Source organism: Accumulibacter sp. (genome assembly GCF_029255285.1).
Lineage (GTDB): Bacteria > Pseudomonadota > Gammaproteobacteria > Burkholderiales > Rhodocyclaceae > Accumulibacter.
This window is the reverse complement of record NZ_JAPUVI010000089.1, coordinates 1-187138: the sequence shown is the minus strand read 5'-3', so window position 1 is coordinate 187138 and position 187138 is coordinate 1. Positions and strand designations below refer to the sequence as shown.

Genomic DNA, 187138 nt, shown 5'->3' with positions numbered 1-187138 from the left:
TGACGGCTTCGGCGCTGCGCTGCTGGTCGAGCTGGCTTTCTGCGCTGCGCTGGGCGATGAAGGCTTCGAGCCGGTCGATGAGCTGGCGGTTGTCGGCCAGTTGCTTTTCCGATTCGCTGGCCAGTTGGGTCGATTCGGCGGTGGTCTCCTTGACGAAGCGGTTGAGCTCGGTGACCACTTCGTCGATCGTCTGCAGGCGCGAGGTGACGTCGTAGGCGGCTTTTTCGGTCTGCTCGACGACGCTGTGCAACTGGCCGGCGAGCACCTGGTTGTAGCGCGGGACGTCGTTCAGTTCGGGCAGGGCGACGCGCTGGCAGACTTTGTTCGACGGGCAGCGGTAGCGTTCGTCCTGCAAGCGCTCGGCGAAGCCCAGAAGGCCGTCGTGGTAGAGGAGTTGCGAGGCGGCGCGGCGCACGCCGAGGAAGCTCAAGAAACCGGCCAGGGCGAGCAGGGTGCCGGCGAGCGGACGGCCGAGCGCTTCGCCGAGGGACTCGCCGGCCAGCGCGTGCGCGGCGAAGACGACGAGCAGCAGGGCGGCGCCGGCCAGCAGGCCGGTGAGCCAGGCGCGCTGACGGTAGTGGCGGAACGCGGGGGGGGACGATGGGGTCATGGGGAGGCCTCCGAGCGGGAGAAAGGCGCGATCTTACGCCGACAAGACATAAGCCTCTGGTTTAATAAGCTGCCATGGCTATGGTCGTGTTGGCGACCGCTTGGCCAACGCTTCTCAGTGGAGGACCAGCTTGATGGTGTTGAGCAGGTCGTCGGCGCTCGCCGGTTTGACGATCCAGCCCGAGGCGCCGGCGGCTTTGGCTTCCAGCTTGCGGCTCTGTTGCGATTCGGTGGTCAGGAACAGGATCGGGACGAAACGGTAGGCGCCCAGCGTGCGGACTTTCTTGATCAGCTCGATGCCGTTCATGCCCGGCATGTTGAGATCGGTGATCAGCAAATCGATCTTCAACCCGCCGTTGAGCTTCTTCAGCGCTTCTTCGCCGTTCGACGCCTTCTCGACCGCGAATCCGGCCTTGCCGAGAATGCCCGACACACTGAGCAGAATGGTCGCCGAATCGTCGACCAGGAAAATGGTTTTGGACATCTTTGGTTCTCCTTCGGTTGATGATAGGGAAGTAGCGTGGGTAGCCCGCTCACTGCAGCGGCGGCAGGCCCACTGCCAAGGCAGCCGCGGCGCCATGCCGTACGGCGCGTCGGGTTTCAGGCCACTGCGGCCAGCAGTATATCGCTGCACCTCACATGGCCGGACAGCCGGTCGACCGCCACCGCCGTGGTTGCCGCTATGGCGGACGACCGAAGCGCCGGCCGAGAGGTGGCACTTGGCGGCAAGCAAATCCCCTGATCGCATGGCGGTCACCTTAGCGCGCTACCGACAAACCGGTGCATCCAGAATACTTGGTAATCCAGGAGGGGAAAACTACGGATCTCGCGCCATTTCCGGAGTACCGGGCAAATCCGGCAAGCGATCTGCGGGCCACGCTGCAGGGTCGTCGACCAGCAAGCGCCGCCGCCATCTCACAAGCCGGCTTCCGGCCAGGGCCGCGTGCCGGTCGCGCGCAGGCCCGCTCCATCGCTCCAGACAGCCGGAGGACGCCAGCCGGCAATCCACGCGGGAATCTCCTCGGCCGGCATCGGCCGCGCAACGCCATAGCCTTGCGCCAGGCGGCAACCCAGGCGCAGCAACTGGCAGCCATGCGCGTCGGTCTCCACACCCTCGGCGATCACCTCGCGCCGGAAGGCCACCGACAGACCGATGACGCCTTCGACGATGGCTTGCGCGTCGGCATCGACCAGCAGGTTGCACACGAAGGACTGGTCGATCTTCAGCGACTGCACCGGCAGGTGCTTGAGATAGGTCAGCGACGAGTAGCCGGTACCGAAGTCGTCGAGCGAGAAGCGTACGCCCAGGCGCCGGCAGTCTTCGATCCGCCGGGAGACTTCGGCGATGTCGTCGAGAGCGGCCGTTTCCAGGATCTCGAGCTCGAAACCGTCCGCCGGGACGGCCGGATATTCGGCCAGCACGGATTGCAATCGGGCGACAAAATCCGGCTGCTGCAGGTGCCGCCCGCAGACATTGACGCTCACCGGCAAATGCAGGCCGTGTTCGGCCCAGGCGCTGATCTGGCGCAAGGACTCCGCCATCACCCAGCGATCGACGGTGATCGCCAGCTCGCTGTTTTCGATCGCCGGCATGAAGCGGGCCGGCGAGAGCAAGCCGCGTTCGGGGTCCGCCCAGCGGATCAAGGCTTCGGCGCCGATCACCGCGCCACTGCGCATGTCGACCTTGGGCTGGTAATGCAGTCGGAATTCCCCGGCCGCGAGACCGGCTTCGGCGCGGTCGAGCAAATCCCGATGGCCCCGGGCGCGCCGGTCGTAGTCGGCGTCAAACCAGTGATAGCGGTGCCCGCCGGCCTGTTTGGCGGCGTACATCGCCTGGTCGCCATGGCGCAAGAGAACCTCCGGATCGGACTCGTCGTCCGGATAGATCGTCACGCCCAGGCTGGCCGTCAGCGGCAGCGGCCGACCGGCGATCATAAAGGGGTTCTCCAGGGCGGCGAACACGCGACCCAGGGCCAGTTCGCATTCCTCGACATCATCGAGGTCGCCGAGCAGCACGACGAATTCGTCGCCGCCCAGGCGCGCCACGGTGTCGCCGGCGCGCACGCAGTGTTTGAGGCGCCGGGCCACCTCGACCAGTACCTGATCGCCTCGCTCGTGTCCCCAGGTGTCGTTGAGCGGCTTGAAGCCATCGAGGTCCAGGTAGACGACCGCCAGTTTCCGCTGGTCGCGCCGGCTCTGCGCCATGGCCTGTTGCAGGCGGTCGGTGAGCAGGACACGGTTGGGCAAGTGGGTGAGATCGTCATGGTAGATCAGGTGTGCGAGCCGCTCCTCGGCCCGTTTGCGCTCGCTGATGTCGAGCGCCGAGAAAGTGACTCCCTTGCTCAGATCGTCGATGTCGAGTGGCGCCGAGCTGAGGACGATCCAGATGATTTCGCCGTCCTTGCGCTGCCAGCGCACCTCGACCGTACCGACGCCGCGTTCGGCAATCTGGCGGTATTTTTCCTTGCCGACGCGATCGTAGTCGTGGTCGTCGAGGTAGAGCAGACGGGCGTCGCGCCCGCACAAATCGGCCGGCGAATAGCCGGTCATCTGGCACAAGGTCGGGTTGACTTCGAGAATGATGCGTCGGCTGACCAGCCCCATGCCGACCGGTGCAGCGCGAAAAATACTCTCCAGCTTCGCTTCGTTGGACCGCAGAGTCTCCTCGCGCTGCCGGCGTTCGCTCAACTCGGCGCGCAGTCGCCGGCGGCCCCAGCCGAGGCCCAGTAAACCCAGCCCCCAGACGGCGCCGTAACCGCCTGCCGTAGCCGTCAGTTGCCCATTGAGCGCTTGCCGATAAGGCTCCCAGGGCACGGCGACGCTGATGCCGCCCCGGATGTCGCCCTCGCGGTAGCCCTGCTTGGCGTGGCATTTCAGGCAGGACTTGTCGGCGATCAGGGGCCGCATGAAGCGCAGATGGGTTTGCCCGTCCAACGTCTCCAGCGAAACGGCTTCGCTCTGACCGCGTTCGAAGGACTCGAGCGCCTGTCTCTCCCAATCGTCGGGCGCGTTGGCCGGCCGGATAGGCCGCAGGCTGGTGATATGGCCGCGCACGCCGCGGGCAACGGCTTCCATCTCGTGCAACTGCCGCGTCATATAGGCCGGATTGATCAGCGTCAGCGTCCGCCCGGACGGGGTCAGCACCTCCCGCTCGGGCACGTCGAGGTGGGGATTGGGCGGCGTCTGCTCGGTCATCGGCGCATAGACGCCGCCGTGCCGACTCGCCCAGCGTCGGAAGAGCACGTCCTTGTTGTAGCTTTCCTCGGCCAAGTTCCTCGCCATCGCCCACGCCGTGGCCCGGCTCTGGTGTACCTGCCAGCCGGCCAACGCCAGGATGAGCAGCGTCCACAGTAGCGCGATGCCCCAGCACCAGACGTCGAGATGGGTCGCCACAGCCAGCAGCGGGCGGCGAAATGGCGAGCGCGTTCGCTTGCCATGGCCCGGGGCGGTGGCCGGCGTGGGCACGGTGGAGGAACGCTCTTCATTCAAAACTAGGAAAACCTCCGGTGGCTGGGCAAACGGTGCCGGCGGACGACTGAATCGCCAGCCAGCCCAGCGACACGAGGTCTGCCGTGCTACGCCAGGAGTGTCCGCCTGCGCAGCCGGCACAACCGTCGAACAAAGCGGGTCGAAAGCCAAAGGTGGCGACAAGGTGACCTCTGATCACCGACGAAGCACCTTAGCGCACGGTGGGCAAGTCGAGGCATCCAGAATGTTCGGTATTCCAGGCGGGGAAAACTACGGATTTCGGGCGAATCAGCGGAAAGGGTCGACCAGTCCGCTGCGAATGGCGAAGCGCGTCAATCCGGCAACGTCGTGAATGTTGAGCCGTTCCATGAGTTGCGCACGGTGGGTCTCGACCGTGCGCAGGCTGACACACAGCCGCTCGGCGATGTCACGCGTCGTGCAGCCCTCGGCGACGAGCTGCAGGATTTCGCGCTGACGGGGCGTCAACAGGTCGTTGCCGACCGCCGACGGGGCGTCATCCCGGCTGGCGGCCAGCCGCAAGTAGTCGTCGAACAGGTGGCGCGAGACGACCGGGCTGAGCCAGCCCTGCCCGTTGCCGACGGCGCGCAGGGCGCGCTCCAGTTCGTCGACCGCGGCGTCCTTGACGACATAGCCGACCGCGCCGGCGCGCAGCGCCGCCAGAACGTAGCCCTCGGTGGTGTGCATCGACAGAACGACGACGCGCGCCGCGGGCGTCGCCTTGACGATCAGCGCCGTGGCGTCGAGGCCGTTCAAACCCGGCATGCTGATGTCGAGCAGCACGATGTCCGGTTCCGACTCGCGCGCCAGACGGACCGTTTCGCGCCCATCGCTCGCCTCGGCGATGACCTGGAAACCCTGGATCCCTTCGACCAGTTTGCGCAGACCAGCCCGCATCAGGGTATGGTCGTCGGCCAGCAAGACGCGCAGCGGTTTCATGACGCGGCCGGCAACAGGGGAAGCGTGACCTCGATGCGCACGCCACTGCCCGGCTGACTGGCGAGCACGAATCTCCCGCCGAGCAACGCGCTGCGCTCACGCATGCCGATCAACCCGAGGCCGGACTGGAATCCGTAGGAAATCGCCTGCGGGTCGAAACCACAACCATCGTCCGCGATCACCAACGACAGGTCTCTGCCATCGACCGCCGCGTCGATCACGATGCGCCGCGCCTTGCCGTGCCGGATGGCATTGCTGACCGCTTCCTGGACGATGCGAAACGCCGCCGTTTCGAGCTCGGGCGACAGGTTGGCCAGGCGATCATTGACTTCGATGACGCAGCCGGCGCGTTCGGCCTGACTGCGCGCATACCAGCGGAGGGTTTCGGCCAGACCGAGGTCGTCGAGGATAGGCGGACGGAGCCGGCGGGCGGTGTCCTGGATGTGCTCGCGGGCGTACTGCGCGATCTCGATGCAGTCGGCCAGGCGGCGGCGGTGACCGGCGTGCTCGACGTCACGTTCGAGCATCGCCAGATTGACCTTGAGCGCCCCCAGTTGTTGACCGAAGTCGTCGTGCAACTCACGCGCCAGGGCGCGCCGCTCCTCTTCCTGGACCGACAACAGCCGCTGCGAAAGCTGCCGCAGGCGCTCGTTGCTCTCCGCCAAGTGGAGTTCGGCCCGCTTGCGGTCGGTGATATCCTGTGCAAAGGCGAAAATGTACTCCCTGCCCTGATACCTCGCATGCTTGATCGACAGGTCGACAGGAAAGCTGGAGCCGTCCCGGCGCCGGAAAATGGATTCGAAATGGACCACCCGGCTCTGGCGGATCTCCCGCCAGAACGACCGGCTGATCGACTCGGGAAACGCCGGCGCGACATCACATGCCCGTAAGGTCCGCAGGTCGGCCAGACTGTAGCCAAGCGAGCGGCAGGCCTCGGCATTGGCGTAGAAAACCCGGTTGTCGACATCGAGCCAGAAAATCGCCAGAGCCGCTTCGTCGGTGGAAAACTGCGTGAGCTGCAACTGCTGCTCGGCACGCTTGCGGTCCGTGATGTCGATCAGGCTCAGCAAGACCCGGGGCTGGCCGTTGTTCCGTATCGCTGCGGTCGAGCAAAGCGCGGTGAAGTCGCTCTCGACGCCGTCGACGCACAGCCGCGTATGGTATTCGATGCCGACATGGGGCTGACCGGTGTCGATCGTGTCCTGGATGGCGCGACGCAGCGTGCAGCTTCGACAGTCCGGCCCGAAGCCGCAACCCCGCGCATCGTCGAGCGCGTGAACGCAGCCCAGCAGACCGCAGGCGCGGTCCGACAGGTTGATCGGGTTGTCCGGCCAACCGGTACGCGAGCGAAAGAAAGCGTTCGCTTCGACCACCTTGCGCTCCTGGTCCAACTGACAGATCATCACCGGAATGGAATCGTAGACCCTTTGCAGTTCATTCCGACTCTCGACGATGCGGCGTTCGGCCTGCTTGCGTTGACTGATGTCCTGCACCATCGCCAGGAAGCGGTCGGTTCGACCCGCTAGTGCCAGCACCTGGTCCAACTGCGCCAGATCGCCAGGGAGATCGTCCGGATGAGTGATTTCGGCCCAGGTCTTGCCCGACAGATCTTCGCGCAAAAAACCGAGAATCTCGCACGGACGGTCATTGACCTGCAGCCAGCCCTTTTCCGCCGAGGTCACGGCCATACCGATCAGGCCAAGTTCGAAATAGCCGCGGAAGCGCTGCTCGCTCTCGCGCAGCGCCTCCTCCGTCCGCTTGAGGCCTGTAATGTTCGAGTGGGCGACGACGGCGCCTCTCTCCCCCTGGCCGAGGGGCGTCACGGTCAGTGCAAACCAGCGTTGCTCGCCGGGCGAGTGGCAGGGGTATTCGCAGTGAAAAGTCGGCGCCCGTCCTTCGATGACGGCGACGATCCCGTCGTGAACCGCCATCGCGTTCTGCGCCGATCGACCGGCGCTGCGCCGGCAGACGGCGAGATAGTCGACGCCCACGCCGCAGCTTTCCGCCGGTTTGCCGAGCGTCGTCGAATTGGCGCAGGCAAAACGCCGCCAGGGCTCATTGACCGCGACGATCACCCCAGCGCGATCGAGCACGGCGATGTGCGCCTCGACGGCGTCCAGCACCGCCTTGGCGAACCCCTCGCTCTCGCGCAGCGTTTCTTCCGCCTGCTTGCGCTCGACCAGGTCCATGGTCATCGACGCCCGTTCGCGCAGCATCGTCACGTCGTCGTCGGTGTAGTCCTCCGGCTTGTCGCCGACGCCGACCACCGCCACCACCGCTTCGCCGCGCAGGATGGGAACCGTCAGTTGCCGGCTCAGCGCCGAGCGACCGGGCGAGCCGGAACGGCCAGACAGATGTGTGGCGTCGTTGTGGATGACCGGCGCGCGACGCTGAACAGTCTCGATCCATACGCCCGCCTCGCCGACCGCACAGTCCAGCGGGGGAGCGAGGACAGGGCGCATCTTCTGCAGCGGCTGGGTCGACCAGGCCTGCCGGGTGAGCTGCCCTTGATCTTCGTTCACGAAATGAAAAAAACCGAATTCGCTGGCGGTGTACTCTTCGGCGATGTCCAGCGCCGTGCGCAGCACTTCTTCGAGAGTCCCGGTCCGGGCAAGATCCGACAGGCGAAGCCGCGCCCGCACGAGGACTTCGGCGCGTTGCCGTCGATGAACATCGCGCACGAAGGCGAAAAAGCGACGGCCGGCCAGCGGCCAATACGCAACGTTGATCTCGGCGTGCCAGAGGCGGCCGCTTTTCGCGCGATGCCGGGTCTGAAACAGATCGCTACCTTGCTCGACGATCCTTTCCATGTGGGCCATCACGGCCGCTTGATCTTCCTCCGCCTCCAAATCCGCGATGTGCATGCCGCGCAGTTCGGCGCGGCTGTAACCGGACAGGCGAGCATAGGTCTCGTTCGCCTCGAGCAGGCAGCCCTCGCGGTCGACCACCCAGAAGCCGTCCGGCGAGGTTTCGATGACCGCCCGATACTGCGCTTCGCTGAACTGGAGATCGGCTGCCGCCTGCTCGCGCGCCGCGAGTTCGGCCGACAATGCCTCGTTTCGACTTTGCAGTTCCCGGATCAGCCGGCAGGCGTCGTCGAAGGTAGCTGGCGGGCCGCGCCGGCGGTGGGCATCGTTCATGGACAACTCCAGGTGCTCATCGTGGTGGCGGAGAGGAGAATCCACCGGCAGCGCCCGGAGTATAGGGACGCCGGGCGAGCGCTGTCAATTTTCGCCAGCCGCGACTTCCGGTGAGTGTCAGGAGCCCGGCACCTCGTCCCGCAGCACCTCGCGCAAACTGCGGCCGGCTTCGCCTGCCGCGACGCGAAACTCGGCGCGCAGTCGGTCCGGCGAACGATCTTCGGTCCGCCGCAGCCCGCTTTCACCCGCCGCCGCGACGACCGACAGACGGCTCGCGCCCACCGTTGCGGCGAGACCCTTGAAAGTGTGCAACAGGCGAGCCGCCGCTGTCAGGTCGCCGCCCTCGAGGAGACGATCCAGTTCGTCCGGAGCCCGCTCGAGCTGCTCCAGAAACGCCTTCAGGAGCCGACCATAGAGAAGTCTGTCGCCGCCCAGGGCGGCCAGTGCCGCGGCCACATCGACCACCGCGACCGGTGCTGTCGGCAACACGGGTTGCTGCGCTGCCGACGGCGCCGCCAGTGGCGTCATGTCGCTTTCCACGCCGCGCTCGACCGGCCGGACATGCTTCAGCAGTACGCCGACTAGATTGGCGAGATTGACCGGCTTGCCGACATGGTCGTCCATGCCGGCCGCCAGGCAGGCGGCACGGTCCGAAAGCATGGCATTGGCGGTCATGGCGATCACCGGCAGGTCGTGCCGGCCAAGTTCCTGGCGAATGGCGCGTGTCGCGGCGAAGCCGTCCATCACCGGCATCTGTACGTCCATCAGCACGGCATCGTAAGGCGCTTGCGCCGCCTTCACGGCCGCCACCCCCTGCTCGCCGTCGGCCGCGATGTCGACCTGCGCCCCTTGGCTGGCCAGCAGCTCGCGCGCAATGATCTGATTCAGCTCATTGTCCTCGACGACCAGCAGACGAAGGCCGGCCAGCCGGCGCGGCTGAGTCGCCGCCGGCGGCGGACTGGCCGGCTTCGGCTGGCGGCCGGCGCGTGCCTCGAGCATGGCATCGAACAGCATCGACGCCGTAATCGGTTTGACCAGGTAGCCGTCCAGGCCAACCCGCTCCTGCTCGCTGCGCTGCAACAACTTCTCGCGACTGTGTGCCGTCACCATGATGACCACCGGCGCCGCTTGGGGCGTCACCAACTCGCGCACCCGGAGCAAGGTCTGCCAGCCGTCCATGCCCGGCATTTCCCAGTCGACGAGCAAAGCGTCGTAGTTGGGTTGCGCCGCATCGACTCGTGCTTGCACTCTGGCGATGGCCTCGACCCCACCGCTCGCCACATCGACCTGCCAACCCCAGGATCGCGCCATGGACGCCAGGACCGAGAGGGCCACCGGGTTGTCGTCGACGACCAGTACGTGCAGCGTCTCGGATGGCCGAGCGGCTGGCGAGTCCGCCGGTTCGCCGGGTTCGGCGGCAACCGTCAGCGTCAGGGCAAAGCGGAAGGTGCTTCCCTGGCCAAGCGCGCTCTCGAGCGACAGTTCGCCGCCCATCAGCGCCACCAGTCGGCGTGAGATGGAGAGGCCCAGACCGGTCCCCCCGAAGCGGCGATTGGTCGAGTTTTCGGCCTGCGCAAAGTCCTCGAAGACGCGCGCCCGGTTTTCCGGCGCGATGCCGATTCCGGTGTCGCGCACCGCAAAGGCCAGGGTGGCTTGGCGATCATGACAGGCCAGCACCTCGACCTTGAGAACCACTTCGCCCCGTTCGGTAAATTTGATCGCATTGCCACCCAGATTGACCAGCACCTGTTGCAGACACATCGAGTCGCCGACCAGCAGGCGGGGCATCCCGGGGTCGATGTCGAACACTACTTCCACGGGTTTGGCGCCGACGCCGATCGACAGCAGCATCGACAATTCGCGCAGCAAATGATCCAGACGGAAAGGTTGCAGGTCGATGCTCATTTTGCCGGCGTCGATTTTCGACAGATCCAGAACGCTGTTGAGCAGCTTGAGCAGCAAGTCGGCGGCGCCCGCGGCATGGCTCACGTAGTTGTGCTGCGCTGGCGACAGCTCGGTGTGACGCAAGAGCTCGAGCATTCCCAGCACGGCGTTCATCGGCGTGCGCAGTTCGTGACTCATGTTGGCCAGGAACTGCGACTTGGCCAGGTTGGCGTCCTCGGCCGCGCTTCTGGCCTTCTCGAGTTCGCTGGTGCGCCTGGCGACGCGCGTTTCCAGTTCGTCGTTGAGCGCCTTCAGCTTCGACTCGGCGCGCCACAGGTAGCCGGCGAGCGCGAGCAGCAACAGCAGAAGAAGCAGACTCGACAGGCCGACCACCAGCGAGCGCACGCGCCAGCCGGCCAAGGCATCGTCGACCGCGATGCCGGCGGCGACGTAGAAGGGATAGCGCTCCAGCCGCCGCAGACTGACAATGCGCGCCACGCCGTCGAGCGGCGACTGATGCGTCAGGGTCGCCGCCTTGTGGCCCGCCGCGATCGCCTCGCGGGTGGCACTGCCGGGCGGCAAGGGGGTGGCGTGGCTGCCGGTGAGCGCCGGCCAGCGGACGACCGGGGTAAAGGTGTCGCTGCGGAAGACACCGATCGCACCCTGCGCGCCGACGTCCAGCGACTGGAACAACTTCTGGAAGAACTCGAGTTCGACCGAGGCACTGACGACGCCGCGGAAAACGCCCTGCCCGTCACGCACGGCCCGGGCGATGAACATCGCCGGCCGGCCCGTGATACGGGAAACCACCACGGCAGAGAAGAACACGCCCGGCTGGGCGCCGTCGCGCGACTGCCGGAAGTAGTCCCGATCGGCCGCATTCACCCGTGGTGTGGTTTTGCTCTCGGACGAGTAGATGAGGTCCCCGTCGGCATCGAAGACCCGCAGGCCGACGAGCTCCGGAAAATTCACTCGACGTACGTCCAGCCCGGCATCGATCGCCGCCGCATGTTGCGCTACCGCCGCTTTGCTCAGCGCGGCGACCGGCAGCGCGTGCGCGAGTTCGAGGACGTGCGCCTCGGCCCGGCGAAAAGTGGCGTCCAGACGCGTCTCGATGAGCGCCGCATTGTTGCGCGAGGTGGTTTCCGCAAGGCGGATGGCTTCCTCGTAACCCGACCAGATCAGGTAGGCAATGAGCGCGATCACCGCCAGCGCGCCAGCGCCGAAGGCGCCGAAGGCGCCGATGATCCTGCTTCGCTTGTCCATTGGCCGCCCCTCCCCAGATCCTCGGCGCCAAAGCCGAGCGGCGATTGTAAAGCTTTATCGAAGAGCCGCGCGCCGTCGGCCGCCGCCGTGTCGGCAACGGTCGCCAGCGGACGGTCGGCCGCCGCACAAAGCGCCATACGGCGCGGCATGACGAGTATACTTGGACCCCTTTTCCCGGCACCCCTTGCGTTCCCGCGCAACCCTGTTCGAGAAGCAGCCAAATCATGACTCCCCCCGATTCTTCATCGATGCCGCGCGCCGCGGCGGCGGGCGGATCGTCGCCACCGGCTCTGCCGGCCGAGTGGGCGGTGCGCCTGCAGTCTCCGAACGGACCACTGGCCGACGACGAAAAAGTTCTGGCGTGGCTCGAGATCGACCTCGACGCCAAGCTGCGCTTCGCGCCTGGGATGGTCGTCGTGAGCAGCGAGCGCCTGCTGGCGATGTCGGCTGACGACCGGCAATGGCAAAGCTGGCCTTACCGCGCGGGACTCACGCTGACGCGCCGCGATCATGCCGGGGTAGGCACGCTCGAACTGTGCGACGTCGATTCCTTGCTCGGCGCCTGGCGCTACACGCTGGGCGGCGATGTCGCCGCCGGCCGGCTGGTCGATCACTTCAGCCGGCAACTCGGCTTCCGGCTGAACGGCGAAGTCGCGCCGGCCTCGCCGCTCGCCTTGTGCCCGAACTGCGAAACGCCGTTGCTCGCCGGACAGGAAGAGTGCCCGGTATGCAGCAAGGAAATCCACGAGCCGCCGTCGACGTGGACGCTGCTGCGCCTCGGACGCTTTGCCCGCCCCTACCGCGGCCAGCTTCTCGCCGGATTCGTGCTCTCCCTGCTGACCACCGCAGCCACCCTGGTCGCGCCCTACCTGACCATGCCGTTGATGGACAACGTGCTGATTCCCTACCAGAACGGCAAGCCGATCGAGCCCGCTCTGGTCGCCCTCTACCTCTCCGGCCTGCTCGGCTCCTCGCTCGTCGCCTGGCTGCTCGGCTGGGGACGCACGTACATCCTGGCGCTGGTTTCCGAACGGATCGGCGCCGACCTGCGGACGACGACCTACGAACATCTGCTCAAGCTCTCGCAGGAGTACTTCGGGGGCAAGCGGACCGGCGACCTGATGGCGCGCATCGGTTCCGAAACCGACCGTATCAACATCTTCATCTCGCTGCACCTGCTCGATTTTGCGACCGACGTGCTGATGATCGCCATGACGACAGCCATTCTGGTGTCGATCGACCCCTGGCTGGCGGCGGTGACGCTGCTGCCACTACCGATCATCGCCTGGCTGATCCACGTCGTGCGCGAAAAGCTGCGTACCGGCTTCGAAAGGGTGGACCGCGTCTGGGCCGAAGTGACCAACGTCCTGGCCGACACCATCCCCGGCATCCGGGTCGTCAAGGCCTTTGCCCAGGAGCAGCGCGAAGCGGCACGCTTCCGGGCCGCCAACACGCACAATCTCGAGGTCAACGATCGGGTCAACAAGGTGTGGTCGCTGTTTTCGCCGACCGTCACGCTGCTCACCGAACTGGGTCTGCTGATCGTCTGGGCCTTCGGCATCTGGCAGATCGCCAAGGATCAGATCACGGTCGGCGTGCTGACGGCTTTCCTGGCCTACATCAGCCGTTTTTACCTGCGCCTCGACTCGATGAGCCGCATCGTCTCGGTGACGCAGAAGGCCGCCGCCGGTGCCAAGCGGATCTTCGACATCCTCGACCATGTCTCGAGCGTCCCCGAACCGACACATCCGGTTCACCTGCCGCGCGTCTCCGGCCGCATCGAGCTGCGCAGCGTCGGTTTCCGCTACGGAACGCGCAGCGTGACGCGCGACATCAGCCTGCTCATCGAGCCGGGCGAGATGGTCGGCCTGGTCGGCCACAGCGGTTCCGGCAAGAGCACGCTGGTGAACCTGATCTCCCGCTTCTACGACGTCACCGAGGGAGCAATCCTGATCGACGGGGTGGACATCCGCTCGCTGCCGGTCGCCGAATACCGCAAGCACATCGGCCTCGTGCTGCAGGAGCCCTTTCTCTTCTTCGGCACCATCGCGGAGAACATCGCTTACGGAAAACCCGCCGCGACGCGCGCCGAAATCATCGCCGCCGCGCGCGCCGCGCACGCCCACGAATTCATCCTCCGCCTGCCGCACGGCTACGACTCGCTGGTCGGCGAACGCGGCCAGGCGCTGTCGGGCGGCGAACGGCAGCGCATTTCGATCGCCCGGGCGCTGCTCATCGACCCGCCGATCCTGATTCTCGACGAAGCCACCTCCTCGGTCGACACGACGACCGAGAAGGAAATCCAGAAAGCGCTCGACAACCTGGTGCGCGGCCGCACGACGATCGCCATCGCGCACCGACTATCCACTCTGCGTGACGCCAACCGCCTGGTCGTTCTAGATCGCGGCAGCGTCGTCGAGGTCGGCAGCCATGACGAGTTGATGGCCCGCGAGGGTCACTACTATCGTCTCTACGAGGCCCAGGCACGCAACGTCGATACCGAAGACGAATCGCAGACCCTGAAACTCGACGCCCGCGACGAGGGAGACCGTGAATGACCGACACCCCCGACTATCGCTTGTCCCGCAACGCGTTCGGACGGCTCGAGCTGCACACCGCCGATGGCGAGCGGCACGCCGATGTCGTTCCTGTGCGTGCCTTCCCGATCACCGCCCCCGAACAGGGTATCGCCCTGGTCGACCCGCACGGGCGGGAACTAGCGTGGATCGACACGCTGACCGAGCTGCCCGACGAACTCCGGCGCCTGCTCGAGACGGAACTCGCGCAGCGCGAGTTCATGCCCGAAATCCGCCGTATCGTCAGCGTTTCGAGCTTCGCCACACCGAGCACCTGGCAGATCGAAACCGACCGCGGAACGAGCCACCTGGTCCTCAAGGGCGAAGAAGACATCCGCCGCCTTGCCGCACCGGCCTTGCTGATCGCCGACAGCCACGGCATCCACTTTCTGATCCGCGACCGTCAGGCGCTCGATCCGCAAAGCCGTCGCTTTCTCGATCGCTTTCTGTGAAGTGCGCGACTCCCGGCTTTGCTGCCGCGGGTCAGCGGAATGACGCGCACCGCGTTAGTGCAACGAAGCGCCGGGTCAGCGTTTGGCCCACCACCTGCGGCGCGTTCCGCCGCCCGCCAAATCTCCCGTGCCAGGACTGACGACATGAAGACGAAAGACATCAAGTTCCTCGAGATCCGCTACCTGCGCGGCCCGAACATCTGGACCTATCGTCCAGCCATCGAGGCGCTGGTCGATATCGGCGAACTGGAGGATTTTCCCTCCAACCTCATCCCCGGTTTCTACGACCGTCTGAACGCTCTGCTGCCCTCGCTGATCGAGCACCGCTGCAGCTACGGTGAGCGGGGCGGCTTCCTGCGGCGCGTCCGGGAAGGGACTTGGCCGGCCCACATTCTCGAGCACGTGACGCTCGAACTGCAGAACTTGGCCGGCATGCCTGGCGGTTTCGGCAAGGCCAGGGAAACCTCGAAGCGCGGTGTCTACAAGGTGGTGATCCGTGCCTGGCACGACGACGTGACCCGCGCCTGCCTGTACGCCGGGCGCGAACTGCTAATGGCGGCGATCCAGGACACGCCTTTCGACGTCTCCCAGTGCGTCGAACGCCTGGCCGAGATGGCCGAGCGCAAGCTGCTCGGTCCGAGCACGGGCTGCATCGTCGAAGCGGCGACCGCCAAGGACCGCCGCATTCCGGCAATCCGCCTGCTGGCCACCGGCAACCTCGTGCAACTCGGCTACGGCGCCCGCAGCCGGCGCATCTGGACCGCCGAAACTGACCGCACCAGCGCCATCGCCGAAGGCATCTCGCGCGACAAGGATCTGACCAAGACCTTGCTCAGCTCCTGCGGCGTACCGGTTCCCGAGGGTCGATTGGTGGAGAGCGCCGAAGATGCCTGGGAGGCCGCCGAGGAAATCGGCGTACCGGTCGTCGTCAAGCCGTCCGACGGCAACCACGCGCGCGGCGTGTTCACCAATCTGATGGCCCGCGCCGAAGTCGAGTCGGCTTATGCGGCGGCCGTCGTCGAAGGCAGTGGCGTGATCGTCGAGCGTTACGTGCGCGGCTCGGAACATCGCTTGCTAGTGGTTGGCGGCAAGCTCGTCGCCGCGGCGCGCGGCGAAGTCGCCAAGGTCGTCGGCGACGGCAAGTCGACGATCGACGAGCTGATCGAGCGCCAGATCAACTCCGACCCCCGGCGTGGCGCGGCCGAGGAGTTCCCGCTCGACATCATCGATCTCGCTGACAACCCGGTCGCCCGCCTCGAGGTGTCGCGCCAGGGCTTTGCGCCGGATTCGATACCGGCCGCCGGGCGCGAGGTCCTGATCGTACGCAGCGGCAACCACACCGACGATGTCACGGACCTTGTACACCCGGACACGGCGGCCACCGCCTCGCTCGCGGCGCGCATCGTCGGCCTCGACATCGCCGGCGTCGACCTCGTCTGTGAAGACATTGCCCGGCCGCTCGACGCGCAGCGTGGCGCCATCGTCGAGGTCAACGCGGGTCCCGGCCTGCTGATGCATCTCAAACCGGAGACCGGCGAGCCCCGCCCAGTGGGTCGCGCCATCGTCGACGAGCTGTTCCCCGGAGGCGACGACGGCCGGATTCCGATCGTCGGTATTAGCGGCAGTTCCGGCAAGACGACCGTTGCCCGTCTGGTCGCCCGCTTGCTGACCCTCGCCGGCAAGCGCACCGGCCTCGCCTGCAGCGACGGCGTGTACGTCGATCGGCGTTGCATCGCGCCGGAAAACGGCGCGAACTGGGAGTCCGCACACCGGATTCTGATGAACCGCGGAGTCGACGCCGCCGTCTTCGAGAACGGCACCGACACCATCCTCGACGAAGGTCTCGCGTACGACCGCTGCCTGGTGGGCGTCGTCACCAACGTCGATGCCGCCCGTCATTTTGGCCGGCACGACGTCGAAACCGCCGAGCAGGTGTTCACCGTCCTGCGCACGCAGGTCGACCTCGTGCTGCCCACCGGCGCGGCGGTGCTCAACGCCAGCCAGCCGATGCTCGTCGAAATGGCGCCGCTGTGCGACGGCGAGGTGATTTTCTTCGCCATCGACCCCAGCCTGCCGGCGCTCGTCGAACACCGGGCGGGGGCTGGGCGTGCGGTGTTCGTTCGCGATGGCCAGGTGGTGATCGCCCGCGGCGCCGACGAAACGACCATCGTCAGCCTGCAGACCATCCCGCTGGCCCAGACCGCTGCCGAAAGCCAGATCGAAAACGTCCTCGCGGCGGCCGCTACGGCCTGGGCGCTGGGCATCGGCGGCGAGCTGATACGCACCGGCCTGGAAACCTTTACTGTCGCCTGAACCGAACTCACTCTCTTCCGGCCCGACTCGCGGTCCGGAGCCTACCCACAAGAGGTAAGCCGCCATGGAAGTCTCGCGTATCCGCGCTCTGCGCGGTCCCAATCTCTGGAGCCGGCACACGGCGATCGAAGCCATCGTTCGCTGCGCCGAGAGCGAGCGCAACATCGATTGCCTGCCGGGTTTCGAAACGCGCCTGCGCGAGCGCTTCCCCGAGTTGGCCATGCTGCGCCCCTTCGGGCACGAGGAAGCGGTATCGATGGCACAGGTGCTGGAATTCGCAGCGCTCGGCCTGCAGGCGCAGGCCGGCTGCCCAGTCACTTTCAGCCGCAACCAGCAGACGGTCGAAGCGGGAACCTACCAGGTGGTGGTCGAGTACAGCGAGGAGGCGGTCGGCCGGCTGGCTTTCGAACTGGCCCAGGATCTCTGCCGAGCGGCCGTCGAGGACGCTCCGTTCGAGCTCGATGCGGCGCTCACGCGGCTGCGTGAGCTCGACGAAGACGTTCGTTTGGGCCCGAGCACCGGGGCCATCGTCTATGCCGCGCTGGCGCGCCGAATTCCTTTCCGCCGGCTGACCGAGGGCAGCATGGTCCAGTTCGGCTGGGGCAGCCGCCAGCGGCGCATTCAGGCGGCGGAAACGGATCGTACCAGCGCAGTCGCCGAATCGATCGCCCAGGACAAGGAACTCAGCAAGCGTCTCCTGCACGCGGCCGGTGTTCCGGTACCCAGCGGGCGGCCGGTACACAGCGCCGAGGACGCCTGGGCCGCCGCCTGCGAAATCGGCGGCCCGGTCGTCGTCAAGCCGCAGGACGGCAACCAGGGCAAGGGGGTGGCGGTCAACCTGTCGACCCGCGAGCAGATCGAAGCCGCCTACGCGATCGCTTTCGAAGTGAGCGACGAGGTGCTCGTCGAACGTTATCTGCCGGGCCACGACTATCGCCTGCTGGTGGTCGGCAAACAACTCATCGCGGCGGCGCGCCGCGATCCGCCGCTGGTCATCGGCGACGGCCTACACACCGTCCGCCAACTGGTCGATCGTGTCAACCTCGATCCACGGCGCGGCGAGGGTCACGCCACCTCGCTGACCCGCATCCGCCTCGACGAAGTCGCTTTGGCGCGCCTGACCAGCGTCGGCCTGAGTGCGGAATCCGTGCCTGCCAAAGGCCGACGCGTCATCCTGCGCAACAACGCCAACCTGTCGACCGGCGGCACGGCGACCGACGTGACCGACGACGTTCACCCCGAATTTGCCGCCCAGGCGGTGGCTGCCGCGCAGACGATCGGCCTCGACATCGCCGGCGTCGACGTCGTCTGCGACAGCGTCTTGCGACCGCTCGAAGCGCAAGGCGGCGGCATCGTCGAGATCAACGCGGCGCCGGGTCTGCGCATGCACCTGCAACCGTCGTTCGGCAAGGGACGGCCGGTCGGTGAAGCGATCGTCGCCAACATGTTTGCCGAAGGCGACGAGGCGCGTATTCCGCTCGTTGCCGTCGCCGGGACCAACGGCAAGACGACGACCGTCCGCCTGATTGCCAACATCTTGCGCCAGCAGGGCCTGCGTGTCGGAATGACGAGCACCGATGGCGTCTACATCGACGGCCGGCGTATCGATACCGGCGACTGCAGCGGCCCCAAGAGCGCGCGCAACGTCCTGCTGCACCCCGACGTCGATGCCGCGGTTCTCGAAACGGCACGCGGCGGCGTCCTGCGCGAAGGCTTGGGCTTCGACCGCTGCAACGTCGCCGTCGTCACCAACATCGGACTCGGCGACCACCTGGGGCTGTCGTATATCAATTCGGTCGAAGACCTGTCGGTCGTCAAGCGGGTCATCGTTCAGAACGTGACGCCGGTCACCGGCGTCGCGGTGCTCAACGCGGCCGATCCGATGGTCGCCCGAATGGCCGATTGCTGCCCGGGGAGCGTCACTTTCTTCGCCTGCGATCGCAACCATCCACTGATGGCCATGCATCGCGCGCAGCGCAATCGCGTCGTCTATCGTGACGGGGCGGAGATCGTGGCCGTGGGCGACGGGGTCGAACATCGGCTCCCGCTGAGCGCGATTCCGGTCACCCAGAACGGCGCCATCGGCTTTCAGGTCGAGAATGCGATGGCGGCCACCGCCGCCGCCTGGGCGCTGGGGGTCGACTGGGAAACCATCCGCCGCGGCCTGGCGAGCTTCGTCAACGACGCGCAGACGGCCCCGGGCCGCTTCAACGTCTTCGACTATCGCGGCGCGACGCTGATCGCCGACTACGGCCACAACCCGGATGCCATGCAAGCGCTGGTCAATGCCATCGACCAGATGTCGACCGCCGGTGGCCGGCGCACGGTAGTCATCAGCGGTGCCGGCGACCGACGCGATGAAGACATCCGCCAGCAAACGGAAATCCTCGGCGAGGCCTTCGATCGGGTCATCCTCTATCAAGACCAGTGCCAGCGCGGGCGTGCCGACGGCGAAGTGCTGGCCCTGCTGCGGCAAGGTCTGGCGGGTGCCGGGCGAAGTTCCGAGGTGAGCGAAATCCATGGCGAGTTCCTCGCCATTGACACCGCGCTGGCCGAACTGCAGGCCGGAGACCTCTGCCTGATCCTGATCGATCAGATCGAGGAAGCCCTCGAACACATCGCCAAGCGGCTCGCCGAGGCTTAGGAAGCGCTACCGCCAGCGGCGCGTCGGCCGAGTACGCGATGGATTCCGCGCACGGCGACCGACGGGCATGCCTCAGCCTGGCGTCCAGTAGGTCCACGAGAACGCCCCCGTGGACCCGGCGAACAGCGCTTTCGTCGCTCCGTCGCGACGCCGCAATCTGGCCTTTAAATCCTTGGTCGACAAGGCGTTCAGCGGCGTATCGGCGAGCCGGACGAGAAGCGTACGGACCTGCGTTTCGCCTTCCACCGCATCCACGGTACACGCCACGCCGCGACTCGATTCGTCCCGTGCGGCCTGCTCTTCTTCGATTTGCGCGCCGAGACGCTTCACTTCGGCATCCATTTCGTTCGCCGCTTCGCCGAGTTGGCTCAGCGTCCGCAACAGGGGCGCGACCTGCGCCGAGAGCCGGCGCCAAGCGACTTGCTGCTCTGGCTTGAGGGTCATTTCGTGGCGACGCAACTTGCCGGCCAGTGCCAGATAGCTGGCGATTTCCTTCTCGCCGCGCAACGCCTCGATCTTCCGGCGATGACCGGCCGCCTCGCTCGTCAGAGCAGCGCATTTCTGCTCCAGCGCGGCAATCCTGGTATCCAAAGCCGACAAGTCGGGCACCAGCACCAGCAACACGTTGTCCAGTTCCCGACGCGCCCGCGAACGGCGCACGCGAATCGTCTTGCCTGCCGCCGCACAGGCCTCGGCCACGTCGATGCTCAGATCGTCGGCCACTATGTCGCAGTTCGTCGCGTGCTCGACGGCCACCTGGCGGCCGATGATGACGCAGTTCTCGGCCCGGTGGAGGCTGATGCTGCCCTGCGGCGCGATCAGCGTCGAGCCCGAGGCGACCCCATCGACGAGGATGTCGCCGTGGTCGTTGCTGGCACTGCCACCGACCAGATTACTTCTCAGGTGGACGACCCCGCCGGCGGAGACGACATTTCCGAAGACATCGGCGTAGGCGATGATGCTGCGGCACTTGACGATGCGCTTCTCCTGGATCTCGCCATGCTGCTCATAGACTTCGCCAGTCAGCAGAAGGTCGCCGGTGGTGCGTGCGCTGACACCTTCGTGACTGATGATTCGATCGGCGACCGAGAACTGATTGCTACGCGTATCGATCTGTAGGAAACCGCTGACCGAGGTCACCAGATACTCGCCATCCTTGTCGCGGCTGACCTGCGTCCCGGGGCCGGCGATAGCCCCCAGATCGAGGTCTCTGGACGGCGGCGCCGGCAGGATCTTGCCACCGATGTCGCGTCCGTCCACCCCCGGCGTACGCGGGCGCTTCTTGACCAGGCGTACCCCGGCGGCCACCTGCGGGTAACGGGTCTCGAACTGACAGAGATCGACCCTGCCGCCGAGCAGCCGACGAGGTGCGTTGTTGCGGCGCAGGCCGGGCGACTGCTCGACGATCTCGGCGTCCGTCCCCGGCACGAAAGGCCGGTCGCGGGCCACCACCCGGCGCAGCGGTTTGTCGAGCTCGATGGCTTCCTGCACCGCCGCGACATCGATACCAAAGCGCAGGCCTTTTTCCCAGGCGCTGGCGATGAACTCGTCGATATCGAGCCGGGTGCGTACCTCGCGCGGACGCCGCCCGGTGTCGGCCGCCGACGAGCCGCTCTCGTCATTTTCCGAGCTGTCCGTCTGCTCGGCTGTCGCTTCGAGGTAAACCGGCTGAAACAGGTAGGTCGCCTCGCCGCCCTCGATGCGCAGCCCCTTGTACAGCGCTTGCCGCTCGGGCCGAAAACGGGTGATATCGGCCGCCACGAACACATCGTCGGTCGTTTCGCAGGTATCCGCCGCCGGCTCGTCGTAAAGCAGCGCGACGAACTTCGCGTAGTCGAGCCCGCGAAAGTAAAGGCCGGACGCCACCACGCGATCGACGAAATCGACAAAATCAGTCGGCGACTCGAGTCGCGAGGGCTTGACATACAAGCCCCGATCGCCCTGGACGATGAATCGCGAGAGCGCGATCTGCCCCTCTTGGAGGTCGGCAAGATTGCCTATGGCACTGGCGGGATGTTCTGGCATGGTCAGATCGAAACCTTCGCAGCGCGGCCGGTTTGTCGCACCGGCCTGGAGCCGGTGACGGCTGACCTTGCCCGGTCGTTCCACGACGCCGGCAGCGTCGCAACGACCGACCCGATACCCGCCCGACTCCCGCCTGGTACGACACCCACCGAGTCGTCGGCCGGCCGCCGCGACCCAGCCTATCTCGCCGCCAGCGTACCAGAAACCGGCGAGCGCAGCGTGATCTGTGCCCGAAATCGGAGAAGATCGAACGAGACGCCACCACGTGCCCCCTCGACGCGCTGCCGAAATGCCTGGATCCTCACGCTGCGTCAGCCATTCGGCGCCCACTGCGTTATCTGGCGTGTGGCCCCGTCAAGTAGCACGTCACTGGCAGGGTCGCCCGGGGCACGACTTGTTTTTTCCGCTCAGCCACGCCTCCAACGAGATCAACCATGCCCAGCCTGCGCCTGTCGACACCACTCTTGGCTTTTCTCCTCACCGCTTGCGTCAGTCTGCCGCCGGAGGGTCCCAGCGTGACGGCCTTACCGGGCACAGGAATGCGCTTCGACCAGTTCCGCGCCGACGACGCCATGTGCCGTCGCTACGCACGTCAGACGATAGGCTCGCAAACCCCCGCACAGGCCGCTACCGAGGCCGGTGTGGCGAGCGCCGCTCTGGGTACGCTGGTCGGGGCAGCGGTGGGAGCGGCGGTCAATGGTTCGAGCGGTGCCGCGGTCGGTGCCGGCGTCGGGCTGCTCGCCGGCAGCACCAGCGGTATCGCCGCAGCGAACGCGTCGAGTTACGCGCTGCAACAGCGCTACGATCAGAACTACGTGCAGTGCATGTACACGCAGGGCCACAAGGTGCCGCTGATCGGTGGCGTCTGGCGCCAGGACAACAGCGTCAGCCGTCCCCGGCCGACCACTCCGCCGCCACCGCCCCCGCGTGGCTCGCCGCCACCGCCGCCGCCCGCCCCGCCACCCCCACCAGTCGGCGCGCCACCGCCACCGCCGCCGCGCTAAGCCGCCTCTTCTGGCGTAAACTACGGGGCCGACCAGAAGGAACAAGTCGCCATGCCCCGTTCGACGCTCAAGCTCCCGCGCAAGACTCCTAGCACCACACCGACCGGCCGGTCGCCGACCCGCAAGCCACTGCGCACCGGCACCAAGGCCAGCCGACGCGGGCTGACAGCGCGCCCCGATGACCGGCGGGCAGCACCTTCACCGCTTCCCGACCGGCCACCGACGACGGTGCCAGCGGTACGGAATGTCGGGGCTCCCGCCGCCAGTCCGGCGGCCGCCAACAAGACGACCGCGGCGCAGGGGAGCCCGAAGGCCGGGGAAGGCACCGGACGAGCGGAGGCGACCTCGGGCACGGCGGCCGGCGACCAGCGACCCGCAGGTGACGCAGAGCGTCCGCGCCGCGCGGCGGCGGCCAGTACCCCCGGTTCGGCGAAGGCCGAGCAGGCCGGCCAAGCGACGCGGAAGATTCATCCGCCACGCGGAATTGCACGCAGCACAGGCGTGCGCGCCGCCCTGCCGACTCGTCAGGAGCCGCTGGACGAACACCCGCCGCGGTCGGCGCAACCGCCGGAGCGGGTCCGGCCGCCGACCACGCCGCCGGCCGACAGTCCACCGCGCGGCCTGGCGAAGGAACCACCGCGGCTGTCGAAACTGGTGAGCCAGTTGAGCGGCTGCTCACGGCGCGAAGCTGATGCCTGGATCGAAAACGGCTGGGTCAGCGTCGATGGCATCGTGGTCAACCGGCTTGGCGCACGCGCAAACCCGAAATCGAAAATCGAGATCAAGGATACGGCCAGTCAACAAAGCACGGAAAGTGTCACGATCGTCTTCAACAAAGCCCCCCACAGCGCGATCGCGGCAGACGAAAGAGCAGGCGTCGCCGCCATGGCACTGATCCGTCCCGACACCCACTGGGCCGAAGACCGCGCCAGCCGACGCTTTACGGCAACCCAGCTGCGCGGCCTGGCGATGGCCGGCCGACTCGACGCGGAAGAGCATGGGATGATGGTGTTTACTCAGGAAGGGAGCGTCGCCCGCCGGCTGACCGGTGGTGGCGCCCGAGTGGAGAAGGAGTACCATCTGCGCGTCGAAGGCGAACTTGCGCCAAACGGCCTGGAACGTCTCAGGCACGGTTTGTCGCTCGACCAGGTAAAGCTCGAAAGGGCCCACGTATCGTGGCTCGGCGAGCAGCAACTGCGCTTCGTTGTCCATGAAAACAGAAAACGTCAGATTCAACGGATGTGCGAGCTGGTTGGTCTGCGGGTGACCGACATCAAGCGTGTACGCATCGGCAGCGTCTCGCTGGGCCGCTTGCCGCCCGGCCAGTGGCGCTATCTACAGGCTGACGAGCGCTTCTGAACCGGCACCCTGGCCCGACGCTCCCTGGAAGGCGACCACCATGTCCAACAATCCGCACCCGCAGAACCTTGCCGACTGGTTGATGCTCCTGGGCGATAGGGAACTCCCGATTCTGCGCCAGACGGCTCGCCGGCTCGAGAAAGCGCGACAGCAGATCGACCGCGTGACCGGCCGCGACATCACCGACATCGTGCTGCAGGATCCTCTTCTTGCCGTCCGCGTCGTCGCCCTGATCCAGTCGTTCGGCAGCAAACACCTGCGTAGCGAGATCACGAACATCGCCAGTGCGGTCATGATGCTCGGCGTCGAGCCCTTTTTCCGCGCGTTCGAGAACCCGCTCACCATCGAAAGCGTTCTCGGCCAGCAACCGCAGGCCCTGCTCGGCATGCTGCAAGTCGTTCTCCGCACACAGCGCGCTTCGCGCTATGCCTACGAATGGGCTTTCGCCCGCCACGACATGAGTGTCGACGAGGTCGCTCTCGCCGCCCTGTTACACGACCTCGCGGAGATCCTGCTGTGGTGTTTCGCGCCCGACCTGGCAATCGAAATCCGCGCGCGACTGCACGCCGACCGCAACCTGCGCAGCGCCAGCGCACAGCAGGAGGTGCTGGGTTTCACTCTGGCCGAGCTACAGATCTCTCTCTGCCACGCCTGGCACCTGCCGGCCCTGCTGACCACTCTGATGGACGACAGGAAGGCACAGCTTCCGCGTGTGCAGAACGTCCGGCTGGCGGTCGACCTGGCGCGTCACTCGGTCGATGGCTGGGGCGACGCGGCGATCCCCGACGATCTCGAAGCCATCCAGGCGCTGCTCAAAATCAACCGCGAAACGCTGCTCGCTCGCCTGCAGTTGCCGCCGGAACTGCTGCCTCTACCGGCCCGCGGGGAACCCGGAGCGGCGACACCGCGCGGCCAGCGCTCGGGCTGACGCCGAAGCGCGCTCACGGTCGGTCGGCAATCGCGGGTCGGCAAGCAGCCGACGCCGACACGAGCCGCCGACCGCGACCGGTATAGAGCTGGCGCGGGCGGGCGATCTTGTACTCGGCGTCGGTCAGCATCTCCTCCCATTGCGCCATCCAGCCGGCGGTGCGCGCCAGCGCATGAATGCACGCGAACATCGAAACCGGAACGCCGAGTGCCTTGAGCACGAGGCCGGAGTAGAAAGCGATATTGGGATACAGTTTCTTGTCTACGAAATAGGGGTCTTCGAGCGCGATCCGTTCGAGTGTCAGCGCCAGGCGGAACAGCCTATCGTTCTCCAGATCGAGTTCCTGCACAAGCTCGCGGCATACCTCGCGCAGCAGGGGCACGCGTGGGTCGTGCTGCGTGAACACGTGGTGACCAAAGCCCGGCAAGCTGAAGCCATCGCTTTCCGGCTTCGCCCTGGCACGTGCTCGGGCGCGCGAAATGTATTCGCCGACACGTGAGGCGTCGCCGATTTCTTCGAGCAGCGCCAGGCTCGCCTCGCTGCCGCCGCTGTGCGCTGGTCCCGACAGGCAGGCGATGGCCGCCGAAACACAAGCGAACGGGTTGGCACCCGATGAACCCGCCATGCGCACGGTGGCCGTCGAAGCATCCTGGCCATTGTCGGCGTGCAGCAGAAGAAGCCGGTCCAAGGCACGCACCAGCACCGGATTCGGCTGGTATCTTTCGCACGGGGTGGCGCGCAACATGTACAGGAAATTGGCCGTGTAACCGAGGTCGCCGCGCGGATTCATGAACGGCAAACCCATCGAGTACTTGTAAGCCAACGCGACAATCGCCGGCATCTTGGCGACCAGTCGGTGAAAGCTGAGACGGCGCTGCGCGGCATCGGAGAAGTCTCCCGCGTCGTGATGAAATGCTGACAAAGCGCCGACGACACCCACCATCACGGCCATCGGCCGGGCGTCACGACGGAAGCCCTGGTAAAGCTTGACCATCTGTTCATGTACAGGCGTGTGCTGCCGAATGGCGGACTCGAACTGAGTGCGCTGCGCGCTGTTCGGCAGCTCGCCCTGGGCCAGCAGATACGCCACCTCGAGAAAATCGCACTGGGCCGCGAGTTGCTCGATCGGATAGCCGCGATGAAGAAGCTCACCTCGCTCGCCATCGACGAAGGTGATTCTCGACTTGCAACTCGCGGTGGACGCAAAACCGGAATCGTAAGCAAAGCGACCGGTTTTCGCGCCGAGGCTGCGGATGTCCAGGCAATCCCTGCCGTGCGTCGGAACGAGGATGGAAAAGTGCACCGGCTCCTCGCCGGTGACCAATAGCGTGACCTGACCTTTGCTACTCATGCCTTCCCCCTATGCCATGCCCCTTGTTGGGGCCATCGGTGCGCTAGGCGCACCCACTCCGTGCCTCGGCCTCTCTTGCCAGCGCCCAGGGAGCGTCGTCTGCTGGCCCGTCCAGGTCAGCCGGAACGCCCGTTTCACGGCCGCCGGAGGGCGGGAGCAAAGCCCTCGCGCCGCGGACGCCGAAACACGCCGAGAAAGAGAAAAGCAAGCGGCATACCATCTCGACGCCAGAAATGGCACGAGATTTGCTTAATGCCTCGCGTGTCGGCCAAGGAATCGTGACCAGGCGTCCACGGCGACACACCGTACCAGGTCTCGCCGCTGGCGGGACCTTCCTGCGCCGCTTGATGACCGGAGCCGCCGATGAAAACCCCGAGGCATCTGCCTGACCCAGCCCGCTTTGGCGAAATCGGCCATCGCAAAGGCAGACTTCTGTTCGAAAAAACGCCATGAAAACGGCGCCGGCAAGCGCCGGCGGTAGCCTGATCGCCCGCCTGAAGGAACGACTGCGCGCCGGGCAAGCCGCCATGCGCGACGATTTCGTCGCCACGCGTGACGCCGCCCGCCTGCTGCGCCTACGCTGTCGGCTGATCGACGAGATCCTGGGCGAGCTCTGGGACACGCTGGCTTTGCCGGATTCGCTGGCGCTGGTCGCGGTCGGCGGCTACGGCCGCGGCGAACTGTACCCGGCCTCCGACGTCGACCTGCTGCTTCTGCTACCGGAAGTGCCCAACGACAGGCTGACCGAGAAACTCGAGCAACTGGTCTGCCTGTTCTGGGATATCGGGCTGGAAACCGGTCACAGTGTCCGTACTCTCGAACAGTGTCTGGAAGAAGCGAAGAGCGACATCACGGTCCAGACTTCGATGATCGAAGCGCGCCTGCTGGCCGGCAACCGCCGCCTGTTCGAGGGCTTTCGCACCTTGCTCAGGGGCAGCCTCGACGGCCGTGCCTTCTTCCAGGCCAAGCAGATGGAACAGGGCGATCGACACCAGCGCTTCGCCGATACGCCGTACAGCCTCGAAGCCAATTGCAAGGACGGCCCCGGCGGATTGCGCGATCTGCAGGTCATCCTCTGGATTGCGCAGGCCGCGGGCTACGGCCACTGCTGGCACGATCTCGAGCAACGCGGTTTCATCACCACGGAAGAGGAAGGGCTGCTCGACCAGTGCGAAGCCTTCCTGCGTTTGCTGCGTGTGCATCTGCACCTGCACGCCGGGCGCCGCGAGGATCGCCTGCTCTTCGAGTACCAGACGGCGCTGGCGGAACAACTCGGCTTCACGGCCACCGACGCCAGCCGCTCCAGTGAACAACTGATGCAGCGCTATTATCGAACGGCCAAGACGGTCACCCAGATCAACAACATCGTCTTGCAGAACATCGGCGTGGCGCTGTTGCCACCGCAGGAAGCGCGCGCCGAAGCGATAAACGAAAGATTCCAGAAGAAGACTTCCGTCCTCGACGTGGTAGACGAGAATGTCTTCACCGACACGCCAGAGGCCATTCTCGAGGCCTTCCTGCTGCGTCAGCAGGATGCCGACCTGCTCGAAATGAGCGCCCGCACGCAGCGCGCCCTGTGGCGGGCACGCGTACTGATCGACGACGATTTTCGCCGCCATGCGGGCAACCGTGCGCGCTTTCTCGACATCCTCAGACAAGGCCGCGGCCTGGTGCTCGAACTCCGCCGAATGAACCAGTTCGGCATCCTTGGCCGCTACCTGCCGGCCTTCGGACGCATCGTCGGCCAGATGCAACACGACCTGTTCCACGTCTACACCGTCGATCAGCATATCCTGCAGGTAGTGCGCAACCTGCGCCGCTTCACGATGGAGGAATTCGCTCACGAGTATCCGTTCTGCACACGTCTGATCAGCGACTTCGGCAACCCATGGATCCTTTATCTGGCGGCGCTGTTTCACGACATCGCCAAGGGTCGTGGCGGCGATCACTCCGAACTCGGGGCGCGCGATGCCGAGGAATTCTGCGCGCAGCACGGGCTGCTCCCGGGGGACACGGAACTCGTCGTCTGGCTGGTCCGCCAGCACCTGTTGATGTCGCGCGTCGCCCAGAAGCAGGACATTTCCGACCCCGCCGTGGTGGCCGGTTTCGCCGCCATTGTCGGTGACGAACGCCATCTGATCGCCCTCTACCTGCTGACCGTGGCCGACATTCGCGGCACCAGCCCGAAGGTCTGGAATGCTTGGAAGGGCCAGTTGCTCGAGCAGTTATTTACCGCCACCCGGCGCTTCCTGCAATCGCGGGATGCGCCGCCGATGCCCGATGGCGTGATCGTCCAGCGCCAGCGCGAAGCGCTGCGTCTGATGCGCTATCTGGTCCTGCCCGAGGCCGCCCACGAGCGCTTGTGGCAGGAAGTCGACACCGTGTACTTCCTTCGCCAAACCGCCGAAGAGATTGCCTGGCACGCACGGACGCTGCACGACTGCCTGGACAGCGAACGACCGCTCGTCAAGGCGCGCCTCAACCCCTTCGGCGAGGGTCTCGAGGTGATGGTCTATACGCACGATCAGACGGACCTCTTTCTGCGCATGGTCGGCTTCTTCAGCCGCGCCGGCTACAACATCGTCGACGCCAGGATCCACACCACACGCCACGGCTACGCGCTCGACACCTTCATCCTGTTCGACATCAGCGACCGCGACAGCGATCGCGCGATGATCAGCTACCTCGAGCATGAACTTGCTGAGCGCTTGTCGCATCGCGCGCCGGTCGACATTCCGGCCACCGGACGCGTCTCGCGACAGGTCAGGCACTTCCCGCTGCAACCCGTGGTCAGCATCCAGCCCCTGGTCAATCTCGAAGCCGACGAAACCGGGAAACTCTTCGTCCTCACGGTCGTCGCCGCCGACCGCCCAGGGCTGTTGTTCCTCATCGCCAAGCAACTCGCCGAGCATCATGCCAATCTGCACACCGCGAAGATCGCGACGCTCGGCGAACGGGTCGAAGACACCTTCCTGATCAGCGGCGCCGAACTCGAGGAAAGTGCCGGCCGGGTGCGACTCGAGAGCGATCTCCTGCAGCGCCTGCAGATCTGACCCGAGAACCGGCAAACCCGATCCGCTGCCACTCCGGAGCACGACTCGCCAAGCGCTCGCCCCCTAGACTGGCCATACCTGGCACTTATTTTGCTTGATCAAACCGACATCTTGCCTTGGAGCCGACCGTGTCGATTCATGTTGCCCTCAATCACGTCACCCACTATCGCTACGACCGTTTGATCACCCTGTCGCCGCAGATCGTCCGCCTGCGGCCGGCGCCGCATTCGCGTACGCCCATCCTCAGCTATTCGCTGAAAATCAGCCCGGCCCGGCATTTCATCAACTGGCAGCAAGACCCGCAGGCGAACTACTTGGCGCGCCTCGTCTTTCCCGAAAAGACGCGCGAGTTCCGGGTCGAAGTCGACCTGGTGGCCGAGATGTCGGTAATCAATCCCTTCGACTTTTTTCCCGAGCCCTACGCGACTACCTTTCCTTTCGCTTACGAGTCCTGGCAACAGGAAGAACTCGAGCCCTACCTCCACCGCCTGCCGACCACACCGTTGCTGCGCCGCTTCCTGGATACCCTGCCGAGCGAACCGCGCGCCAGCGTGGACTTTCTGGTCGACATCAACCGGCGAATCCAGGCCACGATAGGCTATGTGATCCGCCTCGAGCCCGGGGTGCAAACCCCTGAGGAGACACTGGCACTGGCACGCGGCTCGTGCCGCGATTCGGCTTGGTTGCTGGTCCAGGTGTTGCGTCATCTCGGACTCGCGGCGCGCTTCGTTTCCGGCTATCTGATCCAGTTGACGCCGGATGTGAAGTCGCTCGACGGACCCTCCGGCACTGACCATGACTTCACCGACCTGCACGCCTGGTGCGAGGTCTATCTGCCGGGCGCAGGCTGGATTGGCCTCGACCCGACCTCGGGTCTCTTCGCCGGCGAAAGTCACATTCCCCTGGCCTGCTCGCCGCAACCGTCTTCGGCCTCGCCGATCACCGGCTTCACAGAGAAATGCGAATGCGATTTCTCGCACGAGATGAAGATCGAACGCGTCTGGGAAGCACCTCGGGTGACCCGGCCCTACAGCGAAGAGCAGTGGCTGGCCATCGAGGCACTCGGTCGGCGGATCGACGCCGACCTCGCAGACGGCGACGTGCGTCTGACGATGGGCGGCGAGCCGACCTTCGTCTCGATCGACGACCACGACGCTGCCGAATGGAACACCGAAGCGCTCGGTCCGACCAAACGCCTACGGGCGGCGGAGATCTTCCACCGTCTGCGCGAGAACTACGCACCCCAGGGTCTGCCGCACTTCGGCCAGGGCAAGTGGTATCCCGGCGAACAACTTCCGCGCTGGTCGCTGAACTGCTTCTGGCGGCGCGACGGCCAGCCGATATGGAACGATCCGGCGCTCTACGCCTGCGAAACGCGCGACTACGGCGCCGACGAGCGCCTTGCCGGACGCTTCTTGAAGCAACTCGCCAGGCGACTGGCCATCGACCCCGAGTACGTCTTTCCCGCCTACGAGGATGCCTACTACTACCTCTGGCGGGAACACCGCTTGCCGGTCAACGTCGACCCTTTCGACGCTCGTCTCGACGACCCGCTCGAACGCCGGCGACTGGCGCAGGTCTTTCGGCGTGGCCTCGATCAGGCAGTCGGCCATGTCCTGCCGATCGTGCGAGGTGCGCATGGCGGCTGGCAGAGCGGCCCGTGGTACCTGCGCGACGGCCGCTGCTATCTGGTGCCCGGCGATTCGCCGATCGGCTATCGGTTACCGCTCGACTCACAGCCGTGGATTGCCAAGAACGACTATCCGTACATCCATTCCCCCGACCCGACGCAAACCTTCCCGCCCTTGCCCACACCCGCCCAGATCCGTGCCCAGCATGCCGTCAGCCACAGTGAAAGCCTGCCTGCCGAGCAAGCGGCAGTGGGTGGCGAAGGTTTTGCCGAACAGGCGCTGCAACGTTGCCTGGCGGCTCGCCCGCCGGTCGATGAGAGGGGGGCCGCTCAATCACCACCGCCCAACGAGTCGGCGACGCGGGTGACGCGCACTTCGATTTCGGCCGAGGCGCGCAATGGAGTTCTGTACATTTTTTTGCCGCCGACCGAAACGCTGGACGACTACCTCGAACTCGTGAGCGCTGTCGAAGCGACGGCCGAGGAACTCGCCTCGCCGGTCATTCTCGAAGGCTACGAGCCGCCGCACGATCCACGTCTGACGAAATTCCGGGTCACGCCCGACCCCGGGGTCATCGAAGTGAACATCCAGCCATCGGCGACCTGGGACGAACTCGTCGCGCGTACGACCCACCTCTACGAGGCGGCGCATCTGTCGCGCCTGACGACCGAGAAGTTCATGCTCGACGGTCGCCATACCGGAACCGGCGGTGGCAACCATTTCGTCTTCGGCGGCCCGACGACGCTCGATTCGCCCTTCCTGCGCCGGCCCGATCTGTTGCGCAGTCTGATCAGCTACTGGCACAACCACCCGTCGCTGTCCTACCTCTTCTCAGGCCTGTTCATCGGTCCGACGAGTCAATCGCCGCGTGTCGACGAGGCGCGCCACGATTCAGTCTATGAACTCGAGATCGCTTTCCGCCAGTTCCCGGCGCCGACCGCCGGTGGAGCGGAGTGCGTCGCGCCGTGGATCATCGACCGCGTGCTGCGCAACCTCCTGATCGATTCGACCGGCAACACGCACCGCTCCGAGTTCTGTATCGACAAACTCTACTCGCCGGACGGCCCGACCGGCCGCCTCGGCCTGCTCGAGATGCGCGCCTTCGAAATGCCGCCACATGCGCGCATGTCGCTTGCCCAGCAACTCCTGCTGCGCGCCCTGATCGCCCGCTTCTGGCGCACGCCTTACGCGCCAGAACGCCTGATACGCTGGGGCAGCGAGTTGCACGACCGCTTCATGCTGCCGCACTTCGTCGGCCAGGATTTCGACGATGTGATCAGCGAGTTGCGGGCCGCCGGCTATGCGCTCGAAAGCGACTGGTTTGCCCCCCACTTCGAGTTCCGATTTCCGCGTCACGGCCGCATCTCGGCCCGGGGAATCGAGCTGGAACTTCGGCACGCGCTCGAACCCTGGCACGTCATGGGCGAAGAAAACAGCGCCGGCGGCACGGCACGCTACGTCGACTCGTCGCTCGAACGTTTGCAGGTCAAGGCGACGGGAATGGCCAGCGAACGCTATGTCGTGACATGCAACGGCAAGGCTCTGCCCTTGCGCGCGACCGGCCGGGTCGGCGAATACGTCGCCGGCGTCCGCTACCGGGCCTGGAACCCGCCGTCGGCGCTGCATCCGACAATCGGCGTACACGCGCCGCTCGTCTTCGACCTCGTCGACACCTGGATGAAGCGCTCGCTCGGTGGCTGCCAGTACCATGTCGAGCACCCCGGCGGACGCAACCCCGATCGCTACCCGGTCAACGCCAACGAAGCCGAGGGCCGCCGGCTGGCCCGCTTCACGCCGTTCGGCCACAGCCCGGGCCGAGTCGACGTACAAGCGGTCGCCACCAACGCCAGCTTCCCCTTCACCCTGGATCTGCGGCAGACGTGAGATCGATCGCCCCCGGCCGGACAGCGATCTGCGGCGGGTCTCGCCGGGCCAGCGCGCTGCCGCTCAGACGTCGCCCCATCGCCCTCCAAGCCATGCGACCAGAAAGGGGCGAAATCGCGCGAGTTCCGTAGCGCGACGGCAGCCATCGAAGGCGACAGGAAACAAGCTCGCTCGGCAGCCCCGGCGGAACCTGGCCGACGCAGGCGGTGGCCGCCGCGAAGGAGCGCCTCTGCCCACGCGGACCACAGCGGCTGCGATCAGAAACGCGCCGCCCAATGTCAATCGCGCCTCTCCCGTTCTCTCCAGTTCGGCTTGTCCTCACGGTCTCCCGACGTCAGCCGCCAATGGCCGTGCCCATGGCTGGGTGTTATAGTGCGCACCGCGACGCGCGCCTCCTGGCCGCTGCCATCTGTTGTAAATCGCTTTTCAATGACTGTTATCGTTACCTTAGTCGTCAACTAGGACGTCGGCTGACCAGAACGTCCTTCAACGATACCAATAGGAATGCGCTGATGCTCAAACTGTCGATCGGGCGACTAGTCGCCCTATCCGCGTCGATACTTTGCGCCCTGCTGCTGATCGGCAACCTGATCGTCTGGAACAGCAACGCCTCGCTGGCCGTCGCCGCCGAGGAAGCGTCGCGGGTCGAGCAGAGCATTCGGGCCTTTAAGGACACGCGCTTCCATGTCGTCCAGATCCAGCAATTTCTCACCGACGCGGCGGCCGTCGGTGAAGCCGATTTCGCCGAGGCCTCGGCACAACGTGAGAAGGCCTTGTCTCAATTGGAGCGCTTGGCCGGATTGTGGCCCGCCAGGCAGGTGGTCATCGACGAGCTGAAGTTGGCCGTCAACGGCGTCTACGACACTGGCGAGCGCATGGTGCTGGCCTATATCGGCCAGGGTCACGAGGCCGGCAACGCGATCATGAAAAGCAACGATGGTTTCGATGCGGTCGCCGAGAAGTTGACGAAACAGCTCGATGGCCTGGCTGGCGAACTCGCGACGCTCGGCGAAAGGAGTGAGGTGGCACAGCAGAAAACGCGCGCCTGGATGCTGCACTCCAGCCTTGGCGTAGGCGTCCTGGCGCTGGTCTTCGTGGTTCTGTCACACCTGTTTCTGTTGCAGATTCTTTTGAAGCTGCTGGGTGGTGAACCCGCGTATGCGGAAGAGATAGCTGCGCAGATCGCCGCCGGCGACCTGACGCTGGGCGTGCATGTCAGGCCAGACGACCAGCGGAGCCTGCTTGCCAGTATCGACGGCATGCAGAAAAGCCTGCGGGCGACGGTGGCGTCGATTCGCGACAGCTCGCATGCTGTGCTGAGTGCTGCCGAAGGTCTGAACACGAAGGCGGCGCTCGTCTTCGACCGCTCGCAGACGCAAAGCGACACGGCGACTTCGATGTCGGCGTCGGTGCAAGAGATGGCGGTGAGCACCACGCAGATGGCGGACCGCGCGCGCAAGGTCAGCGCCCACACCAGCGAGGCGGGCAAGCTGGCGGCCAAGGGCGGCCAGGAGGTGCATGCGGTGACAGAGGAAATCGGCCGGGTGGCGGCTTCCGTGAACCTGGCGAGCGGGGTGATCGGCGCCCTGGGCGAGGAATCCCGGCGCATCACGGCGATCGTCGACACGATTCGGGAGATCGCCGAGCAGACCAACCTCCTGGCACTCAATGCCGCGATCGAAGCAGCGCGGGCGGGCGAACAGGGACGCGGCTTTGCGGTGGTGGCCGACGAAGTGCGCAAGCTTGCCGAGCGCACCGCGAAGTCGACACATGAAATCTCGCAGATGATCGAGGCCATCGGCAGTCGCTCGGCTGAGGCGGTGCAGGGCATGGAGCAAAGTCTGACCGCGGTGGGCGGGAGCGTGACGCAGGCCGAAAAGGCCTATGCGGCCATGTCTCTGGTGCGCGAAAACCTCGGCCGCGTCGAGGAGGAAGTCAGCGACATCACCTCGTCCGTCGAGGAGCAGCGCGCCGCGAGCACGACGATCGCCCAGAGCGTTGGACAGGTGGCACAAATGGCCGAGCAGAACCGCCAGGCGCTGGCGGCGATTGCGGCCGACGTGCGCAGCCTGGAACAACTGTCCAGGAATCTCGACAACTTCACGAGCCGTTTCCGCGTCTGAGCCGGCGAGCTGCTGCGGCACTGGCCCGCGACTCAGGAATCCATCTTTTGACGCACCCGCCGATGACGCCGGCAGCGGTGGCAGTTGCCCACCCCGACCGACCGCCACGGCCGGCTGGCCGGCGTAGGGGAAGTTCTGAACGGGCGCTTGACCATCGATTTCAAGCGCCGGGACTCGAGCGTGCGGCCGCTGGGGATGACGAGAGCGTCGCAGTCCGAAGCCTGGCGGCGTCAAAGTCAACATTCGACGTGAAGTTGCCGCCCGGCTTCCGGCCCTGGAACTGGTCAACATCGACGTCCTGGGGCGCCGGTGCGCACCGGCTCGCAGGACTCCTTGGCGGGCAGGCCGCGTCGTGCGCCTCGTAGCCGACAGTCAGCAGCGCCTGAAACGGCCTATTGTTTGCGTATTCCTCGGTCAAATCGACAGCTAGAGAAAGCCTGGCTGGAGTAGCGGGCAGGCTTTCCCCTCCCTCAGCAAACCGTGCATGCGATTTTTCCGCACACGATGTGCCGAGGCTCTTCACACCAACGCGCGTACAGAGCGTCCGCCCGCCAACGCAGGAAGCTTTTGTACGACTCGCGGCGCGTCAAGATCAATGCTCGCGAAACCGCACAGTTTGCTCCAGGGTTCGCCACCCCGAGCATCGTTTGTTGACTTTGCTCAGGACTGGACGGCCCTCCTGCTGCCAGAAGGCTCACCAGCCCGCGTTACCGCGGCGCGGCTGCCTGAGGCTGGCGAGGACTACGGACAACTCCCCAGAACTAACCTCAACGCGCTAGACTTGCCACGGTGACTGCGAACGGCCAGCATCGATCCACGCAGGAAGGGGAAGTCCCTGGCTCGGCTGGAGAGCCGATAGTGCGAGGGCTAACGCTTTCGTGGTGAGCGGCGGCGAAGGTAGCGACGCCCCAAACGGGCGCTTCGCCGAGCGGGGCGCTGCCCTGGGCCAGATCCAGCGCCGCGACAGCGAGAACTTTGACTTTGACCCGATTCTGACACGACGGCTCCTGGGCGAAAAAACCGGGACGTGCGACTGGCGATGGCCGTACGTGTCGACCACCCCTGCCCGAGCCGCACCGATGGAGACCGACCATGCCGCTACTCCGCGAACTGACCGAACTCACCAAGCTGCGCGAGCTGATGGCCGCGCTCTACCGCGCCTTCGGGATTCCGCATTCCATCTCCGACTCCGATGGCGAATGGCTGGTGGCCGAAGGCTGGGAGGACTGCTGTACCAAATTCTTCCGCGCCAATCCGGAGTCGGCCGCCATTTGCCAGCGCAGCGATGCCCGGATCGTCGGCTTGCTGAAGCCGAACGTCCATACCTGCAGCACCTGCGATCATGGCCTCGAAGAAGTAGGTGCGCCGATCGTGGTCAACGGCCAGCATGTCGCCACTTTCTGGCTGGGGCAGTTCTTCTATTCGCCACCCGATCTGGATTTCTATCGCCGCTACGCCCAGCGCTTCGGTTTCCCTGAGGAAGAGTTCCTGAGAGCCATTAGCCATTGCAAGGTCACGACCCGCGAAAACGTCGATCTGATGATGGATTACTTCATCAAATTCTGTGGCTTCCTGGCCGAGGGGGGAATCCAGCATCGTCAGGTTCTCAAGAAGGAGGCGGAAATCCGCGCGCTGAACGCCAATCTCGAACAAACCGTCATCAACCGGACGCGGGAGCTGGAAAAAGCCAAGGACACCGCGGAAGCGGCCAACCGGGCGAAGTCGGTCTTTCTGGCCAACATGAGCCACGAACTGCGCACACCGCTGAACGCGATCTTGGGCTTTACCGATCTGATGCGTCGGGACGCTGTACTCACCGGGCGGGACCGCGAACACCTGGACATCGTCAACCGCAGCGGCGTGCATCTGCTGGGGCTGATCAACGACATTCTCGACATGGCCAAAATCGAAGCTGGACGCATCCGTCTGGAGATCGCGCCGTTCGATCTGGGCACGATGGTGGACGATCTGGTCGACATGATGGGCCAGCGCGCGCGCGAGAAAGGGCTTGAGTTACGGCTGGAGCGGCCCGCGCGAGTGGCGCGCTATATCCGGGGTGACGAAACTCGATTGCGGCAAGTGCTGGTCAACCTGCTGGGCAACGCCATCAAGTTCACTCCGGTGGGAGGTGTGACCCTGTACTTCGACGTTGCGCCGGACCTCAGCGAACCGCGACTCTTGATCGAAGTGGAGGACACCGGTCCCGGCATCGCGCCGGACGATCAAGTGCGAGTATTCGAGCCGTTCGTACAAGCCGGTCCCGACCTTGGCCAGAAAGGGACCGGGTTGGGTCTGGCGATCACGCGCCAGTTGGTCGAGCTGATGGGTGGACGAATCGGGCTGATCAGCCAACTCGGACAAGGCAGCCGCTTCTGGATCGACCTGCCGGCCGAGATCGCCACCGCTGCCGACGTGGCCGGCGCGCAGGAGGCCGGCGAAGATGTCCTGCGCCTGGCGCCGGGCGAGCCGGAGTGGCGGATCCTGATCGTCGAGGATCAGCCGGAAAACAGCCTGTTGCTCGGCCGGCTGCTGACAGACGCCGGCTTTCAGGTACGCGCGGTGAGCAACGGCGCCGAGGGAATCGAGTGCTTCCAGCAGTGGCGCCCGCACTTCATCTGGATGGACCGGCGCATGCCGGTCATGGACGGGCTGGAGGCCACCCGGCGGATCCGGGCGCTCGAGGGGGGCGAGGCCGTGAAGATCGTCGCCCTGACTGCTTCGGTGTTCACCGAGCAGCGCGGAGAAATGCTGGAAGCCGGGATGGACGATATTCTGCACAAGCCGTTTCGGCCGGCAGAGATCTTCGGTTGCCTGGAACGTCTCCTGGGAGCCCGCTTCCTGCGCCGGGCAACGGCAGCATTCGCCGCCCCGACGGCCAGCGCGCCGGATCGCGCGGCGCTGGCGGCACTGCCGGAGGAGTGGCGGCGCGAACTGGCCGACGCCTTGGTGGCGCTCGACGTCGAGCAGATCGGCCGCCTGGCCGGGCGGATCGCCGAACGCGATCCGGCGCTGGGCCGGATCCTGCGTCGCCACGCAGACGACTTCGATTTCAGCGCGTTCGAGGAAGCGCTGCGCGGGATCGGCGAAGGTTCGCCGCCAACTTGACGGAGGTTGGTGGCTGCCGGTAGCCTCGTGTTCGGCGCGGCGCGGTTTGCGAGGTCGATGGGACATGGCAAGGACGAAGCGTCGATGCGCTTCGCCGCTCCCGCGGCGCTCGTGCCCTGCCCCTGGGAGCGGCGTTTCTCAGGCCGGCGGGAAGGACTGCTCCCGCCGGCCCGACACACCGTTTTCGCGCTGCACCAAGGGAGGCCGCTACTCGGGCAGCCCGTTGATCAGGAACATCGCCTGCAGGGCATCGTTCGGTTTGCCGAGCGGCTCGAACCAGCGGCCGAGGATGGGGCCGATCTCGCCGCTGCGATAAAGCCTCGCCAGGCTGCGATCCACCGCCAGGCGAAGATCGGCATCCCGGCGCATGACCAGGCCGTAGGGCTCGTAGCTGAACTGCACCGTGGCCAGCGCGAAGCTCTGTCCCTGCCCACGGACGAGGGCCGTCGAGATCAGCACCGTGCGATCGGCGGCGTACGCCGTGGCTGTCTTGTTGGTCAGCGCCTTCAAGGCGGCATCGTGATCCGCCACCTTGAGCAGGACAAATCCGTGCTTGCCGGCGCCGATCAATTCCTCGAGCACCCTTTCGGTCGTCGTTCCGGCCACCACCGCGACACGCTGCCCCTTGATCGCTTCCACCGACGACGGCGCCTCGCCGTCGCGAAACAACAGGCCGGCGCCATCGACGAAAGTCATCAGGCTGAAGTCGAAATCGGCACGCCGCGACAGGGTCTGGGTCGTGTTGCCGCATTCGATGTCGATCGCGCCACTCTTCAACGCCTCGAAACGGTTCTGCGCCGTCACCGGCACCCAGCGCACATCGAGTTTCGGCAGGCCCAGTTGCCGGCCAAGATCCTCGGCCACGATCCGGCACAGGTCCACGCTGTAGCCGCGTGGCTGCCGGTCGTCGCCGACGAACGAGAACGGGATCGAATTTTCACGATAGCCGAGTTTCAGCGTCGCCGACTGCTTGATCGTCGCCAGGGCCGATTCAGCCGCCCCGGCCGGTGAAGCCGCAATAGCCAGGCTTGCGGCAAGCCCGGCGACGAGCAGGGTTTGTTTGATCATGTTGAATCCTCATGTAAGTGGAGCAAAAAAATCCTCGGTGCCGAAAACTCCGCGGCTGCGGCAAGTAGGCAGCCAAGCGCGACCTGCCCCATCGTGAGCCAGACGGTGGACAAGCCGGCAAGAGCGCTCGTTGCGCGCGGGCTACGGTCCAGCCATCAGCCGCCCGGGGCCGGCGACGCCGCCTGGCCCTTGACCGAGGACTCCGGAGCCGGCACGCACTTGAAGAAGACTTTCGGATAATCGGCGGTATTCAGACTGCCGTAATGCGAGCTGGTGGCCAGCGGCATCATGTCCTTGCCCTGACTTCGACAGGTGTCGATCGCCCGATGGTAGTTCACCCAGCCGGCCGTGTCCGACATCATGTAGGTGTCCGGACCCGTCGGCACGATATTCGCGGCGCAGCCCGCCAGAATGAATGCCAGCGGCCAAGCCGAGCCAACGCTTCTGTTCGCTTTCACAGATTGCCCTCCATGGCTGACAACAACAAGAATGCAAGCCGAACTGAGCCGGCCGGCGTCTATCCTGCGGGCCAGCCGGCGGGACGTCAAGCGGGGCGGAATACCCGCCACGTCTCCAAGCCTGCTGCCGCACATCGATACGCGTCGGCCATCATCTCGACCACCAGCACCCGTTGGATGGCCCGGCGGTCGCGGCTGACTGCCCGGGGAAGCGCACGACTGACCAACGCCCAATTGAGGCGAGCCCGCCGAAGCACTCTGAGGTACAATATCGCCCTTTCGCAACTCAATGATTTCACCGAGGTTTCTTAGTGCTCGCGGCCAACAATGTCACCATGCAGTTCGGGGCCAAGCCCTTGTTCGAAAACGTTACGGTCAAGTTCGGTGAGGGCTATCGCTACGGCTTGATCGGCGCCAATGGCTCCGGCAAGTCGACCTTCATGAAGATCCTCGACGGCGAACTCGAACCGACGGCCGGCAATGTCTCCAAGGACCCGCACGAACGCATGGCCTACCTGCGCCAGGACCAGTTCGCCTTTGAGCAGCATCGCGTGATCGACGTCGTGCTGATGGGGCACACGGAAATGTGGGCCTGCATGCTCGAAAAGGACGCCATCTACGCCAATCCGGACGCCACCGAGGACGATTACCTGCACGCCGCCGACCTCGAGGCACGCTTTGCCGAGTACGGCGGCTACACCGCCGAATCGCGCGCCGGTGAGCTGCTGCTCGGCGTCGGCATCCCCGCCGAGCAGCATTTCGGTCCGATGAGCGACGTCGCGCCGGGCTGGAAACTGCGCGTCCTGCTGATTCAGGCCCTATTTGCCGACCCGGACATCCTGCTGCTCGACGAACCGACCAACAACCTCGACATCGCCACCATCCGCTGGCTGGAAAACGTGATCAACGAGCGCAGCAGCACGATGGTGATCATTTCGCACGATCGCCACTTCCTTAACCAGGTGTGCACCCACATGGCCGACCTGGACTACGGCAAGATCACGGTTTATCCGGGCAATTACGACGACTTCATGGAAGCCTCGGCGCTGGCCCGCGAGCGCCAGCAAAACGCCAATGCGAAAGCGAAAGAACGGATCGCCGAACTGCAGAACTTCGTTCGCCGTTTCTCGGCCAACGCGTCCAAGGCCAAGCAGGCGACGTCGCGCATGAAACTGATCGACAAGCTGAAGCCCGAGGATGTGAAGCCTTCGTCGCGCCAGTATCCGTGGATCCGTTTCGAGTTCGACGACAAGGAAAAGCTGCACCGGCAAGCAGTCGAGATCGACAGCCTGACTTTCGCTTATCCGGGAAGCGCGCGCAAGATCTTCGACCGGCTCAACCTGACGATCAACGGTGGCGACCGACTGGCGATCATCGGCGAGAACGGCGTCGGCAAGAGCACGCTGCTCAAGCTGTTGATGGCTGAACTGGCGCCGCAGCGCGGCAGCATCAAGTGGGCGGAGAAAGCGCGCTGCGGCTACTATGCGCAGGATCACGCACAGGACTTCGACAGCGACGCCAGCCTGACCGAATGGATCGCCGGCTATGCGCGCGCCAGCGCGGCCGACGGCGACGACCTCGAAACGCTGATCCGCGGCACGCTCGGCCGCCTGCTGTTTTCGGGCAACGAGGTCCGCAAGGCGGTCAGGGTCATCTCGGGCGGCGAACAGGGACGCATGATCTTCGGCAAACTGATGCTCATGAAGCCGAACGTTCTGGTGATGGACGAGCCGACCAACCACCTGGACATGGAATCGATCGAATCGCTCAACACGGCGCTCGAGAAATTCAAGGGAACCCTGATCTTCGTCTCGCACGACCGCGAGTTCGTCTCGTCGCTGGCCACCCGAGTCCTGGAGATCCGCCTCGACGGAAAGATCGTCAACTACCCCGGCAACTACGAAGAGTATCTCGCCAGCCAGGGAATTGCCTGAGCGCTGGGCGGCAGGCACGAAACCGCCCTACTTGCTGCCCGGCCCCGGTCTCTCGCCCGTGCGCCGCGCCAAGCCGGCACGACGGCGGAATTCAGCGCCAGCGATGGGCGCACAAAGCGGCCACCAGCCCGGCGTCGGCCGGCGCGGTCAGAACGACATTGCGCAATCCGAGTTGCTGTGCCAACTCGGCGATACGCGGGTGCAGCACGAAAACCGGCGTCTGCGCCAGATGCGCGCGCGCCGCATCGTCGAGCAGGCGCAGCAGATTGCGCAAGGCCTCGCTCGACGAGACGGTCACGGCGTCGAGCTCGCCGCGGCGCAAGTCCTCCTGCAGCGCCGCCACATCGCTCGGCGCCGAACGCTGGTAACAGCTCACGCAATCGACCTCGACTGCGCGCTCGCGCAGCGTCTCGGCCAGCAATTCGCGTCCTCCGTTGCCACGAAAGATCACCGCCCGCCGGCCAGCAACGTTCTGCCGCTGCAACTCCGGCAGCGCCAGAACGGCCTCCGAGTCGAAGCGCTCATTGGGCACCAGCGCGTTCTCGATGCCGTAGGTCGCGAGCAAGGACACACTCCCCTGGCCAATGGCGACCGCCCGCAACGCGGCCGGCCACGGACGGCGAGCGAGAATCTGCGGCAGGCTGAAAGCGACAGCGTTCGGGCTGATGAACACGGCCAGCGAGTAGGAATCGAGGCGCGCGATGGCCAACCGCAGGGGCTCCGGATCGTCGGCCGGCGCGATTTCGAGCAGGGGACAGACGATCGCTTCGCCCCCCAGCCCGGCGATCATGGCGGTCAGGCTGTCCGCCTGCCCGCGCGGGCGGGTGATGGCGATTCGCCGGCCTTGCAGGAGCCCGCTCATTGGCTGATGGCAGCCGATTCGCGAAGGATGGCGTCGGCACCGCGTTCGCGCAGCGCGTCGGCAAGTCGCTGGCCAATCGACTCGTCGTCGCCGGCCGCGCCATACCACTCGCCCGCCAGCCGGCGCCGTCCGTCCGTTGTGGCGATCCAGCCGCGCAGCCACAGGCGGCCGTCCTCGAGCACGGCATGCGCCGCCAGAGGTAGCTGGCAGCTACCTCCGAGCGCGCGCGAGAAGGCGCGCTCAGCGCGCACGCAGTGCGCCGTAGCGGCATCGTCGAGCGGCGCCAGCAGGGCGATCAGATCGGCGCGTGCCGACAACACCTCGATCGCCAGAACGCCTTGTCCGGGAGCCGGCAGCGATTGCTCGGGCGTCAGCACGGCCCTGATGCGATCGGTCAGACCCAGCCGAATCAGGCCGGCAGCGGCCAGGATGATCGCATCATAGTCGCCGGCATCGAGTTTGCGGAGACGCGTATCGAGGTTGCCGCGCAAACTCTCGATCGAAAGCTGCGGATAGCCGGCGCGCAGCATGGCGGCGCGGCGCTGGCTGGAGGTGCCGACCACGGCATTGGCCGGCAATTGGTCGAGCCTGGCAAAGCGGCTGGAGACGAAAGCATCGCACGGGTTTTCACGGGCCGAGATGGCGGCCAGCGTGAAGCCGGCCGGCATCTCCATCGGCAAGTCTTTCATCGAGTGCACGGCCAAGTCGGCGCGCCCCTCCTGCATGGCGACCTCGAGTTCCTTGATGAACAGGCCCTTGCCGCCGATGGCGGCGAGCGGCCGGTCGAGGATCCGATCTCCCCGGGTAGTCATGCCGAGAATGCTGATCTCGGTCTGCGGATATAATTCTGCCAGGCGGCGACTGACGTGCTGCGCCTGCCACATGGCGAGACGGGACTCGCGCGAGGCAATGACCAGACGGGATGGGGCTCGGTTTGCAGAGTTCAAGAGGCCTCCCGGCAAGGGCGCCGGCAGACCCTGGCCGACGCGGTGACGCACTTCAACGAGGCGGCAATTCTAACACGCCTGCGTGACTCCCCCTGTCGGCGCCGGTGGCCCGACGTTGAACGGCGACGCAGCGCCGCAGCGCGATCATCCACAGCCCCCGACCAACCCGCCCCGAAGAACCGCATGTCGTCCGCAAAGCCGAACCACCAACGCCCGGAGCTTCCCGACTTCTGGGATCATCGTTTCCGTTCGGGCGTCACGCCCTGGGAAGCCGGCGAGGCGCCGTCCGCTCTTCGCGACTTCGCCGACCGCTACGCCAGCCCTGCCCCCCCGAAGCGCCAAGCCGAACCGGGAGGCGGCGCCAGCCAACCGCAGGTCCTGATCCCCGGCTGCGGCAGTGCCTGCGACGCCGCCTTCCTTGCTCAGCGCGGCTGGGAGGTCACAGCGCTCGATTTTTCCGGCGCCGCGGTCGAGCGCGCCCGTTGGACGTTGGGAGACTCCTGGCGCGGCAAACTGCTGTGCGCCGACTTCTTCACGTTTACCCCGGAAGCGCGGTTTGATTTGATCTACGAACGCGCCTTCCTGTGCGCACTGCCGCGAAAGCTCTGGCCGGACTATGCGGCCCGGATCGCCGGACTGTTGCATCCGGGTGGACTGCTCGTCGGGTTTTTCTTGTTCGGCAGCGAAGTGCCAGGTCCACCCTTTGCGATCCTCCCGGAACAACTCGACGACCTGCTGGCGGCGTCCTTCGTGCGTCGCGACGATCGCCCGGTCACCGATTCGCTGCCGGTCTTTGCCGGGCGCGAACGCTGGCAGGAATGGCAACGGCGCTGACCCTTCTACGGCTCGACTTCCTGTATCGTCGTCAGATAGGCGAGAATGTCACGCAGGTCACTCGCCGAAAGCGTGTACAACACGCCCTGATCGGCCGCCTCCTCGTCATGCGGGCGATCCGCTTTCAGGTAGGCGTCTATCTGCTTCTTCAGATAGACGGTGTATTGCCCGACGAGCATCGGAAACATGCCGCCGCGCCCCTTGCCGGTCCGGCCATGACAGGCGGCGCACTCCTTTTGATAAACCGTTTTGCCGTGGTCGATATCACCCTCGGCACGCGGCAAGATCATGACCTTTTCCATCGCCAGCAGCCGCGTCAGGGCGTCGTCGCTGTCCTTGAAAACGGGTTGCCGAGTCGGAAGCACGATCTGCGCCAGATAGTCGGACACCAGCTTCATGTCCTCGTCCGGCAGTTCGCGTTCCTTGGTGTAGGGATACATCGGCAGATTGACCCGCAACTGGCTCTGGAAGGCTTTCAACTGCTGCTCCATGTACTTCGCCGACTGGCCGGCAAGGCGCGGATATTCTCCTTTCTTGCCGCCAGCGCCGAACTCGCCATGGCAGGCCGCGCAAGGACCGTAGATCTCCTTGGCCTTTTCGGAGTCGAGCGCCTGAGCCGGCAACGCGGCGGCTACGGCAAGCAGAATGCAGAACAGTTGGCTGAAGCGTCGGGGGCGCCGCATGGCTTTCTCGTCGTCGGGAAAGTGCCGATTGTAGGAAGAATGCGCCGCCGCCGGCCTTGATGAGCGTCAATATGCCGCCGGCGCCACCGGCGCTTGTGGCAGAAACTGACGTACTCCACACCCCCGGCGGCTCACCCGGTCACCGGCGAAGACCGGACGAACAGACAACCGCCCTACTTCGTCGCCGCTTCGGCCAGCATTTTGGCCTCGCGAGCATTCCGGAAATTCGGGTTCAGCGCGAGAGCCTTGTTCGCGGCCTCGGCCGCCTTCTTGCGCTCGCCCTTGTCCGCCAAGGCGACGGCCAAATGATACCAGGCGCCTGGACTCCCGCTATCGGGCGGCAGCTTCTGCAATAGCGCCAGCCCCTCGGCTTTGCGGCCCGTCTGGAAGTAGATCCAGCCCACCGAATCGCGGACGTCCGGATTGTTGGGCACCGCCTTGTGCAAGGCATCGGCCAGGCGTGCGGCTTCCCGGTATTCCCCACGCGCCAGCAGGAGCAAAGCGAGGTTGTTCTGCCCGACGATGTTGCCGGGGTCGCGTGCCAACAGGCTGCGGTAATGCCGCTCGGCGCCGCTCTTGTCGCCCGACTCCTCGGTCGTCACGGCCAGCAGAAGCAGCGCCGCCTTACTGTTGGGAGTCACTCGGGTCAGCTTCTCGGCCAGTGCGATGGCCTTACGGTAATCGGCAAGCTTGGCGTAAGCGATCGAGCAGAGGCGAAGCAGGTTTGGATCGTCCGGCGCCAACGTAAGTCCACGCTCGAAACTGGTCACCGCCTCTTGGTACTTCTTCTGCGTCGCCTGCAGCGAACCCAGACGCTGCAAGGCATCGATATCCCGGGGATCCTTCCTCGCCTGCGCGGCCATCAGCTCTTCGCTCTCGGCAAAGCGGCCGTCCTTCTCCAGTTCGGCCGCCAGACCGAAAGTCGCTGCCCGAGCCACACTGGGCGTCGCCGACAGCGCCTTGAAAGCGTCGCTGGCCTGCTGTCGTTTGCCAGCGGCCGCATACGCCTGAGCCAGGCCAAGCGCGATGAATGGATTGTTCGCCGTGCGCCCGGCAACGGCTTCGGCGCGCTTCAGACCGGCGTCCGTCTTGCCGCTGCCGATCTCCGCCAGAGCCAATTCCATCTCCCCGCCTGGAGCGTTCGGGCGCAGGCGAAGATATTCGGTCAAGGCGCTGATCGCCAGCCGGTAGTCCTGAGTCTGCCGAGCAATGCGGCCGGTTATCAACCAGGGAACAGGATGACGCGGTGCTGCCGCGCGCGCCTTTTCGAGCAGCGCCAGCGCCTCGGCAGGTTTTCCGAGGCCGAAGCGTGCCTCGGCGACGACCGTGTAGGCGGCGTAATCCTTGACCTTGTCGAGAGGAACGGACTTGAACAGGTCGAGCGTCCGCTGATACTCTCCCCGCCGGTTGTAAATCGCCCCCAGATTCGGGCGGATGCTGACCACATCGGCATCGAGCTCCGCGACGCCCTTCTCGAACTGAATGGCGGCAGCCGCCAGGTTGCCATTGGCTGCCTCTATCAGTCCGAGCCTCTGGGCCAACTGGCCGTCGTCCGGTTTGATCGCTGCCGCCGCCCGGTAATGTTTCTCGGCTTGCTTGAGCTGCTTTTCGGCATAAGCGAGGTCGCCCAGCTTGACCATCGCCGTCCACCGCTTCGGCTCGATCGACAGCGCCTTCTCGAACGCTTGGCGCGCGTTGGCGATGTCGCCCGACAGGCCGAGCGCCACGCCGAGCACTTCCTGACTGGCCGCCGAATTGGGATAGGCGGCGACCGATTGCTGAGCGATCTGCAGGCCTTCCTTGAGCTTGCCTGCCTCGAACAGACGCAGCGCCTGCTTCAGTTGCGCCGCGTCGGGGGCGGTCGATAATTCACTGGCCGGCTGGGCCATTTTCGGCTGGAAGTCGAAGCTGGCCTGTTCGGACGGTGATGGAAGTACATAAGCGAAGGCCCCATCTGCCCGAAGCAGAAGGACCGTCAGCAACAGAAGCTTAGCCGGAGGGATTTTTCGATTGCTCATAGTCAGCCCGGGAAAAAAAAGACGGCACTATTGTGCCGTCTTTTTGCTGCCGATGGGGTATAGCGATACGATCAGGCGCTGCGACGACGTACGCGCAGGCCAGCCAGGGCGGCGATGCCGAGCAGAGCCAGGCTGCCGGGCTCCGGAACGTGGATGCGGTCGGCTTCCCGAGCCACCCGGATGCCGTCCACCGTGCCGTACGTGTTGAAGCTGAAATCGCCCGGGGTCACGCCGGTGAAGGTCAGGTCGAACTCGAAGGTACGCTCTTCGGAACGGTCGAAGGTGCCGACATAGCACGGGGTGGATACGGCGGCGACGCCAGCGGCGCCAGCTTCCGACGTATCCAGGCAGACCTTGGTGTAGTTCGTCACGGCCGACTTGATGGCGGCGTCGATAGCGGCGGCGATGCCTGCCGAATCGATGCCAGGGAAGTACGCACCGCCCGTCGCCGCGGCGATACGGCCTGCCTGGCCGGTCGAATTCAGCGCGCCGACATCGATCGCCTCGACCTTGATGTTTCTGGCGACCAGTGCAGCGGTCGCGCTCGCCTCGGTCGAACCGCCCGAAGGATCATGACCCGGCTCGTCACCGAACCACACCATCACCTTGGCCGTGCTCGCGCCCCAGTCCGGACCCGCGCCGGCGGCGGTTTCGAGAGCGAAGAGGTTGGCTTCCGGCGTGTCGCCGCCGCCACTGGCAGCCCAGGCGTCGATACCCGCCGTCACTGCCGTCGTATCCGAGGTCAGCGCCGTATTGAGGCGATAGGCGTAGACATCGCCGAAATCCTTGTACTCGCCGACCGCCCAGCGCACGCCACCATAAACGCCGGTGCTCGTCAGCAGCGAAGCCGCGCTGGCCTGCACGGCGGCGATTTGCGAACCCATCGATCCGGTGGTGTCGGCCATGAAGAAGATGTCCACGCCGGAGGTCACTTCCTTGGTGACCGTAACCGTCTTGTGAACCGACGCGGAACCGCCGACGGCGATGTTGGCCGAGAACGAAGTCGGGGAGATGCTGTCGGCGAAGGCAACTTGAGCGCCGAAGCCGGCGATGGCGACGCAAGCGCCCTGGGCCAGAGTACGAGTCAGAGACATGGAAAGCTCCTCAGTTAGTGATAGTCGTTGATGGTCGGTTTTTTCTGCGGCTCAATCGCCACGAAGATTACCAAGCAAACGTCGTGCCTGAGTTGTCTGATCTCGTAAATACAATCACTTGCCGATCTCTCCTACCATTCCTCCGGGGGGGTATGTAAAAAAATTCGACACCGCTCGACGGCTGGCGTGCCGATGGAGCCCTGGGCTGCCGCGTCGAACGGCGCCAGCGCGGCGCTATACTGAACCCTCCTGTCCACATTCCGTGGCTGACCTTCGGCCAGGTCCCGCCGCACCAGGGAGCCATCGAGTGAAGTGTGACAAGCCGCATCAGGGTCGGCGCGCGCCGACCACCGGTTACAGCCACGCCGCAAAAACCGCGCTGCAGGAGACCACGCGGCGCGTCAGCGAAATGCATCAAGCCATCGCCGGCAAGTCATTCGACCTGCTGCGCCGAATCCCCCTCGTTGCCGGGCCGGCGCAGCTCGTGCGGAGCGTGCACGACGCCATCGCGGCTGGCGTTTACGCGGCGATACATCACGCCGGCGGCAGCCTGCTCGACGCCGCGGCGATCGTCGAGCGGCACTACCCTCGCCGAACGGGCGCCGCGACGCCTCCCGGAAAGCTGGCCAGCGGACTGCGCAGCGCACTCAACGGCGCTTTCGGCGACTATCTCGTGTCCACCGACAGCCGGCTGGCGATCGACATGGCCATCCACGCCGGCGGCGTCGCGCTGCCGCTCACCGCCGATGCCTTGCGCGTCGCCTTCCCCGACGCCGGCCGACGGCTGTGCCTTTTCGTCCACGGCCTCGCTTGCGACGAACACGGCTGGGACCCCGGCGACGCAGCGGCGACATCGCCGGTTCACTTCGGACGCCGGCTGCGCGAGGAGTTCTCTTACACGCCGCTCTACCTGCGCTATAACAGCGGCCTGCCGATTGCCCGCAATGGCGCGCACCTCGCCGCCCTGCTCGAGGAGCTGATGGCCGTCTGGCCGGTGCCGGTCGGCGACCTCGTCGTCATCGGCCATAGCATGGGTGGTCTGGTCGCGCTGGCCGCCTGCGAAGCGGCGGCGCAAGCCGGGCTGGGCTGGCCGCGGGCAACCCGAATGCTGATCTGCCTGGGCTCGCCGCACCTGGGCTCGGCGCTCGAACGACTGGGCGAACTGACCAATGCGCTGCTCGATCGCTCGGCCGTGACGGCGCCGCTGGGCCGGATCGCTGCCGCGCGCAGCCAGGGAATCAAGGATCTCGGGCAGGGCCCCGGGTCGCCGACGATGTCACCGGGGCACGCCCATATCGCGTTCCGCTTTCTTGGCGCCAGCCTGACCGACAAGCTCGAACACCCGATCGGCAGGTTTCTCGGCGACGGACTGGTCAGCCTGCGCAGCGCCACCGGGCATGCCATCGACGGTGACGTGCAGAGCGCCCAACTGGGCGGCCTCGGCCACCTGGCGCTGCTCAACGACCCGCGCGTCTACCGGCAGATCAGCGAATGGGTTGGGGCGCTGCCGCGCAGCGGAAGTGCGCTCGGAACGTGAAGCGGCGGGGCCGCTTCCCAACCCCGCCGCGGTAACCACTCAGGTCGACTGAGCGGCTGACTCACCCGGCGTGATGATGCCCAGGAAGCTGTCGGCCTTGAGTGCCGCGCCACCAATCAGGCCGCCGTCGATGTCCGGTTGACCGAGCAGGCCGGCCGCGTTCTCGGGCTTCATCGAGCCACCGTACTGGATGCTGATCGACTGCGCCACACTGTCGCCGTAGAGCTTGGCCAGCAGGCCGCGGACAAAGGCGTGCGCCTGCTGGGCTTCGTCGTCGCTGGCCGTGACGCCGGTACCGATCGCCCACACCGGCTCGTAGGCGACGACGGTGCGCCGGGCGTCGTCGGCCGACAGACCGGCGTAAGCGCCATTGACCTGCGTCGTGAGCACGCTTTCCAGTTGCCCGCCCTGACGCTCGGCCAGCGTCTCGCCGATGCAGATGATCGGCCCCATGCCGAGCGACAGCACTTTCCTGACCTTCTTGTTGACGGTTTCGTCGGTCTCGCCGAAGTAGGTCCGCTGCTCGGAGTGGCCGATGATGACGAAGTCGACGCCGATCTCCTGCAGCATGTCGGCGCTCACCTTGCCGGTGAAAGCCCCCTGGTTCTCCCAGTGCACATCCTGCGCCGCCAGCTTGACGTTCGTTCCCTTGACCACTTCGGCCACCTTGGCCAGGGCGAGATAGGTCGGCGCGATGGCGACGACGACTTGCCGGATGTCCTTGACTGCCGCGACGACGTCGGCAGCAAGCTTCACGGATTCGGCAACCGTCTTGTTCATTTTCCAGTTGCCGGCGATAACGATTTTGCGCATGGTATTCCTCGGTTAGAGTTCTTGGGATGGCTTGCTGTACAGACGGGCCCCGGCCGCGCCGGGGCCCGTCGGATTACTTCTCGGAAAGCGCCGCGACGCCCGGCAGGATCTTGCCTTCGAGATACTCGAGCGAGGCGCCGCCGCCGGTCGAACTGTGCGTCACCTTCTTGTCGGCGCCGTACTTCTTGGCCGCGGTGGCCGTGTCGCCGCCGCCGATCACGGTGATCGCCCCCGACGCCGTTGCTTCGACGACGGCGTCGGCCATCGCCTTCGTGCCGGCCTCGAACTTTTCGAACTCGAAAACGCCGGCCGGGCCGTTCCAGATGATCGTCCTGGCCTTCAGAATGGCTTGGCGGAAGATCTTCGTTGACTCGGGGCCGCAGTCGAGCCCCAGCCAGCCGTCGGGGATGCCATCCACGTCGTTGGCGCTGCCCGTGTTGGCCGCGGGATCGAATTTGTCGGCGATCACGAAGTCGACCGGCAGCAGAATCTCCTTGCCTTTCTCCCTGGCCTTTTCCATCAGGCCCGGCACCAGCTTGGCGCCCTCCTCGTCGAACAGCGAGTTGCCGATCGGCATGCCGGAGAGCACTTTCTTGAAGGTGAAGGCCATACCGCCGCCGATGATGATCTGATCGGCCTTGTCGAGCAGATTGTTGATCAGTTGAATCTTGTCGGCCACCTTGGCGCCGCCGAGGATGGCCAGCAGCGGGCGCTGCGGGGATTCGAGAACGGCCGAGAACGCCGCCAGTTCCTTGTTCATCAGATAGCCCGCCGCACGCTCGGGCAACTGAACGCCGGTCATCGAAGAGTGATCGCGGTGCGCCGTGCCGAAAGCGTCGTTGATGTAGACATCGGCCAGCCGAGTCAGCGAGGCGCGGAAAGCCTTGACGTCTTCCGGGTTCGCCTTGATCTTCGTCACGCTGCCGTCGGCGTTGGTGACGCTGGCTTTGCCTTCTTCCTCGATGTGGAAACGGAGGTTTTCGAGCAGGATCACTTCGCCGGGCTTGATCTGCGCGCAGGCGGCCTCGACTTCCGGGCCGACGCAATCGGCGAGGAACTTCACCGGCCGCCCGAGCAATCCTTCGAGAGCGGTGGCCACCGGGGCGAGGCTGTATTGCGGCACGACTTTGCCGTCGGGACGCCCGAGATGCGACATCAGAATCACGGCGGCGCCCTTTTCGAGAGCCGAATTGATCGTCGGCAAGGCGGCTTCGATACGCTTGGTGTTGGTAATGGCACCGCTGACCTTGTCCTGTGGGACGTTGAAGTCGACGCGAATCAGGGCGCGCTTGCCTTCGAGGGCGAGATCTTCGATGAACAGTTTGGACATGATTTCCTCGATAGAGAGTGGGTGTTGAAAAAGGCGGGAATCAGAATGGAAAATGGCATGGTGCCTCCGTGTTGGCTGCAGAACGACTGCTCGCCCGAGCACCCTCGAGCCACTGCGTTGAGAAAATGAAACAGAGAGGACGGCGTTTCAACCACGCAGACGAAGTATCCTTGGCGCCGCAGCCGGAGTCAATCGGCTCTTGCGCGGCCGCGTCGCGGCGCGCCCGAGGGCCGGCGCCGCGGTCGCCCGGCGGACGAAAAGCCCCTGGTTTTCCGGGCCGCTCGCCAGGCGCAGGCCATCGCCGGGCACCGCACGGAGGGGCGGCGAAAGCGTCCCCTTCCTCGGCCATCCAATCGCCGGCCGGCCGAAATCTTGGCCCCGCTCCTGGCAGGCAGCCCCCTCGGGCAAAGCGCAAGCCCCGGTCGTCAGGGCGCCCGACGCGCCGCCACAGCATGCGGGAAGCGGAGCGCAACCTCCATGCCTCGAAGTTCCACGAACCGCCGCGTACGACACGGTGGGCCTCCTTACGCTCCGAGCCACGAGGATCCTGGCGCCTCTCGTCGTAGCCGTGCCGCCCGTCGGCACAACACGCACCGACGTTGCCCCGCATTTCGCAGAGTCCTCAGTCGTTGGGCGCAAGCGACCGTTGAGAACCGCCTTGGCCGCCGGCCGCTCGTCCTGCAGGTCGGACGAGGTCGAGGATAGATAGAGGCGCATGTCTTGCCCCTCCAATGCAAAGCCTCCAGCGTTCCCGGCTCCGCAAGCGCTGGATCGCGTCACGGAAACCGACCTAACCTGTGCAGGCAAGCACCATCGCGGACTCCGCCTGCGCCTCGGCGATGGTCATCGATCTCCAGCCAATTCGCCTGGGCCTTGCGCACGGCAGCGATCGGCGGATGGACAGACGAGGGCATGATGCGGCGCGCCAAAAAGCAACGCGGCGCCTACTGGAGGTAGGCGCCGCGCCGGTCGCTGCGATCGGCAAGTCAGGAAGTCATGTCTTGGGCGGCAGCGGCGTGCTCATTTCGCCCTTGCCCTCCTTGGCTTTCTCCGCCGAGCAGGCAAGCACCGTGGCGCTCGACAGCGTCAGCATCAGGGCCATCAGGCCAGCGATTAGTTTTCCCATGAGTTTCTCCTCGTGTTCAGCACAACTTGACGACGATGCTGTCGAGCGAATGCGCCGCATCGGCCACCCGGTCGGCGGCATTGGAGAGGTGCCGATAGGTTTCGCGGCGCTTGAACATGTTCAGATAGTCGTCGCCCTGGAAAAGGTCGGCGATCGCTCGCCGGTAGGCTTTCTCGACCGTACGCTCGGCCTTGCGGGCGGCGGCGGCATCGTTGCCGGCCGTGGCCGGGTCGGTCGATAGACGAGCAAAGCCTCTGGCCAGGGCGTCGGCGCCTTCCCTGAGGTGCAGAGCCATTTCCAGGCTGTGCTTGTCGGGCGCCAGGCCCAGGACATCCATCTCGACCACGGTCGACTTGCAGTAGTTCACGATGTCGTCGAGCGTCATGATCGCCCGGTGGATATCTTCGCGATCGATCGGTGTCGAGAAGGCTTCGCTCAGCACACCGAGGTTGCTGGCCTTGACGCGGTCGGCCTCGTGCTCGTCGGCGCGAACCTTCTGGCTCACTTCGACGTCGCCGGTTTCCATGAATTCGACGAGCAGGCGGGTCGTTTCGGCGGCATTCGCGCTCTGCTCGGCAAGCATGCCGAAAAAGTCGGCAACGGTCGGGAAAACACGCTCGTAGAGACGGCGGAAAATGGGTTTGCTGTCGTGGGTCTGATTATCGTCCATGATTCATCTCCTGAGGTGATCTAGCCAATGATGACTCGTGCTATTGCGTAAATGACGACTGCGGTGAGAGCCGCCGCCGGAATGGTATACAGCCAGGTTTTGCCGATGTCCTTCGCCTTCTTCCAGCGCACGGCGCGGGGACGCTCGGAGTAGCCGATACCCATGATCGAGGTGGAGACCACGTGCGTCGTCGATACCGGAGCGCCGAGATACGAGGCGCTGAGAATCAGCACCGCCGAAGTGAGCTGCGAATCGAAGGCGTGCAAGGGACGGACACGATAGATGCCGAAACCCAGCGTGCGGACGATGCGCCAGCCGCCGGACAGGATGCCCAGGGTAATGGCGATGGCGCAGGCGAGCATCACCCAGAACGGCACTTCGAATTTCGGAATGAAGCCGCCCAGCACGAGTACCAGCGTGAGCATTCCCATGCTCTTCTGGGCGTCGTTGGCGCCGTGCGAAAACGCCAGGCCGGCCGCCGTGACGAACTGCAGTTTCCGCAGGGTGTCGTTGGCGGTCGGTTTGGCACCGGCCATCAGTCGTCTACCGAGCCGGTGAATTCCATAGCCGACCCAGAAACCCAGTACGGGAGAAACGAAAAGCGACACCAGAACCTTCATGACGCCGATCAGTTTGCCCTGCGTCATCAGCGGCTCCCAGCCCCAGATGACGTACTGCGATCCCACCGCGGCCACCACGGCGCCAGCCAAACCACCCACCAGCGCATGCGATGACGACGAAGGTATGCCGAGCCACCAGGTCGCCAGGTTCCAGACGATGGCGCCAAGCAAGCCGCAGAACAGGATCAGGACGGCGAGCTGAGCATCCACGGTCGACAGATCGACGAACTTGCCGATCGTGTTGGCGACGGCGGTGCCCCCCAACAAGGGGCCCAGGAACTCGAAGATCCCGACGACGAAAACCGCTTGTACGGGGGTCATCGCGCGTGACGCGATGACCGTCGCGACGATGTTCGCGGCGTCGTGGAAGCCGTTGGTGTAATCGAAGAACAACACGATGACCACGGTGGCTACGGCCAGCCAATAGAGTGTATCCATACGCCCCCTCTTGTGAAAAGTGGGCGGATTATGCACGAAATATCAGCTTTGTCCACACTTCGTTGTGTTGAACAGCACGAATATCCTCTGTTGAGGACAAATCTTGCGTCTCCGCGACCGCCAACCGAAGCCGCTTCCGTGGGCGAGTCATCGGCAAGTGCGGCGGCGCCAAGTGCCTGCTGCTGTCGTTCTCGCCAGGAGCTTTCCCTCCTCCATCGGGCGCCTCGCGAGCCACTGACGTGGATCAACTTCCCTCAACTTCTGTTAACATCGGCCGCAATGTCAGCGGAGGATGGAACATGCGTTTGGATGGACAGGGCGAAAGCCAGAACGTTGAGGACAGAAGGGGCGGCGGGGGGGCCATCGGTCGCGGCACGGTCGGCATCGGCACGCTGGTCATCGCGCTCGCCGCGAGTTACTTCTTCGGTGTCGACCCGGCGCTGATTCTCGGGCTGGCGTCGAATACCGCTTCACCTCCGGCGCCGAGCCGAACCGCACCCCGGCCGCCGGCCAACGATGAAATGGCAACCTTCGTCGCCAAGGTTCTGGGCAGCACCGAAACTACCTGGCACGCGGTCTTCAGCGAGGCCGGACGGCGCTACCAGGAACCGAAACTCGTCTTGTTCACCGGTGCGACACCGACCGCCTGCGGCACCGGCCAGTCGGCCATGGGCCCTTTCTACTGCCCGTCCGACCAGAAGGTCTATATCGACCTGGCGTTCTATCGCGATCTCCGGGAACGCTTCCACGCGCCCGGCGAGTTCGCCCAGGCCTACGTCATCGCACACGAAGTCGGTCATCACGTGCAGAATCTGCTCGGCATCTCGGACAAGGTGCACGCGGCACAGCAGCGCAGCACCAGCAAAGCGGCCGCCAATGCGCTGTCGGTGCGACTCGAGCTGCAGGCCGATTGCTTCGCCGGCGTCTGGGGACACCGCGCCGACAGCATGCAGAAATTGCTCGAACCCGGCGAAGCCGAGCAGGCGCTCACCGCTGCCTCGGCGATCGGCGACGATCGACTGCAGCGCCAGTCGCGTGGCCAGGTAGTTCCTGAATCCTTCACGCACGGATCGTCCGAGCAACGCGTGCGCTGGTTCAAGCGCGGCATGGACAGTGGCGACATCCGCCAGTGCGACACCTTCAACGCCGCCTCACTGTAGTGGGCTGCTGCCAAGCCGTGTTCGCCCACACCCGCTTCTGGTCGAGCTTGCTGTTCGCCGCCTGGCTGCCACTTGCGCACGCCGGCTTGCCCAGAGCGGCGAGCGTTCCTGGCGGCGTCGCCTTGCTTCCGCTCGCGCCCGTTGCGCCCGGCAACGAACGACCGCGCGCCTGGTTGGGCGAACTGCCGGTTTTCGTCGCCGCCGACGGCGGCAAGTGGGTTGCCGTCACCGGGCTGGCTCTCGATACTCCGCCCGGGACGCACGAACTGCGCGTCGAGGCGGGCGGCGAGACACGCCACCTGCACTTTGCGGTGAGCACCCGGGATTATCCGGCGCAACACATCACGATGAAGGACAGCAGCAAGGTTCAGCTATCAGCCAGCGACTTGGCGCGGGTCGAGCGTGAGATCGCCGCCATCCAGCACCTGAAGCGCCATTGGCGCGAGACAGCCGATACCGACCTGGATTTCGTCCTGCCGGCCGAGGGACGCCTGACCGGACGCTTCGGTTTACGCCGTTTCTTCAACGGCGAAGCACGCTCGCCGCACGCCGGTTTCGATATCGCCGTGCCGCGCGGGAGCGCTGTCAGAGCTAACGCCGCCGGACTGGTCCTCGCCACCGACGACTATTTCTTCAATGGCCAGACGGTGTTCGTCGATCACGGCAACGGCCTGATCAGCATGTACTGTCACCTCGAGCGGATCGACGTACGGCCCGGCGAGGCGATAGCCAAGGGGCAGCGGCTCGGCAGTTCGGGGATGAGTGGCCGCGCGACGGGTCCACACCTGCACTGGAGTGTCATTCTCAACGGCGCGCTGGTCGATCCGGAGTTGTTCATCGGCCGCCCCGCCAAGAAGCGCTGACGCCGCTCGTCGCCACGGGTGGAGTGGCGTGGGCGATCAGTCGGCGGCGGTCGCCCGGTGGCGGTCGCCGATGCTGCGCAAGGAATTCGCACGATGCGGGCATTCGGACTTGCGGCATTCCGCGTAGAGATACAGCGCGTGCTCACGGATGACGAAGCCGCGCTCCCGGGCGATCCTCGCTTGGCGACGCTCGATCTCGGCATCGTAGAATTCCTCGACGCGGCCGCAATCGATGCACACCAAGTGATCGTGGTGCTGTCCGGCGCTCAGTTCGAAAACGGCCTTGCCCGACTCGAAGTAGTGACGCTCGAGCAGTCCGGCTTGTTCGAACTGGGTAAGTACGCGATAGACGGTAGCCAGACCGACGTCGAGATTGTCGGCCAACAGCAGTCGATAGACGTCCTCGGCCGTGAGATGGCGAACTTCGCTTTTTTCGAACAGCGCCAGAATCTTGAGGCGGGGTAGGGTCGCTTTCAAGCCCATGCTCTTGAGGTCGTCGGAATTGCGCATCGGCTTACCTTGATCGGCTGCGAAGGGACGGGGGGTTTTCGGTTATGATATACCTTCGTCGGCAGTTCCGCCGAATCGGTGCGGCATTCCCAAGGCACCCGCTGCGGTTCCGCGGCCGACCGGGATGGGCGGCCCGTCATCGCGCACGGCATATTGATCCCTCACTACGCGCCAAGCAGAACATGACTTTTCCGAGATTCGCGATTGCCAGTCTTGCCCTGTGCCTGTTATCGGCTTGTTCCTCGGTACCGCGCATCGTCAAGGAATACAGGATCGATGTGCAACAGGGCAACGTGTTGACCCAGGACATGGTTTCGCAGTTGCGTCCCGGGCTGTCGATGGATCAGGTGCGCTTCATCCTCGGTACGCCGGTGCTGGTGGACATGTTCCACGCCAACCGCTGGGATTACTTCTTCTGGCTAAAAAAAGGACGGACCGGTGAAGTCGAGACGCGGCGCTTTTCGGCTTTCTTCGACAGCGACGGCAAGCTGGCCCGGGTCGCTGGCGACGTCACTCCGGCGCAGCCGACGGACACCCCCGCGGTTCCGGAATCAAGGACGCGCGAGATCGACCTCGGCTCGCTACCGGCGGACGGCAGTACGACGATACCGCCTAAGGAGCAGGGTTTCTTTGACAGGATGCTGGACAGCGTGGGGCTCTGAAATGAACGGAATGCGAATTGCTATCGCTGGTGCCGGTGGTCGCATGGGGCGCATGTTGATCGAGGCGACGCTCGACGACCCGGAAGCCACCCTGGTGGCAGCGATCGATCAGCCGAACTCGGCGGTATTGGGGAAGGATGCCGGCGAACTGGTCGGTGCGCCTTGTGGTATCCCGGTGCGCAGCGACAGCGATGGCGCAATCGCCCAGGCGACTTGTCTGATTGACTTTACCCGCCCCGAAGGCACCTTGGAACACCTCGCGATCTGTCGCCGCCATGGCGTCGCCATCGTCATCGGCACGACCGGCTTCGATCCCCAGGGCAAGAAAGCAATCGCTGCCGCGGCACAGGACATCCCGATCGTTTTTGCGCCAAACATGAGCGTCGGCGTCAATGTGGTTTTCAAGCTGCTCGACCTCGCATCGCGCATCCTGAGCGAGGGCTACGACATCGAAATCGTCGAGGCGCACCATCGGCACAAGATAGACGCCCCCTCCGGAACGGCTTTGCGCATGGGCGAGGTCGTCGCGCAGGCGTCCGGTCGCGACCTTGGGCAATGTGCCGTCTATGGTCGCCAGGGGGTCACCGGCGAGCGGTCACCGACAACGATCGGCTTTTCGACCATCCGCGGTGGCGACATCGTCGGCGACCATCAAGTGATGTTCTGTGGCCTCGGCGAGCGCGTCGAGATTGGCCACAAGGCGAGCAGTCGCCTGCCCTACGCTCTTGGCAGCCTGCGCGCGGCCCGCTTTCTCGCGGGCAGGAAGAGCGGGCTGTTCGACATGCAGGACGTCCTAGGTCTCCGTTGACGCGTCGCCCCGACTGCTCACGGGACTGGAAGCGGCAACGGCCTGCGGTACCGGTCTTGGTCGCGCCGGCCGGCCCACGAGCAACGAGCCGGACTGGATGAGCGAGGCCGCACAAGGATGGATCGGCGACGGGCGCTACGGCCGGTCTTGAGGCTTCCTCGCAAACCAAGCTCTCCATGGCGGGCGAGCCGACTTGGGTCCCCCGGATTCGGCAGCATGGTGCTTAAGCGAAAGCCAGAAAACAAAAAACCCGACTTTTCGGGCCGGGCCAAGTGCTTGTTTTTTGGTGGTGATGGGTGGAATTGAACCACCGACCTATGGGTTATGAATCCATCGCTCTAACCGACTGAGCTACATCACCCGGGCGGAGGATTTTAGGTTGTTTTGTCTTCGCCGGTCAAGACCAATTCTACACGAACGGATTTGCCATCACTCTGACGCCGCGTTCTCCCGTTTTCCGGCAGCCCTGACCGAACGGAAAGCCGCAGGTGGCTACAGGAAGCGAATGCTGGGCCCGCCGCGGCGGAGTTTCCGTGAGCTGTTGCCGCATTTCGGTCGGCACTCGGGCTTCGACGGCCAGGCGGTCGAAAGCCACCGTCCCTGGCAAAACGCGCGACATCGTGAGTCGCGAGCGGGGCCGGTGGTGGCGCGTCAGTTTCGACAAAAAAACGACAGAACGGAGCGCCAACGGGGAAATAACGAATGACACTTCGGCTGCCACGCCTGGCCGCGCCACCATAATTGCATATGGAATATTTTCGAGACTGGAGAATCGGTACATAATGAACTATTCTGGTCACCCAAGAGCAATCGATGCATGAGTTATTGGCAAGAAGCAACTCATCGATCGGAAAACCTGTGCGGCTTGATGGTCGAACATCCGCGCAAACGACTCGTCTTTGAACAAGGAGAAGCCCGTGATAGTTGTTTCCGTCAACCGGCTGGCGATCATCGCCGCCATTGGGGGTCTGGCGGCTGCCTTGACAGCTTGCGACTCCGATTCATCCTACGATCAATCGTATCGCGATTACTCCCATGACAGCTACCGGAGGTCCGAACGCCAGTCGGCCTACGAGAGAGGGTATCGCGACGGCGAACGGTCAAACAATAACCGAAACCGCAGTTCGAGGGACTACGAAAGAGGATACGAGCGCGGCCAGCAGGAAGCACGGCGCGAGGCGCGGGAACACGCGCTGGATCGCAAAGACTACCGACGTCCCAATGAGTACCGCCCGCAGTTCACTCCGCCACCTGCTCAAGGAAACAATCTCGGCGCGAACGACGGATGAAAGACTCGTCGACGCGACCCGATGTCGGACTTGAGCAAGCGCTGCGGCTCCTAGCCCGGCGTCACGCGCTAGGGTGAAAGATTTGCCAGCGACTTGCCGCCTCTCCCGCTTGGCAGCAGGTGCCGAATGGCTGCGCGCTAGCGCCGCGAAAACTTTCCGGAAGTCGATCGGAGCTTGATCGCCGACGCCGCCAGTGGCCCGCGACGCGCCGTCGGCAGCAGTCGACGCCTCGGCTCACGAGCCGGGACACACGGCACGCCCCCGACATCGAACGTAATGCTCAAGTTCCCGCCGCTGGCGCCGTAATCCGCTTTGTAGAGCTTTTCGACAAAGCCGGGAGAACTCAGATGAAGATCGCCAGCGCAGGTCTGCAACTTGAATCCAGTTCGACCAGGCTGCAGCGCCACGAGCTTCGGGAATCGCTCGATGTCCGTCTCGGCAATGAGCGTGCGCGCCTCCAGGGTGGGCCGGCAGACCGCCCACGTGCTGAAGTACAGCTGTCCGACAGCGGCAGAGCGGCGCAATCGAGCGAACTTCAGGGCATAGAAGACAGCCTCGACACCGTCGACAACGACCCGATGCTCATCTTGATCAAGACCCTGATCGGCCTCATGACCGGTCGCGAGATGAGAGTCTTCGACGCTTCGGAACTTGGCCGGCAAGGTGGAGCCCCCGCCCCCGAGGGTCCGCAGGCCGTGGGCCGAGCACCGGCGAATGCCGACTTCGCCGCCTCGTACACCCGCCACGAGTCCTACACCGAGCTTGAACAGACCCAGGTACAGGCCTCGGGCGTGGTGCGCACGACCGACGGCGCGGAGATACGTTTCTCGCTTTCTGTGACGATGAGCCGCAGCTACCAAGAAGAGTCCGACTTCAGCATCAGGACGGCAAACGCCCGCGCAACAAAAGACCCGCTGGTAGTCAACTTCAATGGGTCGGCCGCCGAGTTGAGCAACCAACGCTTCAGCTTCGACCTCGATGCCGCCGGGCATCATGAGGACATCCGCTTCGTCGGGCGTGGCAGTGGTTTTCTGGTACTCGATCGCAACGGCGACGGCAAGGTCAACGACGGTCGGGAACTTTTCGGAGCGCGCAGTGGTGACGGTTTCGCCGATCTGGCGGCCCTCGACGAAGACCGCAACGGCTGGATCGACGATGGCGATGCGGCGTACAAGAGTCTGCGAGTCTGGATGCGGGACGGCGCGGGGAAGGACCAGTTGGTCGGTCTGACTCAGGCGGGAATCGGCGCACTCGGCGTCGCCAGGGTGGCAAGCGAATTCTCGCTCAAGAACAGTAGCAACGACCTGCTGGGGCAGATCCGATCCACCGGGCTCTACCTGAAAGAGGATGGCCAAGCGGGCACCCTGCAGCAGATCGACTTGGCGGTCTGAGACCGGCAAAGGTTCGACAACAGATCCAGGCCAGCGACGCAATTTCTCCTGGCCTGGTTGGGAAATAGCGCGGCACAATCGAACCCATACCCACAATCAATTGGACCACGGGCGCCTGCAGGCCTAGACTGTGTTCGTCGGGCCAGGCGGCGGCTAAACCACTCCTCCCGACCGGTGTGGGGCAGCGTAGCGCCGAATGCGCTTTTTGACTCTGCCGTAACCTCGCCAGACCAATCGTCACAGCCCAGGAGAATCGCCATGAACGCCAAGAAGAAGTACACCCCGGCAATCGATATCGGCCTCAGCGCCGACGAACGCGCGAAAATCGCGCACGGGCTGTCGGCCCTGCTGGCCGACAGCTATACGCTCTATCTCATGACGCACAACTTCCACTGGAATGTCACGGGACCGATGTTCAACACGCTCCACCTGATGTTCATGGGGCAATACACCGAACAGTGGACCGCGCTCGACGTCATTGCCGAGCGCATTCGCGCCCTTGGCCACCCGGCGCCCGGCACCTACAAAGAGTTCGTCAAGATCGCCTCGATCAAGGAAGTGGACGGCGTACCGAAGGCCACCGACATGATCCGTCACCTGGTCGCCGCGCAGGAAGCGACGGCGCGCACGGCACGCGACCTGTTTCCGGTGGTGAATGCCGCCAACGACCAGCCGACCGCCGACCTGCTGACCCAGCGTCTGGAAGTGCACGAAAAAACCGCGTGGATGTTGCGCAGCCTGCTCGAGGACTGAACCGGAGGCGAAAAGCGAAATGCCGACGCCCAGCGACGCGGCTGAGGCGTGCCGACACGGGCCCGCCGTAACGCCTCCCCGACGCTTCGGCCGCCCACTTTGGTGACGCGCCGGCGTCGTCGACCGCAATTCACCGAACTGAGCGTCGGTCCCGTCTCCCACAGGCGGGACTTCTTGGCCGAGAAGGCGCCTCCGCCCGACGCCAGCAGCACGCCAAGCAAAACCCGCCATCCCCGCCGTTTGCCTGCGCAGAGGTCAGCCCGGCGACGGTACGGAGGCTTTGCGCTGCAACTTGCCCCAACCGACGACGACGCCTTTCAGCGACGTGACCGTGCTCTTCATGGCCACGTAGTACATCAGCTGGCGATAGAAAAAGCGCTGCCAAAACAACCAAATCAGTAGCCACCAGTGCTCCTTGCGTTCGAGCGCGAAGGCGAGAATGGCGGCGAGATAGTCGACGGTGACGAACAGCGCGTAGTAATAGAGCACGCGCCACAGCCCGTCCGGCGAGAACCCTTCCGGATGCTGCCAGTGATTGATGGCGGCCGATCCCAGTGAAGCGATCAGCAGCAGGTCCATGATCGGCGAGACGAGCGGGAAGAGGATCTGAAAAACGACCACATTCGGCAGGGCGACGAAGCCAAGCGCGCCGTATCGCGGGCGGCAGAGCACGTCGCGGTGTTTCCAGGCGACCTGCATGGTGCCGTACATCCAGCGGTAGCGCTGACCGATGAAACCGCGCACGCTGTCTGGCGCTTCGGTCAGGGCAACGGCTTCGTCTTCGTAAACGACGGTGTAACCGAGCTTGCGGATGGCGAGCGTGAGGTCGGCGTCCTCGGCGAGGGTTTGGTGATCGAAACCGCCGGCGCGTTCGACGAGCTGGCGACGCCAGGCACCGACGGCGCCGGGAACGACCGTGATGCAATCGAGGACGTCGAAGGCGCGACGGTCGAGATTCTGGCTGGTGATGTATTCGAGCGCCTGCCAACGGGTGAGCAGATTGACGCGATTGCCGACCTTGGCGTTTCCGGCCACGGCACCCACCCGGGGATCGTCGAAGTGTCGCACCAGTTTTCGGATCGTGTCCTTGGCGAATACGGTGTCGGCATCGAGGGCGACGACGACATCAGCTCGTGTCTGCGCCAGGCCAAAATTGAGCGCCGCCGGCTTGCCGCTATTCTCCTTGGTGAATACGCGCACGCGCGGGTCGTTGCCGAAAGCCTCGCAGGCGACGCGATACGTCGCATCACTCGAGCCGTCGTCCACCACGACGATCTGGAAGTCGCGCGGCGGGTCGCAGGCGAGAAGCGAGGCGATGGTTTGGACGATCACCTTTTCCTCGTTGAAAGCGGGAATGACGACCGCGACGGACGGCGAGTAAGCGGCGTCGAAAACGCGATGTCGCTGTCGCCAGCGCTGATAGATGGCGAGCAGGCCGACAAACAGCAGGCGGCCGATACCGAGGACGATGCCCAGCAGAAACAGCCAGTGGAGGACCGTGCCGGCCCAGTTGATGAGGCCAAAGCCGACGCCGTCGAGCCAGCTGCGCCACTGATTCTCCGGGGGAAGCGGCGGCATGATGTCGTCGCGGCTACGGCCGAGCAGTTGCGCGACGGTGACGAACTCGTAACCACGCTGGCGCAGTTCGGCGGCGATGCGCGGGATGGCGGCCACGGTCTGCGTACGGTCGCCGCCCGAGTCGTGCAGCAGGACGATGTTGCCCTCGCCACGCTCTGCTTGATCGACGACGCGCTTGACGATTTCTTCGGTGCCGGGGAGTTTCCAGTCGTCCGGATCGATCTGCATGCCGACGACGACGTAGCCTTGCTCGGCGGCGACTTCCATCGGACGCACCTGGTCGATGGTTTCGGGTTCGGCATCTACGGCGTAGGGTGACCGGAAGAGCAGCGAGTGGCGGCCGACTTCGCTGGCCAGCAGATGCTGCGTGGCCGAGAGTTCGAGTTCGAACTGCGTCGCCGAGATGGTCGAGATGTTGGGATGCGTGAAGGTGTGGTTGCCGATTTCGTGCCCTTCATCGACCATGCGGCGCAGAAGCTCAGGGTACATCTGGCCGTTGGCGCCGATGACGAAGAAGGTCGCCGGCAGTTTGGCATCGCGCAGGGCGTCAAGGATCAATGGCGTGTAGCTCGGATCGGGGCCGTCGTCGAAGGTGAGGACGATCTTGCGTTCGGCGCCGCCGTGGCGACTGATGACATAAGGCGACGGGAAGGCCGTGAACCGCTCCGCCACGATCAGTCCGCCCTTGTCGTCGAATTCCACGAGGCGACTGCCCACCTGCGGTTGGGCGGTAATCTTTAGAACTTCGCCCTTGCCTTCGTAATCGACGCCGTAAGCGTAGCGAATTTCGGCGAGTTCAGCGGCGCGCGCCGCATCGAGCGGGCCCTCCTTGCCGAAAATCTTCCACAGCGCCGGGTCTTCGCTGCCCAGCCGCCACAAGGCGACGCCACGCGGCTGCAAGGGACGAATGGCGACCAACTGGTTGAAGGCGGTGACGGCGTCCAGCAGCCAGACGTGATGGATACGGTCGTGGTCGTCGGCATAGGCGAAGGTCGGGTTGAGCGACTGCGGATCGAGCCGCAACTTGCCTTCCGATTCCTTGGCGATGAGCACGGCCTCCTCGAAGGTTCGCTCCTCGGCCGGCTGGCCGCGTGATCCCCAGTCGTAGGCGTAATTGCCGATGGCAACGACCATCTTTTCGGCCGGAATGTCACGCTGTCTCGCCTTCAGGATTTTGGCAAACCACGCCATACCGGCGATCGGACCGGGAGTACCGTCGGCCCAGTGTTCATCGTAGGCCATCACGATCAGATAGTCGGCGTTGTGGACCAGGCGGCGATAGTCAAAGGCCGCGTCGGCGGCCGGCACATTGACCGAAACCAGCAGCTTCCTGCGATGAAACACGGCGTAGAGTTCGGCCATGAACTGCTGGAAGTCAGGCTGCGCCTTGGCGGGCACATTCTCGAAGTCGATGCTGACGCCGGCGTAGCGATGCCTTTCGACGAAAGCCAATAGCTGGCCAATCGTGCGCTGGCGCGCCGCCGGATTGGCCAGCATGCGGGCCAGCTTGGCGCCCTCCCATCGATGACCGTTCCAGTTGTTGACCAGCGGCACCAGCGCGATGTCGGGCCGCCGCGCCCGGATGTATTCGGTCACGTGCGCGGTGCGCAGAGGATCGTCTTCGCGCAGGCTGCCGTCGTCGAGGGACAGATGCAGCCACTCGCCGATCACCGAGTCCAGGCTGTCCAGGTTCTCCTTCAACGAACTCATGCTGGCGTCGTCCCAGTTGACGAAGAAGCCTATGGCCAGTGGCTGGCGACCAAAGCCCTGCCCTTTCCCGCGCGGCGGCCGCAGCAGGTGGCGCAGGCCGCGCTCGCGCTCGCGCACGAGCCTGACCTGGTCGTTGCGCACGGCGCGCTGGCGAAGCGTCAATGTACGCTCGGGAGCAAGTCGAGGAAGTTCCGGCACGGCGTGTGCGCCTTGCGGCAGGAACCCCACGTTGGGCAAACGCAGCGCCGGCAACGCGGGAGCAACGAGTACGCTGAGTACGAGTGCACCCAGCAACAGGGACAGCGTAAAGCCGATCAGCGTCATCCCCAGCCGCAAGCGCGGCCAACGCTTGTGCTCCGGATCGAAAAACACCGGCATACCCTGGTTCGCGAGTGCCGCGGATTTTGGCAAGGAGTTCAGGGAACTCGGTTCGGATTTGGGCGGTGATGGCATCCCGAGGTTTTAGCTGGCTGGCGACGAAACGGAAGGTCGCCGCGATCTGGCGCGGCCGACCATCGTACCATCGTTGAAGCGCGACATTCAGGCGACGCCGACCAGGCACTCGGCCGGGCGTTCCCGAGCTTCCTGGGCGGGGAAACTCATCCCGTGGCAACGAAACCGTCTGCTGACGGGAAGGGAGCACCGCGCTAGCCCGGGTGAGACAGTAATGCGGCAGCTATCCGATGGCCTCGTCGACCAGTAGGCTGACCGCCACTGCCTGAGTTTCGGGGAGTAAACTGACTCTTTGTTCGCTGGGTGAATAGCGATGGAACGTTGTCCCTGGTGCGAGGGCTTTGCGCTCTACCGTCAGTATCACGACTTGGAATGGGGCGTACCGCTCTACGACGATCGATCCCTGTTCGAGTTGCTGATCCTGGAAGGTGCGCAAGCGGGTTTGTCCTGGGCGACCATCCTGCGGAAACGAGAAAACTACCGCCAAGCCTTCGACGGTTTCGATCCGGCGCTCATTGCCCGCTATGACGATGGAAAAGTTGCGGCGCTGTTGGCAGACCCGGGGATCGTGCGGAATCGCGCCAAGATCGCCGCCGCCATCAATAACGCCAAAGCCTACCTCGCTGTGACAGCCGATGGGCAGTCGTTCAGCGATTTCCTATGGCGCTTCGTCGATGGCGCTCCGCTACAGAATCAATGGACTTCGATGGCCGAGGTGCCGGCCAGGACGGCACGGTCGGATGCCATGAGCAAGGCCTTGGGTCGAGTCGGCTTCAAGTTCGTCGGCTCGACGATTTGCTACGCTATGATGCAGTCGGCCGGCCTGGTCAACGACCATCTGACGACCTGCCCGCGTCACGAAGAAGTAAGACAGTCACGGCGATGACTGCCTTGGCCGGCGGTTTCGGCCACTGAGCACGGTCAAGGTTCGTGATGGAATTTCCTGCCTGAATGATCAAGCAAGGTGATGTTGCAGGAGGTGGCCCCCTCAGGGAGCTTGAACAATCGCACCCCTTGGGGGAATCTCTGGTTTCCACGCCAAGAGACCATGCCGGTGTGCCATACCCTAGTGCAGAATCCTCAGTTTTTTCGATAGTTGTTGCGCGTTGCCGTGGAACTGGCGGGCGAGGCGAGCGGGGCGGAGTGTTCGTGCGGCAGCGTTGTGCGCCGCGCCGACTATCCGCGAAAGCCGCGAGGGTACCGGAGAGACCTCCCGGGGTAAGACACGTTGCCTTCGCTGCATAGACGATGGACTTACAAAATGCACTCCAAGCACAGATCGAGGACTTCGCGGTCACGTGCCGGCTCGTCCCGAATACATCACGCCTCCTATCCGCTTGTTGTTCATCGCCCCGCCCCTTTGGATTGGGCTGCCTTCACCCCGCCTCGCGACGACGCGCCTGCCCTGCTCCTGCAGACGATGGCGGGCAAGGTTCAGGTGCGCTGGGAGACGGAGAGCGCAGCGACGCCGATGGGTCAGTTAGCGTACTGCAAATAGGACATCTCCCGCCATTCGACTATAACGAGGGCCGCATCGTGGGAATTCTACGCAGGCTCTCCTGAATCTGCCTCAAACTTGCCTGAGTAACGAAACACTTCGCCCAGGAATGGGTGGGTGAGGCGGAAATCCATTGCGAAACGAGTTTCATCGATAGCCTCCTCGACAATCGTCGTATGTCCCAACACCAGCCATTCCGGGATAGGCAGAAGCAGTGGCCCTAGCTTCGCAACGAACCGGACGCCGCGATAATGGAGTCGTTTGCCCATCACGGAAGGTTCCATCTGCAAACCGAGCACCGGATTCACGAATTCGATCACCTGTCCTTGGCCGGAGCAGATCCAAAAACTGTTGAAATGGATCACTTTTCCGCTAGGGTAGGTAATCTTCCGCCGCCAATACTGCCGCTTTCCGACGACACGTTTTTCGACGACCGTGGGGACATTGCGCCCCCGTCGATTGACCAGCGCGCCGACTGCGTACAGCACGCTCATCAGCGGCTGCATGAACCGTGGATACTCAATATCCAGATGCCCGGTGTCGATCGTCGTGCCACATCGGTAGTGAGCCCGCAAGGCCGGCGGCAAGCGCTCCCAGTCGGCGCCAAGCGCCTGTTGCATCAGACTTTTCATGTTCCAGCTCCTGGCATGTGCTTAAAGACCATCAGTGCGACGAGAAGCACCATCGAGGCAAAGGCGGGGATACCCAGCCAGAACCACCAGCGCGCCATTCGCCAGTAAACCGGCGGCAAGGGCGAAGCCTCCGCCACGGCCTGGACGGCGATCCTCTGCATGCGAATCTGTAGCCAAACCACGGGCAGCCAGCAAGCGCCAGCCAGGACAAACAAGAACAGGCTGGCGGCAATCCACGAAGTGGTGAGCGGTATGCCTAGCAGGTACACCATCCACAACCCGCTAATCGGCTGAAAAATAACCGTCGGTGTCGTAAACAGCCAGTCAGCGATAACAACATGGCGATTGGTGACGGCGATGTGGTCGACGTTTCCGCTGCGATCCGCCATCCATTTGTAGAACGCGCTGCCCAGGCCGGTGCCGAAGAGCAGCACCATGCTGAGAATGTGCAATGTCTTGACTACGGCGTAGGTCATGATGGCTTCCCGGTAGGCGCAACATTGGAGAGGAACAAGGCAGGCTCGAACGGCCACGGCAAGCGCCCGAGGAAGCGCGCCAGAGGCTCGAAGTCCGCCCAATAGCCGGTTTGCAGCATGCGCAGGACTTCGGGTTGCAGCAGCGGGTTGAAATGGCGGCCCAGACAGGCAAACGCCATGCCCAGAGGATATGGAATGCCTAGCTTTCCGGTGTCCGGCAAACCTTGCGCCTGGCGCATCTTCCGCAACCAGGCGGCAAAGGTCACGGTTTCGCGACCGACGATGTCCAGCGTCTGCTTTGTCTCCGGCGAGATCAGGCTAGCTATCACGGTCGCCACCACATCGCTGATATGGACCGGTTGCAGCGCCTGCCGTCCGTCACCAATCACCGGGATCAGCGGCAATCTAGCCAGGCGCATCAACAGTTCGGCACTCTTGCCGCCGCGACCATAGATCAGTGAGGGGCGCAAGACAAACCAGTCGAGATCGAGACTGCGCAAGCAATCGTCGGCTTTGCGCTTGCTCAGGTGATAGGCAGAGAATGCCGAGTCGTCGGTTCCCAGGGCGGAGATTTGGACGACCCGGCGAACCCCAGCTTGAAGGCAGGCGTGAAAGAGCGCCGCGGGCGCACGGCTATGGATGGGCTCAAACCGCTGCCCAGCGCTTTCGCCGATGATGCCGACGCTATTCACCACGGCATCGATGCCTTCCAGGCAAGGCAACCAGTCGGCCGGGGACAACATGCGGCAAAAATCGACGCCGTTGTTGCGGGACGCCGGCTTGACCTGATGGCCCGCGGCAGCCAGTGCACGGGCGATATTTTGACCAATGAACCCGCTCGCACCCGTCAGCAGAATGTTCACGATGCCTCCTCCTATTGCTTCGGCAAGGTGACGAACCGACCGACGCGCTGGCCGATCACGTGCAGGCCGATAAGCAATCCGCCCAGCGTCGCGATCAAGGCCAGGCGCAAGCTGTCTTTCGGATCGCCGAAGTGCGTGAACATATCCACCGTCAGAACAAGGAGCAGTGGCGCGATCATCAGTATCATCTTTGTGTACTGCAGCCAGAAGAGAGCGGCGTGTTCGCCTGGGCAAATCTGCCGGAGGAGACTTACCAATGGGCCGGAAAGAACGTAAAGAACCGCGAGGCTCACGGCGATGCTGATAAGGGATTCGGTGACCAACAGAACATAGGCATTCATGAAAGAACTCCCAATCGATAACAGGAGCCCTCAGTCTGGTGATTTGGCACCGGAAATTCTTCCGCTCCTATCGAAACGGAACGTTTTTCGGCTCCGAAAAGATCATTTCGGAGCAGTAAGCCTCGTCAAACGGCTATTTAGATAGTTCGCCTTTGCTATGGAGCTTGCGGTAGCAACCGGGCGTCATCCCCTCGACCTCGCGGAACGCCTCGTAGAAATTCGATTGCGAAGTGAAGCCAACACTGAGCCCGACGGAAAGGACCGAGGCCGAGGGTTCATCGCGGAGCATTGCCTTGGCAGCGGCGATCCGCTGTTCACGCAGGTAACGAGAAAAACCTTTGCCCAATCGAACGTTGATCAACTCGGACAACTGGTGGGTAGTCAGACCGAGGCGCTCAGCCAAACTTGGCAGGCTCAAATCGGCATCGACGTAAATTCGATCAGTCTGCATCAGGACATCCAGCGCGGACAGCATGGAATGACAATCGACTTTGGTCAGCGTCGAACTGGCATAGGCCGCTTGAACGCTCTCCCGCACCTCGACCGACAACTTTGGCCGGAGGCCGAGAGTCGTCTGCACCAGAAAAAACGCCGCCCCTATCGATATCGCATAAAGACTGTAAAACGGCTTTCCCGGCACGGCCCCCTGACCCAGCCCGAGGACAGAGACGCCTATCGCGATGACAAAAACACCGCCCAGCAACAGCATTTCACGGTGAAAGCCGCTTCGCTCCCGGCGCAGGCAATAGAGACAGTAGGTCAGCCACAGCAAGTACCCGGCGCCAACAATAAAGGCCAATGGCAAGGCCAGTCCGTCCGGCAACCAGGGAGAGATCAGGACCGGCAATGCATGTCCGACCAGCCCCGTCCTGATCGGCGACAGCGCCTGGGGACGCAGTAGCGGCTGACTGAACAGGAAGAAGGCCGGTGCCACGGCAAACAAGGTCATCCGGTAAGGAAGCGTAACAACCCATGCCTGATCGAGATAGAGCCAGGCAAAATGCGCAAGCTGCAAGGCGCTCAGCGCGAGTAGGAGGATCAGCCCCATGGCCCTCGACATCCCCTGATTCTGATAGTTCTCACCCCGAAAGTGGGTCAGAACAATGATCATCGCACTGAATATCGAGAAGCCGGAAAGCAGGATCGCGAGTGAAGTCACAGCAGATGGCAAGTAATCGCTCAGGCTTTATGAAACGGCAACTGATGCGGGAAAGACTTATCTAGCGCCATTTTCTCAGCTTTCGCCCCAGAAAGACTCATTTGAAATCCTTCCAGCACAAAGCACTGATCAAGCCCAGCGCAGGAAGACGAAAAGCTCACTTCCTTACCATTCAGCACCGCATTTCGCCCAATAGCGCTCAAAGGCGATCTTGATTAGCAATGAATCTCAGCCAAGCGAATCGTCTGCTCAGGGTGGGCGCCACAGCGAGCAGCGGCGACGAGGAGCCGCTGATGCAAAGTACTGAGGTCGAATCGACGGTTGAAGCGGTAGGTAAATGCCGCCAGGTATCGAGCGGAGTACTTTCGGAAGTACAAAGCCTGATAGCTACCGGTCAAGCTGGTCTTGAGATTGCCCAGGACGGTTTTGATCCACTGGAACTCTGGCAAGTCTTTCGGCTTTCGTCCGGCGACGACGTTTGGCTGATGGATGCCCCCGGCTTCGGTGACCGCGCTGAAGCAGGCCAGACCATCGGAAGACACGGTGCTGCCCGGGACCAGATGCGTCTTGGCCCAAGCCGCGATGGCCTTGAGGGTGAAGCCGGGCACGGCGAGAGCGTAACGCGCAAGGAATGCCCGTCGTCGATGAGCGAGAGCGCGGCGACAAAAAGGAACTTGTTCTCGGAGCCACGACCGGCCTTGCCACCGCTGTGCTCGCCTTCAAGGTAGGCGTCGTCGACTTGGACCGGTCCTACGTCGGGCATCGACAGACCAGGTTGAAACTGCAGTCGGTTCATTGCCATGAGGGGATCCTTTCGCCTAAAACTGTAAATATGTACAAAATAGCGCGTTCGGGCCCCCATGGGTGCGTGTGGCTAAGGATTGTTGCTAATCAGGTTAAATCATGTGGCACGGCTATTCGGTGCGGCAAACGCTGTGTCAAGGGATCTTGCTCAGAGATTGGACTGCGCAAGACAACACGACTGGCCGGAAAAGAGCAGGGCTAGCCTTCCATTCGCCAGCGCGGCATGGTTGCCACTCAGTACTTGTGTTCGCCCGACGGCGCGGCGACCGCCGCGAGATCGCGAACCTCGGCCCTGACCTCGACGGCCTCCGTTTTCTTGTCCTGACCCTCGACCTGCAGCGTCAACGCCACCGAATCCCCTTTCTGCAAGGGCTGTTTCAGCTTGATCAGCATCACGTGGTAGCCGCCCGGCCCGAGTTGCACCGGCTTGCCAGCCGGCAGGGGAAGGCGTGGGATGGAGCGCATCTTCATCACGCCCCCTTCCATCTTCATTTCGTGAATTTCGGTGATCGCGGCCGCCGGACTGGCCGCGCCGACCAGGGTCGCGCCGGACTGGCTGACGATTTCCATGAAGGCACCGGTCGCCTGCTGGCCGGGAACCGTGCCGCGTACCCAGGCATTCTTGACCTCGACATCGGCGGCGAAAACCGCCGTCGCCGACCCGCATAGCAGGATGGCCATGGCCAGCCAGGTGCGTAGTCCTTTCACATCCTACTCCTCGTTCGTTTAGGGAAGTTGATTATAAACGGCCATCCGGCCAGCCCTTCTGCGACAAGATGCCGCAGCGGGGGCGGCGTACGCCGAACAGTCTCAGGGCTTCTGGCTCCAGCGACCGCCGGCGTCCTCTACCCACCATCCGGAACGGAACTGCTCCTTCCAGCGCCTGACCTGCGCCGCACGCGCGGCGGGTTCGGCCGCCTGGCCACCCTGTGCTTCGGCAAGCGCATAGATCAGCGAATTGCGGTCCGGGTTTTCGTTGTCGATGAGTTTTTCGGCGATCTGGCGCTGCGCCAACGTCAGCCGGCTACCGTCGCGCAGTTTGACCATGCCGTCGTAGCCGAGACCGATGACGCCCGCTTCGTAGAAGCGGACCAGTCGCGACGCCCGCTGCGCCAGGCTGTGTTTGACGATCACCACCGGCGGCGTGCCGATATCGAGATTGATCTGATCGCTGGTCGGCGCGGCAGCAAGCGGCAGCGAAAGCAGGAGGAAGAGCAGGAAGGGGAGTTTCATCGTGTCTCAGCTTACCAAGGATCATTTGCCGGCCAGCAACAGCTTGAGGTCGGCGGCAACGCGGTCGGGGCTTTCGCCGTGGCGCACCAGAAGCCGCAGCCGACCTTGGGGATCGAAGACGTAGCTGCTGGTCGAGTGGTCTATGCTGTAGCTGTCCGCCGTGCTGCCGGCCTGCTTGGCGTAGAAGACCTTGAACTCCCTGGCCAGCGCCGCCGTCGTCGCGTCGTCGGCGTGCAGGCCAATGAAGCCGGGGTTGAAGGCGGTAACGTAGGCGGCCAGAACCTGCGGCGTATCGCGTGCCGGGTCGAGCGTGACAAAAATCACTTGCACACGCTTGGCGTCCTCGCCGAGCAGCGTCAGGACTTCGCGCATCGAAGACAGCGTCGTCGGACAAACATCGGGACACTGCGTGTAGCCGAAGAAGACGACGACCGCCTTGCCCTTGAAATCGGCCAGGCGACGTAGCTGGCCCTGCGCGTCGCTGAGGGCGAAATCCTTGCCCCACTCGGAACCAGTAATGTCGGTCGATGTGAAAGCAGGCGGCTTGGTACAGCCGGCAAGCAGCAGGCTGACGAGAAGAATCAGCGTCGTGAGCGGTTTCATGGTCTTTCGCCTAGTTGCCAACGGTCGGTGTTCGGCGGCAACGACCGCCCCGGGTGCGACGTCCCGGGGGTCAGGCATTGTCGCGTCGCCTGCACTGTACAGCCTTGATGCAGGTTAAGCATTGTCCCTCATTCCACGCCTTGCTTCCTGTGCTAATGTCTGGCCATGGTCGACCGTCCGCGCCTGCGGCGCGGCGGCGCGGCGGCCGACCGACGCTCACTGACGAGAGGAATGGCATGCGGCAGGCAGACTGGTATTTCGACTTCATCTCACCCTACGCTTACCTTGGCCTGGCCCGCCTCGGCGAACTGCCGCCCGATGTCGCCATTCGTTACCGGCCGGTGCTCTTCGCCGGCCTGCTCGATTACTGGCAGCAAAAGGGGCCGGCCGAGATCGCACCGAAGCGCCTGTGGACTTATCGTAGCTGCACATGGATGGCGAGCCAACGTGGGGTGCCGTTTCGCTTTCCGGCGACGCATCCCTTCAATTCGCTGCCCTATCTGCGGCTGGCGATTGCCGCCGGCAACAGCGAGCCGGCCGTGCGCCTGATTTTCGACGCCTTATGGACGACTGCCGCCGACCCCGCGGACGGCCGAGTGTTGGCCGATCTGGCGCAGGCGCTCGCGGTCGACCCGAAGCGACCATCGCACCCGGAAGTCAAGGAAGCGCTACGCGGTGCGACGCAACAGGCGATCGCCGCCGGCGTCTTCGGAGTACCGACGCTGGCGATCGATGGCGAGTTGTTCTGGGGCGCCGACGCGACCGACTTCGCCAAGGCCTACCTGGCCGACCCGCGAATCGTGTCGACCGCCGAAATGCGGCGCGTGGCCGACTTGCCGGTCGGCGCCGCCCGCCCGGCTGCCGACCCGCGCCGCCGTCCGTCGCAATAAACGGCGCGCGGCGATCTCAGGACGATCCCGCCCTTGCTGCGCCCTTGTCGCGGCAGCGCAGGGCCAGCGCCTCGTTGCCGACCAAGGCGCCGAGCACCAGTAGACCGCCGGCCAGCGTGCCGGTGCCGGGCTGCTCGCCGGCGCCCAACCATGCCCAGGTGACGCCGAAAACGACTTCGAGCAGGCCGAGCAGGGCGATCTCCGGCGCCGAAAGGACGCGCGACAGGCGTACCAGCAGCAGGCAGGGAATCGCCAGCTGAACGACGCCGAGCAGCGCCAGCAAGCCGACATCGTGCGCCGAGGCATGGAAAGGATAAGCCATCGGCAAGGTAAACAACGACGACAACGCGGCACCGATGAGGACCGCCGGCAACATGTCCTGGCGAGTCCCGGCAGGAGTATCGGAAGCGGTGTGGCCGACGTGCTGCAGTGTCGTGAAGTTCAGCGCGGCGGCAAACGGCACGGCCAGGGCGACGACGGTACCGGTGAACGACAGGCTGCTGCGCGCTTCCTGCCAGAACATCCAGCCGATTCCCAGCCCGCCGACCGCGATCGCCAGCCAGCTTCTCGCCGGCAAGCGGTGTTGCAGGAAGAGGCGGGCGAACAGCGCGGTGATCAGGGGGCCGATGGCCATCGTGACCAGCACGTTGGCGACCGAGGTCAGCGTGATGGCGAGCATGAAAGCGGTGAACATGACCGACCAGCAAATACCCGAAAGCCAGACGGTCCAGGGAGCGTGCGACAGGCTGCGCCAGAGTTCCGGTCCACGCATGACGCTCAGCGCGACACCCAGCGCCAGTCCATTGAACAGACTGCGCCAGAAAGTGACTTCGAAACCCGCCGCGCTATCGAGATGGCGCGCGACGACGCCCGCGATGCTCCAGAGCAGCGTGACCAGCACCATCAGGGCGACGGCAAGGCGGTGCGACATGGGCGGCTTTCTGCCATCAGATGGCCACAGCGATTGAAAAGGGCGCCATTGTGCCTCATTTCGTCCGCCACACCGCGCCTGTCGACCGCCCGGCGAAGCACGTCAACTGTAGCGCTCGCGGATCACGTAGCCACCGCCGGCGCCGCGCAGGGACTCGACCAGCACGTAGCCGCCGACCTGCCAATACAAGGGCGGCGCGGCGAGTGGCGCGACGGCCCCGGAAGCACGCCGTGCCAGGGTCACATGCGGCCGGAAGTCGCGCGCCTCGACCGGCAGGCCGAGGACGCGCAGCGCTTCCGCCAGACGCCCATGCAGTCGCATCAGTGGTTCGGGAAGCGAGGTCGTCTGCAGCACGGCGATTCCGCGCGGCCAGATCGTGGCCAGGCTCAGAGGCAGGGCAAAGTCCTCGCTCGGCACCCGCAGCCCGGCGCTCACTTCGGCCAGCCGCCGACGCTCCAGCGCACCGATGAAGTGCAGCGTCAGATGCAGGCGCTCGTGCCTGACCAGCGACGCTCCGGCGGGCCATCGCCATTGCGCGAGGTGGCGAACGAGTTCGGCAGTCTCGTCGGGTGCCGGCCAAAGCGCGAGAAACAGGCGCGCCTGTGCCGGCAGGTCGGGCGAAGACGAGCCCGCGCGCGCCGCCCGACTCGCGGCGGCGGCCGGGGCGGTGACGGCATCGAGGGGCGAGGCCACCCGGTCGCCGCCCGAACTAGCGCGCGGCTTGTCGCCACTCGACGCCGCTTCGGCCTGGGCGGCGAGCGGCGCGCGCGCATGGCATAATCGCCGCATGTTCATCGTCTTCCCTCTCAACGGCCAGCCGGACTGGCGCGACCCACCATGGTTCACCATATTGCTCATCCTGGTCAATGTCGTCGTCTACTTCGGCCCGCAGCGTGCCGACGAGCAGGCTTGGCGGCGCGCCGCCGAGTTCTACGCGCAGTCCTCGCTGCCCGCAGTGGAGTTGCCGCGTTACGCCGCCTGGCTGCGCGAAAACGGCAACCGGCAACAACGCGAGATCGCCGACAAGATCGCACACCAGCCCAAGGTACGTGACGGCCAGTCGCTGCTGCGCCTGATGGAGCGTGACCGGGCCTTCCAGACGGCCCTGCACAGCGGCAGGATCGTCCGCCCGGAGGAGCCTGAATACGCCCTGTGGCTTAGCCAGCGGAGCACTTTCGAACGCCTGAAGGGAAACGGTTTCACCGCTCGCTGGTCGTCCAATCCGGCCGACTGGCAGCCGCTGACGACACTTACGGCCGCCTTCCTGCACGCATCCGCAGCCCATCTGATCGGCAACATGGTGTTCCTCTTCCTCTTCGGCTACACCGTCGAAGTGACTCTTGGCCGCTGGCGCTACCTGGCCTACTATCTGCTGGCGGGAGTCGGCGCCCAGCTGGTCGACCTGGCCGCGCGCTGGGGTTCACCGAGCATCGGCCTTGGCGCCTCGGGCGCAATCGCCGGACTGATGGCCATGTACGTCACCCTCTACGGTCGCCAGCGCATCCGCTTTTTCTACCAGTTCCTGTTCTATTTCGACTACGTAAAGGCGCCGGCGATCATCCTCCTGCCGCTCTGGATTGTCTACGAGGTGGTGCAGCAAAAATTCGACGGTGAGGGTGGCGTGGCGTACATGGCGCACGCCGGCGGCCTGGTGAGCGGCGCGCTTCTGATCGCCTGGTACAAATGGCGTCATCCGGCGGCCACGCTGAAACTGCCGGCCGCCCCGGCGGACGACGGCTTCGCCGCCGAGAAGGCAAGGGCCGAGGACTTGCTGCGCCGGATGCAGGTGGATGCGGCGCGCGCCGCCTATCGCCGCCTGGTCGCTCTGCGTCCGAACGACCGCGAAGCGTTGACGAAATTCTTCAACCTCGCCAAGCTGGTTCCTGCCGACGCCGATTTCCAGCTCGCCGCAGAACGGATCTTCGCGCTCGGTGACAGCGATCCGGGAACCGACGATCTGGTCCAGGCCTCGTTCGCCACCTACTGGAATACCGCCATACCGCGGCCGCGCCTGAGCCCTGACCTCCTCGCCCGCCTCGGTCAGCGTTTCGCCCGCATGAACCGGATCGACGACACCGCGCGCCTCGCCGACCTCCTGCAGGCAGCGGCACCGGCCCACGACGCCCTGCCAGGACTGTGGCTGGCGGTCGTTCACGGCGAACTGCGACGGCACGGCCGGCAGCGGGCAAGCGAATACGCCGACCGCTTGAGCGCCGGCTTTCCGGGCTCCAGCGAGGCGCGCGTAGCCGCCGGCCTGCTACGCTAGGCAACGTCCGGTTGCAGCTTTTCCAGCGCCATCAGGTACGGTTCGGCCGCGATCGTCACCGCATGCCCGGGATACTTCAGGCGCAAGCCACGCAGAATTCTCAGTGCCGTGTCGTCCTGCCGCAGCAACTCGCTCATCAGGCGGGCCGAGAGATAGTAGATGGCCGGAATGTCCGGATGGCGCGGATGCCGCTTGTCGAAGCCACGCAGCAGCTCGACGGCGGTCGGCGCGTCGCGGCGGCGGAATGCCGCCTCGGCGAGAGGCAGGATCGCCTCCGGCCGTTCGGGTCGAAAATCCGCCTGCAGGGCACGCAAGCGAAACAGGAGATCAAGCCCGGCTTCGCTGCGCCCACGGCGCAGCAGCAGTTCCAGATAGCGCTGGCCATGCGTCAACGCGCGGTCTTTCCTGTCCGCCGCGAGCAGCAGCCTGTGATAGCGATCCTGGATCGCCAGATCCTCCGGAAACTGCCGCTGCTGTTCATAGGCCAGATCGATGGCGGCGTCTATCTCACCGTCGGCGACCCGCGCCGCCACCGCATCGGCCAGTGCGTCGGTGCCGGCTCGAGCCGCCGGATTGCTCGACGAGCGAGCGAAGCTGATGCGCACCGAAAGCCCGAGGGCCTGGTGGAACTGATAAAGGACGTAGCCCATCATGGCGAACATGATCAGGTTGAAGTACAGCACGATGAAGGTCAGCGCCGGCAGGATCAGCCAGCCGCCGAGCAGCGGGGCGAGCAGCCGCGTGGCGTGCGGCGCGCCATTCGAGAGCAGGAACAAGAAGCACAGCAGCACCAGATACGGTTTGCCCACCTGCTGCATGATGAAGAGCCACTTGGCCGGGTTTACGGCCTGCCGCAGGCTGTTGGTGACCGACAGCGCCATGACGCTGGCCGGCAATCCGAGGCTGAAAAAGGCGAAGACCAGCCAAAGCAGAGTGATACTGATGCGGCCAACGAAGCTGATCAGGAGGCCCCAGATCAGGAAGATGGCAAGGAGCTTCCAGGGGAGATTTCGTCTCTCGCGATCGGGCCGGAAGGTCGTTCGCTCGCTGGCTGCCAGCCGTCCCTGCGATACCGCCTCCATGACCGCGAAAGCCTGGCGCAGTGCGGCCAGCCAGACCAGGCCGACGACCAGCGCGATAGCCAGCGGCGTCGGCAGGGGAAGCACGTAAGCAACGAGCGTCGCCAGCGACAGGAACAGCAGACCGAACAGCACGTCGGCCTGCAAGGGAAAGCGGAAGAACCACGGCATGCGCTGCCAGAAAGGGCTGATCTCACCCTGGTCTTCGTAGACTACGGCTGGTCGTTCAGTCACGGCAGGCTCCCCCTGGCATGCGGCGGCGCCTGGCGCACCGCTGCGGCGAGAATACCGGGAAAACGACCGCTTTCCTAGGCCGCCCATCGACGAGAGAACATCGACACGGGCTGAAGCGGCTAGAATGCCGGCCTGTGCCTTTTTTGGTATCCCGACTCGTGAACTGGTTCCATGAACTTCCTTCGCTCGAACTCGCCACCGTCGTCGTCGGCGTCATCCTGCTCGTCTCGCTCAGTGGCCTGGCTCTGGTCGCGCCGCGCGCGCGCTCATCGACCTTGCACCGACATTTCGACAACGGTACGATCGCCGGCCTGCTCTCCGCGCTGATTGGCGTCTATGCCGTAGCTGCCGGCCTGACCGCGGTAGCCGTGTGGCAGAACATGGACGACGCCGCGAGCGACGTGAGCCGGGAAGCAGCAGCCATTGCTGTTCTCTACCACGACCTCAATGGCTATCCTCAGCCGCTGCAGAACAAGGCCAAACGAGCGCTGATCGCCTACACCCGGTACGTCATCAACTTCGAATGGCCGTTGCACCAGAAGGGCGAAGTGCCGAAGGACACGATGCGGATGATCGAGGAGACGCAACATGCCATTCTCACTTTTCAGCCGACCAATGATGGCGAGAAGATCATCCAGGCGCAGGTATTGCAGGCGTATAACCAACTCCTGCAGGCGCATTGGCTGCGCGTGCAGGCGGTCAAGTACACCGCCCTGCCGGCCGAGCTTTGGGTCGTGGTGATTCTGCTTGGCGCGATCGCCATCTCCTCGTGTTTCCTGCTGCGGGTCGACAGCTTTGCGCTGCACGCCACGATCACCCTGCTCGTCGCGGCACCGATCGCTCTCGTCCTGTATTTCATCGCGGTCAGCGACCACCCCTTCCAGGGGGGAATCAGCGTGTCGTCCGAACCCTACCAAGCGGTGCTGGAGAAGATGCTGCCGCCACCCAAGGAGCCGGACAAGTGAGGCGTCGATGAGCCTCTACACCCTGAAACCGCGTTTCCAAGCCTTGCTGCGCCCTGCGGCGGGCGCTCTGCAGCGGCGCGGTGTGACTGCCAACCAGGTGACGGTGGCGGCTGCCGCCGGGTCGGTCGTGCTTGGCGCGCTGCTTGCGGCCGCCGCATGGACCGGCCAAGCGCATTTCTTTCTGCTGTTGCCGGTCTGGTTTTTCCTGCGCATGGCGCTGAACGCCATCGATGGAATGCTTGCCCGCGAATTCGGGCAGTCGTCGACGCTCGGCGCTTACCTCAACGAACTGTCCGACTTGCTGTCGGATGCCGCTCTCTACCTGCCTTTCGCCTGGCTGGACGAAAGCGGCGCTGCGCTGACCCTGCTCGTCATCTTCCTGGCGAATCTCTCCGAGATGGCCGGCGTCCTGGGGATTCCGGCGACCGGAGAAAGGCGTAACGACGGGCCAATGGGCAAGAGCGACCGGGCGCTGGTTTTCGGTCTGCTCGGGCTTCTCGTCGGCACCGGCAGCGCTCCCGGCTGGTGGCTGACCGGGCTGCTGTCGATCGTCGCGCTGTTGCTGCTGGTGACGATCGCCAACCGGATCCGCTACGGCATCGCAGCCAGCAAGCGGCGGCGACCATAGCCCGATCCCTTAAAGAGAGAAAGAACGAATGCGTATCGCGCAGGAACGGCAATTCAGCACGCACGACGGCAGCACGCTGTTCTACCGGCACTGGCCGGCGCTGGCTTCGGCAAGCGCCGAACGCGCCATCGTTCTGTTGCACCGCGGCCACGAGCACTCGGGTCGGCTGCAACATGTCGTCGACGAACTCGGGCTCGACGACTTCGCACTCTTCGCCTGGGACGCGCGCGGCCACGGCCGTTCGCCCGGGCCACGCGGGGACAGCCCGAGTTTTGCCGCCCTGGTCAAGGACGTCGACTTTTTCGTTCGCCACATCGAACGCATGCACGGCATCGAGAGCACCAACATCGCGCTCATCGGCCAGAGCGTCGGCGCGGTGCTGGCCGCCACTTGGGCGCACGATTTCGCGCCGCGGGTGCGCTGTCTGGTGCTGACCGCACCCGCCTTCAAGGTAAAGCTCTACGTTCCACTGGCCCGGCCGGGATTGGCGATGATCCGGCGATTGTTCGGCAACTTTTTCATCCGTTCGTATGTCAAGGCCAAGTTCCTGACCCACGATGCCGAGCGAATCCGTTCTTACGACCAGGATCCGCTGGTCACCCGAGCCATCTCGGCGCGCGTCCTGCTCGGTCTGCAGGACGCTGCCGATCGCGTCGTCGCTGACGCGCAAGCGATCCGCCTGCCGCTGCAACTGCTGATCTCCGAGAAGGACTGGGTAGTCGACCGCCGGCCACAGGACGTCTTCTTCGAGCGACTGGGCTCGCCGATCAAGGAAAGCCACGTGCTCGACGGCTTCCTGCACGACACCCTCGGCGAGCGTGATCGGAAGCTTGCGCTCGACAAGGTGCGCGAGTTCATCGAACGGATGTTCCGCCAGCCGCCAGCGACCGACTCGCTACGCCAGGCGCATCGCCACGGCTACACGCGCGATGAGGAAATCCGTCTCAGCCAAGCGTTGCCGGCGCTTTCGCCACGCCGTATCCCGTTCGCACTGACTCGCCTGAGCATGCGCAGCGTCGGTCGACTGTCGACAGGAATTCACATCGGCCTGACCACGGGATTCGATTCCGGCAGCAGCCTGGATCATGTGTACCGCAACGAAGCACGTGGCAAGCTGCTGATCGGCAAGCTGATCGACCGTGGCTATCTCGATGCCATCGGCTGGCGCGGGATTCGCGTCCGCCGGCAACACCTGATGCTGGCAGTCGCCCAGGCGGCGCAGGAGTTGCGTACGAGCGGCCAGCCACTGCACATGCTCGACATCGCGGCCGGCTATGGGCGTTATCTGCTCGACGCCATCGAGCGCTTGCCCGAACGCCCGCAATCGGTCGTCCTGCGCGACTACAGCGAACTCAACGTGCGACACGGCCAGGCGCTGATCGCCGAAAGGCAACTCGGCGACATCTCCCGCTTCGAAGCTGGCGACGCCTTCGACGAAGGCACGCTGGCGACGACAAGGCCAAGACCCACGTTGGCGATCGTTTCGGGACTGTACGAACTGTTTTCCGACAATGATCTGGTCGAGCGCTCGCTGCGCGGCTTGGCCCAGGCACTGAGCACGGGCGCCTACCTGATCTATACGGGCCAGCCCTGGCACCCGCAGATCGAGTTCATCGCGCGCACCTTGACCAGTCACCGCGGGCATCAGGCGTGGGTGATGCGCCGCCGTACGCAGGCGGAACTCGACGAACTGGTGACCGCGGCCGGCTTCTCGAAGATCGAACAGTGGATAGACGACTGGGGGATGTTCACCGTTTCGCTGGCGCGGCGGAGGTGAATTGGCGCGACGAGGAGCGGCCCGACAACGCTAGCGCCGAGCCCCGTCCCTGGCAGCGGGCATTGCTCTGGCTGCTCTTCCTCGGGCCTTTCTTCTTCGCCAGCTACGGTTTCGCGACCTGGGTGACGGCACAACGTTCCGATGTCGGTTTCATCCTGTTCGCCTGGGAGCGGCACATTCCGCTGCTGCCCTGGACCATCCTTCCCTACTGGCTGGTCGACCTGCTCTACGGGGCCTCGCTGCTGCTATGCGCGACGCGCCGCGAGCTCGACACGCACGCGTGGCGGCTGCTGCTGACACAACTGCTGGCCGTGACATGCTTTCTGCTCTTCCCGCTGCGCTGCACTTTCGAACGAGGCGCAGTGACAGGTCCTTTCGGCTGGCTGTTCGACCTCCTGATGAGCTTCGACCAGCCGTTCAACCAAGCGCCATCGCTGCACATGGCCCTGCTCGTCGTTCTGCTGGAACCGTACCTGCGCGCTATACCGCGCGCCGGCCGGGTTCTGGTCTACGTGAGCGCCGGGCTGATCGGCGTCTCGGTGCTGACGACCTGGCAACACCATTTCTTCGACGTCCCGACCGGCCTGTGGCTGGGCTGTTTCGTCATCTGGCTGCTACCATCCGATGCCCCCTCGCCACTGCGCCACGCGACGCTGACGCGCGACCGGCGGCGCCTGCTCCTCGCGGCAGCCTACGGCGGTGGCGCCCTGGCGCTCGCTCTGCTCGCCACGAACGCCGCCGGAGCCTGGCTGTGGCTGCTCTGGCCGGCCGCTTCGCTGCTCCTGGTCGGGCTGATCTATCTGCTGCTCGACGCCGCGGCCTTCGGCAAACGGGCCGACGGGTCGATGCCGGGCGCCGTACGCTGCCTCTTCGGACCCTATCTGCTTGCCGCCTGGTTGAACTCGCGCTGGTGGACACGCCGATTGACGGTCGCCGATCCGGTGGCGAGCGACATCCTGCTCGGCCGGCTGCCAACGGTGAGCGAACTGCGGCGTCTGCGCGTCGCCGCGGTCGTGGACCTGTGCGCTGAGCTGCCATGCCGCACGCCCGGCATTCCCCATGTCGTGATACCGCTACTCGACCTCGTGACGCCGACCTTGGCCCAACTCGAACGTGCCGTGTCGGCAATCGATCAGGCACGCCGGACAGGCCCGGTCCTCGTCTGCTGCGCGCTCGGCGTCGAGCGCAGCGCATTGGCGGTCGCTGCCTGGCTGCTGCACACTGCGGCGGCCGCCTCACCGGCAGCGGCGGCGGCGAACCTCCGACGGGCGCGTCCGGCCGTTCGCCTCGGCACCGGCAACATCGATATTCTCCTTCAATGGCAGAAGCGGCAGCGACGACCGGAAGCGGCCGATGCTGGGCGCTGATGACTGGCGACTGGCCGCCGGCGTCGCCTCGGTGCTGGCGATCGCCTCGCTGGCAGGGCAGTTGTTGAAGACCTTCGTCGCCGGAAACACGCCTCATGCGCTGATCGATAATCTCAACCGCCGCATCGCTTCCTGGTGGGGAATCGTCGCCCTCGTCGGCCTCGCTTTGCTGGCCGGAAGAGGCGCCGTGACGCTGCTCTTTGCTCTGGTGTCGCTGGTCGCGCTGCACGAATTTCTCGCCGGTGAAGCACTCGTCGCCGACTGCCCACGTACACTCGTCGTCGGCAGCTTCGTGCTCATCGTGCCGCTGCAGTACTTGCTGGTATGGACCGACCAGCCTTGGCTCTACAGCGCTCTCATCCCTCTGCTGGTGTTCGTCGGACGACCGTTGCTGGGCCTGCTGTCGGGCGACTGCGGCGCGTTCCTCGGCGCTACGCGGACGCTGGGCGGCGGGCTGCTGACCTGCGTTTTCGGTCTCTCGCACATCCCGGCGCTGCTCACCCTGCCGGCCGGCGACGACCCGGCGGCGGCGGCCCGGCGGATGATCTTTCTCCTGCTCGTCGTGCAGGTCAGCGACGTACTGCAATACGTGTGGGGGAAACTCGCCGGACGCCACCCCATCGCGCCACGCTTGTCACCGTCGAAAACCATCGAGGGGACGCTCGGTGGCATCGCCAGCGCAATCGCCCTCGGCACCTGGCTATCTTGGCTGACGAAGTTCTCCCCGCTCAAGGCCGGTCTGATTTCGCTGCTGCTGACCTTGCTCGGCTTCGCCGGCGGCCTGGCGATGTCGGCCGCCAAGCGTCGCCGCGGAATCAAGGATTGGAGTCGGCTGATTCCCGGCCACGGAGGAATGCTCGACCGGGTCGACTCGCTCGTTCTGTCGGCACCGGCCTTCTACTACCTGCTGCGTAGCGGCTGGGTGGCCTGAGGCGGCCGTGCTAGCGCCGCCGCCACCGGCCGAGCAGCCAGCCGAGCAGCAGGCCAAGCGCCGCGGCCGCCGCTCCGGCGTACCAGATGGCCGCTTTCGCTTCGTCGATCAGCGGATTGGTGAACACGTTCGACGACAGATGCATGGACACGACTTTCCACTGTCCGTCGATTTTGGCCGACGTCGAGGTCCAGTTGGAACTCAGTCGGAACGGCCCCCTGGCCACCGGAAAGAACTCGTCCTCCATCGTGCCGTCGGCCACCGCCACCTCGCCATGGCCGAAAAACTGCGCGTGTGCACCAAGCTTGGCCGTCGTCAGGTAGCGGTCGAGATAGCGTTGCTCACCCTTGACCATCCGCTGGTAGTACGCCCTGATCTCGTCGTGGCCGCGCGAGACCTCGCCGTTGAGCCAGGTAACCGTCGCCTGCGGGTGCATCTGGGCCACCATCCGGTCGACATCCTGGGCGTTGATGCTCGCTTCCATTTCCCGGAACAGCTTGATCAGCGCCTGGCGATCGGCCGCGAAGGGATCGACGTCGGACGCCGCCGCATGGCTCGACGCGAGAAGAAGAACGAGAAAAACCCGCAGCAGAATTCTCGGCATCGAAGGCATGGAATCTCCCGAGTGCGTAGGAAAAAGGCCGATGATAGCCTGCTGCGCGGTCGATGAACACCTCCCTGCGAAATTCTAGCCGCTTCGCGCCGGGTCCGATCGGGCGGCCACGCGGCGGCGCCTGAGCGTCTCGAACAGGCAGACCGCGGCAGCCGCGGCGACATTCAGCGACTCGGTCGCTCCGGGCATCGGGATGCGCACTCGCAGAGCGGCAGCGGCGGCCACCGGCGGCCGCACACCCTGCCCTTCGCTACCGAAGATCCAGGCCAGCGGCGCACCGAGATCGGCGTCGTCGAGGCTGGTCGGCGCATCGACGACGGTCGCCACCGCCTGGCCACTAAAAGCCGCGAGAAAGCTCGGCAAGTCGCGGCCTTCGTGAATGTCGAGCTGGAAATGGGCGCCCATCGCGGCGCGCAAGGTCTTCGGCGACCAGGCTTGCGCACAGTCGGTCGACAGCAGGATCTGACGAAACCCGGACGCCGCGGCGCTACGCAGAATCGAACCGACATTTCCCGGATCCTGCACGCCGTCGAGAAGCACCGTGTCGACAGTAGCGGCCAGCGGGCACTGCGCCCTCGGACGCGGCGCGATGGCCATGATGCCGCTCGGTGTGTCGACTACGGCCAGCGCAGCGAACAGGGAGTCCGACAGGACAGTGATCGTCGCGCTCGCCTCGCCGTCCGCCAGATAGTCCTCGATTTCCGGCCGGCTGGCGCCGCTGTCGCTCACGACCAGCTCTTCGGGAGCCCCGCAGTGTCTGGCGTAGGCCGCGATCAGGTGCATTCCGTCGAGCACCACCAAATTGCTCCGGCGCCGTTCCCTGCTGCTCCGCAACAGCCTCGCGAGCATCTTGTAATGTGGGTTGTCGCGCGCCGCAATTCTTTTCATGAGCGCAACAGGCGGGCCACTGGCGCGAAACTGCGGCGATGCTGCGGCGTCACTCCGTGTTCGCGCAGGGCCTGCAGATGAAGCGCCGTCGGGTAGCCCATGTGCCGGTCGAAGCCGTACTGCGGGTAGCTGGCGTGCCACACCAGCATGCCGGCGTCGCGCGTCGTCTTGGCGAGGATCGACGCCGCGGCGATGCTCGCGATCCGTCCATCACCGCCGACGACGGCCTCGACGGTACACGGCAGAGGCGGGCAATGCGTGCCGTCTACCAGCGCATGCCGCGGACGAACGGCGAGTGCCGCTACGGCGCGCTGCATGGCCAGCAAGCTGGCCTGCAGGATGTTGAGCCGATCGATTTCTTCGACGCTCGCCTCGGCCACCGCCCAGGCCACGGCGCTGGCGCGTATCGTTTTGGCCAGCACCACGCGCCGCCGGGCCGAGAGCTTCTTCGAGTCGTTCAGGCCGACAATCGGTCGGCCCGGATCAAGGATCACCGCGGCCGCCACAACCGGACCGGCCAGCGGGCCACGACCCGCTTCGTCGACACCGCAGACGAGAATTTCAGGCGGCTGTAGCGACACGCTTGGCAAGCGCCGACGGCAACTGACCGAGAATCGCCGCGGCGGCCTTCTCGGCCGCGTTCTGCCGCAACTCGAGATGCATGTCGCGGAAGAGGGCCTTGATTCGCGCACACACCACCTTGTCGTCATACAGGTTGAGCATCGCCTGCGCAATGTTCTCGGGCGTCGCATCCTCCTGGATGAATTCGGGAACGACGAACCTGCCAGCCAGAATGTTCGGCAGACTATAGTAGGGAAGATAGCCGCCGATACGTTTCATCAGCCAGTACGAATAGGGCGACATTTTGTAGACCATGACCATCGGCCGTTTTAGCAGGGCCGCCTCGAGCGTCGCGGTGCCACTCGCGACGAGTACGATATCGGCGACCATCATCGCCTGATGGGCGTGGCCGAACAGCAGGCGAATCGGCAACTGTTGCGCCGTACAGCGGTGCAGAGCTGTTTCGAACAGGGTGCGCGTTTCGCGGGTCGCCAGCGGAGTAAGAAAGACCGCATCCGGTATCTCCCGATGAATCCGGCGCGCCGTCTCGATAAAAGTATCGGCCATGTACGTCAGTTCGCCCTGGCGACTACCCGGCAGAAGCGCGAAGACCGGTTCGTGCGGCGACAGCCCGAGCAGCGTCCGCGCCGCGTCGCGCCCGTCGGCGAGCGGCAGCATGTCGGCCAGCGGATGGCCGACATAGCTCACGGGAATGCCCTGCCTCTCATAGAGCGCGGGTTCGAACGGAAAGAGGGCGAGGACACGCGAAACGGCGGCACCGATCTTGTGGATGCGCCCTCCCCGCCAAGCCCAGATCGAAGGGCTGACGTAATGGACGGTAGGAATACCCCGTTTCTTGAGCGACTTTTCCAGGCCGAGATTGAAGTCCGGCGCGTCGACACCGATGAACACGTCGGGTGGGTCGGCCAGCAAGCGACGCTTGAGGCCACGACGGATGGCGGCAATCTCGCGAAAGCGCCCGATGACCTCTGCGTAACCGCGGACGGCCAGCGTTTCGAGCGGGAACCAAGCATCGAAACCCTGACCAAGCATTCTCGGACCACCCACACCGAAGAAAACCGCGTCCGGCAGCTTCGCCCGAAGCGCCTGTATCAACTGGCTGGCCAGCAGGTCGCCGGACGCCTCGCCGGCGACCAGTGCAATTCGCACCCCGGCGACGGTCATCGAATGATGCCGCGTTTCGACATCGCCAGGAAGTCGATCAACGGCTGGATCTCCGGGTGCTCGAGAACGTCCTGCTCCAGTTTGGCGCGCGCGTCTTCCAGCATCAGGCCAGACTTGTAGAGTGTCCGGTACGCGCGCTTCAAAGCCAGCAGGGCGGCCGCCGAAAAACCACGACGCTTGAGTCCTTCGGCATTGATGCCATAGGGTCCGGCGGTATTGCCGGCGGCCATCACGTAGGGCGGGACGTCCTGCACGACGACCGCCCCGGCGGCAGTCATGGCATGCGCCCCGACGCGGCAAAACTGGTGAACCCCGGTGAAGCCTCCGAGTATCGCCCAGTCGTCGATGTGTACGTGGCCCGCCAGTTGAGCGTTGTTGGCAAACACCGTGCGGTTGCCCACCTGGCAATCGTGAGCGATGTGAACATAGGCCATGATCCAGTTGTCGTCGCCAACGCGCGTCGTTCCCGCATCCTGCACAGTGCCGAGGTTGAAGGTGCAGAACTCGCGGATGGTGTTGCGATCGCCGATCTCCAGGCGCGTCGGCTCGCCGCCGTATTTTTTGTCCTGCGGCGCCTCACCCAGCGAACAAAACTGAAAAATGCGGTTGTCACGACCGATACGCGTTCGCCCGCTGATCACCACGTGCGGACCGACCGTCGTATGATCGCCAATCTCGACGTGCTCGCCAATGATCGAATAGGCGCCGACTTCGACGTCGACGCCAAGTTGCGCGCCCGGATGGACAATTGCACTCTGATGGATCATGGCCGCGCCACCTCCGGTTTCAAACCAGGTTGCTCTTGGCGCACATCAGTTCGGCCTCGGCAACGGTCTCACCGTCGACCGAGGCGACCGCTTCGAAGCGCCAGATATTCCTGAACTGACGCTGGATGCGAACCTTCAGGTGCAATTGATCTCCGGCGCTCACGGTCTTCTTGAAACGTGCCTTGTCGATTCCGACGAAGTAGAACAGCGACGTCAGGTCGGGCTTTTCGCCGAGCGTCCTGAACGACAGGATGCCGGCTGCTTGGGCCAGAGCTTCCAGAATCAGCACTCCCGGCATCACCGGGTAATGCGGGAAATGGCCGCTGAAAAAGGGCTCATTGACAGTCACATTCTTGTAGGCATGGATGGCCTTCCCGGGCTCGCAATCGATCACCCGGTCCACCAGCAGGAAAGGGTAGCGGTGAGGCAGATGCTCCAGGATTTGGTGGATGTCCATTGCAGTCAAGACGTTCTCTCCCTGATTTCGAGTTTCTTTTCGAGTTCGGCGACGCGTTCCGCGAGTTTCGCCAGCCGCCTGATCTGTGGTGCGTTGTGCAACCACTCGCTATGCGCCGCGAGCGGAAAGATGCTGGTGTACTGCCCGGGCCGGGTCAGAGACTTGGTCACCAGGGTCCCGGCCGAGATGTGCACGTCGTCACCCAGTTCGATGTGGCCGGAGATCATTCCGGCGCCACCGATCGTGCATCGACGGCCTATTCGGGCGCTGCCGGCGATTCCCACGCAGCCGGCCAAGGCCGCGTGCTCGCCGATACGGCAGTTGTGACCCACCTGGATCTGGTTGTCAAGTTTGACGCCATCGGCGATCAGAGTGTCATCCAGGGCGCCACGGTCGATCGAGGTGTTCGCGCCGACCTCGACATCGTCGCCAATGACGACGCGACCGATCTGGGGAATCTTGACCCAGCGCTCGCCTTCCTTGGCAAAACCGAAGCCGTCGGCGCCGATGACGGCGCCGGAGTGAAGGACCGCCCGCCGGCCGATCACGCAGTCGTGGTAAACGACCACATTCGGGTAGAGCAGCGAGTCGTCGCCGATCGAGACACCGTCGCCGATCACGCAACCGGGATACAGCGTGACGTTTTCCCCGAATCTGACGCGCTCGCCGACGACCACGTTCTCGCCGATGCTCGCCGACGGCGGCAAGGGGGAACGCACCACGGCTCCGGGATGGACACCGGCCGGCCGTAGCGCCGGAGGATTGAGCAAGGAAACGACGCGTGCGTAGTAAGCGTAGGAGTTCGGATGGACGATGCGGGGTCGCGCGGTCTCGTCGGCAAACGGTGGCGTAACGATCACCGCCGAGGCGCGCGTCTCGTACAGTTGCGCCCGGTACTTCGGATTGGCAAGAAACGCGATTTGTCCGTCACCGGCCGAGAGCAGCGTGGCCACCTGCGACACGACGACCGATCCGTCGCCATGCAGCACCCCACCGAGACGCGCAACGATCTCGTCCAGCCGCAGACCTAACGGCACATGACCTCCCGCGCTCTGGCGACAGCTTACTTGGCGTCCTTGGAATCGGACAGCGCCTTGACGACCTTGTCGGTAATGTCCAGTCGGGGGCTGACCCAGACGACATCCTGTACGATCAGATCATACTTCTCGCTGTCGGCGAGCTGTTTGATCGCTTTGTTGGCCTTTTCGATGATCGCCGCATTCTCCTCATTCTGGCGCAGGTTCAGATCCTCGCGGAACTCACGCTGTTTTCGCTGAAACTCCCGTGACAACTCGGCAAGATCTTTCTCCTTCGCCCGACGGTCCGCTTCGGCCATCGTCAGCCCGCCCTTCTCGAGCGTCTCCTGCAGTCCCTGGACCTGCTTGGCCAGGCGCTGCAAATCCTGGTCGCGCTTGGAGAATTCCTGCTCGATCTTCTTGGCCGCTCGCACCGCCGCCGGGGCATCACGAAACAGACGCTGGGTATTGACGTACCCTATCTTCAGCGGCTCCACCGCCAACGCACAAGACAGCGGCAGCGATCCCAGCAAGGCCACCAGCAGCGTGGCAATCGTCTTATTCAAGCTAATTCTCCTGGCTCAAAAGGTCGTCCCCAACTGGAACTGAAACTTCTGGATTTTATCATTACTTTTCTCGTTGATCGGCTGACCGTAGCTGAATTTCAGCGGCCCGAGCGGTGAAATCCAGGCTGCCGTCACGCCGGTCGAATAGCGCAACCCCTCTTTTGCGAAGGTGTAGGACGGTACGGCCTTATCGTCCGTAAAGACGTTGCCGGCATCGAAAAACGGGCCAATACGGAAGGATTTGTCGAGCCCGGGAATCGGTACCAGAAGCTCGGCATTGAACACCGCCTTGCGCGTACCGCCCAACCGCGTGTCGGGATTGGTGACTTCCACCGGGCCAAGGCTGGCGGTATCGTAACCACGCACTGAGTTGACGCCGCCGGCGAAGAAGTTCTTGTAGAACGGCAAGGTCTGCCCCTGCAAGCCATCCGCGTACCCGAGTTCGACATTGAGCATCAGGACGACGTCCTTGGCAAGAGAGAAGTACTGTTGATTCTGGTAGGTGAGCCGATAAAACGACAGGTCTGCACCGGGAATCGCCCATTCCAGTCCGGCGCGCTGGATGCCGCCCGTGGTCGTGTAGATGGAACTGTTCCGGGTATCCCTGACCCAGCCGACGGTCGCCGGCACCGTAACGTTCGAGTCACCGTGCTCGGCCTGGAACTTGATGTACTGGATCGGCGTGATGCCCGGAGTAATCGGGGTGATGTCGATCGTCGTCTGGTCGACCGCCAAGCCGACACTGATCGTGTCCTTCTCGTCGATCGGGAAGCCGAAGCGGATTCCGCCACCGGTGGAATGTGACTTGAACTCGTAGCCCAGCGAGGTCGGATTGAGTTTTCTGTCGTAGAGGTCGAAACCCTGACTGATCCCGTCGACCGTGAAATACGGATTGGTGTAGTTGATCCCGAAAGTGCGGTTGAGCTTGCCGGTGTTCACTTGCAGGGACAGAAACTTGCCACTGCCGAAAATGTTCGACTGCGAGATCGAGCCCGAGAGGATGACTTTTTCCGCGCTCGAATAACCCGCACCAAGCGAAATGTTGCCAGTCGATTTTTCGGCCACGTTGACGTTGACATCGACCAGATCGATGGTCCCAGGAACCGGCGGCGTCTCCACGTTCACTTCGGCGAAGTAGCCGGTTCGGTCGATGCGCTCTCGCGACGCATTGACGCGATCGGCGTCGTACCAGGCCCCCTCCATCTGGCGCATTTCCTGGCGGATGACTTCGTCGCGCGTCTTCGTGTTGCCGGTAATGTTGATCCGCCGCACGTAAGCCCGTTTGCCGGGGTCGACGAAAATCGTGAACGCGACCTGACGCTTTTCCTTGTCGATATCCGGCGCCGCGTTCACGTTGGCGAATGCATAGCCCTGCGCGCCGAGTTTGTCGGCGATGGCCTTGGTGCTCTCGTTCAGCTTCTCGCGCGAGAAAACGTCGCCGGCCTTGATCTTGACCGCTTTCCTGAACTCATCCTCGGTGAGAATCAGCTCACCCGCCAGCTTCACCGACGAAACCATGTAGCGCTCACCCTCGTTGATGCTGATGGTGATGTAGATGTCTTTCTTGTCGGGACTGATCGATACCTGCGTCGACTCGACACTGAACTCCAGATAACCACGATCAAGGTAGTAGGAACGCAGCGTCTCCAGGTCGGCCGAGAGCTTCTGTTTCGAATACTGATCGCTCTTCGTGTACCAGCTTATCCAGTTTGGCGTCTTGAGCTGCAGCACGCCGATCAGTTCCTTCTCCTTGAACGCCTGCGCACCGACGATGTTGATCTGTTTGATCCTGGCCGCTTCACCCTCGTCGATGGTGAAATTGATCGCCACGCGGTTCCGATCGAGCGGTGTGACCGTCGTCGTAATCGTCACCGCGTACCGGCCGCGCGACAGATATTGACGCTTCAATTCCTGCTCAGCTTTTTCAAGTGTCGCGCGGTCAAAGGTGCGCGAAGCCGCGATCCCCACCTCCTTGAGCCCCTTGAGCAACTGGTCCTTGTCGAACTCCTTCAGCCCGACGAAATCGATCTGCGCAATCGCCGGACGCTCCTCGATGACGACGATCAGTACGTCCCCGTCGATTTCGATCCGGACGTCCTTGAAGAAACCGGTCGCGAACAGTGCCCGGATCGCCTGCGCCGCCTTCTCGTCGTTCATCGTCTCGCCGACCTTGACCGGCAGGTAGCTGAACACCGTTCCGGCCTCGACCCGTTGTATCCCTTCGACCCGGATATCCTTGACCACGAAGGGCTCGATGGCCATGGCGCCAGAAGCAAAAAGGGTAGCCAGCAGACCTGCCAGCAGGTGTCTCTTCATATCCTCAGCCGGAAAGCAATCGATTGATGTCGTTGTAGAAGGCGAACGCCATAAGCATGAACAGCAGCGCCAGGCCGATCTGCTGGCCGATTTCCATCGTTCTTTCGGAAACCGGCCCACGCTTGATGATTTCGACGAGATAATACAGCAAATGCCCCCCATCCAGAATCGGGATCGGCAGCAGGTTCAGAACCCCCAAGCTGATGCTAACGAGGGCCAAGAACTTGAGGTAGTAATCGATTCCCAGCCGGGCCGACTGGCCGGCGTAATCGGCGATGGTCACAGGCCCGCTGATGTTCCGCCACGACACTTCGCCGGTGATCATCTTGCCCATCATCAGCAGGGTGAAGGCCGACTTGTCCCAGGTTTCGGCAACCGCCTTGCCGAGCGCCGAAAACGGGCCGTAGCTGACGGTAACCATCAGTTCGGCGCGCGCCACGCCGTGGTCGTCGACCGCCGCACCGATGCGGCCGACTTCCCGGCCGCGCTCCTCGACCGCCGCCGGGATAACCGTCGCCCGCATCGTCTCGCCACCGCGCCGCAGGTCCAGTGCAAGCGGCTTGCCGGGCGACCGGCGGACACGGTCCACGACCTCTGCCCAACTGTCGATCGCTTGCTCGTCGATCGACAGAATCTCGTCTCCCGGCCGCAGGTCGGCGGCGGCGGCGGCGCTATGCGGGCTGACCCGGCCCAGCACGGGGCGCAGCCGGGGACGGAAGAGACTCAGGCCGAGCCTGTCGAGCGCATCGCCCTCCCAACCCGCCTGCCGAACCGCCGACATGGCCAGGCGGCGCAGCGCGATTTCCTGACGCGAGTTGATGACCTCGAGTTCTACCTCATCCTGGTCTACCGCCGATTGCAGCAAGAGCCAACGCATTTCCTGCCAGGTCTGGACTGCTTGCCCAGCCACCCGGAGCACTCGTTCGCCGTTTTCCAGCCCGGCGGCGGCGGCAGGGCTCGCCGCGACGGGTGTTCCAAGAATGGGTCGGAACTCCTCGGTGCCTTGCCAGAATAGCCCCCAATAGATGAAGATGGCGAGCAGAAAATTGGCCAACGGTCCGGCCGCGACGATCATCATCCTGTGCCACACCGGTTGCCGGTTGAAACTGCGAGGCAAGTCCTCGACCGCCACCTCCCCTTCACGCTCGTCGAGCATCTTGACGTAACCGCCGAGCGGAAAGGCACCGATCGCCCACTCGGTGCCGTCCTCGCCAAACCGCCTGGCCCACAGTGGCCGGCCGAAGCCCACCGAGAAACGCAGGACTCTGACGCCTGCCCAGCGCGCCGCGAGATAGTGCCCGAACTCGTGGACAACGACCAGAATCCCCAGGACGAGGGCGAAAGCAGCGACGTAGTAGAGAAAATTGTTCATCTGGTCGCCATTTCGGCGACCAACTGCTCGGCCACCTGACGCGCCCGCCGGTCCGCCAGCAGGACATCCTCCAGTGAACCAAGTGCACCGCTGGCCGGCAACTGGTCCAGGGCACGGGCGATGACCCGGCTAATCGCGATAAAACCGATCCTGCCGTCGAGGAACGCCTGAACCGCCACTTCGTTGGCCGCGTTCAGCGTCGTCGGCGCGCTTCCACCATCGCAGAGCGCGCGATAGGCCAGCGCCAGGCAGGGAAAACGTTCGAGATCCGGTCGTTCGAAATGCAGCGACGCCACCTCGAACAGGTCGAGCGGCGCAACTCCGGCGGCGATCCGCCGAGGATAGGCCAGGGCGTGCGCGATGGGCGTGCGCATGTCCGGATTTCCCAACTCGGCGATCACCGAACCATCGGCGTACTGGACCAGCGAGTGGATGACACTTTCCGGGTGAATCACCACCTGAATGCGGTCGGCCGGGACGTTGAACAGCCAGTGCGCTTCGATGACCTCGAGCCCCTTGTTCATCATCGTCGAACAATCGACTGATATCTTGCGCCCCATTACCCAGTTCGGATGAGCACAAGCCTGCTCGGGGGTCACCGCCTCGAAGTCGTCGATTGGCAACCGCCGAAACGGACCACCGGAGGCGGTGAGAAAAAGGCCAAGCACACCGCTATCCTCCAGATCGCCGGCATAGTCGCTCGGCAAAGACTGAAAAATCGCATTGTGCTCGCTGTCGATCGGCAACAGCGTGGCCGCGTTCTCGCGCACCGCACGCATGAAGACCGAGCCGGCCATGACCAAGGCTTCCTTGTTCGCCAGCAGGATTTTCTTGCCGGCCAGGGCGGCGGCGAGGGTTGGCGGCAAGCCGGCTGCGCCGACGATCGCTGCCATAACGGAATCGACTTCCGGCAACTCCGCCATCCGCACCAGCGCCGCCGGGCCATGCGCCACCTCCGTCGAGCAATCGGCAGCCGCCAGCCGGGCCGCCAGATCGGCGGCCGCCGTGGCGTCGCCGACGACGGCGTAGCGTGGCCGAAACTCGAGGCACTGCTCGAAAAGACGATCGACCTGGCGATGTGCGCAAAGAGCGACGACGCGGTAGCGCCGGCGATGGCGGCGGACGACGTCGAGCGTATTGACACCGATCGACCCGGTGGACCCGAGGATCGTCAGGTTCTGCACGGCCATTGGGCAAGACCTCAAGGTCGCGTCGCCAGCCAGACCAGGGCCACCAAGGGCAGCGTAGACGTCAGGCTGTCGATGCGATCGAGCACGCCGCCGTGCCCTGGCAGGACGTTGCTGCTGTCCTTGATGCCCGCCTGGCGCTTGAGCAACGACTCGAACAGATCGCCGACGATGCTGATCGCGGTGAGCAGAAGCAGTATCAACAGGAGCAGCGCAGAGCTTCCGGCCAGTGCTGCCGGCAGCTTCGATGAGAGCAGGAAACCGTAGACCAGAACGACGACACCACCGCCGATCGCGCCTTCCCAGGTCTTGCCGGGGCTGATGGCCGGTGCCAGCTTGTGCTGGCCGAAGCTTCGTCCAGCGAAATACGCACCGATATCGGCCAGCCAGACGACGGTCATGATGGCCAGCAAGGCCAGCGGTCCGGCTTGCCTGAGTTGCACCAGAGCCAGCCAAGCCGGCAGGATCAAGACGACGCCGGTCGCCAGGCCGACAAGGGGATGATTGGCCAGCGGCCACCGTCGATAAAGCCAGAGCGGTACCGCGACCAGCCAAAAAACCGCGGCCGGAAGATAAAACCAAGCGCCCAGGCGCCACGCAGCGGCTGGAAAACCTTCCCCAAGACCCAGGGCGGCCGGCTGGAAGAAACCGAGCAGGGCGCACAGTCCGACCAAGCCGGCGGCGAGCAGGCAGCGTGCCGGTCCACCCAGTTGCATCAGGCCGCCCCACTCCCAGGCGGCGGTAGCGGCCACTGCGGTGACGAATACCAGCCAACCCAGCGAAGGCAGGTAGAAGAGCGCCAGGAAAAAAGCGGCAAACAGAATCACCGCCGTAATCACCCGCGTCCTAAGCATCTCGCCGCGTACCGGTCGGCGCCACGACGGCCGGAGAATCACCCGTCAGCTGCTCGCTCGTCCGCCCGAAGCGACGCTCGCGCTGCTGGTAGGACAGCAGCGCCGCATCGAATGCGGTGGCGTCAAACTCGGGCCACAGTACGTCTGTGAAGTAAATCTCGGAATACGCGAGTTGCCAGAGCAGGAAGTTGCTGATCCGCTGCTCCCCGCCGGTACGGATGAACAGGTCGGGTTCCGGCGCATAGCTCATGGCCAGGCAAGACGCCAGATCGCCTTCGGTCAATTCCCCGCATCGTCCCGCTCCGCCGCTGACCAGCAAGCGGTTGACCGCCTGCAGGATGTCCCAGCGCCCGCCGTAATTGGCCGCAATGGTCAAAACCAGGCGCGTATTGGCGGCCGTCCGCTGCTCCGACGCCTCGATCAGTGTCCGCAACTCGGGTTCGAAGCGTGACAGATCGCCGATCACCCGCAAACGAACGCCGTTGCGATCCAGTTTGACCACTTCCTCTCTGAGCGCGCGAACGAAGAGTTGCATGAGCAGCGACACTTCCTCCGGCGGACGGCGCCAGTTCTCGGAACTGAAAGCAAACAGCGTCAGGTACTCGATGCCTCGCTCGAGACAGCTCCGGACCGTGGCACGAACCGTTTCCACACCCCGGCGGTGCCCGGCGAAACGCGGCAACATACGTTTCCTCGCCCAACGTCCGTTGCCGTCCATGATGATCGCGACGTGTCGCGGCACCGCCGAGGTAGCCGGTATATCGCGGGTCGAACTGGCGAAACGCGCCATATGGATGTTTCGTCCAGTCGCCGCTAGATGGCCATCAACTCGGTTTCCTTGTGGCCGAGCAGCTTGTCGATCTCCACGACATAGCGGTCGGTGAGTTTCTGGATCTCGTCCTGGGCCCGATGTTCCTCATCTTCGGAGCATTCCTTGTTCTTCAGCATCTCCCTGAGCGTCGCGATGGCGTCACGTCGCAGGTTGCGCACCGCCACCTTGGCGCCCTCGGCTTCGGCTTTCACGACCTTGATCAGTTCGCGACGCCTGGCTTCGGTCAACGGCGGCATCGGCACGCGTATCAAGTCGCCCTGCGAAGCCGGGTTGAGCCCCAGATCGCAGTCGCGGATCGCTTTCTCGACCTTCGCCGCCATACCCTTTTCCCACGGCTGCACGCCGAGAGTGCGGGCGTCGATCAGGGTGACGTTGGCGACCGTGTTGATCGGCACCAGCGACCCGTAGTACTCGACCTGGACATGATCGAGCAAACCGGTATGAGCACGACCGGTGCGCACCTTGGCCAGGTCGGCCTTGAGCGCCTCGATCGACTTCTCCATCTTTCTCTCAGTGACTCTCTTAACGTCAGCTAGGCTCATCTCCATCTCCGTCAGCAAGACACCAGAGTGCCTTCATTCTCACCCATCGTAACCCGCTTGAGAGCACCCGGCTTGAAAATCGAGAACACGTTGATCGGCAGTTTCTGGTCGCGGCACAAGGCGAACGCCGTGGCATCCATGACCGCCAGGTTCTGCGCGATGACCTCGTCGAAGCTGATCCGGTCGTAACGGATCGCCAGCGGATCGTGCTTGGGGTCGGCCGAATAGATGCCATCGACCTTGGTTGCCTTGAGAACGATTTCAGCACCGATTTCCGCGCCACGCAAGGCCGCGGCGGTATCGGTCGTGAAGAATGGATTGCCGGTACCGGCAGCAAAAATGACCGTCCGCCCCTGCTCCAGGTAACGGATCGCCTTGCCGCGAATGTACGGCTCGACGACCTGTTCGATGTTCAAGGCGGACTGCACACGGGAAACCATTCCCGCGGCGCGCATGGCATCGTGCAGCGCCAGACCGTTCATCACCGTCGCCAGCATTCCCATGTAGTCCGCCTGCGCGCGGTCCATCCCCGTCGCGGCGGGCGCGACACCGCGAAAGATATTGCCGCCACCGATCACCACGCCGACCTGTACCCCCATATCGACGATCACCTTGATCTCGGCAACGATGCCGGAGATCGTCTGCCGGTTGATGCCGTACGCGTCGGCTCCCATCAGTGCTTCACCGGAGAGCTTGAGCAGAATACGTTTGTAGCGCGGCGAGTTCGCTGACATTGGCGTTGGGCTCCTTGAGCTAGGGTGAAGTCGCGTCGGCGACTCGCGAACCTCCCCCGACCCGTTTGCGGATCAGGGGCTGGGCGGAAAAAAGTTCATGCTGCCGGCGCTTTTCCGGAAGCGTCATGGTCGTCGGGCTGGCTTCGCTTGCTGGTCGCGACGACAGCCCGTGGCGGCCTATTTCTGCATGGCAGCAGCGGCTTGTGCGGCGACCTCGGCCGCGAAATCGTTCGACCGCTTGGCAAGCCCCTCGCCGACAACGAACAGGGTGAAACCGGCAACCGACGCTCCTCGGGCCTTCAGCAACTGCGCGATGGTCTGCTTGCCGTCTTCGGCCTTCACGAAAACCTGACCGAGCAAGGTCACTTCGTTCAGGAACTTCTGTACCGACCCCTCGACGATCTTCTCGATCATCGCTTCCGGCTTGCCGGCTTCCCTGGCCTTTTCGGTAGCGATGCGGCGCTCGCTCTCGACGAGATCGGCGGCGACGCCCGACGAGTCGAGCGATTTCGGCTTGGCCGCCGCAATGTGCATCGCCAGATCCCGGCCCAGTTGCGCGTCACCGCCGAGGCAATCGAGCAGAACGCCGATCTTGGCCCCGCCGTGCACATAAGCGGCGAGTCGTCCAGTCGCGGTCATGCGGACAAAGCGACGAAGCGAAAGGTTTTCGCCGATTTTTCCAACCAGTGCCGTGCGCGTCGATTCGACGGTTCCGCCGGCCATAGGCAAAGCGGCCAGCGCCGCGACGTCAGCCGGGTCATGCGTGACGACGAGCGCCGCGCAGTCGGCAGCCAACTTCAGGAACTCTTCGTTCTTGGCAACAAAGTCGGTCTCGCAGTTGATTTCGACGATCGCGCCGAGCTTGCCGTCATCGGTCATGTGCACCGCTACGACTCCCTCGGCGGTGATCCGGCTGGCCGCCTTGCTGGCTTTCGAGCCCAGCTTGACGCGCAGAATTTCCTCCGCCTTGTCGATGTCGCCAGCCGCCTCGGTCAGCGCTCTCTTGCACTCCATCATCGGCGCGTCGGTCCTCTCGCGCAGTTCTTTCACCATGCTTGCGGTAATTTCCGCCATTTCATTCTCCACTTGCGAACACAGCCGACAGGAGCGGCCGTGCCGGTTTCAATACATTCGATTCTACTCGCGCGGCCGCCGCCCCTGTCGCCAGGGCTGCCGCGCTCATCAGTCGTCGTCGGCTTCCTCGATGAACTCGTCGCCAGAAACCGCCTCGAGAATCTCCTCGACGAACTGGCTGCGCCCTTCCAGCACGGCGTCGGCCACCCCGCGGGCGTACAGTCGAATGGCGCGCGACGAGTCGTCGTTGCCGGGAATGACGTAGTCGACGCCGCTCGGCGAGTGGTTGGTATCGACCACCGCAACGACCGGAATCCCCAACTTGTTGGCTTCGGTGATGGCGATCTTGTGATACCCGACGTCGATCACGAACAAGGCGTCAGGCAGCGACACCATATCCTTGATGCCGCCGATCGACTTGTGCATCTTCTCGAGTTCGCGCGTCATCATCAACGCCTCCTTCTTGCCGAGACGCGCCAGCGACCCGTCTTCGGACATCGTTTCCATGTCCTTGAGGCGCTTGATCGACTGCTTGATCGTCTTGAAGTTGGTCAACATGCCGCCCAGCCAACGTTGTTCGACATAGGGCGACGCACAGCGCGTCGCCTCCTCGGCCATGATCTCGCGCGCCTGGCGCTTGGTCGAGACGAACAGGATAGTGCCCTTGTTGGCCGACAGCCTGCGCACGAAGCTCATCGCTTCGTTGTATCTGGCAAGCGTCTGCTCGAGGTTGACAATGTGGATCTTGTTGCGGGCACCAAAAATGTACGGTGCCATCTTGGGGTTCCAGAAGCGTGTCTGATGGCCGAAGTGAACACCGGCCTCAAGCATCTGACGCATCGTTGTAGACATTTGGATTACCTTCACTATCAGGGTTGGACCACCATCCGCCCACCTACAGCCGGCCATCCCGGCCGACACCCTTGAACAGGCGAATGTGCGTGATAAGGCGTGGCCCGGTCGGCACGCCCGGCGCGCCGACCGGGCCACGCCTTTCTTTGTCGCTGGCTTACAAGCCAGCAAAAGTCGGCGATAGTACCACCAAGAGGCGTGGAAATTCAATGCGCGTGCCAGCTCGAGGGCCGAATCCTGCGCTGCGAAGCTTTATCCGCCTTGAGCCGGTCAAATTGCCTAAGCTGTTCGCTTACTTTATCCTTGCTCGTCCTCACCCCGGCGCCGACGTCAAGCCATGAGTATTTTCATCAAGACCCCCGAAGAAATCGAGAAAATGCGCGTCGCGGGCCGCCTGACGGCGGAAGTACTCGACTACATCGCGCCCTACGTGAAGTCAGGAGTCACCACCGGCGAGCTGGATCGGCTTTGTCACGACTACATCGTCGGCGTCCAGGGCGGCATCCCAGCCCCCCTGAATTACGCGCCACCCGGCTACAGACCGTACCCGAAGTCGATTTGCGCCTCGGTCAACCACCAGGTCTGCCATGGCGTCCCGGGTGACCGGCAGCTCAAGAACGGAGACATCGTCAACCTCGATGTGACGGTGATCAGCGATGGCTACCACGGGGACAGCAGTCGCATGTTTCAGGTCGGCGAGACCTCGCTGCAGGCCAGGCGACTCTGCGAAGTGACTTTCGAATGCCTCTGGCTGGGTATCGTACAGGTCAGATCCGGTGCGCACCTGGGCGACATTGGCCATGCCATTCAGCAACATGCGGAGAAATCCGGCTTCTCGGTCGTCCGCGAGTTCTGCGGTCACGGCATCGGTGCCAGCTTCCACGAGGAACCGCAAGTCCTTCACTACGGCCGGCCGCACACCGGCATTCGGCTGGAACCTGGAATGGTTTTCACCATCGAGCCGATGATCAATGCCGGCAAGGCGGCGATCCGGACCATGGCCGACGGCTGGACGATCGTCACCAAGGATCACAGCTTGTCGGCACAATGGGAGCACACCATCCTGGTCACCACGACGGGCTACGAAGTCCTTACTATGTCGGCGGGTACGAGCGCTCGACCCGACTGGATCGGCTGATTGCCGATGGCAAGCGTCGACGTCGATCGACAGCCCCTGGTCACCCGCTACCGCTCCCTTCTGCGCGGCGAGCAGGCGGCGATCTGCGCGCGCTACCTGGCGACGGGCGACGCGTCACGCCTTTTGCGCGAGCGCTGCGAACTGATCGACGGCGTTCTCGGCGACCTCTGGCGGGAACTGGATGCGCCGCCGTCTCTGGCGCTGCTTGCTGTTGGCGGCTATGGCCGAGGCGAACTCTATCCCGCCTCGGACGTCGATGTCCTGCTGCTATTGCCGGGTTCGCCGGACGAAGGCCTGACCGCGCAGCTCGAGCAGGCGGTGACCATTCTCTACGACATCGGCCTCGAGATTGCACCCAGTGTGCGAACGGTCGAAGAATGTTCGCAGGCGTCCGCCGAGGATCTGACGATTCAGACGGCACTGCTCGAGGCTCGCCTGCTGACCGGTAGCGAAGAACTGTTCACGGAACTCACTTCCGAACTCGCCCGCGTCCTCGATCCGCACACCTTCTTCGACGCGAAAAGAAAGGAACAGGACGAGCGGCACTTGCGCCACTACGGGTCGCCCTACAGCCTCGAACCGAACTGCAAGGAAGCGCCAGGCGGTTTGCGCGACTTGCAGACGATCCTCTGGATCGCCCGCGCGGCCGGCTATGGCGACACCTGGGACGATCTGGCCCAACACGGCTTCATCACTCGCGAAGAGGAAGCGCAACTGCGGCGCTGCGTCGCGTTCCTGCAGCGCCTGCGGACGCGTTTGCACCTGCACGCCGGTCGGCGAGAGGACCGGCTGCTCTTCGACTACCAGAACGCCTTGGCTGAACAGTGGGGCTTTCAGGCGACGCCGACCCGCCGGGCGAGCGAGCTGTTGATGCAGCAGTACTATCGCACAGCGAAGGAAGTTACGCAGATCAACACGATACTGCTGCTCAACATCGGTGCGGCGATTTCGCCGCCGCCCAACCAGCCGCCGCAAGCGATCAATGAACGCTTCCAGAACGTGCACGACCTGCTCGACGTGGTAGACGAGGAAATCTTCAGAAGAGAGCCAGGCGTCATTCTGGAAGCTTTTCGGCTCATGCAGGTACATCCGGAGCTGCAGGGGATGACGGCGCGCACCTTGCGCGCGTTGTGGCATGCGCGCACGCTGATCGACGATACGTTCCGCGGCGATCCCGCCAATCGCGCCCGCTTTCTCGATATCTTGCAGCAACCGCGGGGTGTGCTGCATGAACTGCGACGGATGAACCAGTTCGGCGTTCTCGGCCGCTATCTGCCCAACTTCGGCAGGATCGTCGGCCAGATGCAGCATGACCTGTTCCACGTCTACACCGTCGACCAGCACATTCTGCAGGTTCTGCGCAATCTGCGGCGCTTCCTGGCCGACGAGTTCACGCACGAGTATCCGCTGTGCAGCGAGCTGATCAGCGGCTTTCCTCGCCCCTGGGTGCTCTACGTCGCCGCTCTCTTTCACGACATCGCCAAGGGACGGGGCGGCGACCATTCCGAACTCGGCGCCCAGGACGCCACCGCTTTCTGCGCTCAGCACGGCCTCGACGAAGACGACAGCGAACTGATCGTCTGGCTGGTCCGCCAGCATCTGCTGATGTCCATGGTGGCGCAGAAGCAGGACTTCGCCGACCCGGACGTCCTGGGTGCCTTTGCCGCGCAGGTCAAGGACGAGCGCCACCTGACGGCGCTGTATCTGTTCACTGTCGCCGACATCCGGGGCACCAGCCCGAAAGTCTGGAATACTTGGAAAGGACAGCTCCTCGAACAGCTTTTCCGCAGTACCTGCCGCACCCTGCTGGCCGGCGGCCAGGCACCGGTCCGGCAGGGACTGATCGAGGAGCGCCAGCAGGAAGCCTTGCGCCTGCTGCGCTACTTTGCGCTTTCCGAGGCCGTGCACCAGCGTCTGTGGAAGCAGCTCGACACGGTCTATTTCCTGCGCCATTCGGCCGAAGAAATCGCCTGGCACACGCAGGCTCTGCACTATCGAACCGGTGTCGAAAAACCGGTGGTCAAAGCGCGCGTCAATCCGCAGGGCGAAGGGCTGGAGGTGATGATCTACACGCGCGATCAGCGCGACCTCTTCGCCCGTGTCGTCGGCTTTTTCGGTCGCGCCGGCTACACCATCGTCGACGCCAAGATCCACACGACCCGTCACGGCTACGCACTGGACAGCTTCATGCTGCTCGACCTGAGCGATCGCGACAGCGACCGGGCGATGATCAGCTATATCGAGCACGAACTCACCGAGCGCCTCAGCCGCCAGAATCCTCCGGAAGCGCCAAGCAGCGGCCGCCTTTCGCGGCAAGTCAAACACTTCCCGATGCAGCCGGTGGTGACCATCGAGCCCGACGAAAAAGGCTCGCACTACGTGCTCTCGGTTAACGCCGCCGATCGCCCGGGGCTTCTTTACACAATCGCCATGACTTTGGCGGCGCACGGTGCTAACCTGCATACAGCGAAGATTTCGACGCTCGGCGAGCGCGTCGAGGACACCTTCCTGCTCAGCGGCGGAGACCTCGGAGAAGCAGCAAGCCGAATCAAGCTCGAAACCGAGCTGCTGGAGCGCCTGAAACTCTAAGGGAACTTCCCGCGGTCGGGCGGTCGATTTGTCGAATTGCCGGAAAAGTGCCGCGCGACTCCCGAATCGATCCCGGCACGGGTGCTGGGACCAGCCGGAACGGCCACTACGAGGATGTCGGTTTTTTTTACACTACCGTGTGGACAACCCCGCCAAGGATCGGGTAGAAAATTGCAAACCATTGCTTTAGCGAGCACTTTGTTTGTTCCATGGGACTGGTATAGAATTTGCTAATCATTGTTGGACTGTGATTCGGCGGTGCCAATCGCGCTACCGTAGGAGCACTCGAACGACTTGTGATTTCTGGTCCGCACCGTGACTTACTTCGCAGGCCCTCTGCGTTGTAAAGGCTAACATCCACGATGGTGAATCAGTCATCGGTCACCAGAACGACGAGTCCGCGAAAACCGTCTTGCAGGTCGACAGACGGAGTGCGCAGGGAGCGCGAACAGACGCAGGAACTGGCTTGGAAACACCGAGACCCGGGTCGGAATTTTTGGAGAGCGGCAAAGATGAGACGAACGGAAGCAATCGACGAGGCGGGGCAAGCGACCGATTTGGCGCTCGCTGGTGGTGACCCCGCCAGCGCAGACGGGGGTTCGACACTGGACCAACGCCGGCGGCGGCTGGTTCGTGGCGCAGCGGCTTTCGCGCCCTTGGTGTTGACTTTGCGCAGCGGTGCGCTGGCGGCAGCCTCGTGTACCGGCACGAAGATCCGTGCCGCCACGACCGACGACCGCGGGAGAATCGAGACGGTTGGTGGCGACCGTATCCGAAGCGGCTTGATCGGTTCGAACGACAATCCAAGCACTCCGGATTACTGCTTCAAGAACATAGACAGTTGCCCGGATACCTCGATGGTCGACAAGATCAGCACCCAGGACATGAATGACCAAAGCATACATGTCTATCGCACCGGCTCGGGTGGTGGAACCAATTATTATTGTGGTACCCCGTCGGGCGACCCGCTCCGTGGGCCGGCCGACTTCCGTAATCAGAACATTGCGATCCTGAGTTCGGCCAGCGCAACGTCACTGATCAACGCCGGCTAGGTCTCGCCACCGAGCAGCGCCGCCTTTATCTTTCCTTCCCCCCGCGCCAACGGACGCCAAGCGGCTACCCGCCGTTCGCAAGAGCGTCGGCGCAAGCGGCGCTTGAACGCGTCTCGATGCCGTCGGGTCCCTGACTCGAACAGCCGACACTGTTCGATCCGGCGAGCGAAACTGTGATAGATTCGCGATTTCGGCGCATGCGGTAATGGGGGAACAGACAGACTCGGACCGGCGGTTCGCTGTGCAGCGGCTCTCAGGCCGGCCTGGCTGGTCCGGCAGAGCCTGCGCCATGTGCGCGCGAGGAATGTCCGGCCTGCTCGCTCAAAACCCTTGGCAAGCCAATAGAGCATCGCGTGCTGTGTTCCCGTCGGCCAATCCTTCCCCTTCCCTGGCCACATCGTGATTGCCCTGACGCGAGCCGGTCACGAGCTGAGCTGGCAGAAATGGGATGACGTGTTCATCGTCTACCAGCCCTCCTCTGCGGAAACGCACGTCTTCAACGAGACTACGGCATTGATCCTGAGAGGACTCGAGCAGAGCGCGAAGTCGCTCGATGAACTGAGGGAGTTCACGGCGAGCGAGCTTGGCATCGCCACTGAGGATCTCGACGCGGATGATCTCGCCTTCGCCATGGCGCGGATCGAGGAACTCGGCCTCATCGAGCGCCTGGATGACGTCGTTGCCGGTCAATGATCGTCGGTGACCTGAGTCGCCGGGAAATCGAACGGCGATTGGCCGGCACCGGTCTCGTCGTCCGCTTCGGCCCCTTCCATCTCAGGATTCGCTCCGATCTGGCATCGCTTTCCTCACTCGTCCATCGGCTTTACCAACCCTATCCGTTGCCCGAGACGGGCGAAATAACCGACTTTCACGTTGGCATCAGCCGCCCGCGCGGACTGCGCCGCTGGCTGCGACGCCAAGCATGTTTTACCGTAGACGGACAATCGCCTTTCGCTCCCTACGCCGCCGAACACGCTTTCCCGGCCCTGGAATGGGGCATCAACTGGTGTGTCGCCACGCGCGCGCATCATCTGCTCATGCTTCATTCGGCAGGAGTCGAGCGCCATGGCCGGGCGATGCTCTTTCCTGCTTCACCGGGTGACGGCAAATCGACCCTATGCACCGCGCTGATCCATTCGGGATGGCGCCTGATGTCCGACGAATTCGGACTGCTACGGCCTGAGGACGGCATGCTGCTGCCGCTGCCTCGCCTGATTCCACTCAAGAACGAGTCGATCGAGGTGATCAGGCGCTTTCGTCCCGAGGCCATCGTCGGCCCATCTTTCCTCGCTACCCGTAAGGGAACCGTGGCGCATGTGCGGCCGCCGGCGGACAGCATCGCGCGAATGCAGGAGACCGCCCGGCCACGCTGGTTTGTTTTCCCACGCTGGATCGCCAACGCGCCGCTCTCGCTCGAACCGTTGCCGAAGAGCCAAGCCTTCCTGATGATCGCGACCAACGCTTTCAACTACGAGGTGCTCGACGAAACCGCTTTTCGACTCGTCGCCGACCTCGTTCGCCGTTGCGATTCCTACTCGCTGGTCTACTCCGATCTCGACCAGGCGATCAGCGCGCTCGACGATCTATCTAACGACGTCGATGACTAGAGTGAACAGAGAAACCTACCGGGCGCGTAGCCTTCTCCTCGACGCCCTCAGGACACCGGACAAGCTGTCCGCCCTGCCGCCAGCCGATTGGGAGTTGTTGCTACGCGTCGCCCGGCGCGTCAGGCTGTTGGGCAGGCTGGAGTCCGAACTGTCGCGAGCGGGACTGCTGGAGAAAGTTCCGCCGCGCGCCGCTGACCACCTGAGGGCCGCCCATAACGTCATCGAGCATCGCAGGACGCTGGTTTCCTGGGAGGTAAACCGCATTCTCTGGGCGCTCGAGGGGATGGAAGTACCCTTGATCTTGCTGAAGGGAACGGGCTATCTCCTGGCGGACTTGCCGCCGGCACGCGGACGCATCTTCGCCGACGTCGATCTGTTGGTGCCCGAGGACAGGATAGGCGAGATCGAGGAAAGACTCAGCGCACGCGGCTGGTTCAAAACCCAGATCGACCCCTACGACGACCGCTACTACCGCGTCTGGATGCACGAGATTCCGCCCCTCAGGCACCTGGAACGAGGCACGGAAATCGACATCCACCACCGACTCCTGCCGAAAACCAGTCACCTCAAGTCCGCTCCCGCGCCGCTCTTTGCCGCCGCCCAGCCGCTCAGCGACCCGCGCCTGCGCATTCTCGCCCCGGCTGACATGGTGCTCCACTCGCTGGTCCATCTGTTTCTCGAGGGCGATCCCGATGAAGGACTGCGCCTGCGGGATCTGGTCGATGTGCATGATCTGCTCGGTTATTTCGGCCAGCAGCCGGGCTTCTGGGAGGGTTTGGTGCCGCGCGCGCGCGAACTGGGTTTCACGCGTCCGCTGCTCTACGGGTTGCAGCAGGCGCAAGAACTGCTCGCCACCCCGGTGCCGCCGGGCGTGCTGCAGGAACTGGCTGCGGCAGCGCCGGCCTGGCCGGTCCGGCAAATCATGAAGCGGCTGATTCCGCTCGCACTGCTGCCCGGACATCCGGACCACCCGTCGCCTTCGGCGACCCTCGCCCGCTGGCTTTTGTACCTGCGTGCGCACTGGCTGCGCATGCCGCCGGGTCTGTTGATCAAGCACTTGTCACACAAGGCATGGCTGCGCTGGCGCGGTTACCGAAAGCGCATCGACCTCGCGCAACTCGACCTGAAACAGCAATAGCGTCGAGAGGAAAGCGGCGCCACACTGGACCGGCGGCGCCTACGCACGAACGGCGCCGAACTGGCAAACGTCTCGATCGCTGACCGTGCGCCGCCCTGCGCGCGGCACCTCCCGACGCGGCGCGCTGGCCTGGGAAAATCTGCCGCGAAATATTATACTGTATTTATTTACACTATAATGCCGTGGACGACGCCCTCCCCTTTTACGCCGAACTGCACTGCTGCTCCAACTTCTCCTTCCTGCGTGGCGCGTCGCATCCGGAGGAACTGGTCGAACGGGCGCAGACGCTGGGTTACAGCGCGCTGGCGCTGACCGACGAGGCTTCGCTGGCCGGTGTCGTGCGGGCGCACAAAGCGGCGAAGGATTTTGGCCTGAAGCTGCTCATCGGCGCCCAGTTCCGGCTCGCCGGCGAGCCGGACGGTGGCCTCCGGCTGGTGCTTCTGGCGCAGAACCGGGCCGGTTACGGCAACCTGTCCGCGCTGATCACGCTGGCGCGGCGGCGCGCGACCAAAGGCGAGTACCGCTTGTACCGCAACGACTTCGAAAAGCCCGGTCACTTCGCTTTCGGCCAGGGTGCGGTGCCGGACTGCCTGGCACTCTGGATAGCCGACGTCGGCGCCAGCGCGGCAGACGGCCGCTGGCTGGCAAGCCGTTTTCCGAATCGTTCGTGGCTGGCCGTCGAACTTCACTCGGGAGCCGACGATGCGCAACGGCTGGCAAGACTGCTCGAACTGGCGCAGGCGAGCGGCCTGCCGGCCGTCGCCGCCGGCGATGTGCATATGCACTTGCGCGCCCGCCGCCCCTTGCAGGACACGCTGACGGCAATCCGCCTGCACAGCACTCTGTTCGCTGCCGGACGCGCACTCTTCGCCAACGGCGAGCGCCACCTGCGCGCGCGCCTGCGGCTGGCGCGGATTTATCCGCTCGAACTGCTCGCCGAGACGCTTCTCGTCGCGGCACGCTGCCATTTCTCGCTCGACGAACTACGCTACGAGTACCCCGACGAAGTGGTTCCGGACGGCCAGAGGCCGTCGGACTTCCTGCGCAGCGAAGTGGAACAGGGGCTGCGCCGGCGCTACCCCGGCGGCGTCCCGCCCGCTGTGCACGAACGCGTCGAGCACGAACTCTCGCTGATCGAGGAACTCGCCTACGAGCCCTACTTTCTGACGGTCTACGACATCGTCAATTTTGCCCGCCGCCGCAACATTCTGTGCCAGGGACGCGGCTCAGCGGCCAACTCCGCCGTGTGTTACTGCCTCGGCATCAGCGAAGTCGATCCGGCACGTTCGAACCTGCTGTTCGAGCGCTTCATCTCCCGGGAACGTGGCGAACCACCCGATATCGACGTCGATTTCGAGCACGAACGGCGCGAGGAGGTGATCCAGTATCTTTACGCCAAATATGGACGCGAGCGCGCCGCGCTGACGGCAACGGTCATCACCTACCGGACACGCGGAGCACTGCGCGACGTCGGCCGCGCGCTCGGTTTCGGCCGCACCCAGATCGACGCACTGAGCGCCTCGCTGGCCTGGTGGGACAAGCGCGACCAACTCCCCGACCGCCTGCGCGCCGTCGGTCTCGACCCGGCCGCGCCGCGGGTCGCCAAATGGCTCGCCCTGACCGACGCGCTGCGCGGTTTTCCTCGCCATCTGTCGCAGCATGTCGGCGGCTTCGTCATCGCACGCGGCCCACTGTGCCGGCTGGTACCGATAGAAAACGCCGCCATGCCGGAACGTAGCGTGATCCAATGGGACAAGGACGATCTCGATACCCTCGGCCTGCTGAAGATCGACGTACTGGCGCTCGGCATGCTCTCGGCGATCCATCGCGCACTCGATCTCGTCGGTTGCCGTCTGGCCGACATTCCGCCAGAAGACCCGGCGGTCTACGACATGATCTGCGCCGCCGATACGGTCGGCGTCTTCCAGATCGAATCGCGCGCGCAGATGGCCATGCTACCGCGCCTCAGGCCGCGCAACTTCTACGATCTGGTGATCGAAGTGGCACTCGTCAGGCCGGGCCCGATTCAGGGCGACATGGTGCACCCCTACCTGCGCCGCCGCCATGGCAAGGAGCGTAGCGAAGCGATGCGTCCCGAAATAGAGGCCGTCCTCGGCCGCACCTGCGGCGTGCCGATTTTCCAGGAACAAGTGATGCAACTGGCCGTCGTCGCCGCCGGTTTCACCCCCGGCGAAGCCGACCAGTTGCGCCGGGCGATGGCCGCCTGGCGACGCAAGGGCGGGCTCGAACCCTTCGAACAGAAGCTGATCACCGGCATGCGCCAGCGTGGCCACGACGAAGCCTTCGCGCAGCGCATCTTCGCGCAGATTCGGGGCTTCGGCGAGTACGGTTTCCCCGAATCGCACGCCGCATCATTTGCCTTGCTGGTCTACGTCTCGGCCTGGCTCAAGCGCCACCATGCGGCGGCTTTTCTCTGTGCGCTGCTCAACAGCCAGCCGCTGGGCTTCTACTCGCCGTCGCAATTGGTTCAAGACGCGCGCCGGCACGGTGTCGACGTTCGGCCGGTGACGGCGAGCGCCAGCGACTGGGAGGCGAAGCTCGAAAACAGCGCGCCGGACGCCGCCGCCGGCCAGCCGGCCGTTCGCCTGGGACTGGCGAGCATCGCCGGCCTGTCGCGAACGGCCGCCGTTCGACTGCTCGAAGCCCGCCGGCAACGGCCTTTCGCCAGCCTTGCCGACCTCGCGACACGAAGCCGTCTGACGCAGCGCGATCTCGACCTGCTCGCCGCTGCCGACGCGCTGTCCAGTCTCGCCGGCCATCGTCGGCAAGCGGCCTGGGCCGCCTCCGGAATCGCCGTACAGCTCGATTTGCTGAGCAGCGCGCCGTCACCGGAAAGCCCGCTCGAACTCGCCGCGCCATCCGAGGGGGAAAACCTGATCGCCGACTACGCCAGCACCGGCCTGACCCTCGGCCGCCATCCGCTGACCCTGCTGCGCCAGCGCCTCGCCGCACAACGCTTCGTTTCCGCCAGTCAACTGCAGACGGCTCCCGACCGCCAGCTTCTGCGCGCCGCCGGAATCGTCAGTTGCCGCCAGCGGCCGGGAACGGCCAGCGGCATCGTCTTCGTCACGCTCGAAGACGAAACCGGGCTGGCCAACATCGTCGTGCACTCGCGGCTTGTCGAGAGACAGCGCCGCGAACTGCTCGGCGCTCGCCTGCTCGGCGTCCTCGGCCAGGTACAGCGCGAGGGCGAAGTCGTCCATCTGGTCGCCAAGCGCCTCGTGGACCTTTCGCCGCTACTCGGCCGCTTGCCGACGGCGAGCCGGGATTTTCATTGAGCCGCCGCCGTTCCCGGTCGCCGCGGGAACTCAGGCACCGACGGCAAGTTCGGCGTACAGATCGTGCTCGTCCGCATCGACCACCCGAACGCGCAGAAAGTCGCCGGCTTGCGCGTCGAAGTGATCGTTAATGAATACCAGTCCGTCGATTTCCGGTGCGTCGGCTGCCGAGCGGGCGATCGTTCCCTCGTCGTCGACTTCATCGACCAGGACGTCGATTTCCGTTCCGATCTTGGCTGCCAGCAACTCCGCGGAAATGTCTTCCTGCAAAGCCATCAGCCGTTGTCGCCGCGCCTCGCGAACTTCCTCCGGAAGCGCGCCCGGCAGCGCATTGGCGGCCGCACCGTCGACCGGGGAATAGGCAAAGCAGCCGACGCGGTCGAGCCGCGCTGCCGCGAGAAACGCCAGGAGTTCCTCGAACTCGGCCTCGGTCTCTCCCGGAAAACCGGTGATGAAGGTACTGCGAATCGTGATCTGGGGGCACGCGGCGCGCCACGCCCTGATCCGCTCGAGATTGTTCTCGGCACTCGCCGGACGTTTCATTGCCGCCAAAACGCGCGGGCTGGCATGCTGGAAAGGTACGTCGAGGTAGGGCAACAGCCGGCCGTCGGCCATCAGGGGCAGCAGCGCGTCGACGCTGGGATACGGATAGACGTAGTGCAGACGAACCCAGATTCCCAGTTCACCCAGCGCCTCGCACAGTTCGCGCAACCGGGTACGCAGCGGACGCCCGCCGAAAAAGCCAGTCCGGTACCTGAGGTCGACACCGTAGGCGCTGGTGTCCTGCGAAATGACGAGCAATTCGCGCACGCCGGCCTCGGCCAGCGTCCGCGCCTCCTGCAGCACATCACCAATCGGCCGGCTGACCAGCGGGCCGCGCAGCGAAGGAATGATGCAGAAAGTGCAACTGTGGTTGCAACCCTCGGAAATCTTGAGGTAGGCGAAATGTTGCGGTGTCAGCTTGATCCCCTGCGCTGGAACCAGGCTGGTGAATGGATCGTGCGGCTGTGGCAGATGCGCATGCACGTGCTGCAGTACCTCGTCGGTGGCATGCGGACCGGTCACCGCCAGCACCTGCGGATGCGCCTTGCGAATCAGATCCTGCCTGGCGCCCAGACAACCGGTAACGATCACCCTGCCGTTCTCGGCCAAAGCTTCGCCGATGGCGTCGAGCGACTCCTCGACGGCGGCATCGATGAAACCACAGGTATTGATGACCACCAGGTCGGCACCTTCGTACGAGGGCGAGATCAGATAGCCTTCGGCACGCAGCCGAGTGAGGATTTGTTCCGAATCGACGGTTGCCTTCGGGCACCCGAGCGAAACGAAGCCGACGTTCTTCGGTGGAAGCATGAGGTAGCGCTCTCGTGACAGGCCCGCCAGTATACTGCGTACGGCCGGTCCGACGCCGCGGCGGTCGCCAGGCAAGCGCCGGCGCGGCAACTGCCCGGCCTGGCACCGGTGGATGTTGCCGCTTGGCCAGCGGCACGCTCAGGGCAAGCGGGCGGCCTTGTTCTGTGCGACCAGCACCAGCAACAGAAAGAAACAGGCGATGACGATCGCCGCGACGCCGGCTTGCAAAAGCGTCCCCACCTGCAGCGTCCCGACGTAGAACTGCCCGAGCAGCCGAGTGATTGCCGCGAAGGCGCAGAGCGCCAGCCCACCGATGCCGGCGAGACGTCCCAACCACAGAAAAAGAGTCTGCATTTCTTGCCCTTATGTATGAAAAACGAATGCGTCAACCCGCGCACCAGCGAGCCCTCTGCGCCGGATTGTAAGCGACAGCAGACGACAGTCAAGCGCCCGTCGCAAGCCGAGGGTCGGCCGACCGGACAGCGGCGCAGGCAGGCCGCACAACCGCGGACGGCTAACATGTTACGATTTGTCCGCCATAGTCACGAGGGAGCCGATCCATGACAGACGACGACAAACCCGCGAGCGACACCTCGGCCAGCCGTTTCCCGGTCATCCGGCGAATCGGATCCAGCGCCATCCCACTCTGGTTGCACGCCGGCTGGCAGGACTTTCGTCAAGGCGGCGTGGCCAGCCTCTTCTACGGTGTGTGTTTCGCTGCCGCGGGCTGGCTGATGCAAGCTGTCTTCGCCAAAGCGTATGCGCTTTTTGCCGGACTGACCACCGGCTTTCTGCTCCTCGGCCCCTTCCTGGCTCTCGGCCTCTACGACCTGAGCCGGCGCCGCGAACTCGGGGAGCCGCCCAGGCTGACCCCCAGCCTCGCCGCGTGGCGCCCCAATCTGGCCAATGTCGGCCTGTTTGCCGCTTTGCTGGCTGTCGTCCTGTTGGTCTGGGCGCGCGCATCGATCGTCGTTTTTGCCCTTTTCTTCGCCGGCGGACTACCGAGTTTCGCGGATGTCGTGCGCACCGTTCTGACCTTCGAGCAGGCCGATTTTGCCATCGTCTATTTTGCAGTTGGCGGTTTCTTCGCCGTTTTCGTCTTCGCGATCAGTGTCGTCGCCGTACCCCTGATGCTCGATCGCAAGACCGATGCGATCACCGCGGCGATCGCCAGCCTGCTCGCCTGCGTCCGCAATCCCGGCCCGATGCTGCTCTGGGCCGCCTGTATCGTGCTGCTGGTCGGCATCGGCTTCGCCACCGTCTTCGTCGGTTTGACGATCACCATGCCTTTGGTCGGGCATGCCACCTGGCACGCCTACCGCGACCTCGTCGAGACCGACAAAGAAGCAGAAGCGCGCAAGAGCGCCTTGGCAAACGGAAGCTGAGCGCTACTCGGGCAGGCCGTTCAGGAAATAGACATTCTCCAAGCGTTCTCCCGGCTGGGCGAGAAAACCGAACCAGCGGTCGTAAATGGTGAAAATCTCGCCACTGCGGCTCAGGCGAGCGAGTTCACCATTCACCACCAGGCGAAAGTCCGCATCGTTGCGACGCATCATCAGCGCGTACGGCTCATAGGAAAAAGTCTCCGGGCCCAGGATCCAGTCCGTTTGCTTACCCGAGTCGAGGGCGAGGCCGATCAGCAAGGAGCGATCGGAGACGTAGGCGTCCACCACACCCTGCGCCAGCGCGACCAGCCCCTGCTGGTGATCGCTCACCTTGATCAACTCCCCACTCACCTTGTCCTGCTTCAGCGCCCCGGCGATCGCCCGCTCGCTGGTCGTTCCCGCGGCAACCGCGATCTTCCTGCCGGCCAGATCGGCCAGGCGTCTGATCCCGGCAGACCGGCGGGTCAGGTAGGCACCGCCATCGACGAAGGTCGGCAGACTGAAATCGACTTCCTTCATGCGCGACAGCGAACTCGTCGTCGACCCGCACTCGAGGTCGATGGCACCCGACTTCAGCTTGGCAATGCGCGTCTCCGGTGTCACCGGCACCCACTGCAACTGCAGTTCATCGAGCGCCAAGTGCCTGACGATCGCTGCCGCGACCTTGGTACACAATTCCACCGAATAGCCCCAGGGCTGGTTGTCTTCGCCGGAGTAAGAAAACGGAATCGATGCCTCACGATAGCCCAGCAAGATGGTCTTCGACGCCCGAATCTTGTCCAGCGTCCCGGCCGCCTGCGCCAACGGGGACAGGCACAGGGCGGTGGCAACACAAAGAAGCCAGCGATCCAAGCTCATCGAATTCCTCCCCTAATCAGGCCGCCGACGATTCTGACACGCGGACGGCAATTATTGAAATCGCCTGGGCGCCAGGCGCCCCCGAACGAATGGCGCCAAGAGTCGGCCCCCGGCGCGCCAAGGGCCAAGCTAACGCCAGGCAGCCAGAAACTCCTGCCAGTGCGGCTTGCCGATCTTGGCCAGTTCGCCGCGCACGAAAGCAATCTCGCCCACATACTCGGCGCGCGTGAGTTCGCCGCGCATCAGGCGAAAGCGCAGAGCCACCAGATAGGTATTGAGAACGTCCGTCTCGCAGTAGTCGCGTATTTCGCCGACCCTGCCCGCCTGCCAAGCCTGCCAGACCTTGCCGCCGTCCATGCCGAGCTTGCCGGGAAAACCGATCAGTTTGGCCAACTGGTCGAGCGGCACGCTGGCCCGCGGCTGGTACATCGCCAGCAGATCCATCAGATCGAGGTGGCGCGTGTGGTAGCGCCCGATGTAGTTGTTCCACTTGAAATCGCGACTGTCGGGGTAGTCGCCGTCGCCAAGATCCCAGTAGCGGGGCGCGACGACACCGTGTACCAAGCCGCGATAGTGCAGCACCGGCAGGTCGAAGCCACCGCCGTTCCAGGAAACGATCTGCGGCGTGAACTTTTCTACGCCATCGTAGAAGCGCTGGATGATTTCGGCCTCGCCTTGTTCCGGCTCGGCCAGCGACCAGACGCGCAGATCCCTGCCGACCCTGAGCAGGCACGAAATCACCGCCACGCGCTGCAGATGGTGCGGCAGGAAGTCGTTGCCGGTCGCCGCGCGCCGCTGCTGGAAAGCCATTTCGGCGACTTCGTCGTCGGACAAGGCCGGGTCGAGATCATGCAGGCGACGCAGCCCCCCGACGTCGGGAATCGTCTCGATGTCGAAAACGAGCACCGGCTTCATCGCCAATTCAAGCCGGAAAGACCCCGGTCGAGAGATAGCGGTCGCCGCGATCGCAGACGATGCTGACGATGGTCGCGTTATCGACTTCGGCCGCCAGGCGCAGGGCGACGACCAGCGCGCCGCCGGAGGAGATGCCGGCGAAAATACCTTCCTCGCGGGCCAGGCGACGAGTCATCTCCTCGGCCTCGTCCTGGGCTACCGATTCGATGCGATCGACCAGCCGGCGGTCAAAGATTTTCGGCAGGTAGGCTTCCGGCCACTTCCGGATACCGGGAATCTGCGAGCCGTCCGCCGGCTGGCAACCGACGATGCAGATCGCCGGCTGACGTTCCTTGAGGTAGCGCGAAACCCCCATGATCGTTCCGGTCGTCCCCATGCTGCTGACGAAATGCGTCAGTCGTCCCGCCGTCTGATGCCACAGTTCGGGGCCCGTACCCTCGTAGTGCGCCAGCGGATTGTCCGGGTTGGCAAATTGATCGAGGATGATGCCGCGCCCCTCGTTGCGCATCGCCTCGGCGACGTCGCGCGCCAGTTCCATGCTTCCCTCGCGTGGCGTCAAGACCAGTTCGGCGCCAAAAGCCTGCATCGTCTGCCGCCGTTCGGCGCTCTGGTTCTCCGGCATGACGAGAATCATCCGGTAACCGCGCACGGCCGCCGCCATCGCCAGCGCGATCCCGGTATTGCCTGAAGTGGCCTCGATCAGCGTGTCGCCGGGCTTGATGTCGCCACGTCGCTCGGCGCGCACGATCATCGACAGCGCCGGTCTGTCCTTCACCGAACCGGCCGGGTTGTTGCCCTCGAGCTTGACCAGGAGGCGGTTGCCGCGCGCTTCGCCGAGCGCTCCCGGGAGACGCTGCAGCCGCACCAGCGGCGTCGCGCCGACATAGTCTTCGAGCGTCTTATCCATGCTCTTTCAACCAATGGACGTACTGCGCCACGCCCTCCTCGACGCCGGTGAAGGACGCCTCGTAGCCAGCCTTGCGCAGCTTCGACAGGTCGGCCTCGGTGAAACTCTGGTACTTGCCCCTGAGTTCGGCCGGAAACGGAATGTATTCGATCAGCCCCTGCCGCACGAGTTCGCCGAGCGGCAGCGGCGGCTGATCGTTCAGTGCGCGGCAGGCGTTGACGTTGGCCGCTGCCAGTTCGTTGAAGCTCTGCGCCCGACCGGTGCCGACGTTGAAAATCCCCGATTTCTCGGGGTGATCGAGGAAGTGGAGGTTGACCCGCGCCACATCGCCGACGAAAACGAAATCACGCCGCTGTTCGCCGGCCGCGTAGCCGTCGCAGCCTTCGAACAAGCTTACTTTCCCACGCGTTCGAAACTGATGGTAGTGATGGAAGGCGACCGACGCCATGCGCGCCTTGTGCGACTCGCGCGGTCCATAGACGTTGAAGTAGCGAAAACCGACGACCTGCGAATTGAAGGAACCGATTTCCGCCAGACGCCGGCGAACGATCTGGTCGAAGAGAAACTTGGAATACCCGTAGACGTTGAGCGGCGACTCGCACTGCCGTTCTTCGCGGAAAACGCCGCCACCGCCGTAGGTCGCCGCACTCGACGCGTAGAGCAAGGGGACTTCCTGGTCGAGGCACCAGTCGAGGATGGCCAGCGAGTAGCGGTAGTTGTTGTCCATCATGTAGCGGCCGTCGCTCTCCAGCGTATCCGAACACGCGCCCTGATGAAAAACGGCCTCGACATCGCCGTCGAAGTCACCGGCCATCAGTCGGTCGAGGAATTCCGCCTTGTCGACATAGTCGGCGATTTCGCAGTCGACCAGGTTCCTGAACTTGTCGGCTCGCGTCAGATTGTCGACCGCGATGATCTTGCGCACACCGCGTTCGTTGAGCGCGCGCACCAGATTCGAGCCGATGAAACCGGCCGCGCCAGTAACGATCATGTACATGCTCACCTCACATCAAGGCCGCGGCAAGCTCGTCGCGACTGACCACCGCGGTTCCGAGCTTGCCAACCACCACACCGGCGGCGACATTCGCCGCATGCACCGCTTCTCCCCAGGAAGCCCCACCGGCCAGCATCACGGCGAGCGAGGCGATGACCGTGTCGCCAGCCCCCGAAACGTCGAACACCTCGCGCGCCACGGCGGTTTCGTGCCAGGCGCCGCCGGCATGAAAGAGCGACATCCCTTCCTCCGAGCGCGTCACCAGCAGGGCCTCGAGCCCCAAGTCGCCGCGCAACGCCTCGGCCTTGCGCGCCAGTTCGGCCTCATCGTGCCAGCGACCGACGACGGCCCGCAACTCGGCACGGTTCGGCGTCACCACGGTGGCGCCGGCATACTTCGAGAAGTCGTCGCCCTTGGGGTCGACCAGCACCTTCTTGCCAGCGTCGCGTGCCAGACGGATCATCTCGCCGATATGCGTCAGGCCGCCTTTACCGTAGTCGGACAGGATTACGGCGTCGCAATCGGCGAGGCGCGTCTTGAATTCATGCAATTTGGCGCGTAGAACCTCGTGCGACGGCGAGGTTTCGAAATCGATGCGCAACAGTTGCTGCTGGCGCCCGATGACGCGCAATTTGACGGTCGTGCTGATCGCCGCGTCGACGTGCAGGCTGACATCGATTCCGCTCGCGGCGAGCAGCGCCAGCAGGCTGCGTCCCGCTTCGTCGTCGCCGACAACCGAGAGCAGGCCAACGCGCGCGCCAAGGGAGGCGATGTTGCGCGCCACATTGGCGGCCCCCCCCGGGCGCTCCTCGCAACGCTGGACCTTGACCACCGCCACCGGGGCCTCGGGCGAGATGCGTGCCACATCGCCGAACCAGTAGCGATCGAGCATCACGTCGCCGACCACCAGCAGTCTGCTGGCCGACAAGTCAGGCAGCGGCATCGGTGGCGCTCCCGAAACCCGGCGCACCGGGCGGGCGACCGGCACCGCGGCGGCCAAACGGATGAACGGCGAACATGGGATTCCTAAGGTGTCAGGTCGAACTCTTCGGTGCGTTTGGGCGAATAGGTCTCCCAGCCGCCGCAAGCCGGGCAGCGCCAGTAGAACTGGCGCGCCTTGAAGCCGCAATTATCGCACCGATAGCGCGCCAGGCGCCGCGTATAGCCCTGCACGATGCCCTTCGCCAGGTCGAGATCGGGACGATGCTCGGTCGAGGCGAACAACATCCTGGCTTCCAGCAACTTGTCGAAGCCGAGAAGTGTCGGATTGCGCTTCAATTCGTCGCGCACCAGCCGGTACGCCGCCTCGGGCCCGTCGGCTTCGAGCACCAGTTGGAACACCACGTCGAGCAGGTCGAGCGACGGATAACGCTCGAGATAGCCACGCAGGAGTTGCAGCCCCTCCTCGCGCCGGTCCAGCTTGCGAAAGGCTTCGAGCAGGCGTTGCGCGACGAGTGCCAGATAGGTCGGTTCCTGCTGTTCGATGCGCTGCCAGGATTCGATCGCCGCCGCGAAACGCTCCTGTTGAAAATCGATGTCGCCTTGCAGCAGGCTCGCCCGCACACACTTACGGTTACGCTCGAGGGCGGTCTGTAGATGATTGGCCGCCAGGTCGCGGCGCGAACGGATGATCTCGGCGGCGGCCAGTTCGCAATGGTACTCGGCGATCTCCTTGTGCGAAGCGAAGTCCGGCAACTCCGAAGCGATGGCGATCGCCTTTTCCCAATCCTTTTCCAGTTGATAGATCTCCAGCAGCTTGCGCTTGGCTTCTTCCGCCAGATCCGAGTGGCGCAGCTTGTCGAAAATCTCCTCGGCCCGGTCGAGCAGTCCGGCCTTCAGATAGTCCTGGCCGAGTTCGGCCAGCGCCTGCAGTTTGAGATCCTGTTTCAGATCCTCGCGTTCGAGCAGATTCTGGTGCATGCGGATGGCGCGCTCGGTTTCGCCGCGCCGGCGAAAGAGGCTGCCCAGGGCGAAATGCAGCTCGATCGTCTCCGGGTCCACCCTGACCGCCTCGACGAAGGCTTCGATCGCACGATCCGGCTGCTCGTTGAGCAAAAAATTGAGCCCCTGGAAATACGAACGCGGCAGTGCTCGCGACTCCTTGACCAGATGCCGGATATCGACGCGCGCCGCCGCCCAGCCGAGTCCGAAGAAGAGCGGGAACAGCAGTAGCTGCCAGTACTCGAAGTCAACCATTGGTCACGCTTTCCGGAACGCGATGCCGAGACAGGCGCGCGGGGACGGCGGACCGGCGTTCTCGCTGGCGAAAACGACCCGGAGAAGCCTCGAAGCCCACGGCGCTGCACGCACCAATCGATTCCCCGACAGGAAAACGGGCGGCATCGTGCCGCCCGTCCTCGACCCTTACCGGCCGATCACTCAGTGAGATTCCACGGAGCCATCGACGCGCTCCCGCAATTCCTTGCCGGCCTTGAAATGCGGTACCCATTTTTCGGGGACATCGACCCTTTCCCCCGACTTCGGGTTACGCCCGACGCGCGGCGGCCGGTAGTTCAAGCCAAAGCTGCCGAATCCGCGGATCTCGATGCGGTCGCCCCTCGACAGGGCGTCCGCCATCGCCTCGAGAATCATCTTGACCGACAGGTCCGCGTCCTTGGCGACCAGTTGCGGGAAGCGCTCGGCCAATTGGGCGATGAGATCCGACTTGGTCATCGCTCGGCCTTACTGCGGATTGTTCAGCTTGGCTTTCAGCAGGGCACCGAGATTCGTGGTACCCGAGCTGGCGCCGCTACTGTCGGCCGACAGCTTCTGCATCGCCTCGTGCTGCTCGGCCTGCTCCCTGGCCTTGATCGACAGGCTGATCGAACGTGTCTTGCGGTCGATGTTGATGATCATCGCCTCGATCGCGTCGCCTTCCTTGTACACCCGCGTCAGATCGTCGATCCGCTCGCGCGAGACTTCGGAAGCGCGCAAATACGCTTCGATGTCGCCGTCGAGCATGACCACCGCACCGCGCGCGTCGACCGACTTGACGACGCCGCGCACGATGCTGTTCTTGTCGTGCGTCGCGATGTAGCTGGTGTAGGGGTCGCCGTCGAGTTGCTTGATGCCGAGCGAAATCCGCTCCTTGTCGGTATCGATGGCGAGCACGACCGCGTCGACCTCGTCGCCTTTGCGGAAGTTGCGGATGGCTTCCTCGCCGGGCAGCGACCACGACAGGTCGGACAGATGCACCAGGCCGTCGATGCCGCCGGGCAGGCCGATGAAGACGCCGAAGTCGGTGATCGACTTGATCGCACCGCGCACCCGGTCGCCCTTCTTGTAGTTCATCGAGAAGTCGTCCCAAGGATTGGCGGCGCACTGCTTCATGCCCAGAGAAATCCGCCGCCGGTCTTCGTCGATCTCGAGGATCATCACTTCGACCTCGTCGCCCAGTTGGACGACCTTGGACGGATGGACGTTCTTGTTCGTCCAGTCCATCTCGGAAACATGCACCAGACCCTCGATGCCCTGCTCGATCTCGACGAACGCGCCGTAGTCGGTGAGGTTGGTGACCTTGCCGAAGAGGCGGGTGGTCGGCGGATAACGACGCGAGATGCCAACCCACGGATCCTCGCCGAGCTGCTTGAGGCCGAGCGAAACGCGGTTCTTTTCCTGGTCGAACTTGAGGATCTTGGCCTGCACTTCGTCGCCCACCGCGAGCACTTCGGACGGATGACGAACCCGGCGCCACGCCAGATCGGTGATGTGCAGCAGACCGTCGATGCCGCCCAGATCGACGAAAGCGCCGTAGTCGGTGATGTTCTTGACGACGCCCTTGACGATGCTGCCTTCCTTGAGAGCCGCCAGCAAGGCGTCGCGCTCTTCGCCGACGCTCGCTTCGAGGACGGCGCGCCGCGAAACCACCACGTTGTTGCGCTTGCGATCGAGTTTGATGACCTTGAATTCGTAAGTCTTGCCTTCGTACGGCGTGGTGTCTTTGACCGGGCGCATGTCGACCAGCGAGCCGGGCAGGAAGGCGCGCACGCTGTTGGTCATCACCGTCAGCCCGCCCTTGACCTTGCCGGTGATCGTGCCGACGACGAGGCTGCCGTCGTTGAGCGCCTGTTCGAGCGCATTCCACGCCGCGACGCGCTTGGCACGGTCGCGCGACAGGCGTGTTTCACCGAAACCGTTTTCGAGCTGCTCGATGGCGACCTGGACGAAATCGCCGACCTTGACCTCGAGTTCGCCCTGGTCGTTGCGAAATTCCTCGAGCTCGATATAACTCTCCGACTTGAGGCCGGCGTTGACGACGACGAAGTTCTGGTCGATACGAACGATTTCCGCAGTGATGACCTCTCCGGGACGCATTTCCTGGCGTCCGAGGCTTTCCTCGAAAAGTTCGGCGAAGCTTTCTGACATGGTGGGATTGGCTGACATATGTAGTGAGTTACCTGACCGCAAGCTTGCGGGGTGAGTTGATAAACGATCACCAGATCCGGACGTTCCGGATACTTCGCAGCGAAGCAAGGACTTTGCGCCGGCTGATCCCGGGCGGAACGGCTGCCGGGCCGACGACGCGTCGAACTGGTGACACCTCCGGTCAACGGCGGCTGCCGTTCACCCTTTTTGCGGACACCCCCTGACCCAGTCGAGCACCTGTGCCACGGCGCTGACAATGGTCAGATCGCTCGTATCGAGCAAGTGGGCATCCTTACTCTGCTGCATCGGCGCGACGCTGCGTTGGCTATCCCGTTCGTCGCGTTCGCGCAGATCCAGCACGAGGTCCGCAATATTAGCAGCGATTCCTTTGTCGATCAACTGCTTATGCCGCCTCATCGCGCGTATTTCGAGACTGGCGGTAAGGAAGACCTTGGTCGGCGAATCCGGGAAGACCACCGATCCCATGTCGCGTCCATCGGCGACCAGTCCCGGTGGCCGACGGAAGGCGCGCTGCCGGAAGAGCAGCGCCGCGCGCACGGCCGGCAGCGCCGCGACGCGCGACGCGGCAACGGAAATTTCCTCGTGCCGGATGGCGTCGCCGACCTCCTCGCCGGCGAGCCGGATCGCGTCGCCGGCAAACTCGACGTCGAGGCGGCCGGCGATCGCCGCGACTGCCGCTTCGTCGTCGCAGGCTACGCCGGCCCGCCTGGCGGCCAGCGCGGTCAGCCGGTAGAGGGCGCCCGAATCGAGGTAGTGCCAGCCGAGTGCCGCCGCCACACGGGCGGCGATCGTCCCCTTGCCGGAGGCCGAGGTGCCGTCGATGGCGACCACCGGTACCGGCTGCGTCAGCTCGACGAAGCGCGCGAAATAGTCGGGAAAGGTCTTGCCGACGGTGGCCGGGTCGTTGATGCGCAGCGGCGTGCCGAAAGCGGCAAGCGAAAAACACATCGCCATGCGGTGGTCGTCGTAGGTATCGATCGTTGCTGGCCGCAGATCCCCCGCCGGCGGTGGCGAGACGCGGAGCCAGTCGTCGCCTTCGTCGACCGTCGCCCCGAGCTTGCGCAGTTCGCACGCCATCGCCGCGATGCGGTCGGTCTCCTTGACCCGCCAACTGGCGATACGGCGCAAGGTCGTCGGGCCGTCGGCGAACAGCGCCAGCGTGGCCAGCGTCATCGCTGCATCCGGAATGGGATTGCAATCGAGTTCCATGCCGCGCAGCCGGCCGCCGCCGGCCGGCGCCGAAGCCTCGATCCAGCGGTCGCCGACCGCCACCCGTGCGCCCATCCGCGCCAGCGCGTCGGCGAAGCGCACGTCGCCCTGCAGCGAATCGCGGCCCACCCCCGTGACGCGCAGCGGCCCGCCGCCGAGGGCGCCGAGAGCGAGAAAATACGAGGCCGACGACGCATCGCCCTCGACCTGCAACCGGCCCGGCGAACGATAACGACTGCCGGCCGGCACCGTGAAGCGCCGCCAGCCGTCGCGTTCGACCGGCACGCCGAAACTCGCCATCGTCGCCAGCGTGAGATCGACGTAAGGCTGCGAAATCAGCTCGCCGACCACCTCGACCGTGGTGGCGCCGGCGCGCAAGGGCAGGGCCATCAACAGGCCGCTCAGAAACTGGCTCGACACGTCGCCGCGCAAGCGCACCACGCTGGCCGAGACATTCCGCTCCGGCGCCGGCGGACGGATCGCCAGCGGCGGAAAACCGGCCTCGGCGAGGTAGTCCATATCGGCTCCGATCTGCCGCAAGGCATCGACCAGGTCGCCGATCGGCCGTTCGTGCATGCGCGCCACACCGGCCAGCCGGTAGTTCCCGCCGGCCAGTGCGAGCACCGCGGTGAGCGGCCGGAAAGCGGTACCGGCGTTGCCGAGGAAGAGATCGGCCTCGCGCACCGGGAAAACACCGCCCACCCCGCGCACGCGAAAAGTCCGCCCGGCCAGCCGCTCGACGCCGACGCCGAGCGTCGCCAGCGCGTCGAGCATGCGCTGCGTGTCGTCGGACAGCAGCAGGTCGTGCAGCTCGGTTTCGCCTTCGGCCAGCGCGGCGAGCAGCAGCAGCCGGTTGGACAGGCTCTTCGAGCCCGGCAGACTCAGCGTGCCGCACGCCGCGACGAGCTGCGGCAAATCGATATGTTCGGTGCTCACGCGTCCGTCCTCCCTTCGGCCCACGCCCGCCGTGCCGCACGGGCGACGGCGAAAGTCGTCTCCAGGCGGGCACCGTCGGCGCACTGCAGGGCATCGCGCAGTTCGTCGAGCTGCGTCTGGTAGCGCGCCAGCTCGTCGAGCAGTGCCCCGCGGTTGGCCAAGCAGATGTCGCGCCACATTTCCGGATGGCTGGCGGCGATGCGCGTGAAGTCGCGAAAACCGCTCGCCGCGAAAGCGAACAGCAGGTCGCGGTTGTCGCGCCGTGCCAGCTCATGCACCAGCGCGAAGGACAGCAGGTGCGGCAGATGGCTGACCGCGGCGAAAACGCGATCGTGCTCGGCCGGCGACAACTCGCGCACCTGCGCGCCGCAGCACTCCCAGGCGGCGCGCACGCGGGCGACGCTCGCCGCATCGCTCTCGGCGAGCGGCGTCAGCACCACCTGCTTGTGGCGGTAGAGATCGGCGCGCGCCGCCAGCGCGCCGCTGTTCTCGGCGCCGGCGATCGGATGCGCCGGAACGAACTGCCCGAGCCGCTGGCCGAAGTGCGCGCGCGCCGCGGCGACGACATCCTCCTTCGTGCTGCCGGCGTCGGTGACCACCGTCTGCGGACCGAGGCAAGGAACGATGCGCGCCATCACCTCGGGTGTCGTACCGACCGGCGTGGCGATCAGAACGAGATCGGCGTTGCTCACCTCCTGGCCGACGTTGAAACCGGCGCGGTCGAGAATGCCGAGTTCCAGCGCCTGCGTCAGCGAACCGAGGCGGCGCCCGAAGCCGACCACCTCGCCGACCTCGCCGGCCGCCCGGAGCGCCAGCGCGAAGGAACCGCCGATCAGACCGACGCCGAAGACGACCAGTTTGGCGAAGCGCGGCGGCGTGCTCACAACCGCCGTTCCCGGCACCCGCCGATCGCCGGCCGGCTCACAGGGATCCCTCGAGCGCGGTCAGGAAGCGGGCGTTCTCGCTCGCCGTGCCGATCGTCACGCGCAGCCAGTCGGGCATGGCGTAGCCGGCCAGCGGGCGCACGATGACGCCGCGTTCGAGCAGCCGCCGATTGACCGCCGCCGCGGCGGCGGCGCGAAAAGTCACGAAGTTGCCGTGCGACGGAATGTGCGTGCAGCCCAGTCGCTTCAGCCCGCCGACGATCTGCTCCATACCGGCGCGATTGAGCGCATAGCTGCGGGCGACGAACTCGTGGTCGTCGAGCGCCGCCGCCGCCGCGGCGAGCGCCAGATTGTTGCAGTTGAAAGGCTGACGAACGCGGTTCATGAGGTCGGCGATCTCGGTCGAGGTCAGCGCATAACCGACGCGCAGACCGGCCAGGCCGTAGATCTTCGAGAATGTGCGGGTGATCACCAGATTCGGCCTCTCGGCCAGCCAGGCCGTCGTGTCGACCCGCTCGCCCGGCGGCAGATACTCATTGTAGGCCTCGTCGAGGACGATCACGACATCCGGCGGAACGGCCTCGACAAAGCGCCGCAGTTCGTCGTAGGACACGAAGGTGCCGGTCGGGTTGTTCGGGTTGGCGATCCACACCAGGCGCGTATCGGGCCGTATCGCGGCCCGCATGGCCGCCAGGTCGTGACCGAAATCCTTCGCCGGCACGGCGATCGCTTCGCCGCCTGCCGACAGCGTCGCCAGCGGATAGACGGCAAACGCGTACTGCGCGAAAACCGCCGAGCGGCCCGGCGCCAGGAAGACGCGCGCCACCAGGTCGAGAACATCGTTCGAACCGTTGCCGAGAACGATGCACTCGCTGCCGAGGCCGGTCCGCTCGGCCAGCGCCTGTTTGAGTTCGAAGTCGTCCGGGTAGCGGGCCAGCGTCGTCAGCGCCGCTTGCGCCGCGGCGTGCGCTTTCGGACTCATTCCCAGCGGGTTCTCGTTGGACGCCAGCTTGACGATCTCGTCGACCGCGATTCCCATCTCGCGCGCCAGTTGAGTGATCGGCTTGCCCGGCTGATAGGGCGAAATCGCCCGGACGTAGGGTAACGACTGCTCGCTGAGTGCCATCGGCGATCCTCGAAAGACTTGCGTTGATTAGTAGGCGGCCATCGGGTAGGAACCGAGGAGCTTGAGGTATGGCGCCCGCCGCCCGAGTTCGGCGAGCGCGCGGGCGACCGGCGGATCGTCGCGATGCCCCTCGAGATCGACGAAGAAGACGTATTCCCACAAGGTGTGGCGGGCCGGCCGCGACTCGAGCCGGGTCATCGACACCCCGGCGTCCGAAAACGGCGCCAGCAGGCCGCTCAGCGCACCCGTCTGGTTGGCCGCCGACATGACCAGCGAAGTCTTGTCGCGCCCCGACGCGCCCGCGTCGTGCCGGCCGAGGACGACGAAGCGCGTCGTGTTGTTCGGCTCGTCCTCGATGTTGCTCGCCAGTGGCGGCAGGCCGTAGCGGTCGGCCGCCGCCTGCCCGGCGATCGCCGCAGCGCCGCTTTCGCCGGCCGCGAGCTGTGCCGCCTGCGCGTTGCTGCCCACCGGAATGCGCTGCGCCTGCGCCAGCGAGCGGTTCAGCCACTCGTGGCATTGCGCCAGCGACTGGGCGTGCGAATACACCTTGCGGATTTCGCCGAGCGACGCCTCGTTCGACAAGAGATGCTGATGGATGCGCAGGACGACCTCGCCGCAGATCTTCAGCGGCGTCGTCAGCAACAGATCGAGCGTCCGTCCGATCGCGCCCTCGGTCGAATTCTCGATCGGCACGACGGCGTAGTCGGCATGCAGCGCCTCGACCTCGCGGAAAACGTCGTCGATCGAAAACTGCGGCATCAGGCGCGCCGCGTGACCGAAGTGCTTGGTCGCCGCGCTCTCCGAGAAGGTGCCGAGCGGCCCCAGGAAAGCGATGGCCAGCGGCTGCTCGAGCGACAGGCAGGCCGACATCACTTCGCGGAAGAACCAGGTGACGGTCTCGTTGGCGAGCGGCCCCGGGTTCGTCTCCTGGATGCGCTGCAGCACCTGCGCCTCGCGTTCCGGGCGGTAGCTGAACGCCGCCTCGCCGTGCCGCGCCTTGATCTCGCCGACCTGCTGCGCCAGTTTCGCGCGCCGGTTGAGCAAGGCGAGCAGTTCGCCGTCGAGGCTGTCGATCTGCCGGCGGACGACGGCCAACTCGCGCTGCAACTCGTCGCTCATCGCGCGCCTCCCGCCGGCCATCGACCGGGCCGCGCCCGGATCGTGCGAACGCCCGGCACGCGCGCTACTCCGTTTCCGGCCCGGCCGGCGAGTCGCCCGGCAATTCGGTGGGCGATTCGGCCGACGATTCGCCCGGTGCCGCGGCGTCGGCCGGTTCGGCGTCGTCCTCGCTCTCGACGATCTTCTCCAGACCGGCCAGCCGTTCGCCGGCGTCGAGCGCGATCAGCGTCACCCCCTGCGTCGCCCGGCCCATGCCGCGAATCTCGCGCACCCGCGTCCGGATCAGCACGCCGCCGGTGGTGATCAGCATGATCTCGTCCTCGTCGCCGACCAGCCGCGCGGCGACCACTTTGCCGTTGCGCTCGCTGGCCGCGATGGCGATGACGCCTTGCGTGCCGCGCCCCGAATGGCGGAAATCGGCCAGCGCCGTGCGCTTGCCGAAACCGTTCTCGGTCGCCACCAGGACGGTCTGCTGCGCATTGTCGGCCACCAGCAGCGACAGCACCTGCTGCCCGTCGGCCAGCCGCATGCCGCGCACGCCGCGCGCCGTGCGCCCCATCGGCCGCACCTCTTCTTCGTCGAACCACACCGCCTTGCCGGCATCCGAGACGAGGACCACATCCTGCGCCCCGTTGGTGATCTCGGCGCCGATCAGGAAGTCGTCGTCGTCGAGCGCGACGGCGATGATGCCTGCCTTGCGCGGATTCGAAAAATCCGACAGCGGCGTCTTCTTGACCGTCCCCTGCGCGGTGCACATGAAGATATAGCGGTCGTCGACAAACTCCCGGATGGGCAGAATGGCGCTGATCTTCTCGCCGTCCTCGAACGGGAAGACGTTGACGATCGGCTTGCCGCGGCTGCTGCGCGTCCCCTGCGGCACTTCATAGACCTTCAGCCAATAGACCCGGCCGCGGTTGGTGAAGCAGAGGATGAAGTCGTGCGTGTTGGCGACGAACAGCCGATCGACGAAATCGTCGGCCTTCATCGCCGCCGCCTGCTTGCCGCGCCCGCCGCGCCGCTGGGCGCGGTAGTCGGCCAGCGGCTGCGACTTGATATAGCCGGTATGCGACAGCGTGACGACCATGTCGAGCGGCGTGATGAAGTCCTCGATGCCGAGATCCTGCGTGCTGACGACGATCTCCGAGCGGCGCGGGTCGCCGAATTGCGCGCGGATCGCCGTCAGTTCCTCGACGATCATTTCGCTGATCCGCTCGGGGCGCGCCAGGATGTCCATCAGGTCGGCGATGCGCGCCAGCAGCTCGGCGTAGTCGGCGACGATCTTGTCGCGCTCGAGGCCGGTCAGCCGTTGCAGGCGCAGATCGAGGATGGCCTGCGCCTGCGCTTCCGAGAGCGCGTAGCCGTCGGCCGACAGCCCGTACTCGGCCGCCAGCCCGGGCGGGCGCGTCGCGTCCTGCGCCGCGCGGCGCAACATCTCGGTCACCGTCGGCGAGGTCCAGCGGCGCGCCATCAGCCCGCGGCGCGCCTCGGCCGGCGTCGGCGAAGCCTTGATCAGGGCGATGATCTCGTCCACGTTGTCGAGCGCCACCGCCAGGCCTTCCTGGATGTGCGCCCGCTCGCGCGCCTTGCGCAGCTCGAAGACGGTGCGCCGGGTCAGCACTTCGCGCCGGTGCCACAGGAAGCACTCGAGCATCTGCTTGAGGTTCAGCAGCCGCGGCTGGCCGTCGACCAGCGCCACCATGTTCATGCCGAAGGTGTCCTGAAGCTGCGTCTGCTTGTACAGGCAGTTGAGCACCACCTCGGCGACTTCGCCGCGCTTGAGCTCGATGACGACGCGCATGCCCGACTTGTCGGACTCGTCGCGCAGGTCGGAAATCCCCTCGATCTTCTTGTCGTTGACCAGCTCGCCGATCTTTTCCAGCAGCGTCCGCTTGTTCACCTGGTAGGGCAGCTCGTCGATGATGATCGCCTGACGATTGTTGCCCTTGTCCATGTCCTCGAAGTGCGTCCGGCCGCGCATCACGACGCGCCCGCGGCCGGTGCGGTAGCCCTCGCGCACGCCGGCGACGCCGTAGATGATGCCGGCGGTCGGAAAGTCCGGACCCGGCACGCGATCGATCAGCTCGTCGATCGTCAGGTCCGGGTTGGCGAGCAGCGCCAGGCAGGCATCGACGATCTCGCCGAGGTTGTGCGGCGGGATGTTGGTCGCCATGCCGACGGCGATGCCGGCCGAACCGTTGATCAGCAGGTTGGGGATGCGCGCCGGCAGAACCAGCGGTTCCTCTTCCGAACCGTCGTAATTGGGGCCGAAATCGACCGTTTCCTTGTCGATGTCGGCCAGCAGCTCGTGCCCGATGCGCGCCATGCGCACTTCGGTGTAGCGCATCGCCGCGGCGTTGTCGCCGTCCACCGAACCGAAGTTGCCCTGCCCGTCGACCAGCATGTAGCGCAGCGAAAAATGCTGCGCCATGCGCACGATGGTGTAGTAGACCGCCGTGTCGCCGTGCGGATGGTATTTGCCGATGACGTCGCCGACGATGCGCGCCGACTTCTTGTAGGGCTTGTTCCAGTCGTTCGACAGCTCGTGCATGGCGAACAGGACGCGCCGGTGCACCGGCTTCAGGCCATCGCGCGCGTCCGGCAGGGCACGCCCGACGATGACGCTCATGGCGTAGTCGAGATACGAGCGCCGCATCTCGTCTTCGAGGCTGACCGGCAGGGTTTCCTTGGCGAAAGCTTCCATCTTCCATCCGCTGATGACGCGACCTCGGAGCAATGTCGTCGTCTTGATCGAGCGCGTGATTCTAACACGCCGGCGGCGTCGCCGGCCGGGCGCCGCGCGCATCGGCGGAGATTGGGTGGAACGTTGGCCGGCGAGCGCGGCGGCGTCGCGTATCCATGCAAAGCAAGTGGTCTTTTCGCCGGCCGGCGCGCGCCGCCGACGGCAAGCGGGAAGCCTGCGCGCTGGCGGCGGCGCGGCGCCGGACGCTTACGGCGCTCGGCCGGCCGCCTCTCAGGCGCCGGCGATCGCTTCCCGCAGCGCGCGCACCCCCTGCACGCCTGACGCGTGGCCCAGCCTGGCGAAGGCCTCCTCGGCCAGCGCCAGGACTTCGCGCGCCGCCGCGCGCTCGCCGCCCAGCGCCAGCACCTGCGCCAGCAAGGCGCCGATTACGCCGATGAAATCCGGCCGGCCGAGCCGGCGGCTGAGCGCGAAAGCCTCGGCCAGATCGTCGCGGATGCGCGGCAGCCCGCCGCTCCGGTGTTCGCCGAGCTCCAGGCGAAGCCTCGCCGTCGAGTACCTGATGTGCGCGATCAGCTCGATGTCGCCCAGGCGCTCGGCCACCGGCAGCCGCTCTTCGTGCAGTGCCAGCGCCTCGGCTAGCTGCCCGCGCGACTGCAGAATGTCCGCGATCTGGCCCCGCGTCACCGCCTTCGAACGGACGTCGCCCAAGCGCTCAAAGGCCCCAAGCACTTCTTCGGCCAGGAGGCGCAGCGCCTCGCCGAGATCGCCGCGCGACTCCAGGATGTCCGCGATCTTGCCCTGCGTCACCGCCTTCTCCCGGACGTCGCCCAGGCGCTCATAGACCGGTAGCTGTTCTTCCACTCGAATACGCAGTGCCTCGTCGAGATCACCGCGCGACTGCAGGATGTCCGCGATTTGGCCCTGCGTCACCGCCATCGAACGGACGTCGCCCAGGCGCTCATAGACCGGTAGCTGTTCTTGCACCCGAATACGCAGCGCCTCGTCGAGATCACCGCGCGACTGCAGAATGTCCGCGATCTGGCCCTGCGTCACCGCCTTCGAACGGACATCGCCCAGCCGCTCATAGACCGGAAGCTGTTCTTCCACCCGGATCCGCAGCGCCTCGTCGAGATCACCGCGCGACTGCAGAATGTCGGCATGGCGACCGGCGGCCACGGCTTCGCCGCGTCGATCGCCGATGCGGCGGAAAACCTCGCGCGCCGCGCTGGCTTGCCGCAGCGCCTCCTCGGGCCGGCCGAGCGAGCGCTCGATGTCGCTCGCCTCGAGCATCAGTTCGGCGTCCGGTCCGCCCGGCTCGCCCAGGGTTCGCAGATAGTCGGCGATCTCGGCGAGTCGTCGTTCGCGCGACGCGCGCTCGGCGCCGCCGAGGAAAATCGACTCGCGGTGTACGGACTGACGCTCCGCCGGCGGATGGGAGAAATCGAGCACCGCCGTGCGCCACGCCCAGAGGTCCGGGGCTTCGCTGGCGAAGCGCGCGATGACGCCGGGTTCGAGCCACAGGATGAGGGTGCTGGGCAGATCGGCGGCCAGCGCTTCGCGGCGGTAGTTGAGCGCCTGCAGCGCGGTCGGGCCCGCCTGGCGCAACCACGCCTCGACGCCAACGAGGTGGATCGGGTTGTGCTGCGGCCCAATGCGCCGCAACGCGTCGATCAGGGCCGACGTCTCGCTCATCGACTGGAGATCGACGATCGCGGCCGACGGGTGGCGGAGACCGATGAGCGCGATCAGCCGTTGCCGGTAGGCAAAGGAAAGGCAGGCGGCGAACACCAGTTGAAAGCCGTCGCCGTGCTCGAGCAGGCGTTGCAGGCGCAACAGGTCGCCGCTGTGCCGGCCGTCGACGTCGTCCTCGCCGAAAGTCGCCGCCGGCAGGCTAGGCGCCGGGAGAGCCATCGCCGGGGACGGCGGGCCGCGCCGCTTCGGCACGGTAGGCGTCGAGTGCGCGAACCGCCGGATGCGATTGCCACCAGTAGCTGTTGTATTCGAGCAGCGCGAGATCGTAGAGCAGACGTCTGCTCTGCTCGCTGACCGGCGCGTACTCGGGGCCGGCCCGGTCGATGCGGACGAGCAACGCGAAATCTTCGGGCTGCACCAGGCGCCGGTATTCGTTGGTCAGGTGTCGCGTTGCGGTGGCGGCGACCTGAGCGCTGATCGGTCCGCGGTCGATTTCCTGGAAACAAAGCTTGACCAGCCGCAGCAGGTCGCGCGGGTGGCCGCCGGAATGCGCGATGAGACGATCGAGCGTCTCCGGCTGGTCGAAGTTGTCGACCGGCAGGCGTTTGTGGACGAACTCGCGCAGGATCCGCCAGGCCAGGGGTAGCGGCGCGGAGTCGCCCTTCTCGGCCAGTTTGACCATCGGAAGACGCACGATGGCGTCGAAGTTCTGGCCCACCTGCCCCTGTTCGTTGAGCACGCCGATCGGTGCGCAGTAAATGGAGTTGGCGCGCAACTGACGAAGCTGGTGGCTGTCGCGAATGAAGAAGTCGTCGGCCTCGCCGCCGCGCAGGCGGTCGGTGCCATCGACGACGAAGATCACGGAGCGTCCCTTGCCCTGCTTGCCGACCTCGCTTTCGACGAAGGACAGTAGCCCGTTGAAGCCACGCGCGAGCCGCGAAAAGGAGTTCCTGACGTTCTCGCGAATCTCGGTTTTGTAAGTGGCGTTGCTGCGAATCGCCGCCGTCAGCTTGGCGAACAGCCGGCCGACGAAGGGCAGCCCGCCGGCCGCCTCGGCGCCGGCCTTGATCTCGCCGCCGAGGCTGGTCGTCAAGGCCGTGTGGCGGGTGACCTCGTTGAACCATTCGCGCAAGGGGGTCAGGAAAACCTCGGGGACGGCGATGCCGGCCTGCTCGACGCGCTCGGCCAGGACTTCGGCGAGCGCCAGCGCGACGTCGGCGTAAGTCAGATTGTTGATGTCGAGAACCTGCAGGGCGTCGATGAAAACGACGAAGAAGCGTTCGGGTCCGGCGAGTTGGGCGGCGATGGCGCGCAACTCGGTGCTCTTGCCGCAGCCGCGATGGCCGCCGAAGAGAACGCACTTGCCGGACGGGATGTCGCGCAGCCGTTGGTCGACGAGATCGATCCCCAGCTCGCGCAGCAGGCGCTGGCGGCTGTAGTCGCCGCGCGCATCGTTTAAGGCCACCCGGCGCTCGTCGTCCGGGCCGAGCGGCTCGTCGTAGGCGAAATTCTTGCGGTAGTCCCAGATATCCATCGCCGCTCTCTCCCGGGGCGCCGCCTGGCGCCGTGTGGTCGCGAGTCTACCTCTTCCGGCGGCGCTCGGCCAGACGGCGCTTGATGCCGGGCCAGCCGGGCTTTCCGTCGTCGGCGCCGCTCGCCACGCTAGCGCCGCAGCAGATTCCAGACCGTTTCGATGCCGCCCAGCACGAGGTCGGCCAGGCCGCTGTCGAGCAGTTCCTGACGCTGCCGCCGGCGGGTCTGCGAGCGGGCGCGTTCGTTGGCGATCAGCGCGTCGGCGACGGCCAAGGGGTCGAGCGTCTGCTGGTGCACGGCCTGGCGGCCGAAGTCGTCGAGCGCGTTCTGCACGGCGTCGGGATCGAGGATGACGATCGGCGAGCGGCAGTGCGCGCAGACGTGCTCGCGGCGGATGTCGACCGGCGCGCCGCAGGCCGAGCAGCGGATGATCTGTACCTGACGCGCCAGCTCTTCGACCTCGGCGCGCGCGAGCTGGCGCACGAAGCCTTTTTCGATCATGAACGCCGAATGGGCGCTGTAGCGGCCGTGGCCTTGCGGGCAGCGGCTGTAGGCAAAGCGGCCGCTGCGCGTGCTGTCGAGGCAGTGCAGCAGCGGTTCGCGGCAGCGCGGGCAATGCAGGGGGTCGCGCCAGGGCTGGCGCTGGTCGGCCTGGTGCTGGTGCAGCAGGCGGAAGAGTTCGAGCACGCCGGCCGGCGCGAGCTGGGCGCTCTCGAACTCGTCGAACCAGATTCCCTGGCAGGGAAAGCAGAGGTCGAGCGCGACTTCGCCGTTGAGCTGGCGCGGGAAGCGATGCACCGCCATCGCCGCCTGGCAGCTCGGGCAGGGACGGCCGGCAGGCGCCGGCGAGGAAGCGGTGTTCCGGGGCGGGGGCGGGTTTCGCTCAGGCATCGAAGCGGCGCACCCAGAACAGCTCGTGCCGGCGAACGGCCTTGCGGAAGAATTCGTTTTCGCCGGTCGGCGGCCAGCGGCGGCCGGCCAGCACCTGTTGTATCCGGCGCCGCAGGCGCTTCTTGAGCGGCGGGCGGCCTTGCAGGTCGTGGTGCATGGCGAGCGCCATCGCCTTGTCGAGCTGCGTTTCGTGGCCCAGCGTCGGGCTCCACAGGCTGTCGGCGGGCAGCGGCGCCAACGCCGGCGGCAGCGCGATGCCGTCGCCGGCCGGGCCCATCGGCCAGCGGTCGTTGTCGTGCAGGTGGTTGGCGTAAAGCAGGGCGATTTCGGGTTTCCAGCTCGCCGACTGGACGGCCTGGTCGATGGCCAGCGAGGCGGCGAAGTGATCCGGATGCGGGTCGAGCTCCGGATGCGGGGTGACGATCACTTCGGGCCGGAAGTGTTCGAGCAGCGCCACCAGGTCGGCCAGCAGGTTGCGGCCGCAGGGCAGGCCGTCGGCGTCGGCCGGCAGGGTCAGCGGATTGTGCCGGCGGACGCTGCGTATGTCGTGCTCGCCGGACTGGCGCGAGGCGAAGGACAGGTCGGGTTGGCCGAGCATGGCCGGCAGTTGCAGACAGTAGTAGCCGAGCTGCACGCAACGGCTCTGCGGAACGCCGCCCCAGAGCGGCACGGCGAGGCTGTCCCAGCTCCGCAGGCGGCCCTTGAGACGCGCCGCCTGCGCCGCGTCCAGCCCCAGCCGGCGGTAGGCTTCGGCCTCGATTTCGCCCTGCGTCAGCGTTACCACGACGGCCTCGGGCGCCCGGCTGTAAAGTCCGAAGGCGGCCAGCTCGGCGTCGTCGGCATGCGGCGCGATGATCATCAAACGGCGCGCGGCATAGTCCGGGTGCTGGAAGGAGTAGAGCATGGCGCTCGTGGAAAGCCGGCAGAAGCGGCCTTCGATCGGCAGCTCGCCCATGCCGACGGCCAGCGCCTGGCCAGAGAGATTGAGGAAGCGCCGGCCATGCACGCCGCGTTCGAAGTCCTGCCGGTCGTCGCCGATCCAGACGTGCGGGTCGAGGAAGCGGCCCAGCCAGGTGCTGCGCAGCTCGACTTCGAGGATCAGCGTGTCGCCGGCCGCGAGCGGCGCGCCGAGCTGCAGGCGGCCGTTGGCCAGGACGACGTTTTGCGCGGCGGTGTCGGGCGGAAAGTCGTAGTGGTAGTCGTCGCGCGGCGAGTAGAACAGGTGGTCGGCCAGCCAGGCGGCGTGCGCGACCCAGGCCAGCGCGAGCAGCAACGGCACCCACCACCAGTCGACGAATATCCCGAGCGGCGCGAGCACCAGCAGGGTGACCAGCAGGACGAGGCGCTTTTGCCGGCGATGGCGCTGCAGCAGTTGTTGTTTGCGTGAACTCATGGCTGACTCGGACGATGAAGCCGCTGGCGAGGCGGCGAAGACCGGTGTGGCGCGAGGCTAGATTCTATAGACCGCCACCCGGTGGCACCAGCGGTCCTTGTATTCGCGGTCGGCACGACCGAAAGAATAGCGCAGCGGCTTGCCGAGCGCGCGCGCCTCGGCCCAGGCGGCCTGCGTATTGACGAAGCTGAGCACGCTGCCGGGACTGAAGTCGCGAGTCTGCGGGTCGACGCCGCCATTGATGTATTCGAGCGAAATCCATTTCGGCGCTTCGACGCGGTAGAGGATCTGGATGGCGATCGGCTGCTCGTCGCGCAGCAGCAGCGAGCCGGTCATGAACTCGCGCAGCAGCGCGAAGACTTCGCCGAGATGGGCCTTGCCGCGCGGCGCGAAGCCCCAGCGGCGCTGGAAGAGGTCGGCATAGATCCTGGCCTGCTGCACCGGCGAGTAATCGAGCATCGGCCGCAGGCGGCCGCCAGCCGCTTCGAGCAGGCGAAGTTCGCGCCGCTGGTTGTAGCGGAATTTCTGCGAGTACTCGTCGGGCGACCGCGCCAGCGCCAGTCCCTCGGGCTGCGGCTGCAGGCCGGCGATGCGCCCGGCATTGATTTCGGATACATAGCGCAGGCGCTGGCGCACCGGGACGCAGGCGTGCTCGGCGATGGGCAGGATGACTTCGGCGTTGCCGAGATCGAACACGCCGCGCCGCCGGCGCTTCTTCAGGACCTCCTTGGCCAGCGCCAGATGGCTGCCCCAGCAGGGAATCGCCGCCAGCAGTTCGCCGCCGGCGAACCAGCCGAGGTAGCGCACGGGGATTCCGGCCAGCCCGGCCAGCCGCTCGACGACCTGCGGATGCGTCGCCACGCTGCCGCCGAATCGCTGCCAGGCCTGCGCGTAGGCGGCGCCGTCGATTTCGCTCCAGCCGCGTTCCCGCCAGGCACGCAGCAGGCTCAGCATGGGCCATCCGGCGACGGCCGGGCGCGCGGGCGGCCGGCGGCTTCGGGCGGCCGTCCGGCAGTTCGTCCGGCGGCTGCCGGTCGCTCGTCCCGCCTCATTGCTGCCCCCCTTGCCGAAGTCGAAAAGGCGTCAATGTACATCGATTGCCGATCCGCCGGCGAAGGCTTGCATCTCGATGCAGATCCCGGACAATGCCGGAATCGCCGCCGGCTCGCCGAGCGCCGGCTGACCGGGCCGGCCGGCGAGCAGTCGCCGCAGCGACGTCGACGGGCAGCGTCCGGTGGCCGCCGTCCGCCCCGCCGGAGGAAGGTTTCGCGGCACTCGACAGGAAGCCGAAGGACCATGACCGAGCCCGCCGAAACCGTGATCAGCGTCGTCGTTCCGACCTACAACTACGCGCATCTGCTGCCGCGCGCGCTCGATTCGGTGCTCGCACAGCAGGCTGCGGATGTCGAACTGATCGTGGTGAACGACGGCTCGACCGACGACAGCGCCGCCGTACTGGCGGCTTACGCGGCCCGCCACCGGTGCGTGCGCGTCGCCGAGCAGGCGAATGCCGGCGCGGCGGCGGCGCGCAATCGGGGAATACGTCTGGCACGCGGCTCGCACGTGCTGCTGCTCGACGCCGACGACGAACTGCTGCCCGACGCCCTGGCGACGCTGCGCCGGCTGGTCGCCGCGCACCCCGAGGCGGGAATGTTTCTCGGCGCGCAGCTCAGCGTGTATCCCGACGGCCGCCAGCGGCTGCGCCCGCCGACCGCGGTTCCGGCCGGCCCACCGCTGCTCCTGGCCAGGCGCTACCTGCTGCAGAAGCGGATCTCGATCTCGCACGGCGCGGCGCTGTTTCGCCGCGACCTGCTGCTGCAGCGGCCCTACCCGGAAACGCTGCGCGCCGGCGAAGACGTTCCGGTCTTCGCCTACCTGCTGGTCAGCGCGCCGGTGGTCACCACCGGCGAGGCGCTGGCGCGCATCCACAAGCACGCCGACAGCTTGCGCCACGACCGCGAGAACGAAGAGGAACGCGCCGCGACGATGGTGCAGGAGGTTTTCGCGGCGCTGCCGGCGCCGTGCCAGGCGCTGTGCGGCCGCTACACGGCGCAACGCTACCTGTCGCTCTTCCGCGCCGCCCTGCTGGCCCGCGACCAGGCGGCGGCCCGGCGCTTCTATCTGGCCGCCTGGCGGCTGAGCCACTGGCAGGCCTTGCGCTGGACTTACCTGCGCAAGGCGATCCGCCTCTTTGCCTGGCGCTGACGCGGCGACCCGCCGCATGCTGAAAAGGATATCGATGCCGGACCTTCTTGCCCGCCTGCGCCGGATTCCGCCGGCCACCCTGGCTTTCGCCGGCAGCCTGCTGCTCTCGGGGATTGCCGTTTCCGGCACGCTGATCGTCGGCCGCGACGGCGCGCTCTATCTCGATACCGCCCAGAAAGCGGTGGACCACGGTCTGCGAGCGGCGTTTCTGGCCTTCGACTGGCCGTGGTTTTCTCTCCTGATCGCCGCCACCCACCGGCTTTCGGCGCTGCCGCTCGAATGGGCGGCGCAGTTGTGGTGCGCCCTCTTTCTGGCCGCCACCTGCGCGCTGCTGGTCGTCGTCAGCCAACGATGCGCCGCCGGCAGCGGCTACTGGGCCTGCCTGATCGTGTTGTCGGTTCCCGCCTACAACCACTTGCGCGGCGACATCATCCGCGAATTCGGTTTCTGGTTCTTTGGCCTGCTCGCGCTGTGGCTGGCGGTCGCCTGGCGCGAACACGGCGGCTGGCGGCGAGCGCTGCTCGTCCAGCTGGCAATTGCCGCCGCCAGCCTTTTTCGCCTCGAGGCCGTTCTCCTGGCACCGGCCGTGTTGCTCTGCCTACTCGGCGATCTGTCCCGGCGGCAGGGCTGGCTGAACCTGCTGCAACTCGGCGCGCTGCCGCTGGCCGGACTGGCGGCCGCGCTGCTCTCCCTGTGGTCGGGTGCCGACCTCTCGGCACAGCAAAGGATCGCCTATTACCTGACGCTGCTCGATCCGCGCAATCTTTTCGCCGGTCTCGACACGATGGCCAGCCGCTTCGCCGCGGCGGCGCTCGAGAAGTATTCGACCGACGATGCGCGGCAGATCGTTCTTTTCGGCGTGACTTCGGCCTTGCTGGTCAAGTTCCTGACGCTCAACGGGCCCTTCTGTCTGCCGCTGCTCTGGCCGGCAAGCTGGCGCAGCGTCGTCGTCTACTGGTCGCGCCTGCGGCCTTTCGCGTGGACGGCTGTGCTCTACTTCGGTGTGCTGCTGCTCTTCTTCTTCCAGCAGCGCTTCACCAACTCGCGCTACATGAGTCTTCTCAACCTGCTCGCCGTGCCCCTGCTCAGCCTGGCCTGTTTGTCGTTCGCACGACACTTCCCGCGCTTGGCGAAAGCCCTGGTCGCCGTCGCCGTGGTCGTCATGTTGAGCAACGTGATCTCGTTCGGACCCCGGAAGACGCACTATCTCGAAGCGGCCGGCTGGTTGTCGCAGAATACCCAGGCGAGCGACGCGGTTTATTACGACGATGTGCGGATCGCCTACTACGCGGGCCGGGGCTACCCGTCGATGCCGGTCGAGCGCGGCGCGCTGATGGCTGCCGATCCGGCAGCTCAGTTCCGCTACCTGGTTCTCAACCCAAAACCCGACGACCCGCTGTACCGGTCGCTGATCGAACGGCACTGGCGGGTCGTGGCTCGCTTTGCCAATCGCAAGGGCGACAGCATTGTCGTCCTCGAGCGTTAGGCTGAGCAAAATGACCACGCACCGACCAGCGCCGCGGGCGGAGTTTCTGCGGAAGCGGTTCGTCGCGCTTCGTGCGGAGCGCGCGACGTTCTTCTCGGCGCCGAAGAACCAACCCTGCCTCGGTCGGCAACTGTCTCGGCCAACCCGCCTTTTCCGCTGCCTGAAATCCGCGCCACCGGCCGGGTTGCCACGCTTCCGGCTAGCCGTTCGCCTTCTGCTGGCTGTCTTTGGCGCTCTCGCGTGCCTGGCGCTCGCCAGCTGCGGCGACCTTCCGGCGCCGCCAGCCGAGCGGACGGTCTGGGTTCCGTCGCCAAATTACAACGCCCGCCGGCCAAACTTCGTGATTCTTCACGACACGACGAACAGCGAAGCCGGACCGGCCCTGAGGACGCTCACCGATCCGGCCCGCGAAGTCAGCGCACACTATCTGATCGGCCGCGACGGCACGCTGTACCGACTGGTCGACGAGGAAAAGCGCGCCTGGCATGCCGGCGCTTCCTACTGGGGAGGCAACACCGACCTGAACTCGGCGTCGGTCGGCATCGAACTCGACAATACGGGCAGCGAACCCTACCCGGACGCGCAGATCGTCCGCCTGCTCGATCTGTTGAAAAACCTGCAGGAACGTTACCGGATCCCGGCGCACAACGTTCTCGGACACGGCGACGTGGCACCTGGCCGCAAGGTCGATCCGAGCCGTCATTTCCCCTGGCAGCGCCTGGCGGAAGCGGGGTTTGGTCTGTGGTGCCACGATCCGGCCGGCACGCCGGTTCCCCTCCTCGCCGATCCTCAACTGGCGCTCCAGGCCATCGGCTACGACATGGCCGACCCGGTCGCCGCACGGGCCGCGTTCCGCCGGCACTTTCTGGCGCTCGACGACGCGGCGGAAAGCAGCGTCGCGGAACAGGAACTGATGCACTGCCTGGCGCTCGAGAAGCGCCGCAAACCCACCCCCTGGCCCGCCCCCTGACGGGCTCGTCCACGTCGTCCGGCCGCGCAGGGCCGGACGACGGTCGCGGCTAGCTGGCCTCGATTTTCGGGTCGCGGCTGAGCAAGGTTTCGACGGCCAGCGCCGCGGGCTCGTCACGATAGAGAATGGCGTCAACGGCGCGAGTAATCGGCATGTCGATCCCCATCTGCGCCGACAAGCGGGCGACTTCGCGCGTCGTGCTGACACCCTCGGCGACATGACCGAGCTCGGTCAGGATCTGCGTCAGCGTCTTGCCCTGTCCGAGCGCCAGACCGACACGCCGATTGCGCGACAGGTCGCCGGTGCAGGTGAGGATCAGGTCGCCCATTCCCGCCAGCCCCATGAAGGTCTGCGGATGACCGCCCAGCGCCACGCCAAAACGCGCAATCTCCGCCAGACCACGCGTGATCAGGGCGGCGCGTGCGTTGAGGCCGAGACCGAGGCCGTCGCAGACCCCGGTGGCGATGGCCATGATGTTCTTTACGCCACCGCCGACTTCGACCCCCGGCAGGTCGTCGTTGGCATATATCCGGAAACGCGGACTGTGCAGGGAACGCGCCGTACGATGACCGAAGTCGGCATCGTTGGCCGCCAAAGTGACCGCCGCCGGCAGTCCGCGAGCGACTTCTTCCGCGAAGCTCGGGCCCGACAGGGCGCCGCACAAGGCCTGCGCTCCGAGTTCCTCGGCGACGATCTGGTGCGGCAGCTTGGCCGTTTCGGCCTCCAGTCCCTTACATGCCCAGAGCAACGGCTTCGCCACGCCGGCGTCGCGCAGACGGCCGACGCTGGCGCGCAGCCCCGAAATCGGCGTGGCGATCAGCAGCAGGTCGGCATCGGCGGCATCGGCGGCGAAGTCGTCGCCGATGCGCAGCGTGTCGGGAAAGCGATGGCCAGGCAGTAGACGATGGTTTTCGCGCTCTTCGCGCAGTAGGCGACGAACTTCGGCGCGCCGCGCCCAGAGCGTCACCGTGTGCCGTGCGCTAAACGCGATGGCCAGCGCCGTTCCCCAAGCGCCGGCACCGAGAACGGTCAGTCGCATACGCCCTCAGAGACCCCAGACCTGGTTGGCGCGCACAAAACCCGACTGACCGTCGCGATGGCGGACTTTGGCCCAGCCACCGGGCGCCACTTCGACAAAATCCAGAGCAACGTTCTTCTCGGCTTCGAAAACGACCGCCGCCGAGTCGTCGGCCACCTGCCGGATCTGGCCGCGCGGGGCGGTGACGATCAACGTCCGCCGCTTGCCGAGATACTTCGCCTCGATCCACGCGAGGCTGCCATCGGCGTCGCGTACTTTCGACCATCCTTCGAGGTTGACGACCAACTCGACGGGCGTCCCGCGTTTGATGACGAACAGTTTGCTGCCCTTCTGTGACGGCGCGTCGTAGAGGATCGTCGCCGCCTCGACGCTACGGTACTCGATGGCCGACGCCGCACCGGCGGCTCCGGCGGCGAGCAGCAGGCACAACATTCGTCGCTTCATCGGCCGGCCGAGCATCGGCAGCGCTTACTGAACTGTGGCCGCGCCGGACGCATCCGCGGCGCCTTCCTGCAGACGCGACATGTAGAGCGCCTCGAAATTCACCGGCTGCAGTATGAGCGGCTGAAACCCCGCCCGCGTCACAGCTTCGGAAACCACCTCGCGGGTATAGGGAAAGAGAATGTTCGGACAGGCGATCGACAGCAGGGGCTCCATGTTCTCGCTGGGCACGTTCTGTACCCGGAAGATGCCGGCCTGACCCACCTCGACGAGAAAGACGGTTTTTTCCTCGATCTTGGAAGTGACGGTCGTCGTCAGGGTCACTTCGAAGACCCCCTCGCCGATCCCCTCCGCGTTGGTTCGCAACTGGACGTTGATCGTCGGAGGATTGCGGTCCAGGAAGATCTGCGGCGCATTGGGTACTTCGACCGAGAGATCCTTGACGTAGATCTTCTCGATTCCGAATATGGGGGTTTCTTGTTCGCTCATGGTCGTTTCTTGGTGGGTGAAAGGGTGGTGAGGCAGGAAAGACAGGCGTCAGGCGGTTTCGCCCGCCAACAGGGGCAGCAGCTTGCCGGCACGATCGAGCGCCATCAGTTCATCGCAACCGCCGATGTGCGTATCGCCGATGAAGATCTGCGGGACGGTACGTCTCGCGGTCTTGTCGAGCATTTCGGCACGGCGTTCGGGGTCGAGGTCGACGCGCACCTTCTCGATCTCGGCGACCCCACGGGCGCGCAGCAGTTGCTCGGCGCGCACGCAAAAAGGACAGACGGCTGTGGAGTACATCAACACGCGCGGCAAGCCGCTCACTTGCGCGCCCCCTTCTTGAGCGGCAAACCTGCCTCGGTCCAGCCCACGATGCCGCCGTCGAGCGTATGCACGCGCGAAAAGCCGAGCTTGCTCAGAGTCGTGCAGGCCTGCGACGAGCGGGCACCCGACTGACAGACCAGAATGAGCGGTTTGTCCTTGAACTCGGCCAACTCGACGGCACGTTCGGCCAGCGATCCGGCAGGAATATTGCGAGCATCCGACGGATGGCCGTTGACATACTCATTGGGCTCGCGAACGTCGATCAACTGGGCATTCTCGCGGTTGATCAGCATCGTTGCCTGGGTCGCGGTCAAAGACCGCGCACCACCCGGGCGACGCACCGAAAAAGTCAGCAACAGCGTGCCGCTGACCACGGCGAGGGCAACCAGAAGCAGGTTTTGCTGTATGAATTCCAAGCGAAGCTCCAGAAACTGAGACGGCCGGGCAACGCACCGTTTCTCGCGCCAAGGGCGAAAGCCCGCGCCGTCACTACTCGCCGCAGAACACCTCGCGCATCATGCCGATCAACTGCAGCGTGCGCGCGTCTCCGACCCGATAATAGACCCGATTGGCCTCCTTACGGGCAAGCAGAACGCCTTTCTCGCGCAGGATGGCCAGATGCTGGGAAATGTTGCTCTGCGAAGTGCCAACCGCTTCGACGATCTCCTGCACGCAAGCGTCCTGGTCGCCGATTACACACAGGATTTTGAGCCGCAAGGGGTGTGATATCGACTTCAATGCTCGCGCCGCCTGTTCGATATGCTCCTGCTTGTCGATGATGCTGGTCCGGACGGGCACGTTCGCCAAACTCGCCAATTATCATATAATCTGCCATTATAGTGTAAACCCCTGGCGCATGGGCGTGCTGCATGGTGGCGCGTCCTGGCCGCCGCGGCACGTGCGGCTGATTGACGAGAAACGCTGGACATCCTGACCACTACGCAAGACCGGCAGCGCTCGGCGCCGATTCGGGCGCGGCCCGCGACACATCCGCCAGGCCACTCGGCCAGCCGCGCCGGCGGTAGGCTATGAGTCCGGCGGCCGGGCGCGGCCGCCGTTGGCCTGACCGTCGACGACTGGCCGGCGTCGCGCTCGCGTTGCCGCTCGCCCTGCTGGGTGCCGGCCCCGGTTTCGCGGCCGACAGCAAGGGAGGTGGACGCCCGACCGACGCCGCGACGGGCGAAGTCGCCGAAAGGCAGAGCGACCTGAAGTCGCTGCGCAACCAGATCGACGCGTTGCGCCGCGAAATGACCGCCGCCGAAGGTTCGCGCCGCGAGGCGGCAGACCAGTTGCAGGAGGCCGAACGGTCGATATCGTCAACACAGCGCGAACTGCAGCAACTGACGATACAGATCGGCAACTATCAGGCGGCGCTGCGCAGCCTCGACGCCGAGTCACGCGAACTCGAACAGCGACTCAACGCGCAGCAGAGCCAGCTCGAAAGGCTGCTCTACCGGCAATACCTGCGCGGCAACCCGGACCCGCTGCGCCTGCTGCTCAACGGTGAAGATCCCAACCAGTCGGCACGCGATCTGCACTACTTCGAAGCGATCGGCCGGGCACGCCGCCAGTTGCTGCGCGACGTCCAGTCCACCTGGCAGCGCAAGCAGGCGCTGGCCGGCGAGGCACGCCAGCAGGCCGAGCAACTGGCCGCCACCGAAAGCAGACGGCAGGAAGAACACGCGCGGCTGCTGGCGCAACGCGCCCAGCGCCAGGCGACGCTCGACCGGGTGGCGGACCAGATCGCCACGCAACGACGCGAGATCGGCAATCTGCAGCGCGACGAGAAGCGACTCACGGAACTGATCGACCGCCTGTCCAAGGTCATTGCCGCGCGCGCCGCGGAAGCTCGTGAGGCGGCACGCCGCGAGGCGCTGCGCCGGGAAGCCGCGAAACCGGAAGAGCGGCACGAAAGACCGTCTCGCCCGGGCACTCAGGCGCCCGACGCGGAGCGCCCGGGCAAAGCACTCGCCGCCAGTCCGGCGCTGGCGTCGCCGGCAGCCCCACCCACAGGCCATCTGGCGCGCCCACGTGGCGAAGCGCAACTGCCGACCCGCGGCACGGTGATCCATCGCTACGGCACCCCACGCCAGGAAGGCAGCACCTGGAAAGGCATCTTCATCCGGGCCGCGACCGGAAGCGAGGTGAGAAGCGTCGCCAGCGGCCGCGTCGTCTTTGCCGAATGGATGCGCGGCTTCGGCAATCTGCTGATCGTCGACCACGGCAACAGCTACCTGTCGATCTACGCCAACAACGATTCCCTGCTCAAACAGGTCGGCGAGGAGGTCGGTGCCGGCGAGGCTCTAGCTACCGTCGGCAACAGCGGTGGCAATCCGGATTCCGGTTTATACTTTGAGATTCGTCATCAGGGAAGGCCGCTCGACCCGCTGGCCTGGCTCAACCTGAAATGAGAAGCGCACTGGAGTGAGACCACTATGGGTAAGTTGAAACAGGCTGGGCTGGTTTGCGCCGGAATGCTGGGAGGCGTCTTGCTCAGCCTGCAGTTTTCCGCCATCGCCGATAAGGAAACTCGCGCCAGCCTGCCGGTCGAAGAGTTGAGGACCTTCGCCGAAGTGTTCAACGCCATCAAGCAGGGCTACGTCGAGCCGGTCGAGGACAAGAAGCTGATCACGCACGCGATCAGCGGCATGCTCTCCAACCTCGACCCGCACTCGAGCTACCTCGATGCCGACGCTTTCAAGGACCTCCAGGTGGGTACGCAAGGCGAGTTCGGCGGCATCGGCATCGAAGTCGGCATGGAAGACGGGCTGGTCAAGGTCGTCTCTCCCATCGAGGACACGCCGGCCGACCGAGCCGGCGTCAAACCGGGAGATCTGATCTTCAAGATCGACGACACGCTGGTCAAGGGACTGACGCTGAACGAAGCGGTCAAGCGAATGCGCGGCAAACCGAAGTCGCAAATCCGCTTGTCCATTTTGCGCAAGGGCGAGAGCAAACCGCTGGAACTCACCTTGATGCGAGAGATCATCAAGGTGCAGAGCGTCAAGTCGAAGCTGGTCGACGGCGGGTATGGCTATCTGCGTATCACCTCCTTCCAGGAGAATACTGGCGCGGCTGTCGTCAAGCACTTGAACGATCTCACGAAGCCAGGCCCGCTCAAGGGGCTGGTACTCGATCTGCGCAATGATCCGGGAGGCCTGCTGAACAGCGCCGTGGGTGTTGCTGCGGCCTTTCTGCCGCCGGACACGCTGGTCACCTCGACCGACGGACGCACGCCCGACGCCAAGCATCGTTTCTCGGCCTCGCCGGCCGACTACCTGCGCGGCAACCGGGACGACTACCTGAAGAACCTGCCATCACAGGCACGCAAGGTGCCGATGGTGGTGCTGGTCAACGGCGGCTCTGCCTCGGCTTCGGAAATCGTCGCCGGTGCGCTGCAGGACCACAAGCGGGCACTCGTTCTCGGCACGACGACTTTCGGCAAAGGGTCGGTACAAACCGTTCTGCCGCTGCCCGGAAATACCGCGATCAAGCTCACCACCGCGCGCTACTTCACGCCGTCGGGTCGTTCGATCCAGGCCAAAGGAATCGTTCCCGACATCGTCGTCGAGGAAAGCGCGAACGGCAGTTCGACCCAGCGCTTGCGCGAGGCCAACCTCGATCACCACCTCGACGCCAGCAAGGAAGGAACGCCGCCGATAAGGGAAACACCGGCCAAACCGCCGGCCAAGGCGGCACCCGCCAAACCGAAGAGCAGCGCGCCCCGGGACGAGGCCGACGAGACATCCGAACCACCAAGCCGCGAACTGGCTTCCCCGAAGGATTATCAGCTCACGCAGGCGCTGAACCTTCTCAAGGGGATGCAGATCATGCAAAAGATCCAGTGAGCCGGAAGCGCGGAGAGAAGCGGTGAAACGAGCGGCCGCGGCGGCACCGCCGCCGATCCGAAAACAGAGGAGTATCCTGTTTGCCAAGTTTCCGCCGGGGCAAGTTCCCGAGGCTTCCGCCTTCCTCACCACGATCGACAAGCTGGAGGTCGAACCACGCGATCAGCCGCGAACGGTCGGCGTGGCCTACGATCTTCACCATCACTGTTTGCAGGAAATCGACCACGCGCTGGAAGAACGCGGCTACCACCTCGACAACACGCTGCTCAGCAAGATGCTGCGGGCGCTGGTCTACTATGTCGAGGAGACGCAGTTGCACAATCTCGATGCTCCTCGCCGGCCGCTCAAGCGCTCGCAATCGGAAGCCTACACTCACGCCTGGGAGCGCCATCCGCATGGCGACCACGACGATACGCCGCCGGAGTGGCGAGAGTACAAGTAGTGCCGTCGGATGAACGACGCCCAGTTGCTGCGCTACAGCCGCCACATCCTGCTCGACGAAATTGGCATTGCGGGCCAGCAACGTCTGCTCGATGCCAGCGCACTGGTCGTCGGTGCCGGCGGCCTGGGGTCGCCGGCGGCGCTTTATCTCGCTTCGGCCGGTGTCGGGCGGATCACGCTGGCCGACGGCGATACAGTGGACCTGACCAATTTGCAACGCCAGATCCTGCATACCCTTGACCGCGTCGGCCAGGCGAAAGCCCTGTCCGGACAGACGGCATTGCGAGGCATCAACCCGGACGTACAGGTCGTCGCACTCACCCGCCGCCTGTCCGGCGAGGAATTGGCGGCACGGGTCGCCGAAGCCGATGTGGTGCTCGATTGCTGCGACAACTTCGCCACCCGACACGCGGTCAATCGAGCCTGCGTCGAACACGGAAAACCACTGGTTTCCGGAGCAGCGATCCGTTTTGCCGGACAACTGACCGTGTTCGACAGCCGACGCGACCGGTCGCCGTGCTACAACTGCCTGTTTCCGGAGGGCGACGACGTCGAAGAGCCGCGTTGTGCCGTGACGGGAGTCTTCGCGCCGCTGACCGGAGTCATCGGCGCCATGCAAGCCGGCGAAGCGCTGAAAATCCTCGTCGGTACCGGCGAAGTGGCCCTGGGACGCTTGTGGCTGCTCGACGGCTTGTCGATGGAATGGCGCAGCGTGAAGTACGGCCGCGATCCGGCGTGCGCGGTCTGTTCCCCGCCGTGCGTCAGCTAAAGCGCGCCAGCAGTCGCCAATCGGCTCCCACTGGACGAAGATCGCGAATCGACAGTTCGCGCCGGCCGGCGAGCGCTTCGAGTGGCGGCAGATCGAACATCCCGCGCGCCGCGTCACCGATCAGGCAGGGCGCCAGGTAAAGCAGCAGTTCGTCCACCAGACCCGCCCCGAGCAGCGCACCGCTGAGTCCGAAACCGGCCTCGGCATGTACTTCGTTGACGCCGCGCCGGGCAAGTTCGACGAGCAGTGACGGCAGATCGACCCGCCCCTGCGGCCCGGGCAGCAGCAGCACTTCGGCACCCCGCCGAGCCAGCGCGTCGCTCCTCGCCGGATCGTCCAGGGCGGCGGCGACCAGTACCCGGCCGTCGCGCAGCAGCCTGGCCTCGGGTGACAACTCGAGCCGACTATCCACCACGACTTTCATGGGCGGGTGAAAACCGGCGTCCAGTTCGTCGACGCCACGCACATTGAGTTGCGGATCGTCGTGGCGGACGGTACCGATGCCGGTCAAAATGGCGCACGCGCGCGCGCGCCAGCGATGCCCGTCCTGGCGGGCTGCCGAACCGGTCAGCCACTGGCTGGCGCCATTCCTGAGCGCCGTCTTGCCGTCGAGGCTGGCGGCCAGCTTGAGGCGCAGCCACGGCCGGCAACGTGTCATGCGGGCGACGAAACCGAGATTGACTTCAGCCGCTTCGGCCGCCAGCAAGCCGCAGTCGACGCGTAGCCCGGCGGCCTGCAAGCTGGCCAGCCCTCGCCCGGCGACTTGCGGATTGGGGTCCGGCATGGCGGCGACGACGCGCGCCACGCCGGCCGCCAGCAGGGCGTCGACGCAAGGCGGCGTGCGTCCGTGGTGGGAACAGGGTTCGAGCGTGACGTAGACGGTGGCGCCGCGCGCGCTGTCACCGGCCGCCTGCAGGGCGTGGACTTCGGCATGCCGGCCGCCGGCCCGCCGGTGCCAGCCTTCGCCGACGATCTGTCCGGCACGGACGACGACGCAACCGACGCGCGGATTCGGCCGGGTGGTACACAGGCCCAGTTCGGCCAGACGAAGCGCGCGCGCCATGAAGTCGTGGTCGGCGGCGCTGAACGACGGGGCCATCAACGGCCAAGCGGCTGCGGCGAAAGAGAGACTTCGCGAATGACCTTGGAAAACTCGTCGACGTCCTCGAAATTCCGGTACACCGAGGCGAAGCGAACATAGGCCACCTTGTCGAGCTTCTTCAACTCGCGCATGACCATCTCGCCGATTTTTTCCGACGAGACTTCGCGCTCACCAAGGGCCAGCAGTTTTTCTTCGATACGCACGATCGCCGCCTCGACCGCCTCGACACTGACCGGCCGCTTACGCAGCGCGAGCCAGAGGCTCGCCGCCAGCTTGTCACGCTCGAAGTCGGCACGCGAGCCGTTCTTCTTGATCACTTGCGGCATTCGCAGCTCGGCCCGCTCGTAGGTGGTGAAGCGCTTGTCGCAGCGGAGGCAGCGCCGCCGCCGCCGGACCACGTCACCATCGTCGTTGATCCGCGTGTCGGCGACAGCCGTCTCGTCAGCGCCGCAGAACGGACACTTCATCCCGCCGGCGGAGCGTAAACCGGGAACTTGCGGCAGAGCGCCGCAACGTCGGCCCGCACGCGTTGCCGGACCGCTTCGTCGCCCGGGGCATCGAGCACGTCGGCGATCAGGTGCGCCACCTGCTCGGATTCGATCTCGGTGAAACCGCGCGTCGTCATCGCCGGCGAACCGATGCGGATGCCGGAAGTGACGAAGGGCTTCTGCGGATCGTTCGGGATCGCGTTCTTGTTGACCGTGATGTGCGCCGCACCCAGCGCCGCTTCGGCGTCCTTGCCGGTAATCTCCTTGGCGCGCAAGTCGACCAGGAAGACATGCGATTCGGTGCGGCCGGAAACGATGCGCAGCCCGCGCCCTTCCGAGAGCACGCGCGACAGGACGCGGGCGTTGGCGACGACCTGCTCCTGGTAGGAGCGGAAGTCGTGTGACAGGGCCTCCTTGAAGGCGACGGCCTTGGCGGCGATGACATGCATCAGCGGCCCTCCCTGCAGACCGGGAAAAATCGCCGAGTTGATCGCCTTTTCATGCTCGGCCTTCATCAGAATGACACCGCCGCGCGGCCCGCGCAGTGTCTTGTGCGTCGTCGAGGTCACCACATCGGCGTGCGGCACCGGGTTCGGGTAGCAGCCGGCGGCGATGAGGCCGGCGTAATGCGCCATATCGACCATGAAGATGGCGCCGATTTCCTTGGCTACTTTGGCGAAACGCTCGAAGTCGATGCGCAGCGAATACGCCGAGGCACCAGCGATCAGAATGCGCGGCCTGTGCTCACGCGCCAGCGCCGCCATCTTTTCGTAATCGATCGCCTCGTTGTGGTCGAGACCGTAGGCCACCACCTTGAACCATTTGCCCGACATGTTGAGCGGCATGCCATGGGTCAGATGCCCGCCTTCGGCCAGGCTCATTCCCATGATCGTGTCGCCCGGTTTGGCGAAGGCCATCAGGACCGCCTGGTTGGCCTGTGACCCGGAGTTGGGCTGGACGTTGGCCGCCTCGGCGTTGAACAGCTTCTTCAGGCGGTCGATCGCCAGTTGCTCGACGACATCGACATGCTCGCAGCCGCCGTAGTAACGCTTGCCGGGATAGCCTTCGGCGTACTTGTTCGTCAGTTGCGAACCTTGCGCGGCCATGACCGCATGGCTGACGTAATTCTCCGAGGCGATGAGTTCGATATGCCCTTCCTGGCGGCGATTTTCGTGCTCGATCGCCTGCCAGATCTCGGGATCAATTTTCGCCAGGGTATCTTTAGCAGAAAACATCGTGCACCTCGCAAGCCTTGAAGGGACGGCGATTGTAGCATGCCACCGCTTGCCCGATCGGCGGCAAGCCTGCTATCTTCGGGGAGCAAGTAACGGAAGCGGATCGATGCCCAGCAAACTGATTACCACCTGGAGCGAGCACGACAGCGCAGTTCAGGAAATCCTCGACCTGTCGTCGGCCGCGCTGCTCGTTTTCGACGAAAGCCTGTCGCCTCTCAAGCTCGAACGCCGCGCGCGGATCGCCGCACTGCAACGCCTGCTGAGTGCGCGGCAAGCCGCGACACGACTGACCTTCGTCGTCCAGAAGCCGGACTTCGTTCGTCAGTACAGCCCGCAACTGATGGAACTTCTGACCATTTACTCGCCGACCTTGACCATCCTTCAAGCGCCACCGCATCTCGATTCGCTCAAGGATTCGTTGCTCATCGCCGACTCCCGGCACGCCCTCGTGCGCTTCCATCGCGATCATCCCAGAGCCCGGCTGATCATCGACGACAGCGAGGAGGTCGCGCCCTACCAGCAACGCTTCGAAGAGATCCTCGGCGAGGGCGGCGATCCGCTGAGTCCGACGACGCTCGGGTTGTAAGCCCGGCGAGGACCGCGCCACTGCCGGCGACGACGCTGCCCGGGGATGGCGTTCGCCGGCGCGGGAGGCTAAACTGGTGGGTTTCCTGATGAGGACCCGATCTTGAAGCGCTCGCGCGCCAATCTGCTGCTGCTCGCTGTCGCCCTGATCTGGGGCTCGGCCTTTGTCGCTCAGGTCGAGGGCATGGCCGGCGTCGAACCGCTGACCTTCACCGGCGTTCGTTTCCTTCTCGGGGCGGCGATCGTCGCCCCGCTCGCCTGGCGCGAGTGGTACGCGCTGTCCTCGTGCGGCACGCAACCGCTGCCCCGCGACGCGCTACAGGTCGCCGCCCTGGGTGTGCTGCTGATGCTCGGCGCGGTCTTCCAGCAGGTCGGCCTGACCAGTACGACGGTAACCAACGCCGGCTTCCTGACCGCGCTCTACGTGCCGCTGGTGCCGCTCCTTGCCTGGCTGATCCTGCGCACCCGGCCGCACTGGTCGGTCTGGCCGACGTCGATCGGCTGCCTGGGCGGCACCTGGTTGCTGTCGGGGGCGGCGACGCTGGCGCCCGTCGTCGGCGACGCCTGGGTAATCGCCAGCAGCCTGTTCTGGGCCCTGCACGTCCTGCTCGTCGGACGCGTCGCCGAACGCCTGGCGGCGCCATTCCTGGTCGCCTGCGGGCAGTTCCTGGTTTGCGGGCTGATCAGCCTGGTCTGCGCCGGGCTCAGCGAAACGATCACCGTCACCGGACTGCGCCAGGCGGCGCTGGCCATCGTCTATGCCGGGGTGGTGTCCGTGGGCATCGGCTTTACCGCCCAAGTGGTCGGGCAGCGCTACGCCCAAGCCGCCGACGCGGCGATCATCCTGTCTGCCGAAACGGTCTTCGCGGCACTATTCGGCTTCCTGCTCATGGGCGATCGACTGAACGCGAGCGGCCTTGCCGGCTGTGCGCTGATTCTGGTCTGCATCATCATTGTGCAGATCGCGCCGTTGACGGTAGCCGGCAGATCGACCGGCGAATCGACGGTGCTGGATTGCCGCCCTCGATCCCGTCACCCGTAGCTCGCCGGTGTCGGCACACCGCCCCCGGCTGGGGCCATCTCAATAGCCGTGCCGCACCTGCGACAGGAAGGACTTGGCGCGATCGTGCTCGGGATTGGCGAAGAAGCGCTCGGGAGTCGTGTCCTCGAGAATCACTCCTTCGTCGAAGAAAATGATGCGATCGGCGACTTCGCGCGCAAAGCCCATCTCGTGCGTGACGACGAGCATGGTGATGCCGCTGTAGGCCAGTTCGCGCATCACCGCCAGGACTTCATTGACCATTTCGGGGTCGAGCGCCGAGGTCGGCTCGTCGAACAGCAGAACTTTCGGGTCCATCGCGAGCGCGCGCGCGATCGCCACCCGTTGCTGCTGGCCTCCCGAGAGCTGGACCGGGTATTTCGCCGCCTGGTTCTTCAGGCCGACCCGTTCGAGCAGGCTCATCGCCTTGCTTTCGGCGTCCTCCCGTCGCATCTTCCGGACCCGCATCGGGGCCAGCGAAACGTTGCGCAGAATAGTCAGGTGCGAGAACAGGTTGAAGCTCTGAAAGACCATCCCGACTTCGCGCCGGATGGCATCGAGATTTTTCAGGTTGTCGTTGAGGACGATCCCGTCAACGACGATCTCGCCCGAGTCATGCATCTCGAGGCGGTTCAGGGTACGCAGGAAAGTCGATTTCCCGGAGCCCGACGGACCGACGATCGCCGTCACCTGCCCCTCGTAGAAAGTCGCCGAAACGTCCTTCAACGCATGAAAAGCGCCGAAACGCTTGTCGACCCGCCGTGCCTCGATGATCGGGCGGAGTTCGCCGTTCATTCGTCAGGCCTCGCTAACGTTTCTGGCCGACATCGAGCTGAGCCTCGAGGGCGGCCGTCAGCGTGGTGAAGGCCGTGGTCAGTATCAGATAGATCGCGGCGACAGTGATGAAAACCGGTATCGGCTGATAGCTCTCGGCCTGCACCCGGTAACCGACCATCGTCAGTTCGACGACGCTGATCGCGTAGGCGAGCGACGAATCCTTGACCAGCGACGCCAGGTTGTTGGCCAGCGCCGGCAGTGCGACGCGCATGCTCTGCGGCAGGACGACGTCCATGAAGGTCTGTATCGGTGTCAGCCCGAGCGCGCGCGCGGCTTCCACCTGGCCGTGCGGAACGGCCAGAATCCCGGCCCGGACGCACTCGGTGTTGTAGGCCCCGACGTTGAGCGACAGGGCGATCGCCGCGCAGGCGAAATCCGACAGTTCGATGCCCTCCGGCATGAGCAGCGGAAAGGCCAGCCAGACGAACAGGATCTGCAGCAGCAGAGGAGTGCCGCGAATCAGCCAGACGTAGCTGTCGCACAACCAGCGCAGCGGCCCGAAGCGCGACAGCTTGCCCAGCCCGGCCAGGACGCCGATCACGACGCCGACGCTGCCGGCAATCAGGGTCAGGCCAACGGTAATCCGCGCCCCTTCGACGAACTGATCGGCCGCCGGACCGATCGGTGCCGGTGCCGCGGACAGCGGCACCGCCATTCCCCAAAGAAAGACGAGCAGGCCGATCATGGCGGCGAACATCGCCCAGCCGGGGTATCGCTTGGTCCAGTTCATGCGGCGGGAAGTCGCCTCACCGGGCTCAGGAACGACAAGAAACGTCTTCCTTGAAATACTTCTCCGACAGCGCCTTGTAGGTGCCGTCCTTCATCACCTCGCCGAGCGCCTGGTTGAGCTGCGCGGCCAGATCCTTGTTGTTTTTGCGCAGAATCATCGAGACGCGCTCGACGAATACCAGTTCGCCCGCCGTGATGCCGGCCTCCGGGTTCTTGTCGAGTGTCGCCTTGACCGTGAATTTGTCGGAGATCCACGCGTCGACCTTGTTCGCACGCAGCGCGGCGAACGCCTCCGGATCGCCCTTGTAGGTCTTGATCGTCTTGATTCCTTTGACTTTCTTGGCGGCGTCGGCGTAGCTGGTGGCCAACTGCACGGCAACCGTCTTGCCGGACAACGCGGTGACGGTCAGCGGACCGTCCTTGTGGGCGGCAATCTGTCCGCCGGTGCAGTAGTGGGGATTGGCAAAATCGACCGACTTGGCGCGCTCTTCGGTGTAACCGTGCGAAGCGATGGCGAAATCGAAACGGTCCTGCTTGAGCGCCGCGATCTGTCCGTCGAAGGGAACGACCCGCCACTCGAGTTTCAGTCCGAGCTTCTTGGCGATGGCTTCCGCCAGTTCGACTTCGAAGCCGGTCAGCTTCGGGCCGTCGTAGTAATTGAACGGCTGGAATCCCCCTTCTGTAGCCGCAATGAGCGTCCCGGACTGCTTGATGGCATTCCATTCGCGAGCCTCGGTCGGACCGGCAAGTATCAGCGAGAACGGAATGACGGCACTCAACAACCTGGCGAGAAAACGCATGACACCTCCTCTGTTGATAAAGATCAGACGTCGCAAACAAGACATCGCCGTCACCATACGCCATCATGCTGGCCCAACCGCGTCGGCGAAGACGGCGCACAGAGTACAACAAACAGGCGTCGAGGAGAGCAACAATTGTGCGTGGCGCGGCAGGGGAATGCACGCGATGTGGCACGCGACCCGAAAGTACGACCGGCGACACCTTTTTTCCACCTCGCCCGCGACAACGAACAGGCCCCTTCCCCTGGTCCGTCGGCCGCTGACCCAAGGGTTGCGCAAGCGCCAGGAGCACCCCGGGGCACAGTCTGGCAAGGTCTCGTTCCGGACGCCCGCGCGCGCAACTCGCCCGCGCGCCGACGCTAGGCGACAGTGAGCTTGGCCGGGACAAGCCAGAAGAACGGCAGCTTTCCTGCGGCTGCCCGGTTGGCAAAGTCCCGCACGGCGTCGCTATTCCGTCGGGAACCCGGCATCCTCGATACACTGCCGGATGTCGCTTTCGGCGACCATGGCCGTGTGCTCGATGGTCGCCTCGCCGGTTGCCAAGGAAACCTCGACGTAAGCGATGCAGGGCAGATCCTGGATAGCATTCATGACGCTGCGCAGACAGTCGTCGGATGTCATCCCGATGATTTTGAGTGTGGTGGTCGGCACGATCTTTCCTCGGTTTCTTCCTTTGCAGCGCCACTCTTAGCGGTCCTCTTCCCACCGCCTCGCCGGGCGACCGCCGTTCCTATTCGAAGCAAAAGACGTCCAGTTTATTGCCATCCAGATCGCGAAAATAGCCGGCATAAAAACCCTCGCCGCGCGGCCCGACCGCTCCCTCGTCCTTGCCGCCCAGTTCGAGCGCCCTGGCATGGACGCGCTGCACCTTCTCGCGCGAGTCAACGATCAGCGCCACCATGACGCCGTTACCAACCGTCGCCGCTGCGCCATCAAAGGGGGTCATCACGCAGAGGCTCGGCTTGTTCTGAGCGACCCCCCAGGCAATGCCGCGCGGAAACTCCCATAGTCGCCTGGCGCCGATTTCGCCCAACAACGCATCGTAAAAAGCCGCCGCCCGCGGCAGGTCGTTGGTTCCCAACGTTACGTAGCCAATCATTCGTCTCTCCTTTCGTGGTCTAACACGCGACAGTCTAAGCCAATTGCCAGCCAAGGTATCGCCTGGCAGGCAGCGTGGACGATCGCCGTGTCGGCGAACGCCGTCCCGGCCCTTGTGCCAAACTCGGATGCGACGGACAATCAAGCTCGTGCCAGCGGGCGTGCCCCGGCCGGTCGGCGGCGGTGAAGAAGCGGACGAAAACGTGTCAGGTATCGAGGTGAACGGGTGATGTTGGCGGCCGAAAGTATTCGGAAACACTTGCTGCGCTGGCGTCGTGCCCTGCACCAGCGCCCCGAGACGGCATTCGAGGAGCGGCGGACCGCCCGTTTCGTGATGAACGAACTGCGCCGCCTGGAGATCCCCTACGAGTACGGCGGGGTCGGCGGCGGGATCGTCGCGCGGCTGCGCGGCGTCCACTCCCCGACGCCGGCGGTCGCCTTGCGGGCCGAACTGGACGCTTTGCCGATCGCCGAACAGACCGGCCTCGCGTTCGCTTCGCGGCATCCCGGACGCATGCATGCCTGCGGTCACGACGGCCACATGGCGATGGTGCTTGGCGCCGCCACGCTGCTCAAGAGAAGCCCGCCAGCGGGCGATGTCGTCTTGATTTTCCAACCCGCCGAAGAGGGGGGTTGCGGCGCCAAAGTGATGATCGAAGCGGGAGCTCTCGACGGCGTAGCAATGATTTTTGGCGGCCATCTGACGTGCCACTATGCCACCGGGCAAGTCATGGCCGCCTGCGGACCGGTTTGTGCCCAGGCCGACCGCTTCCGCATCCGTGTCTACGGCCGCGGTGGTCACGGGGCGCGCCCGCACGAAGCAAGCGATGCGCTGGTCGCCAGCGCCGCGTTGGTGGGAGGCCTGCAGACGCTGGTTTCGCGGGAAGCCAACCCGCTCGACCCGTCGGTCGTCACCGTCGGCACGCTGCAGGCGGGTAGCGCGGCAAACACCATCGCTCACGAAGCCGTGCTCGATGGCACGATTCGCAGCACCCGACCCGCAACCCGGCAGCGTCTCGTGGCCGGACTAGAACGCATGTGCCGGGCGCTCGGCGAGGCCTACCAGACGCGAATCGAGGTCGAGTTTTCGGAACCCTATCCGCCGGTAGTCAACACGCCACGTGAGACCACGCTGGCGCGACGGGCCGCGGCCTCGGTGGTGGGCCGCGATAGCGTCTTGACCAACGAGTTGCCGAGCATGGGCGCCGAGGACTTTTCCTTCTACCTGGCAAGGGTACCGGGTTGTTTCGTGCGCTTCGGCGGGCGCGGGCCGAATGCGCCGAACCTGCCACTGCACAGTCCGCAGTTCGATTTCGACGAAACGGCGCTGGTCGTCGGCGCCAGCTATTTCGACGCCATAGCGCGACTCGCCCTGACCGAAAGCGGCTCACCGTCCGCTCCATAGGGTCGGCGCCCGCCGTGCCCGACTACAGCATGTGGTCGAGAAACGCTCGGGTGCGCGGGTGCGCTGGAGACGCGAACAGGTCTCTCGCCGGCCGCGCTTCGACTATCTCGCCGCCGTCCATGAATACCACGCGGCTCGCCACCTCGCGCGCAAAAGCCATTTCGTGGGTGACGACCAGCATCGTCATGTGTTCTTCCGCCAGTTCGCGGATGGTGCGCAGAACTTCGCCGGTGAGTTCCGGGTCGAGTGCCGACGTCGGCTCGTCGAACAACATGATGTCGGGTTCCATGGCCAGCGCGCGGGCGATGGCGACGCGCTGTTTCTGGCCGCCGGAAAGTCGCGACGGGTAGCTTTCCCGTTTGTCGAGCAAGCCCACCTTGCGTAGCAAGTCCTCGGCTTGCGGGACGATCTCGTCGCGCCGCAGGCCCTTGACCGTGATCGGCGCCTCGATGACATTCTGCAACACCGTCAGATGGGGAAACAGGTTGAAGTGCTGGAAGACCATTCCCATCCGGCGGCAAATGCGCCGGCTAGTGGCGTCGGACGAGTAGCGGCAGACTCCGTCGGCGTCGGTGGCGACCAGCGTTTCGCCCTCGATGTCGATACGGCCGCGGTCTATCGTTTCGAGGTGGTTGAGGCAGCGCAGGAAAGTGCTTTTCCCCGAGCCCGACGGACCGATCACGGCCACCACTTCGCCTCGCTCCACGTCGAGCGAGACGCCGCGGAGCACTTCGACCGCGGCGAAGCGCTTGTGCAGGTCGCGTGCCTCGATCATCGGACTAGCCATCGTAGACCGCCAACTTCCTTTCCAGACGCTGGAAGCCGACCGTCAGGACCAGCGTCATCAGCAGATAGAAGGCGGCTGCAACGACGAAGGGCATCGTCGTGAAGTCACGCTGGACGATGCCACGCGCGGCACGCAGCAGATCGTTCATGGCCAGAACGTAGATCAACGAAGTATCCTTGACCAGCGTGATCGTCTCGTTGCTCATCGGCGGCAGGATGCGTTTGAGCACCTGCGGCAGGACGATGCGTCGCATCGTCTGCACGTAGGTCAATCCGAGAACCCGTGCACCTTCGTACTGACCCCGATCGATCGACTGGATGCCAGCACGGAAGATCTCCGCGAAGTAGGCCGCGTAGTTGAGGACGAAGGCGACGATGGCCGCCGGAAAGTCCGGCAGGCGGACGCCGATCACCGGGACGAAAGGTAACGCGAAATAAATGAACAGCATCTGCAGCATCAGCGGCGTGCCGCGCATCAGCCAGAGGTAGCCATTGACCAGGCCGCCCAGCGCCGTGCAGCGCGAAATTCGGGCGAGCGCCAGCAACAGGCCGAGCGGGACGGCAAGAACGAAGCTGATCAGAAAAACCTGCAGCGTTACCGCCGTGCCCTCGAGCAGAGGGCCGAGAATCTCGAGCAGATAGCTCACGCACGGCTACTTCTTGACGATGTCCTTGCCGAACCACTTGGTCGAAATGGCCGCCGCGGACCCGTCTTTCTTCATCTCGTCGAGCGTCTTCTGCAACTTGGCCATCAGTTCGGTGTCGTCCTTGCGGGTGCCGACGCCATAATCCTCGGTACCGAAGTTCTCTTCGAGGATGCGGTAGTCGCCCGGTTTCTTGGTCGTATAGTAGCGACCGACGACCTCGTCGACCACCAGCGCGTCGAGTCGGCCAGCGCTGAGATCCATCAGCGCCGTCACGTTGTCGCCGAACTTCTTCAGTTCCTTGAGCGACTTGGCTGTCGCCGCATCCTTCTCGACGGCCTCGATGGCGCTGCTGCCGTCCTGCACGCCGACCACCTTGCCGGCCAGGTCGGCCTTGTTCTTGACCGGCGACTTGTCGGTGACGACGATGATCTGACGGTTTTCCAGGTAGGGCGCGGTGAACAGAATCTTTTCCTTGCGCGCCTCGGTAATCGTCAGTCCGTTCCACAGCACATCGACGCGCTTGCTATTCAACTCGGCTTCCTTCGCGTTCCAGTCGATCGGCTTGAACGTTACTTCGGCACCGAGCCGCTTGCCGGCCTCGCCGGCCAGATCGATGTCGAAGCCGACGAGCATATTCTTCTCGTCGCGAAAACCCATCGGTGGAAAATTGTCATCCAGGCCGACGACAATAGCCGCGCGCGGTGCCGCCGGCTTGGCTTCGGAAGCGCTTTCCTTCTTGCCGCAAGCCGTGAGCAACACGCTGGCCAGCAAAACGATCGGCAGTATGACGTTCTTGATTTTCATTCTTCTTTCCTGTGAGGAGGACGATAACGACCGGACACGGCGCGGCGTACGGCTCAGAACCGGCCGCCCGACAGCCTACCCGGGGTGACGAGGGCGACAGTATACCCAAGTCGGCGATCGACCCCGACCGGAATCTGCCGCCTCGGCGCGGCGCTTTGGCCGAGCGCCGGCTTCGCTTATACTGCACGAAGTTTAGGTGCCTTGCCGGGCGGCCGCGCGGCGGGTGAAACGGGAAGCCGGTGACGTCGCGAGTCAAGGACTCGGATCAGTCCGGCGCAGCCCCCGCTGCTGTCAGCCTGACGAGTTTGCCTCATGCCACTGTGTCGGTGACACGGGAAGGTCGGCAAAGGAGAAGGAAGGCGAGCCAGAAGACCGGCCTGAACTACTGGTAGCGCCAATCCCCGGGGCACGGGAACGGTTCTGTCGACCTGCCGCAGCGCGGCTTGCCCGGTGGTCCGGCTTTCCCTCATCCCCCGCCGCGTGGTGCTGCCTGCCTGTCGCGCGAAGGAGGGACGTCATGCACATCATGGAAGGCTTTCTACCCATCGAACACGCCGTCGGCTGGACGCTGGCCGCGGCACCCTTCGTCATCGGCGGCTTGCGCGCCGTCCGGCGCAGAATCGACGAACGACCGGAGCAGCGCATGCTGCTCGGCGTCGCGGCGGCATTTACCTTCGTGCTCTCGGCCCTCAAACTGCCATCTCTCACCGGCAGTTGCTCGCACCCAACCGGCATCGGCCTGGGCGCCATCCTGTTCGGGCCGCTGATCATGGCGCCGATCGGTGGCGTGGTGCTTCTCTTTCAGGCCCTTCTCCTGGCACACGGCGGACTGACGACGCTTGGCGCCAATCTCTTTTCGATGGCCGTCGTCGGCCCGTTTGCTGCGGCTGCGGTGTTCCGCCTGGCGCGTCGCCTGAAGGTCTCGCTTGCCGTCGGTGTCTTTCTCGCCGCCAGCCTGGCCGACCTGATGACCTACATCACCACCTCGCTGCAACTCGCCTGGGCCTTCCCTGACCCGGTTGGCGGTTTCGCGGCTTCCTTCGTCAAGTTCGCCGGAGTGTTCGCGCTCACCCAGATTCCGCTGGCAATCAGCGAAGGCTTGCTGACGGTCGTCATTTTCAACGCGCTGGCGCGTTTCAACCCGCAGGAACTTCAGCAGATGAAGGTCACCGAGCCGAGCGAGTTGCGCGCGTGAAAGGCCATCGAAACCTGCTCCTGATCGTCGCCGTCGCCCTGCTGACCGCCCTGCCGCTGTGGCAGATACAGCGGCCGGAAGCGGGTCCGGACGGCAAGGTGGCGGCAATCTTTACTGGCGCGGACGAGAAGGCCAAGGCGCTGGTTGGCGAAATCGCCCCCACTTATCGGCCGTGGTTCGAGCCGCTGATGGAACCCGCCAGCGGCGAAGTGGCGGCACTGCTGTTCGCCCTGCAGGCGGCCATCGGGGCCGGCTTCATCGGCTACTACCTCGGCGTGTCGCTAACCCGCGAGAAGATGCAGCGCGCCGCGAAGGAGAAGGCGGCAACTGACGATACGCCGTGCTGATCGAAGAGTCTGCCTACAGTAACCGCTGGCGCAAGGTGTCGCCCGCCGCGAAGGGGCTTTTTGCGCTCGCCGCCCTGGTCGCCGCCTTTGCCGCGGCGACGCCCGTAACGGCCTTCATCATCGCGGCTCTCGTCGCCGGCGCCACCGTCGGCGGCGCGCAGGTAGCGCCCGGCCGTTATTTCCGCGTCGCGCTGCCGGCCCTGATCTTTCTTGCCGCGGGCTGTCTGTCGCTTGCCTTCTCTATCGACTGGAACATCACGCGCGGCGACCTCCTGATCCAGTTGGCGCCGGACGGTCTGCACACGGTGGCGGCAGTCGGCGCGCGTTCGCTTGGTGCGCTGGCGGCACTGCTCTTCCTGGCGCTGACGACCCCGCTGATCGACCTGGTCGCCCTGCTCCGCCGCCTGCGCACCCCGGAGGCGCTGCTCGATATCATGGTCCTCTGCTACCGCATGCTCTTCGTCTTTTCGACGGCGGTACACGACACGGTGACGGCTCAGTCGGCGCGCCTGGGATATGCGACGCCGCGCCTTGTCATCCGCTCGCTCGGCGGACTGGTGGCCAATCTCACGCTGCAAGTCTGGCAGCGTGCGCACACCCTGCACGTCGCCGCGCAGGCGCGCAACAACGATGGTCCGTTGCGTTTCCTGCAGGCGTCATTCGACAACGCGGCTCGCGACCTGAAAATCGCCTTCGCCGCCGGTGCGGCGCTGGTTCTGCTCAGTCTGTGGCTGAGATGATGTCGACCATGAACGAGCGGCCGACGGCCACGCTACTCGCCCTCGACCAGATCCGTTTCGCCTATCCCGACGGCAGCATCGGCCTCGACGGCTGTTCGCTCGCCATCCGGCGCGGCAGCCGCAACGCGCTGCTCGGCGCCAACGGCTCGGGCAAGACGACCGTGTTTCACCACACCAACGGGTTGCTGCGACCGCAGTCCGGACAGATCTGGTACGCCGGACAGGCGATCGATTACAGTCGTAGCGGATTGCGCCGGCTACGCAGCAAGGTCGGCCTGGTCTTCCAGAATCCCGACCACCAGATCTTCTCGGCCAGCGTGCAGGAGGACGTTTCCTTCGGTCCGTACAACCTCGGTCTGGATGACGCCACGGTACGCGAGCGGGTGGCCGCCTCCTTGCTGGCCGTCGGCATGTCCGGCTTCGCCGACAAGGCCGTTCACCACCTGAGCTTCGGCCAGAAAAAGCGCGTCTGCATCGCTGGCGTGCTGGCCATGGAGCCGGAACTGTTGATCCTCGACGAACCGATGGCCGGCCTCGACTACCGTATGCAGGAAGAGTTGCTGGCCGTGCTCGACGGACTGCACGCGCGCGGCATCACCCTCTTGCTCGCCACGCACGATATCGACTTCGCCTACCGCTGGGCCGATCACATCCACCTGATGCGCGCCGGCCGTTGTGTCGCGTCGCTCGACGCGCCGCGCCTCGCCGACTACGCCGGCCAACTGTCGGCGCTGGGCTTGCCGCTGCCCGCGGTCATTGCCCTGCAACACGGACTGATGCGACGTGGGCTGCTGGCCGTCGAGCAGCGACCGCGCAGTTGTGCCGAACTGCTGACCATGCTGGAAACCGCGCGCTTGGGCAAGGGCGACGGGAATTAGAAAAAGGCGGCACCCGAAGGTGCCGCCTCCCCCACTCCTCCATCGAGAGTGCGCGGAATCGGTCAGTCCGCCCGGCGACGGGTCAGGATCAGACCGATACCGGCCAAGCCGAGGCCCAGCAAGGCCAGCGATCCAGGTTCCGGCACCGGAGTGCCATCGAACGAGACTTCGCCGACCATGATCCACGGTTCGAAGGTTTGCTGGAAAAACTGCAGGTTGACGCTCGATCCGGTGATGCCGAGACCGGAAAACGTGTAGGCGCGTGGCGCCGGATCGCTGCCATCCAGCGGGATGGCATAGCTGGTGCCATCGATGACGACCGACGCGGGATGCCAGACGCCACCCGCCCCAAGCGAGGCATCGACCCAGACCGTGATCGAATTCACCGAAACCGTGCGGCCAAAGTTGAAGCTGACCTGCGGGTTGGTCTGGCCCGGGTAAAGCGCGTTCTGGTTGCTGTCCCAGCCAACCCACGGCGTGTTCTCGCCATACTGATTCCAGTTGAGTCCCGGCAGGACGCCATCGGTCAACTTGCCCGTGCCGCCGCTCAAGGCGGCATTGGTCGTGTCGCAGACACCGGCGCAAGCGGAATAACTGAAGTCGCGATAGTTGAAGGTACCGTGCGCGCCGTTGTTCATCGCGTAACTGGCGACCGTCAAGGGTGCCGCGAAACCGGCTTCCGGAGTGAGCGTCAAGGCGACAAGGGCAGCGCCGGCAGCCATGGCAAACAAGCCGGGTTTTGCAGAGTGTTTCACGTCAGGTTCTCCTGGTCTCGCCGACGAGACGACAATTGGTCGGATGGTCATGAATTGCGCCGTTACAAATCTTCAAGCAAAAACTACGCCATTTATTGATTCGACAATTTATACATGAACTTAAGTCAGGTTAACGAGAATATGGCGGGATGAGTGTAAGATTTTTCGACAAGGCGCGGCCGCTACCGAGCGAAGGTTTCGCCAGACAACTCGAGGACGGACCTTGCCGGCACGTCGCCGGGGAGCGATCCCGGACGAACGCGGAAACCGGCTAGGCCGCGGCGCGTCTCGCCAGCCAGTCGCCAACGGCCAGACCGGTGCCGAAATCCCAGGCTTTGAGCTTGTCCGGCGTGATCAGCCGAAACTCGGCGAGTTCCTCGTTGAGACGGATCTCGCCGCCAGCGACGACGTGATAAGCGATGATCACCTCATGCTTGCGAGCGAACGGATAGACGCCGATCAAAGTCATGGCGACCGCCTCGAGGTTCAGTTCCTCCCTGACCTCACGCGCCACCCCGGCTGCCGGATCCTCGTCTCGCTCGAGGAAACCGGTGATCAAACCGAAAGCACCCACCGCCCAGGCGTGGTTGCGCGCGAGAAGGATGTGGCCATCGTATTCGACGAGCGCCGCCAGCACTGGGGCGGGATTGTCCCAGTGCACAAAGCCGCAGGCGGCGGCGCAAGTCAGCCGCCGCCTGCCGGCCAGTTCGCTGTCGACCAAGCGCGCGCCGCAACACGGACAGAACTGCCAGCGGCTCGTCATGTCTCCCGTGCCAATTCGCGGATGTCTCCCACCAGGCGATCGACGGTTTCCGGCGTCGTATCCCAGGCACACATGAAGCGCGCTCCGCCGGCCCCGATGAAGTTGTAGAACAACCAGCCACGCGCGCGCAGACCTTCTTCGACCCGGCTCGGCAGGCGGACGAAGACGCCGTTGGCGTCCACCGGAAAAAGCGCCGGCAAACCGGCGACTTCGGCCAGCCCGGCGGCCAGCCGCCTGGCCATCGCGTTGGCATGGGCGGCATGACGCAACCAGGCGCCGTTTTCGAGAATACCCAGCCACGGCGCCGAAAGAAAGCGCATTTTCGAGGCGAGCTGGCCGGCCTGCTTGCAGCGGTAGGAAAAATCCTCCGCCAGGCGGCGGTCGAAGAAGATTACCGCCTCGCCAACCGGCAAGCCCATCTTGGTGCCGCCGAAGCACAGCACGTCCACACCGGCCCGCCAGCTCAATTCGGCCGGACTCAAGCCGAGGCCGGCCACCGCATTGGCAAAGCGGGCGCCATCCATGTGGACGCGAAGACCGTGTTCGCGCGCCGCATCGGCAAGGGCGCGCAACTCGTCCGGGCGATAGACGGTGCCGACTTCGGTCGCCTGCGTCAGCGTCACGACTTTCGGCTTCGGGTAGTGGATGTCGCAACGTCGGGTCACGGCATCGACGATCGCCGCCGGCGTCAGTTTGCCCTGCTCGCCACTCACCGCCAGCAACTTCGCGCCGTTTGAAAAAAACTCCGGCGCCCCGCATTCGTCGGTCTCGACGTGCGCCACCTGGTGACAGATCACGCTGTGATACGACTGGCAGAGAGCGGCGAGCGCCAGCGAGTTGGCCGCCGTGCCGTTGAAAACGAAGTAGACGTCGCAAGCGGTCTCGAACAGCTCGCGCAGACGATCGGCCACCTGCCGCGTCCACTCGTCGTCGCCGTAGGAACGAACGTGGCCCTCGTTGGCCGCGAGCATTGCCGTCAGGGCTTCCGGGCAAACGCCGGCGTAGTTGTCACTGGCAAAGTGTTGCATCGACGGCTTCCGAAAGTCGGCCTCGCCGGGGACAAACCGACGCTGCCGTGGCAAGCGGCTGGCTCAAGCCCGGCCGGCCGAACCAATCGACGGCGGTATCGCGGCCGCGGGCTTCACTTGCCGAATCGATCAAAGGCGCTGCTCGACCCAGGCACGCACCGTGGCGAGAGCCGCCGGCAGCTTGGCGGGATCGCCGCCGCCGGCCTGCGCCATGTCCGGACGTCCGCCGCCTTTGCCGCCGACCTGTCGCGCGACCATGTTGACCAGTTCGCCAGCCTTGATCCTGCCCGTCAGGTCGGCGGTCACGCCGGCGATCAGCGTCACCCTGCCATCGCCGGCCGAAGCCAGCACGACGGCCGCGCTCTTCAGCTTGTCGCGCAGCTTGTCGATCGTCGAGCGCAGCGCGTCGACGTCGGCGCCTTCCATGACCGCCGCCAGGACGTAGGCCCCCCTGACCTCGACCGCCTGGGCAAGCAGATCGCTTCCTTGTGCCGAGGCCAGTTTGGCGCGCAGACGAGCGAGCTCCTTTTCAAGCGAGCGGACGTTGTCCAGCGTCTGCGCAAGCTTCGCCGGCACCTCCGAGAACGGCGCCTTGACAGCGGCCGCCGCCGCAGAGAGCAGCGCCTGCTGTTCTTGCACGAGAGTCAGCGCGTTGTCGCCGGTCACTGCCTCGACGCGCCGGACACCGGCAGCGACGCCGGTTTCGGCGACGATCTTGAACAGGCCGATGTCGCCGCTGCGCTTGACATGCACCCCGCCGCACAGTTCCTTCGACGAACCGATCGTCAGGACACGCACGTCGTCGCCGTATTTTTCGCCGAACAGCATCATTGCACCCGACCGCTTCGCTTCCTCGATCGGCATGATCCGCGCCTCGCTCGCGACGTTGGCGAGAATCTCGCGGTTGACCATGAGCTCGACGCGGCGAATCTCGTCGGCGGTCATCGGCGCATTGTGCGCGAAATCGAAGCGCGTCTTCTCGGGATCGACCAGCGAGCCCTTTTGCTGCACATGGCTGCCCAGCACTTCGCGCAAGGCCTTGTGCATCAGGTGCGTTGCCGAGTGGTTGCGCACGATGCGCGCGCGGGCGACGGCATCGACCTTCGCCGCAACGCCGTCGCCAAGGCCGATCACGCCGGTCCGCACGACCCCCTGATGACCAAACACCGCGGCCTGGATCTTCTGCGTGTCCTCGACGGCGAAAATGCCGCGCGCCGTCTGCAACACCCCACGATCGCCCACCTGGCCGCCCGATTCCGCGTAGAACGGCGTCTGGTCGAGAACGACGACGCCGATTTCCCCTTCCCGGAGTTCGTCGACCGGGCTGCCGTCGCGATACAGCGCCACGACCTGGCCATCGAAATCGAGCGTCTCGTAACCGTAAAAAGCGGTCGCCGGACCGCTGTAGTCGAGCGCTGTCGCCAGCCGGAACTTGCCGGCCGCGCGCGCCTGCTCCCGCTGCTGCGCCATCGCCGCGTCGAAAGCCGCGACGTCGACACTCACCCCGCGCTCGCGGCAGACGTCGGCCGTCAGGTCGAGCGGAAAACCGAAGGTATCATGCAGCTTGAACGCCGTGGCGCCGTTGAAAACGCCCTTGCCGCCGAGTTCGGCCAGTTCGCCTTCGAGGATGCTCATGCCGTGCTCTATGGTTTCGAAGAAGCGCATTTCTTCCTGTCGCAGCACCTCGCCGACGCGCGCCTGGCTGGCGACCAGTTCCGGATACGCCGACCCCATCTCGGCCACCAGATCGGGCACCATGCGGTGGAAGAAGGCGGACCGCGCACCGAGCTTGTAGCCGTGACGTATGGCGCGCCGGATGATGCGCCGCAGGACGTAGCCGCGACCTTCGTTGCCCGGAATCACACCGTCGGCGATCAGGAACGAGCAAGCGCGGATGTGATCGGCCAGCACGCGCAGCGACGGGCTGTCGAGGTCGCTGGACGCCGTTTCGCGCGCCGCCGCTTCGATCAGCCGGACGAAGAGGTCGATTTCGTAATTGCTATGCACGTGCTGCAAAACCGCCGCCGTACGCTCGAGCCCCATGCCGGTATCCACCGACGGCTTGGGCAGCGGATGCATGACGCCTGCTTCATCGCGATTGAACTGCATGAAGACGTTGTTCCAGATCTCGATGTAACGGTCGCCGTCTTCGTCGGCGGAGCCCGGCGGGCCGCCCGCGATGCCTTCACCATGGTCGTAGAAAATTTCCGTGCACGGACCGCAGGGTCCAGTGTCGCCCATCATCCAGAAATTGTCGGAGGCGTAGCGTGCGCCCTTGTTGTCGCCGATGCGCACCACCCGCTCGGCCGGCACCCCGATCTCCCGCGTCCAGATGTCGTAGGCTTCGTCGTCTTCGGCATAGACGGTCACCCACAGCCGATCGGGCGGCAACCCGTAGACCTCGACCAGCAGTTCCCAGGCATAGCGGATCGCGTCGAGCTTGAAGTAGTCGCCGAACGAGAAATTGCCGAGCATTTCGAAAAACGTATGGTGGCGCGCGGTATAGCCGACGTTTTCGAGGTCGTTGTGCTTGCCGCCGGCGCGCACGCATTTCTGTGACGTCGCCGCGCGCAGATAAGGCCGTTTGTCGAAACCGAGAAAGACATCCTTGAACTGGTTCATGCCGGCGTTGGTGAACAACAGCGTAGGATCGGCATGCGGCACCAGCGAACTCGAGGCGACGATCTGGTGGCCTTTCGACGCGAAGAACTGGAGGAACTTGTCGCGGATTTCTGCGCTTTTCATCGGCATGCTTTCCATCGTCGTCGGTGCCCGCAGAGGGCTCGTTCAAGGAGCTTCGATTCTAACGTGAAAGTCGGCATGGCAACCGGCGAAACCCCCGGCGCTTGCCGCGCGGTCTCCGAAGTCCGCCGCCGCGCCCGCTTGGCGACGCCAACCGGTTGCCCGGTGAAACGGGGTTCAGCTCTCGCCCAGGCGGTCGATGCGGTCGCTGAACACCGCCGCTACCCCGCTCCGGAAAAGTGCAGCGGCGCGGTGCGGATCGTCCACCGTGTAGCAGAGCAGCGGAATTCCCGCCCGCCGCGCCGCCCACCGCAGTTCATCGTCCAGGCTGCTCGCGGCGCAATGCAGAGTCAGCGCCGCCAGCGCATCGACGCGCGTCAGCCAATCCGCCGGCGGGCGCTCGTAAACACTGCCGAGCGGCAGATCCGGAACGGCCGCGCGCGCCGCCGCGAGGGTGGTTTCCGAGAAGGATGACACCAGCGGCAGATCGTCGCCGGCCCAGAGTCGTCGGACGTGACGAGCCACGACATCGCCGGTCAGCGCCTCGCAACCGCTAGCCGGCTTGATTTCGACGTTGACCCACAGACCCAACTGGCGGCATACGCCGGCGGCCGATTCGAGAGTCGGCAGCGGCTCGCCGGCAAACGCCGGATGCTGACCGGCACCGGCGTCGAGGACACGCAACACAGCATCGCTCGTCTCGCCCACCCGGCCGCAGCCGCTGGTCGTACGCTCGAGGGTTTCGTCGTGAATCAGCCACGGCGTACCGTCGGCCGACAGCATCACGTCGAACTCGACGGCCCGCAAGCCCAGGCGCGCCGCCAGGCGCAGGCCGGCAAGCGTGTTTTCGGGCGCCAGCGCGCCACCGCCGCGATGCGCGAAGATGCGCGGCAAAGGCCAGCCGAGAGGCGGGCGGATCACTTCACTGCAGCCGCCTTGAGCGCCGCCGGCATCGCCACGTTGCCACGTTGCACGGCCGTATCGAGCGCGTGCTTGGCCGGCACCTTGCCCGACCAGGCGGCTTCCAGTTCCTCTTCGACGATGATCCGCACCGGCTCGATCTCGGAAACGCGCAGCGCGCGCATGGCCGCCGGCCCCTGCAGTTGGCGCAGGGCGACGTTGAGCGCGACGACATCGCTCTTCAGCAGCTTGCTTTCGGCCGCTGCGCGGGCGGCGACGGTCATCGGCAGAAAACCGTCGGCCGCGGTCAGTTCGACCTGTGTCTCGGGCTTTAGCAAAAAGCTGACGAAACTCGCCACCGCCTGGTACTCGGCCGGCTTACGGCCGGCGCCGACCCACAGCGAAGCCCCGGCCGCCAGCGTCTGCTGCGGCGTCCCCTGCACATCGTCATGATAGGGCAGCGAAGAAACACCGGTTTGCGCCTTGCGGGCTTCGGGAAGCGCGGCGAACAGCGACGACGAACTCGTCAACATGCCGCAGTCGCCGGCAGCAAAACGCCGGTCGGCTTCGTCGCGCCGGCCGAAGTAGGTGAAAAACCTGGCCTTCGCCCAAGTCGTCATCATCGCCGTGTGCTTGACCTGGACCAGACCGTTGAAATTCAGCTTACCCTTCGCATCGGCCACTTCGACCCCGTTCCAGGAGCTCAGGTTGTCGATATGCACCCACGATGGCCACGATGTCGTGTACGGGCAGGTACTGCCGGAATCGAACAGTTTGTCGGCCGCCTTCTGCGCTTCGGCCCAGGTCTTCGGCGGCTTGTCGGGGTCCAGACCGGCTTTACGGAAAGCTTCCTTGTTGATGTAGAGGACCGGGGTAGACAACGCGATCGGCAACGCGAACAGATTGCCTTTCGCGTCACCCAGGCCGACACGCAGATCGGGAGCGAGCTTGCTGCCGTCAAAGGGTTCCTTGGCATCCTTCATCACCTGGAACAGAGGAAGGAAACGGGCACGCGCCGTGACGAACTTGGCTTGTTCCTCGCGCGTCACCAAGTTGAGCTCCTGCGGCGCATCGCCCTGAACGCGGCGGACCAGCTTGACCTGATAGTCTTTCTGGCCCGAATTGAAGCGCTCGACGAGCTTCTCGAGCCGCTCGGCGCGCTCCTCGTCGAGTTGATGCGACAAGTCGATCTCCGTTGCGGCCAGCGCAGAAAACGAAGCCGAACCGGCAAAAACCAGCGCCAGCGTAGCCGGGAGAAGTTTTGGTAAGCGCATACCTGTCCTCGGAAAGAAAAAAACACGGATTATAGTCGGAGCGAGCGCCGAGTTGGCGGACCAGGCTCGACCCAACAGGGCAATCGCATCAATCCCGCACAAGACCGGGTGCTCGAGCGTGACAGGACGCGGGAAGCGGCGACTTGGCGCGCGTGAACGTGTCAACACGCCCTAGCCCGCAACGGCTTTCTTGGCGCCCTGTTCGATCAATCGCTGGCACAGCTGCCCCAGTCGCTGCATGGCGCGGTCGACGTCCTCGCCGTAGGGCCAGCCGCAGCCGAGCCTGACGAAGTGCTCGCAGCGCTCCGAGTTTGAAAACAGGCGCCCGGGCGCCACGAGAATCCCGTCCCGCAAAGCTTGGTCGAAAAGTCGTTGCGACGAGATCTGCCCAGCCAGTTCCACCCAGAGGGTCAAGCCGCCGTTCGGGTGGTTGAGGCGTGTGCCGCCGGGAAAGTAAGCGCTGATCGCATCGGCCATGCGCTGCCGATTCCGGCGCAAGGTGCCACGCAACTGTCGCAAATGACGATCGTAGGCGCTGGAAGACATGAAGTCGGCGGCCGCGAGCTGGGAAAGCTGTTCGTTGCAGTGCGTCTGCGCATGCTTGAACATTTCCACCCGCGCCTGCCAGCGGCCGCCCGAAATCCAGCCGAGGCGCATCCCGGGGGCCAGGATCTTGTGCAGCGACGCGCAATGAATGACATTGCCGGCGCGATCCCACGCCTTGAGCGCTCGCGGTGGAGTTTCGCCGTCGCACAGCGCGCCGTAGGTGTCGTCTTCGATGAGCGGAATCCCCTGTTCCTCGCAGAAGGCCACCAGGCGCGCCTTGTATTCATCGGGCATGATGCTGCCGAGCGGGTTCTGCAGATGAGGAATGACGACCAGCGCCTTGATGCCCGCATGGATGCGGGTCGCCAGCTCGAGCGCCTCGAGGGAAATGCCGGTTTGCGGGCTGGTGGGAATTTCCAGCGCCCGCAAGCCCAGGCTTTCGAGTATCTGCAGCAGTCCGTAAAAGGTCGGCGATTCGACGGCCACGATGTCGCCGGCCTGCGTGACGGCTCGTAAAGCCAGGTTGAGCGCTTCGATGCAACCTTGCGTCACGACAATCTCCTCCGGCCCGATGAGCATGCCGCTACTCATCGCGCGCTTGGCCAGAACGCTGCGAAAAACGGCATTGCCGTTGTGCGGCCCGACATCGACCAGCAATTCGGGGTGGCGGCGCAACGCCCGGGCAGCCGCATTCCTCAGCGCCTGGCCGGGATACAGACTGGGTGCGCCACGCGCCCGGGAAAAGTTGACCCGCACCGGACCCTGCCGACAGCGGGCGATGAACTCGGAAACGCGGGCGTGGATGCCGACGTACTGGGCAGCATCGAGTGGCTGGTTGATCACCGGCTCGGCCAGCGGACGCGCGGCAAGGCGGAGCGGCTGGCGAACGAAATTGCCTGAGCGTGGCCGTGCCTCCAGCCAGCCATCGCTCTCCAGTTGACGGCATACCTGCAGCGCTGTCGAGAGACTGACCTGGTGCCGTGCCATCAGCGTCCGGATCGACGGAAAGCGATCTCCACAAACCAGAGAACCCGTCTCGATGGCAACGCGATAGTGATCTACCAGCCGGCGGTAGAGTGGGGCTTGGTCCATGGGCGATGATCTCCGGATGCGGCGACGAAAGACAGATATAGATGACGGGAAGTTGGACCACAACAGTTGCTCGATCAACCTGTCTGTATCCGTAAAGATAGCGCATTCCTGTGACTGTTTTGTCGCCTGCGCGGCGGCTACGATTTCTCCAGCCTCGAACCGGGGCGCAACCGGAGAATTCGCCATGGACGATCGGCCCACAATTCCTCTCACACTCGCCTCGGGCGAGGTTCGCCAGATTCTCTTGACCGCGGGCAGTGCGATTCTGGTCATCAGCGGGCAGCTTGCCTGGCGCGATGCGCCACAGTGGCTGGCGGAAAGTCTGGTGGCGAACACCTGCCTTCTTGGTCCCGAGGAGGTGCAACGAGCAAACCGATCCGGCTGGGTCGAGCTGTCAGCCAGGAGCAAGGTGCAAGCGGTGATCATTCGCCCGACCAGCGTCGCGCCGTGGTTGCGGCTCCGGCTCTGGCTGGAACGTCTGTTCGCCCGGAGAGCGCGGGCGGAAGGATGAGCGAGCACCCGGTCCAAACTGCCCACCGACAACTCGCGATCGCTTGACTCCCGTTGCCTGGCGGCTGACAGCCGAAGCAAGAGCGGCGGGCGAAATTCCAACGACGGCAAGACAGCGCCTTGACGAGCGCACGTTAAGAACAGATTAAGCATCGCTTCGTAGTCTGCCGGCACTTCTTCACCAGGGATTTGCCATGCCAACCGCCAGACGTGACGTCTTCGAGCGCCTGTCCAGTCCGGTCATCGTCCGCCACTGCGCCGTCGGTGCGGCGCATCGCGAGGAAACCGAGGCCTTTATCCGGACGATTTTCGCGCGCCACCACGCGGCCCGAGTGGTGTCGTTCGCCCCCCAGCTCATACGGATCGAACGGCAGGGGCGGATCGTGGCGGCCGCTGGTTGGCGCCCGGCCGCCACGCAGACGCTTTTTCTCGAGCACTACCTGGACCAGCCGGTCGAAAAAGCGATGGCGCGGCTGGCCGACCGGCGAGTGCCCCGCGAGCGCCTAGTCGAGGTAGCGAATCTGGCGGCCGAAAAACCCGGCGCGACCGTTCATGTCGTCCAAGCGCTCGCCGCTCACCTCGACCGTTTGGGCTACGAATGGGTGGTCTTTACCGCCACTCGCGAGCTGATCAGTATCCTCGGTCGCCTCGGGCTTCGTGTACTGGCCCTGGCGCCGGCCGATCCGGCTCGTCTTGGCGATGCGGCTGGCGCCTGGGGGCACTACTACGAGCAGCAGCCGATCGTCGTCGCCGGCAGGATTCGCCTGGCGCTCGAGCGGATCGACCAGCGCCGCCGATGAGCGCCGAGATCCTGTTTGCCGCGCTGGCAGCACGACCGTCGGGCGACCTCGTTCTGCAGGGAACCCGGCAGTCCTGGTGTGCCGCCGAGCTGCGATCGGCAGTCGACGATTTGGCCGGCCGACTGGCAGACAGCCGCGTTCTGGCAGTGCTGGCCGACAACGGTCCGGCCTGGGTGATCGCCGACCTCGCCGCCCTGCGGGCTGGCACCGTACACCTGCCGTTGCCGGATTTCTTCAGTCCGGCGCAGCTCGCACACGCGCTCGACGCGAGCGCTGCCGACACTCTCCTCACCGACCGTCCGGCCCGTGTCGAGGAACTGCGCCTGGGGTTTGCCGTCGATGGCGAAGAGTACGGGCTGGTTCGCCTGCGACGGGCGGTGAGCAAGGTGTCGCTACCGCCGGCGACGGCCAAGATCTCCTTCACCTCGGGCAGCAGCGGCGCGCCGAAGGGGGTGTGCCTGAGTAGCACTGGCCTGGTGGACACCGCCCGCGCCATCGTCGAACGTCTGGTCGATTTGCCGGTCGGCCGGCATCTGGCGGTCCTTCCGCTGGCGCTGCTGCTCGAGAACACGGCTGGAATCTACGCTCCCTTGCTGCGCGGCGGCGCCGTCTGCCTGCGCGCTCTGGCACGTCTGGGATGGCGAGGCATGGCTGGTTTCGAGCCGGCCGCTTTGCAGCGCGAGCTTGTTGCGACAGCGCCCGAGAGCCTGATTCTGGTTCCCGAACTGCTCAAGGCGTGGGTCATGTACCTGGCGGCGAGCGGGCAACGCCCCCACCCGGGACTGCGCTACGTCGCCGTCGGCGGCGCCCGCGTTTCGCCGGCCTTGCTGCGCCGGGCACGCGCACTGGGTCTGCCGGCCTACGAGGGCTACGGCCTGACCGAGTGCGGCTCGGTAGTTAGCCTCAATCGTCCCGGTGACGATGGCGAAAACGCTGGACGTCCGCTCGGCCATCTTGACGTGCGCATCGAAGGGGACGAAGTCCGGGTCGGCACGCGCGCCTTTCGCGGCTACGTCGGCGATTCTTCGACCTGGCCGGCGGCGGGTCCTGAACAGGCGACCGAATTCGCCACCGGGGACCTGGGCAATTTCGACGACGAAGGTCATCTGCAGCTTTGGGGGCGGCGCCGGAACCTCTTGATCACCTCCTACGGCCGCAACATCGCGCCCGAATGGGTCGAGTCGACCCTGCTCGCCCAGCCGGCGATCGCGCAAGCGGTGGTCGGGGGCGATGGTCGACCATGGTTGAGCGCCGTACTGGTCGGGGCGCCCGGCGCCGATCCGGCCGGCCTCGCCGCCGCCGTGGCCGCGGCCAACCGCGCGCTGCCCGATTACGCCCGCGTTCGGCGGTGGATCGCCGCCCGAGTCGCGTCCTTCAGCGTCACGAACGGTCTGGCGACCGGCAACGGACGGCCGCTGCGCGACGCGATCTTCAGCCACCACGCCGCCGACCTGGCGGCACTCTATTGCACAGAGGAAGTTCCCGATGTCGTTTTATGAACAATTGACGACGGCCACGAGTGTGCCGCGCGAGAATCTGCTCGCGGCGCCGGTGATCGCCGACTGCCTGCAAGGACGCGTCACCCTGGTTAGCTATCTTGCCTTTCTTGGCCAAGCGTATCACCACGTTCGCCACACAACGCCTTTGCTGATGACTCTCGGTGGCCGTCTGCCGGAACGTCTGTCGTGGCTGCGGCGGGCCGTTGCCGACTACATCGCCGAAGAGATCGGGCACGAGGAGTGGATCCTCGCCGATATCGCGGCGGCGGGCGGCGATCCCGACGTGGTACGCACCAGTCAGCCCGAGTTGCCGGCCGAAATCATGGTCGCCTACGCCTACGACCTGCTCAACCGCGGCAATCCGGCGGCGTTCTTCGGCATGGTATTCGTTCTCGAGGGCAGCAGCGTGGCTCTCGCCTTGCGCGCGGCAGACCGCATCCAACAGGCGCTCGCGCTACCCGACGCGGCTTTCTCCTATCTGCGCTCGCACGGTACGTTGGACCAGGAGCACACCCGGCATCTGGCCGATCTGCTCGAGCGGATGACGCCGGCCGACCAGGCCGACGTGCTGCGCAGCGCACACGTCTTCTACAAACTCTACGCCGATGTCTTCCGGGCATTGCCGAGCGAGGCGCCGTCATGCCATTGAAGAACTCCCGCATACTACTCACCGGCGCCACTGGCGGGCTTGGCCAGGAGCTTGCCCGTCAACTCGGCGACGCTGGCGCGGCGCTGCTGGTCACCGGGCGCGATGATCGCCGCCTGGCTTCGCTGACCGCCTCGCTCGGCACCAGCGCGGCGAGCGTGTGCGCTGATCTCGAGCGTCCAGCCGACATCGTCGCGCTGGCCGGCGCGGCGCGCGACTTCGGCATCAACACGCTGATCAACAATGCCGGCGTCAGCGCCTTCGCTCTGCTCGAAAATCAGGACTGGCAAACCATCGAGCGGCTTCTGGCCACCAACCTCGAGGCACCGATGCGCCTCACGCACGCCCTGTTGCCCTGGCTCAGAGCGCAGCCGCAGGCGGCAGTCGTGAACATCGGGTCGACTTTCGGCAGCTTGCCGTTTCCCGGCTTCGTCGCCTACTCGACGGCCAAGGCCGGCTTGCGCGGCTTTTCCCAGGCCTTGCGCCGGGAGTTGGCGGATTCCTCGGTTTCCGTGATCCACATTGCTCCGCGCGCCATCGATACGCCACTCAACAGCGACCCGGTCAATACGCTCAATCGCGCCCTCGGGAACTCGACCGACCGGGCCGAACAGGTCGCCGGCCAGGTCCTGCGGGCCCTTCGTCGCGGTGCCGGCGAGTATCACTTCGGTTTTCCCGAGCGTTTTTTCGCGTGGCTCAACGGCGTCGCTCCGTCGCTCATCGATGGCGCCTTGTCCGGCAAACTCGCGATCATCAAACAGCACGCTTCCCCTTCTGAGTCACTGTGAAAGGACCATTCCGATGAACGTTGCCCGTTTCGCAGGCAAACTGTTTCGCCTGCCGCTCCTGCTTGCCTTCGCCTCCGCCGCCCTAGCGGCCACGCCCGAGGAGCTGATTCGCCCGATTCAGGAACAGTGGGCCGAGATCAAGTACCGCCAACCCGAGAAACAGCAGGCCGACAGCTACGGCGCGCTGGCTCTCCAGGCCAGAAAAATCGTCGAAGGCAACCCGAAAATGCCCGAGCCGCTGATCTGGGAGGGGATCGTCCTGTCGAGCGAAGCCGGGGCCAAGGGCGGTCTCGGCGCCCTGTCGCTGGCCAAAGAAGCGCGCCAGCGCCTTGACGAGGCCTTGAAACTCAACGACAAGGCGCTCAACGGTTCGGCATATACCAGCCTCGCGACACTGTATGCCAAGGTGCCGGGCTGGCCGGTCGGTTTCGGCGACAAGGAGCGGGCCGAGGAGTATTTCCGTAAGGCACTCGCGATCAACCCGGACGGTATTGACCCGAACTTCTTTTACGGCGAGTATTTGGCCGACCGTGGGCGAACGGCCGACGCGCTGGTCCATCTCGAGAAGGCGCTCAAGGCGCCGCCCCGACCGGGCCGCGAACTCGCCGACAGTGGGCGCCGGCAGGAAGTGCAGGTTCTGCTGGCCAAACTCAGGAAGGAAAACAGGTAGGTGCGGATTCTGCTGGTGGAGGACGACGCTTTGCTCGGCGACGGCATCCGTGCCGGCCTGAAGCTGGCGGATTACGCGGTCGACTGGGTGCGCGACGGGGAAGCGGCGCGCCTGGCCTTGCTGGACCACGCCTACCACGCCTGCGTGCTCGATCTTGGCTTGCCGAAGCGCGATGGCCTGTCGGTGCTCGAGGATTTGCGCCAGCGCGGCAGGAACTTGCCGGTACTGATTCTCACGGCACGCGATAGCAGCGCCGACAAGGTTGCCGGGCTCGACGCCGGCGCCGACGACTATCTGACCAAGCCTTTCGAGCTCCCCGAACTGCAAGCGCGGCTGCGGGCACTGATTCGCCGTTCCGGCGGTGCCGCGACACCGACTCTCGAACACGCCGGCGTGGTCCTCGATCCCGCCAGCAAACGTGTCACGCGCGGCGGTCAGCCGGTCACCCTGTCGGCCCGCGAATACGCCCTGCTGCACGACTTGCTGAGCCACCGGACGCACATCCGGACGCGCAGCCAGCTCGAGGAGAGTCTCTACGCCTGGGGCGAGGAAACCGGCAGCAACACCGTCGAAGTCTATGTGCACCACTTGCGCAGGAAACTCGGCGCCGACTTCATTCGCACGGTCCGCGGTCTCGGTTACCAACTGGGTGACGCCACCTGATGCCGAAGCCCGTGCCGTGTCGGCGCGTTCAGTCCTTGCGCTGGCGACTGCTCTGCGCCGTCTGTGTCGCCGCCCTGCTGAGTCTCGCCTTGAGCGGCCTGCTAAGTTACCGGCAGGCGCAGCACGAGGCGGCGGAACTGATAGACGGGCATTTGGCGCAATCCGCTCGCCTCCTGCTGGCGCTGGTACGCGACAACGAAGACCACCTGGCCGATCTGGCGGCGCGCCTGGCAAACGTACGCAGCGATGGGGTTAACGTTTATGAGCCACCGCTCGACTTCCAGGTCGGCCGTGCGGACGGAACCCTGTTACTGCGTTCGGCGGATGCGCCGAACACTCCCCTGCCACTCAGGACCGGCTATTCGGAAGTCGAACACGACGGGCGTCCGTGGCGCATGCTGAACCTGCTTGCGCCGTCGGGCGATTACCGGGTGCAGGTCAGCCTGGCGGTCGCTTTGCGCGACCGCGCGGCGCTCGAAGTCGCCGGCCAGTCGGTTTTGCCGATCGCTTTGATCTCGCCTTTGCTGTTGCTGTCGATCTATTACTCGATCCGGCGCGGACTGAAACCGCTCGACGACCTGGCCGCCGAGGTCGCCGCGCGTTCGCCGGAAAACCTCGAGCCCCTGGCCAATCGCCGTGCGCCGAGCGAAACCCAGCCGCTCGTCGCAGCGCTCAACCGGCTGCTGCCCAGGTTGCGCGACGCCCTGGCGAACGAACGCCGCTTCACCGCCGACGCGGCGCACGAACTGCGAACGCCGCTGGCCATCGTCAAGATTCAGGCGCAGGTCGCCCAGCTGAGCCGCGTTGACGACGATCGGCAGCACGCGCTGCGACAGATCGTCGCCGGAGCGGATCGCGCGACTCGCGTAGTCGAACAACTGCTGCGCCTGGCGCGTCTCGATCCGCTGGCGCGGCTTCCCAACCCGGTCGAACTGGACCTCGCGGAAGTGGCCAGACAGGGCGTCGCCGATCTCCACCCGGTGGTCGACAGCAAAGAACTCCGGCTGCAGATCGACGCCTCTCCCCTGTCGGTCACGGGAGATGCCGAGCTGCTGCAGATCGCGCTGCGCAACCTGCTCGACAATGCCCTGCGCTACACGCCACCCGCCAGCACGATCACCGTTTTCGCGCGGCGGGACAAGGATGCGCTCTTGCTCGGCGTGGCGGACGACGGCCCGGGCGTGCCGCCGCTCGAACTGCCGCGACTCGTCGAGCGCTTTTATCGTGGTCGCGAGGCAAACGCCGAAGGCAGCGGGCTCGGCCTGGCAATCGTGCAGAGGATCGCCGAATTGCACGACGCGCGCTGCGAAGTGGAAAACCTGGCGGCAGGCGGTTTCGAGGTGCGTCTGCGCTGGAACGGCTCGCCAGCCGCCGCCACCGGCCGGACCTGACGCCGTCCGCGCCGGCGCGTTGCGCCTGCCGCATCCATTCGGCCGGTGAACTTCTTCATACCGGAGAGATAAAACGCACCGCGCAATGGAAACGGCTCCCGAAGGAGCCGCTGTGCACCCATCAGTTGGGCAACTCGTTCAGCTTCCCATGTGGCCCTGCTTGAGCAGGGCATCAAGGCGTCCGACCTCGTCGCCGTGCATGATGATCTTTTGACCATCCTTGGTTTCCATCACCACATCCTGATCCATTCGCCTAGCGCGGCCGAACTTGTCCTCCATGGCCATTTTGCCGTCCTTGAAGATATATACGGTCGAACCGTCTTTCAGTTCGATGACCTTATCCGCCTGGGCGCGGGCAGCATCACTGGCGAATGCGGCAGCGCCAAAGGCGCTCATCGCGACCACCATCAACAGTTTTTGCAACATTTTCTTTCTCCTCGAGTTGAACCGATTGACCCGGTACTGCAGCTCGAATGCTACTCTCGGCGAGCTTACAGCTTCCGGACCGGACAATGACAATTACGTCATCGCCAAGCGATCTCCTTGGCGGCGGATTCCGCGGCCTCACGCCAGCGACGAGCGAAAGCGCAGGCCGAGCCGGCGCAGCGTCCGTTCGGCCGCCAGAACGCCGCGATACTGCGCTTCCTCGAAGAGCGAGAAGCCGCTGACGTCCGCGTGTGCAAAGCGCAGGCGCTCGCCGTCGGCCGCGAAGCGCCGTCTGGCCTCGCCCCAGATCAAACCGGGCAGCGGCCGCACCATGGCGTGGCCGTGGCGGAAGACGTCGAGTCGGGTCGTCAACTGCCTGAGGTTGGCGTGCGGTCGCTCGAGTTCGGCAAGGATCTGCTCGGCCCACACCTCGCGCGAGGTGTCGCGCAGCGCTGCCCGACCCTGTTGCGGCGTCAGTTCGTCGAGCGGCCGGTAGTAGGTCAGGACGGTCGCCCCAGGCCAGCGGCGCAGACGCTGATGGGTGGCGACGACGTAGCCCAGGCCGGCCGCCTCGTAGAGCACGTTGTCCCAGGCCGGCGGCGCGCCGGCTCGGTCGTCGGGGAAGCGCGACAGCGTGAGGTTGGCCACCAGCCAGGGCGCGTAGCTGAAGTCGCGGGCCACCGCCTTGAGCGCCTCGCGACCGGCGAAGACGTGCGGCACGAGGAACAGCGGCGCCGCCCAGATGAGTTGCTCGGCGAGCAGGCGCAGCGTTCGCTGCTCGGCGGAAAGCCACACGTCGACGGCCAGCGGCCCGCCGGGGTTGTCACCACCCGTGACACGAAATACCAGTGCACCGGTCAATAGACGGTCGCCAACGCGCTCGCTGATCGAGCGCAGCATGCCACGAGCCAGCCAGGCGTTGCCATCGGGCGCCGTCAGCACGGTTTCGCCGCTGGCGTTCTGCGCCTCGCCGTCGCGGCAGGCGAAGTAGTGCAGGCCGGCCCAGGCCGAGACGGCGGCGCTGCCGGTGCCATAGTCGTCACGGCAGGCGTAGTTGACGTACCAGTTCAGCCGTGGGGAGTCGAGGCCCTGTGCCAACAGCCAATCGCGCATGGTGACGCGGTCGAGCGCCAGCAGGTCGGGAGAACGGCTCGACAGGGCCATTGGCAAGGCAAAAGCCGGGCGCCCGCCGGCATCGCGGCGTTGCCGGAAGCCTTCGACGAGTTCCGCGAAGCGCTGATACTGGCGCCGCTCGGCGGCAGCGACGCCGTTCTGGGGCAGCAGCCCCTCTTGCCAGCGGCCGTTGCGATAGAGCCGTTCCTGCGGCGTTGCGCAAAGAAAGCGCTCGTCGTAGACCGGCCGCGCCGCACGCGGGTCGCCTTGCAGAACGCCGAGTTCGGCCAGCAGTTCGCGCACGGCCAGTGCACCGCGGCCCGGCAAGGGCAGGTAGTGCGCGCCCCAGGGGTAGGCGCTGACCGGATTGCGCCCGGCACGTGAATTGCCGCCGGCCTCGTTTTCGAGTTCGACCAGCAGAAAGTCGGCGAAGCCCGCGCCGGCAAGTTTCCAGCCAGCCGCCAGACCGGCGATGCCGGCGCCGACGACGAGCACCGGCAACCTGCGTGTCTCGCTGGGCGGCGTGAGGTCCGCGCTGTGAAGACGATGCCCGAGGTCAAACGAGGTCGCGAGCAGCTCGCCCGGCGGTAAGGGCGGAGGCCCGTCGTGACAGCCGCCAAGCGTGGCGGCGCCGGCCGCCGCGATCGAGATCAGGAAATCCCGCCTGTCCATCGGGTCAGCGGATGACCTGCCGCCACTCGCGCTCGAAGTAGCGGACGAGCACCTGATTGTTCAGTTGATTCACTTCCGCCTCGAGGCGCGCCATGTCGGCCGGAAAGACGAACAGCCCCGGTGTCGTCTCGGCGTTCAGGAAGCGCGTGTCGACTGGGTAGGCGCGCGGTGGCCGGTAGGTGCGACGGCCGGCGAGGACGAATCCCCATTCGCCGAATGACGGCACGAGCGCATGGTAGGGCGCCGTGATCAGGCCGACGCTTTCCAGCGTCGTGACGATGCACCAGAACGATTGCCGAGCGTAGAGCGGCGAGGTCGATTGAATGACCGCCAGCGCGTCGCCATTCAGGTGCTTGTCGAGCAGGCGGTAGAAAGCCGCGCTGTACAGCTTGCCGAGCGAGAAGTTCGACGGGTCGGGAAAATCGACGACGACAAAATCAAAGGTGTCGTCGTTGTCCTCCAGCCACTGCAGCGCGTCGGCATTGATCACCGTCACCTTGGGCGAGCGGAGCGCGTCCTGATTCAGTTTGCGCAGTGGCGGTGCGCTGGCGAACAGGCTGGTCATCGCCGAATCGAGGTCGACCAGCGTCACCGACTCGATCTGCGGGTACTTGAGAATCTCGCGCACGGCCAGCCCATCGCCACCCCCGAGCACCAGCACCCGCCGCGCCTTCGGCAGCGTTGCCAGCCCCGGATGGACCAGCGCCTCGTGGTAGCGATACTCGTCGCGCGAGCTGAACTGCAGATTGTTGTTCAGGTGCAAGCGCAAGTCGTCCTTCCAGCGCGTGACGACGATGCGCTGATACGGCGTGCTCTCGGCATGGACGATCTCGTCGGCGTAGAGCTGAGTCTCGGCCAGCGACGTCAGTTCGCCGGCCGCGGCAAACGCGGCGAGCAGGGCAAGCAGCGAAATCCCGGCCTGGCTACGCAGTCGGGTGGCGCCCGGCAGTTGTTCGCGAAACAGCCACCACGCCCATAGCGCGACGGCGACATTGAGCAGGCCGAACAACAGCGCGCTGCGGATCAGGCCCAGGTGCGGCACCAGCAGGACGGGAAAGAGGATCGAAACGAGCAAGGCGCCGAGGTAGTCGAAGGTCAGCACCTGCGAAACGACTTCCTTGAAAACCAGGTCGCGCTTGAGGATACGCATGACCAGGGGGATTTCGAGGCCGACCAGCACGCCGACGCCGAACACCGTCAGATAAAGCAGCAACCTGAACGGCGCCGACGACCAGGTGAACAGGAAGAACAGCAGCGCGGCCGAAAATCCCCCCAAAACGCCGACCAGAAGTTCGACCTGAATGAAACGCTCGACCAGGCGCGCGTCGATGTAGCGCGACAGCCAGGAACCGATTCCCATGGCAAAGAGGTAGCTGCCGATCACCGTCGAGAACTGCGTCACCGAGTCGCCGAGCAGGTAGCTCGCCAGCGCCCCGGCGATCAGCTCGTAAGCCAGCCCGCAGGAGGCGATGACGAAGACCGAGAAGAGAAGCGCATAGTTCATCGTCGGTCGAGCTCAGTCAGCGGCTGCCGCCCGACTCGGCAGGGGGCGACGACGCGCTGCCGGCGGCCGGATGATCGTTGGCTGGGGCATGCGCGACATTCTATTCCCAAACAGCCCGGTGGCCGGAACAGACATCGTGAACTCGAATTAGGCTACCATGCGAGCACACCCTACCTGCGGGCCAGCGCCTGCGGCCGATGGCGGACGCTGCCCGCCCGACCTGCCGCGGCCGGGTGCCCAGCGAACCTGGATGACCGGACGATGACCCCCGTGGAAAAACCCTTCGAAATGGCCCGCCCGACGCTGGCCGTACTGTTCCTCTGCGTGTTGATCGCCGCTTCGCTGTGGATCCTGCGCCCCTTCCTGCCGGCGCTGATCTGGGCGACGATGGTCGTCGTCGCCACCTGGCCCTTGATGTTGTCCTTGCAGCGACGCTTCGGCAACCGCCGCGTACCGGCGGTGGTGTTCATGACCTTGCTCGTGCTGCTGGGACTGGTGGTGCCCTTGTCGGTGGCGATCGCGACTATCGTCAGCAATGCCGATCAGATCGTGGAATGGGGCAAGTCACTGAACGGGCTGCGGGTGAACGCGCCACCGGCCTGGATCGGCGAAGTGCCGTTCGTCGGCCCGCGGCTGCAACAGGCCTGGCAGCAGGTCGCGGCCACCGGCAGCACCGAACTGGCCGCCAAGGTGGCGCCCTACGCGGCCAACCTGACACGCTGGTTCGTCAGCGAAATCGGTAGTTTCGGGCTGGTCTTCGTCCAGTTCCTGCTGACCGTCGCGCTATCCGCCGTTCTCTATTCCTCCGGCGAGAAAGCCGCCACCGGCATGCGCCGTTTCGGCTATCGTCTCAGCGGCGAGCGCGGCGAAAGCGCCGTCATTCTGGCCGGCCAGGCGGCGCGCGCCGTCGCGCTGGGCGTCGGCGTGACGGCGATCGTGCAATCGCTTCTCGGCGGCATCGGCCTGGCCATCGCCGGTGTCCCTTTCGCGCCCGTTCTGACGGCGGTGATGTTCATGTTCTGCATCGCCCAGCTTGGGCCGACCCTGGTTCTGGCGCCGGCGGTGTTCTGGCTGTACTGGGGCGACGAGACCGGCTGGGCGACGTTTCTGCTCGTGTGGACGATCTTCGTCGGCACGCTGGACAACTTCCTGCGCCCGGTGCTCATCAAGCAGGGCGCCGACCTGCCGCTGCTGCTGATCCTGGCCGGTGTCATCGGCGGCATGCTCGCCTTCGGCCTGGTCGGCCTTTTCGTCGGCCCGGTCGTTCTGGCCATTGGCTACACCCTGCTGGAAGCCTGGATCAGCGAGATTCCGCGCGACATCGGCAGAACATCGCCGCCTAGAAGCGTCGCCGACGCGACGGACGAGCCGCCGGCGCCCTGAGTCATACGCTTGCCAGACGCCGCACCGGTCGCCGTTCCACCTACTTCTGCCGAAAGACCCTGACCACCATGTTCTCCGGAATCATCGCCGCCCTCGGCCGCATCACGCGCATCACACCCCGCGCCGACGGAGCAGGAACCCTGCGTCTGACTATAGACGCCGGCAAGCTGGGGCTCGACGACGTCAGCCTCGGCGATTCGATTGCCTGCAATGGCGTCTGCCTCACCGTCGTCGAGCGGCGGGGCAACGATTTCTCGGTCGACGTGTCGCCCGAGTCGCTGGCCTGCACGGTCGGTCTGGCGAGCCCCGGGCCGGTCAACCTCGAGAAGGCGCTGCGCCTGGGCGATCGTCTGGGTGGCCACCTCGTTTCCGGGCATGTCGATGGTGTCGGCCAGGTGCTTCGTTTCGAGCCGGTGGGCGACAACCGCCGACTCGACATCCGGGCCCCGGCAGAACTGGCCAAATACATCGCCCGCAAGGGCTCGATCACCGTCGATGGCGTCAGCCTGACGACCAACGCGGTGGACGGCGCCGTGTTCAGCATCAACCTCATCCCCCATACGCTGGACGCCACGACCCTCGGGGGTTTGGCGCCGGGCAGCCGGGTCAATCTGGAGGTCGACCTGATCGCACGCTATTGCGAACGCCTCCTTGGCGCATCCGATACCGCCGAATAGGCACGCCTCTTTTCTCTTAAATCAACAAGTGCGGTAGCTTACAGACACCACTCGACCTGCTTGATGATGGCCAACAGGTCTGTTTCTCCGACCGACAAGTGACGGACCTAGAGTGTCCGCCCGCTTATATCGACGGGGACTTTTTTGTGCGGGCTCAGGACGAGCTTCTTCTTGTCCCCTTCCGGTTGCACTGGCGGATTCAAATCTCGCTGCTCCCTTGAAGTCTTTGCTACGCCGCCGCGACCACATACCTGCCCGCCAGCGCGGACACCGTCGCGCTATGGGCCACCGCATCATGTGGCACCAACAGGTATTTCCACGGCTTGCCGCCCTGTGCCCGCGAATACTCGCTGGCGTTCTTGCACCATGTCGCCGCGGCGTCGGCTTTGGCCTTCACGTCGCCAGCCTCCATGTCCTTGGCCGCTTTGGTCTCGATAATCAGATTGTGGTCGGCGGTCGCGGCAACGAAGTCCGGCACGTACTCAGGCTGGTTGGCGCCGGATCGGTAGTAGATATTGAACTGCCCGGCCACCGGTCGAAACCAGCGCAACGCGTCGCGTTCCAGCACGCAGGCGAGAACACGCTCGGTGTCGGAATGAAATTTCTGCAAGGGGTAGGCGCACTTGTTGAACCCGCCATAGACGACCTGCGCGATCCTGCCCTTCTCGTCGGGGGCCTGATGCAACGGCAGGATGTCGCCCTCGGCGGTGAAGGCGCAGTGTTTGAGCGGCGTGAAGCCCTGGCTGACGACGACCTCGGATTGTGAAACGTCCTCGTAGTAATGCCTCGCCATTTGCAGATGGATGTTTTCGGCGATGGTCTTGCCGTAGTTGCCGAGGATGTTGTGCAGCTCGTCGTCGGTTTTCAGGTAGGTCTTGAAGTGCGCGACCGCCTGTCCAGCTAGCTCATAGATCAACTCGGCGTGCTCGTCGTAGGACACGTCGTCGTAGTTGATGAGTTCGCGGACGATGTAGTTTTCCAGTTGCGATTCCGGCACCGTCGACGACTGCCCATACAGAACTTGCTTCCCGGTTTTCAGGCCTTGGCCGACCAGCGCCATGTCCTGCGGCTGGAAGTTCACCTTCGACAGATCCAGCTTGAACAGCTTGTAGCCGCTCTTTACCGGGCCTTTCGGCACCACCGAGATACGCGGAATATCAATCGTGTGCTCGACCAGCACGGCGACCGTCTGCTGAACAATGTCGGCAACCGGCAAGGCTTCCGTCACCAGCAAATCACCCTGCTTGGGCAACATGCGTTCCTGTACTCGCTGCGTAATCCGCTGCTGGATGCTGGCTTGTGTCAGTGCTTGGGTGCTGGCGACAAGGGGTTGTCCATCCTGCCGCTCGCGGCTGATCTCCGCGATCACGTCCATGGCGACTTGGGCAATTTGCCGCTGTTCATCGGTCTTGAACACGGTTGTTGGCGCGGAGGTTCCATATTGCGTGCCGTCTGCATTGGCACCGGGTAACTGTTGCGTGCCCGTCGTCACGGTTCCCAACATTGCATTGGCCGTGGGCTGCACCGAAATACTCTTCAGGCTGCTGCCACTGCCGGTATCCGGCGTCAGCACCAAGGCCTGCATGCGAATCGGCGAATCGCCACGACCCGCTTCGTCGATAACGTCCTGAAACTTGTCGTGGGCGATGATGTTCAGTCGATCCACCACGTCGACGCCGGTCTTGCGGCCATACGGCAGACGCAGGCCGCGACCGATGGACTGCTCGATCAGCGTGCGGGCATTGGCGGCACGTAGCGGAACGATGGTGTAGAGGTTGGTCACGTCCCAGCCTTCTTTCAGCATGTTCACGTGAATCACGATCTCGGTCGGCTCGTCGTAGCTTTCGACCGCCAGCAGGCGCCGGATCATTTCCTCTTCCTCGGCACCGGAACGGCTCGAATCGACCTGAATGACCTTGCCCTTGTAGCGCCCGGCAAAGAAGTCGCTGGATTCAATCGTCGCCATCAGCTGGGCCGCGTGCGTGGTGTCGCGGGCAATCACCAGCATGAAGGGCTTCACCAGCTTGTCACCGGTCTGCTGCGCGTAGGTCAGTAGATGGACCTTGGTTTCCTCATGCACCCGCACACCGTCTTGCAGCTTGATCGTTTCCAGCGCCCCGGCACTGTGGGCGCTCGGGTCGAAGTTCTGTTGTGTGACGACCGCCGGTTCCTTGACGAAACCATCCTCGATGGCGCGGGCCAGCGGGTAATCCATCACCACGTTCTTGAACGGCGTCGTTTTGCCGCCGGCGCCCTCGACGAAGGGCGTTGCCGTCAATTCAAGGCCGAGCAAGGGGCGCAACTCGTTCAGCGAGCGAATGCCCGCACTCGCCCGGTAGCGGTGCGATTCGTCCATGATGAGGACCAGATCGTCCAGCCCGGCCAGATACTCGAAGTAGCTTTGCCCAAGGTATTCCGACAGGCGCTTGATCTTCGGCGACTTGCCGCCGCGCACCTCGGAATTGATCTTCGAGATGTTGAAGATATTGACCTCGATGCCGCCCAGCAGACTCAGGCTGCCGCGCTGCTCGTAATTGTCGCCGGTAATCACTTCGGGTGGTGTGCTGGCGAATTCGGCGATTCCCTTGAAGACGTACTTGGGCGAGTTCGGCGAGAAGTCGCCGATCAGCTTGTCGTAGATCGTCAGGTTCGGCGCCAGCACGAAGAAATGCTTGTAGCCGTAGGCCGCATGCAGATAGCTGATGAACGCGCCCATCAAGCGCGTCTTGCCGACGCCGGTGGCGAGCGCGAAACACAAGGACGGGAAGTCGCGCTCGAAGTCGGCCAGCGTCGGAAACTGGCCTGCAAGCGCGTCCTGCATCGCCTTCAATTCTTCCGGCGACCGCGCTTTCGCGTCACGCAACGCGGGCACCTGATCGACGGCCCAATGCAGGCGGCGCAGGCTTTCGGCTTGTGGCTCGCGCAGACTCAGGCGGCCACTGACCGAACGAACGATGTTTTCCAGACTCATGAGCCCGCCTCTTTGCGGAGGTCGTCGGCAGTGACCCGGACGATCTTCTCCCCATGCACGACCACAATCGCCGTGTCGGTTTGCACTGCCGCCTTGCGTGCCATCGCTGCCGCCCGTTTCATCGCCGCCATCGAGCTCACGAGGTCTTTGTCCTTTGCCTTGCCGAGTTCATGCCGGGTCATCATCGTTCTCCCCATTCAGTCATTACGGGTTCGTCGCCCGAGTTGTCGTACAGCGCCCAGGCATCCACCGCCGCACGGTAGTGGCGCTCGAAGTTGGCCTTGCCGGCAGCAAAGCGCCGCCGAATCACCGGTTCCGGGATGTTGTGCCCGCCCTGCTGCACCCGCTCGGCCACGCGGGCAATTGCCACTTCGGCGGAGGACAGACCAAGGAAAAACCAGCTGACGTGATAAGCGGCCTGCTGCCATTCGCGGATATGGCGCAGGTACGCCACGCCCGAAAGCGTGGTTTCAAAGGCGAAGCTCTCGCCCTTGCCCCCTGTGTCAGACTAGTTGCCGCCTCGATAGGATCTGAACCCTGGGGGCGATAGCGAGGACAAGAAGTGGCACGTTACGGACAAGCAATAAAGGATCGGGTGTTGGCGCGGCTATTGCCGCCG

The 187138-nt window shown here is 64.9% G+C and carries 161 protein-coding genes, 1 tRNA gene, 3 pseudogenes and 1 riboswitch; of the genes and pseudogenes, 62 read left to right on the top strand and 103 right to left on the bottom strand.

Features of this window, described 5'->3' with window-relative positions:
- The 6 genes and pseudogenes from Q1M07_RS12035 to Q1M07_RS12010 form a co-directional block, all read right to left on the bottom strand.
- Positions 1-610, bottom strand: a pseudogene (locus Q1M07_RS12035) (chemotaxis protein); the annotation flags it as partial.
- A 114-nt stretch (positions 611-724) separates the two neighbouring features.
- Entirely contained in the window at positions 725-1093 is a 369-nt protein-coding gene (locus Q1M07_RS12030; protein ID WP_300454124.1) for a response regulator, read from the bottom strand.
- 431 nt (positions 1094-1524) lie between these two features.
- On the bottom strand, positions 1525-4074 hold the full coding sequence (locus Q1M07_RS12025; RefSeq protein ID WP_300454123.1) for an EAL domain-containing protein: 2550 nt from the start codon (positions 4072-4074) through the stop codon (positions 1525-1527).
- 291 nt (positions 4075-4365) lie between these two features.
- On the bottom strand, positions 4366-5034 hold the full coding sequence (locus Q1M07_RS12020) for a response regulator transcription factor (protein ID WP_300454122.1): 669 nt from the start codon (positions 5032-5034) through the stop codon (positions 4366-4368).
- Entirely contained in the window at positions 5031-8174 is a 3144-nt protein-coding gene (locus Q1M07_RS12015; RefSeq protein WP_300454121.1) for a PAS domain S-box protein, read from the bottom strand. The genes Q1M07_RS12020 and Q1M07_RS12015 overlap by 4 nt, the downstream gene beginning before the upstream one ends.
- A 117-nt stretch (positions 8175-8291) precedes the next feature.
- Positions 8292-11324 carry a response regulator gene (locus Q1M07_RS12010; protein WP_300454120.1) on the bottom strand — a complete coding sequence of 1011 codons (3033 nt, stop codon included), beginning with the start codon at positions 11322-11324 and terminating at the stop codon, positions 8292-8294.
- A 224-nt stretch (positions 11325-11548) separates the two neighbouring features.
- On the opposite strand from Q1M07_RS12010, the gene Q1M07_RS12005 reads away from it, so the two are divergent.
- From Q1M07_RS12005 to cphA (Q1M07_RS11990), 4 genes are all read left to right on the top strand, one after another.
- Positions 11549-13882 carry an ABC transporter ATP-binding protein gene (locus Q1M07_RS12005; protein WP_300454119.1) on the top strand — a complete coding sequence of 778 codons (2334 nt, stop codon included), beginning with the start codon at positions 11549-11551 and terminating at the stop codon, positions 13880-13882.
- Complete coding sequence (locus Q1M07_RS12000) at positions 13879-14352, top strand: DUF1854 domain-containing protein (RefSeq protein WP_300454118.1); 474 nt, start codon at positions 13879-13881, stop codon at positions 14350-14352. Before Q1M07_RS12005 ends, Q1M07_RS12000 begins: the two co-directional genes overlap by 4 nt.
- Before the next feature lie 144 nt (positions 14353-14496).
- Positions 14497-16665 carry a cyanophycin synthetase gene (cphA, locus tag Q1M07_RS11995; RefSeq protein ID WP_300454117.1) on the top strand — a complete coding sequence of 723 codons (2169 nt, stop codon included), beginning with the start codon at positions 14497-14499 and terminating at the stop codon, positions 16663-16665.
- Between the two features lie 64 nt (positions 16666-16729).
- Positions 16730-19309, top strand: coding sequence for a cyanophycin synthetase (cphA, locus tag Q1M07_RS11990; protein ID WP_300454116.1), 2580 nt, complete (start codon positions 16730-16732; stop codon positions 19307-19309).
- A gap of 72 nt (positions 19310-19381) precedes the next feature.
- Here the strand turns inward: cphA (Q1M07_RS11990) and Q1M07_RS11985 are convergent, their stop codons facing one another.
- Positions 19382-21334, bottom strand: coding sequence for a flagellar assembly protein A (locus tag Q1M07_RS11985; RefSeq protein ID WP_300454115.1), 1953 nt, complete (start codon positions 21332-21334; stop codon positions 19382-19384).
- 434 nt (positions 21335-21768) lie between these two features.
- Between Q1M07_RS11985 and Q1M07_RS11980 the strand changes: the two genes are divergently transcribed.
- Genes Q1M07_RS11980 through Q1M07_RS11970 form a run of 3 tightly spaced genes read left to right on the top strand, consistent with a single transcriptional unit; the run spans position 21769 to position 24625 of the window.
- A complete protein-coding gene (locus tag Q1M07_RS11980) occupies positions 21769-22338 on the top strand; it encodes a glycine zipper family protein (RefSeq protein WP_300454114.1) in 570 nt (189 codons plus the stop codon).
- A 51-nt stretch (positions 22339-22389) separates the two neighbouring features.
- Positions 22390-23697 carry a pseudouridine synthase gene (locus tag Q1M07_RS11975; RefSeq protein ID WP_300454113.1) on the top strand — a complete coding sequence of 436 codons (1308 nt, stop codon included), beginning with the start codon at positions 22390-22392 and terminating at the stop codon, positions 23695-23697.
- Between the two features lie 40 nt (positions 23698-23737).
- Positions 23738-24625 carry an HDOD domain-containing protein gene (locus tag Q1M07_RS11970; RefSeq protein WP_300454112.1) on the top strand — a complete coding sequence of 296 codons (888 nt, stop codon included), beginning with the start codon at positions 23738-23740 and terminating at the stop codon, positions 24623-24625.
- 13 nt (positions 24626-24638) lie between these two features.
- On the opposite strand, the gene gltA is transcribed toward Q1M07_RS11970, so the two are convergent.
- Positions 24639-25976, bottom strand: coding sequence for a citrate synthase (gene gltA, locus Q1M07_RS11965; protein WP_300454111.1), 1338 nt, complete (start codon positions 25974-25976; stop codon positions 24639-24641).
- Positions 25977-26425: 449 nt separating this feature from the next.
- Between gltA and Q1M07_RS11960 the strand changes: the two genes are divergently transcribed.
- The 4 genes from Q1M07_RS11960 to Q1M07_RS11945 all read left to right on the top strand — a co-directional run bounded on the left by Q1M07_RS11960 (position 26426) and on the right by Q1M07_RS11945 (position 37772).
- Positions 26426-29029 (top strand): [protein-PII] uridylyltransferase, encoded by a 2604-nt coding sequence (locus Q1M07_RS11960; RefSeq protein ID WP_300454110.1) that lies wholly within the window; start codon positions 26426-26428, stop codon positions 29027-29029.
- 128 nt (positions 29030-29157) lie between these two features.
- Positions 29158-32544, top strand: a complete 3387-nt coding sequence (locus tag Q1M07_RS11955) for a transglutaminase family protein (protein WP_300454109.1) — start codon at positions 29158-29160, stop codon at positions 32542-32544.
- 512 nt (positions 32545-33056) lie between these two features.
- Positions 33057-34667: a methyl-accepting chemotaxis protein gene (locus Q1M07_RS11950; RefSeq protein ID WP_300454108.1), complete on the top strand. Its 1611-nt coding sequence runs from the start codon at positions 33057-33059 to the stop codon at positions 34665-34667.
- A gap of 1092 nt (positions 34668-35759) precedes the next feature.
- Positions 35760-37772, top strand: coding sequence for a PocR ligand-binding domain-containing protein (locus Q1M07_RS11945; protein WP_300454107.1), 2013 nt, complete (start codon positions 35760-35762; stop codon positions 37770-37772).
- 207 nt (positions 37773-37979) lie between these two features.
- Here the strand turns inward: Q1M07_RS11945 and Q1M07_RS11940 are convergent, their stop codons facing one another.
- Together Q1M07_RS11940 and Q1M07_RS11935 are read right to left on the bottom strand one after the other, a co-directional pair.
- Positions 37980-38840 (bottom strand): amino acid ABC transporter substrate-binding protein, encoded by an 861-nt coding sequence (locus Q1M07_RS11940; protein ID WP_300454106.1) that lies wholly within the window; start codon positions 38838-38840, stop codon positions 37980-37982.
- Positions 38841-38995: 155 nt separating this feature from the next.
- Positions 38996-39298: a hypothetical protein gene (locus tag Q1M07_RS11935; RefSeq protein WP_300454105.1), complete on the bottom strand. Its 303-nt coding sequence runs from the start codon at positions 39296-39298 to the stop codon at positions 38996-38998.
- Positions 39299-39609: 311 nt separating this feature from the next.
- Between Q1M07_RS11935 and Q1M07_RS11930 the strand changes: the two genes are divergently transcribed.
- Positions 39610-41232, top strand: coding sequence for an ABC-F family ATPase (locus Q1M07_RS11930; RefSeq protein ID WP_300454104.1), 1623 nt, complete (start codon positions 39610-39612; stop codon positions 41230-41232).
- 91 nt (positions 41233-41323) lie between these two features.
- Here the strand turns inward: Q1M07_RS11930 and Q1M07_RS11925 are convergent, their stop codons facing one another.
- Complete coding sequence (locus Q1M07_RS11925; protein ID WP_300454102.1) at positions 41324-42094, bottom strand: uroporphyrinogen-III synthase; 771 nt, start codon at positions 42092-42094, stop codon at positions 41324-41326.
- The gene (gene hemC / locus Q1M07_RS11920; RefSeq protein ID WP_300454101.1) at positions 42091-43041 is read right to left on the bottom strand and encodes a hydroxymethylbilane synthase; all 951 of its coding nucleotides are present in this window, start codon (positions 43039-43041) and stop codon (positions 42091-42093) included. Before hemC ends, Q1M07_RS11925 begins: the two co-directional genes overlap by 4 nt.
- 183 nt (positions 43042-43224) lie before the next feature.
- Between hemC and Q1M07_RS11915 the strand changes: the two genes are divergently transcribed.
- The gene (locus Q1M07_RS11915) at positions 43225-43875 is read left to right on the top strand and encodes a methyltransferase domain-containing protein (protein WP_300454099.1); all 651 of its coding nucleotides are present in this window, start codon (positions 43225-43227) and stop codon (positions 43873-43875) included.
- A 5-nt stretch (positions 43876-43880) separates the two neighbouring features.
- Here the strand turns inward: Q1M07_RS11915 and Q1M07_RS11910 are convergent, their stop codons facing one another.
- The 3 genes from Q1M07_RS11910 to Q1M07_RS11900 form a co-directional block, all read right to left on the bottom strand.
- Positions 43881-44558, bottom strand: coding sequence for a c-type cytochrome (locus Q1M07_RS11910; protein WP_300454098.1), 678 nt, complete (start codon positions 44556-44558; stop codon positions 43881-43883).
- A 173-nt stretch (positions 44559-44731) separates the two neighbouring features.
- Complete coding sequence (locus Q1M07_RS11905) at positions 44732-46540, bottom strand: tetratricopeptide repeat protein (protein ID WP_300454097.1); 1809 nt, start codon at positions 46538-46540, stop codon at positions 44732-44734.
- 107 nt (positions 46541-46647) lie between these two features.
- Positions 46648-47670, bottom strand: a complete 1023-nt coding sequence (locus tag Q1M07_RS11900) for a VWA domain-containing protein (protein WP_300454096.1) — start codon at positions 47668-47670, stop codon at positions 46648-46650.
- 307 nt (positions 47671-47977) lie between these two features.
- Between Q1M07_RS11900 and Q1M07_RS11895 the strand changes: the two genes are divergently transcribed.
- Positions 47978-49207 (top strand): triacylglycerol lipase, encoded by a 1230-nt coding sequence (locus tag Q1M07_RS11895; RefSeq protein WP_300454095.1) that lies wholly within the window; start codon positions 47978-47980, stop codon positions 49205-49207.
- Between the two features lie 39 nt (positions 49208-49246).
- Here Q1M07_RS11895 and tpiA read toward each other — a convergent pair whose 3' ends face one another.
- The 6 genes from tpiA to Q1M07_RS11870 form a co-directional block, all read right to left on the bottom strand.
- Positions 49247-50020 (bottom strand): triose-phosphate isomerase, encoded by a 774-nt coding sequence (gene tpiA, locus Q1M07_RS11890; RefSeq protein ID WP_300454094.1) that lies wholly within the window; start codon positions 50018-50020, stop codon positions 49247-49249.
- 73 nt (positions 50021-50093) lie between these two features.
- Positions 50094-51350, bottom strand: coding sequence for a phosphoglycerate kinase (gene pgk, locus Q1M07_RS11885; RefSeq protein WP_300454093.1), 1257 nt, complete (start codon positions 51348-51350; stop codon positions 50094-50096).
- A 40-nt stretch (positions 51351-51390) separates the two neighbouring features.
- The gene (locus Q1M07_RS18755) at positions 51391-51960 is read right to left on the bottom strand and encodes a hypothetical protein (protein WP_366984091.1); all 570 of its coding nucleotides are present in this window, start codon (positions 51958-51960) and stop codon (positions 51391-51393) included.
- A gap of 384 nt (positions 51961-52344) precedes the next feature.
- Complete coding sequence (locus tag Q1M07_RS11880; RefSeq protein ID WP_300454092.1) at positions 52345-52476, bottom strand: hypothetical protein; 132 nt, start codon at positions 52474-52476, stop codon at positions 52345-52347.
- Positions 52477-52492: 16 nt separating this feature from the next.
- A complete protein-coding gene (locus Q1M07_RS11875) occupies positions 52493-53146 on the bottom strand; it encodes a DUF47 family protein (protein ID WP_300454091.1) in 654 nt (217 codons plus the stop codon).
- A gap of 20 nt (positions 53147-53166) precedes the next feature.
- Positions 53167-54204, bottom strand: a complete 1038-nt coding sequence (locus tag Q1M07_RS11870; protein ID WP_300454090.1) for an inorganic phosphate transporter — start codon at positions 54202-54204, stop codon at positions 53167-53169.
- 299 nt (positions 54205-54503) lie between these two features.
- On the opposite strand from Q1M07_RS11870, the gene Q1M07_RS11865 reads away from it, so the two are divergent.
- Both Q1M07_RS11865 and Q1M07_RS11860 read left to right on the top strand, forming a co-directional pair.
- The gene (locus Q1M07_RS11865; protein ID WP_300454089.1) at positions 54504-55364 is read left to right on the top strand and encodes a neutral zinc metallopeptidase; all 861 of its coding nucleotides are present in this window, start codon (positions 54504-54506) and stop codon (positions 55362-55364) included.
- Between the two features lie 17 nt (positions 55365-55381).
- Entirely contained in the window at positions 55382-56227 is an 846-nt protein-coding gene (locus Q1M07_RS11860) for a peptidoglycan DD-metalloendopeptidase family protein (protein ID WP_300454088.1), read from the top strand.
- A gap of 36 nt (positions 56228-56263) precedes the next feature.
- Here the strand turns inward: Q1M07_RS11860 and fur are convergent, their stop codons facing one another.
- On the bottom strand, positions 56264-56737 hold the full coding sequence (fur, locus tag Q1M07_RS11855) for a ferric iron uptake transcriptional regulator (protein ID WP_300454087.1): 474 nt from the start codon (positions 56735-56737) through the stop codon (positions 56264-56266).
- 182 nt (positions 56738-56919) lie between these two features.
- Here fur and bamE point away from each other — a divergent pair, with 182 nt between their 5' ends.
- Together bamE and dapB are read left to right on the top strand one after the other, a co-directional pair.
- Complete coding sequence (gene bamE, locus Q1M07_RS11850; protein ID WP_300454086.1) at positions 56920-57399, top strand: outer membrane protein assembly factor BamE; 480 nt, start codon at positions 56920-56922, stop codon at positions 57397-57399.
- Between the two features lies 1 nt (position 57400).
- Entirely contained in the window at positions 57401-58207 is an 807-nt protein-coding gene (gene dapB, locus Q1M07_RS11845) for a 4-hydroxy-tetrahydrodipicolinate reductase (protein ID WP_300454085.1), read from the top strand.
- A gap of 284 nt (positions 58208-58491) precedes the next feature.
- Here dapB and Q1M07_RS11840 read toward each other — a convergent pair.
- A tRNA-Met gene (locus Q1M07_RS11840) sits at positions 58492-58568 on the bottom strand.
- Positions 58569-59106: 538 nt separating this feature from the next.
- Between Q1M07_RS11840 and Q1M07_RS11835 the strand changes: the two genes are divergently transcribed.
- The 3 genes from Q1M07_RS11835 (at position 59107) to Q1M07_RS11825 (ending at position 61640) form a co-directional block, all read left to right on the top strand.
- Complete coding sequence (locus Q1M07_RS11835) at positions 59107-59496, top strand: hypothetical protein (RefSeq protein WP_300454084.1); 390 nt, start codon at positions 59107-59109, stop codon at positions 59494-59496.
- A gap of 347 nt (positions 59497-59843) precedes the next feature.
- Positions 59844-60887 carry a VCBS repeat-containing protein gene (locus tag Q1M07_RS11830; protein WP_300454083.1) on the top strand — a complete coding sequence of 348 codons (1044 nt, stop codon included), beginning with the start codon at positions 59844-59846 and terminating at the stop codon, positions 60885-60887.
- Between the two features lie 258 nt (positions 60888-61145).
- Entirely contained in the window at positions 61146-61640 is a 495-nt protein-coding gene (locus Q1M07_RS11825) for a Dps family protein (RefSeq protein ID WP_300454082.1), read from the top strand.
- 255 nt (positions 61641-61895) lie between these two features.
- On the opposite strand, the gene Q1M07_RS11820 is transcribed toward Q1M07_RS11825, so the two are convergent.
- Positions 61896-65306 carry a glycosyltransferase gene (locus tag Q1M07_RS11820; protein WP_300454081.1) on the bottom strand — a complete coding sequence of 1137 codons (3411 nt, stop codon included), beginning with the start codon at positions 65304-65306 and terminating at the stop codon, positions 61896-61898.
- A gap of 388 nt (positions 65307-65694) precedes the next feature.
- Here Q1M07_RS11820 and Q1M07_RS11815 point away from each other — a divergent pair, with 388 nt between their 5' ends.
- A complete protein-coding gene (locus Q1M07_RS11815) occupies positions 65695-66267 on the top strand; it encodes a DNA-3-methyladenine glycosylase I (protein ID WP_300454080.1) in 573 nt (190 codons plus the stop codon).
- A gap of 659 nt (positions 66268-66926) precedes the next feature.
- Here the strand turns inward: Q1M07_RS11815 and Q1M07_RS11810 are convergent.
- From Q1M07_RS11810 to Q1M07_RS11770, 9 genes and pseudogenes are all read right to left on the bottom strand, one after another.
- Positions 66927-67511 (bottom strand): DUF4166 domain-containing protein, encoded by a 585-nt coding sequence (locus Q1M07_RS11810; RefSeq protein WP_300454079.1) that lies wholly within the window; start codon positions 67509-67511, stop codon positions 66927-66929.
- Positions 67508-67987: a DUF2269 domain-containing protein gene (locus Q1M07_RS11805; protein WP_300454078.1), complete on the bottom strand. Its 480-nt coding sequence runs from the start codon at positions 67985-67987 to the stop codon at positions 67508-67510. The genes Q1M07_RS11810 and Q1M07_RS11805 overlap by 4 nt, the downstream gene beginning before the upstream one ends.
- A complete protein-coding gene (locus Q1M07_RS11800) occupies positions 67984-68850 on the bottom strand; it encodes an NAD-dependent epimerase/dehydratase family protein (protein WP_300454077.1) in 867 nt (288 codons plus the stop codon). The genes Q1M07_RS11805 and Q1M07_RS11800 overlap by 4 nt, the downstream gene beginning before the upstream one ends.
- An 11-nt stretch (positions 68851-68861) precedes the next feature.
- On the bottom strand, positions 68862-69191 hold the full coding sequence (locus tag Q1M07_RS11795) for a hypothetical protein (RefSeq protein ID WP_300454076.1): 330 nt from the start codon (positions 69189-69191) through the stop codon (positions 68862-68864).
- A 133-nt stretch (positions 69192-69324) separates the two neighbouring features.
- Positions 69325-70302, bottom strand: a complete 978-nt coding sequence (locus tag Q1M07_RS11790) for a helix-turn-helix domain-containing protein (RefSeq protein WP_300454075.1) — start codon at positions 70300-70302, stop codon at positions 69325-69327.
- Between the two features lie 263 nt (positions 70303-70565).
- Positions 70566-71101 (bottom strand): annotated as a pseudogene (locus tag Q1M07_RS11785) (IS1595 family transposase); the annotation flags it as partial.
- 287 nt (positions 71102-71388) lie between these two features.
- Positions 71389-71835: a copper chaperone PCu(A)C gene (locus tag Q1M07_RS11780; protein ID WP_300454128.1), complete on the bottom strand. Its 447-nt coding sequence runs from the start codon at positions 71833-71835 to the stop codon at positions 71389-71391.
- A gap of 129 nt (positions 71836-71964) precedes the next feature.
- Positions 71965-72387, bottom strand: coding sequence for a DUF1318 domain-containing protein (locus Q1M07_RS11775; RefSeq protein ID WP_300454074.1), 423 nt, complete (start codon positions 72385-72387; stop codon positions 71965-71967).
- 21 nt (positions 72388-72408) lie between these two features.
- Complete coding sequence (locus Q1M07_RS11770) at positions 72409-72990, bottom strand: SCO family protein (RefSeq protein WP_300454073.1); 582 nt, start codon at positions 72988-72990, stop codon at positions 72409-72411.
- A 236-nt stretch (positions 72991-73226) separates the two neighbouring features.
- On the opposite strand from Q1M07_RS11770, the gene Q1M07_RS11765 reads away from it, so the two are divergent.
- Positions 73227-73880: a 2-hydroxychromene-2-carboxylate isomerase gene (locus tag Q1M07_RS11765; protein ID WP_300454072.1), complete on the top strand. Its 654-nt coding sequence runs from the start codon at positions 73227-73229 to the stop codon at positions 73878-73880.
- 16 nt (positions 73881-73896) lie between these two features.
- Here the strand turns inward: Q1M07_RS11765 and Q1M07_RS11760 are convergent, their stop codons facing one another.
- Together Q1M07_RS11760 and thpR are read right to left on the bottom strand one after the other, a co-directional pair.
- Positions 73897-74811 carry a DMT family transporter gene (locus tag Q1M07_RS11760; protein ID WP_300454070.1) on the bottom strand — a complete coding sequence of 305 codons (915 nt, stop codon included), beginning with the start codon at positions 74809-74811 and terminating at the stop codon, positions 73897-73899.
- A 102-nt stretch (positions 74812-74913) separates the two neighbouring features.
- Positions 74914-75600 (bottom strand): RNA 2',3'-cyclic phosphodiesterase, encoded by a 687-nt coding sequence (gene thpR, locus Q1M07_RS11755; protein WP_300454069.1) that lies wholly within the window; start codon positions 75598-75600, stop codon positions 74914-74916.
- On the opposite strand from thpR, the gene Q1M07_RS11750 reads away from it, so the two are divergent.
- The gene (locus tag Q1M07_RS11750; RefSeq protein WP_300454068.1) at positions 75599-77077 is read left to right on the top strand and encodes a rhomboid family intramembrane serine protease; all 1479 of its coding nucleotides are present in this window, start codon (positions 75599-75601) and stop codon (positions 77075-77077) included. The genes thpR and Q1M07_RS11750 overlap by 2 nt on opposite strands.
- Here Q1M07_RS11750 and Q1M07_RS11745 read toward each other — a convergent pair.
- On the bottom strand, positions 77074-78390 hold the full coding sequence (locus tag Q1M07_RS11745) for a hypothetical protein (RefSeq protein ID WP_300454067.1): 1317 nt from the start codon (positions 78388-78390) through the stop codon (positions 77074-77076). The genes Q1M07_RS11750 and Q1M07_RS11745 overlap by 4 nt on opposite strands.
- Positions 78391-78548: 158 nt before the next feature.
- Between Q1M07_RS11745 and Q1M07_RS11740 the strand changes: the two genes are divergently transcribed.
- Genes Q1M07_RS11740 through Q1M07_RS11720 form a run of 5 tightly spaced genes read left to right on the top strand, consistent with a single transcriptional unit; the run spans position 78549 to position 84058 of the window.
- Positions 78549-79355: a DUF4239 domain-containing protein gene (locus Q1M07_RS11740; RefSeq protein WP_300454066.1), complete on the top strand. Its 807-nt coding sequence runs from the start codon at positions 78549-78551 to the stop codon at positions 79353-79355.
- Positions 79356-79362: 7 nt separating this feature from the next.
- On the top strand, positions 79363-79983 hold the full coding sequence (locus tag Q1M07_RS11735; protein WP_300454064.1) for a CDP-alcohol phosphatidyltransferase family protein: 621 nt from the start codon (positions 79363-79365) through the stop codon (positions 79981-79983).
- Between the two features lie 28 nt (positions 79984-80011).
- The gene (locus Q1M07_RS11730; RefSeq protein ID WP_300454063.1) at positions 80012-81760 is read left to right on the top strand and encodes a bifunctional alpha/beta hydrolase/class I SAM-dependent methyltransferase; all 1749 of its coding nucleotides are present in this window, start codon (positions 80012-80014) and stop codon (positions 81758-81760) included.
- The gene (locus Q1M07_RS11725) at positions 81709-83127 is read left to right on the top strand and encodes a phosphatase PAP2/dual specificity phosphatase family protein (RefSeq protein ID WP_300454061.1); all 1419 of its coding nucleotides are present in this window, start codon (positions 81709-81711) and stop codon (positions 83125-83127) included. Before Q1M07_RS11730 ends, Q1M07_RS11725 begins: the two co-directional genes overlap by 52 nt.
- Entirely contained in the window at positions 83114-84058 is a 945-nt protein-coding gene (locus Q1M07_RS11720; RefSeq protein WP_300454060.1) for a phosphatidate cytidylyltransferase, read from the top strand. Before Q1M07_RS11725 ends, Q1M07_RS11720 begins: the two co-directional genes overlap by 14 nt.
- A gap of 10 nt (positions 84059-84068) precedes the next feature.
- Here the strand turns inward: Q1M07_RS11720 and Q1M07_RS11715 are convergent, their stop codons facing one another.
- The 17 genes from Q1M07_RS11715 to rpsB all read right to left on the bottom strand — a co-directional run bounded on the left by Q1M07_RS11715 (position 84069) and on the right by rpsB (position 99874).
- Entirely contained in the window at positions 84069-84671 is a 603-nt protein-coding gene (locus tag Q1M07_RS11715) for a nuclear transport factor 2 family protein (RefSeq protein ID WP_300454059.1), read from the bottom strand.
- Positions 84672-84746: 75 nt separating this feature from the next.
- Positions 84747-85559, bottom strand: coding sequence for an RNA methyltransferase (locus Q1M07_RS11710; RefSeq protein ID WP_300454058.1), 813 nt, complete (start codon positions 85557-85559; stop codon positions 84747-84749).
- Positions 85556-86140, bottom strand: a complete 585-nt coding sequence (gene rnhB, locus Q1M07_RS11705; RefSeq protein ID WP_300454057.1) for a ribonuclease HII — start codon at positions 86138-86140, stop codon at positions 85556-85558. Before rnhB ends, Q1M07_RS11710 begins: the two co-directional genes overlap by 4 nt.
- Positions 86121-87305 (bottom strand): lipid-A-disaccharide synthase, encoded by a 1185-nt coding sequence (gene lpxB, locus Q1M07_RS11700; protein ID WP_300454056.1) that lies wholly within the window; start codon positions 87303-87305, stop codon positions 86121-86123. Before lpxB ends, rnhB begins: the two co-directional genes overlap by 20 nt.
- The gene (lpxA, locus tag Q1M07_RS11695; RefSeq protein WP_300454055.1) at positions 87302-88072 is read right to left on the bottom strand and encodes an acyl-ACP--UDP-N-acetylglucosamine O-acyltransferase; all 771 of its coding nucleotides are present in this window, start codon (positions 88070-88072) and stop codon (positions 87302-87304) included. The genes lpxB and lpxA overlap by 4 nt, the downstream gene beginning before the upstream one ends.
- A 19-nt stretch (positions 88073-88091) precedes the next feature.
- Positions 88092-88529 carry a 3-hydroxyacyl-ACP dehydratase FabZ gene (gene fabZ / locus Q1M07_RS11690; RefSeq protein WP_300454127.1) on the bottom strand — a complete coding sequence of 146 codons (438 nt, stop codon included), beginning with the start codon at positions 88527-88529 and terminating at the stop codon, positions 88092-88094.
- A gap of 5 nt (positions 88530-88534) precedes the next feature.
- On the bottom strand, positions 88535-89566 hold the full coding sequence (gene lpxD, locus Q1M07_RS11685) for a UDP-3-O-(3-hydroxymyristoyl)glucosamine N-acyltransferase (protein WP_300454054.1): 1032 nt from the start codon (positions 89564-89566) through the stop codon (positions 88535-88537).
- A 26-nt stretch (positions 89567-89592) separates the two neighbouring features.
- Positions 89593-90111, bottom strand: a complete 519-nt coding sequence (locus tag Q1M07_RS11680; RefSeq protein WP_300454053.1) for an OmpH family outer membrane protein — start codon at positions 90109-90111, stop codon at positions 89593-89595.
- A 15-nt stretch (positions 90112-90126) separates the two neighbouring features.
- Positions 90127-92427 carry an outer membrane protein assembly factor BamA gene (gene bamA, locus Q1M07_RS11675; protein WP_300454052.1) on the bottom strand — a complete coding sequence of 767 codons (2301 nt, stop codon included), beginning with the start codon at positions 92425-92427 and terminating at the stop codon, positions 90127-90129.
- 4 nt (positions 92428-92431) lie between these two features.
- Positions 92432-93799, bottom strand: coding sequence for an RIP metalloprotease RseP (rseP, locus tag Q1M07_RS11670; protein WP_300454050.1), 1368 nt, complete (start codon positions 93797-93799; stop codon positions 92432-92434).
- Positions 93796-94989 carry a 1-deoxy-D-xylulose-5-phosphate reductoisomerase gene (gene ispC / locus Q1M07_RS11665; protein ID WP_300454048.1) on the bottom strand — a complete coding sequence of 398 codons (1194 nt, stop codon included), beginning with the start codon at positions 94987-94989 and terminating at the stop codon, positions 93796-93798. Before ispC ends, rseP begins: the two co-directional genes overlap by 4 nt.
- A gap of 11 nt (positions 94990-95000) precedes the next feature.
- Positions 95001-95840, bottom strand: a complete 840-nt coding sequence (locus tag Q1M07_RS11660; RefSeq protein WP_300454047.1) for a phosphatidate cytidylyltransferase — start codon at positions 95838-95840, stop codon at positions 95001-95003.
- Complete coding sequence (gene uppS / locus Q1M07_RS11655; RefSeq protein WP_300454046.1) at positions 95833-96630, bottom strand: polyprenyl diphosphate synthase; 798 nt, start codon at positions 96628-96630, stop codon at positions 95833-95835. Before uppS ends, Q1M07_RS11660 begins: the two co-directional genes overlap by 8 nt.
- Before the next feature lie 23 nt (positions 96631-96653).
- Positions 96654-97214, bottom strand: coding sequence for a ribosome recycling factor (gene frr / locus Q1M07_RS11650; protein ID WP_300454045.1), 561 nt, complete (start codon positions 97212-97214; stop codon positions 96654-96656).
- A gap of 11 nt (positions 97215-97225) precedes the next feature.
- Positions 97226-97948: a UMP kinase gene (gene pyrH, locus Q1M07_RS11645; protein WP_300454044.1), complete on the bottom strand. Its 723-nt coding sequence runs from the start codon at positions 97946-97948 to the stop codon at positions 97226-97228.
- A 177-nt stretch (positions 97949-98125) separates the two neighbouring features.
- Complete coding sequence (gene tsf / locus Q1M07_RS11640; RefSeq protein WP_300454043.1) at positions 98126-99022, bottom strand: translation elongation factor Ts; 897 nt, start codon at positions 99020-99022, stop codon at positions 98126-98128.
- Positions 99023-99130: 108 nt separating this feature from the next.
- The gene (gene rpsB, locus Q1M07_RS11635) at positions 99131-99874 is read right to left on the bottom strand and encodes a 30S ribosomal protein S2 (protein WP_300454042.1); all 744 of its coding nucleotides are present in this window, start codon (positions 99872-99874) and stop codon (positions 99131-99133) included.
- Positions 99875-100211: 337 nt separating this feature from the next.
- On the opposite strand from rpsB, the gene map reads away from it, so the two are divergent.
- From map to Q1M07_RS11600, 7 genes are all read left to right on the top strand, one after another.
- Positions 100212-101012 carry a type I methionyl aminopeptidase gene (gene map / locus Q1M07_RS11630; protein WP_300454041.1) on the top strand — a complete coding sequence of 267 codons (801 nt, stop codon included), beginning with the start codon at positions 100212-100214 and terminating at the stop codon, positions 101010-101012.
- A gap of 6 nt (positions 101013-101018) precedes the next feature.
- Complete coding sequence (locus Q1M07_RS11625) at positions 101019-103601, top strand: [protein-PII] uridylyltransferase (RefSeq protein WP_300454040.1); 2583 nt, start codon at positions 101019-101021, stop codon at positions 103599-103601.
- A gap of 512 nt (positions 103602-104113) precedes the next feature.
- Positions 104114-104653, top strand: a complete 540-nt coding sequence (locus Q1M07_RS11620) for a hypothetical protein (RefSeq protein ID WP_300454039.1) — start codon at positions 104114-104116, stop codon at positions 104651-104653.
- Between the two features lie 399 nt (positions 104654-105052).
- Positions 105053-105346, top strand: a complete 294-nt coding sequence (locus Q1M07_RS11615) for an HPr-rel-A system PqqD family peptide chaperone (RefSeq protein ID WP_300454038.1) — start codon at positions 105053-105055, stop codon at positions 105344-105346.
- The gene (locus Q1M07_RS11610; RefSeq protein WP_300454037.1) at positions 105343-106260 is read left to right on the top strand and encodes an HprK-related kinase A; all 918 of its coding nucleotides are present in this window, start codon (positions 105343-105345) and stop codon (positions 106258-106260) included. Before Q1M07_RS11615 ends, Q1M07_RS11610 begins: the two co-directional genes overlap by 4 nt.
- Positions 106253-107398 carry a nucleotidyltransferase family protein gene (locus Q1M07_RS11605; RefSeq protein WP_300454036.1) on the top strand — a complete coding sequence of 382 codons (1146 nt, stop codon included), beginning with the start codon at positions 106253-106255 and terminating at the stop codon, positions 107396-107398. The genes Q1M07_RS11610 and Q1M07_RS11605 overlap by 8 nt, the downstream gene beginning before the upstream one ends.
- Positions 107399-107580: 182 nt before the next feature.
- On the top strand, positions 107581-110697 hold the full coding sequence (locus Q1M07_RS11600; protein WP_300454035.1) for an error-prone DNA polymerase: 3117 nt from the start codon (positions 107581-107583) through the stop codon (positions 110695-110697).
- A gap of 30 nt (positions 110698-110727) precedes the next feature.
- Here the strand turns inward: Q1M07_RS11600 and rimO are convergent, their stop codons facing one another.
- Complete coding sequence (rimO, locus tag Q1M07_RS11595; protein WP_300454034.1) at positions 110728-112050, bottom strand: 30S ribosomal protein S12 methylthiotransferase RimO; 1323 nt, start codon at positions 112048-112050, stop codon at positions 110728-110730.
- 138 nt (positions 112051-112188) lie between these two features.
- Positions 112189-112404, bottom strand: a complete 216-nt coding sequence (locus Q1M07_RS11590; RefSeq protein ID WP_300454032.1) for a hypothetical protein — start codon at positions 112402-112404, stop codon at positions 112189-112191.
- Positions 112405-112610: 206 nt separating this feature from the next.
- Between Q1M07_RS11590 and Q1M07_RS11585 the strand changes: the two genes are divergently transcribed.
- On the top strand, positions 112611-113435 hold the full coding sequence (locus tag Q1M07_RS11585; protein ID WP_300454031.1) for a DUF2189 domain-containing protein: 825 nt from the start codon (positions 112611-112613) through the stop codon (positions 113433-113435).
- A gap of 3 nt (positions 113436-113438) precedes the next feature.
- Here the strand turns inward: Q1M07_RS11585 and Q1M07_RS11580 are convergent, their stop codons facing one another.
- From Q1M07_RS11580 to Q1M07_RS11495, 18 genes are all read right to left on the bottom strand, one after another.
- The gene (locus tag Q1M07_RS11580; protein WP_300454030.1) at positions 113439-114293 is read right to left on the bottom strand and encodes an amino acid ABC transporter substrate-binding protein; all 855 of its coding nucleotides are present in this window, start codon (positions 114291-114293) and stop codon (positions 113439-113441) included.
- Positions 114294-114422: 129 nt separating this feature from the next.
- Entirely contained in the window at positions 114423-115208 is a 786-nt protein-coding gene (locus Q1M07_RS11575; protein ID WP_300454029.1) for a 3'-5' exonuclease, read from the bottom strand.
- Positions 115209-115215: 7 nt separating this feature from the next.
- The gene (gene cysM, locus Q1M07_RS11570) at positions 115216-116115 is read right to left on the bottom strand and encodes a cysteine synthase CysM (RefSeq protein ID WP_300454028.1); all 900 of its coding nucleotides are present in this window, start codon (positions 116113-116115) and stop codon (positions 115216-115218) included.
- Positions 116108-117112 (bottom strand): ADP-glyceromanno-heptose 6-epimerase, encoded by a 1005-nt coding sequence (gene rfaD / locus Q1M07_RS11565; RefSeq protein ID WP_300454026.1) that lies wholly within the window; start codon positions 117110-117112, stop codon positions 116108-116110. The genes cysM and rfaD overlap by 8 nt, the downstream gene beginning before the upstream one ends.
- Positions 117113-117119: 7 nt before the next feature.
- The gene (gene rfaE1 / locus Q1M07_RS11560) at positions 117120-118052 is read right to left on the bottom strand and encodes a D-glycero-beta-D-manno-heptose-7-phosphate kinase (RefSeq protein ID WP_300454025.1); all 933 of its coding nucleotides are present in this window, start codon (positions 118050-118052) and stop codon (positions 117120-117122) included.
- Between the two features lie 83 nt (positions 118053-118135).
- A complete protein-coding gene (gene lapB, locus Q1M07_RS11555) occupies positions 118136-119305 on the bottom strand; it encodes a lipopolysaccharide assembly protein LapB (RefSeq protein ID WP_300454024.1) in 1170 nt (389 codons plus the stop codon).
- A 183-nt stretch (positions 119306-119488) separates the two neighbouring features.
- Positions 119489-119782, bottom strand: a complete 294-nt coding sequence (locus Q1M07_RS11550; RefSeq protein ID WP_300454023.1) for an integration host factor subunit beta — start codon at positions 119780-119782, stop codon at positions 119489-119491.
- Positions 119783-119791: 9 nt separating this feature from the next.
- The gene (gene rpsA, locus Q1M07_RS11545) at positions 119792-121492 is read right to left on the bottom strand and encodes a 30S ribosomal protein S1 (protein WP_300454022.1); all 1701 of its coding nucleotides are present in this window, start codon (positions 121490-121492) and stop codon (positions 119792-119794) included.
- 180 nt (positions 121493-121672) lie between these two features.
- A complete protein-coding gene (locus Q1M07_RS11540; RefSeq protein WP_300454021.1) occupies positions 121673-123640 on the bottom strand; it encodes a bifunctional 3-phosphoshikimate 1-carboxyvinyltransferase/cytidylate kinase in 1968 nt (655 codons plus the stop codon).
- On the bottom strand, positions 123637-124524 hold the full coding sequence (locus tag Q1M07_RS11535; protein ID WP_300454020.1) for a prephenate dehydrogenase/arogenate dehydrogenase family protein: 888 nt from the start codon (positions 124522-124524) through the stop codon (positions 123637-123639). The genes Q1M07_RS11540 and Q1M07_RS11535 overlap by 4 nt, the downstream gene beginning before the upstream one ends.
- A 37-nt stretch (positions 124525-124561) precedes the next feature.
- A complete protein-coding gene (hisC, locus tag Q1M07_RS11530) occupies positions 124562-125650 on the bottom strand; it encodes a histidinol-phosphate transaminase (protein ID WP_300454019.1) in 1089 nt (362 codons plus the stop codon).
- 27 nt (positions 125651-125677) lie between these two features.
- Positions 125678-126769 (bottom strand): prephenate dehydratase, encoded by a 1092-nt coding sequence (pheA, locus tag Q1M07_RS11525; protein ID WP_300454018.1) that lies wholly within the window; start codon positions 126767-126769, stop codon positions 125678-125680.
- Positions 126770-126833: 64 nt separating this feature from the next.
- The gene (gene gyrA / locus Q1M07_RS11520) at positions 126834-129470 is read right to left on the bottom strand and encodes a DNA gyrase subunit A (RefSeq protein WP_300454016.1); all 2637 of its coding nucleotides are present in this window, start codon (positions 129468-129470) and stop codon (positions 126834-126836) included.
- A gap of 270 nt (positions 129471-129740) precedes the next feature.
- On the bottom strand, positions 129741-131381 hold the full coding sequence (locus Q1M07_RS11515) for a tetratricopeptide repeat protein (RefSeq protein WP_300454015.1): 1641 nt from the start codon (positions 131379-131381) through the stop codon (positions 129741-129743).
- Positions 131362-132696 (bottom strand): AAA family ATPase, encoded by a 1335-nt coding sequence (locus Q1M07_RS11510; protein ID WP_300454014.1) that lies wholly within the window; start codon positions 132694-132696, stop codon positions 131362-131364. Before Q1M07_RS11510 ends, Q1M07_RS11515 begins: the two co-directional genes overlap by 20 nt.
- 128 nt (positions 132697-132824) lie before the next feature.
- Positions 132825-133586 (bottom strand): zf-TFIIB domain-containing protein, encoded by a 762-nt coding sequence (locus Q1M07_RS11505; protein ID WP_300454013.1) that lies wholly within the window; start codon positions 133584-133586, stop codon positions 132825-132827.
- A complete protein-coding gene (locus Q1M07_RS11500; protein WP_300454012.1) occupies positions 133579-134979 on the bottom strand; it encodes a PIG-L family deacetylase in 1401 nt (466 codons plus the stop codon). The genes Q1M07_RS11505 and Q1M07_RS11500 overlap by 8 nt, the downstream gene beginning before the upstream one ends.
- Positions 134980-135036: 57 nt before the next feature.
- Positions 135037-135933, bottom strand: a complete 897-nt coding sequence (locus Q1M07_RS11495; protein WP_300454011.1) for a GNAT family N-acetyltransferase — start codon at positions 135931-135933, stop codon at positions 135037-135039.
- On the opposite strand from Q1M07_RS11495, the gene Q1M07_RS11490 reads away from it, so the two are divergent.
- From Q1M07_RS11490 to Q1M07_RS11475, 4 genes are all read left to right on the top strand, one after another.
- Positions 135932-136162 (top strand): hypothetical protein, encoded by a 231-nt coding sequence (locus tag Q1M07_RS11490; protein ID WP_300454009.1) that lies wholly within the window; start codon positions 135932-135934, stop codon positions 136160-136162. The two genes, Q1M07_RS11495 and Q1M07_RS11490, sit on opposite strands and share 2 nt — an antisense overlap.
- A 113-nt stretch (positions 136163-136275) precedes the next feature.
- A complete protein-coding gene (locus Q1M07_RS11485; protein WP_300454007.1) occupies positions 136276-137184 on the top strand; it encodes a glycosyltransferase family A protein in 909 nt (302 codons plus the stop codon).
- Positions 137185-137218: 34 nt separating this feature from the next.
- Positions 137219-138670, top strand: coding sequence for a hypothetical protein (locus Q1M07_RS11480; protein ID WP_300454005.1), 1452 nt, complete (start codon positions 137219-137221; stop codon positions 138668-138670).
- Positions 138671-138680: 10 nt separating this feature from the next.
- Positions 138681-139640, top strand: a complete 960-nt coding sequence (locus Q1M07_RS11475; RefSeq protein ID WP_300454004.1) for an N-acetylmuramoyl-L-alanine amidase — start codon at positions 138681-138683, stop codon at positions 139638-139640.
- A 49-nt stretch (positions 139641-139689) separates the two neighbouring features.
- Here the strand turns inward: Q1M07_RS11475 and Q1M07_RS11470 are convergent, their stop codons facing one another.
- The 6 genes from Q1M07_RS11470 to Q1M07_RS11445 all read right to left on the bottom strand — a co-directional run bounded on the left by Q1M07_RS11470 (position 139690) and on the right by Q1M07_RS11445 (position 142731).
- The gene (locus Q1M07_RS11470; RefSeq protein WP_300454003.1) at positions 139690-140679 is read right to left on the bottom strand and encodes an NAD(P)H-dependent glycerol-3-phosphate dehydrogenase; all 990 of its coding nucleotides are present in this window, start codon (positions 140677-140679) and stop codon (positions 139690-139692) included.
- A gap of 6 nt (positions 140680-140685) precedes the next feature.
- The gene (locus Q1M07_RS11465) at positions 140686-141123 is read right to left on the bottom strand and encodes an SH3 domain-containing protein (RefSeq protein WP_300454002.1); all 438 of its coding nucleotides are present in this window, start codon (positions 141121-141123) and stop codon (positions 140686-140688) included.
- 24 nt (positions 141124-141147) lie between these two features.
- On the bottom strand, positions 141148-141609 hold the full coding sequence (gene secB / locus Q1M07_RS11460) for a protein-export chaperone SecB (RefSeq protein WP_300454001.1): 462 nt from the start codon (positions 141607-141609) through the stop codon (positions 141148-141150).
- 48 nt (positions 141610-141657) lie between these two features.
- Complete coding sequence (grxC, locus tag Q1M07_RS11455; protein WP_300454126.1) at positions 141658-141924, bottom strand: glutaredoxin 3; 267 nt, start codon at positions 141922-141924, stop codon at positions 141658-141660.
- Positions 141925-141929: 5 nt separating this feature from the next.
- The gene (locus tag Q1M07_RS11450; protein WP_300454000.1) at positions 141930-142349 is read right to left on the bottom strand and encodes a rhodanese-like domain-containing protein; all 420 of its coding nucleotides are present in this window, start codon (positions 142347-142349) and stop codon (positions 141930-141932) included.
- A gap of 73 nt (positions 142350-142422) precedes the next feature.
- On the bottom strand, positions 142423-142731 hold the full coding sequence (locus tag Q1M07_RS11445; protein WP_300453999.1) for a metalloregulator ArsR/SmtB family transcription factor: 309 nt from the start codon (positions 142729-142731) through the stop codon (positions 142423-142425).
- 230 nt (positions 142732-142961) lie between these two features.
- Between Q1M07_RS11445 and Q1M07_RS11440 the strand changes: the two genes are divergently transcribed.
- Genes Q1M07_RS11440 through Q1M07_RS11425 form a run of 4 tightly spaced genes read left to right on the top strand, consistent with a single transcriptional unit; the run spans position 142962 to position 146991 of the window.
- On the top strand, positions 142962-144344 hold the full coding sequence (locus tag Q1M07_RS11440) for a peptidoglycan DD-metalloendopeptidase family protein (protein ID WP_300453998.1): 1383 nt from the start codon (positions 142962-142964) through the stop codon (positions 144342-144344).
- 24 nt (positions 144345-144368) lie between these two features.
- Entirely contained in the window at positions 144369-145781 is a 1413-nt protein-coding gene (locus tag Q1M07_RS11435) for a S41 family peptidase (protein WP_300453997.1), read from the top strand.
- A gap of 22 nt (positions 145782-145803) precedes the next feature.
- Positions 145804-146223, top strand: a complete 420-nt coding sequence (locus tag Q1M07_RS11430) for a hypothetical protein (RefSeq protein WP_300453996.1) — start codon at positions 145804-145806, stop codon at positions 146221-146223.
- Between the two features lie 9 nt (positions 146224-146232).
- Positions 146233-146991: a HesA/MoeB/ThiF family protein gene (locus Q1M07_RS11425; protein ID WP_300453994.1), complete on the top strand. Its 759-nt coding sequence runs from the start codon at positions 146233-146235 to the stop codon at positions 146989-146991.
- On the opposite strand, the gene ribD is transcribed toward Q1M07_RS11425, so the two are convergent.
- From ribD to glyA, 3 genes are read right to left on the bottom strand one after another with little or no spacing between them, the layout of a single operon-like run.
- Positions 146984-148090 carry a bifunctional diaminohydroxyphosphoribosylaminopyrimidine deaminase/5-amino-6-(5-phosphoribosylamino)uracil reductase RibD gene (gene ribD, locus Q1M07_RS11420; protein ID WP_300453993.1) on the bottom strand — a complete coding sequence of 369 codons (1107 nt, stop codon included), beginning with the start codon at positions 148088-148090 and terminating at the stop codon, positions 146984-146986. The genes Q1M07_RS11425 and ribD overlap by 8 nt on opposite strands.
- A complete protein-coding gene (gene nrdR, locus Q1M07_RS11415) occupies positions 148090-148560 on the bottom strand; it encodes a transcriptional regulator NrdR (RefSeq protein WP_300453992.1) in 471 nt (156 codons plus the stop codon). Before nrdR ends, ribD begins: the two co-directional genes overlap by 1 nt.
- Positions 148557-149816: a serine hydroxymethyltransferase gene (gene glyA, locus Q1M07_RS11410; RefSeq protein ID WP_300453991.1), complete on the bottom strand. Its 1260-nt coding sequence runs from the start codon at positions 149814-149816 to the stop codon at positions 148557-148559. The genes nrdR and glyA overlap by 4 nt, the downstream gene beginning before the upstream one ends.
- A 106-nt stretch (positions 149817-149922) precedes the next feature.
- On the opposite strand from glyA, the gene Q1M07_RS11405 reads away from it, so the two are divergent.
- Complete coding sequence (locus tag Q1M07_RS11405; RefSeq protein WP_300453990.1) at positions 149923-150402, top strand: hypothetical protein; 480 nt, start codon at positions 149923-149925, stop codon at positions 150400-150402.
- Positions 150403-150504: 102 nt separating this feature from the next.
- Positions 150505-151443, top strand: a complete 939-nt coding sequence (locus tag Q1M07_RS11400; RefSeq protein WP_300453989.1) for a DMT family transporter — start codon at positions 150505-150507, stop codon at positions 151441-151443.
- A 39-nt stretch (positions 151444-151482) separates the two neighbouring features.
- Here the strand turns inward: Q1M07_RS11400 and Q1M07_RS11395 are convergent, their stop codons facing one another.
- The 5 genes from Q1M07_RS11395 to Q1M07_RS11375 all read right to left on the bottom strand — a co-directional run bounded on the left by Q1M07_RS11395 (position 151483) and on the right by Q1M07_RS11375 (position 154905).
- A complete protein-coding gene (locus tag Q1M07_RS11395; RefSeq protein ID WP_300453988.1) occupies positions 151483-152235 on the bottom strand; it encodes an amino acid ABC transporter ATP-binding protein in 753 nt (250 codons plus the stop codon).
- 13 nt (positions 152236-152248) lie between these two features.
- Positions 152249-153007 carry an amino acid ABC transporter permease gene (locus Q1M07_RS11390; RefSeq protein ID WP_300453987.1) on the bottom strand — a complete coding sequence of 253 codons (759 nt, stop codon included), beginning with the start codon at positions 153005-153007 and terminating at the stop codon, positions 152249-152251.
- 25 nt (positions 153008-153032) lie between these two features.
- Positions 153033-153806: an ABC transporter substrate-binding protein gene (locus tag Q1M07_RS11385; protein WP_300453986.1), complete on the bottom strand. Its 774-nt coding sequence runs from the start codon at positions 153804-153806 to the stop codon at positions 153033-153035.
- Positions 153807-154253: 447 nt separating this feature from the next.
- Positions 154254-154457, bottom strand: coding sequence for a heavy-metal-associated domain-containing protein (locus tag Q1M07_RS11380; RefSeq protein ID WP_300453985.1), 204 nt, complete (start codon positions 154455-154457; stop codon positions 154254-154256).
- Positions 154458-154536: 79 nt separating this feature from the next.
- On the bottom strand, positions 154537-154905 hold the full coding sequence (locus Q1M07_RS11375) for a VOC family protein (protein WP_300453984.1): 369 nt from the start codon (positions 154903-154905) through the stop codon (positions 154537-154539).
- A 228-nt stretch (positions 154906-155133) separates the two neighbouring features.
- Here Q1M07_RS11375 and Q1M07_RS11370 point away from each other — a divergent pair, with 228 nt between their 5' ends.
- Positions 155134-156309: a M20 family metallopeptidase gene (locus Q1M07_RS11370; protein WP_300453982.1), complete on the top strand. Its 1176-nt coding sequence runs from the start codon at positions 155134-155136 to the stop codon at positions 156307-156309.
- 22 nt (positions 156310-156331) lie between these two features.
- Here Q1M07_RS11370 and Q1M07_RS11365 read toward each other — a convergent pair whose 3' ends face one another.
- The 3 genes from Q1M07_RS11365 to Q1M07_RS11355 are packed head-to-tail and all read right to left on the bottom strand — an operon-like array spanning position 156332 to position 158546.
- Complete coding sequence (locus Q1M07_RS11365; protein ID WP_300454125.1) at positions 156332-157084, bottom strand: amino acid ABC transporter ATP-binding protein; 753 nt, start codon at positions 157082-157084, stop codon at positions 156332-156334.
- Positions 157085-157088: 4 nt separating this feature from the next.
- On the bottom strand, positions 157089-157742 hold the full coding sequence (locus tag Q1M07_RS11360) for an amino acid ABC transporter permease (RefSeq protein WP_300453981.1): 654 nt from the start codon (positions 157740-157742) through the stop codon (positions 157089-157091).
- A 6-nt stretch (positions 157743-157748) separates the two neighbouring features.
- A complete protein-coding gene (locus tag Q1M07_RS11355; RefSeq protein WP_300453980.1) occupies positions 157749-158546 on the bottom strand; it encodes an amino acid ABC transporter substrate-binding protein in 798 nt (265 codons plus the stop codon).
- Positions 158547-158723: 177 nt separating this feature from the next.
- Positions 158724-158942, top strand: a riboswitch (cobalamin riboswitch).
- Positions 158943-159063: 121 nt separating this feature from the next.
- On the opposite strand from Q1M07_RS11355, the gene Q1M07_RS11350 reads away from it, so the two are divergent.
- The 4 genes from Q1M07_RS11350 to Q1M07_RS11335 are packed head-to-tail and all read left to right on the top strand — an operon-like array spanning position 159064 to position 161706.
- Entirely contained in the window at positions 159064-159741 is a 678-nt protein-coding gene (locus Q1M07_RS11350) for an energy-coupling factor ABC transporter permease (protein WP_300453979.1), read from the top strand.
- Positions 159738-160088, top strand: coding sequence for an energy-coupling factor ABC transporter substrate-binding protein (locus tag Q1M07_RS11345; protein ID WP_300453978.1), 351 nt, complete (start codon positions 159738-159740; stop codon positions 160086-160088). Before Q1M07_RS11350 ends, Q1M07_RS11345 begins: the two co-directional genes overlap by 4 nt.
- A complete protein-coding gene (gene cbiQ / locus Q1M07_RS11340) occupies positions 160082-160828 on the top strand; it encodes a cobalt ECF transporter T component CbiQ (RefSeq protein WP_300453977.1) in 747 nt (248 codons plus the stop codon). The genes Q1M07_RS11345 and cbiQ overlap by 7 nt, the downstream gene beginning before the upstream one ends.
- 8 nt (positions 160829-160836) lie before the next feature.
- A complete protein-coding gene (locus Q1M07_RS11335) occupies positions 160837-161706 on the top strand; it encodes an ABC transporter ATP-binding protein (RefSeq protein ID WP_300453976.1) in 870 nt (289 codons plus the stop codon).
- 62 nt (positions 161707-161768) lie between these two features.
- On the opposite strand, the gene Q1M07_RS11330 is transcribed toward Q1M07_RS11335, so the two are convergent.
- The 7 genes from Q1M07_RS11330 to Q1M07_RS11300 all read right to left on the bottom strand — a co-directional run bounded on the left by Q1M07_RS11330 (position 161769) and on the right by Q1M07_RS11300 (position 170806).
- Positions 161769-162461 (bottom strand): PEP-CTERM sorting domain-containing protein, encoded by a 693-nt coding sequence (locus Q1M07_RS11330; RefSeq protein ID WP_300453975.1) that lies wholly within the window; start codon positions 162459-162461, stop codon positions 161769-161771.
- Between the two features lie 271 nt (positions 162462-162732).
- Positions 162733-163224, bottom strand: coding sequence for an NUDIX domain-containing protein (locus tag Q1M07_RS11325; RefSeq protein ID WP_300453974.1), 492 nt, complete (start codon positions 163222-163224; stop codon positions 162733-162735).
- On the bottom strand, positions 163221-164252 hold the full coding sequence (locus Q1M07_RS11320) for a low specificity L-threonine aldolase (RefSeq protein ID WP_300453973.1): 1032 nt from the start codon (positions 164250-164252) through the stop codon (positions 163221-163223). The genes Q1M07_RS11325 and Q1M07_RS11320 overlap by 4 nt, the downstream gene beginning before the upstream one ends.
- Before the next feature lie 129 nt (positions 164253-164381).
- On the bottom strand, positions 164382-166997 hold the full coding sequence (gene alaS, locus Q1M07_RS11315) for an alanine--tRNA ligase (RefSeq protein WP_300453972.1): 2616 nt from the start codon (positions 166995-166997) through the stop codon (positions 164382-164384).
- 174 nt (positions 166998-167171) lie between these two features.
- Complete coding sequence (gene ugpQ, locus Q1M07_RS11310; protein ID WP_300453971.1) at positions 167172-167915, bottom strand: glycerophosphodiester phosphodiesterase; 744 nt, start codon at positions 167913-167915, stop codon at positions 167172-167174.
- Positions 167912-169168 carry an extracellular solute-binding protein gene (locus tag Q1M07_RS11305; RefSeq protein ID WP_300453970.1) on the bottom strand — a complete coding sequence of 419 codons (1257 nt, stop codon included), beginning with the start codon at positions 169166-169168 and terminating at the stop codon, positions 167912-167914. Before Q1M07_RS11305 ends, ugpQ begins: the two co-directional genes overlap by 4 nt.
- Positions 169169-169339: 171 nt before the next feature.
- On the bottom strand, positions 169340-170806 hold the full coding sequence (locus Q1M07_RS11300; RefSeq protein ID WP_300453969.1) for a PLP-dependent aminotransferase family protein: 1467 nt from the start codon (positions 170804-170806) through the stop codon (positions 169340-169342).
- A 184-nt stretch (positions 170807-170990) separates the two neighbouring features.
- Here Q1M07_RS11300 and Q1M07_RS11295 point away from each other — a divergent pair, with 184 nt between their 5' ends.
- The 8 genes from Q1M07_RS11295 (at position 170991) to Q1M07_RS11260 (ending at position 177773) form a co-directional block, all read left to right on the top strand.
- Positions 170991-171317 carry a hypothetical protein gene (locus Q1M07_RS11295; RefSeq protein ID WP_300453968.1) on the top strand — a complete coding sequence of 109 codons (327 nt, stop codon included), beginning with the start codon at positions 170991-170993 and terminating at the stop codon, positions 171315-171317.
- 193 nt (positions 171318-171510) lie between these two features.
- The gene (locus Q1M07_RS11290; protein WP_300453966.1) at positions 171511-172116 is read left to right on the top strand and encodes a thermostable hemolysin; all 606 of its coding nucleotides are present in this window, start codon (positions 171511-171513) and stop codon (positions 172114-172116) included.
- Positions 172113-173615 carry an AMP-binding protein gene (locus tag Q1M07_RS11285; RefSeq protein ID WP_300453965.1) on the top strand — a complete coding sequence of 501 codons (1503 nt, stop codon included), beginning with the start codon at positions 172113-172115 and terminating at the stop codon, positions 173613-173615. The genes Q1M07_RS11290 and Q1M07_RS11285 overlap by 4 nt, the downstream gene beginning before the upstream one ends.
- Entirely contained in the window at positions 173602-174264 is a 663-nt protein-coding gene (locus tag Q1M07_RS11280; protein ID WP_300453964.1) for an iron-containing redox enzyme family protein, read from the top strand. The genes Q1M07_RS11285 and Q1M07_RS11280 overlap by 14 nt, the downstream gene beginning before the upstream one ends.
- Positions 174255-175049, top strand: coding sequence for an SDR family oxidoreductase (locus tag Q1M07_RS11275; RefSeq protein ID WP_300453963.1), 795 nt, complete (start codon positions 174255-174257; stop codon positions 175047-175049). The genes Q1M07_RS11280 and Q1M07_RS11275 overlap by 10 nt, the downstream gene beginning before the upstream one ends.
- Positions 175050-175062: 13 nt before the next feature.
- Positions 175063-175719, top strand: coding sequence for a hypothetical protein (locus Q1M07_RS11270; protein WP_300453962.1), 657 nt, complete (start codon positions 175063-175065; stop codon positions 175717-175719).
- Positions 175720-176382: a response regulator gene (locus tag Q1M07_RS11265; RefSeq protein ID WP_300453961.1), complete on the top strand. Its 663-nt coding sequence runs from the start codon at positions 175720-175722 to the stop codon at positions 176380-176382. It abuts the gene before it with no gap.
- Positions 176382-177773 (top strand): ATP-binding protein, encoded by a 1392-nt coding sequence (locus Q1M07_RS11260; protein ID WP_300453960.1) that lies wholly within the window; start codon positions 176382-176384, stop codon positions 177771-177773. Before Q1M07_RS11265 ends, Q1M07_RS11260 begins: the two co-directional genes overlap by 1 nt.
- Positions 177774-177911: 138 nt before the next feature.
- Here Q1M07_RS11260 and copK read toward each other — a convergent pair whose 3' ends face one another.
- The 3 genes from copK to Q1M07_RS11245 form a co-directional block, all read right to left on the bottom strand.
- The gene (gene copK, locus Q1M07_RS11255; RefSeq protein ID WP_300453959.1) at positions 177912-178199 is read right to left on the bottom strand and encodes a periplasmic Cu(I)/Cu(II)-binding protein CopK; all 288 of its coding nucleotides are present in this window, start codon (positions 178197-178199) and stop codon (positions 177912-177914) included.
- A 138-nt stretch (positions 178200-178337) separates the two neighbouring features.
- On the bottom strand, positions 178338-179984 hold the full coding sequence (locus Q1M07_RS11250) for an NAD(P)-binding protein (protein WP_300453958.1): 1647 nt from the start codon (positions 179982-179984) through the stop codon (positions 178338-178340).
- Between the two features lie 4 nt (positions 179985-179988).
- Positions 179989-181488, bottom strand: a complete 1500-nt coding sequence (locus Q1M07_RS11245) for a polyamine aminopropyltransferase (protein WP_300453957.1) — start codon at positions 181486-181488, stop codon at positions 179989-179991.
- A gap of 261 nt (positions 181489-181749) precedes the next feature.
- On the opposite strand from Q1M07_RS11245, the gene ydiK reads away from it, so the two are divergent.
- Complete coding sequence (gene ydiK, locus Q1M07_RS11240; RefSeq protein ID WP_300453955.1) at positions 181750-182871, top strand: AI-2E family transporter YdiK; 1122 nt, start codon at positions 181750-181752, stop codon at positions 182869-182871.
- A 68-nt stretch (positions 182872-182939) separates the two neighbouring features.
- On the top strand, positions 182940-183548 hold the full coding sequence (locus Q1M07_RS11235; RefSeq protein ID WP_300453953.1) for a riboflavin synthase: 609 nt from the start codon (positions 182940-182942) through the stop codon (positions 183546-183548).
- A 229-nt stretch (positions 183549-183777) separates the two neighbouring features.
- On the opposite strand, the gene Q1M07_RS11230 is transcribed toward Q1M07_RS11235, so the two are convergent.
- From Q1M07_RS11230 to Q1M07_RS11220, 3 genes and pseudogenes are all read right to left on the bottom strand, one after another.
- Positions 183778-186519 carry a DEAD/DEAH box helicase family protein gene (locus Q1M07_RS11230; protein ID WP_300453952.1) on the bottom strand — a complete coding sequence of 914 codons (2742 nt, stop codon included), beginning with the start codon at positions 186517-186519 and terminating at the stop codon, positions 183778-183780.
- Positions 186516-186701, bottom strand: a complete 186-nt coding sequence (locus tag Q1M07_RS11225; protein ID WP_300453951.1) for a hypothetical protein — start codon at positions 186699-186701, stop codon at positions 186516-186518. Before Q1M07_RS11225 ends, Q1M07_RS11230 begins: the two co-directional genes overlap by 4 nt.
- Positions 186701-187012: pseudogene (locus Q1M07_RS11220) on the bottom strand (Zeta toxin family protein); the annotation flags it as partial. The pseudogene Q1M07_RS11220 and the gene Q1M07_RS11225, both read right to left, overlap by 1 nt.
- Positions 187013-187138 lie beyond the last annotated feature (126 nt).

Bases quoted from the DNA above. Each gene is read 5' to 3' on its own strand.
- Q1M07_RS12030 (WP_300454124.1), bottom strand. From the start codon at position 1,093: ATGTCCAAAACCATTTTCCTGGTCGACGATTCGGCGACCATTCTGCTC.
- Q1M07_RS12020 (WP_300454122.1), bottom strand. From the start codon at position 5,034: ATGAAACCGCTGCGCGTCTTGCTGGCCGACGACCATACCCTGATGCGG.
- Q1M07_RS12015 (WP_300454121.1), bottom strand. From the start codon at position 8,174: ATGAACGATGCCCACCGCCGGCGCGGCCCGCCAGCTACCTTCGACGAC.
- Q1M07_RS12010 (WP_300454120.1), bottom strand. From the start codon at position 11,324: ATGGACAAGCGAAGCAGGATCATCGGCGCCTTCGGCGCCTTCGGCGCT.
- Q1M07_RS12005 (WP_300454119.1), top strand. From the start codon at position 11,549: ATGACTCCCCCCGATTCTTCATCGATGCCGCGCGCCGCGGCGGCGGGC.
- Q1M07_RS12000 (WP_300454118.1), top strand. From the start codon at position 13,879: ATGACCGACACCCCCGACTATCGCTTGTCCCGCAACGCGTTCGGACGG.
- cphA (WP_300454117.1), top strand. From the start codon at position 14,497: ATGAAGACGAAAGACATCAAGTTCCTCGAGATCCGCTACCTGCGCGGC.
- cphA (WP_300454116.1), top strand. From the start codon at position 16,730: ATGGAAGTCTCGCGTATCCGCGCTCTGCGCGGTCCCAATCTCTGGAGC.
- Q1M07_RS11985 (WP_300454115.1), bottom strand. From the start codon at position 21,334: ATGCCAGAACATCCCGCCAGTGCCATAGGCAATCTTGCCGACCTCCAA.
- Q1M07_RS11980 (WP_300454114.1), top strand. From the start codon at position 21,769: ATGCCCAGCCTGCGCCTGTCGACACCACTCTTGGCTTTTCTCCTCACC.
- Q1M07_RS11975 (WP_300454113.1), top strand. From the start codon at position 22,390: ATGCCCCGTTCGACGCTCAAGCTCCCGCGCAAGACTCCTAGCACCACA.
- Q1M07_RS11970 (WP_300454112.1), top strand. From the start codon at position 23,738: ATGTCCAACAATCCGCACCCGCAGAACCTTGCCGACTGGTTGATGCTC.
- gltA (WP_300454111.1), bottom strand. From the start codon at position 25,976: ATGAGTAGCAAAGGTCAGGTCACGCTATTGGTCACCGGCGAGGAGCCG.
- Q1M07_RS11960 (WP_300454110.1), top strand. From the start codon at position 26,426: ATGAAAACGGCGCCGGCAAGCGCCGGCGGTAGCCTGATCGCCCGCCTG.
- Q1M07_RS11950 (WP_300454108.1), top strand. From the start codon at position 33,057: ATGCTCAAACTGTCGATCGGGCGACTAGTCGCCCTATCCGCGTCGATA.
- Q1M07_RS11945 (WP_300454107.1), top strand. From the start codon at position 35,760: ATGCCGCTACTCCGCGAACTGACCGAACTCACCAAGCTGCGCGAGCTG.
- Q1M07_RS11940 (WP_300454106.1), bottom strand. From the start codon at position 38,840: ATGATCAAACAAACCCTGCTCGTCGCCGGGCTTGCCGCAAGCCTGGCT.
- Q1M07_RS11925 (WP_300454102.1), bottom strand. From the start codon at position 42,094: ATGAGCGGGCTCCTGCAAGGCCGGCGAATCGCCATCACCCGCCCGCGC.
- Q1M07_RS11915 (WP_300454099.1), top strand. From the start codon at position 43,225: ATGTCGTCCGCAAAGCCGAACCACCAACGCCCGGAGCTTCCCGACTTC.
- Q1M07_RS11910 (WP_300454098.1), bottom strand. From the start codon at position 44,558: ATGCGGCGCCCCCGACGCTTCAGCCAACTGTTCTGCATTCTGCTTGCC.
- Q1M07_RS11900 (WP_300454096.1), bottom strand. From the start codon at position 47,670: ATGTCTCTGACTCGTACTCTGGCCCAGGGCGCTTGCGTCGCCATCGCC.
- tpiA (WP_300454094.1), bottom strand. From the start codon at position 50,020: ATGCGCAAAATCGTTATCGCCGGCAACTGGAAAATGAACAAGACGGTT.
- pgk (WP_300454093.1), bottom strand. From the start codon at position 51,350: ATGTCCAAACTGTTCATCGAAGATCTCGCCCTCGAAGGCAAGCGCGCC.
- Q1M07_RS18755 (WP_366984091.1), bottom strand. From the start codon at position 51,960: ATGCGGGGCAACGTCGGTGCGTGTTGTGCCGACGGGCGGCACGGCTAC.
- Q1M07_RS11880 (WP_300454092.1), bottom strand. From the start codon at position 52,476: ATGGGAAAACTAATCGCTGGCCTGATGGCCCTGATGCTGACGCTGTCG.
- Q1M07_RS11875 (WP_300454091.1), bottom strand. From the start codon at position 53,146: ATGGACGATAATCAGACCCACGACAGCAAACCCATTTTCCGCCGTCTC.
- Q1M07_RS11870 (WP_300454090.1), bottom strand. From the start codon at position 54,204: ATGGATACACTCTATTGGCTGGCCGTAGCCACCGTGGTCATCGTGTTG.
- Q1M07_RS11865 (WP_300454089.1), top strand. From the start codon at position 54,504: ATGCGTTTGGATGGACAGGGCGAAAGCCAGAACGTTGAGGACAGAAGG.
- fur (WP_300454087.1), bottom strand. From the start codon at position 56,737: ATGCGCAATTCCGACGACCTCAAGAGCATGGGCTTGAAAGCGACCCTA.
- bamE (WP_300454086.1), top strand. From the start codon at position 56,920: ATGACTTTTCCGAGATTCGCGATTGCCAGTCTTGCCCTGTGCCTGTTA.
- dapB (WP_300454085.1), top strand. From the start codon at position 57,401: ATGAACGGAATGCGAATTGCTATCGCTGGTGCCGGTGGTCGCATGGGG.
- Q1M07_RS11830 (WP_300454083.1), top strand. From the start codon at position 59,844: ATGAAGATCGCCAGCGCAGGTCTGCAACTTGAATCCAGTTCGACCAGG.
- Q1M07_RS11825 (WP_300454082.1), top strand. From the start codon at position 61,146: ATGAACGCCAAGAAGAAGTACACCCCGGCAATCGATATCGGCCTCAGC.
- Q1M07_RS11820 (WP_300454081.1), bottom strand. From the start codon at position 65,306: ATGCCGGTGTTTTTCGATCCGGAGCACAAGCGTTGGCCGCGCTTGCGG.
- Q1M07_RS11815 (WP_300454080.1), top strand. From the start codon at position 65,695: ATGGAACGTTGTCCCTGGTGCGAGGGCTTTGCGCTCTACCGTCAGTAT.
- Q1M07_RS11810 (WP_300454079.1), bottom strand. From the start codon at position 67,511: ATGAAAAGTCTGATGCAACAGGCGCTTGGCGCCGACTGGGAGCGCTTG.
- Q1M07_RS11805 (WP_300454078.1), bottom strand. From the start codon at position 67,987: ATGACCTACGCCGTAGTCAAGACATTGCACATTCTCAGCATGGTGCTG.
- Q1M07_RS11795 (WP_300454076.1), bottom strand. From the start codon at position 69,191: ATGAATGCCTATGTTCTGTTGGTCACCGAATCCCTTATCAGCATCGCC.
- Q1M07_RS11790 (WP_300454075.1), bottom strand. From the start codon at position 70,302: ATGATCATTGTTCTGACCCACTTTCGGGGTGAGAACTATCAGAATCAG.
- Q1M07_RS11780 (WP_300454128.1), bottom strand. From the start codon at position 71,835: ATGGCCATCCTGCTATGCGGGTCGGCGACGGCGGTTTTCGCCGCCGAT.
- Q1M07_RS11775 (WP_300454074.1), bottom strand. From the start codon at position 72,387: ATGAAACTCCCCTTCCTGCTCTTCCTCCTGCTTTCGCTGCCGCTTGCT.
- Q1M07_RS11770 (WP_300454073.1), bottom strand. From the start codon at position 72,990: ATGAAACCGCTCACGACGCTGATTCTTCTCGTCAGCCTGCTGCTTGCC.
- Q1M07_RS11765 (WP_300454072.1), top strand. From the start codon at position 73,227: ATGCGGCAGGCAGACTGGTATTTCGACTTCATCTCACCCTACGCTTAC.
- Q1M07_RS11760 (WP_300454070.1), bottom strand. From the start codon at position 74,811: ATGTCGCACCGCCTTGCCGTCGCCCTGATGGTGCTGGTCACGCTGCTC.
- Q1M07_RS11750 (WP_300454068.1), top strand. From the start codon at position 75,599: ATGTTCATCGTCTTCCCTCTCAACGGCCAGCCGGACTGGCGCGACCCA.
- thpR (WP_300454069.1), bottom strand. From the start codon at position 75,600: ATGCGGCGATTATGCCATGCGCGCGCGCCGCTCGCCGCCCAGGCCGAA.
- Q1M07_RS11735 (WP_300454064.1), top strand. From the start codon at position 79,363: ATGAGCCTCTACACCCTGAAACCGCGTTTCCAAGCCTTGCTGCGCCCT.
- Q1M07_RS11730 (WP_300454063.1), top strand. From the start codon at position 80,012: ATGCGTATCGCGCAGGAACGGCAATTCAGCACGCACGACGGCAGCACG.
- Q1M07_RS11720 (WP_300454060.1), top strand. From the start codon at position 83,114: ATGCTGGGCGCTGATGACTGGCGACTGGCCGCCGGCGTCGCCTCGGTG.
- Q1M07_RS11715 (WP_300454059.1), bottom strand. From the start codon at position 84,671: ATGCCTTCGATGCCGAGAATTCTGCTGCGGGTTTTTCTCGTTCTTCTT.
- Q1M07_RS11710 (WP_300454058.1), bottom strand. From the start codon at position 85,559: ATGAAAAGAATTGCGGCGCGCGACAACCCACATTACAAGATGCTCGCG.
- lpxB (WP_300454056.1), bottom strand. From the start codon at position 87,305: ATGACCGTCGCCGGGGTGCGAATTGCACTGGTCGCCGGCGAGGCGTCC.
- lpxA (WP_300454055.1), bottom strand. From the start codon at position 88,072: ATGATCCATCAGAGTGCAATTGTCCATCCGGGCGCGCAACTTGGCGTC.
- fabZ (WP_300454127.1), bottom strand. From the start codon at position 88,529: ATGGACATCCACCAAATCCTGGAGCATCTGCCTCACCGCTACCCTTTC.
- bamA (WP_300454052.1), bottom strand. From the start codon at position 92,427: ATGAAGAGACACCTGCTGGCAGGTCTGCTGGCTACCCTTTTTGCTTCT.
- rseP (WP_300454050.1), bottom strand. From the start codon at position 93,799: ATGAACAATTTTCTCTACTACGTCGCTGCTTTCGCCCTCGTCCTGGGG.
- ispC (WP_300454048.1), bottom strand. From the start codon at position 94,989: ATGGCCGTGCAGAACCTGACGATCCTCGGGTCCACCGGGTCGATCGGT.
- Q1M07_RS11660 (WP_300454047.1), bottom strand. From the start codon at position 95,840: ATGCTTAGGACGCGGGTGATTACGGCGGTGATTCTGTTTGCCGCTTTT.
- uppS (WP_300454046.1), bottom strand. From the start codon at position 96,630: ATGGCGCGTTTCGCCAGTTCGACCCGCGATATACCGGCTACCTCGGCG.
- frr (WP_300454045.1), bottom strand. From the start codon at position 97,214: ATGAGCCTAGCTGACGTTAAGAGAGTCACTGAGAGAAAGATGGAGAAG.
- pyrH (WP_300454044.1), bottom strand. From the start codon at position 97,948: ATGTCAGCGAACTCGCCGCGCTACAAACGTATTCTGCTCAAGCTCTCC.
- tsf (WP_300454043.1), bottom strand. From the start codon at position 99,022: ATGGCGGAAATTACCGCAAGCATGGTGAAAGAACTGCGCGAGAGGACC.
- rpsB (WP_300454042.1), bottom strand. From the start codon at position 99,874: ATGTCTACAACGATGCGTCAGATGCTTGAGGCCGGTGTTCACTTCGGC.
- map (WP_300454041.1), top strand. From the start codon at position 100,212: ATGAGTATTTTCATCAAGACCCCCGAAGAAATCGAGAAAATGCGCGTC.
- Q1M07_RS11625 (WP_300454040.1), top strand. From the start codon at position 101,019: ATGGCAAGCGTCGACGTCGATCGACAGCCCCTGGTCACCCGCTACCGC.
- Q1M07_RS11620 (WP_300454039.1), top strand. From the start codon at position 104,114: ATGAGACGAACGGAAGCAATCGACGAGGCGGGGCAAGCGACCGATTTG.
- Q1M07_RS11610 (WP_300454037.1), top strand. From the start codon at position 105,343: ATGATCGTCGGTGACCTGAGTCGCCGGGAAATCGAACGGCGATTGGCC.
- Q1M07_RS11605 (WP_300454036.1), top strand. From the start codon at position 106,253: ATGACTAGAGTGAACAGAGAAACCTACCGGGCGCGTAGCCTTCTCCTC.
- rimO (WP_300454034.1), bottom strand. From the start codon at position 112,050: ATGCTTCCACCGAAGAACGTCGGCTTCGTTTCGCTCGGGTGCCCGAAG.
- Q1M07_RS11590 (WP_300454032.1), bottom strand. From the start codon at position 112,404: ATGCAGACTCTTTTTCTGTGGTTGGGACGTCTCGCCGGCATCGGTGGG.
- Q1M07_RS11585 (WP_300454031.1), top strand. From the start codon at position 112,611: ATGACAGACGACGACAAACCCGCGAGCGACACCTCGGCCAGCCGTTTC.
- Q1M07_RS11580 (WP_300454030.1), bottom strand. From the start codon at position 114,293: ATGAGCTTGGATCGCTGGCTTCTTTGTGTTGCCACCGCCCTGTGCCTG.
- Q1M07_RS11575 (WP_300454029.1), bottom strand. From the start codon at position 115,208: ATGAAGCCGGTGCTCGTTTTCGACATCGAGACGATTCCCGACGTCGGG.
- cysM (WP_300454028.1), bottom strand. From the start codon at position 116,115: ATGGATAAGACGCTCGAAGACTATGTCGGCGCGACGCCGCTGGTGCGG.
- rfaD (WP_300454026.1), bottom strand. From the start codon at position 117,112: ATGTACATGATCGTTACTGGCGCGGCCGGTTTCATCGGCTCGAATCTG.
- rfaE1 (WP_300454025.1), bottom strand. From the start codon at position 118,052: ATGCCGCTGCCTGACTTGTCGGCCAGCAGACTGCTGGTGGTCGGCGAC.
- lapB (WP_300454024.1), bottom strand. From the start codon at position 119,305: ATGGTTGACTTCGAGTACTGGCAGCTACTGCTGTTCCCGCTCTTCTTC.
- Q1M07_RS11550 (WP_300454023.1), bottom strand. From the start codon at position 119,782: ATGACCAAGTCGGATCTCATCGCCCAATTGGCCGAGCGCTTCCCGCAA.
- rpsA (WP_300454022.1), bottom strand. From the start codon at position 121,492: ATGTCAGCCAATCCCACCATGTCAGAAAGCTTCGCCGAACTTTTCGAG.
- hisC (WP_300454019.1), bottom strand. From the start codon at position 125,650: ATGGCACTCAGCGAGCAGTCGTTACCCTACGTCCGGGCGATTTCGCCC.
- pheA (WP_300454018.1), bottom strand. From the start codon at position 126,769: ATGAGCGACGAGTTGCAGCGCGAGTTGGCCGTCGTCCGCCGGCAGATC.
- gyrA (WP_300454016.1), bottom strand. From the start codon at position 129,470: ATGGAAGCTTTCGCCAAGGAAACCCTGCCGGTCAGCCTCGAAGACGAG.
- Q1M07_RS11515 (WP_300454015.1), bottom strand. From the start codon at position 131,381: ATGGCTCTCCCGGCGCCTAGCCTGCCGGCGGCGACTTTCGGCGAGGAC.
- Q1M07_RS11510 (WP_300454014.1), bottom strand. From the start codon at position 132,696: ATGGATATCTGGGACTACCGCAAGAATTTCGCCTACGACGAGCCGCTC.
- Q1M07_RS11505 (WP_300454013.1), bottom strand. From the start codon at position 133,586: ATGCCTGAGCGAAACCCGCCCCCGCCCCGGAACACCGCTTCCTCGCCG.
- Q1M07_RS11500 (WP_300454012.1), bottom strand. From the start codon at position 134,979: ATGAGTTCACGCAAACAACAACTGCTGCAGCGCCATCGCCGGCAAAAG.
- Q1M07_RS11490 (WP_300454009.1), top strand. From the start codon at position 135,932: ATGGGCCATCCGGCGACGGCCGGGCGCGCGGGCGGCCGGCGGCTTCGG.
- Q1M07_RS11495 (WP_300454011.1), bottom strand. From the start codon at position 135,933: ATGCTGAGCCTGCTGCGTGCCTGGCGGGAACGCGGCTGGAGCGAAATC.
- Q1M07_RS11485 (WP_300454007.1), top strand. From the start codon at position 136,276: ATGACCGAGCCCGCCGAAACCGTGATCAGCGTCGTCGTTCCGACCTAC.
- Q1M07_RS11480 (WP_300454005.1), top strand. From the start codon at position 137,219: ATGCCGGACCTTCTTGCCCGCCTGCGCCGGATTCCGCCGGCCACCCTG.
- Q1M07_RS11475 (WP_300454004.1), top strand. From the start codon at position 138,681: ATGACCACGCACCGACCAGCGCCGCGGGCGGAGTTTCTGCGGAAGCGG.
- Q1M07_RS11470 (WP_300454003.1), bottom strand. From the start codon at position 140,679: ATGCGACTGACCGTTCTCGGTGCCGGCGCTTGGGGAACGGCGCTGGCC.
- Q1M07_RS11465 (WP_300454002.1), bottom strand. From the start codon at position 141,123: ATGAAGCGACGAATGTTGTGCCTGCTGCTCGCCGCCGGAGCCGCCGGT.
- secB (WP_300454001.1), bottom strand. From the start codon at position 141,609: ATGAGCGAACAAGAAACCCCCATATTCGGAATCGAGAAGATCTACGTC.
- Q1M07_RS11440 (WP_300453998.1), top strand. From the start codon at position 142,962: ATGAGTCCGGCGGCCGGGCGCGGCCGCCGTTGGCCTGACCGTCGACGA.
- Q1M07_RS11435 (WP_300453997.1), top strand. From the start codon at position 144,369: ATGGGTAAGTTGAAACAGGCTGGGCTGGTTTGCGCCGGAATGCTGGGA.
- Q1M07_RS11425 (WP_300453994.1), top strand. From the start codon at position 146,233: ATGAACGACGCCCAGTTGCTGCGCTACAGCCGCCACATCCTGCTCGAC.
- ribD (WP_300453993.1), bottom strand. From the start codon at position 148,090: ATGGCCCCGTCGTTCAGCGCCGCCGACCACGACTTCATGGCGCGCGCG.
- nrdR (WP_300453992.1), bottom strand. From the start codon at position 148,560: ATGAAGTGTCCGTTCTGCGGCGCTGACGAGACGGCTGTCGCCGACACG.
- glyA (WP_300453991.1), bottom strand. From the start codon at position 149,816: ATGTTTTCTGCTAAAGATACCCTGGCGAAAATTGATCCCGAGATCTGG.
- Q1M07_RS11405 (WP_300453990.1), top strand. From the start codon at position 149,923: ATGCCCAGCAAACTGATTACCACCTGGAGCGAGCACGACAGCGCAGTT.
- Q1M07_RS11395 (WP_300453988.1), bottom strand. From the start codon at position 152,235: ATGAACGGCGAACTCCGCCCGATCATCGAGGCACGGCGGGTCGACAAG.
- Q1M07_RS11390 (WP_300453987.1), bottom strand. From the start codon at position 153,007: ATGAACTGGACCAAGCGATACCCCGGCTGGGCGATGTTCGCCGCCATG.
- Q1M07_RS11385 (WP_300453986.1), bottom strand. From the start codon at position 153,806: ATGCGTTTTCTCGCCAGGTTGTTGAGTGCCGTCATTCCGTTCTCGCTG.
- Q1M07_RS11375 (WP_300453984.1), bottom strand. From the start codon at position 154,905: ATGATTGGCTACGTAACGTTGGGAACCAACGACCTGCCGCGGGCGGCG.
- Q1M07_RS11370 (WP_300453982.1), top strand. From the start codon at position 155,134: ATGTTGGCGGCCGAAAGTATTCGGAAACACTTGCTGCGCTGGCGTCGT.
- Q1M07_RS11365 (WP_300454125.1), bottom strand. From the start codon at position 157,084: ATGATCGAGGCACGCGACCTGCACAAGCGCTTCGCCGCGGTCGAAGTG.
- Q1M07_RS11355 (WP_300453980.1), bottom strand. From the start codon at position 158,546: ATGAAAATCAAGAACGTCATACTGCCGATCGTTTTGCTGGCCAGCGTG.
- Q1M07_RS11350 (WP_300453979.1), top strand. From the start codon at position 159,064: ATGCACATCATGGAAGGCTTTCTACCCATCGAACACGCCGTCGGCTGG.
- Q1M07_RS11335 (WP_300453976.1), top strand. From the start codon at position 160,837: ATGAACGAGCGGCCGACGGCCACGCTACTCGCCCTCGACCAGATCCGT.
- Q1M07_RS11325 (WP_300453974.1), bottom strand. From the start codon at position 163,224: ATGACGAGCCGCTGGCAGTTCTGTCCGTGTTGCGGCGCGCGCTTGGTC.
- Q1M07_RS11320 (WP_300453973.1), bottom strand. From the start codon at position 164,252: ATGCAACACTTTGCCAGTGACAACTACGCCGGCGTTTGCCCGGAAGCC.
- alaS (WP_300453972.1), bottom strand. From the start codon at position 166,997: ATGAAAAGCGCAGAAATCCGCGACAAGTTCCTCCAGTTCTTCGCGTCG.
- Q1M07_RS11305 (WP_300453970.1), bottom strand. From the start codon at position 169,168: ATGCGCTTACCAAAACTTCTCCCGGCTACGCTGGCGCTGGTTTTTGCC.
- Q1M07_RS11300 (WP_300453969.1), bottom strand. From the start codon at position 170,806: ATGGACCAAGCCCCACTCTACCGCCGGCTGGTAGATCACTATCGCGTT.
- Q1M07_RS11295 (WP_300453968.1), top strand. From the start codon at position 170,991: ATGGACGATCGGCCCACAATTCCTCTCACACTCGCCTCGGGCGAGGTT.
- Q1M07_RS11290 (WP_300453966.1), top strand. From the start codon at position 171,511: ATGCCAACCGCCAGACGTGACGTCTTCGAGCGCCTGTCCAGTCCGGTC.
- Q1M07_RS11285 (WP_300453965.1), top strand. From the start codon at position 172,113: ATGAGCGCCGAGATCCTGTTTGCCGCGCTGGCAGCACGACCGTCGGGC.
- Q1M07_RS11280 (WP_300453964.1), top strand. From the start codon at position 173,602: ATGTCGTTTTATGAACAATTGACGACGGCCACGAGTGTGCCGCGCGAG.
- Q1M07_RS11275 (WP_300453963.1), top strand. From the start codon at position 174,255: ATGCCATTGAAGAACTCCCGCATACTACTCACCGGCGCCACTGGCGGG.
- Q1M07_RS11270 (WP_300453962.1), top strand. From the start codon at position 175,063: ATGAACGTTGCCCGTTTCGCAGGCAAACTGTTTCGCCTGCCGCTCCTG.
- Q1M07_RS11260 (WP_300453960.1), top strand. From the start codon at position 176,382: ATGCCGAAGCCCGTGCCGTGTCGGCGCGTTCAGTCCTTGCGCTGGCGA.
- copK (WP_300453959.1), bottom strand. From the start codon at position 178,199: ATGTTGCAAAAACTGTTGATGGTGGTCGCGATGAGCGCCTTTGGCGCT.
- Q1M07_RS11250 (WP_300453958.1), bottom strand. From the start codon at position 179,984: ATGGACAGGCGGGATTTCCTGATCTCGATCGCGGCGGCCGGCGCCGCC.
- Q1M07_RS11245 (WP_300453957.1), bottom strand. From the start codon at position 181,488: ATGAACTATGCGCTTCTCTTCTCGGTCTTCGTCATCGCCTCCTGCGGG.
- ydiK (WP_300453955.1), top strand. From the start codon at position 181,750: ATGACCCCCGTGGAAAAACCCTTCGAAATGGCCCGCCCGACGCTGGCC.
- Q1M07_RS11235 (WP_300453953.1), top strand. From the start codon at position 182,940: ATGTTCTCCGGAATCATCGCCGCCCTCGGCCGCATCACGCGCATCACA.
- Q1M07_RS11230 (WP_300453952.1), bottom strand. From the start codon at position 186,519: ATGAGTCTGGAAAACATCGTTCGTTCGGTCAGTGGCCGCCTGAGTCTG.
- Q1M07_RS11225 (WP_300453951.1), bottom strand. From the start codon at position 186,701: ATGACCCGGCATGAACTCGGCAAGGCAAAGGACAAAGACCTCGTGAGC.